The sequence below is a fragment of the Candidatus Zixiibacteriota bacterium genome, from assembly GCA_040753875.1.
GTDB lineage: Bacteria > Zixibacteria > MSB-5A5 > GN15 > FEB-12 > DATKJY01.
In genome coordinates, this window is sequence record JBFMDV010000005.1 from 230,686 (window position 1) to 461,371 (window position 230,686).

Consider the following 230,686-nt stretch of genomic DNA (forward strand, 5'->3'; position numbering starts at 1 on the left):
CTGTCCGCGAAAGTCCCAACGGCCGAAACAACCAGGCCATCACCAGCAGCACCAGGGCAACGTTTGAACCTGAGACCGCCAACAGATGAAGCGTACCGCTGTCGCGAAACCGGGCGTAGACCGATGCCGGAATATCGCGGGTCTCTCCGATGAGAAATCCTGAAGCAAGGGCAGCCGCAGCCGGAGACAGATCGGCGTAAAGGGCGTCTCTGATGCTGTTCCGCAGGCGATCAATAGAGCTGACTACTCCGTACGAGGAACGGTGATCGATGCGAACATCCAGCAATGTCGGCAGATAGACGATACCGAAGACACCCTTCAGCGCCATGAAGCGACGGTAACTGAAGCGGCTATTATCGCCCGACTCGTGCAGCGTATAGATGCGGCCGAAGAACTCGATGCGGTCGCCTCGTTGCAGAGCAGTTGTCGTATCAGTAATCTTGAGAAGTACGGCGCCACGGACAGTGTGGCTGTTGGTATCGACAAGCGAATCCAGCGTGATCTTCAATTCCGTGCGATTCGGCTTGAGATCAGGCCAGTCTGCAACGCGCCCATAGATATGGTAAACAGTCCGCTCATTGGCAACCTGACTAACATGGTTCGGTCCCAGATCGTAGACGGACAGCGCGAAGTGGCAGGCAGCCGCAAGCCCCAACGACCCGGCCAGCGAAATGGCCGTGACCAGATGCCATCGGCGGTACATCCCCCACAACCCGGCCAGGGCAAGCGCCAGTGAGCCGAGCACGAGGTCCCCGGCCGCAATCTGGCTGGCGTTCGCCAGCGCTATTCCCGTTACGACAAACAACAGGACGAAAAGCGACGGGTACTGCCGTATCATGAAATCAGACCGGCTTGGATCTCTTTTTCATGAGCGCGTTCAGGAGTAATCTCATTTCGTGGATCCTGAAAAGCGAGCAGAAGAGAAGGTACAGGATGGAACCCACCACCAGTGGTACGACCGCACGTACGATCCGCGCCCACAACGCCGTGTCATCGACGAACATGTAGACAGGAAGATATTTTGCGGCAACAAAAGCGAGCGCCGCGGCGATGGCTATTTTCAGGAAGTTGATGCTTACTCCGCGAAATGAAACCTCCACTCCCTTCCGCGGCAAATAGTACAACAACAGGCCAAAATTCACCAATCCCGCAATCGAGGTCGCCGCGGCCAAACCGGCGAAATTCCACCAAACTATGAACGGCCAATAGAGAATCATATTCAGAACCACCGACGCGATAGACACACGCATCGGGAGTCGGGCGTCGCCCAGAGCATAAAACACCGGCACTATAACACGCACGGCGGCAAACCCGATGAGGCCATACGAATAGTGCAGGAGCGCCAGTGCGGTGTTAAGCATGTTGGCTTCAGAGAACGCACCATATCGGTAAGTGAGGGCTACGATCTCGCGCCCGAGGAGCGCCAGGGCGACCGCCGACGGCACGATCAACAGAAAATTCAGGTTAAGCGCCTCGTGAAAGGTGCGGCTCATTTCTTTCATATCGCCGCGACTGGCGATCTCGGAGGCGCGCGGCAGCGCCACGGTACCGAGCGCGACACCGAACACACCCAGCGGAAAATGCATGAGCCGGTAAGCGTAATTGAGATACGATATGGACCCCTCGGTCAGGAACGAAACCAACAGCGTATTGAGCAAAATGTTGATCCGCCCGGCAGACAGCCCGATCATCATCGGCGTGAACAGCCGCAGCATCTTCCGCATCCCGGCATCGAACCAATTCACGCGGAATCGATACCGGTAACCGATCCGACGAAGTGACGGCAGTTGTATGACGATCTGCCCAATCCCACCAATGACCACGCCTATAGCCAGCGTGTACACGGGGACGGCGAAGAGGTGATAGAGGATGAGGACGGAAAGGATGCTTCCCACGTTGAACATGGCCGAGGAAACCGCCGGCAGGCCGAAACGATCGAATGAGTTCAACATCCCCATCACCAGCGCCGACACCGATACGAGCGGGAGAAACACCCACATGATCCGGGTGAGGTTGACCGTCAGATTGAACTTGGTCGCATCCTGGGTGAAGCCGTGCGCGGTGAGATAGATGATCGCCGGCGTGGCCGCCATGCCCAGAAGGGTCACTACTCCCAGCACCAGTAACATCGAGGTGAGGACATTGTCGGCCAGGCGGAACGCTTCCTGATTCGACTCCTTGACCAGCTTCTCCTTGAAAACCGGAATGAACGATGATGATAGCGCCCCCTCGGCGAACAGGTCGCGCAACAAATTGGGTATGCGAAATGCCGTCACGAAGGCATCCGTGGCCATCCCGGCGCCGAAGAAATAGGCCATGACCTGTTCGCGGATTAGCCCGGAAACCCGGGAAAACGCGGTCCCCAGAGAGACCAGCCAGGCGGAACCCGCGATGGATTTTCTGGTTGAACTCTCGGTTGACAAAAGATTCCCCGGACCTATATTAAAGGGCTGAATTTGAAAACACTTAACATGAGGGTCGACCTTGCCATATCATAAGTCGAATGAAAAACGGATGAAAACCAGCGAGCGGGACCGCCTGAAAAATCGGGCGTTGCGCTCGCAGTTGCGCGTTGCGGTGAAAGAGGTACGCGAAGAGAAAAACAAGGACGCCGCAGCGGCCAAGCTGAAAGAAGCTGCAAGCGTACTGGACCGGGCTGCCGCCGACGGACTGATTCATTGGAAGAACGCCGACAGGAACAAGTCCCGGCTTGCCAAGTTCGTGCAGAAGCTTGACTGATCCGTCCTGAAGTTTTCCCGTTGAAATTGACCGGCCTCTGTCGCTGTCCGCGGCAGAGGCCGTTGACTTTATCCCCGAAATGCTGCAATGCGCCCTTGGGGAGGCGTCGATTGCATACGGGACACACGCGAGTCGGCGATGGTCATTCATCCTCCCAATATGACCGCCGGCCCGAAGCCTCTCAACAACTATTTTTCAGCGATTAAGAATGTAGATGCTGCCTTCGAAGAAACTCGTTCGATAGGACTGTTCGCGGACGACGATCAACTCACGCAGGAACGACTCCTTCTCGCTTGGTGGGATGTCGTCGCGCAGTACAGTAATGGGAAAATCGATGTTGAGGACCCGAACGTTGGTCCCCGCTTTGATGATGTTCGGCGGAAACAGCCGTTCGGTTGTTGCTGCCGCTTCCATATCCGCAAGAGCAAACGGCGGCAGTGATAGTGTGCCGCTGTGCGGAACGGCTCTGCAAACGGCGTCCCGCCAGTGATGTCGCGTCACGACCGGCATGTACCGACCCACCTGCAGAATGGATTCAAACAAAAGCGTCAGCGGCGCCGGGCACCCGAGTTTTGTGCTGTGTCTCAGGAAGAGGGTTAATGGTTCGCGGTATCGAAATGCGATCTCGATCGCAACAAAGTCGGCAGGGGCTACGTCCTGCCGGATGCCAGGGATTATCTGATCGGGGTGACGGCTGGTGAGCCGATTCAGGTCACCAAGGTGGAAATTGACCAGACCGACTTTCCGTACATCGATCCGAAGAGTGCGCCGAGGACAGACCTGTACCGGAATGTGGTGCAACCCGGCTGCGATGAATGCATGGTACTGCTGAACGTCGTCCAACAATAGATAGCTTCCATCTTCGCGGTCCATCACAAGGAGCGGATGCCGCACGAGGCCATCAGCCGTCAACTCCTGTTCCTGGATGTTAGAGTCGAGCCACTCGAAAGTGAGGATTCGCTCAGCTTCCAGGATTCGAATCTGGGAAAGAAGTTCGTCGGTCACGGGGTAGCGAAAAGCAACTGGCGTGCCCCGGTTCTCTGTATGCCTTAAGTGATTGTACGACAATAGATTTATCGAGTCTTCCGATCACCACTGGACATGCAATTGCACGCTGGTTTAACCACCTTGCTCCAGAACAAATTCGCATTTCACATATTGTGCAAGAAAGGTTAACACGACCAGACTACCCGAGAAACGACAAAAGCCGCGGCGTAAACCGCGGCTTGTGTTCTGAGGAAAGTCGGCCGCTGAGCCTATCTGGCGCAGCCAGGGACAGGGGCGGCATAATTGAAGAACAGATAATCGATCAGTCGCTGCAGGTCGGTGATGTCCACCACGCAGGAACCATCCGTGTCCGCCGACGCCGGCCCGTTCGGCACCGGTACACCAAAAAAGATGAAATCCACCAACGCCACCAGGTCCCCAATATCCACAAACCCCGACCCATCCAGATCCCCGCCCGCCGGCGCCTGACCCGTCTCCCCAAAATAACTCTTCACCGCACTCATAAGCGCCTGCACCGACCCCGGCGTCATGTACCAAAGCGGAAATGACAACAGCACCCGCTTCCCCCGAGGACCATCATAGGCAATCCCCACCGGCGTGTTCTCACGACCCGGATCATCTATATTCGAATCGTACTGGTAGATAATCGTGGCGCCGGCACGAGGCGTCAAACTCGGAATGTCCCCCATCCGCTTGATCCCCCGGGTCGTATCAAGCTCGACCGATGGCCACCCCCCCACTCCCTTCGCTCCCGCAAAATCCTTCGCATAGTTCAACGCGTACGACTGCAGCATAAACTCATCGTACAACAGATGGCCCGGTGAGGGGGCCGGCGTAAACAACGGGATCGTCTGGTACCCCGCAATCAGCATGTCATTCGTGAACCCACTGTACCACCGCAGCGTGTCCCGACTGTACCGCAGCAGCTTCGTCCCGATGTCGTCATCAATCCACCAGATCGAGGAGTACTGACCCGCCAACGGACGTTTCAGCGCATCCGCATAATCGTCCACCGTCACCAACCCATGCGGCGCGCCGCTCAACACCGTGTCGTACCACGCTTCCAACTCCGGCTGGCTCGGCATGAAATCGTACTCCTCCGTCATCTCATCCGCAATCAATATCCCATGATCAAACGTCGCCGGCGTACCAACCACTGCCGCTGAGAAAGCCGACTCGTAACCGGACTGGTCAACCGCCTTGAGCTTGTATTGATACGTAACCCAGTGGACCACCGCGTTGTCAGTGTAGGCAGTCTGCGTCAGCCCCCCTGCCAACAGTGTGAAATCACCCTCAAACTCCCCCTTGCGATACAGATCATAGTGGTCGAGGTCCGCCTCGTGGTTGCTCGCCCAGCTCAACTGCACCGAACCCACCATCGGCTCAGCGACCACTTGCGCCGGCACCCGCGGGTAGAGCTGCGGGATCTCCGAGGATTCCTCCATGTACACCGGCGGATAGCCGCCCGACGGTGTGCCCTTGACCGCAAAGTAGTACCGAATGCCCTGTGTCAACCCGTTGAACGTCTGTGTGCATGTCCCAGGAGTAACAACAGCGGAGTCGTTGTATATCCCGGACGTGGTGCCGCGATACACGACATATTGATAATCTGACCGGCAGTTGTTCAGAAACACGGTCAGGGCCTGACCATCTCCCTGATCAACTATGCTGTCGATTCCCGTTGGGCTGCCGGCATCAGCGACATACGCTACCGACGCAGCGAACGTCTTCACGATGCCGGTCATATACGCGAAATTAAGTTTGGTGGTGGAATCGGACGGGCGGTGATAATTGGGAGTATTAAAATCCCCTTCGATCGCCATAACGATATTGAACCCCTGTTGATTGAACGGATAATGATCAGAATTTCCCTGCAGCGGAGCATTGGTGGGGCCGATGTTCGACACCCGGGTGCCCGTTTGTGCAAACAAATCACGGTAAGCGGTATTGGAGCCGCTTTCGAGATCGGTGTTCCAGGTGGCATCGGGAGAATAGCCGATCATGTCCGCATTGTACATCACCTCGACATCAGTACCGGCGGCTCGAAAATCAGCAGCGGCATCCTCCGAACCATACAGTCCCTCTTCCTCGCCGGAGAACGGCATGAATATGACGGTCTTGCGAAGGGGAATATCCCTGAGCACGCGCGCCAGTTCGAGCACCATGGATGTACCGGACCCGTTGTCATCGGCGCCGGGCGCATGTGTCATCGCAGTGGAGGAGTACGAGTCATAATGTCCGCCGACAACTATTACCTTGTCCGGCTCCGAGGTACCAAGCTTGACCGCCTTCACGTTGTATCCGGGGTATCCTCCGATAGTAAAGTACGGCGTTGTGACATCCGTATAGCCCCAGTTCAAAAAACGCTGCACCAGCCAATCGCGTGCCTTGTTCACCGAGTCGGTGTATGCGTACCGCGTATAGAACGCCTGCAGGCGCGCATCAAATCCGTACACCGAATCTTGTTGGACCCGGTTGGCGACCGTATCAGACGGCGGCGCCAATAGAGCGGGCGCAAAACCAACGGTTACTCCCTCAAAGACGAACGGCACGCTCAATTCGGCTAGGGGACGGACTTTCAACCCGTAGTCCCGCCGCCACGACTGTGCCTGGCTTGCCGTCCCTTCCACCAACTGTAAGTCATTGTCGAGAGGCATGGCGCTGGTAAGCGTCGCGCTCTTGGGAAGCTCGGAAGCTTGTTTTGAGGGGTAAACCACATGGTACACACTCAGGTCGACATCGGCTTTTATCGACTCAAATGCAATTCCCGCCAGGGTAAGTTTCGTTTGCTGTTCGGCAGAGGCACTCACCAGATACCGATTGTCCAGCCGAATCAGTCCATGGCCGAGCTGCTGCTGAGCCAACCGGGCCTGCTCGCGATTTCCCAGTGAGATGTATCCAAGGTCCGCACTTTGGACGGAATGCGGCAGAACACCGACTACAATGAAACCCACCATCATCAAAATTCGCATAAACGCCTCCGGTCAACTCTCAGATGACAATTCCAACGCAGCTCCTGAACTCCGTTCGGCACTAATCACACGCAAGTACTTCAGGCCTTCTGATCTCTCCAATCTATCGACACGGACTCCCTTGTCAACCAGGGAGCGTGGGTCGCGCATCAGTGCGCGCATCCCGACACTGGCGCATCAGAGCCAAAGAACAGATAATCGATCAGTCGCTGCAGGTCGGTGATGTCCACCACGCAGGAACCATCCGTGTCCGCCGACGCCGGCCCGTTCGGCACCGGTACACCAAAAAAGATGAAGTCCACCAACGCCACCAGGTCCCCAATATCCACAAACCCCGACCCATCCAGATCCCCGCCCGCCGGCGCCTGACCCGTCTCCCCAAAATAACTCTTCACCGCACTCATGAGCGCCTGCACCGACCCCGGCGTCATGTACCAAAGCGGAAATGACAACAGCACCCGCTTCCCCCGAGGACCATCATAGGCAATCCCCACCGGCGTGTTCTCACGACCCGGATCATCTATATTCGAATCGTACTGGTAGATAATCGTGGCGCCGGCACGAGGCGTCAAACTCGGAATGTCCCCCATCCGCTTGATCCCCCGGGTCGTATCAAGCTCGACCGATGGCCACCCCCCCACTCCCTTCGCTCCCGCAAAATCCTTCGCATAGTTCAACGCGTACGACTGCAGCATAAACTCATCGTACAACAGATGGCCCGGTGAGGGGGCCGGCGTAAACAACGGGATCGTCTGGTACCCCGCAATCAGCATGTCATTCGTGAACCCACTGTACCACCGCAGCGTGTCCCGACTGTACCGCAGCAGCTTCGTCCCGATGTCGTCATCAATCCACCAGATCGAGGAGTACTGACCCGCCAACGGACGTTTCAGTGCATCCGCATAATCATCCACCGTCACCAACCCGTGCGGCGCGCCGCTCAACACCGTGTCGTACCACGCTTCCAACTCCGGCTGGCTCGGCATGAAATCGTACTCCTCCGTCATCTCATCCGCAATCAATATCCCATGATCAAACGTCGCCGGCGTGCTTGCGACCTCAACCGAAAAATCTGAAGCCAGGCCGGTTCGATCAATCGCCCTGACGCGATAGCGCGAGGCAAACCATCGCAACGCGGTACTGTCATCAAATGTCGTCTGCATCAGGTTCCCGGCGATGAGGCGAAACTCGGTCTCGAACTCCGCACGGCGATACAGCTCGTAGTGGTCAAGATCGGCTTCATGGTTGCTGGCCCAGGAGAGACGTATGGCGCCGATTTGCGGTTCAGCGCTCACGGATGCGGGAATGCGAGGATACAGGAGAGGGGTTTCCGACAGTTCCTCTGCATATACGGCTGGATACCCACCGTCGGGGATTCCTCGCACCGTCATATAATACCTGACGCCCTGCGTCAGACCCGTAAGTAGTTGCTGACTTGCGCCGGGCGTAACCGGCACCGAATCGTTGTAGACTCCTGGTGCAGTACCACGATATGCGTAATAAGTGTAATCACTTCGGACATTTCCAAAATGTATGGTCAGACCCTGTCCATCCCCCTGGTCGACAATGCTGTCAACTGGTGTCGGACTGGCGGCATCCCCGACGTATCCGAGTGCCGCTGCGGCCATTCTGGCAATATTCGTCATGTAGTCAAAATTCAGTTTGCTGGTGGAATCGGTCGGTTGATGATAGTTCGGTGTGTTGAAATCACCTTCGGCAGTATACACTACGGGCCAACCCTGTTCATCGAACGGCGTGTGATCCGAGGCTTGAAGCCCCGACGGCAGCCAGGGAACAATACTGGACACGCGACTCGCGCAGGCAACCGACACATTCAAATACGCCTGATTGTTTCCTGCCTGAAGGCGCGTATTGTAAACGGTGTTAGGTTCGTACCCAACCATATCATAGTTGTACATCACCTCGATGTCGGCTCCCACTGCCGCAAATGAATCGACAGCAACATAGGAGCCATACATCCAGATCTCTTCGGCCCCAAACGGCATAAAGATGATTGTCTTGCGAAGCGGTATGTCCTTGAGTATTCGAGCCATCTCCAGGACGACGGATGTACCGGAAGCATTGTCATCGGCGCCCGGCGCATGTACCATTTCGTCATACTGGCTGTATGAATCGTAGTGGGCACCGATCACGATAATCTTCTCCGGTTCGGCCCACCCGGGTTTGATGGTCATGACATTGTCACTCCAGCAGTTGCACGGTGTCCCCCAGTATTCTCCCACCCAGACTGGTTGCGTGGTGACTTGTGTATATCCCCATCCCTGGAATTTCTGCACTAACCAATCGCGCGCCTTGAAAGCCGAATCGGTCCGAAAGAAACGAGTGTAGAAGGCCTGCAGTCGCGAATCGAACGCATAGAGGGAGTCCTGGCTGACCCTCAACGCGAGTGAATCGGACGGGAACCCATCACGCCACTCGTCTTGAGCAACAGCAATCGATGGTTGATGCGTGAATCGGATGCTTAGGTCCGAAAGCTCCCTGCATTTGAGATTGGCTTCCGTGGCTATCGCTTTTACTGTCGACGATGAAAGGTGCACCAAGAAGCGGTCTTCATCGAGGCGGACAGCCTGAACGTCCGCCGCTAGCCAGCCCGTGGCGTCCTGCCCATGAGATGACATAAGAAGGTACCAGTCATCAAGCCGTTGGTCGACAAGCACCGACTCCCACGAGAGTCCGCCCTTAGCGAGTTGGGACTGCTGCGCCGAGTCAACTGCCACCAGGAAGCGATTTCCCACTCTGGCCATTGCATGCGAGAGAACTGACCGTGCCTGCATGACATCACGGTCGCTGTCGATTGCAACGAACCCGATATCCACCGCATCTGCCCGACCTGCAAGCGCGCACCCAAGCAGAATCCAGCCAATCACCTTCATAAACTCCTCCTGAACCAAGAGTCGAGCCGGTATGTCTTATGACGAGTACCTACCGGCCTTTGTTTGGCGAAAGATCACAGCAGGATCAACAGATGAGAACCTGTTCTCAAGTTATGCAATTGAGCCGATTTGTCAATGAATAGAGTCGGGTGTCCGCGTTCAGAGATCGATGCCGCGTTGGAACGGCTTCATCGTGAATTTCGTGCGGTCTTCGATAGTGGGTCTTAACAACGGGTGTTCGGACTCGGGTTGAGAGGGTAACTCCGTGGGCGCTAATAGGCAGCAGTTGTCGCGTGGTGCAACATAGCGGGCTGTTACCTCCATCTCTTTGGTGTACTCAAGAAGTAACAGGTTCCACTCGGTACTTTCGGCAAATGGCCCTACCCGTGACCCAAGCGAGAAGACGAGCCTTGGCGACGATGAACGAACCTCAAGCGCTGGAATCTTCACGTGTGCCAGTTTCGTCTTCAGGAACCTGAGAAGTGCAAACAGTGCGCCCAACTCCAGACGCATTGGATCTGCTTCGACCCGACAACGGAATTGTATGCCGTAATCCGGCACGGCGAACATAATCAGGCCGTGGGCAAACTCCTCGCTCTCAAGCTTTGAATCACTAAGTGCCCGGTAGGCCGAAGCTATGTAAGCCACGACTGGCTGAGCCGAATTGTTCACGGAGAAAAGCTACGCAACTATCCTGCCGGTCAAACGTCCGCCACGCATCCGCGTAGTCGATTGTCATTGAACGACTTGCGGCGAGCCGACATCGAACGCACGGACGTAATAGCCCCGCGGTCAGCATGAATTATGCAGAATCAGTCAAGCGATCGAACCAGTTGCTCTCGCAGTTCCGGTCGGGCCACCAAGTACTTCCCTGTCGCCTCTGCGAAAATCCGACCGTCGTCACCAACAGCCTCCCCTTCAGTCACATAGACTCTCCCTTTGTGTTCAACAATACGTCCGCGGAAGACAACTCGGTCGCCGGTCATTATGGGCTGTTTGTAGCGAACGGTCATCTCGGCCGTCACGGCGAAGATGTCCAGTGCCAGAATAGCCTTGATCATCACTTCATCAAGCAATGCTGCCATAATACCGCCGTGGTAGATCCCTCTATAGCCCTCAAACTCCTGACCGGCGACGATCGTTGTTTCTGCCTGAGAGCCGTCGTGCCAGAAGACCGCTTTGATACCGTGAGGATTGAGATCGCCGCAGACGAAGCAGCCTTTGTAGCGTTTGATTTCTTTCACGCGAGTTGTTATACGGCTAAATCGACCGGCCGTCAACGACAATAAAAAAGCCCGCCTGAGGCGGGCTTGAGCACATTGTCTTAAACTTCGCGGCAATCAGTTGCCATTCTGGCAGAGGGTGCGGGTGTAGGTCCGGGTGGCGTTATCGCTGGTCGCCGATGCATTCATCACGCCGTTGGCAAACGTGACTTCGATATTCCACGTGGTAACCACATCCTGCGCAGGGGCATCACCGTGGAAAGTCAGCGTGGCCGTGGCGGTGACGGTTCCGGACACGGGGCAGCCGTACTGCCAGCCCTGCTGAGCGCGATTGAAGACCACGTCGCTAACCGTGGATTCCAGGACATAGGTGGAACGAATGTTCAGCCCGCCAAAGGTCCGACGGGCCTCTGCCTGGAAGTTGCTGGTACCGTTCACGGTCGCCTGATCGGTGTTCAGTCCGCCGAATTCGTACGCGCCCCGAACATCATAGTTCCGGAATGCACCGGTGGTGTCGGCGGTGTTGAAACTCCACGCGTGACGGATACTCATTTCATCGGCACCCCGCGGATGGGCCTGAGGCACGGTGCCTTTGCGGAACTGGATGGAATCCCGGTAGTGGAATTCGTAGGCGGTCGCGAGATCGTCGAGAATAACCACGTACCAGCCGCCATCGGTGATAATTGTGTCAGGACGTACTGAACCATAGTCGACCGGCACGCTGGTGTCGCTGCCGGCATTGGCTACCAGCACCGTCTGCAGCGCATTGGCCGCGAGGATCATGGTGGAATCGATGTAACTGTTGGTCTGCTCCTGGACGGTGACGTATTGCGGGTCTTCCTGAACCGTGGTCGTGGCTTTGTCGTCCGAGCAGCCGTAAAGTCCGATCAGCGCGACTGCCGTCAGGACGGCGCCAAACACGAAGAAGAACTTGCTGGAACGCATGCTGCGTCTCCTTTCGCGATGTTCCGTTCTTCGCGAGGGTCGTCCCGACGCCGCCGTCACTTCAGGAGGAACACCATAATTGCCTTTTGAATGTGCAACCGGTTCTCCGCCTGATCGAAGACCGCCGACTGCGGGCCGTCCATAACCTCATCGGTTATTTCCTTCCCCCTCTCCGCCGGCAGACAGTGAAGGACAATGGCTTTAGGATCAGCGCCCTTCAGCAAAGAACTATTGATTTGAAAATCTCTAAGCTTCTTTTCCTTTTCTTCTGCCAGATGTTTTTGCCCCATCGAGGCCCAAACATCGGTATAGATAACATCGGCACCGGCAACCGCTTCTTTAGGATTGGAGGTCAGGAGCACCCGGCTCTCCTTGTTGCGGCGAGCTCTTTCGACAAATTCAGGCAGCGGTCGGCAATCTTCGGCCGTGGCGACACGAAGGTCCATGGGCAGGAGCGACGCCAGGTTGAGCCAGCTATGGGTGATATTGTTGCCGTCTCCCAGATAGGCTATCTTGTACTTCCGGCGCGGTGGTAAATGCTCAAGGACGGTGAAATAATCACCCAGAATCTGGCACGGATGCACCAGGTCGGTGAGGCCGTTGATGACCGGAACCGCGGCATGTTTGGCCAGTTCCTCGACGTCGGACTGCCGGAATGTCCGGATCATGATAAGAGCCACGTAGCGTGACAACACCCGGGCGGCGTCGGCGATCGTCTCTCGCTTACCGAGCTGGACCTCATTGTCAGTGATATAGAGCGACTGCCCGCCGAGCTGGCTGATACCGACCTCGAACGATATGCGGGTGCGCAGGGATGGTTTCATGAACAGGCAGGCGACCGACTTGCCGGCCAACGGCCTGGGGGCGATCTCACCACGTTTCATCCGGCCACAAAGTTCAAAGATCTGCTCGACTTCGACAGCGGTCAGATCAGCTATCTGGGTAAGGGAACGAGCCATATTTCCTCCTGCTTCGATATCACAGACGCAAATTCCCCGCGAATAAAACGGGAGGCGCAAGGAAAGTCAAGGGATCGACATTCAGGTGGAACCGATGGTCGATTAAAATCTTGCCCGGCGTAACAGAGGGGTCGATATTACGTACAAGAGTATCGAAGGATTGGCATGTACGTGGAAAAGAAGAGTATCATATTCGGTCTCATCCTGGTCGCTTTAGGGGCCCTGCTTCTTCTGAAAACACTCAACATCCATCTGTTCAGTTTCGTTCTTCCGGTCGCTCTGATCATTTTCGGAGCCTGGCTGATCACGCGGCACAAGAACCGGGAACGCCAGCACGGGGTGGAATATGACTTCTCGTACACCGACGCGGGTTCCACTGCCGGGGGGCCGGCACAATCTCAGACATATGGGTCATCAAGCGCTCGGGGTCCGTCTTATGCTGGAGCTTCAGGCCAACCCGGCTGGACAAGCGAGGCGCCGCAATTCGAGGCCGGCAAAGTGAAGTACAGCAAGTTCCTTGGCGATATGCACATTGAGTGTCAGAACGTCAATCTGCAGAACGTCGAGGTCTCCATGTTCATCGGCGACCTCACGGTCAATCTGCGCGGCGGTCGGCTGACCGGAGGTCTGAACCGCATGATCATTTCCGGTTTTCTCGGTGACGTTCAAATCCTGGCGCCGCGCGATTTTCCGCTGTATGTGCACTGTTCGGGATTTGTGGGTGACGTGGAGGTGCTGGGGAAACGCGCCTCAGGATTCGGAAACTCGCTAGATAGTCAGACCGACAACTATGCCGGCGCCGAGTCCAAACTGTATATCGCCACCAACAATTTCATCGGTGATATACGCGTCTACCAGGTGTAGTGTACCGCGCCTCGACCGCGCTCTTCACAAAATGTACTTGCTGAGATCCTCGTCTTCGATGATTCCCGAAAGCCGTTTGTCGACCATCGCTGGTGTCACGACAACTTTTTTTCGTTTGGTCGGCGGTTCATAGAGTATTTCCTCGAGCAATTTCGTCATCACCGTATGAAGGCGCCTGGCGCCGATATTCTCGGATTCCTGGTTAACGCGTTCGGCTATCTGTGCTATCTTCTTCACCGCATCGACCGTAAACTCCAGTTCGACTCCTTCCGCGCTCAACAGCGCCTGGTACTGTTTCACCAGAGCCGCCCTCGGTTCGGTCAATATCCGCTCGAAATCCGCTGACGTGAGCGAATCTAACTCTACGCGTATCGGGAATCTTCCTTGCAGTTCCGGGATCAGATCCGCCGGCTTGCTGGAATGGAAGGCACCGGCGGCGATGAAGAGGATATGGTCGGTATGCACCATGCCATACTTGGTCATGACGCCTGAGCCCTCGACAATCGGGAGGATGTCGCGCTGCACTCCCTCGCGGCTGACGTCCGGGCCCACCTTGGAATGGTCCCCCACGATCTTATCGATCTCGTCGACAAATACGATACCGGATTCCTGCACCCGTTCCAGCGCCTCAGAAATCACCTCGTCCATATTGACCAGCTTGTTGAGTTCTTCATTCATGATGAACTTGTGCGCCTCGCGCACATTCATCTTGCGCCGTCTTGTCTTCTTGGGCAGGAGACCCGAAAACATCTCCTGGAAATTCACTCCCAGTTCCTCCATCCCCATGGGCGAAAAAATCTCTACGACCGGGAACTGTGTCTCCGGCGCCTCCAGTTCTATTTCGCGTTCATCCAACTTGCCTTCAAGCAGCTTGGCTCGAAACTTCTCGCGTGTGCCGGCGCGAATCTCAGGCGCGTTACCCTCACCTGCCGGGCTGCTGGCTTCAACTGCCGGGACACCGACGAGAAGATCGAGCAGGCGTTCAATGGTGTGCTGCGATGCCTTGTCATTCAGATCCCTGGCCTTTTCGGTCTTAACCATATTGACGCTGATATCGACCAGGTCGCGTACCATCGATTCCACATCACGCCCCACATAGCCGACCTCAGTGAACTTTGAGGCTTCAACTTTGATGAAAGGCGCTTTGGCCAGATCGGCCAGGCGACGCGCGATTTCGGTTTTGCCGACACCGGTCGGTCCGATCATAATAATGTTGTTGGGCATGATCTCCCCTCGGAGATCCTCGGGGGCATGCTGGCGGCGCCAGCGATTGCGAAGCGCTATGGCCACGGACTTCTTGGCGTTGGTCTGGCCGATGATATACTTGTCCAGATGCTCGACAATTTCGCGCGGTGTCAGATAGCCGTTCTTCATTTTATGGATTCCACTTTGATATTCTTGTTGGTATAGACACAGATATCGGCGGCGATCTCCAAAGCCTTGTGGGCAACTTTTTCGGCGCTCATTTTGGGACTGGCGAATATCAGCGCCCGGGCCGCCGCCAGCGCATAGGTGCCGCCGGAACCGATTGCCACGATCTTATCGTCCGGCTCGACGACGTCGCCATTGCCGCTGATGAGGAAGATGTGTTGGCCATCGGTGACCGCGATCACGGCTTCCAGTTTTTGGAGCGTGCGGTCGGTGCGCCATTCTTTGGCCAGTTCGACCGCCGCACGAGCCAGATTCTCCGGAAACTCTTCCAGCTTTTTTTCGAAGAGTTCAAACAGAGCCAGCGCATCCGCCGCGGCCCCGGCAAATCCGGCCAATATCTTCCCGTCTTGCATTTTGCGAATCTTGACGGCGTTGGCCTTCAAAACCGTGTCGTCAAATGTCACCTGGCCATCACCGGCCATGGCGGCTTTGCCGTTGTGAATCAGACCCAGGATGGTCGTCGCATGGTACATCATCTTTAACCTCGTTATCGTTTCGAACCGGACCGGGGGTGTGCGGCCTGATACACGCGCTTCATCGATTCAGCCGTCACGTGGGTGTATTTCTGGGTGGTCGAGAGGGACGCGTGCCCAAGAATCTCCTTAATAAGCAGCAGGTCGGCCCCATTCTCGAGGAGATGAGTCGCGAAGGAATGCCGAAGCGTGTGCGGGGTGAACTCCATCCCGTGCGAGCGGGCGAATTGCTTCACCAAGCGATCGACCGTCCGCACCGATACACCCTGGCCTGCCTTGTTGAGAAACAGGTGCGGCGCACTGGATGCGCGCATGTGCGCGAACCGCTCGCGCTCCTCGAGATACCGCTTGAGATCCGAAAGGGTGTTGTCGCCGACCGGCACCACGCGTTGTTTGTTTCCTTTACCAATGGTCGTGATAAGACCACGTGACAGGTCGATATCGGACAATCGCACGCCGGCCAGTTCCTCACGCCTCAGGCCGGTAACGTACAAGAGTGCCACCATCATATAGTTGCGCCAGTAGGCGTAGCTCCCTTTGTCCGTGCGCGATGTTTCGTGTTCGAAAAGGCCCACGGCTTCAGCCTGGGGAACAAACGACGGCAGTTTGCCGCTGTATTTGATGCGCGGTATCTTGAAGAGTAATGGTTTTCCCTCTTTGTGCGCACTCAGAAATTTCTGAAAACCGGAAAGCGCCGAGAGGAACCGCGCAATGGATCGGTTGGAAACTCCTTGAGTGACCCGTCTTTGCAGATAGATGCGTAAGAACAGCGGATCGTTCTTCGCCGCGTCCGGAAGCGCCGCGTATTGTTGTTCGAGAAACTCGACCCACGGCTGAAGATCGCGACGGTAGGCATCGATGGTCTTGGCCGAGCGCTTGCGAATGTGCGCGAGTTCGTGCAGGTATTTAGCCAGCAGGCGATGAGGCATAGAGCGAAAGTATCGAAAAACAAAGAGCGGGGCAAACGCTTTCGGTTGCGACCAGGACTACTCTAACCGAATGCGACACAATTCGTTATGGGCCTACGCCACCGGCTTCTTTTCTGACGATTCTTCCGCCATCTCGTGGCTGCATTTCGGACAGCGCCAGAAGTCACCTTTTTCCTTGGTGCTCTTTTGCACCAAGTAGGGATTCTGACACACCGGGCAGACATGATTCACCGGGCGGTCCCAACTGGCGAAATCACACTTGGGGTATTTGTTACAGCCGTAGAAAATTTTGCGGCCCTTGGTCTGCTTCTCAAGAATCTCTCCGCCGCATCCCGGCTTCGGACACGGAATGCCGAGCGTAAGTGGCTTGGTGTTTTTGCATTCGGGGTAGGCCGAGCAGGCCAGAAAACGGCCGAACCGACCTGACTTGATCACCATGTCGGCGCCGCATTTGTCGCACTTCTGGTCAGTTTTGTTCCGCGCTTCCTCTTCCGGCAGCGGGCGCGCATTCTTACAGTCCGGATACGATGAGCAAGCCAGAAAGCGGCCATTCCGTCCCCATTTGATAACCATCGGGGCGCCGCATTTTTCGCAATACTGATCGGTGACCTCGGTCAAAGCGGCCTTGATGTCATCGTGTTTGTGCTCGAGCCCCTTGATTGTCTTGCTGAATGGCTGGTAGAAATCCCCCACCACTTTCACCCAGTCATCCGTCCCGTCTTCGACCAGGTCCAGTTCCTTTTCCATATTGGCCGTGAAAGCGACATTGAAAATATCCGGGAAATGTTCCACGAGGATCTTGTTGACCGCTATACCGAGTTCGGTGGGAGACAGTTTGCGTTCTTTCAGGTCCACATATTTGCGGTCCTTGATCGTCGAGATGATACTGGCATAGGTCGAAGGACGGCCAATGCCATCAGCCTCCATGCGCTTGACCAGCATGGCTTCCGAGTAACGAGCCGGCGGGCGGGTGAACGACTGGCTCGGAGTGACCTCTACAAGAGTCAGTTTCTCCCCTCTTTTGAGAACCGGGAGCTTTTGGGAGCCGTTTTCGCCGTTGCCGTTCTCATCAGGCTCCTTCTCTTCGTGATAAAGCCGAAGGAAACCATCGAACCTGAGTGTCTGGGCCGTCGCTCTCAGGATGAATCGCCCGGCTTCTATATCAACCGTCTCGACATCGTACTCGGCATTGGTCATCTGGGAAGCTACAAATCGATTCCAGATGAGCGTGTACAGTTTGAACTGCTGTGCTGTCAAATGTTTCCTGACCTTGTCAGGCGGCAGGTCAAGATGCGTCGGGCGAATCGCCTCGTGGGCGTCCTGGGCCGATTTCCCCTTGCCGTAGAAATTCGGTTTGCCGGGTAGATAGTTGCTGCCGAAGCTGTCCTTGATAAAATCTCGCACGTGCTTCAACGCTTCCTCGGAGACACGGGTCGAATCCGTACGCATATACGTGATAAGGCCGGTGGCTCCTTCTTTGCCAACCTCGATCCCCTCGTACAGGTGCTGCGCTATCGACATCGTGACTTTGGGCGAGTAGCCGTATGCCTTGGCCGCTTCCTGCTGAAGCGTAGAGGTGATGAACGGCGGCGCCGGTCTGCGCACCCGTTCGGACTTCTTGATTTCGGCAACTTCTGGCGAGGAGGCTTTCAGTTCCTGTTGAATCTGCGACGCTTCCTGCTCGGTCTTGATCGTAATCTTCTTCGGACCGGCCTCGCCCCCCTTGACCACCGTCTGATCTTCGATCTTGTAGAGTTGGGCCGTAAACTGCTCGTTCTGATGGGTGGCAAGGAGTGCCTTGATCAGCCAGTATTCTTCGGGAACGAAGTTCTTAATCTCTTCTTCGCGCTCGCAGACCAGACGGAGCGCCACCGACTGCACACGACCGGCCGAGAGATTCTTGGCCACGGTCTTCCAGAGGAACGGTGAGACTTTGTAGCCGACCAGCCGGTCGAGCACCCGACGCGCCTGCTGCGCGTTGACGAGATTCATGTCGATCTTGCGGGGGTTCTTGACCGCTTCGGTCACCGCCGATTTGGTGATCTCGTTAAACGTAACACGCACGCACTTGGCCTTGGTTCCTTTGAGACTGTTGGCGACATGCCAGGCAATGGCTTCGCCTTCACGGTCCGGATCGGGCGCCAGATACACGGTGTCCGCCTTCTTGGCCGCCTTCTTCAGTTCATCGATGACCTTTTCCTTCCCCTTGATCACACGGTAGTCCGGTTCAAAGTCGTTCTTGACATCGACGCCAAGCTTGGACTTTGGCAGATCAATAATGTGACCGATAGTCGATTTGATCTCGAAGCTGTCCCCCAGAAAACGAGCGAGCGTTCGGGACTTTGCCGGAGACTCGACAATGAGAAGGTTTCGGGCCATGAATGGTTCCTGTCAGTATGTGTGACCGAAAGTTATTATTTCTTACATCGAACCGGAGCGCTCAAACTTTACCTTCCCCTCCATAAGGTCCCGGAGGGCGACCATGGTGATCTTGCGGGCTTCGATGTCCACGGTTTGGCCTTCCTGCAAGGCCTGCAACCGGGCCAGTCGCATGGCGTTAAGGTGTCGGGCGTGCTGCGCGGCCACGATGACGGCCTCGTAGCGATTCGATGTCATACGGTCGACATTCTCAATGTTCACAGGCTTCATTGTGTTCCTCTACATTATATAGCCGTGGGGCTTAACCAATGATATTCCGTATTTGTTCCGCCGACAGGGACTGGACGCGACAATGATGCGAGCGCACGATGCTGAGCACGTCCTGGACGGCAACGTCAAGCTCCTGATTGACAACGACATAGTCGAACTTATGATACAACCTCATTTCCTTGCGTGCGTTCTCGAATCGGACCCTTAACTGCTCTGCAGTCTCGGTCCCCCGCTGGCGGAGGCGGCGTTTGAGTTCCGCGATCGATGGCGGCAGAATGAATACCGTAATGGCATCCGGAAACTCACGTCGCAGTCGAAAGGCGCCGTTGACATCAACATCCAGAAGCATCACACCGCCGCGACGACGAATCTGCTCAAGCGGTTGGCGCGGAGTACCGTACTTGTACAAATGAACGCGGAAATGTTCCGCGAAAAAACCTGCCCGCGCTTTCCGGTCAAACTGCGGCTCAGTTACGAACACATACTCGCGGCCGTTTCGCTCGCCAATGCGCGGTTTCCGGGTCGTATAGGATACCGAGAACGTCCAGCCCTGCCGTCGCCGCGAACGCGAGAGCAGCCGTCGACAGATCGACGTCTTTCCTCCTCCCGAGGGGGAAGAAATGATGACGATCTTGCCGCGGGCGGGCGTTAGTGACAAAGCAGATATCCTTGATTCACTCGACGTTCTGGACCAGCTCGCGGAGCTTTTCGATCTCCTCTTTGAGCGTGATCGCCAGGGTGGTAATTCCGAAATCGGAGCACTTGGAACCGATCGTGTTGGCCTCTCGATTCATCTCCTGCAAGATGAAATTCAACCTTTTGCCGACCGGCTCGCGAAGTTTGAGCGCATCCCTGAATTGATCGATGTGACTGATAAGCCGCGTACATTCTTCCGTTATGTCGGTTCGTTCGGCGAAGATGGCGATCTCTTCTTCCAGGCGGGCGGAATTCCGCGTCGATGGGTCCGTCAGTTCCGCAATGCGGGTGGCCAGCTTCTCGCGATAAACTTCAACGGCATTGACCGAACGTTTCTGCACCTGTGATACGGCGTCCTTGAGCACGGAGAGGCGCTTGGCCATATCTGTAGCCATAGCCGCGCCCTCTTTCTTACGCATGGCGCCAAGGGCGGCCAGAGCCTTGGCGAGGGTCTTTTCAAAAACGGCCCATGCCGCATCGATGTCCCGGCCTTGTCGTTCCGGCTTGGCGATATCGGGAAGAATGAGCATATCTCGAATCGTCACATCACCGGGGATCCGAAGCTCCTTTTGAAGCGCGACAAGCTGTCGCCAGTATGCCACGAGCGCCTTCCGATTTACCAGAAATTTGTCCGGTGAGTCATCGGCTTCTTCGAGCGTCACGACGATTGTCACCTGTCCGCGTGACAACGACCGCGCCACCAGTTCCTTGACTCGAACTTCCAGGGCCGCATACTGTCGCGGCAGGCGGATGGTCAAATCAAGGAAGCGGTTGTTGACACTGGAGATCTCAGCCGTCAGCATCCCCAGCCGGGTACTCTGCTCGGCACGGCCGAACCCCGTCATGGAATAAATCATGATACGTCCTTGCTAAACAAGGCACAAAAATAGAGCCGAAAGGCGAAATGTCAATCGGAAATCTTAGGGAAGTCAGTTTCGTCGTTTCAACGTGAGCTTTGGTGGACGCGTGTCTATCAGGCGCCCTGAGGCGGTTACTTTGATCTCCGGTTCGGTCGAGGTCACCAGTGTGGCCAATGCCAATTGGATGCGACGCGCCGATTGCTGGATCACCTGGAGTTTCCGCTGCAACTCCGAATTGCCGCTTTTGAACTGTTCGACCAGTAGTTCGGCTGTCCCCAGAATGGTCATTAACGGATTGTTGATCTCATGCGATAACGTGCCGGCGACGATATTGACGATCTCCGTGCTGTCCCTGTCCTGCAGTTTTTCTTCCAACCTGCGCGTCTCCAGGATCAGACGGCGATAGCGGCAGACGTCTTCGATCACGCGCGGCACGGATTGATAATAGGAGCCTTCCTTGATAAGACACTGATCGGCGCCCGCATTGAGTACTTCGCTCGAATTGCGACCTGAGAGGTCCTCGGACAGGACAATGATCGGCGTGTCGACTCCGTCCTGCCGGAGCGCGGCAACGATGCCGAAACAATCCGATTCGGCAAGGGTGGCGTCGACCACGGCGGCATCGTAGAAGCGGTGCCGAAGCTCGTCAAGCGTCTGACGACTGGATGTCACCATGGTCACCTGACTGTGGGGATAGCGGTTCTTGATCTCCGCCTCGATCCGGCCGGCGTCCTGTTGATTGCCGCTGGCAAGCAGAAACGTGAAATCAGTTCGAGTGGTCCGCTGGAGTGTTCGCATGCTCTCACACCGGAAGCTTGAGTGTGACGGTGGTCCCCTTTGACACCGTCGATTTTATCTCCATGGTCCCGTTCAGACATAACATGAGTACGCGTACCATGGCGAGCCCGAACCCGCGCCCGGGAAGGGACAGAACCGCCGCATCGGGGACACGGAAAAAGAAATCGGTGACTTTCGCCAGGTGCTTCTCCGGGATCCCGGCGCCGTTGTCCGCGAACTCGAGCACACAGACGCTATCCTGCACGACCCCCGTGACCGTCACTTCGGCCGGCTTGCCACCGGAAAAGGTAGCGGCGTTCTTGAGGATTTCTTTAACGATAGCCTGAAGCTTGTGTGGCGCAGTAGTGATCTTGGGAAGATTATGGAATCGCACGGTCGGATTTGGTCCGCCCTGCACTGACCGGACCTGGTCGCTCAGGCGCCGCACCAGAAGATTGAGGTCGACCGTTTGGCTCGTTTCTGGTTGTTTGATAAGCGCCAGAAGTGACGAGACATCCGACAGCATCCCCTGAGCGCGAACGATCCGCTCGGAAAGAGATTCAAGATGGAAATTGCCGTCACCGGCAAGCTGATCGTAGCATTGATGTGCCAGTCGCTCGGCGGTCCTGTGGGCGGCCGAGAGCATAGACTGCAGCGCAGCGGCGACGCCGATCTGATCGGCAATACCGATAGCTTCGGCGTGTTCTCGCTCCGCTTGCAGAGTCGGCACAGCGACAATACAGACTTGATCGGTTGACTGGTCCAGGCACACCGGTGTAACAAACAATGAGACAGCCCGACCCTCTTCCAGGTACAGAGCTATCGCTCGCTCCTGACCACCGGCTCGACGCTTAAGCAGTAGCGAGAGGGTATCCACGACATCTGGCGAGTTGTTCGCGCCCAGGACATCAAGGAATTCCTGCATCGTGGTCGGACAGCGCCCTGAAGCGAAAAGTAACTCGAACGGCTTGCTGATCCTGAGATGGCCGCCGGTCTCGATTATGCAGTACGGCAGCCCAAGCTGCGAGCCGACCGCATCCAACGCCGCCTGTGCGTCTGTCGCTGCGGAGGGTTGTTCGTCGGTCGTGTCCGGTGACGCGGCTCGCTGGATCAGATCAGAGGCAAGTTGAGCGCGGATGATTGGCCGTTCCATGGATTCAAGTGAGGCAACCCGGTCGGAGAACACAAAGCGAAGGAGAAACTGTCCGTCGGCCGGAGCTTGGATTGACACGATGTACTCGTTGGGAGCAGAACCGGCTTTCTCGATGGCGTGACGTACCATGGCCGAGTCGGTGAAGCAGTATTCCTCGCCGGACAACGCCAGCCAGGTATGCAACGGCGTAGCCGCAGGAGGTTCGAGAAGCGGCGGTTCGAGCGCGCCGGCGGGCGATGCAGCCGCAACCGGCTCCAGTTCGCCGGGATGAATTCGGTATACGACAAACCACTTCGCTTCTGTGTAGGCGCACACCGGCGCCACCACTTTGTTCCATTCACCCGGAAGCTGCGCGTTCAGGACGGTTGCCAGGAACTCATCGACAAGTGCGGTCCCGTCGATCGTCAGCCGCATCGACGCTGCCGGGTCGGTGTTCATCACCAATTGGAAATTGACGGGGTTGCCGGCTATGTAGTTGAGTGAAATGACGACAGTTGAAGGCAGTAACTGCCCGCTCGCACCGACCAGCGAGACCCGCGTACTCTCGAAAAAGGACTCGTAGTGATTGCGCTGCCGGACAATGTGGGTGATCAGGTCCTGGTCGGCCGGGCCGACGAAATCGACGAACGACTTGCCGAACAGATCTTCTCGCGAATGACCGAACAGTTCCTCGCTGGCATCATCGACGAAAACAAATCGTCCTTTGAGATCGATCTTGCAGACGGCGCAGCGCCTGATGCGCGGGCTGAGGTCGCTGGTCGTGGTAGACATGCGGGGTCGTCTAATCGGTTTTAAAAATCTTCACTATTTCGTTGCCTCGGCTGGTCTGAACGCGCGCAAGATAAACGCCCGGCGCCACAAGCTGGCCGCGCGCGTTCCGACCATCCCATTGAACTATGTCGGCGCTCTCATTGTTTCGATTGAGCCACTCCCAGAGGTTTTCCCCGGCTGAGTTGAAAATCGTGACGGCCTTAATCGGATCGGCTGTCGTGCTTTGAATGGTGATCGTGCCGCTAAACGGGTTTGGGGATGCCGTCAGTCCGGGTCTTGCTGCCGGATAAGTGCTTATGATGATTGCGGTTGTGTCAACGAATCCCGTGATCGCTGCTGTCAGCCGGACAGCCCTTGATCCGATATTCTGCTCAACTCCGTCGACTTGCAGGGTACCGGTACCATCAAAGTTGTCCTCGAACACAATACCCGCAAACGGAGACACAACTGCAAGCGCCGGCACTTGACCTATTCTACCTGAGGTTGTTATGGCAACATCGACCCTTTCACCCACCCGGATGGTGATGGGGTCGTGTTTATCGATCCTAATGATGTCTGCCGAGCGCGCGGCATCGTAGATACCATAGCCGAGATTGTTGTCAGGATTGCCGGCATGGCTGCCGTTCTGTTTGATCAGGGTTCTCAATTCATCGGCGGTAATGGCGGGAAACTGCTCGAGCGCCAGTGCCGCGCCGCCGGCGACCAACGGTGTCGCAAGGGACGTCCCCGAGGCATCTGTAGTCCCACTTCCAACCAATGCGGTCGCAACATCGGTCCCTAATGATGCAATATCAGGCTTGATCCGGCCATCCGCGCTTGGCCCCGGCGACGAGAAACTTGTTACCTGACTGTCGGGCGTAGCCGCGCCAACCGCAATCACGGAATCGCCATCGGCAGGAAAGGTGATGCGATTCCAACTGTTCCCTCTTTCGTTGCCCGCGGCTATAACCACCAATATGTTCTTCGAGGCTGCGATATCGGCCGCAACAGTAATACGTGCGGTGTTCCCATCAAGCTGGTCGATGGTGTAACTGCCGCTGTCCTGAAAAATGTTGTACCCCAGTGAGGAGCTGATGATATCGGCGCCAACGGAGTCGGCCCATTCGGCGGCTGCGATCCAGTTGTCCTCTTCAATTCTGTGTTCAACACCACCACAGGTGATTTCTGTCTTTGCCAGGGCATAATCCGCGCGGTACGCCGTGCCGATCAACGTGTCGCGAATGAAACCACCGATCGCGCCGAGCACCAACGTGCCATGATAGTCCTGATGATTTGACAACGAGAAATCTTGAGGGCAATCCGGTCCGTCGACAACCGTGTCGGCATTGATGAAATCATAGGTGGCAACGATGCGGGTCGAATCGAAAGCCCGGTGATGAATGTCATAGCCGGTGTCGAACAACGCTATGAGTACGCCTTTTCCGGATAATCCATATTGATGGAGTTTAGCGGCCTTCGTGAAATCGTTCTGGACTTCGGTAATTTCGGCATCCGGTGCTGAGACTTTCGGCGCGGTCGGCTCGTACGGGTCCGGTACGAAACGGAAGCTGTTGACAACATCGACGCGCTGCACAGCATTGAGTGCCGCCAGAGATGCGAGCTGCGACGGCGTGGCTTCGACCGATACCGCTTTCAACCAGCGCGAGATTGTCCGCACGCGGGCACCGGTTGCGCGGATGAACTGAAGCGCGTCCTCAGAGATGCGGAAGTCGCGCCAGTCGACCAGGTGGTTAACCGGGTCTACCCGGTCTCGACGGGCCCGTGCCCGGTCGGTCAAAGGAACAGATGTTCTGTCGCCAACTGACGAGTCGAGCAAGAGCCAGCAATTGGCAACCTCGTTGGGGAGAGTCTGGTTTACAACTGAAGCGGCCCGCGGAGTCAGTTTGGTACCCCAGCCTGAGTCTGCTTCCAATGCCGCCGGCAGAATGATTACGGCAAGAATCAGGATGGGTATGCGCAAAGTCATCATCGGTGGTCAGCCGTTCCTTGAGCGGTGATAAGGGTGATTGCCATGCCCTCGATTATCTTGCGCCGGTCGATCATACCCGTTGTGCGATCGGCTTCAACAGGCCAAAGCCCGATCATTCGCACAGGCGTGCCTTGTATTTCTCCAACAATAACTGAGGACTGAAGGTTTGGGTACATATCCGAACTGGCTCCGGAAAACATGAGTTTTGCTATCTCACTGACCAATAGCGTTGAGGAATCACCGACATCACCGGCAGCTGTTTCGGGATACCACAGGCTGACCATACTACCACCATGAAACGCTCGATCACAAACGAGGTTTCGGCCCAAAGCGATAGGAAACGCCCACGCCGAGCGAAACCGCCAGGCATAGGTCTTCTCGCCTGTAGGGAAAACAAGGGGCGGCACGACCGGGTCACCCTTTTGCCGGCTCCGGGTAATATTCAGAATCACCGTGTCATGTCGGGGCGAAGGCAGAAGACCGTAGATTTGAATTTCATTTGCTAACTCTCCGGGCCCAACCAACTCGAAACTGCTGTCGACCGTGAGCGCAACGTTGAAATGTCCCAGTTCTCCGCGCCACCCTACCTTCCTCACCTTTTTGCCGGCGTACCATTTCCCTTTGAAAAAAGTCGCGATGCTCGGATGCCAGACCATGTACACGGCGGGCATGTCAAGGTTCGTCCCGGACATCATATTCGGTGAGAATCGCGTAGTGAATGCCGCCAGCAGAAAGAGCGTCTCGAGAGGTTGGAGTGGATTGTCCAGTGCGATACGCGCTTTGGAACTGTCCCCCTTCTCCACCTGCACCACGGTCGGTGTTCCGTTGACGAGCAGACTGTCAAGTGAACAGACCAGAGTTCTGCTCTCCCCATTCTTGGATTTTTTCCAATGCGGTAAGTTGAGATACAGTTCTCGCAAAGTCTCGTTGGTGCGGTTCTGATACCCAAGCTCCCAATCTCCTCGGATCAAGGAAGAATCAACCAGGACTCGCGCCCGGATTGTGTAATTGGCTGCAACAACAGGCGGTGGCACCGAAGGGTAATTGCCGGGAGTCGGAGCATTCTCCTGCGCGGCGATTGTCGAAAGAAGCGACAGTATGGCCGCGAACATAACGATCAACCGTGATCTCACAGGACTTTTGCCAGGAATTCGCGGGTCCGCGGATGTTGCGGGTTGCCGAATATCTCTGTAGGGGGGCCCGATTCGACAATCTTGCCGCGGTCCAGAAACAACACGCGTCCCGCCACCTCACGCGCAAACCCCATCTCGTGGGTCACCACGAGCATGGTCATCCCTTCGCGGGCAAGCTGTTTCATCACCTCCAGTACTTCCCCGATCATCTCCGGGTCAAGAGCCGATGTAGCTTCGTCGAACAACATGACTTTTGGATTCATAGCGAGCGCCCGCGCGATCGCCACGCGCTGCTTCTGACCGCCGGAAAGCTGCGCCGGAAACGCATCGACTTTGTCACTTAGTCCAACCTTGGCCAGCAGTTCCCGGCTAATGGTTGTCGCCTCGGCGGCAGGACGAAGGCGCACGACGCGTTGCGCCAGGTTGACATTCTCAAGCACGTTCAGGTGCGGGAACAGATTAAACTGCTGGAACACCATCCCCACCTCGAGACGGATCTGGTGAACATCCTTGTGCTGTCGGTCAAGACGGTAACCATCGATGTTTATCTCACCGCTATCGATATCCTCCAGGGCGTTGAGACAACGAAGCAGCGTCGACTTGCCGGAGCCGGACGGTCCGATGATACAGATGACCGAACCACGCTCGACCGACAGATCGATCCCATCGAGCGCCGTTACTTGACCGAACCGGCAGACCACCTGGCACATCTCGATAATCATTTTTTCACCACTCCAAAACCACGAACCTGGACTTTCTGTTCGAGCGCCCGGACCAGACGGGTGAGCGTAAGTGTCATGATAAGATAGATCACTCCCACCACCAGCCAAGTGTGGAAGTCCAGAAAATATTGGTTGGCGTATTCGCGCCCCGCGCGCGTCAGTTCGCGCAGTCCGATGATCGAGACAAGCGACGAGTCTTTAAGACAGGCAATGAACTCGTTGGCCGCCGGCGGTACGACGATCCGCACTGACTGTGGCAGGATGATATGCCGCATGGTCTGCCAGCGGGTCATGCCGAGCGACATGGCGGCTTCGTGCTGACCGTAGTCGATTGCTTCAATACCGGCACGGAATATCTCCGCCAGGTAGGCGCCATAGCAAATGCCCACAGCGAGCACCCCGGCCACGAACCGGTCCAGATTGACGACCTTGCCAAGTCCAAAGTAGAAGAAGAAGATCAGCACCAGAAGCGGCACGCCGCGGACGACATTGATATAGCCGCCCGCAACAAGTCGAAGCCATCGCCGGTCGGAGACCCGAGCGACGCCAAACAGCAGTCCCAATACCAGCGCAATGACGTACGACAATACGGAGATAAGAATGGTCCAGTGGACCGCCTGGATCAGATAGAAGAAAATCCGGGTTAGCGTGCCGATCTGGTCAATCAGCCAGTCCACGAAATCACTCGGGCATCATCGGGGTTTGAGGCCGGTACACGCACCGACTCACTTCTTCTCGGGCTTCTTGATCAGACCTTCCAGCAAACTACCGGCATCCTGCTTAAGTTTGTCGGTTGCTGATTTACTTACCGCTGCCATGTCGAGTTCGGCATTGGGATGGTCGATCGTACCGGTGATTTTCAACGGCAGACGGAGCCGTTGCGTCCTGGTATCGCTTAGCGCATTGGCCAGGCCGGCCAGCAATCCCCCCTGAGCCGTAAGCCCCTGCGTCATCTCACGCGATAGGAAGATCGAACCGGAATATCCGATATCGCCGTTGAATCCGTAGAACCCACCTAATTCCAAATCACCGAGGTCACCAAGCGTTGTCTTCAGGCCGTCCAGCATGACCTTACCATCCTTTATAGTGATCTTACTGGTGAGTCCCTTAAGCGGCTGCTCTTTATTGAAAGTGCGTCCTGCCTTCTGAGCTATACCGGCCAGCGCATTGTAGAGAATCCCTGACGTCACCAGCTTACCGTCCTGAACCGTGCCAAGCCCGTTCATGGTCAGAGTTTGCTGAAACTGCTCCGGCTCCCACCCAGTCGCATCGTAATGGCCATTGACGTCGAATTTGCCGAACAGATAGCCGCCAAATGGACTGAAACGCGAGACAAAATCGTTCGCCTCGATCTGGGTAGCCGTAAACTCTCCCACGTATCGCGGGTTCTCGAAATCATTCAGGTCTATCACCGTCTTCCCGGCAACCGCACCGGTGTACGCTTTGCCGGTGGCATCATAGACTTCTATCTTGCGATCATAGACCTTCACTTTTCCTTTGATATTAGTGAACTCGATCTTGCTATACACGAGGGTGTCGATCGCGAACGACCCGGCGCCATCGATGTCAGGTACGATAATGCTCGGCAGGGAATCGATCGGCATAGCCGGGTTGATGGCGCCGGAACCCGGCACCGCCTCGGGGAACAGCTTGTCGGAATCAAACCGCCGCGATGTCAACTGGAACGAAAAGAACGGCTTGACGAGTTTGGAACGGTCCACCGTTTTCAGCGGCAGCAAGTACGGGAACGGTTTGCTGAGCCGACCGGTGAAGCTGGCATCACTTGATTCGAATTGCACCGCCAGATTGCTGACGGTAATGGTGTCGGGTGAAACGATAAGTTCGGCATCGAACCGCTTGACCGGCTCAGGCAACAAAGAGTCGTTGTAGGCGCCGTTCGCCACCGTCACCTTCCCACGCGGCCTTATCTTCTCAAGCTCGCCAACACTCCCCACAACACTCACGTCGAGGCCAACCTGACCGGCGAGTGACGGATGTCTTTTGGCCGGGAGAAATGAGTTCAACACTGCCAGATTCACCTTGCCGGTCAGCCTGCCGTCCAAACCGGGATGAATCTCCCGCGCGGCAATCGAATCGGCCATGACCCACGCCAGCAGATTGTCGATCCGTCCGGTAAACGCGAGATCGGCCGACTTGGATTTCGCGGAAAGCTTCCGTACACTGACCACTTTCTTGTCGACAAAAGCATCAAATAAAAATGTATCAAGGCGCTCCGGCATGAACCGAGAGTTGTAACTTCCCCGATCTACCTCGATGTCACCTGCGATATCGAGGTTCTTGGGGTCCTTCACGCGTCCCACAAACTTGATATCAAGTCGCGCTTCTCCGGTCAGCTCGTGCATATCGGGGGCCGGTAGAAACGGCTTGAGAAAGACGAAATCGACATAGCCGGCCAGGTTGCCGTTGACAAACGGGTCGACGAAATTCGTCAGCACGATCGTACTCCGAAGCGGCTTGCCGTTGAATGTCCCTTCCTGGACGCTTAACCGCACTGTGTCCGGCTTGCCATCGATCACCGCCCGCTTAATCTTCAGTTCCCCCATGATGTCCTTCCTCGACAGTGTCAGGTCGGTCATCACGGCCGTCCCTGCGTAGTGAAGCGGGCGCGCGGTCCGAGCGGCGTCGTAATCCACGGAAACATCAACGGCAAAATCGCCGCTTACCCGAAACTGTTGCAGCATCTCGAACCGCTCTTTGGGCATCAGGCGGAGTGCATCGACTGCGGCAATGCTCTCGGTTTTCAGCGCCGCGCGTCCTTTGATACCGGAAGCGTCATGCGACAAATCCCCACTCAGGTTTAGCCGAAGCCCGCTGATATCGAAATCCGCTTTCTCAAGGGTCAGATACTTCCGGTTCAAATCATATGAGGCGCGGTAATTGAGTCCCGCGGATACCACCGGGACAGGCTGGACAGTTTTGACACGCACGCTGTCGATACGCAGACGCCCGGAGGACATGTACACGCCGGGGCGCGGATTCTCCAAAGCGGTGTTGAGATCGACGTTTTCAAGCGTGACGGTCAAGTTGCTGCTGTCGTTGCGATATTGGAGCTGCCCCTCGCGAATCTCCAGTTTGTCGAAACTAACGGCCGCAGCAGCAGCCTTGGTTTCTGCCGGCATTGCCTGGGCCTCGACAGGAAGCGCCGAATCAACCGTGCCGAACGTATAGTTGTTCGAGCCATCAGCCAGTTTCAGCATCGACACGTGCGCCCGGTTGATAATGAACCGGTCTATCGCAACCTGTTTGGAAAGAAGCGGCAGCAGCCGGAGCTTGACATCCACATATTCGGCGTTCAGAAACGGATCGCCACCAAAACCATCCGGGTTGCCGATCGAGACGTTATCGAGACGAACCCCCAATCCACCCCAGAAAGAGACCTTAACCTCTTGAATGTCGATAGGACGCCCCAACGTGGTGCTCCCTTTCTCGATAGCATACGCCTTGGCCTTATCGACCGGAAAGAACAACTTCGCGGCGATGACCAGAACGATCAGCAACAGTACGATGGCGCCGGCGATCCAGGCGAGTATCTTCAGGAACTTCTTCATGTCTTGGCTAATCCTTTGTCTCAAAAATGCTTCCAGACTATTCTACCCGCAATGCTGATGTTCATCAACATAAAAGAGGAAAACCCCTTGGTCACGCCCTCGAAGAAAAAGGCAGGTTGACGCAGTTGTCAGCCTGCCCTGTCGAACTCCATGGACCGTGCATCAATACTCGACAGTCTCTCCCGGTTTCAGGATGACCACCTGGGCATCTTTCACCTTCCGCGCAAATTCCTCCGGACCGGCAGCGATGACCGGGAACGTGTTGTAGTGGAACGGCACCACTTTCCTAGGACGGACAAACTCCACCGCCTTGACGGCATCGTCGATCCCCATCGTAAAATTGTCTCCGATAGGTAGAAACGCCAGATCAATACTATTCATCTCGCCGATAAGCTTCATATCGTAGAACAGACCGGTATCACCTGAATGATAGACGGTCTTGCCGCCCATGGTGATCAGAAAGCCGACCGGCGGACCGGTGTAGACATCGGCATTGGGCCCATAGCCGCCGCCATGGTGGGCGATTGTCAGTTTAACCCGGCCAAAATCGAACTGGTGAGAACCGCCGATATGCATGGGGTGATACTTAGTGCCCTTCCGACCGCACAGACTGGCCAACTCAAAATTGGCGATGATCGTCGCTCCGGTCCTCTTGGCGATGGCGATGGCATCTCCAATGTGATCCCCGTGTCCATGCGACACCAGGATGTAATCAACTTCGATCTTATCCGGCTTGACCGGCGCCAATGGGTTTCCTTCGAGGAATGGGTCGATGATCAGCCGGTACTTCTCGTGTGTCAGCATGACACAGGAGTGACCAAGAAATCGTGCCTGTGGCATAACTCCTCCCTAAGCTCCGTCAATTGACGCAACAAAACTGGTTTTATACAATGACGCCGCCGCCCAGCAGTACATCACCATGGTAGAATACCACCGATTGCCCGGGCGTGATAGCGCGCTGTTTGTCCAAGAAGCTAATGCGGACCTTGTCGGCTGTCAATGGCGTAACCATCGCCTCGGCCGGCTCGTGAAGATAGCGGATTTTCACTTCGGCCTGAATCGGCTCGACCGGCGCCTCAATAGCCACCCAGTTGACAGAACGTGCCTCCAGCTCGTTGCGATACAAGCGATCCTCCTCCCCTACAATCACACGGTTGGTCCCGACATCGATCTCCTGCACGTACAGTGGCGTAGGGTGAATGACCCCAAGTCCCTTGCGCTGACCGATTGTGAAAAAGGCTGTGCCGCTATGCCGACCGAGCAGGGTTCCATCAGCGTGGACGATCTCGCCCGGAACGAACCCTTTACCACGCTTCTGCTCGTATTCTGTCAGAAAACGACGGTAGTCATTGTCGGCGACAAAGCAAATTTCCCGGGACTCTGCTTTCTCGGCGGTGCGGAGACCGTGGTTTCGGGCAATATCACGCACTTCCGTCTTGCGATAGCCCGCCAGCGGCATCAACGTTTGCGCCAGAGCTTCCTGCGAGACACCCCACAAGACATACGACTGGTCGCGGGTGCCATCAACTCCCTTGCGGATCTGACACCGTCCAGTCTCATTCTTTTCGACGAAAGCGTAATGTCCGGTAGCGATGTAATCGCAGCCGAGTTCTGCAGCCTTTTGAAGAAACGCGTGCCACTTGATATCGATGTTGCAGATCACGCAGGGGTTCGGAGTGCGACCAGAGCGGTATTCGCCCACAAAATTCTCGATCACCTTCTCACGGAACGGACCGGACATGTTCAACACATAGAACGGTGCGCCAATGACGTCGCACACCAGGCGACAATCGGTGATCGAGTCGATCGTGCAACAGCGACCGTCCTTATAGATATCGCCCCCGACTTCGACATAGTCCCACAACTTCATGTGGGCGCCGATAACGTCATACCCTTGCTCTTTGAGCAAGAAGGCGGCGACGGAGGAATCGACTCCGCCGGACATCGCTACCAAAACTCGTGTCGCCATAATTTACTACGAAAACGGAGCCGAAGAACGGCCCCGTCAAACTTCCGTTCTTTCCGTTGCCCTCATCACGGTTTTGACTGTTGATACGCCGGCGACATGGCACGCAGCCGCTCGATAATTGGCGGAAGGACCTTCAATACATGATCGAGTTGCTCACGGGTGGTCGAACGTCCGAGCGAAAACCTGATTGCACCTTTGGCAATGTGCGGGTCGATGCCCATGGCGGTCAGCACGTGGGAGGGTTCCGTCGCACCAGATGTACATGCCGAGCCGGAGGCAACCGCTACCCCCTCCATATCGAGCGACAAAATGATCGGCTCCCCTTCTACCCCCTTGAAAGAGATATTTGCAGTCTGAGGTAAGCGCTGTTTGCGTGGGCCATTGAGCACGGTGTCCGGAATGCGCGCAAGGATGCCGTCGATCAGATAGTTCGTGAGTTCATTCAAGCGCTGTGCGTCCTGGGCCATCCTCTGGCCCGCTATTTCGAGCGCCTTCGCCAATCCAACCGCTCCCGCCACGTTTTCGGTTCCGGGACGGCGCTTCCGCTCGTGGGAGCCGCCAAACAGAAGTGGAGTAATCTTGACACCCTGCCGTACAAACAGCGCCCCGGTCCCTTTCGGACCGTAGATCTTGTGGCCGGTAAGCGACAACATGTCGACACCAAGGTCCTGGACATCAACCGGCACTTTACCTACTGCCTGAACGGCGTCCGTATGATACAGGGCCCCCTTCTCATGTGCTACTTTTGCCAGCGATGAACTGTCCTGGATGGTCCCGGTCTCGTTGTTGGCGTGCATGACGGAGACCAGCGCGGTTTGATCGGTTACCAAACTGGCGAGCTGTGCCGGTGAACAGAACCCTTCACGGTCAACCGGCAACAAGCTGAGGTTCCAGCCATCAGTATGATGCAGTCTTTCTGCCGGCTCGGCCACGGCATGGTGTTCGGTGGCGCCGATGATCAGATGGTTTTTTCGTCCCTTGAGAGCGTACGCCGTTCCGAAAACGGCCATATTGTCTGACTCGGTACCACCGGAGGTGAAGATCAACTCCGCTGGGCTGCAGTTGATAAACGCTGCGATCTGCTCCCTGGCGTTTTCGAGCGCGACCTTAGCTTCGCGACCGAACGAATGTACTGAGCTGGCATTGCCGAACCGTTCATGCAGATACGGCAACATAGCTTCCACCACAGCCGGGTCGACCGGAGTCGTGGCATTGTGGTCAAGATATATAGGGTCCGTTGGCATCGTGCTTATTCACCTTTAGTCACACAAGAACTATCAATCGTTAGAACGCATACAAGATAGTAAAGTGCCAGCGACTGGTAAACTGGAATCGTTCGGTCGGAATGACACGTGCGTAGTCGACCCTGATCGGACCGGCCGGGGAAACCAGTTGGACGCCGGTTCCGTAGCTGTACGCCAGGTCTTTGAGCTTGAATTCATCCCAGGTACTGAAACCGTTGCCAATATCGACAAAGACTGACTGCCAGAGCGGCATGGCCTTGAATAGGTCGCCGAGAAGTGGAACCACATTGAGAACCTGGATACTCTTCCAGCGAAATTCCTGATTGAAAACGGCTGTGACATTGGCACCATCGGTCGGTCCCAGCGTATTTTCACGAAACCCTCGGACTGTATTGGCGCCCCCTAGATACAAACGATCCTCGCGGGGAACCAGGGTCGATTTGCCAAACGCTTCTGCCCACCCTCCCTTGAGGCGCGTGGCCGAGATCCATCCGGGCCACACCACCTGATAGCTCGAGTACGCCGCTTCGTAGGTAGTGAAGTTGGCGTCGCCGCCAAGAAAACCGCCTACATACTGAGCAGAGAAGAGAAACAGCGAACCTCGCTCCGGGATGAAGATATTCTCGCGGCTGTCCCGCTGGAAATTCCAATACAGTTTGCGCCGCCCGGATACCCCTGCTTCCTGGATAGCCACCAGCACTTGGTCGGCCGGTATCCCGGTGATGTTGACAGATTCGTACTGCACCCCCAATTGAGTCGAGTATTCGCGGCCAAATTTCCGACCGGTCGAGGCCGAAACGGACCAGGAACTGATTCGGTAATCCTGTTTGGCGGATTGCACCTCCGGCCTCACCTCGCCCGTCAACACCAGCGGCATGCGTACCCCCAGAAACCATGGTTCGGTAAAACGGAGTCTATAACGATGGTCAAGTAGCCGGGTCTCCGAACCCAATGAGAACGAGTACTGCGAGGTTGCATCGACGACCCTGGATCCGATGAAGTTTCGCTTGCCGAATCCAACCGAGGTATCCCACTGGAGATCGCGGACTGTCGACTGGGCCGCACCGGTCTTAAGCGTTACATATCGGGACTTGCGCTCCCGGACTCGCAGGATGAAACCTGGTTGAAGGCTGTCTCTGTCCTCCGGATCAACGCCCAGTTGCAGGGTACTGAAATAGCCGGATTCATAAAGCCGCTGTTGGGAATCGATAATGTCCTGCCGACGATACACAGCGCCCGGTTTGACCTTTAGTTCCCGGCGGGCCACGTAATCAGGGAATCGGGACAGCCCGTCGATTTTCACTTCGCCGAACCGCACTGGCCAGCGCGCATCAACCTTAAACGTCACCGGATACAGCGGACCCGGTGCGGTTGAATCGACTGCGTAGTCAACCACGGCATGCGGATAGCCGTTGTTCGCCAGAATGGACTTCATCGTGAAAACTGCATCCCGAAGACGGAACAGATCGATGGGGATTCCTTCTTTAAGACGAAGCGCCGTCCCCTCGATATCCCCTTTGAATCGGGATTCGAACTCACCGATCACCGTTCTCGCGCCGAATCGGAATTGCCTGCCTTCCGAGATACGGATGCGGACCAACGCCGACGAGTCCTTGCCCATCGGTTCATAGTCTTCATCCATGACGACATTCAAGAATCCCTCCCTGAGATACATGTACTTAATCTCAAGGCTGTCGCGTGAGGCGGTCTCCCTCTGCACCCGGGCGCGCCGATCCCCTTTGATCGCCCGCCACAGACCCCGCTCCTTGGCATACATCCGTTTCTTGATTTCCCCGGACTGGAAATACGTGTTCCCTTCGATGACGATCTTGCCGATAGGTGGATTCTTGGAACGAACCCACCGAAGCGTCTCCTTTTCGATGGCCGCAGATGGCTCCCACAGAACCAGTATCGATGTCACGCCACACAGTATAAGACCCCAGAGACGCATCAGAACTCCAGATGCCAGTTGAGACTGAGGTGATACAGTTCGTCTTCATCCCGAAGCCCTTCGATTCGGACCGAGCGGTTAAGACGATACTCGAAACCGACCTCCTGTCCCGTTCCGCCCGATAGAGCGGACCGTCCGTACACATACAGACTTGGCGCCGTATAGAACCCCAACGTCACCTGCGACTTGAGCGGATCAAGCTGTCCGCGGTTATAGGTTGGATCGATCTCAAACGTCTCCACGCCAAGCCGGCTAAGCTGGCGCGTGCCGAGCTGGGACACCTGCGCCGACACCAGGCCGGTGAGGCGCTCTTCCACCTGGCTCAACCCCCCGGCCGACGCCGTATCGGAACTCGAATAATTGGCCAGGAGAAGTGGAACAATATCCTCGCGCGAAAGCCCTTCGGACAGGGTGTTAAACTCCGGCGTCTCCAGCGTGCCGGTGATATGGAGACAGAGGTCTATCGGCTCACGCGACTCATCATTCGGTCGGTTTACGCCCGGGATGCGGGTGCAGGCGGTGATATCCAGGGTCGGATTCAACTTGGCGATGTCATCGAAGATGACTCGGCTGCCGTTCTCGATGCGAAACGTCTTGTCAAACAAGAATCCTTTGCCGCGAAGAATCTCCATCTCGCCGATGAACCGATAGGCGCCGCTCTCGCGGATGAGATTGATGGTGCCGGAAAATTCAGCGTCGATATCCTGGTTCTTGATCCAATAGTTCGACAGGATGTCGATGTTGACATCCACGTCCCAGGTGTTCTCACCCGCCAACAGGGACATGAGTGGCGAACCGGCTTCTTCGGACGCAAACTCGGCACGATATCGTGTCGAGAGAATGGTAATATCACCCGTGACTTGCGGCGGCGACTCCCCCTCCACATGCACGTTGCCGGCCACCACTCCCTGGATATCTTCGAGCTCATACGTGTACGGGAATGGCCGTGGGAGCGAGACATCTACATCGTAGTACAACCGGTCAAGCGCCTCCACAGTGATAATGCCGTCGATAACGGCGTATGCCTTCTGCCCACCTCTTCGCTTATCCTTCACATACGCCTCGATCTTGTCAATAATGACCTGATTGTCTTTCATGGTCACGCCCGCTGAATCCGTGTACAGTGAATCGGCGAGGTCGAAATACTTCAGCCGACCGTTCTTCAAGTACGCTTCGCCGTCCAGATGCGGCGACGTCGGCGTGCCGAAAATCCGAAAATCCGCAAAAAAATCGCCGTCGAGTTGTTCCACCGACGGCAACACAAAACTGACCAGGTCGAACCGCTTGTCCGAGGCGATGATCGAGAGACTGATCGGTACATCAAGCAGGTGCCCCAACGTGTCTGCTGTGAGGTCGATCTGATACCCGAAATATCCCGTGGCCCTGTAGTGACCGGGATGACTGAGAATCTGGAGCGTGTCTATTTTCACCTGTTGGTCACGATAGGTGGCGGCGATCTGCAGATCGCCGATTGACAGTTGACGATAGACCACCGAATCCACAGTCCCCTGCAGCGTAATTTCAGGCCACGCGAATGTCCCCGCCAGACCGATGGCCAGCGCCGCTTTGCCGTCGACGTCGAACCCCTCGCGCACCATGGAGCCCCACATGCGGACCGGGATGCTCTGCGCATGAAGAGCAAGATTCATCGATTCATCGAAGTTGATCCGTCCGGTACCCTCAAGTTCTCCCTCGGTCGACACGAGCCTGGCTCGTGTGATATTAAGACCAAGCGTATCGATCTCAGCCGTCAATAATCCACGATTGTGGAGTTCCCGCCCCAGCAGTTTGGCTACCAATGAATCGAGCGCTATCGTTTGCGGGTAAGTACCATAGTTGAACCGGCCGCGGGTCGACACGGCAAGCTGTGGGTTGTGCAAGTGCACGGCGTCAAGCGTCACCAGTCCCGAATCCATTGTCATAGTCGCGTAGGTGCTGTCGAGTTGTTTTCCCCAGAGAGAGCCACCATAACCGAGGAATACCACTGAGCCATGCTGCCGCGTCAGGAAGCGTTTGATATCAAATGTCGATCGGCAGCTGTCGGTGTGGAAGTCGTACAAGCGGAGCGAATCCGAGACGAACGTTCCGCCCAGATCAGGGTCACTCGTGCTACCGGTCAATGTTGCTTCTGCCCGGCCGCGCCCGCCAAGGTCCTTGATGAACAGCTTTCCGGTATAGCGATCGAGGTTGTCAAGACGGGCCAATACCCGGAGATTCAAACTGTCCGAATAGTCAACGCTGCCGGCGACTTGAAGTTCATTCTCGTAGTAGGTGATGCCAAACCATTCGCCGAACGTAACGGAATCGGACGTGACCACCAGGTTCCCGCGAGCGGATTGCAGCGGATAGTAGTCAAACATGGATTCGTACAGTTCCACGCCGATGTCGAGACGTAGTCGGTCGGTGCGAAACGATGATCCGTGAAGGCGCAGCGAGCCGTTCAGGTCCGATGGAAAGCCCTTCGGCAACAGCTGCACGAGGTCGAACCCGTGCACGGTGGCATCGAGACGATACGCCGGATCCGGCGACGTGAAGTCGATGGCGCCAGAGCCATTGATACCGCACTCGCTGAACACGATGCCGTACAACGTGTCAAAGACCAGGTGCTTGTCGTGAAATCGGAACTCCGTGTATAAGTTTTCGAAACGGGCCACCGACAGCGTTCCCCCCACATTGACCCGCCCGCTGATCATGGAGTCGGTCAAGACAACACTGCCCGTGGCATCGACTGTTCCCGAGAGCTTCACGCCAAACAACCGCGCGGGCTCTTCCAGGGAGAGATCGTTGATGTCGTATTCGAATTGGGCCGTTCGTTCGCCGAGCCGCGTGATGCCGTTGAGGTTGATACGCGTGGGACCTGTCACGAGTGAAACATCACGCACGACCAACTGCCTGCCCGCCAGCGTCACCTTTCCCTGTGATGCGGTTATGCGCAGCGGCTCGCGGTTGGAATCAAAACTCAACTGTTTCACGTCGGCCGACATCGTGCCTTCGTCGACGTCCAGCGAGGCGACCAGTGTGATATTCGAAAAACGAAGCGTATCTCCATCCTTGATAACGTTCACGGATGCACCCCGGACGCTGCATTCATCGACGTGGATCGAGGGGGGGGCTGTTGCATTTGCCGTCCCTGAAGCACTTGTGTGCGGACGCGGCAGACGCCAATGACCCGCGCTGTCCGACTCGAGCCGCACGGCAGCGGAGTCCAACTCGACGAAACTGAAGATGTAGTTGCGGTGCCACAGATTGGCAATGGAGTATGTCAATGTGAGTCGGCGCGCGGAAAAAAGCGGCAGTTGCGAGGCAGAGTCGACCAGGTCAATCACGATATCCTCGAGCACCAGCCCATGCAACAGGTCGCCGCGAATGTCGCCGATGGTGACGGCGACCGGATACCTTTGGCCCACCAATGCCGACAGCCTGGTGCTCACCAGTCGCTCCAGACCGTGCATGCGCCAGAAATACACATAAACACCGATAGCGGCTATGATCGCCACGATCAGTGCGCCCAGCAATCCTTTCAACCACCAGCGCACGATCACTCCGTCAGCCGGTCCAGAAGTGTCCGGGCTGTCGCATATCCCTCACCGGCAGCGTCACCAACATCATTGACCACTGCCGCAAGAAGTTCGGCGGTTGCGCCTGCACGAAGAGCCCCTCGCATGTGCGAGTGCAACTGTTGTTCACGGTTTTCCATCATCAGCATCGACGTGATCGCCAGCTCCCGTTCCACCAGGCCGAGTCCGGGGCGCGACAGCACCTTGCCATACCCCTCAAGGATCATCCATTGGAAGATCTCAGGAGCGAATCCCTGCACTTTCTGCCGGAGCGAAGCATACGAGTCACCATACACTTTTCTACACAGTGCTTCTCCGTTTTGTCGCCACGTTTCGAGTTCACCCGAGCTGACAGGCTCTGCCCCGGAGTGATGAACGGTTGCAGGGATAACGCGCGCAAGATGTTCCGCCGCCTGGAGCATCCGAGGAAAACCAAGGAAGAGATACGATTGAAGGACCGCCTCGTTAAGATTGACCCTGCTGACATGGTATCGCCGACACAGGTCGACGGCCATCGTCAGGCAGTCCTCACGTGACACCGTCATCGCGGCGGCATAGAGGGCGATGCAGCGTGTAGGCGACTCCACATCCGGATCGGCAACCGCCAGGCGTGCCCGGAGCAGATCGGCGGCTTTCTTCATGCCGCACAAGAAAGGGAAAACTCAAGGGAGTGGCAATTTGAAAGTCGGTCAGCGAAACCGTTCCACCCGGCTTTCCAGACGCGAGACTTCCTGCTTCAAGTACTCGATCAGACGCGTCAGGGAATCCGGAGACGGTGCGGAGGGTTCATCGAACATGGTGGAGCCGAATTCGGTCTGGGAAGCATTGAGGGTCTTTCGACCGATTTGGAGCTGAATATCAGCGTAGGTGTTGTTGCGAATGAACTCCAGACTCACCAGCGAACCGGGCCTTGTCTGCTTGACCCACTGCGCGAGCTCGGCGGCCGAGCTCACCGGCTGATGGCCGAACCCGGTGATAACGTCGCCACGACGAATTCCGGCGACGGCTGCCGGTGACACTGGCACCACGTACGTGACCACAACACCTTTATCCAAAGAGAGGGCCACGGCATGAACGCTGGGTGTCAGGTCACCAGGCTCAGCGTCCCGCGGCATATCTACGGTCTCGATATCAACCGTCGAGACGCCGATAAACCCGGCGGGGCGATCCCCTTTCGTCAAGAGAAATTCAACAATACCGGGGAGTTGATATGCCGGAACCGCCAGCATGACGGCATCGGTGGACCCCATACTGCCGGTGACCACGCCGAGAAGATTGCCCGAAAGATCGAAAACACCGCCCCCCTTGCTGCCCGATGTTATACGTGCTGTGAATTGCAGCATGCCGTCAGAACGGGCCCCCGCGCAGAATCCCAGTGTAGGCGTGGCGCGCATGCCGTACGCATTACCCATCGCCACCACCAACTGGCCGGCACAAATCTGCCGACTGGAATAAGTGACGGGCGCACCAAGTCTGGCCGGAACGTGAAGCACGGCCAGTTCGGTCGGGTAATCCACCGCCACAACCTTCGCGGGTAATGTCCGATTGTCAAAGGTCACAAGGATCCGCTCACGGCCCGCTACGGCCGCCGCGGCCACCACGATGTGCCCCGACGAGTCACAGATGATTCCCGATGAGATGAGACTTTGGACCACCCCTCCGGCAGGGAGACGCGATACACGCCCTTGCCCTGGACGGTTCGAACTCTCTACCGTGACCACTGACCGCGACAAGCGGTACACCAACTCATTCATACCCGATTCAAGGGAGTAGAGCGGGCGATCATCGGCTATGAGGGTAGTGGAAAAAAAGACCGCCGCGAACAGCCATGCGGCCAATCTACCGGCGGTCCGTACAAAGGACATTAGCATTTTAGTATATCTGGTGAACCTCCGTTACAGGGGTGGCGCCAACGGGCTGGTAGACGCGTACGATCGGGCGAATCTCGATGTACATGGAACCGAACGGCGTCGGCAGTTCAACTCCCTGGCTGTACCATCCGGCGACCGCCAGCGGGTTCATTGCCCCGAATCCGCCGGAGCGTGTCAACTGACCGGAAATACGGCCGGCCCGCTCTGCGCGCGCCAGCTGCGTATTCAACGACCAGTCTTTCTGCACATTTACGGTTAGATTGGGGTTGTTGTACGGCTGAGCGGTAAGATACGAATCGTCGAGCAGCGACATACCATCGGCCACGACCGGCTGCGGCGTCTGCACGATTGGCTGACTCTGCCTGAGCAGACTGACAGCTACCAGAGCTACGGCCACAACTGACACGGCTCCAACCAATACCTGTCGCCAGGATAACGCAGGCGCCCGATGGGGCAGATACGCCCTGGTGCGGGTCTCGGCGAATCGCTCTCGAGCGATCCGATTCAACAGCTTAGTGTTGAAATCCGCTGATATTGCCGGTGTCGCCAGGGTCGGCAATGTCTGACGGATTGAACTAAACGCCGATTCTTCGCGCCGACACGCGGCGCAGGTCGAAAGATGCTCCCGAACCGCGACCAGGTCCCGGCCGGTCATCTCTCCGTTAGAGTATGCCGACAGGTAGGAGCGTACTTTTCGACAACGCATGATGTTCCTCCAGTCTTGGTTCCAATTTGTCTCGTAATATCAAACGGGCGCGATTCACGCGCGATTTCACGGTACCGAGCGGCACATTCAGCGCCTTGGCCACTTCTTCGTACGGCATCTCCTGAACGTCGCGCAACAGAAACGCCGTACGATATTTCTCCGGCAATTCCTTGATAGCCGCATCCAGAACCTCCGGCAGGCGAGTCGGAAGCTTTGCATCCACTGCAAATTCGGCCTCGTGTCCTTGCATCTCGGTTATCTCATAAAATTTGAATTTCTTGCGCTTGCGTAACTCGTTTCGTGCCAGGTTAAGACCGATCGTGTAAATCCAGGTTGAGAAACAATGCTGGAAGTTGAACGACTGCCGATGCTGGTACACGCGCACGAACGTCTCCTGGACTATATCCTCAGCTTCTTCCGTCGATGAGAGCATCCGTCCGATGACGTTCATGAGCCGATCTTTGTACCGATCGACCATCGCGTTAAACGCCACCATATCCCCCTTCTGAATGGCCTTCATCAACGCAAAGTCTATGTCCTTCTCGGTTGTCTCTTTGGCCATGACGGCTCCTTGCAAGTGGTTCTAATATATCATACCGAACCGGACATCGAAAGTTCCGCCAAAACTCTCCCGAACTCGCTCAAACACTTTGCCTTGCGTCACCTTCAGAACTGAACTGGCCTGTTCTCGAATGCCTCCCGGAACGACCTTGGAGCGACACTTAAAGAAATCAGTTTAACGTATTGAACCTCAATGACTTCATAAAAACATGCTCGGCCAACCCGACCTGCTCAAAATGTACCCAAGCAGGCATAGGAGTATCACTGGAAACAGGATAATGCGATAAACCCCCAGTAAATTGGCTCTAAAATAGCCGCTAGTCACAACGAGGCACAGATGTGTGGGAGATAGGAGCATCCCAATGTACCCGGACAGATAGGCAAGGAGAATATTGCCGGGCAGCAGACTCGGCTGGTACAACAGACCTGCCAACAAACTGTAACACATCCCCACGTATGCGGCGACCATCCCGGTCAGAAGTCCCGCCACGAAACAAACGATTGCAATCAACACCTGCGGCGAAAGGTGCAACGACGCTGTCAGTCCGGGAATGGACTCCACTGCACCGCTCAGGTCGAGGATGGTCTGAAATGAGAGAATCCCGAACACCATGAAGACCAGCTTGTACGAGAGCCCTTGTCTGAATGAATAGATGAGTTTCGCTCGTGCCGGTCGAGTCACTATCACTACTGCCACGAGCGACACGAATACCGCGTACACCAGGTTGATCCTGGTGATCGCAAAAATGAGAATAGCCAGACCGATCGGCCAGATCGTAAAGAGGACCCCCTTGAGCGAGCGCCACATCTGGACATGATTGTGTCGATCAATCTCAACCCGGCGCGAAAAGAACAGGGCGCCAAGACCGATCATGATGATCGTCAACGGAAGCTGCAGCAGCATGATCCGGCTCAGCGACATCCCGGTCATGCCGGCGGAGAGAATGATGCCGGGGTAGACCGGCCAGAAGAATTCGACCACGTGCCGAAACCAGTAGTTTGCAGCACACTTGAATTCTGCGGAATACTGTGAGCCTTTGAGCACATTGTCCACGAGTGGTGCCGAGAGCAGCGCTCCCCCTGGCATCGGCATCAGACCGATCAGAAACGGAAGGACCGCTACTGCGGTCCTGGCTCCGCCGTATAGATGACTGCAAGCCACAGCCAGTTTCTCCAGAAACCCGAGTTCCTTCAGAAGCGAACCCATGACGGTAATGAGAATGATGACACCCGTGATGGAAAGGAATCGCTCCGACCTGACCAGGTCCCAGTAACCTTCGATGAGTCGACCGGAATCGACTCCATATAACAAGGCCGTCAACAACCCGGCGCCGAACAACGTAATGCCGACCGTGAGATTACGCCTGAGCCCCAGGACAATCGCCGCGAGAAGTACCAGGAGTTTCCAACTGTCCATCGTCGAAGATTATCGGCAGGCAATGTCTTTGTCAACCGCCGTCAACTTTCGGTATCGGGTCAGTTTGGATTTCCAGAGCGGAGGTGGCCATGAAAATTCCGAAATTGATGCCTGAGTCAATGTAGGTCGTGAACCCATCGGACCCTTTCTCGAAAGTAGGGACCTTGACAATGACGAGTTTCGTCATCGATGCAAATTCCTCTCCCTCGGGAGAGGATGTCACGAAGTGACAGGTGAGGGGCTTTCCCATTGCGACATATCCTTTCCCGTTGCGGCAGGTCCTGACTTCTGCCGACCAGGCAGATGTTGTGACCTGCCGCTTGAACTTGTAGGGCAGAACCGCTTCTGGTTCTGCCACTCCTCGGTCGGTGTATCCCAGCCTCCGACTGGGTCCCCAGTCTCTCCGTTTCCCCACACAAGTAATTACCGTCGTTACAAAATGGGAACCTTCACGCATTTTCACTACAAACTCGATGGTAATCACCGGCACGCCCCTACAGGCATGGAAACTAAGGAAGCATGCAGGTTGCTGGTCGGAACTCTAAACGGACGACAAGAGGGGAACGCCCGCCTCTTGCCTGGAGAAGAGGACCCGAAAAACAAGAAAAATGACAAAACGAACCCATTTGTGCAGAGCGCTGTGGACGGTCGACCTCCCGGACTGCAGGCTCCTGATAAACGACCCGAGGCTGTCCCAAAAGTCGCAAAATCAGTTGCGTCAGTTCCTGCGACCCCGATGCAATCGGGGTCGTGTGAACTGACGCCCTTTGCCTCCAATGAGATACGGCGTCAGGTCACAACCCCGACTTCGTCGGGATCAGGACCTAACGCAACTCCACTAACTTGTCGTACAGCCTCGGCACATGTGCCATGCACGAACTTAGGAATTTTATAAAAAACGACGGAACGAACCCAATGTCCAACTTCCCGCTGCCGGACCGACTATTGACATGCGCTCCCGGCAGCCTACCTTTCCCCGGCATTATGGACGGTATTCCAAATCAAGCGGTTGCTCGGGAACTGTCACCCTCGCGTTCGGCGCAAATCAACGAGTTGATCCGGCAGCCTGGTACCATCTGGTTAGATTCCACACTGGCGGTAGGCGACAAGGGACACCGATCAGCAATCGCGAGTGCACCCTCGTCCGACTGGACCTATGATTCCGGGCAGGTCAACAAAATTAGGCCGTCTGGACAATCATCGAGTGACTGCACGCTCGAACAGTTCGTGGACGACCTCCACCGTGACGTACAAGCTACAAATCGAACGGCCATCGGGTATGTCACATACGAGGCCGCGCTTGAGTTTCTTGGTATCAAGGCACCTCGACAACAAAGCTCAATCCCTGCGGCGAGGTTCTACCTATATGACTCTCCAGTTTGGATGAGCGGAAAATCATTGGAAACGATTGCGACACCAATTCAAGTTGACCAGAAGACTCCAGCACCAGTCTGTTCGGTGACAAGAGAGCGATACGAACGGGATGTACTTGCGGTAAAACACCACTTACGCGAGGGGGACATCTATCAGGCTAACTACACGTGTCGCTGGGAGGTAACGAGCAATGAACCGGCGAGTTCGGTCTACCGGCAATTGAGGGAGTTGAATCCTTCCCCCTATGGCGCGTATCTGAATTTCGGCGACTACCAAATTCTGTCATCGTCACCGGAAAGAATGCTGCACAGGGTGGGCAACCGAATCAGCACCAGTCCAATCAAAGGGACCGTTGCGCGAGGTGAAAACGCCGTAGAAGACAGTTCAAACCTCAAGCAGTTGCTCGCATCGGAGAAGGACCGGGCGGAACATTTGATGATCGTCGATCTCGAGCGTAATGATCTCGGCAAGATCGCGCTTCCCGGCACTGTTCGCGTGACGCGGTTATGTCGTCCGGAGACCTATGCCAACCTGTTTCATTTGGTCAGCGATATTTCCGCCACGCTGCCAAAAAACATAACTCTGGGAACTGTGCTGAAAGCACTGCTACCGGGTGGGTCAATCACGGGTGCTCCCAAACTCCGCGCCGTGGAGATACTTCGCGAACTTGAGCCTGTTCCCCGCTCAGTGTACACCGGTTGTATCGGCTACATTTCTCCTGAAGTGATCGAGTTCAATATTGCCATTCGCACGATGGTGCACCAGAATGGCCTCTATCGCGCCTATGCTGGCGGCGGCATCGTTGCCGACAGCGAACCTGCTGCCGAATATCAGGAGATGCTTCTGAAGGCTGAGCGAATGATGAGCGCACTAGGCATAAAAAACCTGAACGATCGGGTATGAAGACCGTAACTACAATCAACGGGCGCACGGTGAGCCGTCTGGACGCCCGAGTCTCGGTGTTCGATAATGCGCTTCTCTACGCCGAGGGGCTGTTCGAGACATTCCTGGCCATTGGAAATAAGGCGCTGTTCTGCGACGAACACTTGCGGCGCCTGCACCGCGGCGCCACTGTCACCGGTTTGCCCGTCCCTGTGTCTGATGCTACGCTCGTGAAATGGATGACGCAGGTTCTCCGAAAACATCCGGCGCACGTCAAGAAACTTCGCCTGACTGTCACCAGCGGCGAGTCGGCCCGCTGGGCAGGTAAATCGGGAAGGCCGCAGGTGATTCTGAGCGCCTCTCCGCATCGATTTCTGGACAGGCCTTATCGATTGCATGTCTCGCCGCTTCGGGTGGACCAGCAGTCTGTCTTTCGACGCATCAAGACGATCTCGTACGCCATCCACGCAGCGGCGATTAGGCAGGCAATGCAGAGAAGGTGCGATGACGCGCTGCTTCTGAACGAAGCCGGCAACCTGGCCGAAGTAACCTCGGCCAATATCTTCTGGGTGAAGAAGCGAAAAATCTATACACCACCACTTTCCGCCGGCTGTCTTGAGGGCGTCACGCGGGGAATTGTGATGCGCGAAGCCGAGAAGCTCGGCTTGTCGGTCGAAGAACGAAATGGTACCCTTCACGGCCTGGCCAACGTCGATGAAGTATTTATTTCGAGCTCCCTCAAGCTAGTTGCCCCTGTATCGCTGATCATCGATGGCCGCCGCCAGTACCACTTTCGACCCGGACCGGTGACTGCCGTATTGGATCGGCATTTCCGATCGGCACTCGCGGGTATCTGAATTAGAGCGGCCTCTATCATCACAGTGCCGCCGCGACTGTTTTATTTTGACTTGTTGTTTCGGGCCCTTCTATACTCAACCCACGATGGAAAAGCACAGAGGATTCGGAATGGCCAGGGCATTCGCCTCGGCAACAGTCATCGGTCTGGCAGGTTGCGTCCTGTTTGCCGGCACGACAATAGGCGCCGACCGCCGCGAGACCGATTGGCGCGACGAGCGAGACCAACGTGTGCGGCCCAACCGGCCGTCGCTGTACGATGTCCCGCCGCGAGTACTGATCGACATACCTACCGCCGGGACATTTCCCCGTGGTCATTATGATATCGGCATCCGGCTGTACCCCAATGGCGGCGCCATTGGCTACACCGACATTGGCCTGTCCAGCCGGTTGCTCATCGGCATATCGTACGGTGCGGAAGATGCGATCTCAAACCGGAGTCCCCGCTGGAACCCCGATATCGAGTTCAGTGTCAAGTTCCGGATCGTTGACGAGCTGGAATACTTCCCTGCCATTTCGGTCGGGTTTTCGTCACAGGGGGATGGCGCCTGGAACAAAGATTATCAGCGCTACGCGTACAAGTCACGCGGGTTCTATGCCGTCGCCAGCCGGGGCATCTATTTCTACAAGTGGACCTCGGGCTGGCATGCGGGCATCAACTACTCCTATGAGAAAAAGGTTGATGAGGACGCCAACATCAACATCTTCGGTGGGTTCGACGCCACCTTCGACTATAATGTCGCGCTGCTGCTCGAATACGACGCCGCCATCAACGACGATCGCTCGACATTGCCCGACGATACACCGTACCTGTTCTCAGGGAAAGGGCGAGGTTACCTGAACGCCTCGGTGAAATGGCTGTTCACGGACAATCTGGAACTCGAAGTAATGTTCAAAGATTTGCTGGTGAATCGCCGTGAGTCGGATACATTCTCGCGCGAAGTGCGCATGACCTATATCGATCGATTCTGATCCGGGCGGTCGCGCCGGATGACTTAGAATCCGGCCTGCCGCCAGCGCCCCAGCACCATCTCGGCGAAATCCCCTACGGTCTGAACCAACTTGTCGCGGTACTGCTTGGCCTTGGCCAGGTCGAATTCGGGGTATCCTTCCCCTTCCTGATACAGGAGGATCGTCCCAGGCACCGGATAGATGTCGGCTCCGGGCCGCATATAGTATGCGAGTTTGGGATCGTATGCGTCCTTGTCCAGGAGCGAGGGGTCGAGAGCATGCACGACGGCGGCTTCATCGGTGCCTGCGTGTCCGCCCACGTGCCCGAAAAATTCCTTGGTCATGTCATGACACAGTTCCCACCAGTGGATCACAGCCACGCAAGAATTGTGTTGCCGATGGAAATCAGCGGCCACCGTCTTGAGCGCACTGTTGTTGCCGCCGTGGCCGTTCATGATAATAACATAGCGAAAACCGACATCGGCCAGGGAGACCAGGATGTCGCCAACATACGCGCCGAACGTCTTTTCGTCGATCGTGCACCCCCCGTTGTAGCGATACAGTGACCGCGTGATGCCGTAATTCACTGTCGGCGCGACAAGCGCGTTCAGCCGCTCGCCGATGCCACCGGCGATAACCTCGGGTATGAAGATATCGGTCCCAAGGCAGGCCGAGCCGTGCGCCTCAACCGTTCCGACCGGCAGGATAACTGTTGTGATAGTGGCGGGAACCAACTCCCGCACTTTGAGCCAACTCAGATGATGCAGCCGGCGCTCCATCAGGGCTCCAGGCGGGCGAGGATCCGCTCCATGACCTTTTCCGTCTCGCGAGCCGTGGCTTCATCCCCTTCGAACCGGCACTGATTGATATCCCGCGCCATGGTCTCCAGATATTCCGGCGACTCGACACAGTACCATATCTCCAGTTCTGACCACGAGAGCTTCTCCTGTGTGAATGCTTCGGCCACGTCGGAGTAGATGTGGGGCGACCGCCAGTCAAACTGGGCGATCGGTATGCGGTACGCGCCGGACATGCCGATCGTGTAATAGCGTCCCTCCGGCGTGGGACCGAATACCGCATCCGATTCTTTCAGCATTTTGAGCGCGGTCTTCATCATCGATGCAGTAATGGTCGGCGTGCGACTGCCTATGACCAGTACGTGCTTGTAACCGGAGTTGAAGCAGTCCGTGAACACGTGTTCGAGCCGGGTCCCCCACCGTTCCTTTTCCTGCTCGTAGGCGGTATAGTGCTCTTTGAACGCCTCGCCGAGCTTGCCGTTCAATCTGGTCGACAGATACTCAGTGACGATCTTGATGAGCCGCTTGCGATCCGGCTCCCCCATATAGTACAGTCGCGTGTCCGCCGTGGGCACGTCCAGCGCGTTCGTGACCGTGTCGGTGATGAACGCCTGGTGCAGAAAGCGAAGGTCATCCCCTTTGATGATGCCGAAATCCATGCTGGAGCCGTCTTCCGTGGGCTCCTGCACACAGATGGCAATGACGGAGTCGATCTTTTTCCTTAACGCCATGGGCCTGTATGATTCGTTAGTACTACCTCTGCGCCGAATATATGCCCGCCCATAGGCCGCGTCAAGCGCACCGGCCATCAAGCCGCATTTTTTTTCAGCCGATGTTCTGCAGCGAAGGGAACAGATCCAGCAGGTAACCCGAGAGTCGTTGCAGCAGGTCAAAGAATATCAGCACACCGACGATCATGAGCAGCGCACCGGAGACGATCTCGATCGCGCGGAAATGGCGCTTGACAAAGCCGAACGCTCCGATGAGATAGTTGAACAGAAGCGCGGTGAGGATGAACGGTATCCCCAGTCCGGCCGAATAGAACGACAGCAACAGCACGCCCTGGGCGGTGGAGTTCTGCTGTGAGGCCAGCGTGAGGATGGCCGCCAGGATCGGCCCGATACACGGGGTCCAGCCGAACGCAAACGCCATCCCGATTATCACAGACCCAAGAAGCCCAGATTTGCGCTCGCCCGCGTGGAAGCGCTTTTCGTAATTCAGCCACTTGATCCGGAACACACCGGCCACGTGCAGGCCGAAGACAAACACGATTGCCCCGGCCACTTTGCTGAATATCCCCTTGTATTTGATGATCGCGCCGATCTGCGGCGCCAGCGCGCCGAAGAAAATGAACACGAGCGAGAAACCCACGACAAAAAAGATGGTATTGAGCGCGATCTTCCAGGTGTGCGAGCGCGCCTTGTCCGGCGTGGTGAGGTCCTCGATGGAGACACCCGAAATGAAGGAAAGATACCCGGGGATCAGGGGCAGAACGCACGGCGACAAAAACGACAGAAGGCCGGCAATCACCGCGGTCGGTATTTCGACGGTAGGCTGGTCAAACAATGGAACCTCGCTCAGTTTCTCGTTTCACGTGGACGGTTGGGGATAGATGATGTTGATTTTATGAACGACGCTCGCGCAACCGGCCGACGATCTCATTCTTGATGATCTGCAACAGCTTGTCCGGATCTATCTTGGCGGCAATTCGTTCGGCGAGTTGCGACGCCAGTTCCGCGGCCAATTGACGCGTGAACAATTCCACCTGCGCCGGATTCACTTTCTCGAGCGTTTCCTCCCAGGACAACTGCGTGCCCGGAGACTGGGCGCGAGGCTTCGCGTCTTCTACCATGATATTCTCGCCCTCGGTGGAACGGATACGTTCGATCTCTTTCTTGAACTCATCGATGAATTTTTCCACTCCCACGGTCGAACGGGACGATCCGCCGGTTGGTGCGGCCGGTTTTTCGCCCTTCGTCGCGGGCGCCGGTGTGACCGGGTCGACAAGGGTCGACGGATCCGTGAAATTGAGATCGAAGCTGTCTGGTCCGGGCGCCTTGGCCGGCGCTTTGCCGCCGGCTCCCTTGGACTGGCCGTCATCGCGCATCGACTTAACGAACCAGTCGTAGTCGTGCACTTCATCCTTGCGCTCGAATTGCATGGCGTTCGGGTCATGCAGCCCGTACTGATCGGACATGATCTCGAGCTTGCTGGTACCCGACATTTTCGGCTTGTCCGGCTTCCTGGGTGGGGCCGCTTTGGAAATCTCGGCACTTTCATCGCGGATCATCAACGATTCTACCCGCGTCGAGTCGGAATGTTCATCATGCGGCCGGGTCTCTTGTTCGAAACCGGGGGTATGACCGCTGTTGGCGGTCGGCGGTACCTTGAGGTGCGTCGTCGTGCGTTCAAGTACCTCGGATGCGGTGACGTCAATGCGATCCAGTCCCAGTGCGGCATCCAGGAGTTCGTCATCGAGACCGCCGGTACCAAAAGGGTTCGGCCCGGAACGGCCGCCCGAAGTATCACCCTGACCGGAGAAGGTCATCACTTTCTGAAGCAGATCGAGCGGGTCCAGCGGGCGCGACACCACGACCTCCGGTGGGAGTGGAAGGTCGGCTTTGTCCTCACGTTCGATCAGGACCAGTGGGATCGATGCTGTCTTGGGGTCTGATTGGATTCGCTCGAACAACGGATGGCGGTCATCACCGGCCAGGCCGGCATCAAGAACAATGAGATCAGGTCGTGAGAGTTCGAGTACCTCGCGGGCCTTCTCCGCATTCACGACGGCGATCACTTCGAAACCGCTCTGGCGCAAAACCGCTTCGGCCACTTGCCGGACCGCATCAGCTCCCTCCGCCAGCAGGACTCGTCTGCGCGTTGCCACTCATCGCTCCCGGTGTTCGTTGTGTTTGGACAGGTGCGAGGATGCCTCTTCCAGGAATTTCCGCTCCGCCTTGGTCAGATTCTCCATGCCGACTTCGTTGATCTTGTCCAGTATGGCATCCACTCGACGCATGATCTCATCCGCCTCATGGCGTCGTTTTTCCAGTTTAGACGCCTTGCGGCGGTAGCGCAAGTCTTTTAATCGGCGACCCAGCCAGTTCCACCGCCAATCCATTTTGAGGTAGATAAGTCCGCACAGCGCCCCACCCAAATGGGCCATGTGAGCAACATGTTCGCCGCCGAGGAGAACTCCCAACACCAGCATTCCCGGCACGAACCACTTGACTTTGATCGGCAGCAGGAAATACAGGTAGACATATCGATTCGGGAACATCAGCCAATATGCCACAAGCACGCCGAAGATTGCTCCCGATGCACCTACCACCGGAATCTGTTGATGGGGGAAAACCGCCAGCGTGAGTGCTGCGCCGGCCAGACCGCAGAGGAAATAGAATCGGGCGAAAGCCCTGGTTCCCCAGGTGAACTCAATCTCGGTGCCAAACATCCACAGCGCGAGCAGATTGAAGAAGACGTGCCCCAGCCCGCCGTGGACGAACATATACGTCAGAGGTTGATAGAATGTCCGGTAGAACTCCGTCAGGAAAAGCGCCGGCGTGAACCCGAGGTAGGCCGGAATCTGCGGCAGGAAATACTGCGCTATGAACACCCCACCGTTCAACAGCAACATCACCTTGATGAACGGTGATATAGCCCCAGGGCCCAGGCTCACCTGGCCCCCCAATTGAGGGTCACTATGTCGATTCCAACTCATGTACTGTCTATTATCGACCGGTCGGTCATTCTGCTTATGGCGCCTTCTGAGCTTTGGACTACGGTCCTCAGTTGGGATCGCCTGAAGACGGATTCGCGGGCGGCTTCTCTTTCTTGTCTCCCTCCGGGAGTTCGCAACTGGCGTTCATTCACGTAGGCACGCCGAAACGCGGCAGCACTTTGGTCACCAGCAGAAGCCAGACGACAACGAACACCAGAATCGACAAGAGATCGTACCAATCCACGAATTACATCCCCAAATTCAGGAGCGTTAACCCAGACGACGGTCGAAGGTAACCTCAAAAAGTATAATGACTTGGGGAGATATGAAGTTCCCGTGCGAGGCAGGGTCGGGATGGTTTGTACCCGACCCCGGTCGGTCGCTCTTAGGCAAGCACTTTCTCAAGCCGCGAGACCAATTGCGCCTTGGGAATGGCGCCGATGACCTGGTCGACCACCTGACCATTGCGGAAGAACAGAAGCGAAGGGATCGACATGATGTTGTACTTTCCGGCAGTCCGGCCATTGGCATCAACATCAAGCTTCGCCACCTTTACCTTGTCTCCCATTTCCTTGGCGACTTCCTCCAGGATCGGCGCGATCATCTTACAGGGTCCGCACCACGTGGCCCAGAAATCGACCACTACCGGCTTATCTGACTGCAAGACTTCCTTCTCAAAGGACGCGTCGGTAATCTCAACAGGCTTACTCATTCAAAACCTCCATCTTCAATTCTCATTATCGTTCTCATGTCGCCTTGAAACAATCCGGGGCAACCGAGGTTCCCCCGGTCGGTGCGCTGCTTCGGGCGTCCGGCAGTCCCACGCGTTGGATGGGAATATATAGGTAGACTTTGCTTAGACACAACGACAATGATACACCTGGGCTCAGCCTTCGGATGAGACCACAGATTCTTTGCCCCGCCGGGCGGCCCGACCTGTCGGCCGGGGGCTACGACCAGCAATCATGGCAAACGACCTGACCTGGTCCGCAAAAGCTTCCAGCCTGGTGTCTTCCGCGGAATCCTGAAGTCCCTCATAGCTTATATTGAGCCAGGGGACATTTCCCAGGTCCTGGGCCACATTGCGCGACAGCGAGCTCACCACGGTACCGGGCATGCAATTGAAGGGCATGGCGTTGACAACACCGCAGGCGCCGGATTCAACCATCTCAATCGCCTTGCCGATCGAGAGTACAGCTTCGCCCTTATAATCCAGCGACAAGTAGCGCGAGGCCCGTCTCATCACGGTAGCAACCGAATCGTCCACCGGGATCGGGAGGTGTTTTCGGAACGCTTTCATGATACGGTGCTCGTGACGCATTTGTACGCCGAGTTGAAGCAGGCTCTGTACTAACCCTCGCCAATGCCTCGACCTGAGAGATTCATGAAGATAGGTAGTCGACGTGTATAACGGCCATTCGGCAAACGGGGCGAGCCGGACTTCGAGGCCGAGACGCTCCAGCTTGTCCACCAGATGGTTATTCGAAAACCGGTTGTTGCGAAGATAGATCTCCCCTACCAGTCCCACCACCGGCCTTCTCTCCATGCGGGTAGGGACCGCAGCGAAAGCGCGCGCCGCGAACTCCCCCAGCTCTTCGAGCGATTCATCGCGAACCATGACCCGTTGCAACCGGGACAAAAACTCGAAATAGTGCTGCTCTGCCTGACCCGCCGGCTCTTCATAGGGACGAACGAGATGAAGCGCCTTGAGGAGGCAGTCCACGAACACCATTCCCTTCCAGGCAAGGGTGCGAAACGAGGTGCCATCGAGTCCGAACTGCGCATAGCCATCCTTCGAATTCGGCGAGTAAATGGGAATGTCGTTATATCCCAGGTCATCGAGCACCATCCGGTGGAACTGACTGTACAGTCCGAACCGGCAAGGACCGTTGGCACCTGGCATGAAGAACACCGAGCGACTTCGATCAAAACCATTTGAGTGGATCTTCTTGAGCATATCGCCGGTAGTCGTGACGCAGGGGAAACATTCCTTGCCGGTGGTGAATTTCTTGCCGTAATCGAGCGTGAGCCCATCACTCTCTTCCATCACCTCGGCCGTCAAGCCGAACCGCTCGAACGCGGCCTTGAGCGGAAATGCGTGATCGCACATGTTGGGAATGTAGATCGTCTTCTCAAATGGCCTGAAGGCATCCGTCTGCACGCTAAAAGCTGAGATCGGCGGCTCGAATGCATAGTAGCGCAGCGAATCGATGAACGCCTCGCAGCGCGTAATAAGTCCGGCGTCGGCGGAATGCTCATCGATCTCGAGTTGCAGATATGGCTTGCCGTGCATGCTCTTTCGGAAGAAGTGCGTGATGAAGGAATCCGGTCCGCAGCCAAACGACGAAATATATACGGCGAAGAGGTTGGGGTGCTTGCGAATGTAATCGGCAGCAAGAAGAATGCGCCGTCCATAACGCCAGTACATGTTTCCCAGGTTGGCTTGCGTATCTCCCAAAGGTAGAAAGTCCATCGGAATGACCTTGTAGCCCAGATTTCGGATCTTGTCCGGCAGGTCAAGCGACAGGCGGCGGTCGTACCCATTATATGGGCGGCTTATCAGCACCAACACTTTTTCGTCAGGCTTCAGTTCGCCCAGAATCTTCTGGGATTCCGCGGACAATTTCTGCTGAAATGCACGATATGCTTTCAGACCGGCCGCAACCGCTCTCTTCAATTGTCGGTCGGACAGCCCAAGCTCGGTCGCCAGCGACCGCAGCTGGCTGGTCAGCTCATCGGCATTGTACGTGAAATAGATCGTGGGATCCAGGAATCGAACGCCGCGGTCGGCAAAGTTGAATCGCGCCTTAAGCGCCGCGCCGATAGTCTGAACGTAGGGACATACGTACGGAGCGTCACCGATCTGCTGGGATTCATCGGCGACCTTGATGAGTGACGGCAGGAAGAGAACATCGACATCACCTGACAGCAGATTCGCGACATGGCCATACACGAGCTTGATCGGAAAACAGGTTTCGGCCGAAAACAGCTCGAGTGATTCCTCTACGATCCGTTGATTAGATAGGTCCGAAGTTTTAGTTCGATAACCGGCTGCCTCGAAGAATGCACGCCAGAACGGATAATAATCGAAGTAATGCAGGACCCTGGGCAAGCCGATGACCCCTCGGGGCTTTTGGGACGATGTCTGTTCCAGATATCGCTGCTGAAGATGCCGCATGCGCAGACTGGTGAAATCCAGCGGCAGGGTTCTTCCGGAACGCTTGTCAACTTCGTACTTCTCGCATCGGGCACCGTAGTATAGGGTCTCCTCGTTTTCAATCTCGACTTTGCGTATCTCACAATGGTTGGAACAGTCCTCACACGGGAAGGTATCGAGCCGGTATGGGCGCCTGGAAATATCGAAACCTTTGAACGATGTTGCAAAGCCGGGCTCCCGTTCCTTTTCGATAGCCAGGATCGCAGCGCCAATGGCACCCGTGACATCGTGATGCGGTGGGACGGTGATTTTCCGTCCGGTCAATTTCTCAAAGGCAGCTACCACTCCTTTGTTCCAGGCCACCCCGCCCTGGAAGAATATATTGTCGCCTATCCGGCGGTCTCCCACCACCTTGGTGAGATAATTGCTGGCTATGGAATACGCCAGTCCGGCGATCAGGTCCTCCTTGCGCGCCCCCGATCGCTGATGCGCCACCAGGTCAGATTCCATGAAGACCGTGCAGCGTTCGCCGCAGCCGACGGGACATTTGGCACACAACGCTTTCTCTCCAAATTCCTGCTCGATATTGATCTTCAGCTTCTCGGCTTGCTCCTGCAGAAACGATCCGGTGCCGGCGGCGCACGCCTTGTTCATCTCGAAATCGACCACCGCGCGGTCACGGAGTGAGATGTACTTGGAGTCCTGGCCGCCGATTTCGAATATGGTGTCCACCGTTGGATCGATGTTGACCGCGGCCGTCGCCTGTGCGGTGATTTCGTTGCGGACCACATCTGCTCCCACGTAGTCGCCGATCAGATACCGCCCGGATCCGGTGGTACCAACTGCCCTCACCATCACTCGCTCCCCTACCTCGAGACCCACCTCGGCAAGACCGCGGCGGACCGCCTCAATTGGTCTCCCTTCCGTCATGAGATAGCGCCTGGCGATTACTCGCCGATCACGGTCAATCAGGACGATGTTCGTCGAAAGAGACCCTATGTCAATTCCCATGAACAGGTCCAACCCATCGAAATCGCGGGGAGCGGTGGACAGCGTGACATCGTAATGTTTGGAATCGGGGTGGTCGTACGACAGTGCGTCTCGGCCCGATTCCACGACCTTCTGAAACTTCAGGTAAGCATCGATTCGGGTCGGATCGAATGACTGAACTCGGGCGCCCGCTTCAAGCGCAAGAAGTGCCGCCCCCAACGCACTCATGACATTGAAATGTTCCGGGATGATCAACTCGCCGTCACGGAGACCGAGCAACTCGGTAAAGGCCCGCACCATGCCGGGGTTCGCCGCCACTCCCCCTTCAAACGCCACTGGCGGATCGAACCGTTTTCCCCGGGCAATGGCACCTTTGAAATTCCGTGCGACGGCAAAACAGAGCCCGGCCACGATGTCATAATCGGGCGCTGCCATTTGTTGAAGATGAATCATATCCGACTTGGCAAACACCGAACAGCGCCCGGCGATACGCGCCGGGTTCTTTGACTTGAGCGCGAGTTGACCAAATTGCTCCTCGATGGAAATATTCAAGCGTCCCGCCTGCTGGTCCAGAAAGGAGCCGGTCCCGGCAGCGCACTGAGCATTCATGGCGAAGTCTATCACTGCTCGGCTGGTAGTATCCAGAATGAGTAGCTTCGAGTCCTCACCTCCCATCTCGATGACCGTCCTCACGTTCGGCAGGAGATGGAAATTGGCGGCCGCCAAGGCTGCGATCTCGCCGAAACTGGACCCGCCAAGTATGGACTGAGCCGTTTTGCACCCTATGCCGGTAAGCCCGACATGAAGGCCCGGTGCGGTCAATTCGGTGAAATCCTGTTGTATGATGTCTCGCAGGGTCTCAAACGGCCCGTCGGTGAACCGTCGATAGACGCTCCGCTCTATTACACCTTCACGAACCAACACAACTTTGACGGCGACCGAGCCGATATCGATTCCCAGTGCTGTCCGTGTAGTCCCCATACTGATATGAGATATATGCCGCCGTCGGCCGGTGCAAGAGAATAATTATCGCTCCCGAGAATCCGGTTGTTTCAGCCTGTCTCTCGTCTATATTCTCGTATTCGGCAAGGATGTTTCGTATGCGAGTGGTGATTCAGCGTACTACCGGAGTGACGGTACGGATCGATGACCGGATATTCAGCCAGACCGGACCTGGTCTGCTGGTCCTCTTCGGAACACGGACCGGTGATACCGAGCAGTCGTGTCTGGCGCTGGCGGACAAATTAGTGAACTTGCGGATATTCGAAGACGCCCAGGGGAAAATGAATCTCTCGGCCCTCGATGTACGAGCGGAGATCATGGTGGTATCGCAGTTCACACTGTACGCGGACACCCGCAAAGGGAGGCGGCCGGCGTTCACCGATGCCATGGAGCCGATTGAGGCGGAAAGGCTATACGATCGATTTGTCGTGGCCATTTCAGCCAGCGGCTTGACCACTCGGTCCGGCTCGTTTGGGGCCAAAATGGAAGTGGCATTCGTAAACCACGGGCCGGTGACAATACTACTTGAGCATGACATACTCCAATCTTCATAGGCTTGCACAGCGGTATCGGTTGGTGCTGGGCTCAGGTTCTCCCCGGCGATTCGAGTTGCTTACCGAACTCGGTGTCCGCTTTGAGCGAATCGTACCCGACCTGCACGAATCAATGGCCCCCGGAGAGCACCCGTATCATTTCGCCAAGCGGCTGGCCGAAGACAAGGCACACGAGGTGGCGATTCGACTGAACGATCAATCATTGGTCATCGGGTGCGACACGATCGTCGTCCTTGGCGACCAGGTACTTCAGAAACCGATTGACGAACCAGACGCCGCGCGAATCCTGTCGATGCTGTCAGGAAACGCGCACGTGGTCTGTTCGGCCGTGGCACTGGCACTGCACAACCGCATTCTGGAGTCATCGTACGAGCTCACCCACGTGTATTTCAACACGATCACTGCGAGTCAGATCCAAGATTACATTGCGACGGGCGAGCCGATGGACAAGGCCGGCGCCTACGGCATTCAGGGTATGGGGGCTTTTTTAGTTGACAGAATCGAGGGAAACCTTGATACTGTTGTCGGTCTGCCCCGGACGCTGCTGGACAATCTGGCCGGGCGGGTAATGTCCTGTGTGTCAAGAGATTAGGCTGTGTGTGACGGTTGATGGGCGAAGTACATGTTAAACTGGGAATGCTGCTGAAGCTCGAACGCGAGCGGCGAAACCTTGCTCTGGCCGATCTCTCACAGGAACTGAAAATCTCAGAGACAAATCTCCAGCACATCGAGGACGGCAACGTGGCCGCCCTTCCCAGTGAGTTGTATTTCAATCTGTTCGGCAAGTCGTACGCCGAAGCGCTCGGGATCGATTTCGCGAGAACGATAGAGGCCATCCGCGAGGATCTGGGGGAACCGATTGAGCCGACCAACGGCGCCATGCTGCCGGCCGATGAACGACCGAGATCCGAGCGAAAGACGGATGGCGCCGAGCCACCGGCAGAGACGCAGGGGAAACCGAGCGTGAATATCGGGTCGATGGTGACTATCATACTGCTCGCTATCGTTGCTATCCTGATCTGGATCTGGTTCGCGCCGGACAAAAAGGTGATGTTGTTCGAAAAGAATCGCGCCAACGGTCTTCCGGGCCGAGAGAAATCAGCCTCGGAACTGGCAGACTCGTTCGGCCGCAAAAGCACCGAACCGGCCAACTTGAATCTGAAACTCATTGCCCGCGACCGCTCGTGGGCGACCGTACTGACCGACGGTGACACTGCGCTCGCCACTACGCTCAAACCCTGGCGCGAGTACACGGTCGGCGCTCGCGACAAACTGGTCATTTCACTTCAGGCGCCGTTGTCGGTCGATGCTTTCGTCAATAATCGACGGGTCGACCTGAGCGACCCGGAAAAGGGTACAGTAGAAAAAGTTGAGGTCACACTGGCGAACCTGGAGTTGTACATCAAAACACCGGGCGCCGACACTCTTGGGGCAGATTCGCTCGGCGCCGACAAGCCGCGACAGACGCTGTCCGAAACGGTACGTTTAGCAGCCGATAGTCTGGTCGCCAACCCTCCGCTGCGACCGCCCAAGTCTGAAACCGCCGATGCACGCCGCGACACTGTGAGGTGATGCAATGGGAATCAAAAAAATACTCGCACGCTATCAGCTCGGTCAGTTGCGCCGTCGAGTACAGCCTTTCGACTTCAACGTACCGGCAGACCTGTTGAAATGCCGGCACGTGCTTATCTGCCTCCCCAACGGGCTGCGGGAGCTGACCCTGGTAAAGCAGTTTTTGCCGACTATCACCTATCTGTTCGGCAAAGCTGATGTTACGCTGCTGGCGATGCCGGGATTGCAGGTGACCGACATTTACCCCCGCAAAGGATTCCAACTGGTGACGCCGTCGGTCGATCAACTTGGCTGGGCCGGAGTCCCCAAGAAAGGATTCCTGAGCATGCTGCAAGGGTACAACATCGACACCGTTCTTGACCTTACCTTGGAAAGCTCGGTGTTCACATCGACAGTTCTGCTGAGTCTCCCCAAAGCCATACGGATAGGCCGCGGAAATCACCTCGGGGCCCCATACTACAATCTTGAGATCAAAACCAAATTCCTCCGGGACGAACGCAACATTTATCGTTCTCTCCTGGAGATACTCGGCGAGATCATGAACCGCCGGGTACAACCGCTCGGAGCCGGCGCCGCAAACTGAATCTGGAGGATCCGTGTACCTACAGCGACTCGACATACTCGGTTTCAAGTCCTTTGCCAACAAGACGACCGTCACGTTCGCCAATGGCGTAACGGCCATTGTCGGCCCGAACGGTTGCGGCAAGACTAATGTGCTCGATGCGCTTCGCTGGGTCCTTGGGGAGCAGCGCCCGACGCTTCTTCGCGGCGGCAAGATGGAAGAGGTGATTTTCAACGGAACACGCGAGATGAAACCGCTCGGGATGTCCGAAGTCACCCTGACGGTCGTCAACGACCGGGGCGTTCTGCCCACCGAATATTCGGAGGTCCAGATCACCCGCAGACTGTTCCGAAGCGGTGAATCCGAATACCTGCTCAATCGTGTTCCCTGCCGTTTGAAGGACATCACCGACCTGTTCCTCGACACCGGCATGGGGCCGCATTCGTATTCCGTGATCCAACAGGATATGATCGATTCGGTCATCTCCGACCGGGCCGAAGAACGGCGCCTGCTGTTCGAGGAGGCAGCCGGTATCACCAAGTACAAGCAGCGCAAGAAGGCGGCGCTTAGAAAGCTCGAGGCCACCGAAAACGACTTTCTGCGACTCAAGGATATCTACGCCGAAGTCAAGACGCAGACGAACTCGCTCTATCGGCAACACAAGAAGGCCGAGCGGTACCAGAAGATCGCCGACGAGATCCGGCAGTGGGACCTGTACCTCAATTCCCAGCGACTCCAGACTATTGAGTTGGAAAAACGAGAATTGAAAGCCGTCTGCGATGGTCTCGTCGATCAGCGCAACGGATACAATACCGAGCTGGACGGTGTCTCCGCTGCATTGGAAGCGGATCGAAAGGAACTTCTCGATATCGAGCACGAGCTCACCAATGTCGGCAATCAGATTTACACCGAGTCCGAAAGGGCGCACGGTCTGGAACGGCAGATCTCTGTCTGCAAGGAGAAGCGGCAGAACGCCGAAACGCTCATGGAGCGGAACACGGTCGACATTGCGTCGATGTCCAACCGCGTCAGCTTTCTGGACGAGCAGGCAACGCTGACGCAAAAAGAACTGGCCGAGCAGATGCAGTCGCGTGACACTGTCGCCACTCAGCTTGGCGAAGCCGAATCGGCCCAGGCTGAGGCGGACCGCCAGTTGCTGACTTCGAGGACATCGCGCGAGGCTGAGAACCGTCGGCTGATAGAACTCGAAGGAAAACTCTCTTCCGGACGTACCGAAGAGACGAATCTCCGCGAGCAGGAAACCGAACTGGCAACGCAACTGGTGGCTCTGGACCGTCAGGTCACCGAGGCTTCCCCAAGGCAACAGGATCTTCTGGTCCAGCACGAGCAGCGCCACAGCCTGCTCAACGAACTGCTGACTCGTAAGTCGGAATTCGAGCAGCGCCAGAACTCGCTGACCGAGCAGATCGAACGGTTCGCCGATGAAAGCGAGGAGATCAATCTTGAGATCGCGAATCTGAGCGCCTCGATCGAAGCCTGTGAGGCACGCAGGAATCTCCTGGCCGAGATGATGCTCCATTACGAGGGGCATGAATCCGGACTCGTCGCCGCCATGGAGGTCAGGGAACGATGGCCCGGCGTTGCCGGTACCGTGGCCGACCAGTTTGTCCCGGTCGAAGGCCTGGAGATCGCACTGGAAGCGGCTCTTGGCAGCATGGCCGGATTCATGATCTGCCGGGATCGCCAGACCGCGGAGAGCATTGTCACCTATCTCAAAGCTGAGAACAAAGGCAGAATCGGCATCCTCGTGCCGGATTCGGGTACGCTTAACCCGGTGGTCCGGCGTCCCGAGATCGATGCCGAGAGTTTCCTGGGATGGTTGGAGACCTTTGTCAGCACTGATGACACGCTCCGACCGTTGAAAGAGGCGGTCCTCTCGCGCACCGCCGTTTTCAAGGCCGGCGCCGACCCAACGACGATTCTCGAACGTCTCCCCTATGGCTTCGGCGCGGTATCCACCGATGGCGTTCTGTATTCCAAAAATGTAATCGCCGGCGGGTCCGATGACCGGTTCCCTCTCTTTCGGCGCAAAGAGAAAGTGCTGGAGCAGGAGCGGATGATCTCCGAGTTGACTACCCGACAACAAGCTGCCCGCGACAGAAAAAACCATCTGGTAGCACAGTTGGCAGCCGCCAGGGCGGAATCTTCGACGTTGGCTTCCGCTACCGAGAGCTTGAAGGAAGAGATCGAAACGGCACAGCAAGGCCTTGCCGAGCTCGATTTCCAGCGGCGCACGCTGGCCTCCGAGTTCGAGCGGTGGGATAAAGAACGTTCCTCTCTGCGAAACCGCCTGGCGTCCATCCGTGGCCGACAGTACAATCTGGGTCTCGATTTCAGTCAACTCGCCGGTGAACGCGAATCGCTTGTTTCCCAAATGTCCTCATTTGCCGGGCGCCTGGAAGACTGCGAGCGAGCCGCAACCGAGGCACTCGAGCGTGTGGCCCGCCTGCAGGTAGCCATGGTGGAGGCGCGCAGCAAAACAGAGCAGACCGAAAGCCGCATCGCTCACCTGCAGGAGATAAAGCGGGATATCGAGCAGACACTGGCGTCCAAGCGGGATGAGATATCGCAGGCACAGGATGAGATTGCATCCTCGGTCGCGGCCATAGCCGATCTGGAACAGCAGCTCAAGGCAGCATTTGATACGCGCGACGAACTGCTCGCCGAACAGACCCGCCTCCGCTACCAGCAGAGCGAGGTCAATGAACGCATGGCCGCCAAAGAGGGTCGGGCCAAGGAACTGCGGGTGCAGCGGGACACGTTTGGCGATAAGATCCACCAGTTGGAAATGCGTCTGACGGCAATCGACGCTGAGATCAGAGGGATCTGCGATCACGTGCGTGACGAAGCGGATGTCGACATTACCGAGCTGTCGGTTGCTCGCCCGAATGAGACCATTTCCGATGACGCCGCCCGCGAGCACGTCGTGAATCTCAAGGAGCAGCTCAAGAAATTCGGCGCGGTCAATCTCCTCGCCCTGGAAGAGTATCGAACGACCAGCGACCGGGAGAAGTTCCTGGCCACGCAGCTTGCCGATCTCACGACGGCCAAGAATGACCTGGCCACGACGATCACGCGTATCAATGAAACCGCTCGTCAGATGTTCATGCAGACATTCGACAAGGCGCGCGAGAATTTCAAGTCCCTGTTTGTCGAGTTGTTTAGCGGCGGCGAGGCGGATGTCCGGTTGGAAGATACGTCCGACCCCCTCGAATCCAATATCGAGATCATCGCCCGCCCGCGCGGCAAAAAGCTCCTCTCCATCACCATGATGTCCGGCGGCGAGCGGGCATTGACCGCCATTTCGCTGCTGTTTTCCCTCTACCTGGTCAAACCGTCGCCGTTCTGCATTCTCGACGAGATCGATGCGCCGCTTGATGACGCCAACTGTCACCGTTTTCTGAAGATCATCCGCAAGTTCTCCGAACAGACGCAGTTCATAACCATCACCCACAACAAGATCACCATGGAAGCGGCCGACAATCTGTATGGCATCACCATGGAACAGCCGGGCGTATCAAAGCTGGTTGCAGTCCGATTCACATCGGGTGATGGCGCCGAGTCTTTGGTCATCGAAGAGAGCGCGGAGAGCCCGTCTGAATCGGAAGCAGTACCCGGGGCGGCAACGGCCGACCTTCCGGAGGCCATCCGGCAGCGCCTCCAGTCCGATATTACCGTTCCCGATGATCCGACCAGTTGAGCCGCTCATCTGATGTTCAATCCGTTCGAGAAGCTCAAACAGTCGCTGGTCAAAACCAAAGAGAATCTCCTCGGCAGAATCAGCCAGGTGGTGAATCGGCGCCGAATCGACGACGAGCTGCTTGACGAGATCGAGCAGATCCTCATCGAAGCGGACGTCGGCGTGAAGGCCACCATGCGTCTGATCGAAAGCATCAGAAGAAAAGCGGCCGAGCGTAATCTCAGCGATGGCGCCGATATCATGGGGCTGTTGAAGGAAGAGATTGCGGCAATACTCTCTCGCGAAGACGGCCAGGTATTCAGGCCGTCCGATGCCACACCGGTTATCTGGCTCATTGTCGGAGTCAACGGCGTGGGGAAAACGACCACCATCGGCAAGCTGGCTACCCATTTCGCATCACAGGGCAAGAAGGTCATTATCGGGGCGTGCGACACATTTCGAGCTGCCGCTATCGAGCAGGTGGCCATTTGGGCGGAGCGAAGTGGCGTCGAGATCATCATGACACAAAAAGGGGCCGACCCGGCAGCCGTGGCGTTTGATGCGGCCAGTGCCGCACGGGCACGCGGAGCCGACATTCTGCTGGTCGACACCGCGGGACGACTGCACACCAAGAGCAATCTGATGGAAGAGCTCAAGAAGATCGCCCGGGTAGTCCGGAAGGCGGCACCGGATGCGCCGGTATACAGCAAGTTGATCATCGACGGTAACACCGGACAGAATGCGCTGGCGCAAGTGAGGATATTCACCGATGCGGTCGGGTGTGACGGGCTCATAATCACCAAATTGGACGGAACCGCCAAAGGCGGGATCGTGATCGCAATCGCCGAGGAACTCGGCGTTCCAGTCGATTTCGTGGGGGTCGGCGAGGGGATCGACGATCTCCAGCGGTTCGACTCGCGGCAATTCGCAGAGGCTCTGTTTTCATCATGATCGAGATTTCCGTCACAACACACGATCGCGATGAAATGCTCGATGTCACTGCCCAGGTGCAGAAGGTGGTCTCGGACAGCGGCGCACGCGACGGTTATGTCATCTGTTTTGTGCCTCATACCACCGCCGGTATCACTATCAACGAGCACGCCGACCCGGATGTGTGCCGCGACATACTGCACAAGCTGCGCAAAGAGATACCGCAGAGCGACGGGTACAGACACGCCGAAGGAAATTCCGACGCCCACATCAAGGCATCGCTGATGGGATCGTCGGTGACAGTCATTTTCGAGAACAAGCGGCTGGTCCTGGGGACATGGCAGGGTATTTTCTTCTGCGAATTCGACGGACCCCGCAGCCGTACGCTGTTCGTCAAGGTTGTCAGCGATGCTTAAGATACGCATCCTCGCCGTGGGCAAAGACAAAGATGCCTGGGTGACGAAAGGGTGCGAGCACTACCTGAAGCTTCTGAGCAAGTATGCCGACATGCAGCTTGTCGTAATCCCCAATGTCAAATCATCCGCGTCCCTTTTTCCGAATGAAATTCGCAGCCGTGAAGCCGAGAAGTTCGAGAAGCATCGCGGCAAAGGGCTCTCCATAGCTCTCGCGGATTCCGGAAAGTGCATGAATTCACCAGCGTTTGCGCGACAGCTTGACCGCTGGCACGCTGCGAGCGGCGGGCGGATCGACTTTCTCATCGGGGGGCCATACGGACTGGATGCCCGGGTCACCGGCAGAGCGGATGCTTGTGTGTCCCTCTCCCCCATGACCTTCTCACATCAGTTGGTGCGGCTGGTGCTGCTGGAACAACTGTACCGCGCGTTTTCCATACTCGGCGGCACGCCGTACCACAAATGAAAGCGCCCTGCGGGGAGGAACGCAGAGCACTTTCAAAGGAAAGAGAAGCGGGGATCTTTATTTCATCAGGACCATTTTCCGGGTTTGGCTGAACTGGCCGGCATCGAGACGGTACAGATACACGCCCGAGGCAACCGCCTGACCGGATTGGTTGTCGCCATCCCAGACCAGATCAACGGTGCCGGCGTCGCTCGTGCCCTGGAATTCACGAACCAGATTGCCGGTCACATTGAATATCTGCAGAGTCCACGCGGACGCATGCGGCAGAGCGAAGCTTATCTGGGTCGACGGGTTGAACGGATTCGGATAGTTCTGTAACAGCGCGAACTCTTCAGGCATCGCGTTCGACTTCTGGGTGGTCGCATACGGCCGGCCGCTGTAGTCGGCCATTTCGGTGTAACTGATATTGGGGTGCTCGGCACCAGTGTACGGAATTTCGAGGATGGTATTGCGACCGGGCGCTATAGCGTTCGGCCCGACATCGAACACGAGCAGCTTGAGTTGTCCGTTGTCGACCGCGTATTTCAGGTCCATCCCCCGCGCCGCCGGCGCCAGCCGCGGCTCGTCGACGGTGACACCACCCGGAAGATCGCAGACGATATAGGCCGCGCCCACCGTACTGATGGCATCCGTAGAGATCGCCATGACACCGTTCTCGAATTCGGTCGTAACCAGCAGTCGCTCAGGATACGGCACGATTTTGGGAACCGGGTCAGCATCGCCGACGATCACGCGGATCAGGTACGCGAGGTCAGCAACAGTGAGCGTCAGGCCGTCGCCGGTTACATCGGTGGCGGCAATCTGACCGGTGACGCTGATCGTGAACGCGCTCAGCCCCTTTATAAAGTAGTTGGTGAATACGACGGCATCGGCGATCTCGTACGCCAGACCGTTCAGGTTAATATCGCCGCGGTCGTCGATTGAATCAGGGTGGATGATGCAGATACCGCCGTTGATATATTCGACACAACGGGACGGCGCCCCCTTGGCTCCGGGCACGATGCAGTTGTCGGAGGCCCCTACTCCGAACGGGCGAGCCGACTCTGGATAATTCACGTCATCAGTCTCATCCCAAATCAACTGGTGTTCGACATTGTAAATACGCCGGTCAATATACAACTCGGTTCCGGTGGTGTCTGAGAAGGAGTTGTCGCCGCAGTCGTACCAGACGAAGTTGACCGGCACGAATTGCCCGCCAAGCGTCTGGTCGTTGGAGATGAGAAAATTCATGCGGGCAAGGAGGCCATCGGGCAGTTTGGTCGAATCCGGCGGGTGATGAGCACCGTTGTTGATTTCAGCCAGGCCGACCAGCCGCACCACTCCGGACGGACATGCCGAACCGCAGTTGCCGCTGCCGAGGTTGTACGTAAAGTACTCCCAGCCGGTAATGTCACTGCCGGACAGGGTGGCAGATTGGAAACTCACGGCCGAGGCATCATAGCTCATCAACAGATCAAAACCGCCGATCGGCTTGTTGGTCTGAACGTTCAAGTCGACGCTGGTGTACACGCCGACAGGCGTGCAAGGCCCGCCATCGACCATCAACCGCACACACACATCGCAGTCCGGCTTCTGATTTATGGTCACATGAATCGTGTCGCGCACTACGTGGCAGCCATCGGTGGCCTCCACGCAGAGTTCGATCGGCCCGAAGCTCGAAGGCAGGAAGCATATGGCGCCATCGTTTGGACCGAGCGGGCGATATGTCCCCGGGCCACATACTTGCGTAATGGTCACCGAACCATCGGCATCCGTCACACTGATACCGGAGATGCAAACTGAATCCGGGTCATCGGGACACCTGTTGAAGCTGAGATTGTCCGGGATCGTCAGCACGGGCGCCTGGTCTTCGGTGACAGTAACGGTCGTCTGACACGTATCGGCGCCACAGGGGCCGCTCGCGATGATGCGAACGTTGGTGACTCCTGCCGAACTGACCGGCAGACACACCGAGCCATTGGTGTAGAAACCGGATGGGCTCACCGAGATCTGGACATCGGTACCGGTGATAGTTACCGGGAAGCAGATCGTGTCGGGCTGGAGCAGGCACATGATCGTATCGACAGTGGCCGGACAGACAACGTTGGGAGCGATCCCCTGTGTGACGACAAGGTTGAATTCACAGGTGTCATTGCCGCACAAGGATTCCGCGATCACGGTTATCGGATACGTCCCGGCCTGAGTCACGTAGACACTCACCCGACCGGTGGCCGGGTCGTAGCTGCCGGCAGGCAGAACACGTACAGTAGCGGTAGATGGCGTGACGAGCGCCGATACACGGATCGAATCCGGACCACAGATCGCCGCATGCTGGTCCCCTTCAGGGCAACTGATAGTTGCGGATGCCCCCTGAGCAAAGGTATAGCGAACGGTGTCGACAGCCTGTGCGCCGCAGGAGTCCTCAACGGTGACGATCAACGTGGTCAATCCATAGGCGGCAGGCGTAAAACAGACCTGAGAGCCCTGGACTGTCCCGATGTTGCTGGTGATACTCCGAATATTATTGTCCGGGTCGAGTCTGGTAATGGGCTGACAGATCTCCGGCAACGTGCACACGGTCATCGAAGTGTCCCGGCCGGCCGCTACCTGCGGCGGGCGGTTGAGCACGGCCGTGACGGTGAATGAGCAAGTGTCCTCGGCGCATCCGGTGGCAGTCGCCAATGTAACGGAGTAGCTACCGGACGTGAAGATCGGCACGCAGACCTGCTGACCGTTGAGATAGCCGCCACTGACGACCTTCACGGAAACGCCTGACGGCTCGGTGGCAAAATCATAGCAGAGTGTGTCCGGACTGCAGAGGAACACGCTTTGGTTGCCGGCACAGGTAAGCTGTGCAGCCGGCATGAAATTGACGCGAGCACGAATGAAGCACGTGTCGCTGGTGCATTCAGCCCGAGACACAACCCGAATCAGATAGAGTCCGGCAGTGTCGGCGAAGAACCGGACGGTTCCGCCTGCATACGTGCCGAGGCTTGTCGTAACGTTGGTATCATCTCCCGTGATTGTCAGCGGGACAAAGACGGAATCCGGTCCGCACTGAGCCGTGGTAAATTCCTCGCCGCTTGGGCAGATAATGTCGGTGGTGGTCCCCTGGCGAACCCGGATGCAGATGTCGATCGAGTCCTTCGCGCCGCAGATATCGGTGGCGATCACCGGTACACAGGTCGTGCCTGTATCGGCGAGATAGATGCAGATATTGCCGAACTCGGAGCTGTAGGTCCCACCAAAAACAGTCACATTGAGCAGATTGTTGTCAGCATCGGTGACCGTAAGTGGCACACAGGCGAGAAGATAGCCGCAGGCTACGAAGACAGTGTCTGTCGGTATGTAGGTGATGACCGGCGGTGTATTCTGTAGGGCGCGGATAAAAATCTGATCGGTTCCGGTGGCGCCGCAGGAATCGGTCGCCGACACGGTCACCACATACAGTCCACCGCTGGATACGGTCAGACAGACGGTCCCCTGCTGGGGATCGTACGTGCCGCCGGTAACGCTGACACGGTCTATGTTCCCGTCAAGATCGCTGATGCTTACCGGGAAGCAGAACTGGCGGGGATCACACACGGTGAAAGAGGTATCGTTGGGAAGCCGGATCACCGGTTTGCTGTTGGTCTGGATGCGAGCGATGAACTGGTGGCGTTTGATGACGCCGCAGGCAGTGGTGACTTCGACCGTGATATTATTCTGAATACAGCAGGAAGAATAGAAACAGACGGCCTGTTTGACGGGATCCCAACGGACTGCCGTACCGATTACGCGCACGGTGGCATTGGCCGGGACGCCGGTGATCGGGAAGCAGAGTGACTCCGGCTGGCACGAGAAGATGGTCGTGTCGCCGGGGCCGCCAAGGACAATGCTCTGGTCAGTGTTGACCGTGACTGTGGCCGTGTCTTTGGTGACAAGGCCGCAGGCATCAGTAACAGTTAGGATGATCTGATACGTGCCGCTGTCATAAGGCACGAAACAGACCTGGCCGTTGCTATAGCTGCCGCGATTGACGGTTGTTGAGACGATGTTGTTGTCCGGGTCGCTGACGAACACCGGCAGGCAGACATTGACCGGCGAGCAGAGGTAGACAGTAGTATCGCGGAGCTGGGAAACGACCGGCGCGCGGTTTTGTTGGACTGTGACGACGACAGTGTCGACAGCAGTGGCGCCGCAGCTATCAGTGGCGGTGAGGATTAACGTATACGCGCCGCTGCCTTCGGGGCTGAAGCACACCATGTCGTTGAGGTCGTCATATGTACCGATAGATGTCGTGACTGAGGCTAGGTTGTCATCGAAGGCGTCAACCGGTAGACAGATGGGTGCAGGAGCACAGGTGAATATGCTGGTGTCCTTGCCGAGCGTTACAACCGGTGGCTGATTTAGCATCACCGCCACAGACACGGAATCGATGGCAGTCAGGCCGCAATGATCGGTCACAGAAACACGGATGAGATGCTGTTCGTACTGAACAGCCTGGAAACAGACCTGTCCGGTTTCAGGGTTATAAGTTCCGCCTTCAGCGACGACGCTCACCACGTCATTGTCATCGTCACTAATGATCACCGGCACGCAAACCTGCTGAGCTTCACAGAAGAAAACAGTAGAGTCACTTCCCAGACTTACAGTCGGTGCATGGCCGCCGGTGACAGTCAGTACGGAATAACAGGTGTCGGCCTGGCTGCTGTCGGAGGCGATGATCTGGATCGAGTACTGTCCAGCGGACGTGATTGGCACACAGACCTGGCCGTTGGCGTACGTGCCGATTGGGCTTACCACGACTTGCGCATTGAAGGGGCTGATTGTCACCGGCAGGCAGACGGTGGTCGGCTCGGTCAAGCAGAGGAGTGTATCAACCGCGCCTCGACAGGTGACAGTGGGCGGGATATATTGATTCGCTTCGATCGTGAACTGGCAAGTATCAATGTTGCAGTCGCCTGAAGCGACGACGGTAAACGAGTACGAACCGGCAGCTTCAATATACACAACTGCCTCGCCGGTCAACTGATCGTACACGCCATTCGGCGACACTGTCACATTCGCTCCTGCCGGTGTCACCGGGACCGATACGCGGACTGAATCAGGGAAATCACCCGAGACGGGAATCACAGCCGGCGGGCAGGTGAGGTCAACAGTTGTCAGAGCTTCGTAAGTAACAAAGGCTGTATCCGCTATCTGCACGCCGCATTCGTCCGTGGCGATAAGAACAAGCGCATACGTACCGGGTTCAACCGGTGTGAATATAACATCGTTGCCGTCGAATGTCCCCTGTGAGATAGATACATTGTTCAGGTTGCCATCAGGGTCGACCGCACTGTAATGCAGGCGAACCTCAGGGATCGTACCACAATAGGCAATGGTCGTATCTGGACCAATAGATGCGTTCGGCGGCTGGTTCACAGCGGCATGAATAACAAACGAGCAACTATCGACATAGCAGCGGTTGGCGGCCGAGACCGTGACTGTGAAATCTCCGGCACCGTTGACCGGGACATGCACCGTTCCGTTATCCCACGTCCCGGATGGAGTGACCCGGATCGAACCGACATCGCCGGTGATGGCTACCGGTATATCGAGCGTATCAGGCAGGTTGCACAGGAAGACGCTGGTATCGGTCACGCCGCATGTCACGCTCAGAGTGCCGGTCATGCTTACCGGCACTACCAGCGTGCAGGTATCGGCATTACAGGCAGCGTTGGCAATAACGCGAATTGTATACAGGCCGGCCGTGTCGGCCGGGAAACAGATTTGCCCATCAGCATAGGTACCGAAATCGGGAATAACCTGAAGCGGGTTACCGTTGACGGCTATCGGCACGCAGATGGTTCCTGGGGCGCACAGGGCGAATTCCTCAGGCTGACCGCACAGAATCTCGACCGTCCCGCCGGCGCCGACAGACACGCGCGCGGTGTCTTCATCGAACGAGCCGCACGGGTCAGTGGCAGTCACGACAATCTGGTAGTCGCCAAACGTAGTCGGGGTGAAGCAGATGGTGTTGTTCTCGGCATTGTAGGTTCCAAGCGACGGCGCAATGGTCAGCCGGTTTCCATCCGGATCCCCGAACTGGATCGGCAGGCAGATCGGTGCGAGATCGCACTCCGTTAACATCGTATCGGTGGTAACAAAACTGACAGTCGGCGGACGGTTGACCGTAACGATGAAGATTTTCGTGGCCGTGGCGCGCCCGCCGCAGGAATCGGTGGCCGTCACGGTAACGGGATATGTGCCGGTGGCGGTTGCATTGACACAGACTACTTTGCGTGCGGCATCGTAGGTGCCGCCGGTGGCGGTGACATCCGCGACATTGTTATCGATATCAGTGATGGTCACGGGGAAACAGGCTTCACCCTGCTGACAGAGGGAGGCGCTGTCACCCGCGATGGAGACAGTTGGTTTAGTGTTGGTCTGGATGGTGGCGGTGAACGAGTAACGTTTCACCAGACCGCACGCAGTGGTGACCTCGACGGTGATGCTGTTCCGAATACAGCACTCAGAATAGAAACAGACACTCTGACGAGCGGCATCCCAGCGAAGCGCGGTGCCGATGACGCGGACAGTGGCGTCCTGCGGAATGCCATAGATCGGGAAACAAATGGTGTCGGGCGCACAGAGGAAGATCGTGGTATCACCGGGGCCGCTCAGCGTAAACTGGTCGGTGCGGATTCTTATATCAGCAGTGTCAATGGTGACGCCGCCGCAGGAATCGGTGGCGGTGAAAATATATCGGTAGAGGCCGCTGTCATAGGGTACGAAACAGATCTGGCCGTCGGCATAAGTACCATGATCAACCGAGACGCTCGCCAGGTTGCCATCCGGGTCACTGATCGGGACACTCACGCAGAGATTCTGCGGAGAACAAAGATAAATAGTGGTGTCCGGCGCAACGATGATCGGCGGACGGCTTAATCCCACGAAAACGTTCAACGTATCGGTGGCGGTCTGTCCGCAGGAGTCGGTGGCGGTTATAATCAGAGTGTAAAGGCCACTCCCCTCCGGCGTGAAGCAGACCTGGCCGGTCACCGGATTGTATTGTCCCAACGAGTTGGTGACCGAATAGAGGTCGTTGTCGGTGACGCTCACGGCATAACAAAGCTCTCCGGTGAAGCAACCGACCGTGTCGGCGGCTTTCTCGAATTGCACTCCCGGTTTAGGATTGAAGGTGGTGCTTACAAACGTGGTGTCAGCACCGGTCGCACCGCAGGAGTCGACAGCAGTGGTTATTACCCTATACGTGGACGCAGTATCGGCTACAAAGCAGACGGTCCCTGTCTCGGCGTTGTACACACCGATATTGGCGCTGATGGACACGATGTCGTTTTCAGGGTCGGTGATTGTCACCGGTACACAGATAGTATCAATGCCGCAAATCGCCTTGGCGAAGTCATCCGATGAAATTACGACCGGTGGCTGGCCGGGCATGACTTCGACAGTGAGCGTGTCGGAAACAGAGCGTTCGCACTGGTCGACCGCTGTGACGATGATTTCGTAAGTGCCGGATGTTTCCGGCGTGAAACAGAGGTCATTGGTGACTGGATTATAGGTACCTATGTTCGACGAAACCTGCAGGGAGCCATCGCCTGTGACAGTCACGTGATAACACTGCTGTCCAGTGGCGCAGACGAGAGTGTCTGAGACAAGTTCGAATTGTACTGCAGGCAGTGCGCGGAACTGGACGGTAATGACGGTGGTGTCGCTCGACGAAGCACCGCAAATGTCGGTGGCGGTGGTGACGATTGTGTACGCGCCGGCGGTGTCGGCGGTGAAACAGACCTGATTGCGGTTGGGATCAAACGTGCCGACGTTCGTCGTAACAACAAGCTGGTCGCCATCGATGTCCCCTGCCGTGGCGTTAAAGCAGATTATTTCCGGACTGCACAGCGTGGTCTGATAACCGGAGTCGGCGTTCATAACCGGTGCGTGATTGGGGACAACGGTAATATAGACGGTATCACGGAAGCATATCTGGTCGGGGCCGGGCGGGCAGTTGTCGGTCAGACAGAGCACAAACGGGTATGTGGCCGAATCGGGGCTGCCTGGCGTAAAACAGAGATGACCGGTCCGGTCATCGATCATATTGAAAGTTCCGAGTCCCTCAAGCAGAGTAATTTGAACCGGTCCGCCCTCCGGGTCGATGGCCGGAATATCGAGGCAGATCTCGCCGGTTGTGCAGAGATAAAAGGTTGAGTCGTGCAGAGTCAGGTATGGCGGCTGGTTGATGTAAACCGAATCGCGTATGAAGGCGGTATCGATACCGCACAGGTCAGCGACCGTCACGGTGAAATACGACACGCCCGAACTGGTTGGCGTGTAGGTTATGACACCGGTCGATGGATCAATCGTCCCGGGGCCGGAGATTTTTGCGAACGTCAGCGGGTCGTTTCCCGGGTCGGAGGCGACAACCGACAACTCACGAACTGCGGTCTCATAGCAAAGCTCTGCGGAAAAGTACTGGTCACTTGTTGTCGGAGGCAGGTTGATCTCGACCGTAATCGTCACCGTATCCTTGACGATATGGTTCTGCTTGTCCTTGAGCATCCAGATGAATCGATAGCTTCCCGCGCCCGGCGGCTGGAAACAGACAGTAGTCGTAAACTGATACGGGAATTTCTGCGGTGTGTAACTTATCGGGCCCTCGACCAGCGACAAGGTCAGCGTGTCGTAGGTATCCGGGTCGGTGGCGCTGATCTGGTAACACGACGAATCGCCGACACAGAGACGCCAGGTGGTATCGCCCGGCAGAATCAGGGTCGGATACCAGGTGGGATCAGCCTGCGCGACCGACGTGGTAACATCGGTCGAGATCGATTGTCCGGGGGATGGCGCCGCCACGACGAATTGCGGAAAAAACAAGCAAAGAAAAATTGTCGGAAATCTAAGGAAGGAGATCAACCGCTTCATCTTTCCTCCACACACGACCGGGCTGACCGCACGTTATCCCGCTGTCGGCGAAATCTATTGGCCGAGACGATGCCAAATGGAGTTGTTCGCAGGGAACTCCCCCTTTGGACTTGCAGGATTTACGATATGGGCTACCTTCAGGTCGGGTAAGACCACACTGCAGTAATCAGTAGCTGCTCTAAAATCTATCGAAACCATACAAATATACCGTTTTCCCCAGATTCGTCAAGTGGTTATGCCATTTCGAGCCAGTGTCGACGCAAGAATTGGGCCGAAACCCAGGCGGTTATCTCGTTGGCGTCTAAGGTGCTTTTCACGCCGTCACGGCCCATTTGGTCGGCCTGCTGCCCAAGCTGTGCAGAGTTCTGCGCATACTGGACCTAAGACTCCTCGGTGTATCGTTGGTGTAGACGTGGCTTTAGATGATTAGCTCCTCCGTTTGGGTTCGTTATGGTGCAGTAATTGAGCTAAGTACTTGGGAATCAACAACCGTTTTTGGGTTCGTTTTGTCATTTTTTGTTGCTCCGTCGTTGCCGTCCTACGGACACGCCGTGCGACGCTGACGGATTTTACCACAGACGGTGGCTATTCAGTTCTTTGTAGGTCAAGACCCCTTCAGGGGCTCAAACATGGGTGGGGGTCTTGACACCTCGGGTAACAAAACCCCCTCCTTCAGAATAGTTCTTTGTAGGTCAAGACCCCTTCAGGGGCTCAAACATGGGTGGGGGTCTTGACACCTCGGGTAACAAATCGTCAAAACCCCCTCCTTCAGAATAGCATCATCGAAGTTTTCACCTACAACTCGACGCCACGATGACAACTGGGCTGCCACGCCGCGGTTCGAGCCCTCTTGCGTCGGTTCGAGCCCCCTTGCGTCGGTTCGAGCCCTCTTGCGTCGGTTCGAGCCCCCTTGCGTCGGTTCGAGCCCCCTTGCGTCGGTTCGAGCGAAGTCGAGAACCGAACCCAGGCTAATCGCGTCTCGTCTGCGCTCGACGCGACGGAAAGTGGATACTTGAAGCAACTAATAAACTGCAAGAAAATTGGCAACGGCAGGGTGGCCCACCCGCTTGCGGGTGGGTTTGTGTCGGAGGGTAACCCGGTAACACACCTATTCAGGCGTGATCTCAGACTTGCCCCGTAACCCCATCGATACTGGTACCTCCACTTTCCCCACTAAATCCCGGCAGATTCCGATTCCCTCCCCATTGATAAATAAGGGAGTTACTATGCCTGCCAGTCAAAAACAGACCCGCGCCAATCGGCGCAACGCCAACAAATCCACCGGCCCCAAAACCGACGAAGGGAAAGCCGTCGCCGGCCGGAACGCCGTCAAACACGGCCACTACGCGAATACCGTCGTCATCACCTCCCCACAGATCACCGAGGATCAGGCCGAATACGATCGCCTGTTGGCCGATATCACCCGGGAACTCAAACCGGAAACGCCGCTTCAGGAGCATTTTGTCTGCAAGATCGCCAACTGTCTCTGGCGCTCCCGGCGTGCTGCCACCGCCGAAACCGCCGAAATCACTGCCCAACTCGCCAAGGTCGATACGGAGATCGAGCAAGACGCCGAGTGGAGAGCCCGATGGCGCGGCGACGACACCTATCCCGGCATTGAAGACCTCGGCGAAACCGAGCGCGCCGCCCGCGACATCACCCTACATCAGCGCCTCATCCCCGAGGACAAAGCCGCCTACAACATTCTCCGATACGAAATGCGGCTCGACAGGCAGCTCACTCGCGCCTATCACATGTTTCTGCACCTGAAACAGCGACACCGCGTCGCCGCGCGACGACGTCTCGCACGCACGCGAAAACTCGCCGCCTCGCGTAAGTTGCTGCGCCCCAAGCTGCGTGCGGGTCGCGCACGGGCCGTCCGACCTCCCGAGATTTCCTCCAAGCCAATGGACAACATTGACATTCACGAACGTGTCGTATCCGAACGCGACATGTTGGCGATGTCTAACTCCGTATCCGCCAATTCGGTAACACCCCATTTCACGTGTCTTGACAAAAATGAAAATGACGAAACGAACCCAATTGGCAGCCGGTTCTTTGTAGGTCAAGACCCCTTCAGGGGCTCAAACATGGGTGGGGGTCTTGACACCTCGGGTAACAAAACCCCCTCCTTCAGAATAGCATCATCGAAGTTTTCACTTACAACTCGACGCCACGATGACAACTGGGCTGCCACGCCGTCGGTTCGAGCCGCCTTGCGTCGGTTCGAGCCCCCTTGCGTCGGTTCGAGCCCCCTTGCGTCGGTTCGAGCGAAGTCGAGAACCGAACCCAGCCCAATCGCGTCTCGTCTGCGCTCGACACGACGGAAAGAACGATGTGACTTGTAGCAATGAGACGACCTTGTGTGGACATTCTGAAGTGCGTTGAGGGCCTGTATTGTTCGTTGTGGCGGGTCAGGTCTTGCAGCCGCAAGTTTCATCATCGCCGCACTTCGACTCGCTCAATGCGACGACGACAGAGCGCACTTGCACTGAAGCGCGGCCGTATGACCCGCCACTTTTTCAGCAGTCCCTTTATAGAGTGGGATTGGTGCATTTCGCGCCACGACGAGGAATCTGACCATCGACATGTGTCATTCCCGCGCACGCAGGAACCCAGCCGCAGCCAACCCCTGGATTCCCGTTTTGTTGTTCCGGCAGTTCTTGCTCGCCCGAGACGAACAGAGATTTGCCATTACATTTCCGCACGCGCTGTCGAGGGCGAGTGTGAACTGCCGGTCAATGACCAGCCACCTATTCGGTCGGGGCATCAATTTACACCTGATATGTATGTCACCAACTATAGGCTGCAGGTCACACAACACCTTCGGCTGGGGTCGCTCATCCGGCAGGTGGCCCACCCGTTCGCGGGTGGGTTCGTGTCGGGTGACGCCCGACCGCACTACTGAATTCGTTAGTGCCGAGATAGACTGATATGGGAGAAGGAGAATGTGCTGGACCCAGCCTTAGGCTGGGATACAACTGGAAAGTGTGACCCTCGCGACGAATGCGGGCGCAATCCGGTCACACCAACCCCCCCCCTTGACAAAATAGGCCATAATTGCCTTCTTTCTCGGCAAGTAGAGATCGAAACAGTCATAAGGAGACCAGCATGGCCAAGAGCGCCGCCAGGAGTGTCACCAAATCCGCCGCCAGGCCGATCCAGAAGCCGGACATCAAAACCGGCTCGAAAAAGACAATCGATGTCCTGCTCGAAGAGAATCGCTTATTCAAGCCTTCCCCCGCTTTCATCAAACAAGCCAATCTGAATCACGGCTCGATTCTTAAGGCGGCTGAGGCGGACCCGGTCAAGTTCTGGGAGAGCATGGCGTCTGAGCTGGTCTGGAAGAAGAAATGGTCCAAGGCGCTTGATTGGAATCCACCGGATGCGAAGTGGTTCGTGGGGGGAAAACTGAACGTGACCGAATCCTGTCTCGACCGTCATATCAACGAGGGAACCGGGTGCCGTCGGAACAAAGCGGCGCTTATTTGGGAAGGGGAACCGGGTGACAAGCGTGTGCTCACCTATTTCGAACTCTGGCGCCAGGTGAACAAATTCGCCAACGTGTTGAAGAAGCTCGGTGTGAAAAAAGGGGACCGGGTCGCGATCTACCTTCCGCTCATTCCGGAACTAGTGATTTCCACTCTGGCGTGTGCGCGGATTGGGGCGGTGCATTCGGTGGTATTCGGCGGCTTCTCCCCTGAAGCGCTGCGGGAGCGAATCAACGATGCGCAAGCCAAAGTGCTGATCACCGCCGACGGCAGCTACAGGAGGGGACAGATTATTCCGCTCAAGCACGACGCCGATGTGGCACTCGCGGATTGTCCGACGATTGAGCATTGCATCATAGTCAAGCGGGGTGACTTTTTACTGCGCGTGAAAGAGGGACGGGACCACTGGTATCACCGCCATATGCAGGAAGCGGAGAATTACTGTCCACCGGTCTATATGGATGCCGAGGACCCACTGTTTATCCTGTACACATCGGGAACGACCGGCAAACCGAAAGGGATCGTGCATACATGCGGCGGCTATATGACTGGCGTCTATGCGACCAGCAAATATGTGTTCGATATGAAGAACGAAGACGTGTTCTGGTGCACGGCGGATATTGGCTGGGTGACGGGGCACTCGTACGTGGTGTATGGACCGTTGGCGAATGGCGCGACACAGGTAATCTATGAGGGAGCGCCGGACTGGCCGGACCAGGATCGATTTTGGCAGATAGTGGAAGATTATGGAGTGTCAGTCTTCTACACGGCGCCGACGGCAATCCGCGCGTTCATGAAATGGGGGCGGCAGTGGCCGGACAAGCATGACCTGAGTACGCTCCGCCTTCTCGGTTCGGTTGGCGAGCCGATCAATCCGGAAGCCTGGATGTGGTATCATGACGTTATCGGTAAAGAGAAGTGCCCCATCGTTGATACCTGGTGGCAGACCGAGACCGGGCATATCCTGATTACACCGATACCGGGGGTAACATCGACAAAACCGGGTTCGGCGACGCGCCCGTTCCCGGGAATCAGCGCGGCGATTCTCGACGAAAAAGGAAACGAGATCAAGGAAGGGGGCGGTTTCCTGGCGATCACCAAACCGTGGCCCGGCATGCTTCGGGGAATCTGGGGAGACCGCCAGCGGTATGTCGACACTTATTGGACCAAGTGGCCGGGGGTCTATTTCCCCGGCGATGGGGCCAAGGTTGATAAGGACGGCTATTTCTGGATACTGGGGCGGGTTGACGATGTGATCAACACCGCCGGACACCGCATTTCGACGATGGAGGTGGAGTCGGCGCTGGTGGAGCACCAGGCAGTCGCCGAAGCGGCGGTAGTAGGTGTGCCGCACGAGCTAAAGGGAGAAGGACTGGTGGCGTTTGTGACGGTCGGGTCGGCGATCAAACCGGACGACCGGCTGAATTCGCAGCTCAAAGATCATGTGGTGCGCAAAATCGGGGCGTTAGCGAAGCCCGAGAAGATCATCTTTGCGTCAGATTTGCCGAAGACCCGCTCGGGGAAGATCATGCGACGGCTGCTTCGCGACGTGGCCACCGGCAAGGTGCTGGGGGATACAACCACGTTATCCGATCCTGAAGTAGTGGCGCGCATCAAGCGGCGGTACGAAGAGGATTGACCTGGTTTGAAAATTCCACACTGGGAGACGGGCATCCAGAACAAGGGCTGTCCCAAGAGTCGCTAAGCCAGTTGCGTCAGGTCACAACCCCGACTTCGTCGAGGTTAGGACCCGACGCAACTTCGTCAAAATTCCACGCAGTGAGGCGGGCAGCCAATACAGGTGGCCCGTTTCTCTATTGGACGACTTGATACGGAATGAAAAACCCGCGGATGAACTTCTTGTCCTGCGTCTCGAAGAAGGTCTGGACGAAAATGACACTGAATCGGCGAGGGACACCACTCGGCGTCTGCAGTGTGTCGACAAAGCTGTTGGTGCCGAGGCGGTTCATTGAGAACTGGCGATAACGGTCGATTCCTGGTGCAGTATACAGATGGAAATACTCGAGGTTGTTACTGCCCCTCTTTTTCGCTTCAAGGACAAGCTTTGAAGCGGCGGTGACCGTATCCAGGGACTGCAGACGAGTGAATCTCGGCAAATAGACTTTCAAGATAGTATCTATAAGCGTATCCTGATACGAGAACGACTCGGCCTCGATGACCGATTGGTCCGGCTTGGTGACCGTGAAAATCGGAACGGGGTCAAGCTCGCCAATACCGTTGTACCCCCACAGGAGCCAACCGACAAAATCATTACTGTCATCACCCAACTTGAGGAACGCGCCGTATCGTCGAATCTCTCGGTCCTGGACCACGGTATCGGTTTCAACGCCCGCGACTATGCGCGAGCGCTTCACGGTTAAAACGTCCTTCTGTACCAAAACAGCTTCACGCAGAAGCCCGAAATGCTCATAGATTTCTTCGCCGTTTCCAAGAAATACGTCGTACTCACGAGTCCTCGAAAGGAGCGAGTCCCGATAGTCGGCGGTGTCGGGATAAATCTTGTATGCCTCCGGCAACACCAGGCTGTCGGCGCCAAATAGAAGCTTACCTTCATAAGTCTCCTGCGCGTAGCGGATGATCTCCTCGACATCATTGACATGCGGAACATCCTTCTCCTTACACGCCAGGAGCAGAGCCAGCAGGGCCAACAGAAGCCACACCGGCCAAATCAGTATGGACAAGCGGATATTGTTCTTAGCGGCGTTTGCGTTGTTTGGCATGCTTGAGCTCGTTCTTCAAGGTGGTGACTTCATCTCGGATCAGGATGGCGGTTTCAAAATCCAGATTCTCCGCTGATTTTTTCATCGCTCGCATCATAAACGCCAGTTGATCCTCACTCGACATCAACTCGAAATGCTCGGGCTTCTCGAACCTGGCCTCTTCGACTGTCTTGCTGTCCGCAAACGCGGTTGAGCGGATGATCTCATCGCGGGTTTTGTAGATCGTCTCCGGGTCGATTCCGTGCGCTTCATTGTAGGTCAGTTGCTTGGCGCGGCGGCGATTGGTCTCCTCGATCGCCTTACGCATCGAGTCGGTCACTTTGTCGGCATAGAAAATGACGGCGCCGTTCTTGTTGCGGGCCGCCCGTCCCGCTACCTGTACAAGCGACCGTTCGGACCGAAGAAAACCCTCTTTGTCGGCATCGAGCACCGCGACCAGCGAAACCTCAGGCAGGTCGAGTCCCTCTCTGAGCAGATTGACGCCGATCAGGACATCGAACTCAGCCAAGCGGAGGTCTCTGATGATGGAGGTTCGGTCTATGGAATCGATCTCACTGTGGAGATACCGCACCCGGATGCCCATGCGAGACATGTAGTCGGTGAGGTCCTCGGCCATCCGCTTGGTCAGGGTGGTGGCGAGCACCCTTTCCCCCTGTGCCACACGCTTCCGCACTTGCTCCAGCAGATCATCAACCTGGGTGCGAAGTGCTCTCACCTCGATCACCGGGTCCAGCAATCCGGTGGGGCGAATGACCTGTTCGACTACTACCCCCTCACATTTTTCCAGTTCGTATTCAGCTGGCGTGGCGGAAACGTAGATACGTTTCTGAAGCAGATTATCGAACTCCTCGAAAAAGAGCGGTCGATTATCCAGCGCTGATGGCAACCGGAACCCATGCTCTACCAAGACCTCTTTGCGGCTTCGGTCACCCGCAAACATGCCTCGCGCCTGCGGAATCGACTGGTGGGACTCATCGATGATAGTCAGGAAATCATCGGGGAAAAAGTCGATCAGCGTCTTGGGCCGTTCCCCCGGCTGACGTCCGGTGAGATAGCGCGAGTAGTTTTCGACCCCGGTGCAGTAGCCGACTTCTTTGAGCATTTCCAGATCGTAGCGGGTTCGCATCTCCAGCCGCTGGGCTTCGAGGAGCTTATCGAGCGAGCGAAAAAGCTCCAGACGTTCCTTAAGCTCTTGTTCGATCTGGACAATTGCGCCTTGAAGAGTCGGTTTGGAGGTGACGAAGTGCTTGGCCGGATAGATGGCCACTTTGTGCCGTTCAGCGAGAATCTCCCCCGTCAATGGGTCAATCTCGGAGATACGTTCGATGGTATCACCGAACAGCTCGACACGCAGCGCTGTCTCGCGATAGGCCGGGATGAGCTCGATGGTGTCGCCGCGAACGCGGAAATTGCCACGCGAAAAGTCAATATCGTTGCGGTTGTAGTGGATGTCGATCAGATTGCGAATGAGCTGGTCACGGTCGATATCGGTGCCGACCTGCAGGAACAGGAGTTGCGCCTTGTATTCCTCAGGCGAGCCCAAACCGTAGATGCAAGAGACTGAAGCAACTATGATCACATCATCGCGCTCGAGGAGCGAAGCGGTGGCCCGGAGGCGGAGGCGGTCGATGTCCTCATTCATCTGCGTATCTTTTTCGATGTACGTATCGGTGGTAGGCAGGTAGGCCTCGGGCTGGTAATAGTCATAATAGCTGATAAAAAACTCGACGGCGTTTTTCGGGAAGAACGCTTTCAACTCTCCATAAAGCTGCGCCGCGAGAGTCTTGTTGTGGGACATGACCAGAGTGGGGCGCCCGTGACGGGCGATAACGTTGGCAATAGTGAAGGTCTTGCCGGAGCCGGTCACGCCGAGAAGGGTCTGATGGGTGCGTCCCTGAACCAGACCGGCAGTGAGTTCATCAATCGCCTGTGGTTGGTCCCCCTTGGGCTCGAAACCGGCATGCAGTTCGAAATGGGCCTTTGACCCTGTGTTCAATCCGCGAGTATCCGTGTGCATAGGTCTGTGTATCTGACGTTCGTCGTACCCAATATAACTGAAACAATCGACCGCACAATCGCGTTCGCTTGCGGCAGACCCAGAAGTGACCTGGTGTTCAAACGGGAACTATCCGTACCAACGCGGGTGTAACTCTTTGAATGGCTTAGCACGAGCGGAAAAAAGACCTTGACTTTGCCCGCCGAAAACATAGCTTAGGCGGCTCAAATATAATGGCTCGTATGGCAGAATCGTCGTCAGGAGGAAAATTGATGTACGCGATATTTCGGTTGGCCGGGTTTCAGTTCCGAGCGGAGGAAGGAGAAGTTCTCCGGGTACCCGCAAAACTTCAGACCACCGGGGATCATGTGGAGATCTCCGACATCCTGTTGGTCAAGAGCTCGGACCACGCGCTGGTGGGGACGCCGTTCGTGAGCGGCGCCAAAATCGAGGCGGCGTTGATCGGACGGGGCAAGGGTGAGAAAGTGCACGGCTACAAGTACAAACGGCGTACCAAAGCCCGCAAAGCGCTGGGGCATCGGCAGGATTATTCGGAACTCAAGATTCAGAAGATCGTCGCTCCGAAAAATTGACGCACAGGCAGACGAGAGTGAACACGAGAGCAGGGACTGCTCTAATAGTCTGGCTGGCCATGATGGCGTTCGGCATCGTGGTCACTGCTCAGGAATCACTGAATGTCACCGACGTAGAGGTGGTAGGCAATCGCGTTGCCACCTCTTCCCTTGTCATGGGGGTGTCCTCGATTGACAAGGGGAGCCCCCTCACACCCGCTTCAGTTCAGGAGACAATCCGCCGGCTGTACAGACTTGGAGTCTTTGAGAGCGTGGCAGTCGAAGCGGAGCGGACCGCGGGCGGCGTCAAGGTCTTTATAGTCGTCAAGGAGCTTCCCAAGCTCGCCGGTCTGGAGTTTTCCGGCAACAAAGAGTTCAAGAGCAAGGAGCTTCAGGAAAAACTGAAGCTCGGTGTCGGGGGATACATCTCTCCGTACCTCATCGCCGTCAAGAAACAGGAAATCGTCAAAGCGTACGCCGACAAGGGGTATTTCCGCACCGAGGTTTCCTCCAGCCTCAACTACAGCGCCGATTCCTCCGAAGCAGTGCTGACCTATCGTATCGACGAACGCTCCAAGGTCAAAGTCGAGCAGGTGATCATGACCGGCAATGTGCGGGTGAAGGCGAGCGACCTGATCGGCAAGATGAGAAATCGAAAACGCGGCTTCCTTAAGAGTTCCACGTTCGTGGAGGAGAAATACGAAGAGGATCTGCGGAAGGTGGCTGACGAGTATCACAAGAAGGGGTACATCGACGCCTATATCGTATCCGACTCGACCCGCATCGACAGTACGACCAATCGCATGAAGATATACCTCGACGTGTACGAAGGGCCCCTGTATTACTTCGGCAAGGCTGAGTTCAAGAACAACGAGGCGCTGAAGACCGACGTGCTGCGAAAAAAACTCAAGTTCAAAGAGGACGATATTTTCAACGCCGAAGTGTACGAGAAATCGCTCTACGAACTGTACACGGCGTATCAGGATATCGGCCATCTGCATGTACGGGTGAACGACGAGCGAACCACGCGCACAGACTCGATCGTCGACATCGCCTATGATATCGCCGAGGGGCTCCCCTCGCATATCAACCTGGTCAAGATCGTCGGCAACTCCAAGACCAAGGACCGCGTGATCCGCCGCGAGTTGTCGGTGCTTCCCGGACAGGTGTTCAACCGGGCGCTGCTCATACGTTCGGTGCGCGATGTCATGGCGCTCAACTTCTTCTCCAACGTCGAGCCGGTGCCGATCGACCTGCCGAACGGCGATGTCGACCTTGAGGTCAAAGTGGACGAAAAGCAGACCGGGCAGATCTCGGCCGGAGCGGGATACAACAGCCAGGATAAACTGGTTGGGACCCTGGGGATGGGGATACCGAATTTAGGCGGCAACGGCCAGAATCTCACGTTCAATATCGAGTTCGGCAAGAACCGCAATTCGTTCTCGCTGTCGTTCACCGAGCCCTGGTTATTCGGCAAACCGACCCTGCTCGGGTCCGACGCTTACCTGGCCAACCGTCGGTGGTACGACGAGTACACCGAGGGACGACAGGGTGGGTCGGTGCGATTGGGACGACGTCTCAGCTGGCCGGACAACTACTTCCGCGCCTATGCGGCGTTCCGGCTGGAACGGAACAGATTCTATGATTTCAGCGATGCCTTTGATACCAACAACCGCTTCAAATCGTATTACTACAAGGACAGCGACAGCAGCGGCGCGTACAGTTCCGCCGATTCGCTTGTGACGACGCACACGTATGGCGCGTATCCGGGTTCTGTCCTGGCGTACAACGAGGACTGGAATACGGCATCACGGCTCTCGCTGACCATCACGCGAGATTCCCGAAACCTTCCGGAGTTCGCGACCAAGGGCTCAGAGGTTTCGTACACCTTCGAGAACACGGGTGGACTGCTGGGTGGGTTCTGGCACTATCAGAAACACCAGTTGTCGCTGTCCAAGTTCGTGCCGCTTATCGGCAACACGGTCGCGCTGGCGGCACGCGTGCAATATGCGATGCTCACCGCCCCCGACGGCGACAGCCGGATTCTGGTATCGGATCGATTTTCACCCGGCGGCACGGCGTACGACGGGATCGTTCGCGGCTACGACGACGGTATCCTTACTCCGGACTCGGTCGTGGCCCAATCCGACAGCATACTCTGGTACAACGATCCGAATCCGGACACCCTCACTGACACCGCCCAGTTGGTTTCATACAACCCGTACACGACCCGGGTGCGCGGCAAGTACATGCTGGTGACGAATCTCGAACTGCAATTCGCCATTGCCAAACAGCAGTTTTATGGATTATTGTTCTTCGATGCCGGAAACTCGTGGCTGCGCCGGACCGATATCAAACCGCTCACGGATCTCTACCGGGGGGTTGGGTTCGGTTTCAGAGTAGTGGTGCCGGGTATAGGCACGATCGGCTTCGATTTCGGGTATCCGCTTGATAAATATCGACACCAAAAGCAGAGCTGGAAACCGCACTTCCAGATCGGGACGACTTTCAGATAATGATGTTCAGTAGAGGAGATAGAGTAATGCTGAGAATGAGACACGCGTTGATCCTGCTGTTTACACTGGCCCTGATGGCCTCCCTGGCGGGCACCGCAGGCGCCCAGGCGACCAAGATCGGCTTTGTCAAGGATGAGGAGATCAAACAGGGTTACAAGGCCTGGACCAAAGCACAGGAGCAGTGGGAACTGGAACGGAAGACTTGGGACGAACAGGCTCAGACCATGCAGACAGAACTCCAGGAACTCGTGGACCAGTACGACAAGCAGAAGCTGATTCTCTCTGACGACAAGAAGAAGGAGAAGGAAGCCGCGATCCGGGCCAAGCAGGAGGCGCTTGATGCTTTTACCAAGCAGATCTATGGTCCCGGCGGCACGGCCGAACGGAAGCAGCAGGAACTGATCGGCCCGCTCCTCGAGAAGGTCTCCAAGGCCATTGAGGCCGTGGCGGTCGAAGGGGGGTTTGACGTGATATTCACCATGCAGAGCGGTCTGGGATATATCAAGGAGACGTATGACGTGACCGCCAAGGTGCTGGAGCAACTTGACAAACTCGAGCAATAGTCCCGGCTACACGCTGGCTGCCCTTGCGACTGCCGTTGGTGCAGAACTTCACGGAGACGGCGCCATAGTCATTACCGGCGCCGCTCCGATCGAAACCGCCGGCGCCGATGATATCTGCTTCGTGGCCAACCCCGCCTACAAGAAATACATCACAACGACCAATGCCGCAGCCATAGTTCTCGATCACGCTCAGGACGCAGCCGGTCGACCGGCTCTCCGACATGCCAATCCCTATCTAACGTTTGCGCATATTCTCGATCTGCTGTATCCGGATCCCGTCCTGGTTACGACCGGCGTGCACAAGAGCGCGGTCATTTCAGCCAATGTGGCCATTGAACCGTCCGCGGCAGTCGGGCCGTTCTGTGAGATACAGGACGATGTCACCATAGGCAAGGGAAGCCGACTGGTGTCGTCGGTATTTGTCGGAAAAGGGTGTCGGATTGGCGACAATTGTCTTATTCACCCCGGCGTGAGGATACTTCACGGTACGCAGATCGGGAACAACGTCATTCTCCATGCAGGCACCGTGCTTGGTCCCGACGGTTTCGGATTCGCACCGTCGGACGCGGGTCTCAAGAAGATCAAGCAAGTGGGTTGGGTGGAGATTGGCGACGATGTGGAGATCGGGGCTAACTGCACGATCGACCGGGGAGCGCTGGGCCCGACGCGGATAGGGCAAGGCACCAAGATCGACAACCTGGTACAGATTGCCCATAACGTTGAGACCGGCCGGCACTGCATTATCGTATCGCAGGTAGGGATTTCCGGTTCGACGAAATTGGGCAACGGCGTCGTGCTGGCCGGTCAGGTAGGTTTGGTGGGGCATATCGAGATCGGTGATGGCGTCAAAGTGGGGGCGCAGTCCGGCGTCCATAAGTCCATCCCACCCGGCAAAGAGTATTTTGGCTATCCGGCGCGAGAAGCGATAGAAGCGATGAAGATCAGCGCGGCGCTGAATCGGCTTCCAGAGCTCTTGAGACGGGTGCGAGCGCTCGAAGAGAAGCTCGATAAATAATCAGGTCGACAGGCGTTCCTCGATCTCGGCGATCTTTTTCCAGTTCCGTTCCATTTCCTCCACGTAGCGAAGCACCGTCGCGCTGTCATTGTGGTCGGCGGCACCACGGATCCCGCAGAGCGACCCCCATTGCTGTCGGTTGATTATTTTCAACGACGTTAATTGGTTGCCGAGGTTGGTTACGGCCCGGTTGAGTTCTCCTGCGATTTCTTTCAGATTGCTGTCCCCGGCGACGGTCAGCCTGGATGTCAAGTTCCCTGCGCTCAGTTCCTTGAGTCGGTCGATGATCCGCTCGGCCGGGTCGACCGCCCGAGCGGTCGGCAGGATGGTCATCACCGCGATTGCAGTGCTGGCTGCAACGACGGCTGATATCATGTACGGCAAGAGCGTGACTGCGGCCAGATTTATGGCCGAGCCGACATCGGCGAGCAGACTCCCGGTCTCGGCGCCGTTGAAATAGGTGATGATAGCGGTGCAAATGACAACGGCCGAGCCGGTAAGCAGACCGATACGAAGATACAATCGGGATTTCTCCATCCGGGAACGACTGGTCACACCGGCAGTTGGGCTGTCTGTAGTCATGGTCTCACCTCCGGGTCACCTCCATGGGACCGGTTTTCCTCCCCCTGTTCTCCGTACCCATTCTCGGTCGACCGCGGGCGATTTCTTAGTGCAAAGAACTGACAGCCGGTAGCAGAAACAGCGCAGAGGTAACACTCTGCGCTGCTGAAAATTGCCCCGGTGATGTTCACCGGTGAATCAGGGAAGGGAGCAATTAGAACGGCAGGTCGTCATCGCTCGGCCCCTGATCTGGCGGAATCGGAACCTCGTCGGCGGCTCCACCTGTCGACGCCCCTGCGCCTGGCCCTCCCGAATCGGCGCGGTTGCCGATAAACTGGAAACTCTGGACCACAACCTCGGAGACGTATCGCTTGTTGCCTTCCTTATCATCATAACTGCGGTTATCGATACGCCCCTCGATATACACCTCGCGTCCCTTGCGGAGGTATTCTTTCATGACTTCGGCGGTCTTTCCCCAGGCGACGATATTGTGCCAGGTGACCGACTCCTTTTTCTGTCCGTCGGGTCCGGTCCAGCGTTCGTCGGTGGCCAGCGAGAATGTGGCAACCGCCTTCCCGCCCGCGGTGTATCGAAGATCCGGGTCTTTGCCCAATCGTCCGATCAGGATCGCTTTGTTTACGCTCATAAGGGCTCCTCTCAATCAATGAAGTGTCCGAAGATACCTAAGGTCATATCCGGTGTCAAGGAAGGCCACAAATCCCTTGATGGCGTGTCGGCGGTTCACTATCGTGGCGGCACGATGAGTGACGCAAAGGGCAAACTCTATCTCGTGCCAACGCCGATCGGTAACCTCGGCGATATCTCTCAACGAGCCTTGGCGACGCTCCAACAGGCGGATCTGGTGGCCTGTGAGGACACCCGCGTCAGCGGCGCTCTACTCAAGCGATTTAGTATACAAAAGCGGCTGATCTCCTATCACAATTTCAACGAAATGGGCCGGGCCAGGCAGCTTCTGGAGGAGTTGCAAACGGGCAAATCGGTGGCGGTGATCACGGACGCTGGTTCTCCAGGCATCTCCGATCCGGCGTATCGGGTGGTGAGAACAGCGCTCGACCACGATATCGAAATAGTCGCGCTCCCCGGACCGAGCGCACTGATACCTGCACTGACGGCATCGGGGCTGCCGACCGACCGGTTTTTCTTCGAGGGGTTCCTGCCGGTCAAAGGGGCAGCTCGGAGAAATCGGCTGAAAGTTCTGAAATCGTTCGAGCATACGCTGGTATTCTATGAATCGCCGCACCGGATCAACAAAGCTGTGGCTGACATGCACGAAGTGCTGGGGGACCGGCGGGCGTGCCTGGCGAGAGAGATTTCCAAGAAGTTCGAAGAGTATCTACGCGGCAGACTGGGCGAGCTGGCAGAGATGCTTAGCAAGAGGACTATCAAGGGGGAGATCGTACTGGTGGTCGAAGGGCTCGGCAAAGGGCATCCGGAGGCCGGGGATGAAGAGGCCGGCATATGAGACGTGCCGCTAACACGCAGCGCATCTATCCCTATGACTGGCTCATAATAGGCTATTCGGTATCCATGCTGATACTGATCACGCTGTTTGGCCGGCCACTACAAGAGTACGCGGATGAGTTGTTGTTTTACTCAGGGACAGCGGTCCTTGCAGCCGTGCTGGCACGGTACCTGACCGAAGACTCCGGATCAGCCCAGAGATTCATTCGACTCTTATATCCAATGCTGCTGTTCACCCTTTTCTACAGGATGACCGGGGGGACGATGTTCCTAGTGTTCGATCGGTTCTTCGACAGCCAGCTGACGGGGTTGGAGCAGCGGATCCTCGGCGTGGAACCCTCGCTGTCTTTCGACCACTATCTGCCAAATACGCTGGTAACGGAACTGCTGTCATTCAGCTATTTCAGCTATTATTTCATGATCCCGGTCTTCTTTCTGGTGACGTTTTTTTCCCGGAGATACGATGTAATCAAGAGGTCAATGACGGCGATCTGCATGATGTTTTTTGTGTCATACCTGTTGTTCGTACTGTATCCGATCGAGGGGCCGCGCTGGCATTTTGCCGAACTGTATACCAACAGCATCACTGGTCCGTTCTTCCGACCGCTGGTTGACCTGGTAATAGCCAACGGCGCCGTTCGAGGCGGCTGCATGCCGTCATCACATGTCGGCGTAGCGCTCGTAGTACTGGTGTACAGCCTGAGACAAGATCGACGGATCGGCTGGTTCCTTGTCCCCATCAATCTTGGTCTGGCCGCCGGAACGGTGTGGGGGCGCTTTCATTACGTTTCGGATGTGGTCGTTGGGGCCGCTATTGGTATAATATCCGTGCTGTTGGTTGACCGGTACTATCCCCGCTTCGCCCCTGCGAATACGGAACAACAAACGTCGAGGGAGGTTGTATACCACAATGCATCCTGAGCTTTTCCGTATTGGACCAGTCCCGATCAAGAGCTACGGCCTCATGCTGGCGATCTCGTTTCTCTTGGGTATCTGGTATGTGTACAGGGTGACCAAACGGGACGGCAAGCCGTTCGATCCGTATCTGACTATCGCGTCGTTGATGATATTCTCAGGCGTGGTCGGGGCGCGCCTGTTCTACGTGGTGTTCCATCTGGAGGAGTTCAAGGACAACTGGCTGGCTCTGTTCGGGTCGTTCGATTCCCACGAGTTCGGGATCGCCGGGTTGAATCTTTACGGGGGGGTATTGACGGCGATCGTGGCGGTGTTCTGGTTCACCCGTCGCTACAGGATGAACCTCCTGGAAGTGTTCGACTATTTCTCCCCCACGCTCGGGCTTGGTCTGGGGATCACGCGCATTGGCTGTTTCTTAAATGGCTGCTGTTTTGGCACGCCGACCGAGCTGCCCTGGGGAATCAGCTTCCCGCCCGGTTCGATACCATATTCAGTATTTCAAAGTCTGCCGCTGCATCCCTCGCAACTGTACAGTTCGCTGTACGGACTCCTGTTGTTTCTGCTCTTGCACTTCATGATGAAACGAAAGAAGTTTATTGGCCAGCTTGTGGCTGTCCTGTTCATGGTGGAGGCTCTGTTCCGTTTCACGATCGAGAGTGTACGATATTACGAAGACGAAATGGTGATTAAACTGGGTGGGACTGTGATCACCTACAACCAGATCATTGCCGTGGGACTGTTCGTGGCAGGAATAGCAATATACCTGATACAGCGCAAGCGTGGCGCACTGCCGCCGCGGACAGCTGCCATCTGAATTACATAAGCGAATAGCCGCCATCGACGATCACCGTCTGACCGGTGACCCAGCTTGCTTTGGGCGTGGAGAGAAACACGACCACGTCGGCAACTTCATCGGGGGTACCAATCCGCTTGAACGGGGTTCGTGCGGACACCTCGCGCTTCATATCCTCATAATTGGGAAACACCTTCAGGGCGCTGGTATCGATGAAACCGCCCGAGACGCAATTGACGGTGATATGGCGGGGGGCCATCTCGATGGCCATGTATTTCACCATATTTTCAATGGCTGCCTTGGAGACACCGATTGCCGCATAGCCGGGGATATAGCGAATCGAGCCGAGCGATGAGAGGGCGACGATCCGGCTGTGGTCCGGCATAATGGGTGAGCCGAGCTGGACGCAATGCAGGAATGCCCGGGCGTTGGTGTGCATGGAGAGGTCCCAAGCCTTGTCGTCGATATCGAGCATCGATGTGTACAGCCCGAGCGCGGCATTGGAGACCATGATATCGAGCTTGCCGAACCGTTCTTTGATCCCCTCAAAGATCGCTGGCAATTGATCGTGATTCCCCATGTTGGCGCGATGGGCGTAGCAGTCGACGCCGAGCGCCTTGATCTTTTCAACCGCTTCGTTGGCCCCCTGTCGGCTCCGGAAATAGCTGACCACGATATCGGCCCCTTTTTGAGCGAGCTTCGTGGCCACGGCAAGCCCGATCCCCCGGGTCCCTCCTGAAACAAATGCAATCTTCCCTTTGAGTTCCATCTCAAGCCTCCTGCCCAATAAGAATCACGGCCTAATCAGATCTCGTAGCCGCCGGCCTGGCTCTCAAGAGTCTCGGCCAGCGCTTCAAGACTGACCGGTGTGAAATCCGTGTCAAAAACCTGCGCGTATTTTTCGATCAGCACGTGGCTGAATGTCTTCAGATTCACTTTCTTGCCAAGTATCTTTTGCGCGGAGGTCATCACCGCCGCATCCAGGCCGCATGGATTGATCTTCTTGAAGTCCGAGAGTTTGGTATTGAGATTGATGGCGGCGCCGTGAAATGTGATCCATCGTTTCACCGCCACTCCGATCGACGCGATCTTCTTGTCTTTCACCCAGACGCCAGTGTGTTCGTCCCCTCTGGTCGCGGTAATACCGATTTCCTTCAGCGCCTTGATGATTCCGTCCTGAATACCGTCCATGAACAGATGAATATCTCTGCCACGGCGTGTCAGATTGAAAATGAAATAAGCGACCAATTGACCCGGCCCGTGATAGGTGACATCCCCGCCGCGCTCGACGAAATACGGTTCCTCGTCGAGACCGTCGAAATTCTCACGGTGACCGTCTTTGCCGACAGTCACCACCGGGTGATGCTCCACCGTGAGGATCGTGTCGCGCGCAAGCCCATGCTCGCGCATTTTCACCAGTCCGTGCTGCCAGCCGAGCACCCGCTCGTAGCTGATCTGCCCCAATTCGAGCGACCAGCCCAGGAGCTTCTCTGATGCCACCGCCGCCATCAACGCAGATTCAACAGCAGACTGGTCGGTTTGGCCAGAAACTCATGTATGCGGTGCAGGAATTTCACCGCCGTGTGACCGTCGATAAGCCGGTGATCGAACGACAGGCCGAACGACGAGATATGTCGGATAACGATCTGGTCAGCCACCACCCACGGCCGCTTGACAATCTGATGGATACCGAGGATCGCCACTTGCGGCTGGCTTATGACGGGGGTGGATGAAGTGGCGCCGAACATGCCGGCGTTGGTCAGGGTGAACGTACCGTCGGCAACGTCATCGGGTTTCAGCCTGTTGGTGCGAGCTTTTTCGCCGAGTGACGCTATCTCGACCGCCAGTTCGACAATCGTCTTTTTGTCGGCGTCCTTGATGACCGGCACGATCAGCCCCTCGTCACGCGCCACCGCCACACCGATATTGTAATAATTCTTGAGCAGTATCTCTTTGTCGGTCATAGAGGCATTGACAGTCGGGTATTCTCTGAGCGCCACGCAGGCCGCCTTGACGATAAACGGCATGAAGGTCAGGTTGACGCCATATGCCTCCACAAACGACTTCTTGATCTCGTTGCGGAAGCTGACCAGTTCGGTCATGTCGATGTCTTCGAAAGTGGTGACGTGGGCCGAGGTATCGAGCGATTTTCGCATGTGCTCCGAAATCGCCTTGCGGGCGCCCACCAAGGGCATCCGGGTGACTCGCTGCGACTCTGGCAGGGGCGCAAAGACAGGTATCGAGACACTGACCCTGGGTTGCTTGGGAGCCGGTGCGGCGACACTAACAGCAGGAGCGGCACCGGGCTGAGCAGCGAAGGCAGGGGCGGGAACCGGACCAGCGGCGAAACCGGCGCCGACCGACCGAGCCTCGACCGTACGCATGACATCTTCGACCGTTACTCGCCCTTCTTTGCCAGTCGGGATGATCGTGGAGGGGTCAACGCCGTACTCGCGGACCATCATCTTGACTTTGGGGGACATCAGGCCGCGGCCGATCTCGGCGGTCCCTTTTACCTGAGGCATCGGTGCAGGTACTGGTGCTGCAGCTGGAGGGGCCGCTTTCTGAACGGCTGCGGCCGCTGGAGCCGCCGCAATACCGGCACTAGTGCCCTTGCCGTCCTCGATGAGCGCGATTCTGGTCCCCACCGGGACAACATCGCCCACCTTGGCCAACTGCGCCGTAAGGACGCCGGCCGACTCGGCGGGAATTTCGACATTTACCTTGTCGGTCATCAGCTCAACCAACGGCTGATTGATCTCAACTCTATCGCCAACTTTGACCTTCCATTCCAGGATGGTTCCCTCCAGCACCGACTCTCCCATTTGCGGGACCAGCACATCAACTGCCATCTGCGTAACCTCTATTCACACAATCGTTATATCCGAACAAACTGGACCGATGATAACAGACCAGCCCACCTGGAGTCAAGATGCTCTAATACGGTAACTCTCAGGCAATTTCAAGCATTTTTTCAAGCGCACGGAGCGCTTCGGTCCGGGTCGGCTCCGGTACTCGTATCGGTTTGATATCCGGGTAATGCTCCAGACAGAACGCCAGATCATTCAATGTCGTTCGATACATATTGGCGCAGACCGGGCAGGTATTGCCGGAGAGTTCGAGAATGGTCTTGTCCCGATGCTGGTGCGCCATCCGGTTGATCAGATTGATCTCAGTTCCTATGGCGATAATCGAGCCGGGGGGCGCCTCCTGACAGTACTTCACGATGAAGCTGGTGGAGCCGTTGGCGTCGGCCAGCTCGACCACCTCGTGCGGGCATTCCGGATGGACCACTACCTTGACGCCCGGATATTTCTGTCTCACGTTGCGCACCTGATCGGCAGTGAAGTTGGTATGAACGTGGCAATGCCCTTTCCAGAGGATGATCTTCGCACGCTCTATCTGTTGTGCGGTCAGGCCGCCGCCTTCGCAGGAGAAGTCCCATTTGACCATCTGTTCCGGCGTCAGACCATACGCTATTCCGGTATTATATCCAAGGTGCTCGTCCGGAAAGAAGAAGGCTTTCTCGCGTCGGCTAAGGGCATAATCGAGCGCGGCGCGCGCGTTCGACGACGTGCAGATCAAGCCGCCGTTTTTGCCAGTAAACGCCTTCAGTCCGGCAGCAGTGTTCATATAGGAGATCGGCATGATTTTTTCGGCGCCACCGAACGGTTTCAGATACTCCCACGCTTCCATCACGTCCGCCATCTCAGCCATATCGGCCATGGGGCAGCCGGCAAGCGGGTTGGGTAAATAGACGTGTTGATGGTCAGCTGTCAGGATATCCGCCGACTCCGCCATGAAATGCACCCCGCAGAAGGCGATGACCTCCGCCTCTTTCCTGGAGGCCGCGATCTTGGAGAGGCCGTAGCTGTCACCAAGGTGGTCGGCGAATTCGACCACTTCGAGCCGCTGATAATGGTGCACCAGGATACAGAGCTTGGAGCCGAGTTTGTTGCGCACCGCGCGGATGCGGTCACGTAGTTCGTCGACCGTGGACTCCCGGTACTCTTTCGGCAGCGAGAAGTACACGCCTACTCTTCCTTTCGTGCTCAAGCCGGGCCCATTTCCTGAGGACCAACTCCTGCTTTTCGGTGGAATGCCCAGGGCTCACCTTGGCTTTGGGGTCGATGAAGTTCTTGGCATTGTTCACCGCCACCGCCACTTCACCGCAGCCGGTCGAAATGAGCTTAAGTTTGCCGTCGTAGGTAACAATATCACCGGCCGCATATACCCCCTCGATATTGGTACGCATGCGCCGATCCACCTTGATGGCGTTGTGTTCGATCTCCAATCCCCAACTCTCGATTGGTCCCAGATTGGTCAGAAAGCCGATATTGCAGATGATGGCGTCGACCGGCATCCGTTCTTCTTCACCGGTCTGTGTCTGAACGATGGTCACGTTTTCCACATGTTCATTCCCTTCGATCTTTTTGACTTCCCAGAAGGGATACTTCATGCGTACGGATGAATTCTTCACTTTGCGAATGGAGTCCTCGTGAGCCGAGAAGAAGTCGTTGCGATGAATGTGTGTCACCGCTTTCGCGACCGGTTCCAACATCATGCAGTAGTCGAACGCAGAGTCGCCGCCACCGACCACGAGGACGTTCTTGTCCTGGAAATCCGCAACGCGACGGATGAAGTAGTGCACACCGGCTCCTTCCAAGCGTTCGACATTGGGAACATCAAGCCGGCGCGGTATATAGGCACCGAGGCCGGCGCAGATGACCACTGTTTTGGAGCTATGAACGCCGAGGTCGGTCGTAATAGTAATGACGCCGTTGCCACCATGGTCGAGATTGAGAACCTTCTCGCCGAGACACAACTTGTGGGGATACTGCGTCGCCTGCTCGCGCATGAGCTTGACCAGGTCTTTGGCGAGAATTTTGGGAAATCCGGCGACATCGTAAATGTACTTCTCGGGATAGAGAGCCATGAGGCCGCCACCGACCTCGCCAAGCATGTCGATGGTCTTGTAGCGCATCATGCGGAGTCCGGCGTAGTACATGCCGTACATGGCCACCGGGCCGGCGCCGATGAAGGTTATATCATAGACCGCCCGATCATCGCGGTCACTTGCCTGCGTATTCATAGTTGTTCGCCGATTACAACAGTGACGGCGGGCCGATAGTGCCCGTCAAATAATAGGCGCTTTTCACCAGAGCATGATGGCGACATGCAGGCCGGACACGTCTGGTGGTCAGCGCTCCAGCCTGGCCAGGCGACGAAACAGCTCGGTATTGTCCGGCAGCTCTGTGGGCGGGACTTTCTCTGCGTACCGGACCACACCGGACTTGTCTACCAGAAAGACGGCTCGTTCGGCGTAGCCGCGCTCGCTGAGCACACCATACAACCTGGCCACACGCCCGTGCGGATGATAATCCGACATGAGAGGGAACGAGAGGCCGCCGAGTGATTTCGCCCAAGCGACGTGCGAAGGGACCGAATCGACCGATATGGCCAGAAGCTGGCAATTGTACTTTTCGAACTCGTCAAGCACGTGCTGATAGCCGGGTATCTGCGCCGCGCAGACCGGTGTCCAATCGCCCGGATAGAAGGCGAGCACGACATTCTTACGTCCCCGATACCAGGCGAGATTGAGTTCTCCCTCATTATGGGTGGGAAGCGTGAAATCCGGCGCCTGGTCGCCCACCTGCGGTCCCTTGGTGCTCAACGGTTGTGCCTGCTCCTGTCGTGGCATGTTGACCTTCAGTACTTTTCCTGGTCGTCGTCGTAACCTTCGTCGAGATCATCCTCGTCGTAGACATCGTCGTCGAGACCATTGTCTTCATCTTCCGTCCATTCGGAAAATTTGCTGCGGGGAGCCCCGCACACCGGGCAAGTCTCCGGCGGTTCCTCTTCGTCATGGACGTAGCCGCAAATATCGCATGCCCACTGCATGATCGCCTACTCCCATCCTGTCATCAAAGAATTCATAGCTCTTGCCACATGTTTGTGCAATTCAATCCTCGAGTGGCGCCCCATCGTCGTACCCGAACCAACTGTAGTTCCCGCCCAGTGCTTCTTTTTCGGCCTGAAGCAACTCGAAATGCTGGTGTTCCTCGGCCGCAAGATTGTCAAAGATGGCACGGAACTCCGGGTCCGCAACCAGACCGCGCTCCTGCTGGTAGTATTTCGTAGCAGCCAGTTCCGCTTCGATCGCCAGATTGATGAACTCCATCTCTGATTTCAGATCGGACAGATGTCCCTTGCGGAAGACGTCAGCTAGGGCGTTGATCCCTTTCTCAGGGAGTTCGCCGACCGGTTCACCGATATGCTTGTCGAAAATGGCGTACAGTGTCTCTTTGTGACGGTTCTCATCGTCGCGGAGATTCTGCAGCTTACGCCGTGCTTCCTCGTTGGTGGCCTTCTGTGACAGCAGATCATAGAAGAAGTAACCGTCGACTTCGCCTTTGATCGCCTTCTTCAGAATGGCCGCTATTTCCTGTTTGGTCTTCGCCATAGCACCCGGTCTATCCAGAATCGTTTCAAGTTTGTTTCTTCGTGCGGATATAGTCAACAGCTTTTTTGAGTCGTTCTATCACAATGGGCTGGGACAGGGTCACCAGCAGGTCATACAGACCCGGACCGGCCGACATCCCGGAAACGGCCAACCGGGTCGGATGGATGATCTTCGCCTTTTTTATACCCTTCTCCTCGGCCAGCGCCGTCAGGGCAGCTTCGACCGTCTCGTGGTTAAATGACATCAGGGACGCGAGCCGGTCGGCTAAAGCGGCCAGCAAATCTGCCGCTTCAGGCGTGAAATTCTGCTGTTCGGCGGTCGAGTCATAACGATAGTCGAAGCTAAAGAAGTAGCTTCCAAGAGAGACAAAATCGGACAGCCGGCGAACTCGGTCTTTCAGAAGCCGGACCACCTCGCGCAGATAGTCCCAGCGCGTCTCCAGCCAGTATTTGGTGCTGGCGCCCGATTCAACCAGAAGCGGCGCTACCATGGTGGCAAGATCATGGTCCGATTTGAGAGCGATATGCGCCTTGTTAAACGCGACCAGCTTCTCTTCATCGAACACGGCGTTGGAGGCGTTCAGGTATTCGGCCTGAAAGATATCGATCAGTTCGGTCGGAGTGTAAATTTCACGGTCCGTTTTGGGATTCCAGCCCAAGAGGCAAAGATAATTGAACATAGCCTCTGGGAGTATCCCCTCGTGCTGGTATGCGGCTACGTCCTTATCCCCCAGCCGCTTAGAGACCTTTTGTTTGTCGGGTCTCAAAATGAGCGGTACGTGTCCGAATTTGGGTATTTCCCACCCGAGCGCACGATACAAGTGAATCTGCTTGAAGGTATTCGAAATATGATCGTTGCCGCGAATGACATGTGTGATTCTCATGTCATGGTCGTCGATCACGACAGCGAAATTGTAGGTTGGACTGCCGTCGGACCGCGCCGCGACAAAATCCTCGATATCGTCATTCTTGCGCGTTATTTTTCCTGAAACTATATCGTCGTATGATGTCTCACCTTCGGGTATGCGTAGCCGCACGGCATAGGATTCTCCCGCGGATAACTTAACATCGATCTGCGCTGGAGTGAGCGCAAGGCATTTGCGGCTGTATTTTGGCGCCCGCTTTTCGGCAGTGGCCCGAGCCCGCTCGGCCTCGAGTTCCGACGGGGCACAGAAGCATCGATAGCCATGCCCACTGTCAAGCAGCTTCTGCACGTACTCACGGTGCAGCTTCATCCGCGTTGACTGGTACACCACCTCCTCATCCCAGTCCAGCGCGAGCCATTTCAGAGCCGAGAGGATCGGTTCGATGAGCGACGCATCGGACCGCTCGACATCGGTATCCTCGATGCGAATGAGAAACCGGCCGCCATTGTGCCGCGCGAAAAGAAAGTTGAAAATGGCCGTGCGGGCTGTGCCGACGTGGAGATAACCGGTCGGAGAAGGTGCTATGCGGACGCGAATCTGGTCTGGTGTCATCTGGTTCGCTCTGGCGTCACTCATACTTTGAGCCGGGGGGCGGCTGCTTCGGTTCTACTGCCGGAGGAGGCGGGGGCGGTGCGGTCGCGGGACCGGAGGTCGGCTGCGGGGGGCACTGTCCCGGGGGAGGCGGTGGCGTCGAATGCGGGGTCCACTCGGGTTTGACTTCGGCCAACTCAAACTCGATACCTCCGGCGAAGCGGGCGATGGCGTTGTAAATGAGCACGACAAGAGCGCCCAGTACCGTGTTGAAAAACGCTCCCATGAGAGAGAACATGATGGGAAGAACGATCATGAGGATGCCGATCGGGAGCTGCGCGACATCGAACTCCGCCCCGGGAACGCCGGGTATCTGGCGCATGACGGACACGATGAAGCCGAAGAACATCGCGTACAAGAGCCCCACGATAAACCCGATAATCAGATTGAGAAAGAACGAGACTTTCACGAACGGCCAGACGGCCATCGTTTTCAATTCATAGCGCATGCCCTGCCTCCTGCACTGCCATCAGATCTGCGGCTGTTCAGCTTCTACGGCGAAGATATGGTCGGTCGTTCTTCCGAACAAGCGGTCTGTCAGGTCCGGGTCAACTTGCAGATGAACCGGGCGTCGACCGCTTTGCACATGTTCTCATCCGGTGATGCGATGAACGGGTTGATATCGATCTCCGAGATCATGTCAAAATCCTGGACCAGTTGGGATATCCGAAGCAGCGTTTCTTCGACGGTCGGCAGATCGACCGGCCTGGCCCCGCGGAAACCGGTCAGCAGCGGGTATGATTTGAGAGACCGGATCATCTCGCGGGCCCCTTCATCGCTGAGGGGATGAACGCGAAAGGCAACATCTTTCATGACCTCGACATATATGCCCCCAAGCCCGAACATAATGAGCGGGCCGAAAGAGGGAACGTTGGTCATCCCGATAACGGTTTCGATGCCCCCCTCGATCATCTTCTGGATCGCCACCGAGAACTTCTCCCCCTTTTTGAGCTTACCGACCCGGCGTTGCAGCTCGGAGAACGACTCTCTGGCCTCTTTGTCGGAGCGGATATCCACCATCACACCCCCGACTTCGGTCTTGTGGAGGATCGGCGGCGTGTTGATCTTCATGACCACCGGATACCCTATCTCCGAGGCGACCGCCGCAGCTTCCTTGATCGACTCGGCGAATTGGTAACGCGCCGTAGGGATACCGTAGGCATCCAGTATCTCGATGGCGTCTTCGCCCACGATCGCGCCATCCTGACCTTTCAGCACCCGCTTCATGATCGCCTGCACCCGTGAGGTATCGACACGGAACGTCCGGAATTTCCCTTTCGGTTTTGACAGCCACTGGCGATACCCCCAGACGGTGGCCAGAGTCTGCGCGATCGCTTCCGGGAAAATGTACACCGGAATGCCATGCGACTTGAGGTAGTTGATACCGACCGAACCCTCGCCGGCACCCATGAAGCAGGCCAGAACGGTCTTGTCCGTGCCGGCGAGAGCTTCCTGAATGTTGGTGGCAACATCGAGCTGATCGATGGTCACCGGCGGCACGAATATCGGGATAATCGTATCGTAGCGTTTGTCGGTCTTCACTGCTTCCAGAGTCATCCGAAACTCACGGCCGGCGGCACCGGCTACCATATCCATGGGGTTAGCGAACGAGGCGTGCGCCGAACTGAATTTGCGCAACTCTTTGATCGTTTGAGGTGAAAGCGGCGGCATATCCAGACCGTTGTTGATGAGCGCATCGGTGGCCAGGATGCCAGGGCCGCCGGCATTGGTTACGACTACAACCCTGTTCCCTTTGGGCACGGGCTGCATCGAAAGAGCCGAAGCAACATCAAATAGTTCTTCGACCGTGTCGACTCGCATGACACCCGTCTGCTCGAACAGGGCATCGACTCCCACATCGACATCGGCAAGTGCGCCGGTGTGTGACGACGCCGCCTTCGCGCCAAGCTTGGTGCGACCGGACTTCACGGCTACGATCGGTTTGATGCGTGAGATCTCACGCGCGATCTGGGTGAAATGGCGCGGATTGCCGAAGTTCTCGACATAGAGCAGGATAATGTCGGTACGGGGGTCATCACGGAAATATGTCAGGATGTCGTTGACCGAGATATCTGCTTTGTTGCCGATTGATACGACCACCGAGAACCCGATTCCCAGCTCTTTCGCCTGGGACATGATGGCTTCCCCCAAGGCGCCGGATTGCGACACGAAACCAATTTTCCCAACATTGGGGAATGTCTTGCCGAAGGTAGCATTCAGATTGATGGTCGGATCGGTATTGACGATCCCCATACAGTTCGGACCGATGAGTCGTATGTTGTATCGATGGCAGAGCTCCACTATCTCCAGTTCGCGCTGCTTACCCTCGGATCCGGTCTCGGAAAAACCGGCCGAGATCACTACCAGCCCATGGACCCCCTTTTCGCCACACTGGCGCACAACCTCTTTGACCGCCAGTTTGGGTACAATGACCACTGCCAGATCGACCGCATCGGGAACATCAAGGACTGTCGAGTAAGCCTTTATGGAATGAATGACCGGAGCTTTAGGGTTAACCGGGAACACCTTCCCGTTAAACTCCGCCGAGAGGATATTGTGAAGAGTTTCACGACCGATTGTTCCCTTTTGAGTCGAGGCACCGATCACTGCCACTGAGGTCGGCCGGAAGATAAAATCAAGTTCATGTCGCATATGTGTCACAGTCACAACGAGTTATTTGCATTCATCTATTGGTGTACGGGCGTTCGTGAGGCGTTGACAAACGTCATTGGTTCTCATCACAACCTCGCGAACGGCGACAGGAATGAATGTATTCGGCGACGAATGTCAAGGGAAAGTTGGGACGTTGAGGTTGTGAACCTGCCCGTCGGAAACGGCTCAGGCCGGAAAGCTGACTTTCCGGCCTGAGCGAAAGACTATGCATGCGAACGCACCGCCCTACTACGCTGTAGTGTGCGCCTCTTTTGAGCTCTTCTTTCCGTCGGCGTGTTTAATGGCCGCATGGGCGGCTGCCAGACGTGCTATCGGCACACGAAAAGGAGAGCAGGAGACATAGTCCAGGCCGACCTCGTGACAGAAATCAATCGAGGCCGGGTCGCCGCCATGCTCGCCGCAGATACCGACTTTGAGATCCGGCCGTACGGCGCGCCCCTTCTCCTTGCCCATTCTCACGAGCTGGCCCACTCCGTTGGCATCGATCGAAACGAACGGGTCGTTGGGCAGGACCTGGTGCTGGACATAATACCCGAGGAACTTGCCGGCATCGTCGCGGGAGAAACCCATGGTCATCTGGGTGAGGTCGTTGGTGCCGAAGCTGAAGAATTCCGCCTCGACGGCGATCTCGTCCGCGGTGAGTGCCGCGCGCGGGATCTCGATCATCGTACCGACCAGGAACTTGAGGTCCTTGACTCGCATTTTGTTCATTACTTCGCCGGCAACGCGCATCACGAGCTCCTTTTGGTTCTTGAACTCGTTGACGTGTCCGACCAGGGGGATCATGATCTCTGGAAAGACCGGAATCTTGTTACGATGCAGATCGCATGCGGCCTCGAGAATGGCCCGCACCTGCATCTCCGTGATCTCCGGGTAGACAATACCGAGACGGCAACCGCGATGTCCAAGCATTGGGTTCAACTCGGTCAGTTCCTCGGTGCGCTTGAGTGTCTTCTGGAGAGCTTCAAGCTGCTCCTCGTAGTCATCGCTCTTGGGATCAAGCGCCTTAATCTTTACCAGAACATCTTCACGCTTGGGCAGGAACTCGTGAAGCGGTGGGTCGAGCGTTCGGATCGTCACCGGCAGGCCCTGCATCGTCTCGAACAATCCCTTGAAATCCTTCTTCTGGAACGGCAACAAGCGGTCGAGCGCCGCCTGTCTTTCTTCGGGCGAATCGGCCAGGATCATCTCCTGCACTATTGGAATGCGGTCATCGGCGAAAAACATGTGCTCGGTCCGGCAGAGACCGATTCCCTCAGCGCCATATTTGATTGCCTGTTGGGCATCGCGCGGAATATCGGCGTTAGCGCGCACTTTGAGACGGCGCGTCTCATCGGCCCATTTCATCAGTTCCGAGAATTCGCCGGACAGTTCCGGCTCGATCGTCGGGACGGCGCCCAGAATAATCTCGCCGGTGGAGCCGTTGAGCGTGACAACTTCCCCTTCTTTGATCGTCAGTTTGCCGACGGAAAACTGCTTCTTGGCGGCGTTCACACGAGCCATTTCGGCGCCGGTCACACAGCATTTGCCCATACCCCTGGCCACCACAGCCGCGTGCGAGGTCATGCCGCCGCGAGACGTGAGAATGCCTACCGCGACATTCATCCCCTCGATGTCATCGGGGTTAGTTTCATCGCGGACCAGAATGGTCGACTCTTTGGCGCCGTGTTTGACGACGTCCTCAGCCGTGAAATAGACTTTGCCCGAGGCAGCGCCGGGTGACGCGGCCAGGCCTTTGGCGATCACATCGTACTTGGCGTGCGGGTCGATGCGTGGATGCAAAAGCTGGTCGAGCGATTGCGGTTCGATCCGCATGAGCGCCTCTTCCTTGGTGATCAGCTTCTCCTTGACCATGTCGACGGCGATCTTGATGGCGGCCTGGACGGTCCGTTTGCCGTTTCGAGTCTGCAGCATGTAAAGCTGGTTCTCCTGAATGGTGAACTCGAAATCCTGCAAGTCCCGATAATGCTTTTCCAGGCGAGTGGTGATCTCTTTGAGTTGTTTGTAGATGTCGGGCATATCGTGGCCAAGGTCGGCGATCGGCTGCGGCGTGCGAATCCCCGCAACGACATCCTCGCCCTGCGCGTTAATCAAGTATTCGCCGTAAAATTCCTTGGCGCCCGTGGCGGGATTCCGGGTGAATCCGACACCGGTTGCCGAACTGTTTCCCATGTTGCCGAACACCATCGCCTGCACGTTCACGGCCGTGCCGAGGTCGGCGGGGATGTTGTTCATTCGGCGATAGCTGATCGCGCGCGGGTTGTTCCAACTGCGGAATACGGCGTCGCGCGAGAGACGCAACTGAGCCCAGGCATCTTCCGGGAACGGCTCGCCGGTTTTGCGCTTGATGATCTGTTTGTATTTCTTGATGATGTCTTTCAGGTCATTTACCTGAAGCGAGCTATCCTGTTTGATGCGCCTTTCGTGCTTCTTCTCGGTGATGATTTCCTCGAATTGCTCTTTATCGATGCCCAACACGACGTTGCCAAACATCTGTATGAAGCGCCGGTAAACATCGAGTGCGAAGCGCGGGTTGTTAGTCTTTTTGGAGAGCCCTTCGACAGTCTCTTCATTGAGACCGAGATTGAGGATAGTGTCCATCATGCCGGGCATGGAAAATTTTGCGCCGGAGCGAACCGACACCAGGAGCGGATTGGCCGGGTCGCCGAACTTCTTGCCGGTCTCGTGCTCGACCATGGCAACCTGCTTTTCGAGCTCCTTGTCCAATTGCTTGGGGAGCTCCATGCCGTTCTCGTAGTAGATCTTGCAGACCTCGGTGGTGATCGTGAAGCCGGGCGGGACGGGAATTCCGGCGTTGACCATCTCGGCCAGGTTGGCCCCTTTGCCGCCGAGCAGATCTTTCATGCCGGCATTCCCTTCGGCCTTGCCGCCGCCAAAGAAATAGAAATACTTGCCGGTCAGCTCCAGTTTGGCGCCACCGCTTCTGGGTTTCGCCGTCACCGGTTTCGACGCACTCTTGGGGGGGGCTGTCTTTTTGGGTGCCACAGTTTTCTTAAGAGGCATACGCACATCCTTACCCGAATCAGGTCCACGATTTTTTCTGGCGGGAATCTATGGTAAAGCCTGCTGACGAGCAATAGAAAAGGCGACCGCGAACGTTATGTTCGGATCGGTCGCCTTGCTTGCTGGCCGCCTTGCCCGCCTACATGGTGAAGAGTCGTTCCCCTCGGATGATCTTCTCCAAAATGCGCACCGTCTTCTCAACCGGCGAGTGCATGATGTCGGTCGTGTTGTAGGTGCTTCGCACGACCTCGCGTGATGCGGACATGCCGGCCTTCCCGCGACCACCCCGGAGTTTTTTCTTGTGGGTCAGGTTGTACTGACGCTGGTACTCCTTGGCCTTTTCCTTGTGCATCTGGTAATACCGACGCTGATACTCCCGTCGCGCTTCCGCAGTGGACAGTTTCGAGGTTGTGCTTGTTGGCTGGGCTGCCCTGTCGGCCGTCTCGGTGCTGGTGATGGCGGGAGATCGTTTCTCCATCCGAGCCATTACCTACCTCACTTTCCCTGTGTCAAGTGTTGCTACCCTTTTTGCGAAATCGCGCAACCGCGATTGGTTCCTCACACCGAGATGTAGTTAGGAAAAATTTGCCTGTATGTCAAGCACTATTTTCGTCTTTTTTCTACGTCGACCTCCTTTAAGCTCTACCCTGACAATGAATTATAATCAAACAGTTTCGTATTGTCTCGTAACTTATTGTGAGATAAGGCATTCTCCGGAGCGTACCTGCATGCCACAACTCCTTATGTCGCAATGCACTACAGTGATGCTCCGTACCCGACACTGCTCTGTTTCCTGTCGACCTGCCATCACTTATTCGTACGAACTAATCCTCCGGATTGTCAACAAAAAATCCCGCCGAAATCGCTTCGGCGGGATTGTTTTTGTTGCCTTCGCCTGTTTACGCCGCGGGTGATTCGCGTCTCTTCAAATGTTGCACGATCTCCCAAGCGATATACGCGATCAGCATCACGACGATCAGCCAGAAGATCAAGGGGAACCATATCGAATGGTTGGGGTTGGCGTCATCAAAGGCGGTCTTCAGCCAGCTCCGGTTAAGGAACTGCACGCGCTCGATGAAGAGCGAGATACGCGCCATGACGGTATAGCCGAACGATGCCCCGAACCCGATCATCAGGATCCAGATTCCGAACTTGGCGAGCACGCCGAAAGCGCCGGTGTGCGCTTTGGAAAAGAAGAAGTAGGACAGTGCGGCCAGCGCTCCGACCAGAACGATGAGCTGCGACAACGCTGATGTCGGGTCAAACAAACCGGAACCAATGAATGTCTCCCACGAGATGTTCGACATCATCGCGTACAACTGCTTGTTCACGCGGTTGGACATCTCGAGCGGGACCGCCAGACCGGCGGATATCCCGATATAGAGCGCCATCGGCCAGCGTGACATCCATGAGTACTTCTTCGAAAAGCGGGTCCACATCAGTGCGCCCAGGAAACCCGGAATGAGGTACCAAGGAGCCGAGGAGTCCAACCACACCTTGTACCAGTGACCGTCGGACAGTTTCGCGAACAGGTTCGGGTAGAGGCTGTTGTGCCAGAGCAGAATGGAGAAGTACCCGGTAGCGGTACCGACCATGAGATGTTCGGCAAATTTGTAGAACGGATTGTCCTTATACAGGAAGCTGAATATCGCCAGCGTCAGAAACGCGGCCAAGCTTGTCCAGAGATACGTTTCAAAGTCCATGCCTACCTGCCTTCCGTCGCGCGACGGCGCCGGGACGTGAAGTACCCGACGTTGCCTACGACTATGAACGCAATGATCACGATGTGCGCGAAGACCTGAATGCGCATACCATCGGTTGCGGGACCGGGGTTGTCGGCGAGTTGCTCATATTGCGCCGCTCCGAGAAGCCCCCCCATGAGGCCGAATATCTGACCGGAATTCAGGTACGGGTAGTAGTCGGCCGCCATGACGCCGGTGGTGCCGAGCGCCAGCGGGAAGTTGAAGCGCCCCTGACCATACGAGACCCAGGCGTCAGTAATGTTGCCACCGGAAAGATCGATCACACAGGCTACTTGCTTGTAGTTGATGACGCCATTCATGATCGGCAGAGAGTCCAGCGGTCGACCATAGTAGTCGATCGGGAACGGCAACCGGAAATTCTGCCCCATCCCAAGAATCTGCAATATGAAGTACGGTTTGTATCCCAGGAACACATAGTCGACGCCGTTGACGAGTTCTCGCCCCTTATACGCCACACCGTGGTATGTTTGGTCAAGCTTCATGGAATCCGTGATGTCGTGAATCGCCGCATCCACCATTCCGGAGCCGTACTGCGACAGCGTGCAGAAGATGATCCGCAGGTCCTTGCGGAAGCAGTGCTCCATGATAGCGTATGCCATCGGATGCAACTCAGCCTGCATGGAGGGATCGTAGTCGATGCCGAGATACACGATCTGGCCGGGTTGGAGCTTGCCGACGAATTCGTATATGCTGCGGACCTCGCTGTTGATCCGGATCGGGATTTGAAACGAGACAGCATAGGTACCGACCACGACGACAGCCAATAGGAGGAACACCCAGCGGCGGTCGATCGCCATCATCTTTTCGAAGATAGTCATATTTCGACCTCCTTATCCTTTCCCCATGTAGCTTCGTTCGATACCCAAAATCACTTTCAGGGCCGTGGCCACCATGCCCAGGCCAATGCCGATCACGATGGCGCGCTTGGCAGCCAGGTTGGGGACATTGAGCAGCCAGTTGGCGGCGTTGCTGACATAATCACCGAGCGGTCCGAGATAGGGATTGAAGCGAAGCATCAGGATGAGCGCCGCCGCCAGCAGCAGCGTCGCCAGCACATTGCGGGCGCGAAAGGCGCGATACGCTGCCGACGCAATGAAGAACGCCAGCAGGGAGAAAATGGTCGACTGGATCGGCCGTATGACATACTCGTATGCATGACGGTACATGTAACTCTGGAGTCCTTCCGTCGTGCTGAAATGCAGCCCCCAGCTCCCGTCCACTTTGGCGAGGAAGCCGAAGCAGATGGTCGCAAACAGACTTATGAGCAGCACGACCGAGTAGCCGCGGTCCGGCTTGTGCTGCCGCAGTTTGTCGTAGTTCACTCTGAACAAAGACCAGATGCCGAGCACCAGCGCAAAAACGCCAATGATGGTGATCCAGTCGAGCAGGTACTCGTAGATCCACTCCGACGATTCATGCGGGACGAAATACTGAAACACCATGAAGAGTCCGAACACCAGGACCAACAGTATGGGAATCTGTCGCTTCATTGTTTCTACATCCTCCTCAATTGGCCACTTTGAAGAGCTCTTTGAAGCTCATGCCCCAGGAAACATCGGAAAACGCCGCGACATTCAGCGCTACAGCCCCGATCAGCGCGAGAATGATCACCGCCGCCTTTGCATAATCCTGTGCCTTCAGTGACCCCAGCAACAGTGGTTCGCGTCCGAGGTAGGCCGAAGCGGCATAGAGCTCTTCGCCGATCAGCGTGTAATCACAGGCAACAACGAAAAACGGGATCTGGGCGACTTCATCGGTGCCGGCGATCTGTATGGAGCCGGCCAGGGCACCGGTCTCGGCCAGAATCAGTGATTCCGCAAAGAACTTACCCATATACACGTTGGTTGCCGGCAATTGCCTGAGCATGATACCATTGACAGCGCCGACATAACCGAACTGCGAGTTGGTCAGAAAGTAGACCATCTCCTCGCGGTAGTCATCGACTCGTCCGGCGTCCATATACGCCGATTTCACCGTCTCCTGAGCAACCGTCATCACAATCGGGTCATAGCAGGGGACGATCAAGTGGGTCTGGTATTCGGCAACCCGCTTGGCCACTCTGCCGAGGATGGTGAATGAGGCGATGGTCGCTATTTCGGCGGCGGTGCCGAGTCCAAGCACATACAGAATCGGCTTCCCCATTTCCGTCGCGCGCCCGATAGCTTCGTCGATAGCCTCTATTCCGCTCAACGGCCTCACGTACAGGTCACCACCCTTCTTGGCTTTGGTGACGAAAAAGACGGTGAGGAACCCGAAGAACAGCACTGCCACCAGCACCGGCACTCGCCCTTTGTTGAACCATTGCCCATACGACTGCACCGGTCCAAAGACTGGTGACAAGGACCTGATGGTTGAATCAGGTGTGACGGCATCGACACGGTAATAATAGTCCGTGTGGTCGGCCATGTAGTCGGGTGATTCCGCTTCTTTCGAACCGACATTGTTGTAGGTTTTCTGTCCGGGCAGTGCCGCCCCTACTTTTGTGAACTCGCCGCCGGGAGAAGTGGCACGGAGCACGTCGTAGGCGATGACGTTGCGGAGTCCGGCGCCGTCGTCCGGCGACAAATCCCATGAGAGCGTGATCGCGTGCCCGTGGTCGTTATCGAGGTCAATAGCCCGAAGATTAGAGACTGGCGCCGGAGGAGCTAGCGGCAGCGCCATATCCGGCGGTTGAATCGTGTCGATCTGCGCCACGGCCCCCGCAGTCGCCAACAGACACACCGTAAGAACTGTTCTCAGCAGAGATTGCATACATCCTCCGCGAGGCTTCTTGTATCACTCATATCATTGCTTGATCAATCCCAACCAGTCGCTGAACAGGAACGTCAACCGGCCCACGAGAAGCGAGACACGCCCCATCACCGTATAGCCGAACGACGCACCGAATGTCACCATCAGCACCCAGATCCCGAAGCGCGACGCGCGCCCCGTGAGTCCCGTGTGCTCCTTTGAAAAGAAGAAATATATCAATCCGCACACGACGCCAAGAAAAATCACCCAGTTGGCCAGCATGACGACGAACTGCCCGGCGATATTGAGGTTAAAGTCGGAAATAAAACTCCCGATCCCCCGCCATTCGACCAGGAGTGGCACGAAGGTGGACGATATCTGCTCGATGAAATCGGAACGCATGTAGCGCACGAAATTCAGTCCGGCGGTGGTACCAACGATGAAGGCCAGCGACCATCTCGAGATCCACCCCAGTTTCGATGACAGCCTCATGAGCAGGAGCAGGCCGAATATGACCGGAATGAAAAACACCCAGTTGATCGGAAATGGCCCGACATACTCGCTCGGGATATACGGCACTTTGAAAGACGCCGACAGTGACGAGGAAATGCGAGGGATCAGGTTCCCGACGATGGTGGACCAGAACCCCATGCACATCCAGAACGCGGCGGATATCCCGACAAACAGGTGCTCGGCGAATTTATAGAACGGATTGTCGGCATAGAGGAATGACAGGACCGCCAGGGTCAGAAAGGCCGAGATGGTCACCAGGAATCCGCGCAGGATGTAGTCCTCCTGAACGCCGTTATATGCCGACGCCTTGGCGAACCAACTGACGGCAAACAGAACGACTACCGCAAAAAGAACAATGATGGTGGAACGTCTCACGGTCAGACCGGCTCCTTTTTGCGGGAGCGGAAGTAGGTGATGTTGCCGATGATTATGAATGCCATAATAACCAGGTGCGCCAGTGTCTGGGGGCCCATCATACGAAGCCCCGGAGCCGGCGTATCGGCAAACTGCGGATATCGGTTCACCAGTTCGTGCTCGTATTCGGCCGCCCCCTTGATGCCGCCGAGAATACCGAGAATTTGCCTGGGGTAATACGGATACAACAACGGTGCGGTCACCGCCGCCACGCCCGAGGCGATCGGTACGTTGCCGGGATCGCCGACAAACAGCACCCACTCTTTCGCGCCGGGATAACCACCGCCGGTCGTGAGGACAAGGTCAAAATCCTTGCAGGACCTGACGCCGTCAAAGATCGGCAGGCTGTCGAGCGGCACGGTGTTAACATCGGTGGGGAACATCTTGCGGATATCGGTCACGATGACATTGAGCACGCCCTCGTTGCCCGCCTTGTACCCAATCACGGCGTAGTCGACGCCATTCACTTTCTGCGAAAATTCCCGCCGGACAACGCGGTCGAGGGAGGTGGTCATGAGCGCCTGACCGGTCGCCCAGAGCGACATGAACACGACACGATGCCCTTTGCTCAAGCAGTGGCGCATGTATGCATCAGCCATCGGTTGAACTTCGGGGGCCATGGCCGGGTCAAAATCGAACGACATGAGCACGCGCGACCCCGGCGGCAATGATTCGATCTTGTCGAACACCGCCTTGACGGTAGGTGTCATGCGCTCCTTGAACGTGATGGGAAAGAGCACCGGCAGGGAGACGGCCACAAATACAAACGCGAAGATAAGCCTTCGGGGAACTTCCCTGCCTTTGACCGAACGGATGGTAAGCCAGACCAGTCCACCGCCGATCGCCGCCAGGGTGAGCGCCACGCCGATATCGCTGAAGCTGATGGCCATGATGCCGAACATGCGATTACCCTTTGTCCTCGCCAAGATAAGTGCGCTCAATCCCAAGCAGCACGCGGAGCGACATCGACACCACACCAAGCCCGATACCGATCATAATCGCCCGCTGCCCCGCCAGATTGGGGGAACTCATGATCCAGATCGCCATATTGGGGACCTGGAGGGCAGACAACGAGTCCGGGATCCAGGCCGTGATCATCGTCCCGAACGGCGTGCGGCCAAGGAGGATCACAAAAGCAGCTATGAGAAGTATAGTCGCCTCACGGTTCTTGGCGCGAAAGGCGCGATACGACGCCGACGCCACATAGAATGCCAGAAGTGCATACATAGTCGAGCTAAGTGGATTCATCACCCGTTCGAAGATTGTCTGAAACCACGAGCCGGAGGCGGTCACGGATGCGGCGATCCCGCCCGCATTGCCGATCTTGAAAAGGCCGGAAGCGAGCACGAGGAAAAACCCAAAGAGGGTAACCAGCGAATAACCCCAGTCTTTCTTTCGACGGGACACCTTGTCCAGATGAATACGAACCAGGTTCCCGCCCCCAAGGAAAAACGCGAACACGGCAATGATATCAAAAAAGAGGGTGAAGTTCTCCCCCATCGACTGCACGGGCGGCAGGAAAACTGATACGATCAGGAGAGTACCGACGAAAAACGTGATGAAGAGCGGGACCGTTCGTTTCATGCGTTACCGATTCGTCTGGAAAACCGAGGTGAGCGTGTTCAGAAGGTTGGTCATGAATTCGATATCGTAGGCCGCGCTCAGGGTGGCGGCAAGAGTCCCGATGAGTATCATCAACAGCGCCAGCCCCTTGCCGATATCCTGGCCCTTCAGCGACCCGAGCTGCTTTGGCTCGCCGGAGAGATAGGCTGAGGCCGCGAATAACTCTTCGCCGATGAGCGTGAAGTCGCACGCGGCGACAAAGAACGGCAACTGCGCCGGCATGGCGGTACCGGCGATCTGGATCGCTCCGACAGAATTGCCGGTCTCGGCTATGATCAGAGACTCGGCAAAGAAAGCACCGAGATAGAAGCAGGTGGCCGGTTTCTCTCGTACCATGATACCGTCGACTGCCGCGACGTAGCCGAACTGCTCATCGGTCACGTAGCGCACCATATCATCGTTGTAGGCATCGGGACGACCTGCCGCCATGTACGCAGTCTTGATTGTCTCGCGCGCGGCGGTCATTACCAGCGACCGTGAGACCGGCATGTTGATCTTGGTGTCGTAATCAGCCACCACCCGCGCCACGCGGCCGAGGATAGTGATCCCCGCCACCGTCTGCACGTTATCCATATCCTGAATGCCGGGGATAAACAGGATGGGGCGCCCCATTTCGGTGGCGCGACCGATTGCCTCATCGACGGCTTCAAGTCCGGCGATCTTACGAATAAACAGCTTTTTGCCGCGACGTGCGGTCTCGATGAAATAGATGACCGAACCGGCAATGATGAAGGCAATCAGGAAAAGATATTTCCTGTCAAAGTTGATCCATTCTCGTTCGGTGCGAAGAGGCGCGGTCCTGACCGAAAGTGCGGTGCCGGTCGGGGCGATAGTCTCAAGATAGTACACATAGGCACGGCCGAGTCGGACGGCGTTGTCCTGGTACCGATTCGTGCCGGCGGCAAACTCGGCCAGTTTGACCGGCGTGCTGTCATCGGTAATGCGGTATAGCCGGTAGCCGGTAACCGTCCCTTTCATAACCTGGTCATCTATGGAGGGGACCCAGGAGAGGTCGATGTGGTCGCCGTCATCGTACTTGTGGTCACTGGCGACGAGCGACGTAGCGGGGGCAGGAAGAATTGGTGCCGCGGTGTCTGGAATATCGGCCTGGGCGAAGGCTATGTTATTGGATGACGGGATCAGGACCAACGTGAGTAACAGACAGCATAGAGAGCAGACGTATGAACGAGAGATTGATGTGAGCGGTCTCATTTGATAAGCCCCAACCAGTCTCCAAGCAGGAAATCGATGCGGCCTATCAAAAGCGACATACGGCTCATGACCGTGTAGCCGAACGACGCGCCAAATGTTACCATGAGGACGAATATACCAACTTTGGCCGCACCACCAAAGGCTCCTTTATGCTCTTTGGAAAAAAAGAAATAGATCAGGGCGGTGAAAGTCCCGACCGCCACCACCACATTACCGATCACGTCATAGAGCGACGCCCCTCCATCAGCGCCCAACAGCGGACGGACGGTGTCGGCGACCTGCACCATCACGTTCGATGCAAAGTAGCCGATGAGATTAAGTCCGGCCGTGGCACCAACGATGAAGGCCAGCGGCCAACGCGATAACCAGCCGATTTTGGGAATTAGCCGCATCAGCATCAAGAGCCCCAGCGCGCCGCCGACAAGCAGCGCGTAATCTGGAGATCGCGAGGGGTCTCCGGGAAACACGCCCACCCAGAACTTGCCGTAGATATTATCCCAGAAATAGGTGACGAACCAGTATCCGGCCGATGCCCCCACGAACACGGCCTCGCAGATTTTGTACCACACATTGTCCCGATACAAAAACGAGATGATCCCGAGCGTGAGAAACGCCGCCGTCCACAGCGCGAGATGATCCATGATGCCGGTGTTCATACCGTCACAGGCTCCGTTTCCCCTTACGTCGTTCGTGCATGAAGTAGGCCACGTTGCCGATGACAATGAATGCGACGACCACCAAGTGCGAAAACGATTGCGACAGCATGAACTTGGTTCCCTTGGCCAGCGTGCCGGTGAGCTGCTCGAACTCCGCCGCACCGTTCATGCCGCCCAGTATCCCCAGCAACTGGCCCGAGCGAACGTAGGGATACATGCCGGTTGTCTGAACGGCTGTGTTCCCGGCACCCATCTTGAGCCCATAGCGATCCACGGCAAACAGCACCCATTCTTTCGTGCCCGGGTATCCGGCGGAAAGATTGAATGAATAATCGACGTTGGCATAGTTCCGCACGTTGCGCACCAGCGGCAGACTGTCATACGGCGTGCCCTGGTAATCGGCTGGAAACATCGACTTGAAATCCGATCCCAGCCGCTGAATGACGAATTCGTTGCCGGATTGGAATCCCAGGTTGACGTAGTCGACACCGTAGACCGGAAGCTTGGCACGTATGTCAGGTTCATCGAGTATCTTCGTCAACGCGAGATTTGCCTGTTGCGGTCCCTGCGGCCAGAGACCAAAGATGATCATTTTGAAATCGTGCGCGAAACCATAACGCAAGAACGACTCGGCCATTGGCTGCAGCTCGGCAGCCGAAGGGGGATCGTAGTCGAAAGTCACGAGTACTTTGGAACCTGGCGGGACTTTCTGCAGATAATCATACAACATCTGAGCTTCCGATGAGATCGCCACTTTCTGGGTCAATGACATGAACAGCGGCATGGCCACGGCGATCCCCACATACAGGAACACCACTCGCCGCTCGGCGAATTTCCCCCGTATAGTCAAAATGAGAATCCATACAATTGACAAGCCAAGCATAATCGACACAAGCAGCGATACAGCCGGTGAGAACGACACTGAACCAAACCAGCCGGCATGCCGCCCGACATACCAGATGGCGCACAGTGCGACTACAAGGATTATCAGAAGAAGACGAAACATGCTGCGGCTCATGCCAATCAATCCCCTCCCAGGTGTGAGCGTTCAATGCCGAGGATAATCCGAAGCGAGGCGGAGACAGTCCCGAGTGCCACGCCGATCATGATCGCCCGCTGGCCGGCCGTGTTGGGGAAGTTCATGATCCAGGTCGCCAGGTCAGACAAACGCCAGTGCTCCGGCAGGAATCCGGTGGCGACATCACCAACCGGAACCCGTCCCACCATCACCAGAAACGCGGCCACCAAGAGGAGTGTCGCATCGAGGTTGCGAGCGCGAAACGCCCGGTACGATGCTGAAGCCACGAAAAACGCCAGGATGGCATACATGGTAGATGAGAGCGGAGAATACACATAATTGTAGATCCAGTCGGACCAGGTGCCCGGATTGCGGAAATCCCGGCCTTCGGCGAAACCGACCACCGCAACAATCAGGAAGCAGACCACGATGATGACCGCGTAGCCCCATTCCCCTCTGCGGGAGAAGATCTTTTGCAGGGATGTCTTGAAGAGATTAAGTGCCCCCAGCCAGATCGCGCATGCGGCCACTATAGAAAACCAATCCGACTGCCAGTTGCTTACTTTGGAAAACGGGACATGCGGGATGAAATACTGCACCACCATCACAACCCCGACAATCGCGGTAATGATGAGCGGTACTTCGCGACGCATTACTCGATCACCTGAAACAACCTGGCGGCGTTGGCGAGATGCAGGGTCTCGAGCAGAATGCCGATCACGATGGCGGCCAGGATTACGCCCTTGCCGATATCCTGTCCCTTGAGTGAACCAAGCTGCCGCGGCTCTTTGGACAAGTAGGCAGATGCGGCGAACAACTCTTCGCCGATCAACGTGTAGTCGCACGCCGCGACGAAGAACGGCAACTGCGATGGCTCTGAGGTTCCGGCAATCTGAATCGCGCCGACCGAGTTACCGGTCTCTGCCAGAATCAACGACTCGGCATAGAACATCCCCATCATGAAGATGGCGGCCGGTTTCTCGCGAACGACCAGACCATCGATCGCCGCAGCGTAACCGAACTGGTCGTCAGTCAAATATGTTACCTGATCTTCACGGAAGGAATCGGGGCGTCCCGACCGGACATATGCCTCTTTCACGACTTCGCGGCAGGTAACCATCACAAGCGAGCGAGCCACCGGCACATCGAGTCGAGTCTCGTACTGCGCCGCTTTCTCGGCGACACGACCGAGGATCGTAATACCGGCCAATGTGGCTACCTGGTCCATATCCTGTGAGCCGGGGATGTAGTAGACTTTGCGCCCCATTTCAGTGGCGCGGCCAACTGCTTCATCAACCGCCTCGAGCCCGGCGATCTTGCGAATGAAAAACGTCTTTCCGGCCTGGGCCAGCATGATGTAAAGGATAATGAAACCGCAAAGCATAACTGTCCCGACAAAGACATTGATGCGCCGCCAGTCGAACCACTGAGCCGTCGCCTTGACCGGGCCGACCGGCGCTGATTCCAACATCCAGACCTTGCCGAGCGTAGCAGCGGAAGAATCGCTGATTGTCCGCACTGTGTAGAAGTACTCTTTTCCTTCCACCACCTGCCCATCCTGGTACTTAGTGGTTCCGGCTGGCAGCATGGCGAGACCAGTAATTAAACCCGGCGCACCATTGACACTTTCGGCTCGAGCAATAGAGTAAGCCTTCACCAATCCCTCAGCGTGGTCATCCGGCGAAAGCTCCCAGGTTATGTCGATCGACTCGCCCCCGTCGTTCGGAGTATCCTTGACCACAACGTGACTGGCCGGTCGGATTGGTGTTGTAGTTATAGAATCAAGAGAATCAGCGGCAGCGAGTGTTGGATCTGGTCCCGCGAGCGTGGCGAGCGCAACCATACCAGTTAACAGGCTGAAGTGGGGAAAAGAAACAAACAGAGAAGGCAAGTTAGTCATCCTCAAGCTGCGATCTGGTTTCGTCGCAAACAAACAACAGTATACCCTTTGCTGACGAACTGCGGTCAGCATATGTTCAGTCGTCGGTATCATCTGACGCAGGAATTGCGGCAGCCGATGAGGATTCGGCCACGCTCCAAGCAGCGTCGGGCAAATCTATCGGCGGCCACTGCTCAAGTCAAGGACTAAATCGACGCACTAACTTGTCATACACCGAATTGGAACCGCCGTTTCGTGGACGGTACGCACTGAGAAAGTGAAACTTCCATAGACGCTACAGTTCAGATATCGAACCAGAGCCTGGAGCGTTCATGACTGATTCTACGCAAGTTGCCGCTTTACAATTTCTGGAGGCATGCGTATACTGGACGGCTCGGTCACCCTGCCAGACCGAGACCGTCCATGCAAAGGACCTGTGGTCGCGCCAGGCGTGGAGTATTGTGAAGGCAGCAAAGCGAGATATATAACCGATGGCCAAGTTTGCGAGTCCCGAGGAAATCAAAGTCATTGTTGCGACCGATTGCGGTTCGACCACCACGAAAGCAATTCTCATAGAATACCTCAACGGCGAATACCGCCTGCTCTCGCGAGGCGAGGCACCGACGACAGTCGAAGCTCCATTTGAAGATGTCACCATGGGAGTACTTAATGCGGTCGCGGAGTTGGAGGAGCTCTCGGGCAGGAAGTTGCTTGACGATCAGGGACGGTTCATCACGCCGGCAAATGGAAAAGAGGGAACCGACGTTTACATATCCACATCGTCGGCAGGGGGTGGGCTACAGATGATGGTGGCAGGCGTGGTGCGTTCTATGACGGCCGAGTCGGCTGAACGGGCGGCACTTGGCGCAGGGGCCATCGTGATGGACGTGATCGCATCGAACGACAAGCGGCTGCCGCACCAGCAAATCGAGCGGATACGGCATCTACGACCGGACATGATTCTCTTGTCGGGCGGAATTGACGGCGGTACAACTACGCACGTGGTAGAGATCGCTGAACTTGTTTCTGCGGCCGACCCGCGTCCCAGACTCGGCTCTGGCTACAAACTGCCGGTCATCTATGCGGGTAATAAAGATGCAACCGAGCCGGTCAAGGAAGCGCTGTCAGACAAAGTTGATCTGAAAGTGGTCCCGAACCTCCGCCCGGTCCTGGAGCGCGAAAACCTTGGTCCGGCCCGTGAAGAGATCCATGAACTGTTTATGGAACACGTCATGGCCCAGGCACCCGGCTATCGCAAGCTGATGTCCTGGACCGACGCGCCGATTATGCCGACTCCCGGTGCGGTGGGGCTCATTATACAGACCATTGCAGACATTTACAATATCGAAGCGGTTGGTGTCGATATCGGCGGCGCTACCACTGATGTCTTCTCAGTATTTCGTCCGGACAGCAAGACGCCGGTATTCAACCGGACGGTCTCGGCCAACCTGGGCATGTCGTACTCTATCTCCAACGTGTTCGCCGAGGCTACGCTGCCGATGGTGATGCGGTGGGTGCCGTTTCCGATGGACGAGCGGGACCTTCGCAACCGCGTGAAGAACAAGATGATCCGACCGACCACTATCCCGCAATCGATGGAAGAGCTGATCTTCGAGCAGGCGATTGCACGCGAAGCGCTTCGACTGGCGTTTATCCAGCACAAGAGTTTTGCGACAGTTTTGAAAGGGGTGCAACAGCAGCGAACGATCGCCGACGCTTTCGAGCAGTCATCATCGGGCGCCTCAATCGTCAATATGATGACCCTCAACATGCTGATCGGCTCGGGCGGCGTGCTTTCACACGCGCCGCGTCGGCAACAGTCGGCCCTGATGATGATCGATTCGTTCCTTCCCGAAGGAGTGACGCGCCTGGCGGTCGATTCCATCTTTATGATGCCGCAGCTCGGCGTGCTGACCGAGGTGCAGCCGAAAGCGGCTACCGAAGTATTCGAAAAAGACTGCCTGATTCATCTGGGGACCTGCATAGCGCCCTCCGGCACTACGAAAAAGCCGGGACCGGTGATGAAATACTGTATCGAGTTACCGGGCGGCACGGTCAACGGCACACTCAGTCATTTGGAAATGAAGCTATTCAAGCTTGGCTTGCAGTCGAACAGGCTGCCGCAAACCGTGAAGGCAACGTTCGAACCGGAACGGAACTACGATGTGGGCGGCGGCAAGGGTGTCAAGGTGGAGCGAGAACTGCATGGTGGGGTGGTCGGCGTCATCCTCGACGGCCGCGGTCGGCCGTTCGATTTGTCATCGCTGTCCGAGCAAGACCGCGTCACCTATCTGAAGAAGTGGATTCTGGAATTGAACATATATCCGGAAGGAGATTGGGGAAAATGACGCGCCACCCCAGAGCTATCGTGACAATCTCGCTGCTTGTTGCAGCGGCACTATCAGCGGCTGCTTCCCCTTCCCAAGCAACCAACTTCGTCAGCCTGAACGGCAAGTTCTACATCTCTTATCCCGCCGATTGGAAGCAGGTCGATTTCCTGACCGTAGATTATTTCCTGGCGCAGTCCAACGCGGGCCAGCAGACGTTTCAATACGAGGCCGTGTTCGCGCCGGCCGACCAGGTTCCGTTCAGCGATGGTCCGTATCTTATTCTCACTGTCGACACGATCGGCAATCTGACCGATCGGCAGATTGACTCAGTGCTCGATGATCTGTCCAAAGGGTTCGGCGCGCCGATCAACCGCACAACGAGCGGCGATCCGTTGACCGGGTTGACCGTGGCTGAACCGAGATATGACGCTTCCGCCCATCTTGTGACTATCCTTTCGGACATACGAGAGTTGAATCAGCCGCTTCGAAAAAGCCTGCTCGCGGTCAAGTTTTACCCCGGCGGTACGGCCAATTTCTATTTCTATGCGCCGGATTCTCTGTTCGCACGGGTCACTCCCGTGTTCAGGGACATTCTGGCGTCATTCTCGACGGAAAATATTCAAGCTGCCATGCCGAAAGAGGAATTGCGTCTGGCGGACTCCAAGAAAACGAGCGATACCTCGGACGGCAGCTCGACGAAACGCCGAGGCCTGTTTGGTGGCGGCATTTTTGTTGTCATCATCCTGATCATCGTGATGGCTCGTCGCAGACGGAAACGCCGCGAAGCGGAGCAGAATCTCCAGCACTAAGAGGAATACCCCCATGGGTCATGCGTATACGCCGGGACTGAAAGTCACCGAGAAACTACTCGTCAAGAAGAACCGTATTCTCCCTCTCAAGGGAGAGGTGGTCGTCAAGACGGGCGACAGGGTCAAGCCGAGCGATGTGGTTGCCCGGACCCATCTGCCCGGCAATGTCGTGCCGCTGAACATTGCCAATAAGCTGGGTATCCCGCCGGAAGACATCGGTACCGTCATGATGAAGAAAGTCGGCGATGGAATCAAGAACGGCGAGGTGATTGCTATCTCCAAGTCGTTGTTCGGCCTGTTCAAGAACGAATGTCAGGCCACGATCGACGGCACCATTGAATCGATCTCGCACGTAACCGGCCAGGTGCTCCTGCGCGGAGAGCCGACCCCGGTTGAAGTGAAAGCATATATCTCGGGCGAGGTGCTGGAGGTGATCCCGAAAGAGGGGGTGGTGGTGGCGTGCGTGGCCAGTTTCGTCCAGGGGATTTTCGGTATCGGCGGCGAGACGTTCGGCGCCTTGCAGGTGGTGGTCCCGGACCCGAATACCGTGCTCACCGAAAAACTCATCACCGAAAGTCACAAGGGAAAGGTTATAGTCGGCGGCTCGCTGGTGACGGCCGATGGCCTCAAGAAGGCGATCGCCGTCGGCGTCCACGGCGTGGTGGTCGGTGGATTTGACGACAAGGACCTTCGCGATTTCCTCGGCTACGATATTGGCGTGGCGATCACCGGCTCGGAGGATATCGGCACCACGCTGGTGGTGACCGAAGGGTTCGGCCAGATCAACATGGCGCAGAAGACGTTCGATTTGCTGAAGAAGCACGAAGGAGAAATGGCCTGCATCAACGGGGCAACGCAAATCCGGGCCGGCGTGATCCGGCCGGAAGTCGTCATTCCGGCGGTTGCGGAGTCGAATATCAAAGCTGAGGCAGTGGCTGGGCAGACCGAGGGACTGAAAGTGGGATCCCCGATTCGCGTCATCCGACATCCTCATTTCGGACGACTGGGCAAGGTGACCGACCTGCCGTCACCATTGACCGTCCTGGAATCCGAGTCCAAAGCGCGCATTCTCGAAGTGGAATTTGACGACGGTTCCCGTGCGGTTGTCCCGCGTGCCAATGTTGAGATGATTGAAGGCTGAAAAGCCGCAGAAAGAATTCGGTGTGAAACCCTCTCCACAAGGGAGGGTTTTGTTATTCGGGGCTGTCGGGCGACTCGACCGTATCTACCGGACCAGCGGGGGCAAAATCTGCGCTGTCGAGCAGCGAACTATCCACTCGCACCGCCGCCGGATCGAGCCGCGTACTATCGCGGAACTCGTCGGGATGTCCGGCCGCCGAAGTCTGGTCCTTTCCGGAACCATCCTTGGTACCACATCCCAGAATAAGCACGAGCAACAAACCGACAATGATGACTATTAAGCTTCTCATGTAACCACCACCCCTCCTGAGCCTCTAATAACGGGCTTGGGTTCTACCGGTCAAGTTTAATATTCGGCCGCCAAGACAACACAGAAGGGCGGTTTTAGTTGACGCTCCCATACGGCGCGTCTATTATGCTGTGTTGGGGAAAGTTTGCCCAACAGGCTGCGTATAAGCAATGTAACTCCTTCGGCAAGAGAGTGATAATAGATGCCAAAGCTCATTCTTGCGAGCCTGTTTTCCGGCTCGCTGTGGGAAATAATCGGGGAGACCTCCGCCTTCGGCGGGTTCATCCTCGCCGTCCTTCTGTTCATGTCGGTCACCTCGTGGGTGGTGATACTGAACAAATGGCGGCAGTTCCGGTCGGTTGACCGGGACAACGAGCGCTTTCTGAACATGTTCCGCAAAGCGAGGCGCATCGGTGATGCCGTCGACCAGATCAAGCTGTTCCCCCACGCACCGTTGGCCGGTATCTATGCCGCCGGCGTACAGGAACTGGTGACGCTGGTGAACCGTAAGACCGGCGGCAAGCCGGAAAGTTTCACGCCGCTCGATAGTAATGACTTCGACGTGCTTGAAATGACCATGGAGAAGACGATGACCGATGAAATGGGCAAGATGGAACGGCTGGTGGTATTCCTTGCCACGACGTCATCGGCGGCTCCGTTCATGGGCCTGCTCGGCACGGTGGTCGGCATTATGGATTCATTCTGGTCAATCGGCGAGCGCGGAAACGCCTCGCTGGCCATCGTGGCACCCGGCATTGCCGAAGCGCTGCTGGCCACAATTGTCGGTCTCGGCGCCGCCATCCCGGCGGTCATTGCCTACAACTGGGCCAACAACAAGACCAAATTCCTCAACGACAAGGCGGGCGGGTTCATCCTGGAGTTTCTGGCCCGCGCCAAGAAGGAACTGTTCTGATGCGTCGCCCTCCTCATCGGACCTATCGGTCGATGGCCGATATCAACATCGCCAACCTTGTCGACGTGGTGCTGGTGCTCTTGATCATATTCATGATCTCCGCGCCGTTGCTTCAGTCCGGCATCGAGGTCAACCTGCCCAAGACCAAGGCGGCCGCCGCCGAGGAAGAACGCGAGGGGGTTGTCATTACCATGGATGCCAAGGGAGGAGTGTATATCAACGATGTCTGGTCGCGGATGGACAAGTTCGAAGAAGCGCTGGATAAAGAGATAAAAGCCAAGAACACGAGCGCCGTGTATATCCGTGGTGATTCGTCGGTCCCGTATGGCCTGGCTATCGACATCATCGGACGGATCAAGGAAATGGGGATAGAGCAGATCGGGCTGGTGACCGCCCATCAGGACAAGGGACAGAAGAAGCTGAAGAAATGATCGTACTCAAGCGGGACATCATATTCGCACTTATGCTGCATGTCGCGGCGGTAGCGGCGCTGACGGTCTCCAAGCCGTTCGATTTCCGTAAGCCGCTCCACATGGATGAGGTAATCCGTGTCACTCTCACCGGCCCACCGCCAATGAGGCCCGCGCCGCAGGTGGCCGTCGGCCCTGCGGTGACCGCACCAACTATACCGGCCGCAGTACCTATTACGGACCCCAAGCAGCCGAAGAAGAAGCCCGCAACCAAGCCAAAGCAGGCTACCAAACCACCGAAGCGGGTCATTCACGAGCCGAGTGCGGCAGAGCTGGCGCAGTCGACTGAGATAGAAGGAGTTGGTAAAGACTCACCGTTCGCCGGAGCAACGATAAGCAATAGCTCGTTCACGTACCCTTACTGGTTCGAGCAGGCATTCATCAAAATCCAGTCCAACTGGCGCAACCCGGTGGATGCCGATGGCGTGATTGTGTGCGTTGTCTATTTCGAGGTCATCCGCTCCGGGAGAGTCGCTGAGAACAGAGTGCAGAAATCTTCCGGTATAACTGCATTTGATGACGCTTGTCTGGCGGCAGTGGACCGCTCCTCGCCGTTTCCACCCCTTCCGCGCGAGTTCCGCGATGAAATCATTGGCATCACATTGCCGTTCAAATATGAACCAAGGTAAGGCATACATGAACTTTCGGATATGGCTCTCCGCTCTCTTGATTCTCGGCGTCATTTCACCGGCCTGGGCGCAAGGCGACGATGAGGACGTTCACACTATTTTCTTCGACACCATTCGCACGGGAGATGTCCGCCCAACACCGGTCGCGGTCGAAGATATGAAATATATCGGCACCCAGTATATCACCGCTGCCGATTCGCAGATCATGGGTTCGCTCACCGGCGTGGTCCAGTTTGATCTTGATTTCTACGCCGATTTCGAGTTGGTCCGCCTCGATCCGTTCTATTTGAAAACATACGAGATCAAAGAGATGGACCTGCTGGGCTGGCAGCGACTCGGAGCACAGTATCTGGTGCGACTGGAAGCGGAGTTTCCGGCCGCCAATCTTCGCTCCCGATGGCGCCTGCTCGACACCAAGACCAAACAGGAGATTGGCAAAGGACTGTTTGAGGGGGACAGATATTCCTGGCGGGAAACTGCCCATAGAATCTCGAACGACATTGTGAAGACGCTCACTGGCGAACGAGGGGTGTTTCTCACGCAGATCGCCTATATCAGGAAAATCGGCAAGGCCAAGGAGATATTCATCGCCGACTACGACGGCGCCAACGAGAGACAACTGACCAAAATGGGGACGATCAACATCTCTCCCTGTTTTGCACCGAGCGGGCAGGATATCTACTTTATCAGTTTCCGGGATGGGGATGCGCAATTATTCAAAGTTGACGTTAACAGCGGTAAAGTAAGCAAACTGACCAATTTCCCCGGGCTGGTGTCGGCGCCGGCTGTCTCTCCCGATGGTAACAAGATCGCGTGCATATTGACCAAAGATGGTAACTCAGAGATCTATGTGCTGGATATTTCGGGCAAGGTCATCAAGCGCCTGACCAATCACCCGGCAATCGAGTCCGCCCCCACCTGGTCACCTGATGGGCGTCTGATCGCATTCACCTCGGACCGGACCGGTAGTCCGCAGATTTATACCATGGACGCCGATGGTTTCAACGTGAAGCGATTGACCTACGAGGGGAAATACAACGACTCCCCCCTGTGGTCCGCTCGCGGCGACCGTGTGACGTTTGTGAGCCGCACCAAGAGCGGCCGGTTTGATCTGGCCTCGATAGATACTTCGGGTGAAGGGTTTCGCATCCTGACGCAAGTGGGCCAGAACGAGAATCCGCATTTCTCGCCCGATGGCAAGCAGTTGATTTTCGCTTCCACTCGTCTTGGTACCGACGACATCTATACCGGGGACCTGTCAGGTCGAAATCAGAGACGCCTGACGCGCAGCGGTAGTTGTTCAAACCCGATCTGGGGGCCGATGCGTTGAGGTTAGACCCCGTGGGCCGAAACGGGACTCGACAGGTACGGTAATCGCTTAGTGGGCTTTCGGTTACGAAAGTGGAACCGCCGCTTGATTTAGACCCTTTTTTGTTGACCCTGTCGGACAAGGCGTTTAGATTCAACCATTGTTGACAGAGTGCATACATGGAATTATGTGACTAATATGGAGGTATCAGCACACATGAAAAAATTACTCTTTGTACTGGCCGTTGGATTACTGGCGGTGGCGCTTGTGGGTGTCGGTTGTGGCAAGAAGAAAGTTGCCGAAGAACAGCCGGTCACTCCACCGGTGGTGAAGGACACAACGACGCCCAAGACGGAAACGCCGCCCGAGACGCCCAAGCCGACACTACGGGAAGACCAGTTCCAGACCGTGTATTTTGATTTTGATAAATACAATCTCCGCCCGGATGCGAAGGCGGGCCTGGATGCCGACTACGCGCTGTTGCAGGAATACCCGGATGTGATCGTCAAGATCGAGGGGCATTGCGACGAACGCGGCACGGTGGAGTATAACCTTTCGCTCGGCGAAAAGCGGGCTCGTTCCGCCATGGATTACCTGACCGGTCTGGGAATCTCGGCCAACCGCATTTCCATTATCAGCTACGGCAAGGAGCGCCCGGCAGTGATGGGAAGCGATGAATCGGCCTGGGCGAAGAACCGTCGGTGCGAGTTCCGTATCGTCTCTCAGTGAGTACGATGAACACGATAGGCTCCGACAAACGACATCTGATAGTCGCCGTCGTTCTGACGGCGGTTGTCAGCCTGGTGGTTCTCTCCGGCTGCGTCACCAAGCGCGATATCGAAGAGATCAATATCCGGTTGGACCGGATCGAGCAGAAAGCTGTCCAGACGCAAAGGCTGGTCGCCCAGATGGATTCCACCAACACGGCCAGTGCCGAAGCGGATAAGAAACTCCGCAACGACATGCAGCAGACAGTGCTGGACCTTCAGGGGCAAATCGCCAAGCTGCTGGAGAACTACAACGACCTGCTGACGAAAGTTGATGCACTCAGTCGCTCGAAGTCCCGTATCCAGAGCTCACCAGGAGCCCAGGACGGTGGCGAAGGCACAACCGCTACGCCCCAGTCGTCGGACTGCGACAACGCCTACGACGAGGCATTCCTGTTGGTTCGCAAAGGGGATTACGACAAGGCCATTACGGGATTTCGTGGCTTTCTGACCACATGCCCAAAACATGCTTCAACGGAGAACGCCTACTACTGGATCGGCGAGTGCTATTATTCGCTGGAGAAATACTCCGACGCTATCACGGAGTTTGAGTATCTGTTGAAGACCTACAAGGCGACGGCAAACGCCAGTCGCGCCTTATACAAGCTGGGGCGATCCAAGCAGGAGCTCGGGCAGAAAGCGGATGCCAAGAAGATATTCCAGCGTCTGATCGACGAGCACGGCGGCACACTTGAGGCCGAACAGGCCAAGGAACGGCTCAAAGAATTGAAGTAGCCATGCGAGTCGACAAGCTGCAAGTTCGCATCGAGACCCCGACCGGCGAAAACATCCCCGGCCGGGGTTTTTACCAGAGAGATGAAGAATCGCTTTATGTGCAGATCGGCCAGTTTGATCCAGCCCATCGGTTTTTTTCATTTCTCGACGGCGATCCGGTACGACTGGACCTTGACAAGGAAGGACGCCTGGTGTTCATCGAAGTGGCCGTGCCCAGGCGCGCCTGGCGTGTCGAATCGGGTCTTGTCCCACCATTAGCAGTCCTTCCTCGCGATGTCCGCTGGCTTGATTTTCGAGGCCGTATTGGCCTACCTGTCGTATCGACAAACCTCGAGCGGTCAATTGTGAAACTGGTGCTCTCGCAGGAGCCGCCGGCTCAGACGATCGCGCTGGCCGACTCGGTACTTCTCGAAATATCTGCCGAACAGACAGCAGTCGCTATCTGGGTGACGGAAATTGTGGATGATCTCGCCGGGCGGGAGATTGCCGCCTATCGGCGTCGTGGACGCACGCTTGGCCTCGTGGCCGCCGCATTGTGATTGACTCGGCATAGCCGCCCCCCTTAATTCATGCCATGAGTGGCACGCCCGACAAGAAGCTCCTGGCCGAATACGAGCAACTCAAGCAACAGCTCAACCACCACAATTATCGATATTACGTGCTGGATCAGCCGGAGATTACCGATGCCGACTACGACCGGCTGTTCGACCGGCTGGTCACCATCGAGAAAGAGCATCCCGAACTGGCCACGCTCGATTCCCCTAGCCAGCGCGTGGGAGCGACGCCATCGAAGAAATTCGCACCGGTGCGACATCGGGTGCAGATGCTGTCGCTGCAAAAAGTAACAAGCACTGAGGAGTTTGCGGAGTTTGACCGCCGTGTGCACGAGGGACTTGATGTAACCGCCGATATCGAATATGTGACGGAACCTAAGCTTGACGGTCTGGCCGTGGAACTGGTCTATGAGAAAGGTCTGCTCGTGCTTGGCTCGACGCGGGGGGACGGGTCGGTCGGTGAGAACGTCACAGTGAATCTGCGCACAGTCAAAAACATCCCGCTCAGACTGTCCGCAAGGGCGGCTGCCATGTATCCGCTTCTGGAGGTCCGTGGTGAGGTTATCATGCGCCGCTCCGCTTTCGAGAAGCTCAACGCGAAACTTACTGCGCAGGAACTTCCACCGCTGGCCAACACGCGCAATGGTGCCGCCGGGTCGTTGCGTCAACTTGATCCGAAAATCACTGCCTCTCGCCCACTCTTGTTTTACGCCTATGGTATTTCCGCTACCGACCTTTCGGGACTGGAGACCCAGCAGAAGACGATCGACTTCCTGAAAGGGGAAGGGTTTCGGGTCAATGAACATATCGAACCGGTTCGCGGAGTTGACCATGCCGCGAAGGTATTTGAAAAGCTTACGCAACTGCGGCCAACGCTTGATTACGAGATCGATGGCATGGTGGTGAAAGTGAACCGGTTCACGGATCAGGTTCGGCTCGGTCAGGTTTCACGCGCACCGCGCTGGGCAGTGGCTTGGAAGTTCGCCGCGGAACTCGCGGAGACAATTCTCGAAGATGTAGAGTTCTCAGTAGGACGTACCGGTGTTATTACGCCGGTTGCCAAGTTGAAACCGGTCCGTGTGTCCGGTGTGACTGTCTCGAACGCCTCACTGCACAACGAAGACGAGCTAAAGCGGCTGGATATTCGGATTGGTGACGCCGTGGTTGTACGGAGGGCGGGTGACGTTATCCCCGAAGTTGTTGAAGTGATAACTGAGAAACGGCACAAGGATGCCAGGTCGGTTCGGTTCCCCACACAATGTCCCTCATGCGGAGAGCCGATCTCGCGGCCCGAAGGGGAAGCGGCACACCGCTGTGTTAACGCCGCCTGCCCGGCACAACTTGAAGGACGGCTGATTCATTTTGCATCGAAAGGGGGATTTGATATCGAAGGGCTCGGCGACAAGCTGGCTCGACAACTCATCAGTAATGCACTTGTGTCCGATCCGGCCGATGTCTTCTTCCTGACCAAGGAACAACTTCTTCCGCTCGATCTGATGGGGGACAAGAAAGCTGAGAACCTGCTTGAGGGGATCGGACGCTCCCGTGCAGTGGGTCTCCCCCGCATCATCTACGCGCTTGGCATAATCGGTGTCGGCGAGGCCGCGGCAAAACTCCTAGCGGATCATTTTGGGATGTTTGAGCGGCTGGCTGCCGCCTCGCTCGATGAACTGCAGAACATCAACGGCATCGGTCCAGAGATCGCACAGAACATTGTCGATTTCTTCGCCGGTCCGCACAATCGCGGGATGATCGAGAAGCTTCATCGCGGCGGAGTCGAATTCCCACCGTACAAGACCACAACGAAGAAGGGCAAACTACTGGGGAAAACGTTTGTTATCACCGGCACGTTGTCACAACCGCGCGAACACTTCAAAGATATGATTGAGAAAAATGGCGGCAAGGTGGCGGGGTCCGTCTCGAAGAAAACCGATTACCTGCTCTGCGGTGAAGATGCCGGCTCCAAGCTCGATAACGCGAAAAAACTTGGCGTGAAGATCATCGACGAGACCGCGTTTCAGTCACTTCTGTAGTTTGCTTGACTCAGTTAGCACGGTTCTGCCAGGTCCTGTCATCCGCTGACAGGTGGATGATGTGACCTGGCAAATTCGACTTCTGCTGCCTGTAACGCATCAAACGGATCCACAATCCGAAACCGACCCTGCTTCAATACGATCGGACGGATTTTGACATAGGCATTGTCCCTCCAGGCGGCAGCCGAGTCGGACGTGAGATGTGTTCCTCCCGATGCTCCAATCTGAAACCACTCATCGAGGCAGATCACCACATGTGTCGCTTGACCTGCTTCATTCACAGCGAACAACAGGGCGCCCGACCTTGGTGAATCAAGTGAATGAGATAAAAACCGTTTCAGCAAGCCATCGGCACTCAGGTTTTTGCGCTCAGAGAGCTGCCCGGCCGTTTTGAGACATTCGATCACAAATCCGGAGCAGTCAAAACCTGACGGATCATCTCCGCCCCACACGTAGGGAGTCCCCAGATACGAAAGGGCAGTTCGTAGGAACCACCGTCGTGATGCAGCACATCGAGTCATGCCAACAGGCAATTAGCCTGATTCTGGTGCGATTCGGAGCGGAAATTGCGCTTGGGCTATCGGCGGGCTTGCCGTTGCGCCCAGTAAACGCCACCGAGCACGCACGCGGCGCCGATGGCTGTAATGGCCGTGAATTGCTCCCCCAGATACGGAACTGCCAGAGCCGTGGTTGCCACCGGTTCCAGATAGAGGAAATAACCAGCCTTGGCTGCGCCGATCTTGGCGATCCCCTCCTGCCAGAACCAGTGCGCCAGAGCAGTGCCGAGAATCCCCAGGAATAGAATGGCAATAGTCGCTTCTAATGGAAGATGCGCAAATCGGGACCAGTTGGAAGTGAGCGCCATGTACCCAAGCAGCAACACACCGCAAGGCAGGAGAATCGCAAATGTGATCGCGACCGGATTCCGCTCCCGCGAAATATCACGTGTGGCGACAGTGTAGATCGCCCAGGTGAACGCCGATCCCAAAACCAGCCAGTCTCCCACGCTCTTCATCCAGCCGATATGTGACAGATCGCCGTGCGAAATGAGAAGGACAATTCCTACCGTAGCGACAACAATCCCGATAATCTGATTCCGTCCGATCTTCTCTTTGAGGAACAGATACGACAGAACCGCCAGCACCAGCGGCGTCACTGAGATCAGCCATCCCGTATTAGTGGCCGACGTGTATTTGATTCCGGTAATCTGAATCAGAAAATGAGTAGTGATGACAGCCGAACCGAGCAGGAGGTTCATATTCTGATGGTAGTTGAAATGCAGGCGAATCTTCTTTTTGGCAATTACTACCAGAAGTATGGGAAGTCCTATGAGAAGACGGAGTCCCAGCAGTTCGGCGGGCGAGACATAGGACAACGCGACCTTGGTGGCGACAAATGTCCACCCCCAGATTATGACGGTGAACAACAGCAGAAAGCGCGTGAGGATCATACGGCTTGTTCCGTGAGTTTCATACCTTGCATGGCCGAAGCCCTCCGGCTGTCACCGGAGGGCTTTCGTTTGCGTGCACCCACCTCCGAGCCACGTACTGGCGAATCGTATGACTCGTCAACTCAGGCTGGGGAAACCTGCAACACACATCGGTAACTTCGTACCGTTGCTACCTTCCGGTCCTGGCGGGGTTTGAAGGCCTTTGTTGCGCAAGACCCAACCCTCAACGCATTCGAGCCGTCGGACACCACCAGCCGAACAGCCCTCGGGTGGGAATTCGACCCCGGTAGAGCGGGTTCCGGGTTACAGGGCACCGCTAACTCCCCATCTAGCACAGGCTTTGCCTGTTTTACCGCTTCGCGATTCAAGACGTTTAGCCCTGAATCGTTCGAGCAATTCAGTATCGCATCCTAGTCAGCTTCGCGAACAAAACCGCGTAGGTCGGGTTCCGAGTCCGCTTCGGACGAGAAACCCGACAAGCCATCACAAAAACAAAATGGAGCAGATCGGGATCGAACCGACGGCCTCCACGTTGCGAACGTGGCGCTCTCCCAGCTGAGCTACTGCCCCAAGGACATCGTCCTATCTACCGCTTCGCGAATCAAGACGATACTGCCTTGAATCGTAGGAGCGGTGACATACAAATCAATAACAGCATGGGCGAAGCCCGGTGCCGTACGGGCGAATAGATAATGAAATCCAGGGTGCAAGCCAAGCGGTTTTTGGGGAAATGCAGCTGGTACTTTAGAGGTGCTTGCGAACCGAGTCCAGGATCCTCGCATATCTGTCAGCATCAGTATAGCCGAGGAATCGATATATCAGGTCTCCCTCGCGATTGAAAAAGCAGGCGCATGGATACCCCGAGATGCCGTAGATGTTGTTCAACTCGCGACATGTGACCAGGCTATCACAATATGGCACCAGGCTGTCGATATCCGGATTCACCTGGACTGCATTAAACGACGCGTTAAGAATGGTTATCACGCTTCTGTCGGTCAGCACCTCCGATTTGAGCTTCCGGCACCATCCACACCAGTCGACAGAAAAAAGACCACGGAATGGCTCTTTTTGGCGACGGAGGTGTCGTATACCATTGCGCTGCTGACCCAAAACACTGAATCATCTGCCCCGACATAAACATCGGTGGCAACCATCTTGTCCGAATTGCAATCAACAGTCAGCAGACTGACGAAAGCGGCGCCCAGGAGCACGAGCAATTTCATCTGTTGCATTTAGACCTCCTCCTTTGGGGCTTCGAACTGAGATTTAATGACACGAAAGAGTATATGGCTAGGTCTGTCAATGATCTTTCAGGCGGTCTGCCCTACAGCATCACACCGGCCCGGAGCAAAGCGGTTGGGCCGAACCTGATACGATTCCGCCCATCCCACCCCTCAAATGCCTCGAACACACCAACTTCGGCAAAAAACGCTGCTGCCATGTCGCTGAAAAAAATCACCTCAAGGCTCCCTTTGAAGGTTATGAAATCGGCAGGGTTAAGATAGGTGGTGTCAATTGTACGGACAACCGCCAGCCTTCCATATCCAAAGAAGAGGCTGGGGCGGAAAGCGACCTTGCTTTGTTTGCCAATCTGCATGTATTTCACCCCCAGCGACACATCGAGCATATGCTGCCCGATCTCAAACGGATATACGCGGTGGACATCGAAACCAACCCCCCAGTACCAATGCGGGCGGATGCGGAAATCCATGCCGGCGCCGAACGTGAAGCCGGGAATCAGCGATTGTTCCTGGGAGTTAATATGGCCGGTGCCCGACCCAAGGAACCCCAGGCGCATGAAATAGAATCCCCGTTTGTCCCAAAGCCGTTGCGTTTGCGTATACGATTGAGACCGTGCAACCGCTGGAGCAAGACCTGCCAGGAGTATAATGGACAAGAGTAGTCGCGAGATCGGTGTTGGCATAAGGCAATGAGCGCCAAACTGAAGCAGAAGTCAATGCATACCTGCAGTGGTCAAAATATGATTCCCCCAAGTGGTCAATTCCCCTATATTGATAATTCATGAACTACACAGTTTTGGCCAGAAAATATCGGCCGCAGACATTTGATGATGTTGTGGCGCAGGAGCATGTCACCCGAACGCTTCGCAACGCCTTGAAGAACAACCGGATCGGCTCCGGATATCTGTTCTGCGGGCCGCGTGGGACCGGCAAAACCACGGTCGCACGGATACTGGCCAAAGCAGTCAACTGTGTCAACGGCCCCACCCAGACGCCTTGCGGCGAGTGCCCGGCCTGCAAAGAGATCACGGCCGGTTCCTCACTTGACGTACTCGAAATCGATGCTGCTTCGAATACCGGGGTGGACGATGTCCGGACTCTTCGTGAAAACGTCCGCTACCTGCCAACAAACGGCAAGAAGCGCATCTATATCATCGACGAGGTCCATCGGCTGTCGGGTGCTGCGTTTGACGCGCTCCTGAAAACTCTCGAAGAGCCGCCGCCGCACGTCATGTTCGTATTCGCCACTACCGAACCGACCAAGGTGCCGGAGACGATTCTCTCACGGACACAGCGATATGACTTCCGCCGCGTCTCGGTCGATGAGTTGACCTCCCACCTTCGGACGATAGCACAACGGGAACACCTTACCATCGACGATGCCGCGCTGCATTTGCTGGCCCGAAAGGCTGACGGTTCGGTGCGCGATTCGTTGTCGCTGATGGATCAGATAACAGCCTTCGCCGGTGACACGATCGGCGAACAGGATGTGGTCGCGGCGCTTGGCCTGGTTGATCGACAGTTCCTGTTCGATTTCGTGAATGCGGTGGCCGAGGCGGACGGGGCCAAAGCGCTTCATTTGACAAAACGTCTGTTCGATGCCGGAGTGGATGTTGCCGACTTTGTGTCTGAGCTGCTGGATCACTTTCGTACATTGTTGGTGCTCTCATCCGGCCCGGAGTCTGCGGAGCTGCTGCCGCTCGGTTCGGCGGAACTGGCCGAGTATCAGAAACAGGCACAGAACTACTCCGTGGGGGATCTGCTCCGGCTGATCAAGATTGCATCGGAGGTCATACGGGATCTCAAGGATGGGGGGTTGGACGAGCGGCTTTTACTGGAGGTGGCGTCGGTCAGAATGGCCGATATGGAATCGACCGTCAGATTGGAGGAGGTACTCAAAGCGCTAAGCGCGCTCCCGATCGGGGCAGCTTCCGGTGCCGCCGGCCCTGGTGGTGTACCGGATTTTTTTCCGGCCGCGCCGCTGAGAAAAGACGAGGTTCCAGCGGCGGCCGGCCCTCGTGATGTCACAACTGTGGCGGCAGAAGCGCTGGCGCAGCCATCGCGGACACTGAATCTTGCCCAGGTCCACGCCGGCTGGGAGGGGTTCCTGACAGACCTTCGGCACACGAACCCGATGCTCGCCTCGCAAGTGCGCATGGCGGAGATCAAGAGTGTTAAGGACAATCAGGTGACTCTGCTGTACTTCGCCTCCGGCGAAACATCCATGCAGCTGGTGCTGAAGGTTGAGAACTTGAACGCCACTATTCGAGCGTTACGCGAACATTTTAAGGCCAATGTCACGCTGAAAGTGGAGATCGACCGTTCAAAGGAACACCCGAACCCGCCACTCGCCAAAGGCGAGCAACCGAAGGTTGACATCAAGAAGCTGGTCGAGGAGTCACCGCGACTCAAACAGTTGATCGACAAAGTCGACGGCGAAGTAATCGGCGTCAAGAAAGTACAATGAACAGAATATATTTCGGTGCTACGGTAAGGAGCAAATAAGATGGGCATGGGCGGACTGGGCGATATGATGAAACAGGTGCAGAAGATGCAGGCCAAAATGGCGGAGATCCAAGCCCAGCTCGAGAAGGCGCAGGTCGAAGGGTCGGCCGGGGGCGGGATGGTGAAGGTGATCGCCAACGGTAAACACGAGGTCATCTCTGTGACGATTGATCCCGAGGTGGTAGACAGGAATGATGTCGAGATGCTGCAGGACCTGGTCGTCGCTGCGGTCAACCAGGCGCACCAGAAAGCGCAGGAACTGGCATCGGAGCAAATGGCGGAACTGACCGGCGGACTCAAGATCCCTGGTCTAAATCTCCCCTTCTGAGAGCAAGATGATGTTACAATCGGCGGATTCGGTCGAACGACTTATTACCGAATTGACACGGCTGCCCGGCATAGGTCGAAAATCGGCGGCCCGCTTGGCATTTCATATCCTCAAGCTGACCAAGCAGGAGGCCAATGACCTGGCCGAGGCTATCCGGGTAGTCAAAGAGAAGGTGGGGTTTTGCTCGGTCTGCTGCAATATTTCCGAAACCGACCCCTGTCGCGTCTGCACCGATCCAAAACGCCGATCCGACGTGCTCTGCGTGGTGGAAGAGGTTTCCGATGCTGCCGCCATGGACAAGGCGGAGGGATTTAATGGGCGATTCCATATTCTGGGCGGACGTCTCTCGCCGTTGAACGGTATCGGGCCGGATGATCTGAATATCCAGCAGCTTCTCACCCGTCTCAAGCCGGAGGTGACCGAGATCATCCTCGCCACTAATCCTAATGTCGAAGGCGAAGCTACTGCGACCTATTTGGCACGTCTCTTGAAACCGCTGGGCGTGAAAGTCACCCGCATCGCCCGTGGTCTGCCGGTCGGCTCGGATCTGGAGTATGCGGACGCCGTCACCCTGACACGGGCTCTTGAAGGGCGACAGGAGTATTGATCTTTCTCGACGTATGGATAACGGGACTCCACTCGCCAGGCGCACGTTGTATCTCCTGATCGTTACCGCTGCACTTTTCGCGGCCGGCCGTTTCCTGGGGGGGAGCTTGTTTGATAATAACTGGTCATTCACTCAGTGGCGGGCGTTCTCCTGGTGGTACGGGGTTGTATGGCTGTTGCTGTGCGCCGCAGGACTCCACGCGGCATATCATCACCACGAACGGCTGCAAAATTTGATTGTGAAACGGCTTTTCGCACCGGTCGCTCTGGCGATTCTGACCATTGCTGCCATTCTGCTCAGTTTTGATTCGTTTGTCTACGGCGGTGGAAACCTTCGAATTGGCCAGATAGGCCAGGTCAACACCGCCGTGTTTCATTGGTACGAACTTGGCACAACCGCAATCGTGGCCTTGCTATTCCAGGCGACCAGTCTGTTCTCATCGAAACCACACATAGCCGCGTGGTGGGCCTGGCGGTTGTTCTCTTTTCTGTGTGCCGGATTGACGATCTGGGGTGCGATCAGATTGTCGGCGGCGCTTGCTCAGGGAAAAGCGGAGTGCGTGTGGCTAACCATGATTCTCCTGTTCGGCGGCCACACCCTTGTTCTTTTGGGATACACAGGGATCGAACCGGTATTGGTAGCTTCTGTGATCTGGTTTGCGGCGCTCGCGCTGCCCGCGCTGCAGTCGCGCCGCGGCAGGCATGTGATGATACTCTGGGGGCTGACTGCGCTGGCTGTTGTCATGCATGCCGCGAATCTATACCTGATACCGGCAGTGGTCTATGTGTCGATCGCCGGCACGGGCAAGCAGTCGCGCCAAGCTCGGACGGCGATAGCGGCCTCGGCGCTGCTACTGTGCGCGCTGATCGCGACGACATACTGGTACGCAGACCGGTCGTTTTCGTTCTCGGATCAAATCCTGTTTCTGCACGGCAAGAGCCCGTTCAATGATTACAGCCTGTTCTCGCTCCGCCATCTTGGGGATTTCACACAACTTCTGTTTCTCGCCTCTCCCCTGCTGGTACTGATCGCAGGGCTGACACTACGGCAACATGCAATGGATCCGCGGATGCGGCTGTCGGCTGTCGGCTGGATACTTCTCTTAGGGGGCAGCGTGACAGCTTTTGTCATCAATCCGATCAACGGCATTCCACTGGATTTTCCCCGCCTTGCGGCGTTCCTATGCCCCGTTGCATTGCTGGTGGCTTGCATCGTAGCGGCACAGGGCGGACGAACTGCTGCCATGGTCGCCGTGTTCGCTCTGATGGCGCCGCTCTCATACTTGCCGGTATATATCAGGATCGATCATGCCGGGCCGTATGTCACAGAGTACCTGGATAAGCATGATGCGTTGTATCGAACCGCCTGTTTGTCATTCCGTGATGCCTACTTCGCGCGGAGGGAGTTCAGCAGCGCCGACCAGTGGGAATGGAAGCTGCCGGTGAAATCGCCGGAGGTGCTGAACCTCCGCGGCATCAGTTCTCTCTCTATGAGTGGGGACAACGAGGAGGCGCTCCGGGTACTGTATCCGTTGATTGCCAAGAATCCGTACTGGGACGAGCCACGGGCGCTGGCAGCGCAGATACAGATGAAGCTGCAGCGGTTCAATCTGGCCAAGCCGCAAATCGACACCTGTTTGATGCTGGCCCCTGATAAGAAGGAGCATCTGACCCTTCTGTACCAGTATCTTCGCGACAATCAGCGATATCCCGAAGCTCTGGCCCAGGTAGAAAGAGCGAAGCAACTCTACCCGCATGATATGGATGTCGCTATCGATTACGTGATCGCCAAATACCGGATCGCTGATTATGTTGGCGCCGAAAGCGCAGCCGATTCACTGCTGGCCGCTGATTCAACAACGGCGTACGCTCATCTCATCAAAGGATTGCTCTATGAACGAAACGGCGATGTGGTGCGAGCAGTGCGACACTACGACAGCTTCGTCACCCTGGCTCCCGAGGAACCGGAGGCAGCTACCATTCGGCAGCGACTGAATGTGCTGAGAGAGAGAGTACCGAGCGGTCGATAAGGGTCACTGACGGTATTGCATACGGGCGAAACCGTCCATCGCGGCAACTTTGTAAGCTTCACTGAGCGTCGGGTAATTGAACACCGTGTCAACGAAATAGTCGAGTGTCCCGCCGTGGGTCATGACGGCCTGACCGATGTGAATCAGTTCCGTGGCCCGGTCCCCGATGATATGTACGCCGAGGATTCGCTTTGACTTGAGATCAAAGATGATTTTGAGCATACCGTCGTGGTCGTTGATGATCTGGCCTCGCGCCAACTCGAAATAACGGGCCACGCCTATCTCATACTCGTGGCCGGCCGCAGTGAGGGACTCTTCTGTTTCTCCCACAATCGAGACCTCCGGAATGGTGTAAATGCCAAACGGCAGGAGAGTATTGAGGCATGAGACGCTGTCTTTCTTGAACGCGTGGATGGCGGCGAGTCTCCCCTGGTCCATTGAGACCGACGCCAGTGAAGGGAAACCAATCACGTCCCCGACCGCGTATACGGTTGGGACAGTAGTACGATAATATTGGTCGACCTTGACAAGGCCATGGTCATCAGTCTCGATCCCCAGGCCTTCCAGACCCAGGTTATCAGTATTACCGTTTCGTCCGGCCGCATACAGCAGGCGGTCGGAGACCACGCGCCGTCCCGACCTGGTGACGGTCACCACCTGGTTGTTCTCCACCGAGAAGCTCTCCGCCGCTTCGCCGAGGATCAACGTAATGCCGTACTTGCGCATCAGATACACGAGAGCATCACCGATCTCATGATCGAGAAACGACAGGAGTTTCTTGCGAGAGTCGACTATGAATACCTTCACGCCGAGATGCGCGAAGATGCACGCGTACTCGCAGCCGATCACGCCCCCTCCGGCAATGGTGAGGGTCCGTGGCAGGATATCCATGTCGATGATCGTCTCGGCATCGTAAATGTATTTGCTGTCGAACGGCACGTGCGGGGGATGATACGAGCGGGTACCGGTGGAGATCACGATCACCTCCGCCGTGAGGATGCGATTGGAGTTCGTGTCCTCGGAGACCACGACCGTGTTCGGGGAGGCGATCATGCCGGTGCCATGAATCACCTCAATCCGGTGCTGCGCCATATTCTGCTGGATGACATCGAGCTCCTGCTGAATCACCTGGTCTTTGCGGTAGGTGAGGTCACGCATCGAGATGTCGGTTTTCATACCCCCGACCAGTCCGTACGCGGTGCGCTGGCGAAGACCGGCGATGTAGAGCGCGGTTTCGCGAAGGGTCTTGGACGGGATCGTCCCGGTATGTATGCAGACTCCCCCTTGCACCGATTTTCGTTCGATGATCGCGGTCGACTTTCGCATCTTGGCGGCTTCGATGGCCGCCTTCTCGCCGGCCGGGCCGGAGCCGATCACTATCATGTCGTAGGATTTGTCGGTCACCCGATCTCTCCCTCGCGCCGTGCGCTTCCGCGTTTCAGCAACTGCATTCTAAAGAGGCAGCAGCTTGAAGTCACCGGACTTCGGCTTCACGGAGCCCAACAGACTTTTCTTGAACCGAATGCGTAGTGTATGATCGGTGGCGTTGAAATACTGGTCCGATGGAGTGATTCCCCAGATATATTTGGCCACAAGTTCGTTGGTGCCATAGTCGTACAGGCCGGCTTCGTTGCCGTCGAATCGCACGCCGAATCGGAATCCGTCAAACGCCTGTTCTGTCCCGTACTGCTCGGCGAACAGGTACGACTGCTTGTCCATGAGTCCCTTGTCGCGTCCGAAAAGCATGTTCCCGCGCGGTGGTCCGGCTGAATCACTGGCAAACTCGAACTGGATCCACTCGCTGTTCTGACGGACTGAGCAGAGGCCGTCCCTGAACACTTCTTTGGTGCGTTCAACTGCGCCGGGAGCAGCCATCGCCCACCGGGCAAGGCCATCAGACAGGTATCGGTCGAACTCAGTCTGGAAGGCCGACCAGTCACCAGCGCCGACCGCCCGGGCCAGCGCCTGATGCACCTGTATGTGGTTTATCGTATCGACATCGGTGACATCACCCGATAACGAACGGTACAATTCCAGGAACTTGACCAGACCGATCCGGTCGACCAGGTAGGTACAGAGCACTCCTGCGACCGGATAGGCGATATCGGCGGTCGAACCGGCCTCAAACCCCTTGGCGGTCAGGATCGAATCGACCTCCACGATCTTCTCCCGGATCATGAAACTCCCCAGATCGACCAGCGCGGAAGGGCGCTTCCCCCACCGACCGCCGAAACGGACGGCCAACCCCTCCCGCAGGAGCGGCAACGTAGAGATCGGCACCTCTTTGAGCCTTAGATTCACCATGAAATGCACGAGTTCATGGAAATGTGGGAAATCGGCCGAAATGATGTCATTGGAAGCGAGATCGAAAACGCCCTTGGTGACCTGGCCGGTGATCGCTTTGACGGCATCGTCGCTGTCGCAATAAAAGTACTCGATCTTTTTGGCGGCGATCTCGGCAACGGTCTTCTTGTCGATTTGTAGAGTATCGGCCAGGCGCTCGACAAACCGGTCGGCCTCCGCAAGCAAGACCGGGTTCAAGAATTTCTGCCGCTCGGGGTGGACGTGGATGCGGAAGTATTTCGAGGTTTCAACCGGCCAATCCTTGCCGTAAAAATCCTGCGGATAACAGAGCCAGAAATAGCCGCCGACCTTGTGAGCATAGTAGAACCACTGGATCTGCTGGCTGCGAACGACAGTCGAGAACTCCAGCCTCACAAATACAGAATCGAGCATCTGAGCCTGCTTGACCGGGGGCTGGAGATGGCCGCGCAGGTCGTCGATCTGACGGACGACCGGCGAAGTTGCATCAACGCGAAGAGGAACACCCGTGTAGGCGATCCCGAAACGATTGGCCCGTTCCTGGGCGCTCTCGGTCCACATGAAACCGGCCGATTCCAGATTACCTGAGGCGACCAGATCGAAATATTCAGCCAGAGTCTGAATACCGTTCACATCGGCGGGTGATGCCGCCGGAATCTTCGCAGCCAGGAGGGAAAAAGTGAACAGGATTATGGCCCGGTGCAGCCGCATACCGTATCTCCTCGTCACGTCTTGCATACTCAAATGAAGCTGTCTAATATATCCTCTTGTACAACCTCTGTCCAGCAGCGAATATGAAAAAAGCCCCGCCAGCGGGGCTTTTTCATAGGTACCGAAGCTGGTCAAAAGACGAACCCTACTGAAAAGCGCTGTGCCGTCTGCAGCCTCCCGAAATCCTGCCAAGCATAGTCGATCGTCAGCTTGGTACCCTTCGTGATGTTGGTCTGCAGCCCCCCTCCGAACGCTATGGTCTGCTCGTCATTGTTGAATTTGTAGCCGGTTCGCAGAAAGAACTGCTGGTTATAACCGAACTCCGCTCCGACCGCCTCCTGGCGGACGTTGTCGTTGGGGTGCTTCAACTCCCCGGATAAGGTCAGCATAGATTTGGGAGCGAGGTTGAAATCGTAGGCCAGACCGAAGCGGAACATGAGCGGCAGATCGTACGGGGTCGATTTGAGTTTGGCGCCGATCGCACTGTTGGCTCCCTGCCCTTGCTGCGGGTCAAACGTAACATCCAGATCCGGTCCCTCGAAACGCATATCGCGACCCAGGTTGGTCATGCTCATGCCCATGCGAAGGGAACGGAAACCGGTGTACAGCATGGTCCCGAAATCAAAACCGAGACCTTCCGATCTCTCCTGGTGGATCCGCTCGCCTATATACTTGATGCTGGCGCCGAAAGCGAACTTGGCCGTCATCTGGCGGGCAAAAGATACCCCGATGGCATAGGAAGATGCCGAGTATTGGTTGCCGGTACCATCCTGTTGGTCAAATGTGGTGATCTCCTGCTTGTCCATCGACAGGATCGACGCGGCTACGCCGAACACGCCGATATCCTGAAAGTTCTTGGCATAGGCGACGTAGTTCAGGTCGATGTCCAGAACCCAGTTCACGTTGGTGAACCCGATGGCCGAATTGTTGATCTCCACCAGTCCGGCCGGATTCCAGTACATGGAGTAAACATCGTTGGCGATGGCGACCGATGCTTCTCCCATTCCCTGGTAGCGCGAGCCGACCCCGATCTTGAGGAACTGGGCGCCGGCCGAGCCGACCTTGGAGAAATCCGCGGAGACGCCGCCGGCCAGCGCACAAACGAACGCGATCTGTATGAGCCGTTTCATTTCTCCGCCTCCTTCACTTTATGACCGAGAATCGGCCGATATGTTCGCCATACGGCGAATCGACGTGGTAGATATAGATGCCGGACGACACCTGCTGACTGTTGCTCGACAGCAGATCCCATCGAGCCGCGCCGGTACCATCGTTATGTTCTATCGTCTGCACCAGGTCACCCCCCAGCGTATAAATGCGGATCGTGCAGCGGTCGGGCACTTTCTGGAACTCCAGGACGGACTGCCCCTCGCTCGTCTCCACCATCGAGGAATACTGCACGAAGTACGGGTCCGGCACCACGCGAATCTTCTTGAGGTCATTCGCTGCGGCGGCCGCATTGATACCGTCAACTTTGAAGGCAAAGTGGTCATCCGGACCGTTCAAGTGGGCGCCGTCGATGCGGAGTACCTCGCCTATCTGCGGATTGTATATGAACGTGTCCAGCTTGAAGATCCAGCTGAAATAGTACGGGAAGGCACTATCGAACAGGTTGACCGCCGGATTGTACGGGTAGTTCACGATCATGACGGTGTTGTAGTGGTCCCAGATACCGTCAAGCGTGCCGTCATACACCGCCAGCGAAATGCGCTGGTTGGTGGTCGTGTTCCATACTTCAAACGGGAACGTATAGAGCACATAGCCCGGGTCGGCCGCGTTCGGCGCCAGAGTCGAATCCCCGGTGTACCGCAGTTCGTATGTCGAGCGATAACTGGCATCGCCGAAAAATTCGCCCGTAAATATCTCGGCTGAGTTGCCAAAGAACGTCATGATGCCCAGTGTCGTATCGACACCGGCAAACGACGTCTGCTCCCATCCGCTTGGTGTCCGGTCGGCGTTGTTCACCACCAACTGGATCCCCTCGGCAACATCGAACAGACCGGGGTCGAGATTCTCCTTGTCCTGTCGGGCAAGGACCGTATCACCGGTGGTCGTGTTGATCAGATACCAGTAGGTACGCTCGGGGGTGTCCTCGAATGAAACCTCATACTCGGCACCCTGTAGCGCGTTCCGGTCGAATACGATCGGCATCACCGTTCCTTCGGAAGGAACGTCGAGACCTGTGTACGTGTGTTCCACTGTGCCGGCGGCATCGTAAAATCCCGCCGGATTATTGTGGGGCGTTATCGCCGTGACGTTCCTGGCGGATCCGGCCACTCCGAAACCTGACTGCAGCGGGTCGACACCGGTAACGGTGTCCCCCATGTCAAAGGCCGACAGGCAGTACCAGTATTCGACGCCGTTTGAGAGCCCGGTGTCAATGAAGCTGTGTGGAATTGGCTCACCGGGTGTCGAAACCGTGTAAAGAGCCAGCGGAGTATAGTCCACGGTCAGGCAGCTGTTGCCGGTCTGGTAGTTCACTTTCCCCCAGGTCTTGCCATGGTTGTCGCTTCTGTACAGCTTATAGCCCACAAAATCCTGCTGTCCGGTCAATGGATCCAGACCAACCTCGGCAGTGTCGTTCCAGTGCAGGTACACTTTGCGGTCAGCGGGGCGAGCCGAGAGGGTCGGCGTGACCGGCGGCTCCGGACCGACAAAGTAGTTGTCATACAGTTCCTGGGCGAGAGCGGCGTTGGCCCGGAACTCCGTCTCATCGGCTCCGGCCACGAGCGCATACACTACTCGGACCGTGCTTCCTGCCGTCAGGTTGATACCGCGCGTGCACTGTATGTAGTACTGGTCGGTCGGCGGCAATGAGGTATCCCAATTGGTGCTGTTGATCAGCGCGAAGCGACCGGCATCATCGATATTGGACACGGCGTCCCAGTCGCCGGTCCGGAATGAGGTCATGCCGATTCCCTGTGGTGTTTCGAGATACTTTGTGCCCATAATACCTGTGGTCACCGTTGGTCCCCACCCCGGGTCAAAGCCGTCGGCGTCGTATGTCCAGGCCAGATTCTCCGAGGAGTCAAACGCCACCAGGTCCCCCAGACGACCGTTCTCACCCGTACCGTCCGGCCCGCCGACATCGTAATCGCAATAAATGCCGAAGGCGAAGTTGGGATAGTCGACTGCGGAAGTGTTCTTTATCTCAAGGATCACAAAGATGAAATCTTCATTGTAGCAGTAGTTCCACTGGAGCATGGTATGGGTCAGCTCAAGCCCCATGAGCGGTGAACCCGACGCGGCATCGTTGAATCTGAAGTGGGACTCCTGAAGCGAGATCGGACCGCCGGAGAAAAACGTCGAGTCCAGCGGATTGTAGTTTCTGGTGTAGACCCAGCCCGTCGAGTCCAGACTATATTCGCGCCAACCGTTCGCTGCGTTGCCGTTACCGAGACCGACAGTGTCGGTCGGGTCGTAGTCAAAATACCGGGCCGTATCCGTCGACAGAAGAATCTTGTACTCGTTCTGCCCTGAGACCAGCGACGGCACACCCTGGAAATCGTCCTCGGTATTGGCCACCATCGTATCGTTGGCCGTGCCGATGTCCCCCATCCAGTACTTGATCTCCGCCAGATAATCGTGGCCCGAGTTGCGTGGCCATTCGCCCGACGGGAGATTGTAGTAACTGTAGCCACCGACGTAACCGTAGTTGTCGACGGTCGTGACGATGTTCCCCATGTCGTGCGTGATCTGATCGACGGTAATCGGGGCCGGGATTCTGACCCCGCCATTCCCCTCTTCGCCGTCGAGATTGGGCCGAGTCACCGGCGGCCGTGCGCCCCAGAGTGGCGATGCCGCCAAGGTGGCTAGGATGAGGGCAGCACCTACGCTTACACTAATGTATTTGCTCATCTTCATCGTGCACACTCCGGATCAAAAGCTCAGCTCAAACCCGGTCCGGATCGTCCGAGGCGCAGAGTAATTCTGCGGATCGTGGTCGTACAGGCGATCCAGGCGGTTGAGCTCGTTTTCGTTCAGGGCCAAACCGGAGCCGACTCGCTGGCGGTCGTCATCCGGCAGTCCGGTGCGGGTATAGACATTCAGCACGTTCTTCTTGTTGAACAGGTTGTCCACTTCCACGAAGAAGGTGAGAAGGTTTCTGCTTGGGCCGAATCTGAAATCCTTGTTGAAACGCATATCGACCGAATAGTTCGCGGGAAGCCGTCCTTCGTTCCGTTCGCCTCGGCGGTTCCCCAGCGAGTCGGTCTTGGTGTACGGCAAGCCGGAGCCGAGGTAACCGACCATATTGATACCCCACGAAGAGGGCATCGAGACGCCGAACAGCGAGCCATGCCAGTCGGCGCCGACCCGATAGTCAAACATGGCGGTCAGCGTATGCCGTTGGTCGAAGTCGAGCGCGTATTCCTTCACTGGAGGCAGCGTATCGGTCTGGGATGTCAGGAAGGTGTAATAGGGCTCCAGAGCATAGGAGCCGTTGCCGGTGGCCCGCATATAGGTATACGCCACCGAAGCGCTGAAATTGCCGCCCAGCGCCAGCTTGTCGACCGCAACATCGAACCCCTTTACAGACCCATAATCACCGTTGTCATAATTGGTGACGGCATTGCCAAGGAACTTCACCGACGACCTGGTGGTCACCAGATCGGAAATGTCTTTGGCATACGCGGTGACGTCGAGGCGCAGGTTCTGGGATATCAGGTGATCGACACCAATTTCATATGAGCTGGTCTGTTCCGGATTCAGGTCAGGATTTCCCAGGAGTGGCAGCCCGGTAGTGACATCTCCCTGGAGGTTCGTGTACATATAAGGGTAGCGGGGCTCCTGGTAATAGATGCCGTAATTGAAATGCATGACCGACTTCTCGCTGATCGGGAACGATACGCCCAACCGCGGCGACCAGCGCGACTTGGTGCTGGCTTTCTGGTAGCGAGCGATCGTGTCGGTCGGCGTCACATTATAGGACACATCAGCGTTCCGGTAATCGAAGCGCACACCTACGTTGATGACAAAGTCGGCGTACTCCATTTTGTCCTGGGCGAAGAACGACGCATAGACGGGTCGGCTGGAGTACAGCTCGCCGTATGGCCGGTCATTATAGAACTGTTTCTTATCCCAGTCGACCGAGTAACTACGATAGTCGAAACCGGTCTTCAGCTGGTTGGTGTTCGTCACCTGCTTGAGCAGGCTGGCCGCCACGGCGTTGTAGGCGGTCTTTCGGAAGGCGTAGGTGGGATTGTAGTCATCCCCCTGCGTGAACCCGACGGCCTCGTACGGGTTCGTGTAGTCCCGGTCGTTCAGGTAGTTGTTATCATCTATCTTCAGCGAATCGGGGTCATCGGAATAGCCGGGCCAGTCTCTCCAGTACAGGTCCAGAAAACCTTCCGGCGCCTGCCGGTAACGAGTCCAGAATCGGTTGAACGAGGCGCTGAGAACCGTCCGTTCATTGAAGGTGAAGTTGGACGACAAGCCGCCGAGGTAAGCATGTTGCTTGAACTCGGGCAGGCCGTCCAGATTGAAATCATAGGAACGACCGTTCACGTCGCGATGCGTGTACAGTTCACCGCGAGAATCAAAGTACGAGAAATTACCCACCATCTTGATTCTATCGGTAGGCTGAACGGCGATTTTACTGGTTCCCGTGTACGAGCGATTCTGATTGTGCGGCAGGTACCCATTGTCGAACAGGTATTCGCCGGCGGTAAAAAAGGTGAACCGCTCGGCATTGGCGCCGGGAATCGGGCCGGAAAGATTGAAGCTGACCGCCCGGTTGCCGGTGCGGTGCAGATTCCCCCAGTCACCGGTGTTGACGTCATACGGCTGCGTGGCGCCTTCGTAGAAGCGGACTCGCGCGTGATACTGAGCTCCTCCCTCCGGCGTCACGGCATTTACGACGCCCGACAACGCTTCACCGTACTCGGCGGTGAACCCACCGGACGTCAGCGACAGCTCTTCTAAGGCGCTTGGGATGATCCGAATACCGGCGGTCGAGACAAACGGATCCTGGACGGAGAAACCATCATAATAATAGGAGACCTGGCCGGACCGTCCGCCGCGCACGTGCATCTCGTTCTTCTGATCGAAGACCACGCCGGGGTAGCCCCTCAGTACGGTCTGCACAGTGGTGATGTTCGGCAGGTTCTTCAGCCGGTCAGCCGTGTAGATCACCTTCGACGCCGTCAGGTCTTTCTGGACAGGCGGCGTGGAGGCATACACGACCATGTTCTGCTTGAGCTCGATGGCCATTTCCTGGAGCTCAAAATCCAACGGGGTGGTCAGGTCGATCAGGACGCGTACGTCCTTTTTCATCAGCGACTGAAAACCGACGGAAGTCACCGCTATATCGTACTTTCCGCTCGGCACGCTGATAATAAAGTACTCGCCATCCTCATCAGTGAGAGTCGCCAGGTCGGTTCCTACGACCCTGACGGTGGCTCCGACGATCGGCTGGCCGGCCTGATTGTCGGTCACCGCCCCAGAAATCTTCCCCGTCACACCGGCAAAGGCGGATGTCGCCAGGCACAACAGTAGAAGGAGGGCGGCATGGAATGTTCGCAGTCGTTTACCCACGGCAGTCCCTCCGAGGCAAATATTGATTCTCAATGTTTTCATCGTCATTGCAAAATTGCGTTGGCCGTGATGGCCTGATCTTATTGGCAGTATCGACAGGGGCCGTGAAAAGATTAGGGGCCAAAATATCTTCTATGAGGAAAGATGGGTTGGAAAATCAAGTTTCCGGAACGATTCCCGATATTAGCTCAAAAAGCCGTCTATAGGCCTGACTGCAGTCCGGGGGGTCGGACAAGCCGTTGGGCTGCATATTCGTCGGGAAAGGCAAAACAACCGCCTCATGAAGAGCTGTCGCTGGAACGTTGTTGCACCGGTCCTTGCCGCGATCGTGCTCCTTTCCACACCGCGAGCCGCCTGGAGTCAGCGAATTGCGGTGCTTACTACCGATAGTCTCACGTCCACGCAACGCAGCGTGACCGGTGAAAAATCGGTCATCCGCGCGCAGAACCCCCAGGCCGAGTTTCGCGAGTTCTTCCTCAAGCCGGGCGTGACCACCGAGCCGAAAATCCTCGACTCCATAAAAGCGTTCAATCCGGGTCTCTTTCTGACGGTCGGGAGCGCTGCCACCCAGTTCGCGCAGACCAACTTCAAGAGCACGCCGGTCGTCTTCTGCGCCGTCATGTATCCGGTGATCTCCGGTTTCGTCGAGTCGTTTGCCCATCCGGGAGGGAATATCACGGGCTCTTCGCTTTCGATCCCGGCGGATATCCAATTCCGATACTTCAAACAGATCGTTCCCAAACTGGGCCGGCTGGGTGTCCTCTATACCGACAATACCGCTTCTCTCATCCCGCCCACCAAAGCCATCGCCCAACAAATGGGCCTCAAGCTGGTCGCGATCAAGATCGATAACGAGCGCCAACTGGCGCCGGCGCTGGACTCGCTGGCCGGCAACGTCGACGGTATCTGGTCGGTGGCCGACCCGAACCTGTTCAACCCGCAGTCGACCAAGTTCATTCTGATTAACGCGCTTCGCCGCGGCCTCCCCCTCATGGGCTTTTCGAGGAACGTGGTCGAATCGGGCGCGCTGTTCGCTCTCGATTTCGATTACAAGGCGATCGGACGACAAGCCGGTGAACTGGCCAACCAGATCCTCATAGGAGCTTCCGCAGGATCGCTTTCGGTCACGACGCCCGACATCATCTGGTTCCACTACAACGAGAAGACGGCTCAGCACATGAGCATTACCATTCCGCAGGAACTGGTTGCTATCGCCAAGGAGGTTTATCGATGAACCTGTTTGGCGGTCCTCGTCGCGTGAGCCTGCGCACCAAGTTCGTAGTGCCGATCTCCCTGATTCTGGTCGGGAGCATGCTGGTAATAAGCGGCTTCCTCATCAAGAAGCAGTCGGAGAGTTTCCGTCGCGAGTTGGCCACGAGCGGCAAGACGATGCTTCGGATCCTGGCTATCAACGCCGAAAGCGGTGTGTTGTTCGAGTCGAAGTACGAGCTGGACGAACTGCTCAAGGCGCCCAGCCGTTTTGAAGCGGTCCGGTACGCCATTATCACCAACCACGACGGCCGCGTACTGTCCCAGTTCGGCACGCGCGACACCAGCGCCGTCTTCAAAGACGGCACCGCTCAAGTGCCGCTCGAAGACAGCGTCTCCGTGTGGTACAGCACTCGAACCGACAGAGAGCTGATGATCCTGTCCATGCCGGTAGTCACCCACAAGAAGGTGCTGGATCGCGAACATCTCGGTATCACCGGCGGTCTCGACAACTCCTTTGCCTATACCGACGTGACTGAAGTGATCGGGTTCATCGAATTGGGCATGAGTCTCGAAAAGGTAAACCAGTCGATCCGGGAGGCACAGACGGCGGCCATCCTGTTCTCGGCTGCCATCGTCATTCTCACAATCCTGTTGATAGCGCTCATTGTGGGCGCGGTTACCAAACCGATCACGGCGCTGGTCGAGGCGACGGATCAGATCAGCCGAGGCGACCTGAGCCGACGCGTCGAGGTTAAGCGGAACGACGAGATCGGCCACCTGGCGGAGACGTTTAACAAGATGATCGGATCGCTCAAACAGTCCCGCGATGAGATCGAGGCATATAACAGAAACCTCGAACAGAAGATCATCGAGCGGACACGCCAACTCGAGGAGACCCAGGCGCAACTTGTGCAGTCCGAAAAGATGAGCGCCATCGGTCAGCTGGCGGCCGGCGTTGCGCACGAGTTGAACAATCCGCTGGGCGGCATCTTGGGCTACGCGCAGTTCACGCTTGAGAAGCTGCAGAAAAACGTCCCGGAAAAAACGACGGCCAAGGAGATACAGAGCTACGTTCGCTACCTGACCGACATCGAGACCCAATCGCGCCGGTGCAAAACAATCGTCCAAAACCTGCTCCGCTTCTCGCGCTCGTCGCGGACGGTCGACTTTGAGGAAGTGGATGTCAACCGGGCCATCGAGGATACGGTGACGTTTGTCGAGCATCAGTTACACTTGAACCAGATCGAACTGGAGGTGACGCTGGCGCCCGATCTGCCGCTCATCCAGGGAAACACCGGGCAGTTGCAGCAGGTATTCACCAACCTGATCATCAATGCCATGCATGCGTCGCCGCCGAACTCAGTGATTTCTGTCATCTCTCGGTACAGTCGGGCGATCGGAGAATTCGGAGGCGCGGTCGAGGTTCTTGTCGGTGACCACGGCTGCGGTATCAAGGAAGAACACTTGAAACGTATATTCGAACCGTTCTTCACCACCAAGGATGTCGGCAAGGGGACCGGCCTGGGGCTGTCCGTAAGCTACGGCATCGTCAAGGACCACGGTGGTGAGATCGCCGTTACCTCCAAACCGGGCGAAGGGTCCACCTTCACGGTCGTCCTGCCGGTACAGAAAACCGAGTCCGCCACCGATACCAAGGGAGTACGCCAGCCGAGCAAGGTGCTGTAACCGAGACGAGACATCATGTCACTGGAAACCAAACGTTCTATCCTGGTCGTTGATGACGAAGAGGTCATTCGGGACTTTCTGTCCGAGGTTCTCGAGGACTATGCTGTCAGCCTGGCTTGCGATGGTGACGAAGCGATCGAGAAGATCCGCCAGCAGCGCTATGACCTGGTGATCACCGATCTTCGCATGCCCCGTGTGCCGGGCGAAGAGGTGGTTCGGGTGGCGCGACTGACGCATAACGATACCAAGGTCATCGTGATCTCGGGATATTCAAGTCTGGCCACGGTGAGCCAGTCGGTGCACAACGGCGCCTGTGCGTTCCTGTCAAAGCCGTTCAGTATCAAGGAACTGCTACAGACGGTTGAGACCGCCCTGGTGGGAGGTTAACATGGCAAAAATACTCGTTATCGATGATTCCAAGATCATCCGTGACCTGCTCATCGACTTCCTGACCGAGGAAGGACATGAGGTTGACGCCATCGGCGACAGCGCCGAAGGGATCCAACAGGCGCTGAAATCACGCTACGACGTCTGTTTCTGCGATCTGCACATCCCAAAGAAGAATGGCTATCAGGTGTTCTGCGAGGTCTCCGCAGTGAAACCCGAGCTGCAGTTCATTTTCACGGATTCGCTTCCCGACAAGCTGTTTCAACAGGCCCAGGAATCAGGAGTCTCGTACTGTCTGCGGAAACCGTTTGACCTGGAGCAGCTTCGCGATGTGCTGCACAAGGTTCTTCGACCGGTGAAGACGAAATGACCGACCTGGGCGTCCAGCAATACCACATACTAGTAGTCGACGACGAAGCCATTGTGCTGTCGCTGGTTCGTGATGCCCTTGAGGACGAAAACTATTCGATCGAGACGGCCTCCAGTGCCCAGGATGCGCTGGCGCTCCTTGACCGCGGCAGTTTCGACCTGCTCATAACCGATATCAGAATGCCGCACATGGACGGCATCGAAATGGTCAGGCAGGTGCGAGAGCGCCATCCGGATATTGCCGTCATTTTCATGACCGGTTACGCCAATCTGTCGTCCGCAAAGAACGCCATCAAACAGGGCGCCTTTGATTACATCATGAAACCATTCGAGTTGGTGGAGATCCGCCAGGCGGTCAGAAACGCTCTCAAACTTCGTTCGGAGACGGTCGACAAGAGCGCCACCCAGCAACTGGCACATTTGTCGGACCTCAATCAGATGTTGTTCACGGCCAACGACCGTACCTCGCTCATCACCTCATCGCTCCGATTCGCCATGATGCACATGCGCACGGCCAATGGAGCGCTGCTCTATTGGGATCAACGGAGACAGTACTGCCTCATTATCAGCGTTTCAGCCGCCGGAACCACGGAGATGAGTCTTCCGGAAGGGCCGCTGGCGGCTATTCGGAAACTCAATGCCGACAAAACCCTCGAGCCACTCCTGGCCTCCTATGGCGGCCAGCATGAGTATTTCGGTATCGAAATCACTCCCGACCTCCTGCCATATGTCTGCCCGTCCTGGTTTCAACCGGGCCGACAGATGATCGTGGTGCCGGTGCGCCGGTCCGACACGATCTACGGCTGGTTTATGCTGGGCTTTGGCGAGGAGAACGGAAAGATCCGCGAGGCCGACTCCAAGTTCTTATCGATCACCGCCAGCCAGTTGGCCATTACGATCGAAAATCTCGCGCTCCTCGACGACTCCCAGGAAGCGTACGCACGCCTGAAAGAGCTGCAGGATCAGACGATCGAGCTTGAGAAGATGGCCACGCGAGGCCAGATGTCGGCGGAGATCGGCCACGAGTTGAACAACTTCCTCGGCGTCGTGGCCGGCAATCTAAGCCTGCTCGACGTGCAGCTTAAGCGGGGCAAATATGAGGACCTGGGACGATACGTAACGGCCATGACCGAGACGATCGAGAAGATCAAACGGTTCACCGGTAGTCTCATGGACCTGAAACAGATATCGTCGCGCATCGAGACCCTTCACTTCGATAAGGTGCTCCAGGAGGTTATCGACTACCTCAGACCGCAGCGTCGCTTTAACGGCGTCACCCTGAAAGTAAACGCGCTTCCCGACGATATCTCCTTCCGGGGAGATACCGTTCAGATACAGCAACTGCTGTACAACCTGTTCAACAACGCTGCCGACGCTGTGGTGGATCGCCCCCAGAAACAGATTGCCGTGACACTGACAGTCGACGCCGAGGCACAGCAGTTCACGCTGTCCATTACCGACACCGGTGTGGGGTTCCCCGCCGATCTGTTAGCCAAGGCGTTCCAGGAAAAATTCACTACCAAAAAGACCGGTCACGGTTTCGGCCTGGTGGTGTGCAAGCGGATCATCGACAATCACGGCGGGAAACTGAGAGTCGATTCGCGTCCGAACGACGGTACCACCATCAGCATCGATTTTCCTATCGCCGTCGAAGAAGCGGTCTGCGTCTGACGGCGCCTTGTCCTCCCATATGCCGCTCAGAATTTCCGACTGCCGCGCTGCGTAAACGGTTCCCCCTTCTTGCAGAGAGGACAGACCGATGGCTCCCAGCTCTCGGCGTTCACGGTGGCCAGCGCATGGAACGGATAGGCGAATTTGATTGCACCGCCCGACCGATCCAGGAGTAATCCCAGCCCAACTATCTGTGCGTCGTACGAATTGACCAAGTCAATAACTTCGTTGACCGAAGTCCCGGTGGTGAGGACATCATCGACGATGACGACTTTCTGCCCCGGTTCCAGCGAGAAGCCTCGTTTGAAAACCCGTCCCTTCTCCCCCTGCTCGGCGTAGAGCGCCTCGATGCCCAGATAGCGGGCAACGTCATAAGCAATGATGATACCGCCGGTTGTGGGACCAACCACTGTCTGTGCCCCGCTGTCGCGGAATTTGTCCGCCATGGCACGACAGATTTGCGTGCAGATCCCCGGATTCTTGAGCAGCGTGAATTTTTCGTAGTAGACATCGGAATGACGGCCGGAGGTCAGCAGGAAATGCCCGGTGAGAAGGGCGCCGGATCGTTTGAACAATTCAAGGAGATCAGACATTATCATTCGTCCTTCGAGAGCAGAGCCATGGCCACGGCATGCGAGCGCTCATGGCTTATGGAAATAAGCGTTCGTATATTCGCAAGTTCAGGTTGGAGTTCTGGTGACGGCTGCAGCACCGGTTGTCCGCCGGAGTCGGGCAGGATCTCAAGCGCAGCATACGATGGGCGAACAGTGCGGAATCGCCCCAGGGCTTTAATGACTGCCTCTTTGGCAGCGAACCGCCCGGCCAGGAACAGGTGCTTGTCGTGTCGGGCTGTGAATAATCGGAGCTCGCGCGGGCCGAGGATACGCTCGGCAAATCGCTCGCCGAATCTTTCCAACGCGCGTTTCACTCTCGCCGTATCAAGAATGTCGATACCAACTGATTCGATCATATCTACTGCACCCGGGCATACCCGAGCGGGTATAAAGTACAGGTCTCCGCTCACCTTGGCAACAGCCGAAAGAAAGTACTTGCGTCGGGCGTTGAACATCGGTACTGTGAAAACAGATGATACGGAGAGAGAGATGGACATTTGAAAATCTCTAACACTCCAATAATGAAGGTTGTCTCTTCTCCGCTGCGCGTACGCCGTGACCCCGCCTTCGGCGGATAGCGAAAGCAAAACGCGGGAAGTGGCTGTAAGACCTTTATCGTACAAGTCTCAGGAGTTTTTTCAAATTTCGAATCTCTCTCCAAATAGTAAGAGCCTGACTCGAATGAGCCAGGCTCTTTTCTTCTGAAGTCTATGTGTCGGGCTGCGCGCTACACGGCTTCGTTGAGCGCCGTTCTGATCATCTGTTCATAGTGCGTGGTAACGTCAACGCGCCGCACCAGGACGAAATAACACTCCGTTCCGGCCGATGCAAAATACAGACGGTCCCTCTCCACTTCGTACACGCCTCTTTGACGGCTCGTGCCGACACCCGGTATCCGCCCAAACAGCTCCATTATATCCCGAAGCCCCCTGAACACCGCTGAGAACTGCTGTTTGAATTCCTCCGACAAGCTGCTGTCGGCAAACGTACCGTCGTTTTCGAGTCGGATAACGCGCTGGACACCGGCGATCGCGGCCAGCCGCGCTTCGGCGGTCATGGGCGGCAGTCCCGGCCTTGATGACGTAATCTCGCCGCCGGTGGATGGCAGCGTGTAGGTGTCCCCCTGGAGAATAGCGAGCACTTCGGCATGCTGCCGTTTGATTGTTCCCTCGACATGAAGTTGCTCCTCGATCGTCACCACCGGCCGTTCCAGTGTACGCTCGATCTTGTGGAGAATCTGTCCGCTATTCAGTATGCAGGTGGTAATACGCGGATTGGGGCGTGAGGCATATTCGGTTTGCACTTGCAGTGAAACCGCGCCCTTCTTGACCAGCGAGGTGCGTCCAACCGGAATGTTATCGCTCGTTGCCATGATGCCGGCTATAGTTCGGCCTATTCTCCTTGTTCTTTATGTATCGGAAGAATCAGCAGTTGGAATAACCGCAGGAGGCGCAGGCATAGCAACCGGAATCGAAAGCCATTGCAGAACCGCAATCCGGACATACCTCGGGAGGCTGGGGAGTTTCGGAGATATCCAGGCCGGATGAACCAAAGTGCCTGTGCAAAACTTGCGCAATCGCATCTGGGATCGAGAAGATTCGGGCTCCATCTGCATACACCTGGTTAGAGCCGCCAATTCCTCGGAGTTGCTTGACGACCTGCCCAACCGGGATCCTGGATCGGAGCGCCAGCGAAATCAACCGACAGATCGCTTCGGTGTCCGCCATGGTGGTATAACCGGATTTCCCGATATGAGCGAACACCTCGAATGGCTGACCGTCCTTGATATTCACCGTCACGTACAGATTGCCGTAGCCGGTCCGGATCTTTTCGGTAATGCCCGAGAGAATGGTAGGACGCTTTTCGACCTTCTGAACTCCCGGAACAACACCGCCAGCGGGGGCTTTGGTGGACAGCACTTGATTGGGGCGTGAATTGTCGCGATATATCGTGACACCTTTACAGTCCATGCTATAGGCAAGCAGGTACGCCGCGCGGACATCATCGCGCGTGGCCGACTCTGGAAAGTTGATCGTCTTGGATACCGAGGAATCACAGTGCTTCTGGAACGCGGCCTGCATGCGAATATGGTCTGACGGCGCAATATCGGCAGCGCTCAGAAAGATGGCCCGAACGTGCTCCGGGATCTCGGCGAGGGACTGGATTGACCGCAGATGAGCGATCTTCAGCACCAGATCGTCACTGAAAAACCCTTCGTGATATGCGAGCTGCGAGAAATGGGGATTGAGTTCTGTCAGCCGAGTACCATCGAGAACATTCCGCTCATACGCAATGGCGTAATATGGTTCAATGCCGGAAGAACATCCGGCAATGATCGACAGCGTCCCGGTAGGTGCAACCGTCGTGACAGTGGCGTTCCGCATTGCCACCCCTTCGTTCTTGTAGACCGACCCTTCCCAATTGGGAAAGCGCCCCCGGCTTTTTGCCAGTTCCGACGACTGATTGCGGGCTTCATTCTCGACAAAAGCCATGACCCTCTCGCCAAGAGCGATCGCCTCCGCGTGGTTGTAGGGAAGACGCAGTTTGACCAGCATGTCCGCCCAGCCCATGACACCCAGCCCGATCCGACGGTTTTTCCTCGTCTGTCTTTCGATCTGTTCAATTGGGTACTTGTTCAGGTCAATGACATTATCGAGGAAATGGACAGCCGTGTGGACGACCTCCGCCAGCCGATCCCAGTCGACGCCAGCCGACGGTTCGGTGAGCGTGTAATCGGGCGGCAGCGGCTCCAGAACAAACTGACCAAGATTTATCGAACCAAGGTTGCACGAGTCGTACGGCGGCAGCGGCTGCTCGCCGCAAGGATTGGTGGCTTCGATGGTCTCCGATGGTGCCGTAGGATTGAGGCGGTTCATCCGGTCGATAAAGACGATCCCCGGTTCGCCGGTTTGCCAGGCTTGGTCGACGATCTGGTCAAAAACATCTCTCGCCTCTAACCAGGCTTCCTTGCCATCGACAACATGAGTCCGACCAGTATGCGGGTCAACCAACGGGTAGGATGTCCCCTTATCGACCGCCTCCATGAACGCGTCGGTGACAGCAACCGAAATGTTGAAATTCGTTACTTCCGATGTGTCCTGTTTGCAGCGTATGAATTCGAGAATATCTGGATGGTCGACCCGCAAAATCCCCATGTTGGCGCCGCGACGGGTTCCCCCCTGTTTTACCGCCTCGGTCGAAGCGTTGTAGACTTTCATGAACGAAACCGGACCCGAGGCGACCCCGGATGTAGAGGCAACCGGCGAATTCCGAGGGCGCAATCGCGAAAAAGCAAAGCCGGTACCACCCCCGGACTTGTGGATAATGGCGGCGTGTTTGTTCGTCTCGAAGATCTCTTCCATGGAGTCTCCTACCGGGAGAACGAAGCAGGCGGACAATTGCCCCAGTGGCCTGCCGGCATTCATGAGCGTGGGAGAATTGGGAAGGAAATCGAGACTGGCCACGGCGGAATAGAATCGCTGGGCGGTGGCATCCACACACACTTCATCGGCGCCGTAAAGCCGGTCCGCCTGGGCGATGAACTTCGCGACCCGCAGAAACAATTCGCGGGGAGTCTCGATCACCCGTCCCTGGGCGTCCTTCATCAGGTACCGCCGTTTGAGTACGGTGAGTGCATTGTCGGAGAGTTGGATGTCCTTTTCCTGCCACATACCAAAGCACGGGTTGACAGACCCGCCCTTTCCTCATAATGTCGGCTATGCCTGTCCTCTCTATTATAACGCTGGGAATCCTCCAGTGGACATCACTTTCCCAAAAACGATGGACTCGCTGTGCAGCTTAGAGAACCGGCCGTTCCCCGCAGTACGCTCACCAAAACCGCGGCGGTCCTTTGGGGCTTGGTCGGGATTGGTCTTTCGGCTCGTGCCATTGGCTGGCTGGAAGATACCGGACCTGCTGCGATCTGGATAGTCCCAATAGCACTTGCCATCGGCGTACTCAAGGGTCTGCTGGTGTTTCGGAAACTGGCCGAAAGGAACATCCGGCGCATCCATCAATTATCTCCACACAAAGAGAAGATCTGCATCTTTGCCTTTCAGGCCATGCAGTCATACTTGCTGGTAATCCTGATGGTGCTCCTGGGGATATTGCTCCGCCTATCCCCTATTCCTCGCGAGTATCTGGCTCTGATCTACCTGGCTATCGGCTCCGGACTGTTTATCGGGAGCTTCAGGTATTGGTCATCGTAACATATTCTTCTACTTATATTTAACCGGACAATCTGAACGATTACTTAAGGACGACAGTCGCGCATAAGAACAGGGGCCGGTGGCCCCTGTTGTCAGCATATATGGATTCCACCGTTCGCTGAAACGACAACTTACAGCTTCGCCGCCACGGCCTTGGCTACGTCCAAAGAACTGTTAGTGCCTCCCATATCGTAGGTACGAACTTTCCCTTCTCGCACCACGGCCGCCACAGCATTTTCTACCGCCAGACCGGTCTTGCTTTCGCCGAGCCAGTCGAACATCAGTTTCAACGTGAGGATCATCGCCAGCGGATTGACCTTATACTGCCCGGCGTACTTAGGCGCGGAACCGTGTGTCGGTTCAAAGACGGCGTACTTGTCACCGATATTCCCCGACGACGCAAATCCGAGCCCCCCCACAAGCTGCGCGCAGAGATCGGAGATGATATCGCCGAACATGTTCGACGTGACGATCACCGAATAGTCGAACGGGTTCTTAAGCAGCCACATGCACATGGCATCGATGTTTGCTTCTTTCAGTTCGATACCGGGGTAGTTCTTTGCCACTTCGCGCGCGGTGCGGACCATCAGGCCCGAGGTCTCGCGGATGACGTTCGGCTTTTCGACTATTGTCACGTGCGGACGCTTCTCTTTCTTCGCGAATTCGAAGGCGTCGGTGATGATATCCCGACACCCCTTCTTGGTGTTGATGCGAAGCGACACGGCGATCTCGTTGCCAGGCGTCTTGTCGAACCGACCCATCTTCTTGTTGTGCTTTTTCACGGCCTCGCGGACTTCATCGGGCAGCGGAAAGAACTCCACACCCGAATACAGGTCCTCGGTATTCTCCCGGAACACCACGATGTCAATCCCCTCTTTGTAGTTGAGCGGATTACCGGGATACGCCTTGCACGGACGGAGGTTGGTGCGCAGATTGAACTCCTGGCGCATCCGGACTATTGGCGACGCGTACGTCAGCCCTTTCCCTTGCAGCGACGGAATGAGCGCTTTTTCGGCCTCTTCTTTGGGCAATGAGGTGATAGCACCGAACAGCGCGCAGTCGGTGTTCTTCAGGAGTTCAATGGTGCGTTCGGGCAGCGGGTTCGCCTCTTTGCTCCAGAATTCCCAGCCGATATCCCCATGAATGTACTCGGCATCGAAACGCAGTTTATCCAGCACAATCCTGGCGGCATCCATTACATCCTTGCCAACCCCGTCGCCGGGCAGCCAGGCAATCTTATACTTGGGCATGTCAGGTGATCCTTTGGTTATATCTCGAAGACAAAACTGAATATGTGCGATGTTCCCAGGCTGTGCGTGTACGGCACAAACGCGTAATCGACGCGCAGGCTGGAGCGCGTAAATGAAGCTCCCGCGGTGAAGTTCTTGCTGTCGTATCCGGACATGAAGCCGGCGCGAAGTTGAAACAGTTCGTGAAGTCTGGACTCGGCCCCCAGGTGCAGGTGAGCCTTGTCATCCAATACCACGATATCAGCCGCTCCGAGGTACTTGCGGTAGGTGTACGACCCGCCAAATCGATAGGCGGTCGGCAGCGAAATATCACGCGACGAAACGGCACCCGACTTGGTGAGATTGAAATCGGAGCCGAGATCGGTGACCGCCGCACCGAGCCGGACATCCGGGCGAGGTACAGCCTGTATGCCGAAATCGACATTGAAGGCAGAGCCTCGCCATGATTCGATCTTCTCAATGAACCACCCAGCACCAATTCCAGCCGAGACTTTCTCGGAAAAACGATAGGCCAGCCCGGCCTTGAACGAAACGTCGTTGGCTTCAAACAACGCATCGGGAATATCGACCGGGGACTGTCGCATTTCCAGATTGTCGATAGTCGCATAGCGGATCCCGCCATGAATGAACAGACGCCCCTTCAAAGGGGAAGTGAAGAATCCGTTCTCGAGGCGAATATTCTCCCAATAGGTGCTGTGCGAAAACGCTGCTGAGAACTTGCTGCCGCCGGTCGCCCCGGCAGGATTGTAGGCCGAGACATTCGGGTCACCTGTCAGCGAAACAAAGGCTGACCCCATGCCGGAAGGCCGAGCACCGGGCTCCACTTTCATAAGGGCAAGACCGTCCTGCGCATAGGCGCCCGAACCGAAAACCAGAATTGCCAGCGACATGACATACGACGTGGAAAGTTGTCTGGTCATATCACGCCTTTAGAACAGGACCTCGAGTGAAAAGATATGCTCGGAGCCTTCGTCAACGCGGTCAGAGTTGAACGCATAGTCGATCATCGCCGCCTGTTTCCCCAGTTTGAACGCGTACCCGGTACCCGCCGAAAATCGACTCGCGGCGTAACCTCCCCTGATGGCAAACTCCGGCGTGACAAAATATTCGGCGCCGCCACGGAACACCGGGTCCTGCTTGGTATTCTTCACCAGGTCGGTTGCCAGTAAGAGTTTTCGATTCAGGAACCGCGCCGAGCCGCCTAGGCCAACTTCAATCGGCACCTGGTCATCCTGATCGTACCCAAGCTCACCGTACCCGGATCTGGAACGATTGAATTTCTCACTGTTCCACATGTATTTGGCGGCGAAATTCTTCAGCGTGAGGGCAAGCTGAATATCGCGGATCGGCATTGTCTCACGCTTCTCGCGATTGATGAACTGATCGACATACAGCATACCGCCGAAATCAAACCCGACCGAAAACGCCTTTACGTCCGGCATGAGCGAATGGAAATAATTGAGCTTGGTGCCAATCGCCAGATATCGCTCGAACCGTTTGGCAAACACGATGCTGAACACGTGGCTGTTCAGGCTGAAATCCTCGCCGGTCGGGACGCCGTTGTAGTCCCGCATGGCAACCGATCCGGAACCAGCATACAGCCAATGGACCCCCAGAGCCGATTGACCACGAGCCGGGAAAATGGCAGTCGCATAACCCAGGACGCGATCGAGCTGCATGGCGCGGTACGATGTTGCGAACAGCTTGTGGTCAAGACCGGCCAGACCAGCGGGATTAAAGAGCGGCGCGGCACCATCGTTGGAAACCGCCAGATACGCTCCCATCCCCGCAGGACGAGCACCGATCGGCACCTGGAGAAACGACGCAGCGTAACCGCCATCGCCATCAGCTGCCCCAGCGACAGACCCGAGCGAAAGCAGCAGGCCAAGCGATAGAACGACTGCAATTCCCGGTCGTCTCATGGTATCACCGCCAGCTTTCCCCAGCGTGTTTCGCCGGACGAATAGAGTACTTTGAAGTAATAGACACCCACCGCGACAGCTTGGTCCCTGCCGTTGCGGCCATCCCACTCCGGAACGCCCGAATAGAACCCCTGGTAAGTGCCCTGCGGATAAAACCTGTTTTCGAAAACCCGCTTTACCAGATTCATCGCGAAATCATATATCTCGATCGTGACGTCGGCACCGGTGGGAGAGTTCACCACAAAGTGAAAGCCGGCACGTTGCCCCTGTTTGATACTGATCGGTACTGGATATGCATACGTCTCGTCGGAAGAATCAACCACGCCGTAGACCCGTTGATTGGTGAAATCATTGACAGCAATTGCCACCGTTCCGTTATCAGTACCTACCCAGATCGTGTTATCGACCACTCTGACGGCATACACCGCTTGGTCTGGGGAGACGAGCACACGTCCGGTACTGTCCACAAAAGGAATCGTGTCCCAGGCGATAGTTACGCCCGTGTCGTTATACATGAGCAGGCCCGAGTTGGTCGCGGCGAACGCCGTGTCGCCGTTGAATGCGAAGTTCCAGGCGAATTCCTGCTCGTTGACAGCATCCCACCGGAGTTTCATACCGATGCTGTCGCCCAGGGTGTCGCGGGCGACAACATAACGGGCCACCGACATACCGGTGATCTCGCCAGAACTGCCGGTTGGGCGTCCCGACGCCCACAGCCAACTGCTGCCGTCGTTCCGGTACTGCATCGCCAGAGCCGGCACGAAGTTGCCAGTAAGACCATAGGTGAAAAACCCGCCTGAATCGGGATTGATGGTGTTTATCTGCGTGTAGTTGACCACCACATCGGCTCCGAGTGAGTCAAGATTCCCCCTGAACACTTTGAAATTCTGCGCGCGGGTTGGGCTGATCGCCAGGCCATGTTTGCTGGTGAAAATCACCGTGTCGCCAAAGACCATCATGGAAAGTACCGTGTCGAGATCAAAACGCACTGCCGTGGTACTGTCGGTCACCTGAAGGGTTAGCGTGGGATTCTGACCTGTCCGGGTGAATCGGATGCCGTCTTCGCCGACAACGAAAGCCGAATCACCGATGAAACCGACATCGTACATTACGGCCGATGGCTGGAGATTGATCCAAGTGGCGCCATTGCGGGAACGACCGACCATTGACGTGCCTGATGCCTGTGGTCGATTGCAGGTCCAGACAGCCAATGAATCGTAGGTGCTGTCGGCGGGGTTGTACCCATACCTCTGTGTCCGGACCCTAATCACCCGCCCGCCACTCGACAGATTCTCAGGAAACACATGAAACATCGATGAATCAATAGATCCGGTTGGGCTCAGGTACAACGTCACGAGTCCCGAGTCACCGCCTGCCCGCAGCGTGTCAGCCAGCACGTCGAGCGCCCGCACCACGTTGCGGCGATCGGCAGGAGTTGTATCGGCAGAGTCGACGAAAATATGCTGCCAGGTCTTGCCTGTATCAAGGGAGACGAACAGCCCCGCCTCCTCGGCGGCCATATACAGACGGTCACGCATGACGGCAAAGTCGAGAATCTGGCGACCTGTTCCCACTACCGCCGAAAGCGTGTCAGCGATAAATGAATCGCCGAGGTCATCGGAGTAGGCCAAACCAGTGGATGCACCGGCGGCGCTGTCAGCCGTGCCCGCGAACAGCCTGCCACCGAATTGATAGACCGCCGTCGTGTAAGAGCCCGGGAGGCCGTCGGATTCGAATCGTGTAATGAACGGCCCACCAGTGATCTTTCCTTTGGTGACACCACGGTCACCCGCGAGAAACATGGTGGTACTGCCCGCGCTACAACCTGAGCAGAGAGCAGCGTTGTTAATCCTGTCGCTATAGAGCTTCCGGGCCGGCACAGCGAATATTCGTTGATGCACACCAGCAGCCGAGCCACTCCAGACGAATACGGAATCGCCGTGTGAGGTGTCGGCCACACAGGAGAACTGTCGGTTGCTCCAGTAAAGCGTGTCTTGGCCGGCCCTTGTGCGTTCGAAATTCAGAGAATCCCGGGGAGCCGCAAAGATACGTCGCCAACTTATCCCTCCGTCTTGCGATACGAGGAAACCGCCGGCAAAGGCGGTGAAGAAGACCCAATCTCTGCCTTGGCGATCGCGCATGCCGGTCATGTCATAGATCGTTCTGTCGGCTCCCCAGACCCAAGGAATGTCTAATCCAGATGAACCGAAGTCGATCCGGTTCCATGTATTGCCGCCATCGTCGGTATACGAACATCCATCGGAGAACGTATAATAACCGCCTCCGCCCGGAAGCGGTTCCTCGTGATTGGTCGCCACCCAGAACCGGCCGTTAAGGGAGAGCATGGCTGAGACATCATCGCTGATCAATCCATTTTTCGAATCATACAGCAGCCAATTCAGGCCCTCGTCGTAACTGAAATTGACTCCGTTGCCAGTGGCAAACCAGACGCCGCCGTTGTGTTCGATAATATCGATCACCACGTTGCTGGCATACGCCGTGTCCGGAACGTCGAAATAGGAAGCCGGTCCCGCCACGACACCAAGAGGCAGCAGCACCGCAATGAAGACCAGAATCAGTTTACGCATGGATTATTCCCCCAGGATCGTAGCCGCAGACACTGTCCGACCGATGCTGACGCAGCGGTTTGTTCAGAAACCACCAAAGGCTCCTCCTCACCACGTTTCGACCGGAGCATATGACACCATCCGGTCGCGTTTTTTCAAGCTGAAAGAATAGCCAATTAGCAGTGGCGAGGCAAGTGCTTTCCCGGTTAGTCGGTGGTTTCCTCCGGTTATACCATGAATCTCAAAAGAGGTTCCGCGTTATGCGTTCTTTTGGCTCGTTCGTCTGACAGCAACATCACGGGACGGAATTCGCGATCCAAATATCCGTTGACACGCCCAGGCCCGCTCGCTATATAGCCTGCACCTGAAGAGACGAGCAGAATTATCTCCATGTCTGTGAAAAGATACGCGCCGGCCATTCTCCTCGTTCTGGGAGTTCACCTTGCCTTTCTCCCCGCCTGCGACAAACTGGTCACCGAAGTCAATAACAACACCTACTACGACTCCACGCTCGCCGCGGCCTGCTTGACCTGCCACGACGGCGGCGCCAAGGAAGACGAGATCATCAAGGTTCCGACCGGACAATGGGCAGCTTCGGCGCACGCCTCGACGCGATTGCTGGAATATCACGACCCGCTTAACGATTCCGTCACCAGCACCTGTGGCCCGATCTGTCACGCCAGTCAGGGATTCATCAAATACGATTCCATACGCGTGCGATCCACAGTCACGGCAATATCAAACCCGGCTGTGATTGGCTGTAATACCTGCCACATGGCGCATAGCGGCAAGTATGGCCAGTGGCGCATGGACACGCTTCGCGGCGACGCCCAGACGGTGCTGCTCGTAAATCAATCGGGATACGAATTGGGGCAGTCCAACATGTGTGCGGTCTGCCATCAGGCGATTCGGTATCCGCTGTCGGTGGCCGATACGGCGCACATGACTCTCACCCGAACCTTCGGACCCCATTTCAGCGCCCAGGCTGATGTTGTCGCCAGCAAGGGCGGATATCCGCTGGGTGGGCCGGTCGCAGCCGATACCAGCCACGCGCTTGACTCGCGCGACGGTTGTCTTATGTGTCATTTCGGCACCGGTCAGGGATATGAGTTCGGCGAACACTCGTTTCGATTGGAAAACAAGACAACAGGTGAGCAGTACATTGCGAACTGTAACGTCACAGGCTGTCATACTGGTCCTTCAGTCATCGCCGCCCAGGGGTTTTACAGCCGTCCAGGACTTGACTCGCTCACTAATCTGGCGGAGGGGCTTCGGTTTGTGCTCGAATTATCCGGCATGCTCGGACCGGACACAGTGCCCGTCAACGGAGCGTTCGTCTCTGCCGACTCGGCGCGGGTACTCTATAACTATCTGCTGTTTGCTCAGGACGGTTCTCGCGGGATCCACAATCCCAAGTACATGTATCGCCTGTTGAAACAGTCGTTGGACAATTTCCTGGGCATACCCCCTTCTCGTTAATTCATCGCCAAAAAGTAAGCCCGCCGGGAAGCGGGCTCACAAATCAATTTCTGCAATCGTTAGTTCAGCGCGCCAATTCGGCCTTGAATTTCTTTGTCAATACCGGCACCACTTCGAACAAGTCACCCACTATGCCATAGGATGCGATGTTAAAGATCGGTGCGTCTTTGTCCCGATTGACCGCCACTATCGTCTGCGAGGTCTGCATGCCTACCAAATGCTGGATGGCTCCGGAGATACCCACCGCCACATAGAGCTTGGGGTTGACCGTCCTGCCTGTCTGCCCCACCTGATACGCATACGGCACCCAGCCGGCATCGACAATCGCGCGTGAGGCGCCAAAGGCAGCCCCAAGGGCATCGGCCAGTTCTTTGACCAGGGGTACATTTTCCGGACCTTTGATCCCGCGCCCGGCCGACACGATGATATCCGCCTCAGCCAGGTTCTGTTTGCCGCCGGATTCTGATTTGGACTCACGAACGGTAGTCTTGGCCGCAAAGCACGAAGAATCAACTGATTCGGCAATCACTTCACCTGTGCCACTCTTTGATTCGGCGAAAATCTTCGGTCTGATCGTGACAAAAAACGTCGCCGAACCGTTTCCTGCAATTCGCGAAATCACCGAGCCACCGTAGCTGGGACGGACTGCCAGAACCTCCCCTCCCTCGACCGCCAGCCCGGTAACATCGGACGCCATCGAACCGCCATTCATACCGGCCAAACGAGCAAACAACGCTTTACCATAAAAGGTCGCAGGACCGATCACCACATTCGGTGAATGTTTGGCTATGAGCGCCGAAATGACCTTGGCATAAACCTCATCGTTGAAATACTTCAGACTCGGGTGTGAGATGGCCAGTAGTTTCCCACCGCCTCGGGCCGCCAACTCCTCGGCCGGTGTTTCCGCGGACTCCGCCAACACGGCAGTTAAGAGTTCGCCCCCAAGGGACTTGGCTGCCTCAATGGTCTCAAACGACGCCGAGAGTAGTTTACCGTCTTTTAGCAGTGCAATAGCAAGAATCTTCATACGATCACCCAATCAAAGCAGAATTCATTGGCGCGAATATATAGGGGGATCGAATCGAGAGCAACAGAAAACGGCTACGTAAGCGGCGATGATGGCGCGCTCCATGGTTCGCCCGAGATCACTGGTGTCGCTGAAGGTTCCACGTTCAAGGTCCGGCGCACGTAGTCGGCGAACACCGTTTCAATGTCGCTGATGGTATGTACTGCAAACAGAGCTGGGCGCAGTTCGGTAGCGCCCGGAAAACCTTTGACATACCAGCCGAGGTACCGCCGCATCATGATCGCTCCGCGCTGATCGCCGAACTGCTCCGCCATGAGTTGGGCATGCAGCCGCGCCATCTCGATCTTTTCGAGCATGCTCGGTTCCTCGGCCGGCTGACCGGTCTCGAAATACCGCCGGATCTGTCCGAAAATAAACGGGTTCCCCAGTGCCGCTCGGCCGATCATGATACCATCACATCTGGTCTCTTCGAGCATCCGCCGGGCATCCTCGGGTGTCTGCACATCACCATTTCCGATCACGGCGATATCAACGGCCTCCTTGAGTTCCTTTATGGCGGACCAGTCCGCTTTCCCGGTGAATCCCTGGGCGCGACTGCGTGCATGCAGCGTGATAGCCTTGGCGCCGGACCGCTGGGCAATCTGGCCGACCTCGCGATAGACTGGCAACGTATCGACCCAGCCGCACCTGATCTTGACCATCGTAGGTGTCTCCCCCGCCCCTTCGACCACACCGCGAATGATCTCTTCCGTCAGGCCCAGATCGCGAAGTACCGCCGAGCCGCCGTTCTTGTTGACCACTTTCTTGACCGGACAGCCGAAATTGATATCGACGACATCGGGGCGAAACTTCTCCACCGTGATCCGGGCAGCCTGCTTCATCACCTCGGGGTCGGCGCCAAACAGTTGAATCCCCAGCGGTTGCTCGTCGGGTTTGAACGCCATCATGGACAGGGTCTTGTCCTGGTGGCGGATAATCCCTTCCGATGAGACCATCTCCGTAAAGGTCATCGTGGCACCCGCTCGGGCCGCGAGAACCCGAAACGGCCGGTTTGAAACCCCCGCCAGCGGAGCCAGGAGCACCTGTCCGGACAAGTTTAAGTTTCCTATCTGCATGCCGACAATATATGTACGTTGACCGAAAGCGGCAAGTCGCCGCCGGGAGTCAAAGTTCGGCGCTTGTATCGCCGACAAGAGCGAGAACATACTGTCCGATACACAAGGCGAAAGGGATATCCCATGCCGGAAATAGTCATCAAGTACGAAGACAAGATCATCGAGCGCATTGTCACCGAGAAGAAACGCGTGACGATCGGACGCACCAACGACAACGACATCGTGCTCGAAAACCGAGGGGTCTCGCGCAAACACGCGATGATCGAATTCAACAACAACGCCGCCGTCATTATCGACAATGAGTCACTGAACGGCACGTTTGTGAACAATCGCAAGATCACCGAGGAAGTGCTGCGGGACAAAGACGTCATCACCATCGGCAAGTACTCGCTCATCTACAACCGGGAAACCACCCACGAAGGTCCCGAGACGGCCGGCATGGACGGCACCATGGTGCTGAACACCAAACGTCAGAAGGAGCTTCTGGAGAACGACAAGGTGGAGCGGGAGATCGTGGCCAAGTACGGCGGCTCGGTCCTGTTGGGTGAGGAAAATACCGAATTCTCCGAATTCAAGCTGGACCGCGAAGTGACGACAATCGGCTCCGCCAAGTTCGTCCATATCAAGGCCAAGGGGTTCCTGCTTTCGGGCATCCAGGCGAAGGTTGTCCAGGAAGACCACAACTACATTCTCATCAACCTCGGCCGGTCCGGTAAGACCAAACTGAACGGCGAGGAGATTTCACGTGCAGTCCTCAAGAACGGTGACATCATGAGTGTCGGCAAGAGCGTGTTCAAGTTCGTTGAGGGCAGCCAACGATGAGGCTTGCCGTGATATCGGACATCCACGCAAACCTTGAGGCTCTGGAAGCGGTCCTGCGAGACTGCGAAACGCACAAGGTTGATACGATCTACTGTCTGGGGGATGTGGTGGGGTACGGGGGCGACCCGAGCCCCTGCCTGAAACTGGTTGACCAGCACTGTCCGGTCAAGCTGATGGGGAACCACGAATACGCCGCATTGGGCCTCCTGTCCGGACAAATCATGAACAGCGTGGCCAAGGAGTCGATGGACTGGACGCAGTCGCAATTGACCGACCATGATTTTTCCATCCTCGCCGACCTGGAGATGGATGCTCGATACGAGAACCTGTACTTCGTGCACGCATCACCTCACGAACCCGATAAATGGCATTACGTGCTCACCGGCATCGAAGCCGATACGGCATTCCGTAGTTTCGACGATCAGATCTGCTTTATCGGCCATTCACACTTGCCCATGATATTCGCCAAAGCGCCGGACGGCAGCTCCCGGCAGCAGACCGGCCACGACTTCGCACCGGATGACGAAAACCGCTATATCGTGAATGTCGGTTCGGTGGGCCAACCGCGCGACAACGATCCGCGCGGGTGTTATGTGACCTATGACAGCGTAGAACGCGAAATAGAGTACCATCGCGTCTCGTACGACATTGACCTGACTCAGCGCAAAATGGCCAGGGCCAGGCTCCCGCAACTTTTGATTGACCGTCTGCTGGTCGGGCGATGAGGTGGCGACATGAGTAAGTACTCGACCTACATACTGTACCTCCTGATAACGATCCTGGTCGTTATTCTGTACGTCAACGATTTCACACCGCTGGCCGGTATGCAGCGCTCGGTGAATGACCTGCTGTGCCGGGTGACAGCGTCAAGCACGCCGCCGCCCAACATTCAGCTGGTGATGATTGACGCACGCGCGCAGACTGAGTTCGGGCAGTGGCCTTGGAATCACGACCGGATTGCCGATCTGCTCGCTGCCGCAGCCAGCGGCGAGCCCAAGGCGGTCGTATTGGACGTCGAGCTGAGCGAGGAAGCGCGCCAGGATTCGGCCGGATATACGCAGATACTGGCCGATCAACTGAGCTGGGTGCCGAATACCATCCTGCCGTATGACATCGCGCTGTCCAATTTCCGAGGGAACAAGACATCGAACCCGAAGTATCTGTTCAAGAACTCCGTCAATGTCGACAACAAAGTGGGTCTGCTCAGTGAAGAAGCGAGTCTGAATGCCCGAAAGGTGTTCCTCCCGGCGGAGAAACTGCTTTCGCATGACCCGTATCTTGGTTTCAACTACACGGCGCCGGATAACGACCGCATCCTGCGCCACCAGCCGATGATCATGAATTATGAGGGATTCTACTACCCGTCGCTGCCCCTCATGGCCGCGGCGGTCTACCTGGGCATGACCCCGGACAAGATAAAAGTCGGTGATGATGGTCAGATCCACCTTGGCACCCAGCGCACGATCCCGGTGAGCGACCAGGGCGAGTTCTTCATCAGTTTCACGAAAGACAACCCGTTTGTGCGGCACTCGGCTGCCGATGTCCTTGGTGAGAAGTTCAACTACTCGCAGTTCAAGAACAAACTAATCGTGATCGGGGTCAGCACGCCGGATCAGAATGAGACGTTTGTAACGCCGGTGGGCAACGACGCCACAGAGCTGGCGGTCAAGGCCAGCGTCATGGACAACATCATCAACAACCGCATCCTGATGGTCCAGAACAGGCGACCTGGGATCGATCTTTTGGTGCTCTTCCTGTTGGGCGGCGTGTGCGCGTTCATTCTGCCGCGCGTCGCGCTGATGTACCGCATGGTCATCCTCGGAGCCGGGCTGGTCATCCTGGCCAATGTCAATTACTTCATGCTGGCCAGTTTCAACACTATGCCGCAGACCATGTACGTGATGCTGCAACTGGTCTTATTCGCCTTTGCTTCACCGTTGCTCGAATCCACCCTGCTGGCCGGTGAATCTGCTGCCACCTACACGGACCGCAAGAAGGTGCCCAAAGTACATACGGAAAAGGCCCGGGGACAGGCAGCAGGCAGCGCCGATGAAGTGAAAGTTCGCGAACTCAAGGTATCGCCTGCAGATCCGGACAACCTGGTCACCACGGCCGTCGATATGGGGGACAGCGGCCGTCATGCCCAACGGACTACGGCGCTCGCCGATGGGCTCACCGATTCGTCCAAGACGGCTTCGCCATCCGAACCGCTCGAAGTCGGCGATATGAGTGACATCAGTGGCGGTCACGGTCAGTCACAGTCCGGTGCGACGGCGAGTTCCTCCGAGGGGCTGGGGTTCTCGGACAGCAGCTCCGATGGCTGGAAGGATTCGAGCGGCGCCGGTATCAAACGCGACAGCGGCGAGTTGTCGCTTCCCGGCGACCAGAGCGACCTCAAGAATCTCGGCCGTTACCAGATTATGGGGACGCTTGGACGAGGCGCTATGGGGATGGTGTACCGGGGTATCGATCCGGCCATCAACCGCCCGGTAGCGTTGAAAACGATACGTTTGGATTTCGTAAACGACCCGGACGAATTCGCCGAGCTCAAGGAGCGCCTGTATCGCGAGGCTCAAGCGGCCGGCAAGCTCTCCCATCCGAATATCGTGACCATCTACGACGTCGGTTCCGAAGGGCCCCTGCAGTACATTGCCATGGAGTACCTTGAAGGGGTCACACTCGAACATCTCATCAAGAAAAAAACTCGGTTCAACTACAAGATCATTGCGCAAATAATCACCCAGATCTGCGCGGCTCTTGAGTATGCACACGAGCGGGGTATCGTTCACCGCGACATCAAACCGGCCAACGTCATGGTGCTCAGCGATTATCGCGTCAAAGTGATGGATTTCGGAATTGCACGAATCGACTCCAATTCCATGACCAAGACCGGTATCGCCATGGGTACCCCGAACTACATCTCGCCCGAACAGCTTCGCGGGCTGCCCATCGACCGACGCGCCGACCTCTTCTCGCTGGGTGTGCTGATGTACGAAATGCTACTCGGGCGCAGGCCGTTCAAAGGAGAAAATATCACGTCGCTGATCTACGCCATCATGCATCACGAGCCGGATAAACCGTCCAATCTCAATCCGCAGATCCCGCTGTTGTTCGACCACGTGATCGCCAAGGCGCTGAAGAAAAACCCGCAGGAACGGTATCAGAAAGCCTCCGAAATCACAACCGACCTTCACGATTTCGTTGAGTCGTTCGCCAAGAGCTGAGTCGAGAACAACGTACCACGAACGATCAAGGCCGCCACGGTGCACCGTGCCGGCCTTTGCATTTGGTCTCTGAAAAACTCAGCGCTATTTTTCAGGCGGGTTCTTGTCGAGAATCTCCTCAACCAAAGACAACGCTACACCCGACAGCATAACCTCCACGCCGAGTTGTGTGAAGTCCGATGAAATAAGCTCGCGATTGATCGACGCGTACAGCGAACAGGAGGCGCCCCGCTCCACTACCAAACCGGACAGATGGTTGGCGGTCTCCGCCACAAAGGTCACCTCGCCCAGTTCTTCCGAGGTCACATACCCCGTACAGTTATGCACCTGCAGATGCGAGTTACCGGTATACACGACCACCAGCATGCCCCGGCTTTTGCCAAGGGTGACTTCGGGGTACACCTCCAGCACGAGGATGCGTCGCTCCTCGGTGTTAGTGACTTTGAAGCGGAAATGATCCTTTTCCCAGGAGACTTTTTCGGCTCCGAGCAAGGCGCCAATTTTGTCGGCATCGGTCTGACTAAAACTGGTGGCCATCAGGTTTGCTCCGTTCGCTCATGTCTATCGTCAGCGAGCAGGACCGGCCTCATCTTTCTTGGGGGGCGTTTCGTCACGACGAGGCGGCGCCGGTTGATCATGCCTGATCTCGGTCACCGACCCCTTGACTTCATCGGAGGTGTCTTTCATCGCCCGCTTGAATTCGCGGATCCCTTTGCCGAGCCCCTGCGCAATCTCCGGCAACCGCCTCGCCCCGAACAGAAGCAGGATCGCCAGGAAGATCAGCAGCATTTCCCATGGGCCCATTCCGAACATAGTAACGTCCTTCCTGAGGTACGCGTACCTCTATAAGTACCACCACCGAAAATACACGATAACAAGTAGAACAAACAAGAGTGACATAAAGTTGATCTTGAACATCAGCCCCACCGTGAACGAAATGGCGTAGAACTCCACTTTGGTGGCATCGAACCCGATGACGACGGATTTGGTGAATAACGTCTTGGCTGCCCCTTCCGGAAGGTATGTGCCGATAACATCCCCCAAAAGCCCGCCCAGTACGGCGCCAAGAATCAGCGCCGTGATGATAAACGTCAGTTCTCTTCGCTTCACGCACTCTCCACCGGTCGGCGGGATGCCAAATGCCCCCGCACCGACTCGAATATCTTCAGACCGTCTATTGACCCCAGAATCGTCTCCACCGCCCGTTCCGGATGTGGCATCATGCCAAGTACGTTCCCTGCCTCATTGATGATCCCGGCAATATTATGGGCGGATCCGTTCGGGTTGGCCAACGGTGATTCTTTGCCCTGAACGTCGACATACCGAAACAGTACCAGTCCCTTGTCCTCGAGTTTCCTGATATCCCCCTCGAAATTGTAGTAGTTCCCTTCGCCGTGGGCGATAGGGACCCGGAGGATATCACCAACCCTGCAATCGGCAGTGAATGGCGTCCGGTTGTTCTCTACTCTCAGGTACACTTGTTTGCAGGAGAACCGAAGGTGGCTGTTTCTGATGAGCGCACCCGGGAGGAGTCCCGCCTCGGTGGCCACCTGGAAACCGTTGCAGATCCCCATCACCAGGCCGCCGGAGTTGGCAAACCGAATGACCTGCTTCATGATTGGTGAGAAGCGCGCGATAGCGCCGGCTCGCAAATAGTCACCGTGGGCAAATCCGCCCGGCAGAATGATCAGGTCACTGCCACACAGGTCTTCGGACTTATGCCAAAGAAACCCGACCGGCACGCCCAGCACAAAACGGAACGCGGCGAACGCATCATAGTCGCAATTGGAACCGGGAAACGTCACCACGCCGACTTTCATCAGGTCTTCTCCACCGAGTACTTCTCGATCACCGGATTGGCCAGGAGCTTTCGGCACACCTCATCGATCCGGCGGTCAATGTCGCCGTTTTGCGCGTCAAACTCCAACTCAAAAAACTTGCCGGACCGGACCGACATGAACTCGCCGTACCCCATCTGGGCGAGCGCTTTCTGGATCGTCACCCCCTGCGGGTCGAGCACCCCATCTTTGAGGCGAACATAAACGACCACTTTCTTCTTATTCGTCATCACTCTCGTCTTTCCGAAATCGCCGCTTTAAGTACGGCCGCCCGGTTACCTTGCCGACGCCAACATAGAATAAGCGATAAAACTCGCGGGCCATGCCATACAATATATAGACCGCCATAAGCGGAAACAACATCAGTCTCGGCTTGACAATGATTAGCGAAAGCCCCGCCAGAAGCAGCGCGCCGAGCTTGATCCGGTCCTGGCGGCGGTCAAAACGCTCCGGAATGGCATCGTATTCCACCTGCGAGACCATCAACACAGAGAACAACACGATCATGGTGACCAGCCACTCGGAGTACTCCAAACCATTCCAAATTCGGTAGCAAAATATGATGAACGAGACCATCGTGACAGCTGCTGCCGGAACCGGAAGCCCCACGAATTCCTTCTTCTCTTCGCTTTCGGCCATGACGTTGTAGCGCGCCAGCCGATAGGCTGCGGACATGATATAGACAATCGAGATTATCCAACCCCACTTGCCGAGATCGTTCAGTTTGATCGCATAGACTATCATCGCCGGTGCCACGCCGAACGACAGGAAATCCGCCAGGGAATCCAGTTCAATACCAAACTGAGAAGTTGAACCGCTCAAACGAGCCACCTTGCCGTCGAGCGCATCCATAAGCGCCGCCGCCAGCACAAACCAGCAGGCCGACGTGATCCGCCCATCCACGGCCTCCAGGAGAGCGATAAACCCGAACACCACGTTTCCCATGGTGAACATGCCGGGGAAGATGCCTCTATAATTTCCCACGCGCCTCCTGACTGGCTCGATCGGAAGCGCTTAATATCGAACTTGTGTTGAGGTAGCCAATGACGGTCCGCCCGCCGGCCACGTGCTCTCCGATCCTGATCCGAATATCGCTGTCGGCCGGCACAAACAGCTCGGTACGTGAGCCGAAACGGATAAGCCCGAAGCGATCCCCGGCTTTGCATTCATCCCCTGCCTTGACCCGGCATACGATCCGTCGGGCGATCAGGCCGGCAATCTGCTTGATAAGAACTTTCTGCCCAGTGATCGCGGTCATCCCGATCTCGGTCCGCTCGTTTAATTCCGAAGCCTTGTCCTCAAAGGCCGCGAAGAACTTGCCCGGATGGTATTCCACGTACTCGACCTTCCCGGTGATCGGAATCCGATTGACATGAACATCAAACACCGACAAGAAGATTGAGATTTTCGTTACGGCGCCATCGAAGAAGGTGTGTGAGGCAAGCGTGTCAATGCCGATCACCTTGCCGTCCGCGGGGGACACCAGGATGCCGGGAGTCGCGGCGACAGCACGCTCCGGGTCACGGAAGAAATAGGTGACAAACAAGGTCAGCAATGCGAACATCACTCCCATAACGAACAGCCATCGGCTGTCGATACGAGTGGCAAGCCAGACGGTCGATACTGTGAGGAGTAATCCCCCGAGGATGAATGGTAACCCCTCGCGCGCAATCATCGCCCGAACACCCGTTTGAATATCTTTCCGACATTGCGCGTATAATAGGCGACATCGAAACACTCATCAATCTCAGCCTCCTTGAGATATTGCGTGACCTCTTCATCCCGCTTCACCAGTTCCCGGAACAACCCCTTCCCTTCCGAGGCGGCAAGGGCATTTCGCTGAACCATACGGTACGCTCTCTCACGCGAACCGGCGGGTCCGGCCAGCTTGAGCAGGAGCCGCTGGGAGAAGACCAGGCCGCCGCCATAGTAGATATTTTCAAGCATCCGCTTTTCGTTGACCACCAGACCGCTCAGGAGTCCAATGAACTTCTCGAGTCCATAATCGGTAACAATAGTCGCATCGGGAATGATCACACGCTCAACCGATGAATGCGCGATATCCCGCTCATGCCAGAGCGGGACGTTTTCCATGGCCGCGACCGCGTAGCCGCGAAGCATCCGGGCGATACCGGTGATCCGCTCGGCAGTGATCGGGTTCCGTTTGTGTGGCATGGCCGACGATCCCTTCTGCCCCTTGGCAAATCCCTCCATCATCTCACCGATCTCAGTCCGCTGCAGATTGCGGATTTCAGTCGCGAACTTCTCCAATGAGGAGCAAAGCAGCGCCAGTGCCAGGATATACTCGGCGTGGCGATCGCGCTGAATTACCTGGGTGCTCACCTCGGCCGGTTTTAGTCCCAGACGTTTGCACACCGCTTCTTCAACTTTCGGATCGAGATTGGCGAAATTGCCCACCGCGCCGGAGATCTTACCTACGGAGATGTTTTCCGTGGCAGCGGCAAACCGCACCCGAGCGCGAGTCAGCTCGGTGTACCACATAGCGAACTTGAGACCGGCAGTGGTCGGTTCGGCCAGGACACCATGAGTTCGCCCGATGCAAGGTGTATTCTTGTGCTTCTTTGCCAGACCCTTGATCAACGCCAGGGCCTTCACGATCTTGGCATCGATGATCCCGGCTGCCCGTTTCATTTGAAGTGACAACGCCGTATCCAGGACATCGGATGAGGTCATGCCGAAATGCAGGTACCTGGCATCTTTCCCCACGTATTCGCCGACACAGGTCAGGAAGGCAATGACATCATGGTTGACTTCTTTTTCAATCGCATTGATCCTGGCGACATCAAAGCGCGCTTTATTTTCTATGGCCCTGGCAACCGATGCCGGAATTAGCCGCAGTTGTGCCATGGCGCGGGCTGCTTCGATCTCCACCTCCAGCCATGTTTGGAATTTGGCTTCTTCGGACCAGAGCGCCCCCATCTCAGGAAGCGTGTACCGAGCGATCATTTGTCTTTGCCGGCTTTCTTGAAGTCCGAGATGAACTTCTCGAGCCCGATATCGGTCAGCGGATGTTGTATCAGGCGGGCGATCACCGAGTACGGCATGGTGACCACGTCGGCGCCGATCAGCGCCGCTTCCACCACGTGCATCGGATGCCGTACCGACGCCACCAGAACCTCGGTCTCGTAGTCATAGTTTTCGTAGATCTGAACGATCTCCTCGATGAGTTTCATACCATCGGTCGAGACATCATCGAGCCTTCCGATGAACGGGGATACGAACGTCGCGCCAGCTTTCGCCACCAGGAGCGCCTGCATGGGGCTGAACACCAGCGTCGCGTTGGTCATCGTCCCCTGGCCATGGAGCGCCTTGATAGCCTTGAGTCCCTCGAGGATTGTCGGGATCTTAATGACGATATTGTCGGCGATCTTACAGAGCTCTTCCGCTTCTTTGAGCATTCCTTTCGCGTCGGTAGACAGCACCTCGGCCGATACCGGTCCCGGAACTACTCTGCATATCTCTTTGAGAATTTCCCGATACGGCGCGGACTCTTTTGCGGCCAGCGACGGATTAGTGGTAACACCATCAAGCACACCCATTGCCACGGCGTTTTTGATCTCATCCAGATTGGCCGTGTCTATGAAGAACTTCATGTCTGGCTCTCCCTGTCATTGTATCCCACGGCGACCAGGTACAGGCCCTGCGCCGGGGCGGTAAATACTACTCGTTCATCGATTTGCCCGAGAATGATATTCCGGAATCGCTCTAATGTCAAGTTCTGCACATTGTTGTCCTGTGGCTTGCCGGCCAGATTGACCATCGCACCGACAAGCGACCGCACCATACTATGCAGGAACCGGTTGCCGCAGATCTCATACACCATGAGTGGCCCCAATCGGTACCACCGCGAGAAAGCGATCACACATGTATTGTCAGGCTTTTGGGAAGCGGTCACGCAGAACGGACCAAAGTCATGTTCACCGACAACTGTCCGGGCGGCCGCCTGCAACACCTCGTAATCAATCTCTACGGGGTTTTCCCAGCGCAGGTCGCGGTAGATCGCCGACCTCTGCTGAGACATGACATACCGATACCGGCGCCACCGTGCGCTGAACCGGGAATTGAAGTCGGCGCTCACCTCCACTGAGGAATGGATGCGGATATCATCGGGGAGATGAAAATTGAGCGCGTCTTTGTATCGCTCGGACGCCAGGGGATGGTCGATGTGGAAGTTGGCCACTTGTCCCAGCGCGTGCACACCGGCATCGGTTCGCCCCGCCCCAATCACATCCACGTCACAGGCCGTGACTTTTCGAATAGCCGCGGTTATCTCCCCTTGTATCGTCCTTTGACCGGGCTGCACCTGCCAGCCGGAAAAGGTGGTCCCTTTGTACTCGACCAGAAGTTTGATATTCCGAGTCGGCATGATTACCGGGTGAGGGAAAAGAGCGCCAGAATCGTCGCTGTTCCGGCCAGCATGAAACTGTACTCCGCCTTACCAAACCGGGCGTGCGTGTAGGCCGTTCGTGGTGCATGGCCATGATAGCCGCGCGCCTCGATCGCCAGCGCGAGGTCATCGGCGCGATTCATGGCCGAGGCAAACACCGGAATAAGAAGCACGGTGGTCCTCCGTATGCGGCGAACGTACGACCCGCCGAAATTCACGCCACGCATCATCTGGGCGTTTCGGATAGAAACAAATTCATCGTACAGGATCGGAATGAATCTCATGGCGATGAATACGATCAAACCCAGATCATTAACCGGGACACCGAGACGTCCCAGCGGCTTCATAAGGAACGTGACCGTTTCGGCCAGCTCGGAGGGGGAATTGGTGAGTGTGATTAGGAACGCCATGCCGATAAAGAGCACCAGCCGCAGCGAAAAGAACACGGCATTGGCCATCGCGCGGGAAGTAACGGGATAGGTATCGATCGTAAACAGCACCGGCCCCTCCTTGCCGGAGAAAAGAATATGATAGAGAAACGTGATCAGGACCAACAGGAGGACCGGCCGGAAATTCCGCCACAGATTCCCCGGACCCACTTTCGACAGAAGCAGCCCAGTGATCAGAGCACCCAGTACGATGCCATAAAAGAGCACTGATGTGGTCAGTAACGCCAACACTAACACCGCCAGAACCGGCAGAAGTTTAGCTCTGGCATCCAACCGATGCAGAAACGACTCAAGGGGGCGATACTGCCCCAGGAATATGGGAGTTGTCCGTATCATCAGCGCTCAGAATATAGACGGGAGGGTCAAAAAAGCAATGATTGGGAGCGATTAGCGCGGAGACTGTTTCGGCGCTGTCGCCGCCTTGTGCAGGGCGCAGCTGGTGCAGGCTGGTTTATGCCGGCGACGGCGATACCGGACCGCAAGATACAGCACCGAAGCGCCCACTATGGCAGCTACGACCATTTGTTGCAACGCGGGACTCATACGCCCCCAAAGCGAGTAAATATTTGATACACCGCCATAGCGCCAAAGTATGCCAGCACCGTCATATAAACAAACGTCCCGGCAGCATATTTCCAGCTTCGGGTCTCCTGCCTGATCGTCACCAACGTTGCGCCACACTGACAACAGAGCGCGAAGAACACAACTATGGAAAGTGCGACCGCCGGCGAAAACAGCGGCTTGCCAATCTGCGGGCCATGATCCCACGTCGCCAAGCGCATCTTGTCAACGAGCGAACCGGAACTCTCACCAGCCTCGGAACCGAGATTGAAAATCGTCCCCAGTGTCGCTATGATCACTTCACGTGCCGGGAACGAAGCCAGCGTAGCCATCGTAATGCGCCAGTCCCAACCAAGTGGCCGGAACAGAGGCTCGACCGTCCTGCCAAGTTGTCCCAGATACGACTCGCGGAGTTGCGCCCCAGCCCGCTCGCGCTCAGCCTCCGCGAGTTTTGCCGATCGAACGGCATCATGGATCGACTGGTCGGATGAGATCACGCTCACCTGGCGAGCATAGTCCCTTTGGATCGCCTCCGAGCGCGGGTAGTAGCTGAGTGCCCAGACAATGATTGTGATAGCCAAAATTACCGTTCCGGCACGCACTACAAAGGAACGGGCTCGGTGGTACACGCGGATCAACACCGAACTGAGTGTCGGTACCTTGTACGACGGGAACTCCATCATAAACGTCCCCCGCTGTGTTTTGAGCAAAGTATGCTTCAAGATCAGCGATACCAGGACAGCCACCACCAGTCCGAGCAGATACAGCCCTCCGAGCACCAGACCATGTGAATTGAGAAATCCGAGATAGACCTTATGCGGTATGAAGGCAGCAATCATGATGGCATAGACCGGTAGCCTCGCCGAACAGGTCATCAGCGGCGCCACCAGAATGGTCATGAAACGCAGTTTCTTGTCCTCTATCGTCCGCGTGGCCATAATGCCGGGGACCGCACAGGCATAGGAAGACAACATCGGTATGAATGACTTGCCGGATAGCCCGCACCAACTGAACGCCCGGTCCACCAGAAAGGCAATTCGCGGCATGTAACCGGAATCCTCAAGCAGGCCGATGAACAGAAACAGTATGACGATCTGCGGCAAAAACGCCAGCACCGACCCGACACCGCCAATGACGCCGTCGGTCAGGAGCGACCGGAGCGGCCCGTCGGACAACAACGACCCGACATACGTACTCACACCACCGAACACGTCGTCGATCAAGTTCATGACCGGCTCGGCCCAGGCGAAGATAGACTGGAACATGAACCCCATGATCAATATCAGGAGCATCGGCCCAAGAACCGGGTGCAGGAGCAGACGATCGATCTTCGCCGAAGTCGTCTTTCGCCGCTCCGCCGAAGTTGTCACTACGTTTCGCGAGATCGCCGCCGCTTTCGAGGTGAGCGACCCGGTCTCGGCAATGGACAGCGATCCGAGCCGGCTGGCGATCTCGTGGCGGGCCTTCTCCAGCATGGAGCGCATGCCATCCTCTGAGTCCAGCAAAAAGGCTCGCTCCGCCGGGCCGCTGACATCGAACAGCACCCGAAGGTACTCAGCTCGCGACCGGTGACGGCACCCGTCGCCGCCATGTCTGCCGTGTCGATGCCGGTGCCGGTGGCCATGTTGAGGCGCATTGCGTTCCGGTTCCATAAGAGAGGTCAGGATCATTTCGGTGGCCGGATCGTAGTAGCCCGGACCGACCATAGGGGCGCTGTCGGCTTGACTCCCTATCTTGTCAATGAGCTCGGATATCCCTTTCCCACGTGATGCCACCACCGGCGCCACCGGGATACCGTGCAATTCCTGCGAAAGACGACTATGGTCGATCCTGACACCGTGCTTGTGGGCAATATCCACCATGTTCAACGCCACCACGACCGGCCGGCCAATTTGCATCACTTGGAAAAGCAGATACAGGCTCCGCTCCAGATTGGTGGCGTCAACCACGCAGACAATGATATCGGGGGCCCGCTCACCGTCGATCCCGCCGAACAGCGCCTGTGCCGCTATGTATTCATCGGGAGAGAACGCCGCCAGCGAATAGGTACCGGGGATATCGATAAGGGTAAATTCGCGATCCGGACTGGACGGCACTCGAAACGTGCCGCTCGTTTTTTCGACCGTAACACCGGGATAGTTGGCCACGCGCTGGCGAAGGCCGGTAATGGCGTTGAATATGGTGGTCTTACCGCAATTGGGATTGCCGCAGACGGCGACGGTGACAGTGGCCGACTCCTGACGCAGCGCTGATGTCACACCCATGACTGACTCCCGAACGTGGTTCGGACGAAGGACACCCACACTATTCTTCGAGCTCGACAGCCACCATTGAGGCCTCGGCACGACGGAGCGACAAACAGCACGGTCCCACTTGTACCTCGAGCGGATCGTTCAGGGGCGCGTTGCGCACATACTCGATCGTTCGCCCGGGTACAAGCCCCAGTTCGGTCAGACGGCGCGCGATGCGATTGTCGTCGGTGTATCCGATCACCCGTCCCTTTTGGCCCGGCGCCATTTTGCTGAGATACGTCATTGCTGGTATTCCTCAAAAATCCTGATCGTTTGCCCGGGTGAGATATGCTTTCAAGAGCCGTAGCTCGTCCTGCCTCAGCTGGAGTTTCGGTCCATATCGTTCCACCGCCAGTGACCACGCGTCATCTGTCAGGTTCTTCGGTGGTATCAGCTTGTGACACTTATCGCACAGGCTTTCGTACATCCGTTTTCCCTGCATCTGGTCGGCGGTCAAACGCGAACCCTGTTCGCAGGAGATCATCATTGTAGTCATCGCTGCCGACATGACTATCGCCTCAATGCACTTTGCTCTTGCCGACCACATGGCGTGCCTTTTGGCATTCCTGACAGTACCCCTGGATCTCTATCTTGAATCCCTCCGGCTGGAAATGGAACGAGTCCGTCGTCTTGATCAATTCGCCCATCAGGTTGCCGGTATCGAATTCGACCAGCGTGCGACATTGCAGGCAGTACAAATGCCCATGCGGCTCGCGAGTGACCCGATCGTACCGCGTGACACCATCGCCAAGATTCACCTCCTCGGCCAGCCCGACCTTGCAGATCAGCTTGAGATTGCGCCAGACCGTGGCGTACCCAACGGAACGGTCCTGCTGCTTCACTCGCTCGTACAGCTCGTCGACCGAGACATGTTTGCCAAGCTCGAAAAACGAACGGAATATCAGCTCCCGCTGTGGAGTCATCTTGAACCCTTTGGTGCGCAGAAACTCTTTCATTGCATCCGTTCCTTTGACCTTAATATCGGTCAAATGAAAACGATTTTCAATTTCAAAATTTATATAAAATTCGGGACCTGTCAAGGGGTATTGTGATTTTTCTCACATTTTCTTTCTTGGGCGTATCCCTTTGTACCGCAAATAGAAAGGCCGTCCCAAGGCGGGACGGCCGTAGACCAATTTGGTCCGTGAAAGCTCATTTCAACAGGAGCATCTTCCTGGAAACAGATTCCTCCCCTCGAGTCAACCGGTAGAAATAGACACCGGATGCCACTTTCCAGCCCGCCTGATTGGCGCCATCCCAACTCACACTATATGTTCCCGCCGGCTGTACCGCATCAACTAACGTTACCACTTTCTGGCCGAGCAGGTTGTAGATGGCGAGATTTACAGACGGTAGCTTCCCGCTCGCACCCCTGACCGGATTCAGAGTATACGATATTTCTGTGGATGGGTTGAACGGATTGGGGTAGTTCTGATGCAGGACGATGCTGCTTGGCAAACTCGGCCCATCCGGGTCGTTGACATCAGTGACAATGCTTTCACCGAAGAACTTGAGTATTTGATCGACAAACGTCTGCTTGGTGGCCCAACTGATTCCTCCCCAATTATCACTTATGAATTCAGGTCCCCAACTCATCACGAAGGATTTATACGCACCAGAGTACGTTACAGCGCAACTGCCATAATTTTGTGTCTTCGTTGCGTTTGTAATGATCAGAGAAGTCTGGCCACCGTTGAGCGGGTTCAGAAGTCCACCGACAGCGTGTGTCGTCCCGCGATACGCGAAAGTATCCCCAACCGGATTGCCGGTGACCCCTTTGGTAATGGGTAGTAGAATTGTTCCGGGATCCCAACGGGCACGCAGATAGTCTTTCATAAACATAGAATCAGACTCCCAAAGCAGCCTGCTTCCCTTCAGACTCGCGAACGCCAGATTCCCCCCGCCGTCCAGAAACGTCTTCAGCGACGCGATATCCTGTGCATTCAGCGCCCCACCGTTCAGTGTGTCGCCTGTGAGCCAGAGGATTGTTGTATACTTGCTCATCTCTGCCGCCGGTGGGGAACCAATCGAGTCGATTTTGCTCCAGACTCGGTGCGGCACCCGGAGGTTGCGGAGGGCATTGGTGTACAGCGTGTCGAACGAAAATCCTTCATCGTCGTCAAGTACGAGTATTCTTGGCGCCCCAAGCTCAGCATCAAAATAGAACGTGTCAACAAACCGCTTGTCCCCGTGTGTAGCAACAAGCGAATCGGCTTCTATTATCAGCCTGAATGTGACGATCTTCGTCTTCGCCGTCGGCGCGAGCGACAGCCTGATCGGAATTTCTGTCACCACACCTGCGGTCAGCACCGGGTTCAGGTAATTGGTCTCGGTGACGTTGTTGGTGATGATCTGTACGTCGGGATCGTTGCACGACAAATTGAGGTACCAGTAATATGCGCTTCGCATGAAGTTGCGAACACGGAAATAAACATCCGCCGTCTCCCCCGCTTCGACCATACCGTCTCCGTCGGCCAGACCGACCGTATCCATGAACTTGACCGAATCGTAACTCCAGAGCGCCAGATGAGGACGTGAATATTCCACATCCAGATCGGCGTACATGATGGAATCTGAGTTGGTGATCCGCCAGACACCCACTTCGGTCGGGGAGTCGGTCGCGTTGTCGTGCGCGTTTGGATTGCTCATGTCGTGGAAATTGCGGTTGACGGTGTTACCAGGCCATGGGTCACCGGCATCGGCGCCATATGCGGTAAGTGCCAGATCATTGAAGCCATCCGCCTGCTCTAGCGCCACTTTGTAACGAAGGTAATTGTCGTTATTCGGGACAGCGCCATCGACATGATAGATCAGCAGACCTGAAGCAGGAAGTCCCAGGTCGAAGCCGACTCGCTGTCTGTTCTCCACCAGCCAGTATTCGGAGCCGCCCGGCTCTCCCAGTATTCTGTACACCATAGCGTTGTACTCGACAGCCGGGATAGGTGCCTGGTACAGGTTGGACGTGACATCAAGGAGCCCGGTATCCGGGACGAGAAACCCGAGGTTGATCTTGCACCACGGATCGAAGTGAGCCGGAAGTTTGGAACTACCATTGTAATTTCCCGACGCCATCAGCGACCAACTGCCCAGTCCATCTGATGTCGAAGGGGTGTAGTCTGTGTCGTACAGGTCGGGGAGCCCGAGGATATGTCCATACTCATGACAGAACACGCCGATGGGCACCATGGCGCCGAGAAACTTCTCGGGGTTCATGGTGTATGCGTATATAGATTTGCCGTCTAACGTGAGTGACGTGGACAGATTGCTTCGATGTGACCAGATGGCAGTTGAGTCTCCCCCTTCCTCTGCCCCCTTGCCGGCATGAACTACGATTATACCATCCACGATGTTATTGCCGTCATTGTCGTACTTGGCGAAATTGACGAACGAGTCGGCCGCAAGGGCAGCATCGCGCGCGAGCAGTCGTCCGCCAGGACCCAGTCCCATGTCGGTCCCTACATAGGAGGCATACGAGTTCGACATTCTGAGCCAGTGCGTCACGTCCCCCCTGATAAACAGCTTACCATAGGAATTCTCGAAATAATAGTCCGTCATGGAGCCGGTCGCATTCGAATCCGGGTCCCCTTTGACAGAGAACAGCATCGAATCGAACTTGGCGCTGTCACCGACCGTGGCCCAATTGTCGTAGAAATCCACGAGTATTACGATAACGTTGATCGTGTCGACCGCATTGGGATCAAACGCCGCCTTGGCGGCCATACGCTCACGTGAGAACGGCAGATTCGCTGACGGAGCATCGCCGCCGGCATCACGGAACGCTTTCAGGATGGCGAGATTCTTTTCGAGTGTCCCTTCGGCTTTCCATTTTTCGAGCGTGCCGGGCATCGGCGCAACCGCAAATGCACTGTTCGCGATAATGAGAACTATAAGAAGCGCGAGCAATCCCCCGGTGAATCGACAGACGCATGTGTTCCTGGACATACTTCCAACCCACGATAGTATCAAGTTGTGACTTTCAATTGCGGCCTCCGCGGGCCGGTGGGTGGAAGATACGAATGGAAAGGGTTATTTCACCAGCATCATTTTGCGGGTCTGTTCGCCCAGCGCGCCGGTCAGTCGATAGAAGTAGACGCCGCTGGCGACCGACTGGCCGCCATCATTCTCGCCCATCCAGACGATATGGTGCTCGCCTGCGGCGAGACTGCCAGAGACCAGCGTGCGGACTCGCTCGCCCAAGAGGTTGAACACCTCGAGCCGTATGTCGCTCGCTTTCGGCAGAGCAAATGAGATGGTTGTAGAAGGATTGAAGGGATTGGGATAATTCTGATGTAGACTAAAGCTCTCCGGAACATTTGCGTCATCATCCACCGCGGTCGGGATTCCCATTCGCTGTTCGGCTCGAACCGCGGCGGTCACCAACTCGTTCACAGCCATGCCACCAACCAGCGCAATGGCGATCTCTACCGAATCTCCAACCGGGATGGTGTACGGACCAAAACTGACAGCGATCATGCGATCCCCAATAACGGAAGCATCTACCGAATTGACAGCCGAAGCGATCAGGTCGTATTTCTCCTGGCTTTTCAACCCAACCTTGCCCGCACTGTTCGACAATGCCGTGAACGTGGCCCCCTCACTCAAAGCCACGATACCGACCATCGGTCCGATGTCGCTGTACTGATAGATCATACCGAGCGACGAATTCAACTGCACCTGGTCAGACTGCCCGCTGATGTCAAAATCGGCCAGAAAGCCAAAATGCATTTCCGTCATAGTCTGCAACGTGCGGTTGACCAGATGGTATTTGAGAATGACATAGCCGGACTCGTCCGCTGTGCCGTAGTGCATCGATTCCTGGCTTACAGTAATCGGAATGGCGATCTTGGCTCTGCTGTCGGCGAATTGGCAGCTCGTGTGCACGCCCCCGTCGACCGGGTCGATATATTGAGTCAGCGATTCGACGGGCGCGAATGCCGAGGGACCGTAGCAGCCAAGCGAATCCCGTACCGAACCGGCCAGTTGCAGGCTGTTCCGTCCAACGATGATCCCGGCCTCGTACAAAAGGTTGGCGCTCCCGTTGACCCGGAACCCCTGCCCTTCCAGGTTGTAGATGGAGCCGGGGGCCAGACCGTACTGGGCAAAGTCCGAAACCGAAAAGTCGACAGTACCGGTGGTGAGCGGCGCCACATGTCCCGGCGCAGGGAAACCGGCGGTCAGGTCAAACGTCAAACTGTCGAGCAATACGCCGTTGGAATCGGCGAACGTTACAATCATGGGAATCGAAGCGCCGTTCACGAGCGATGAATCAAGGGTCAACCGAAATGGGTCGGTGTTGAGCGCAGTGCTGCCGCCGCTTCCAAAAAGAAACTGCGCCGTCCCTTTGGTGATGGTGATTTGTCCGGTCGATTGCACGCCAAGAGTGCCGTTCACTTTAGATACGTTGCCTGCGGTCTCGGCCACCATGAGTTGCAGCTCGATCGCCTCCCCGGGAGAGGCAACGCCGTCGCCCGAGATCAATCTTCCCAGAAGCGTGAACCGGGTCTGGCCTGGCTGCGGCAGCAGCGCCAGAAGACGGGTAGCATCGACCAGCCCATGCCCATAGGCGTTGTCATCCCCCGCCGGACCCAGATCGTCGGCGGCCTGCAGAAGGGCATACTTGATCTGATCCACTGTGGCATCAGGGTTGTATTCCCGACAGAGGAGTACGAGGCCCGCAATGAACGGTGCCGCCATGGAAGTACCGCTCATGTAGGCATAGGTGCCGCCGCGTGTCGACGACCTTATGGCCACACCGGGGGCGACCAGTTCCGGCTTCAACTGCGTGCTGTCACATGATGACGGTCCGCGACTTGAAAACGTTGCGACCACTTTGCTTATGTCAATGGCACCAACGGAGAATGAATTCACCGGCGAACTGGACCGATCGGCAGGGCTGCGTACGGTCTTGGGATTGGGCCCCTCGTTGCCACAGGCGAAGATTGTGACGATCCCGGCCGCCTCGACATTGTCTATCACCTGTGCGAAAGTCTCATCGCAGGGTTCAAACAGGCCGGTCGGGATCCCCCAACTGTTCAGTATGACATCCGGAACATCATCGGTGGTGGCGGTGTCGCCATCGGGATTCAGCGCCCACTGGAACGCCTCGATAATGTCGCCGATCGTGACATTGAGGGGTCTCCCCTGGTCAATGACACCGGCCGTGATCCACTCGGCCCCGGGCGCCACACCGAACGAGTCAGAGGCGGTCGAGCCGACCATGATCCCCATCGTGTGCGTGCCGTGTCCCGCCTTATCGTACGGGATCGTGTCCGGAGCAACTTTGGAGAACCAGCTAGCGCGCAAGTCGGCGTGAGTGCCGCGCCACTTGGAAGCAAGGGCCGGGTGGGTGCTCTCTACGCCGGTGTCAAAAGAGCAGACCAGACGTCCGTTGCCGCGAATGCCAAGACGCCAGAGCTCCGGCACTTTCAGAAGCGTCAGTTCACTCGAGACCGAGGTGCTGATAGCCGGTGCAGCCTTTATATCGACAGGAGCATCGAAGTCGAGGGTGACATTCGGTATCACCAGACGGATTCCCGGCAAAGCTGCCAGGTCAGCGAGTTTCGCAACGGGCAGAGAAGTTTCTATGGCAGGCGCGATCCAGAATCGCCGGGTCTGACCGACGGCATTGATATCCAGAAAATGCATCACACGGCTATCGCTCGAAGATGGGGATGCCGAAGACAACGAGCTAATGACCGTCTTGATCCTCGTCGCTCTGGTCTGATTCGGACTCGCGGCAATTGCGCTCAACGCGTTCGAGCGCGATTCGGATTCGAGGAAGATGACAACGGTGACAATGCTGTCCGGCGAGGTGGGGTTGTCGATTACGACGTTCAGCGCAGGAGCGAGTTTGGGAGACCCGGCGGCTAAACTATGAGTCAGACCTACTGTGATAGCAAGTATCGAGGAGGCGACGATAGCAAGGCGTGAGGTTCCTGTCTTCATTACCGCTCCTGAGCTTCAGTTCCTCTGTCTTTCGAGCAAAGGTCATGCCGCTGCCCGTTTGAGGTACAGGTATGCAATATGATGCACGACGCTTGGAAGCTCCGGGGATAAGATACTCGTGTCCAACCGGTTAGCCAACAAGTATTTTTTCGTAAGGATTTGGTGGTGTGCAGGAATTATCCCATAGGTGCGCAAACAGGACGCACTCCCTCCTGCATCCAAGCTCCTTATGCTGCAAGTTTTTACAGGTAGCGGGTCGGGCCGGCGGCTGACTATATTCGTGACATGCTACAGATCGTCCGGGAAGCTGTCTCTCGAAATCGTACTGTCATCATCGTTCTCGCGATCGCGGCCCTCTTGCGACTCCTTTATCTTTGGCAGTATTCCTCATTACCGGACTGGGAACATCTCACTGTCGATAACAACTATCATCTCCACTGGGCGCAATCGATAGCAGACGGCAATCTGGCTGGCGACACCACGTATTTTCGCGCCCCCTTCTATGTCTATTGCCTGGCGCTGGTGATCTGGTTATGCGGTGCATCGTTGTGGACCATGCGAATATTTGGCATCGGTGTCGGAATCGCCTCGGTGCTGGTCACCTATCTGATCGGAAAACGGCTATTCGACCGTCGAGCCGGTTTAGTAGCGGCGGGGCTTCAGGCGTTTTACCCGATGCTCATATATCACGAAGGGGAGTTGCTGCTTGATTCGCTCTTCACACTTCTATTCCAGATCGCTCTGTTCCGGTTCCTTATTTGGCTGGATACGGTCCGACCCCGCGACTTGCTGCTGGTTGGCCTTGCGATCGGCCTTGGCGCCATCACCCGACCCACCATATTCGCGATCCTGCCGGTGATCGTGACAGCAATACTCGTGTCCGGAAAACAATGGCGGCGTGTGATGTGGAACGCGCTCCTCTTCGGAGTCGGGATCCTGGCGTTCGTCGGCCCGATCTTCATAAGGAATCTCATCGTGGCCGAAGACCCGGTCTTGATCTCTTCACAAGGGGGGATCAACTTGTTTATCGGCAATAATGAGATTGCCGACGGTGTCTCGGCGGTCCTTCCGGAGCCGTACGGCTTCAACTGGAGAATAGCTGACATCACGCACGTCGCAGAATCGGCTCGGGGACGGGAATTGAAACCCAGCGAAGTCTCCGCCTATTGGACAAATCGGGCAATTGACTGGATACGCTCGCACCCAACGGCTTTCGTCGAATTGTACCTGCGAAAACTGTATTTCTTTTTCGGACCGCGCGAACTCTCCAACAATCGGGACACCGAGGGATTCTCCCTCCAAATACCGATACTGCGGTATAACCCGCTGACATTTTCTCTTGTTCTGTCGGTCGCACTCATTGGACTGTTTGGACTCGTCCGATGGCATCGGTCGATACGCTGGCTGGTGGCGACAGTTGTGACAGTGGCATTCCTGTCCTCACTGTTTTTTGTCAACAGCCGTTTTCGCCTGCCGGTAGTTCCCCTCATACTGTGCCTCGCGGGCGGCACGCTTGTCGCCCTGACCGAACTGATGTGGAATGAGCCCAAGAAAGGTCTTCGCTGGCTCGGTGGGATGATCCTGGCAGCCGCGCTGCTGAACCATCAGTGGCTCGAACTTCGACCCGGACTCAACATTCAGCCGGCGGTTTCCGAGGGGCTCTTCCTCTACAATACGCAGAACTACCGAGGCGCCTTGAGGATCAATCAACGAGCACTGGCGGTTGATTCTACATTTACGGACCTGAATTTGAATGTTGGAGCCTGTTATCTCCGGTTGGGGCAGACAGATTCGGCCCGCTACTACTTCCAACGCGAGATACGTTTTCACCCGGATCGCTCCAAGGCGTACGTCAATATGGCGTCACTTTCTCTCGTGGGCGGACAAGCTGCCGAGGGTTCGAGAGAAATCACCAGAGCGCTGGAGCTGAGACCATACGACCTCACAGCCAACCTGATACTGGTGCGCTTTTCGGCGGCCGATTCGAACCTCTCAAGTGACAGCTTGTTGCGAGTTGCGGAACTCGCAGCGCACCGTACCAGGCAGCCGACCCAGGTATTCAATGAGGCGGCCGGCGAAATGCTCAGCCGTCGAAGCTTCGCCCTGGCGGAGATGCTGGCCACGAAGGCACTCAACGGCTCACCGCCGCCGATCGAAACCGACGATGCCGCTTTTGACCAGGTGTTTATCAATAGCGCGGATAATGTGAAACGCGAGAAAGCACGCAGCTACTTCATGCTCGGATCGCTGGCCGGCGCGAAGAGACTGTTCGCCCAGGCTATCAGGTACAACCGTTTGGCGCTGGAGGGAGACAGCGGACTGGCGCAGGCCTATTACAATCTGGCGCTGGCCTACAACGCCGCCGGCGACACGCTCCGTGCTGATTCGGTACGCCTGGTTGCTCGGAAGCGGTTCCTCAATCCACTAAAGGACTTCCCCAAAGCTCCGGCAATCAGCGAATAAGAAAACGGGATCGACTTGCGTCGACCCCGTCCCAAATCACCGATCACCTGTGCGCGTCGCGCGCTGCCGAGATCAGAAATCGCTCGGGTGTTGGTGGCGCCAGGCTGCCTGCTCGCGCATCTGCTGCTGGCGCGCCTCGAAATTGCGACGGACATCATCGACTGACATCTGTATCGCCGCGCCCGGATATCTGGTGGCAGTCGGCGGTGCCTGCAGATATTCGTCAAATAACCAGTTGAGAACCGAGTCGATGACGACTTGCATCGCGATTGTGTCCATGGCCAGCGGCGTGAAGTTGAAATGCACCGTTCGGAAAAGCCCGGCATCAAGTCGGTGCGCCACCGGTGTACCGTCGAACGTGAACAGGTCGCCGAGGAAGTGCCCGCGCGAACCGAAACGGGACTTGTACAGGAACATCGGCTCCGTTCCGAAGGACCGTGATGTCCAGTCAACCTCAGGGAGTGAGGCTATGGTGTCACGCCACGCCAGCGCACCACCGATCACGGGTGTCCAATATATCCGTCGATGGAGCAACGTGGTGTCGATGGACAGGTCGGGCCACTTGTTAGTCTGCAGACTGTATGCTCCCACAAAGTCCTCGATGCGTGTCTGAGGGGGCGTCGGATAGAACAGATTCTGGATGGCCATAGGAAGCCACCCGGAGTATATCATAGTCTGCACTCCGAAATATCGTTGGTACTGGGCGTCAACAGGCGGATTTTGCGGCAGGGCCGCAGCCATATAGTCCGGCTTGGAATCAATCGGCGTTCTCATGGTCAGCCACGCGTTGACTCCTGCGTCAATCGCCGTGTAGATGACTTCGCCCATCTCCGAGGCTGAAACACCGGTGGAGATCCCTGACTTGGTAACGTTGTCGTTGTAGAGAATCAGCAACTTGTACCTGAGCACCTGCTGCAAGTCGATCCGGTCGCTCTGACCGTTCGGATACAGGTAGTCCTTGGCCTTGGAATAGTCGATACTCGGGTTCCATTTGCGAATAACATTTGCCCAGTAGTTACGAGCAGTATCAACGGTAGTGTCACGGGAGTTGAGTATGCCTCTGACCGGAGCATTATAGCGAGCTCCTATGGAGAGTTTGGTGAAGTCGATGACCAGTACATCGCGCTCGAACTTTGGATCCAGCACGTACAATATCTGATACGAAGGCGCCAGATCCTCCACTGAAGCATCGTCCCGACAAGTCACCCAGAATACAAAGGTTTCCTCACGAGTTTCGGCGCTTGGGGCATCTTTGAAGACATTGAAAAACGAGTCCCGGGTAGTAGTCAACCAGCCCGGTGAGCTGTCCACCACTTTGTAGAAGGGCGAACTCGTGAATGCAGGGTCGTCGACCGTGAGAATGCTGTCCAGCCGGCCATACGGGCTTTCCTTGGTAACGGTGTCGACTAAGAGAGTGTCGCACGTGATAACGACGTTCGGGGGCACAAATGTCGTATCACAGCGGAAGATCGTGTCGTTGTTACCGACGAAATATACCTGGGCGTCGGTAGAGACGAATATCTTCTTCACGAACTGAGCCCGGAGTTGATCCAGCTCATCGCTGCTTGACGCCGTATCATACGCATACGGGCCAAAGAATTTCCAGCGGAACTCAAAGGGCGGCGCATCCGACGGATAATCGATCAAGTCCTCACCGCGCCAACCGATTCTGACGCCGGTTATGGCCCCTCCGGGAAACACCGAGTTGATAAACGGGTCGTTGATAGTAGTTCCCTGCAACACGCTCACAAATGCTTGCGGTGGGTTGTCATTGCGGAACATCATCTTCCACACAAATGCCGAGCCGGCCCCCAGATCGTCGATCGCCTGCAGAAAGATGTACTGCTGCACGTATTGACGAACCGGGTCGCTCAGATCGGCGGACATCTTCACGGTATTGGCGGTCTTGGGTTCCTCAACGGTGACAGTCAAATAAACGAACTTCGAACTGTCATATCCGGGAAGAGAGTCGCGGGCGAATTCCTCGGGCGTTCGGCCGTTCAATTCCGTAACCGTCCTGACGATATACCGAAACACCTTCACTTGCCCATCGGCATCCGTGCCGAACCAATATACGACCGGATTTCGGGACGTGCTGACACCATCCGGCGGCACATTGACAAACTGTACGACCGGCGGCTGATTTTGGAACCGGGTTCCGGATACCCGGTCGGAGCAACTGGTCGCGACCAACGCGTACACGGCGACCGTCGCCAGAATGAACCCGACAAGTATGAGGCGGGCCGTCGAAGAACTCATTGTATTTCTCATGCTCTATTTCTCCCCTCCACTCAAAAACTCAAGGCCATGCTGAACCGGTGTACCTCTGTCAGAATGCCGAAATCCTGATAGGCGTAGTCAAACCGGAGTTCGCTCTCTTTGCCGTACGGAACCCGTACACCGCCGCCGAACGTAAAACCGTCGACATCATAGTTGAACCGGCTGCCGCCGCGGAGGACGAAACGGTCCTTGAAGGTATATTCGATTCCGGCGTTGTATTTCTCGAGGTTGTCCGATGGGTGAGCCCCCTCGGCGGCGAAGGTCACCAGATGATTGAGATTCTCAACCACATTGATGGACGCGCCGAATTTGAAATTGATCGGGAGCGGATATGCTTTTTCTATGAGTTTCAGGTCCGGTCCGAAGTTAGTGATCACCATGGCAATCTTGAACCCGCGGAAACCGGTGTCGTAGTTGGTGCCGACATCGGCAGACCAGCCGTGGTCGGTATACTCATAGAAGCGCTCGCTCACGTATTTGACGTTCACACCGATGGAGAAGCGGTCGGTGAGATACCGTCCGTACCCCAGCGAGAGGGCGTAATCTTCGGCTGAGAATTGCTGCCCGGACGACTGCTGGTGTGAATATGTCGTTATGTTCATATAGCCGCTCGAGAGGTAGTGGAAGCCGACCCCGACAACTCCGCCCACGGCCTCGAGCGGGACAGCCGCGGCCGCGAAACCGTAGTTTATATCGGCAGGCAGTTTCACATAGGTGGCCATGGCCTCACGACCCAGAAGCTGGGTAAGGCCGGCCGGATTGTAGTATACAGCAGAAGCATCGTTCGCCACTGCCGTAAACGCCTCCGCCATTCCCATGGCCCGTGCCGACACGCCCAATTCAAGGAACTGGGCGCCGGTAGTGCCCACTTTGGCCTGCGCCAGTATCGAACCCGGCGTCAGCGCAACCAGCCCGATCAACAACAGCCCGATCGCCGCCAGCGACAGCTGCCCTTGTCGACCCAACCGGTTCCCTATCGGAGTCCTATTTCTCATCGCTTTCGCATCCTTATATCGCTAAAACAACACTACTCTTCGCTTACAGGTTGACATCGATACCAAGACGCACCTGGCGCCCGTAACCCCAGTTGTAAGGGTTCTGGTCATAGTCGGTGCCGCCGAACACGACTCGGTTGAAATTCTGCTGCGTATCGGCTCGACCGGTGCTCGTATACACCGACGCGACGTTTCGCGAATTGAACAGATTCTCAACCCAGACGATGAACGAATAGTCCAACCCGACCAGCTTGAAGCCCTTTTGGAATCGGACGTCGAACACCGCCGTCGCCGGCAGACGCAGCGAATTGGTCTCGATATCTTCACCCGTCTCGGTGGAAATGTTCGGGTACGCCGTGGTCGGCGTGAACGGCCTTCCGCTCTCAATGACTGACTCCACGGACAACGACCATCCGTTCGAGATCGGCAGACCAAACAGCCTTGGTTTGACCGTGTTGGGGATATAGATCTGAATGGCCGCCTTCAGCGAATGCCGTATATCGTTGTCCAACGCCGCTTCTGACAACGGCGTACGTGACAGCAGGAATTCGCTCAGATAGTTCTCATTGGTCTGCGATGCTTTGCCGAAAGCAAACGCATAGGTGTAGGAAAGCTGGCCATTGACATACCCGCCGCCCCGCTTCTCTAAGGTCACCTCTACGCCGCGGCTACGCCCATAGTCGGAGTTGCGGTACTGCTGGCGGGTGAGACCGCCGACGCGCACCTGGGCCGAGTTGATCTTGTCGAACTCGTCCTTGAAATAACCCGAGAAGTCCACCGAGTAGTTCTCAGTCATGGCGTATTTCACGCCGAACGAGTACTGAATGGTCTTCTGATAATCCAGATTGTAATTGCCCACGATGGAGTTCTGGTCAACCGAAGCGGTATTACGGGCATACATTCGGGAATACTCCGGCAACTGAAAGAAGTGGCCATAGTTGAAGTGAACCTTGGCCTTGTCTGAGATCGGGTACGAAAAACCGATTCGCGGAGACCATTTGTGACGGTCACCGAGGATGATACCCGAACCCAGGTCGTCATTCGTGGCCACGTCGATGAGCTGCTTGGTGTCCTGGAGGAAGAAATCGAAGCGAAGTCCTAGTGATGCGATCATCGACCCGTACTCGATCTTGTCGCGGAAATAGACCGTCCCGCTCCACGGATTGTAGCTGAAGAAATCGCGGAATGCCCCGCGGTCGGGATAGGCGGCGTTGTCCGGACGTCCGGTGTAAGTGAGATACGGGCGCAGGATATCCTCATAGGTAAACGTCTCACGGTTCACGGCAGCGCCCACCTTCAACTCGTGCGGCCCCTGCAGCCGGAAGATCTTTATCTCCCCGCGCGTAGTGCTGGTGTGACTCCGTGTCCAGCGTGCCTCTTCGTCGTAACTGCCGGGATCAAGAAACGTCGACGTGCCACCGTAGTCGTATTTCCCGTTGCCGTTTATATCCGTGAATCTCTCACCAACGTCGTACTGGCTGTTCGGACGATCGTAGATGCCGTTGCCGTTACGGTCTTCGTACGGAATGCCGGGCTCCCAATCGCTGTCGGGCCCATCGTGGACGCCGTTGTAGTTATAATCCTGGTTGACGGCCGGATTCGAACTCCTGGTGAAGATATCGATGCCTCGATCGTAGATGCCGTTCTGGTTGATATCAGTGAACGGCTCGCCAATGATGGAATCACCGTCGATATACGGCTCCGGATTCTTATTGTTGATCAGCGAGATCCGGTTCCCGTCCAGCACCCCATTGCCATTCTTGTCCTGAAGGAAATCCCCCTGGTCCCACACACCGTTGCCGTTAATATCGATAAACGGCTCCCCCTCGAGACTATCGAGATAACCGTTATTGTTGAAACGGAAGCGGGTTCCTTCACCGGTTCCACCCTGAATATTTTCTTCGGTCTGAAATTCTCCGAAGGTATATGCCGGACCGTTGAAATCGGTGCCATACACGGCCGAATCCGGGAAGAGATTGATCAGCGGCTCGGGCGCATCATACACACCATTGTTATTCCGGTCCGTGTAACTTTCCCACTCGTAATCGAACGTGAACTGATCGGGATCGAGCCCCACGCCCGGGTGGTTGGGGTCGGCCGGTTTGCGCGTGAACTTCTTGTCGTAGTATGAGACAACCATCTCATAGTTGGTGTTCTTATTGATGGACTGCGAGACCTCCGCGGAAAGAGAATACCACTTGTCCCAGAACAGCGGCGCTGTATTGGGGGAGTAACGATACTCCCACTGGTCTACCGTGAAGTACTTACCCCGGTAATCGGAGTTCTTATACGAGAGAATGACATTCAAGCTCGGTTTCGGACGGAACTTGACATTGGCCGTCCAATAGTACCGGTTGCGCAGCCGCTCGGGCACATCGATGCCGAGCAAACTGTAGTACCCTAGGTTGCGTTCGGTGATGGGCGTATCATACGACTCGTATTGATAGATACCGTCATCCTTGTCCATCTCAAAATACAAGTAATAGGTGAACTCCTTATCGGCGAGGAAATTCAGTCCGAGCGCGGGGAGGATCCTACTCTTGAGGATCGGGTCCGGACCGGAAACCGAAAACCGGGCGTAATCGTAATTCCGCGAATATTTGTTCAGGCTGGCATTCCCCAGATCATCGGTCAGATACTGCATGTTGACGCGAGTATTGTCCTTACTCCCGGTCTGCGTGGTAACTTTGACGATCCCCGAAAGCGCATTACCGTACTCCGGGTCGAAACCGTCCTTGATGATTTGAATCTCCTGAATCGATCCCGACACCAATGACAAGTTTGCGCCGATACCGCCCCCCCCCAGCGGGTCACCGATCGGGACACCGTCGACAATGTAGGACACTTCACCGGCGCGGCCACCGCGAATGTACACTTTGCCCGACGCATCCGTCTGCACACCCGCCACCTGCTTGAGCAGATTGTCGACGGTCTGCACCGGTCGGGTCTTGATCTCCTGCTGAGTGATGGTCGCCTGGTTCGAGGTCACGAACTTGTCAATGATCTCCGTCTTGGCGGTCACCGTAATGGTCTTATCCAACTCAGTGACTGCTTTTGGCACAGCGATCAGCTGCTGCGTGGTCAGGTCGGCCTGAACCTTGACATCGACGATCTCCATCTTCTGATACGACACACTGGAGACGACCAGCGTGTAGGTTCCCGGCTCGACCCGGGAGATGGTGAAATTGCCGTCCGGATCCGTCATCGCCCCCATCGTGGTCCCTTTGATGATGACCGAAGCACCCGGCAAGGCTTCCTTGGTATCCTTGTCTCGGACCGTCCCTTTTATCTGCCCGGTCCCGGCAGCGAACAGTGCCGGCGCGAGTAACGCCAGACACACTGTAACAAGTACGAGGGTCAATGCGCGTCCCGTTGCGATGCCACGCATATGCTCAAACCTCCTCAACGCTATCATCACAAACTTACATTCCACACAACTGCAGACTCATGCCAAGTCTGCACGGCAGGCAGCTAGGAGGCAGGTGGCGAAGAACGCGAAACGCAGGGACAAAGAACAGTGAGGAGAACTTTGCCTGTGATCGACCGCCAAAGCCGACTAATCTACCCAACCCTCTCATTCACCAACACTTACCGGCCCTTGCCCTATTCGGCTGCGCCGGATTGAACCGCAAGATAGACCGCCTGCGACGGCCAAGTCAAGCGATTTTTTCCCAGCGTCAGCCTCTAACCGTCTATGCTATAGACTATTGAAGCCGGGATTCTGTTTAAGAGTTTCACGCTGTTCGAGGGGATTTTTTCGCAGATGACCAGCCATCTTCGCAACCTCGGCAAGGTCGGTGCCGGCGAGGGTACCGAGCCGCATTTGAACACCGAAGCGCTCCGCAAACGAATGCGCGAAATGTTCGGCGTACACATCAAAGCCGCCGGAGTCAACTGGTTGTGGCACCGTGCCTTCGCACTGCTCGCTAAGCATCAGAGCGGGATGTCGCGCGACCCCACGAAGCTTGATCGATCCATGCTGTAACAGCTGTTCACCGGTGCGACGCTGTGCGGAAGCAACGATCTTCTGTTCTCCCCTCATAAGCTCGTATCGGGCAGCCGAGGCAAAGCATGGTGCCTTGTGGAAGAACTCGGGCCGGCTGTTCTGCCGGTGTGAGGTGCGAACATAGTCTGCGGCCACTCCCTCCCATTCCAGGAAACTGCGTAACGCTTCGGCTATGATCGCCGAAGCCCTCGAGCCAGAGACTGCCGCGCCCGAGCCGCTGAGGTCCATAGCAATGGCATACGTCAGTTCCGACGGATCATGGTATAGCGCGCGGCCGCCGGTGATACGCCGAATGACCGGCGTTGTCCCGATCCTGGTGAAATCGAGTGCCGTATCCTGCCGTTGGTTGTACCCAAAGGTGATGGCTCCTTCGCGCCAGGTGTAAAGGCGAAGAAGAATTGTGAGCGGGGACCGTGCCGATCGGGTCATCAGCCACTCATCGAACGCCATGTTGAAATACGGATCAGCAGCGAAATGCTGAAAGAACAGGAGGCTCGTCATGGAAGAAGGGGGTATAGCGGGACGGCCATGGCGGCTGTCAATTGATGGAATCGAGGCGATTCAGATCGATCTCGTACTGCTTGATCTTGAGTCGAAGCGTCGACTCGGGAATGTTCAACTGGGCGGCAGCGTGCTTCTTGACCCCTCCCTGCTGTTTGAGCGCCTTGACAATGAACTTCCGCTCCCAGAACGCCAGGTAATCATACAGCGAATATGATTCATTGAACCGGAGATCATCGCCGACGGGTGTTGGCGGCTCGTCTGCATCGATGTCAGGCACGTGACCTGAGGAAATCTTACTCGAAAGAACATCAATGCCAATAACGTCCTGCTCCCCGGCCAGCAGCACCAGCTTCTTGATCTCGTTTTCAAGCTCCCGAATGTTCCCCGGCCAATCGTATGCCACGAGATAGCGGACGGTCTCCGGCGACACATGCTTGCCGCTCTCCGCCAGGAAATGTTCGATCAGCAGCGGGATATCTTCCTTGCGCTCGCGCAGCGGCGGAAGCCGGAACGACAATGCCGAGAGACGGTAATACAGGTCCTGGCGAAACAACCCGGACGCCATCATCTGCTTCAGGTCTTTATTGGTCGCGGAAATCACTCGCACGTCCACCTTGCGCGGGACCGTTTCGCCCAACCGCACCAGCTCTTTCTCTTCGAGAACGCGCAGCACCTTGGCCTGTATGCTGAGCGGCATATCGGCGATCTCGTCAAGGAAGAACGTGCCGCCGTCCGCCTCCTCGAACAGCCCCACCTTGTCGCGGTCGGCGCCAGTGAAGGCACCCCGCTTATACCCGAATAGCTCGGATTCAAGCAGGGTCTCCGGCAAGGCCGCACAATTGACGGAGATGAACCGTTTGCTGCGACGGGTGGAATTGTAGTGGATGGCGCGCGCCAGCAAGTCCTTGCCGCTGCCGGTCTCACCTTCGATCGACACCGAAATATTCGAATTCACCACCTGTCGCACCTGGGCCAGCATCTGGATCATCTGGGCGTTGTGCGTGATGATATTCGGGAACGCTGCCTGCTCCTGCAACTGCTCTTTGAGACGACGGTTGTCTTCAAGCAGCCTCAACTTCTGCAACTCGGCTGCCTTGAGCGCGATGATATCGGAGAAGCCAACTGCGAAATTGAGCTCCGCCTGGCTGAACGGGTTCAGCGCATTGTCCGAAGACAGCTTGTCCAGATACAAATACTCGATACTACCGTCGGCCGTGCGGATCGGGATGACGATGATACTGGCCACCACCTCGGGGACATCCTGCAACAGACCGTTGATGTATGGATCGCGCCGGCAATCGAGACGCAGCGTGGGGCGCGTGGACGATATCTCCTCGTCCAGCAGACGTCCGAAATTCTCGGCGAATCGCTTAACCTGATGGGGCGTGAGGCTGAACGAAGCCGCCACCGGCTGGCTTTCGAAATCGGGCGCGAATATGATGGCCCGGTCGGCATTGGTGCGCTGAAGCAATACCTCCAGGATCTGATCAAAGCCGCTTGCTTTAAGGTCCTGAACCTCAGTCGGTGATATCATATTGCCGAACAGCTTGAATTCGTTGGCGTCGGATACCGACAGCGCCACCGCCTGATCGGTGAGCGAAACCAGAAACTGATTCACCGCGCGCACTTTAGCTTTATCATCAAAGCCCGCAAACGCACGTTCAGCACGGCTGAGCCGGCGGAACCCCCGCGCCAGGTCCCCCTGTTGGCAGGCATAGACGCCAGTGCGGTAATCGCTTTCGGCCATCCAATATTCCAACTTGAGTTTGCGGAAAAGCCGCCCCGCCTCATCGTAGCAACCCTTCACTTTGTCAGCGTACTCACTGCCGGCCTCAGCCTTGATCTCCGCCATGACCAGAAGCGCCCGTGCCAACTCATACGGGTCGCCAACCTCGCGAAGCTCTTCAACAGCCTGGCGAATATATTCCAGCGCATCAGTCATCTCGTTGCGCACGGCAAAAACACGCGCCACAACTCGGCAAGCTAAACCAACCTCGGCCTTCTCACCCAACTTACGGGCGAGATCGAGGCTCTTCTGGGCATACTTCATGGCCTCGTCGTGATTGTCCAGCGCCAGATCAACCTCGGCCAGTCTCCGACTTGTCTGCGTGACCAGGGCCGATTCCGGAGCCATCAGCCGTCCTTGCTGATAGGCCTCACTCAGGAGCGCTTTGGCACGATGCAGGTCTCCCCGCTCGTAGGCCAGTTCGCCGGCATATTCCAGATAGATGATTTTCTCCCGCTTCAGATCGAGCCGTTGAATCAATTGGTGGGCACGCTCCAATTCACGGGCGGCCAGCACGAATTCACGACGGCGCAGATACAGATAGCTCAGCGACAACTGGTCGAGCGCCACCGAGACATCGACTCCTTGCGCCTCGTGGTATGCCAACGCCGTATTCAGGTCTTCCTCCGCCTGAACCCATTGTCCGGACAGAATGTGAATTCGTCCCCGGTTGCCGACCAGCATAGCGCTCTTGTGTGGATCATTCGAGACCATGGCGGTGGCATCACCGATAAAACCGGCGGCGGTATCATAATCGCATCGGATGAAGGCAATGCGGGCGAGTTCGTTGAGGGCGTCGACCTGACCGGGCATGTCCGCGGCCCGGCGATACGAAGCCAGCGCATCGCGCGCCCGAATCTCTGCGTTCTTCAGATCGCCCAGAGATGAATAGGCCTTGGAAAGAACAAGCTGGACTCTTCCGAATCGGACATTAAGCGGGAAATCGGCCAGGAGCTTGGCGCCCCGAAGACCGTTTTCGAGCGCTTTCCGGTAGTTACCTGCCGCCCAGTAGGCCTCCGCTCGCAGCGAAAACAGCAACCCACGCTCATGGTCGCTGTCCTGAAAATCAGACTCCGACACACTCTCCAGTTCCTGGCTGGCAGGCTGGAATTTTCGTTGCCGGAGCAGTTCCTCGACGGCAAGCAGGCGGTTATCAAAAGCGTACTTCTGTGAGGAAAGAGCCATTCGCTTCGTTATCTTCTGTGTTTGTGTTACATCATGCCTAACAACGCCACCTGATCACTTCCACTACGTTCATCGTCCCACTGTACTGGTACGAACGGACACCTTCACCCGCTTGATGCTGGCGCCATCACTATACAGGTACTTAACCGTATAGTAGGAAACCTGGAACACGAGACTGGTCCATGTGTCCACCGGCTGTGGCACCACGCCCGTCGATGTTCCATCCCTTTGGGCGACCTGGGCTGAATCGATCGGAGCTGTTCCATCAGATGGACCACCCGCCGAACCGGAGCCACCACCGTCTGAATCCCATGGATGCTCACCCGTGAAGGCTGTAGCGGAGATAAAGCAGGCGATAGCTAAAGCCAACAGCATTACCAAAGCCGTTATCTTTTTGCTTTTCATACGCGTTACCTCCTAAAGACCCTCTTGACTTTGGCCGCCGAGCCCGGCGGCTCTATTTGAAATGCGAATTGACAATCTGCGCTTGAGGCGCATATCCTGCTGTTCAAAAAGTAAACATTCCGTATTGGTTTGTCAAGCAATATCTTATCTGTCGCACAATCTGCGTCTAACCCCCTGCCGAGCGGTCTCCTGATACCCCCACGGGTGCCGACTTACTAAGGTCTCTCGGGAAAGTCCTCGGCGCGATCTACGGCGCGCTGGGAAGCCTGCGGGCCACCCGCACGCGCTTGATGCGCTGGCCTTCGATCGCCTCAACTGTGAATTCCAGGTCGTGCCAGGAGATTGCAGCTCCTTCTCTTGGTACCGAGCCGACAAGGTCATAAATCAGTCCGCCGACCGTGTCGTAGACTCCCTGCTCGTAATCCGTGCCAAGATGATCCTGTAGGTCCTCCATGAGAAGTCCGGCATCAACCAGGTATTGCCCATTGCCGACGGCCTGAAAGTCCGCCTCCTCCAGATCATGTTCATCCTGTATCTCCCCCACGATCTCTTCGAGTACGTCTTCGAGTGTCACCAGGCCGGAAACGCCTCCGTATTCATCAACCACAATAGCAATGTGCAGCTTTTTCATTTTGAATTCGCGAAGCAGTTCACCGATAACCTTGGATTCCGGCACGAAAAACGGCTTGCGCATATAGGCACTCATCACGAATTCCTCACCCGGCGCCGGAAGGTTCGTGAACAGGTCCTTGACATACAGGATGCCGGTAATATGGTCGATAGTCCCCTCGTAGACGGGGAACCGGGAATGGCCGTCGGCACGGATCAACTCCCTGATTTCGCGGAAGCTCATCGATCGTTCTATACCGGTGATGTCTATCCGCGGCACCATGATCTCCCGGACAACCGTCTGGTCCAGCAGGAAGATGCCGCCGATCATCTTTTTTTCGTCCTCTTCGACCAGCGTTTCGCCAATGCCGGCGTCATCGGCGAGTGTTTCGATAGCTCGCTCGACTATCTCTTCCTTCTCATCCTCAGTCGGCTGGTCTTCCGCCTTCACGCGAGCCATTGCATATCGATACACGACCAGCACCGGCAGAAAGACCACGTACACGGTAGTCACCAGCCAGAAGTAGCGAGGAAACAGTCTGTTCATGGCCCGCCGAGAGGAACGCCGCGGCAGATACTCAAAGAAGAACAGGTGAATGAGCCATACAATGACAAGCCCAACCGGTATCGGGTAGTACGGACTGATATCGACCCGCTGCGAAAGGGACCGCACGAAGAAGATGGTCATGGCAGAGTTCAGGATCAAAACGAACGACTTGAAGACCGTCGCGATCTGCGTGAGCGCGCGCGGATCGCCGGCCAGACGCATGACGTACTCGCGGCGTCGGCCGCTCATCCTGGGAATCATTGAGATAATCTCTTCCGGATCAAGGTACACGGCCAGCGAGTACAAAGAGACGACGTATCCCGTAATCAACGCGCCGGTGGCAATGAGGAAATACAAGAGCGCGTCCATAGCCGGCTACCTCCCGCAAACCTCGGCCAGATATAGCGCTTCGCGTGCTTTCATGCGGGCAGCTTCGGACGGCTTCTTGTGGTTGTAGCCGAACAGATGGAGCAGGCCGTGGCAGACGAGCCACAGGAACTCATCGACCAGCGGCCGCGCGGCTGACTCAGCCTGGCGACGAGCGGTCGGGACGGAGATATATATCTCGCCAAACACCGCACTCTCGCGCGTTGGCTGGTCGAGATTGAACGACAACACGTCGGTCGGCTTATCCATCCGGCGGTAGGTGCGGTTCAATGCGCGGATCTTCTGGTCAGTCGTGAACACCAGGTTGATATCGGCTCGCCAGTCATGGGCTGCCTCGCCGGCCACGACCAGTTCAAACAGCTCGCGTATCTTCTTCCCCGGCAGCCGGGTCCTGGCCTCACGGTACATCCTCAATTGCATGTCACACCCTCCCCTTCTCCTTCTGTGGATAGGCCACGCGCTGGTGGAAGGCGCCGATCAGCATCTGCGCGAACGCTTCGCGAATTCGCGCCAGATCACGTAACGTCAGCGGGCACTCGTCGAGTTCTCCCGACTGGAAGCGGTCGTTGATGATCCGCTGGATCAGACTTTGAATCCGGGCCGGCTTGGGATCATCGAGCGTCCGACTGGCCGCTTCAACGGCATCGGCGAGCATGGCAATCCCGGTCTCTCGCGTCTGCGGCCTTGGACCGGGGTAGCGGAACTTGTCCATGGAGGCCGGGTCCGTTCCCTGCTCCAGAGCCTTGTTGTAAAAATAGGTCATCACCATCGTACCGTGATGCTCTTCGATGAAGTTGAGCACGTCGTCAGGAATATCCGCTTCTTCGCCGAGTAGTCTTCCCCGTTTCACGTGAGCCGACAGGATCAACGATGACATCGAAGGAGAAAGCGCTTCGTGGCGTGACTTGACACTGAGTTGGTTTTCTACGAAGTACTCGGGAATCTCGATCTTGCCGATGTCATGATAATAGCACCCAACGCGTGCCAGGAGGGCGTTGGCGCCGATTGCCTTGGCGGCGGCCTCGCTCAGATTCCCCACACTTATGGAGTGATGATACGTGCCCGGTGCCTCCAGCGCGAGCCGCTTGAGCAACGGGTGATTGAGGTCCGAAAGCTCCAACAGCGTAATATCGGTCGTGATGCCGAACATCGATTCGAACACCGGCAGGATGCCGATCGTCAGGATCGATGAGAAGAACGCCGCTGCCGCACCAAAGCCGATCTGCACGGCCAGCTCGTGTCGCGGGCTCAATTTCAATGTTTCCACCACGTATATGAGCGCGACATACGCCAGCATGACCGAAAACATGATGCGGTAGAAATGCGACCGTTTGCGCACCTCACGAGAGGTGAAGCAGGCAACCGTGCCAATCACAATCGTCATAAGACTGAGCGTGAAGTCGAATCGATGTAGAACACCGAGCAGCAGTGCCAGAATGATCGTCGATAGCATACCGATCTCGGCGTCATACAGGACCGTTACCATGATGGGGAGAACAGCTATCGGATACAGGTAGGCGCCATGTTCGATACCGAGACGCTTGACGATGTACACCAACAGGAGCTGGAGGACGAATACGAGAAAGAGCGCCAACAGCCGGGGATTGGATCGAAAGGTGTCCGGACGGAAGTAAAACAAGAACAGATATTGAATGCCGAACGCAGCCAGCACGAGCAAAATGCGCGCGATGACCGGCCAGAGAGCGACCGGCCACCCCTCGGAAAGCGCCTTCGAATGGCGGATTCGGGCGAGCTCGTTGAGCACCGCCTCTTGTCTGTCTCCCACGCGCATGCCGGCTCGCACGATGATGTCACCGGTGTTGAGCGTCTCCTTCACAGGCGATATCTGCGCCATACTTTCATTCACTCGGCGATTGTATTCCGCCATATCGACCCAGAGATTCGGCTGCAGGAATCCCCGGCCGATCAGGTAATAGAATTCGACGTCGATCGAATCCGTGGCCCCCAGACGATTCAGCGCGGTGAGGAGCCGCCCGTTAGCCAGCGCCAGGTCAAGCAGGCGGTCCCGAGGGTAAACGCTCTCGCGTTCTCCCTGTCGCACCGTGACCGTCACCTGTCGAGAAACCGGCAACGCGTTGAGGTCCTGCATCACCCCGATGTTGTAGATCTCCTCGGCGTAGATACGTTCCAGACGGAGTCGGAGAAGTTCGATGCTCTCTGGCGATGAAAGCGCCTTCGTTATAGCTGTCTGGCTGATGAACGGAAACCGGGCTGCGACCGCTTCGTCGCGATCCGCCTGGGCTTCCGGTCCCGGACCAATCGGGACAACACGCAGAGAATCGATCAGATTGACAAAAACATTAAGCGAGGTATAGACATTTTGCGAGGTAGCCGTATCCTTATTGATCACGTATGGGATGGAGTTCTTCACCATCTCGTGCTCTTCATCGAGTTCACGCTGGCTCTTGTAGACCACGATCTGAAACGGTGCCAGCACATCCGCGGCGCTGATATCACCGCGGTGCGGCATGTCAAGGGGGTTGAAAAGATCCTCGCCCGGGTACGCCAGGCCGATGAGAATCGATGTCGCCACCAGAAGCAGAATCTTGATCGTGCGGGAGCGTGCCGACGGCACGTATTTCACCCGCGTGTCGCTCTGCACCTTGAGCAGGCGCTTGATACTGCGCTTCAGTTTCAGGAGAAGTGAATACATATGGCGACCATCCCTGCCGCCCTACTCTTTGTGTCGGCCGTCTTCGTGCTTCTCGTACGCCTTGATGATGCTCTGAACGAGCTGGTGACGGATAACATCCTTTTCCGTCAGATAGATGAACTCGATTCCCGGTATTCCTTTCAGAATCTTCTGCACTTTCACCAGCCCGGACTGGCGGCGGTCCGCCAGGTCTATCTGCGTAATATCGCCGGTTATCACCGCCTTGGACTTCTCGCCTATCCGCGTGAGAAACATCTTCATCTGCGCATTGGTCGTATTCTGGGCCTCATCGAGTACCACGAATGCCTCGTTGAGCGTCCGTCCCCGCATGAATGCCAGCGGCGCAATCTCGATCACTCCCATCTCCAACAGCTTGGCGATTTTGTCCGGCTGCATCATGTCGTAAAGCGCATCGTAAACCGGCCGAAGATACGGGTCAACTTTTGCACGAATATCCCCCGGCAGAAAGCCGAGTGACTCCCCCGCCTCCACTGCCGGTCGGCAAAACACGATCCGATTCACCCGTTTTGTTTTCAGCTCGGCCACCGCCATCGCCACTGCTAAATAAGTCTTGCCGGTACCGGCCGGTCCAATGGAAAACACGATGTCATGTCTGTCCACCGCCTCCACATACCGTGTCTGGCCGATTGTCTTTGGTTTGATGACCTTCTTGAGTGCGCTGGTCAAAAGCGCTTCGGTGGAGATATCGTTGGCCGGCCCCTGGCCGTTCTCCTTTACCATCGAGATGGCGTAGTTGATATACTGCTCAGTGATAAAATCCCCCGCCTTTATCCGGGTAATCAAATCCCCCAGCAGGCGTACAACCTGCTCCACATCCTGCGGCGTCCCTTCCACCGTGATGCGGTCGCCGCGGGCGATGATCTTGCTGGCAAAGCGCGCTTCAATCAAACGCAGAAACAGATCGTTCTGCCCGAACAGAAGCCGCTGGTCGATTCCCTCGACTGCCAGTGTCCGTGATCGTCTTTCTTCCGTTTCCAGATTCATACCTGTTACTGGCGCTGCGTATCTCCCTTGATTATAAGTCCCAACTCCGCAAGCTGCTCGTCATCAATCGGGGTCGGCGCGCCGTCCATCGGCGATATCGCGTTGGCCGTCTTCGGAAACGCGATCACATCGCGGATAGAATCAGCACCGGTCATCAGCGCCACTAACCGGTCAAGTCCCGGCGCGATCCCCGCATGCGGCGGGGCGCCGTATTCCAACGCACGCAACAGAAAGCCAAACATCCGCTCCGCTCTCTCTTGATTGATGCCAAGTATCGCTAATATCTTCTCCTGCAACTCTCGACGGTTGATCCGCTGCCCGCCCGATGCTATCTCCCAGCCATTAACTACTAAGTCGTACTGAAGCGCCCGCGCCTGACGCCAGGGATGGCGAAGGTCCGTTCCGGGAAGGTTGCTCGTAAAGCCGGCATCGATAAATGCCAAGTCCTCTTCCATCGGATGCGACACGATATTGTGCATTGCCTGCCATCTGCCTGATGGCTCATCATACTCGAACAGCGGGAAGTTTGTCACCCAAAGAAAACTAAACTCCCCAGCCTTTATCAAGCCATGTTCACGCCCAAGCAGCAGCCGCAACTGCCCCAGTATCGACTCCGTCTTGAGCCGCTTGTCCGAGATAATAAACAGCGCATCCCCTTTGGCAACGCCTGCTTTTTCGCACAGCTTGTTCTTGACCTCTTCACCAACGAACTTCAGAATCGGTGACTTATCCTCGGCATCCGTCCGAAGGATATACGCAAGACCGCCTGCGCCCAACTCCTTCGCTTTGGCGGTCAGGTCGTCAATCTGTTTACGCGAGTAAGACCCACCCCCTTTGAGCACGAACCCCTTCACCACCCCGCCGGTACCCAGCGTATCCGTGAACACTTTGAATCCGCACCCGGCCACTGCTTCACTCAAATCGACTATCTCCATCCCGAACCGAAGGTCCGGCTTGTCGATTCCCCAGCGGTCCATCACCTCGGCGTACGCAAATCGTGGGAAGGGCGTCTTCACTTCCACGTTCAGCACTGTCTTGAAAACATGCTTCATCAATCCTTCGATAACGGCGAACACGTCATCTGGCGTGACATACGACATCTCCATGTCGATCTGCGTATGCTCCGGCTGACGGTCCGAGCGGAGGTCTTCATCGCGAAGGCACCGCGCCAGTTGGAAATACTTGTCGAACCCGGAAATCATCAGGATTTGCTTGAGCAATTGCGGCGACTGTGGCAGCGCGTAGAACTTGCCGTTCTGCACCCGGCTCGGTACCACGTAATCGCGCGCTCCTTCCGGCGTGGAGCGGATCAGCAGCGGCGTTTCGATCTCATAGAATCCCACGCTGCTCAGGTAATTGCGAATAGCCATCGTGGTTTCATGCCGAAGGCGCATTTTCTCCTGAAGCGGTTTACGCCGAAGGTCCAAGTATCGGTACTCCAGTCGAAGCAACTCAGCCGCATTCGTATTGTCCGTAATATCAAACGGCGGCGTCTTGGACTCGGCCAGCGTGTAAAATTCGTCCGCCACCACTTCGATTTCGCCGGTTGCCAGCTTAGGGTTGGCGGTGCCGTTGGGGCGTTGGTGCACTTTCCCTTTCACCGCGACTACGAATTCGTTTCGTGCCCGTTGAGCGGCGGCCAGCATCTCGGAATCCATTGTCTCCGGGTCAATTTTGACCTGGGTGATACCGTACCGGTCTCGGAGGTCCAGAAACAGGATACCACCGAGGTTACGGTAGGCATTGACCCAGCCGTTGAGCCGGACGGTTGTTCCAATGTCGGGGGGACGAAGTTGGCCACAGGTGTGAGTACGTTTCAGTTGTAAAAAGTGGGGCACGTATTCCTCTTTAACTTTTTGCCGTGTAAATAATTATCGGCCGGCGGGCCGATTTGGTAGAGTGCGTCGTTTGAATCATTCGCCAGCCTGAAAGTAGGGGCTGGGGGGACGGAAGTCAAGAGGGGGATACACTCAGCAACTGCGCACATAGATCGAACTTGCCGCGCGGGATTAAGTGCAGTATGTTATCGAAGATCACGCGCAAATATGGGCAAGCGGTTGGGTGCGGGCAGAGGAAGGTCAGCTTTTTATGATGACAGATATCCAGATCGAAGGGTTCAAGAGCTTCGGCGCGCCAAATCCCCGACTCAGATTGGGGCCCTTGAATTTCCTCGTTGGCGCTAATGCCTCTGGAAAGTCTAATTTCATAGCCGCACTGCAGTTTGTTCAGAATGCAGTGGTCCAAAACGTGGATTATGCTGTGAACGAGCTTGGCGGAACTGCAGAAGTCCGTAACAAAATCCTGCGTGAGCGCGAGCTACCAAAGCCGGTCAGGTTTTTCCTTCGAAGTGACACGTCGTGGGGGTTCGCAGTCGATAATCGGGAGTGGAGAACACAGTGGATCGAATATGAAGTCTCATTGAACCTCAGAGGGGATGCACCCTCGCCAGTCGTAGCGACGGAATCTCTAGTCGCACAGGTCGAAAACGGCGGGAAAGCAAAACGATTTGAGCTAAAGCGCGATGCAAGTAATGTCTCGATTGTGAACCCGACCTCTGGCTCAGGAGCCAAACTAGAATTGGCGATCCCCGAGCCCGAGCAGAATCGTCTCGCGCTCGGAGTCGGTTTTTATGCGCTTCCTGCTGTGTTCTTAAGGAAAGAGATTGAAAGTTGGCGATTTTTCAACATTAGTCCAAAGGTCGCACGTGAGCCGTACAAGGAATTGCCCGATGTAGGATTGGGAACGTCGGGCGAAAATCTAGCTGTCGTGCTTCACAATATTGAGAAGAACCCGAAGGCCTTGGAAGCAATTGTTCGCGGGCTCCGCGGAGCGGTGCCTGGATTCAAATCCCTGAAAACCGTAAGGCTGCCCGTGGAGGGGAAATACGCCTTTCAGGTTATTGAGGAGCGTATCAAAGCAATTAACCCGTCGTCCGTGTCCGATGGTACGATTCGGCTACTATCGCTGCTGGTTGTAACCCAATGGATGAGTGAGGATTCGCAGTTGATTGCAATCGAGGAGCCTGAAAATGGACTCCACCCACACCTATCTGGATATATCGTCGATATTCTAAAAGCCGCCTCCCTGGAGAAACAACTCATTGTGACAACTCATAATCCCGAATTCCTCAACTCCTTGAGTCCGGATCAAGTCATCATGTTTGAGAAAAAGGACGGCATAACTCAGACAAAAAAGGCCAGCGATATCGATCAGATTGGTGTGTTTAGCAAGCATTTTCGCCTTGGTGAGCTCTGGGAGCAAGGCACTCTCGGGGGAATATTGTGATAATTGGCGTCGGCGTAGAGGGACCGTCGGATCTAAGATTCTGGACCAAGGTGCTCCACAAACACCTCCCACACGTTAAGTTCGATGTTAGAAATATGAAGAATCGTTCGAGGCTCATACGCGAAACGAACAGACTTCTGGAGAGTTTCCGCCACCTTCATTACAACTCATGTTTGGTCCTGCTTGATAGGGACAGCGCTCCATGCAATTCCGAGGTGTTGTCCGAGTTCGATGAGCTGGTACGATCAGAGGCCACCAAGCCTCTCACCGAAAGATACCTTCACATTCTTATAGCCGTTCGTGAACTTGAGGCGTGGTACCTCGCGGACGAACAGGCGATTCAAACTGTCTTCCCCAACCAAGATTATCAAGCACCGCATGACACCAGCGAGTTGAACGCTGAAAGAGTGATATCGAGCTTCTGGAAGAGTGAATTCGGTGGAAGTGCCCTAAATAAGATAGAGTTGGCGGGACTAATTTCTCCCAAGTTTTCTCCCCAGCGCGCAATGGAGTGCTCCACATCTTTCATGCACACTTGGAAGAGAATCACATTCACTGTTTCTCAAGGTTCTGGTCGATAGCCCTTGCCCGGTGCTCCATCATTCATGGTGGGTTTGATTCACCGGAGGATTATAACTGCGAAATTTGACCATAATTGGCGGGTCACCAGTCCGAAAATACGCATCTTCTTTTCTGCCGAAAAACCAAATTCACGTTCCAGGCTTCCACAGAGTCACTCCTCGGTTCGTCTTCCCCATTGACACCGGAAGAAAAACCGCCCGTATTGGTATTGTGGCTAACAAGGAACCAAACTGGAGGCTTTGAGCGATGAATTTCAGAAACCTGATCCCAACCGCCCTGGCGCTGGCAGTGGTGGCACTGGCCACCTCGTGCGAAGACAAAGGAACTCAGCCGAAAGACCACCCGATTGTCGGCAACTGGCGATGGGTTTCCTCGTGCGGCGGTTTTGCCTACAACTGCACCTGGGCCGATTCGACCGGCAAGTTTCGGGGTGTGACATTTGAGCGCAACGGCAGATACTCTGAATGGGGAGACGTCGTTTTCCCGCTCGCCAGCCGCTATCACATAGTGCGTAGACCCCGATGGTCCCCCAGCGACAGCGCCGACTTCGTACTGATCGATAACCGCTCTCCTGATATGTACATCGAGAAACTGACCAAGGACACGCTTGTGCTTAGTGAATATTGCCTGGACTGCTTCGGCCACACCTACGTCCGGCTCGGAAATATCTAACGAGCAGTCTGCCCGTTCCGTTGGGTCTTGCGCGACCGAGGCAGGATCAGTTCGTTCGAATTAACTTGTCGCGACAATGCCGAGGTCACGTGTGACCCGACGGTTTTTATGTTCGGTCAGGTCCTGTCGTCCGCCATCTGGCGGATGATGTGACCTGACCGAAATGCACAACTCTACCTGACCAGCACCATCTTCTTCGTCGCCACCAGGTCCCCTGCTACAAGCCGATAGAAATAGGCGCCCGAAGCCATCTGCGCACCGTCGTTGTCACGGCCATCCCACTTCAACTTGTGAGGCCCGGCTGACTGAGTCTCATCGACCAGTTTGCGTACTTCCTGCCCGAGCAAGTTGAAGATCGTTATCGACACGTGCGATGTTACCGGCAGCATGTACTCGATCACGGTCGAGGGGTTGAACGGGTTTGGGTAGTTCTGGTCGAGCGTGAAATCAATGGGCACATCACCATCGCCGACATCGGTGGGTGTGCCGGCGCTGTCAACGCCGAAGTTGTACAGAAACAGCTGCGGGTCCGGATCGCGACTCGAGTTGTGATACTCAACCACCGCCAGCGTGTAGCGACCGGCGGGAAGCGGCGGGGCCGCCTGCGTAAACTTGTAAGGTGCGATCGCCGTCAGACAGGGACCGGAGACCCAATTGTCCTTCCCAATAATGGCGATTGTCAGAACATTTCCGACCACCGAGATCGATGACCAGGCAACTTCGGGACTCCAGCAGAGATCCGGGAAATACCCGTCAATAGTTACGTGGAACGGGCTTCCTGCAACCGGCACGGGCGGGGTCAATGCCACCTGCACGACAGCAGCCGTGATGGATAACGCCGGCAGCGACAATGACGCTACCACAACGGCGGCATAACCGAATCGGCGGCCGATCGAAGCATGTCTTGAGTGAATAACTGATGATTTCATATTCCCTCCAGTTATGAGAACATAACTGCATTAAGAATTATTAATAATATACTACACGAGCATCGACACCACAAGCCACTTTCGAGCATTCGACCGGATTCACGGTATCTTCCACGTCAAGACGCAACCAATCCGGGATCCGTTCAGTCCCTGGGACACTATCGCTTTGGCCGACATCCGCAAAGTCTGGCTGGCAGCCACTACGCCTTTCAACTCCTTTCCCCTCATGGCGTTAGGCCTGTTCACGAGAATCTGCGCGCACCCCCACCGGCTTTTTAATTGACATCGTGGTTCCAGTATATCTATTTTAGATGCTATCACGGATCAAACCTGCATCGTTACCAGTATAAGTAGACCGAAGATGTCGCGTATACACAACACGGGACAACCAAACAGGGTTATTTGATACAACCAAACCAAACACACAACCCTCAAGGAGGAACTGTATGTTCAAGAAACTCGGACTGGTCATGCTCATGGTGGCGGCGTTTTGCCTGATGCAGATCGCCCCCGCGATGGCGTCCGATCCGGCCAAACCGGCGGCACAGCCGGAGGCCAAAAAAGAGACGACCGCCAAACCGATGGCGCACCAGCACACGTACGCCAACGAAGTGGCCGTGTGCGGCTGCGGCAAGCTGTTCGTGCCGGATGCCAACACCAAGTACATCGAGTACAAGGGCAAAGAGTACGCCTGCTGTACCGAAGGATGCCATAAGATGGCGTCCGGGAATCCGGAAGCTGCGGCCAAGGCATCCGAAGAGCAGCTCGCCAAGCTAATGGCACCTGCGACGACAGCCGAAAAGAAATAGCGCGAGCGACGGCACTCTACATCGATTGTATCGAGGCACCCGAGTCCACTCCGGATTCGGGTGTTCTGTTTTTTGCAACAACAGCTCCAATCCATCGCAGCCCGTTCGACACGCGCGAAGCGGTAAACCAGGCGCTGCCTGTTGACAAAACCGGACCAATGCGGCTATAATCACGGCTAAACTGTGCGTCGTGCGACGCCGATATTGTGAGCATTATGCATTTGTCGCGATACCTGACAGAGAACCTGATCAAGCTCGAGATGAGCACCGAGATCGAACCGTTTGTCGACGGCTGCTCGCTCGACAAGTGGCGTCTGAAAGCCAAGGAGTCGGTTTTGGGGGAGCTGGTGGACCTTCTGGACCAGGGGAACCGTATCGGCAATCGGACCAAGCTGCTGTTGGACTTTATCAATCGCGAGAAAAAGGCCACCACCGGCATCGGCAAAGGGGTGGCGATCCCGCATATACGGTCACTTCAGGCCAAAGAGTTCATGGTGGCATTCGCGCGCTCCACTCATGGCTATGATTTCGATTCGCTCGACCAGCAGCCCACGCATTTGTTCTTCGTGATGGCGTCCCCGCCCTATGATGACGGCATGTATCTGAAGGCGTTCAAGGCGATCGCCGAGATGTTTCAGTACGATGCGTTCCGCGAGGAGCTGATGAAAGTCTCCGCTCCCGGCGAAGTGATCCGCGCCCTCCGCTCCATGGAGTAAGTGACGTCGCCACTTCTGCCGCTTCGCGTGTAAAGACGATTAGTTCTGTGTTCCAATCCACAGAGGGCCTGTTGAAAAACTCTGCGGCTTCGAGAGTGGGAGCAACTGCCGGTTGTGGCGGGTCGTACGGCCGCACTTCAATGCCTGTAAGCTGTGTCATCGTCGCACTGAACGGAGTCGAAGTGCGGCGATGATATAACGTGCGGCCGTGTGACCCGCCACTTTTTCAACAGGCCCACATAGTTTGGGAATTTGCTTTATCGGCCGTCACATGTCGGCTGCCAGTAGATTCTTCAGATAGTACTTCTCTCGAGATACTTCACGAATCCATATGTTGGTATCCCGAAGATCGAACCTTTCAGGATTCCAGAAACCGCCAATCCATTCTTTCAACTCCTCGTGCTGTTCGTGGCCAGGATCAGCCAGTGCCTTCAGAAAATCCTCGTACCCTCCCGGGCCGCCGCAATCCTCCGGAGGACAGCACCTGCTTCCTTCCAGGCACCGCGGATATTTGATCTTCGGTCGAGCCGGTTCGATTGCCTCAACCTCTATCTGATGTTCCCATCCGTCACCGAAGTCATAGTCATACTGGAAAGTCAGGCCGGTCTCACGCACAACCTTGTTCAGCCGCACGGTTCGCTCATCGATATCCTTGGGATTCATATCCGTATCGGGATACGTATAGTAACTCCCATCAATTATGAACTGGTGTAAGTGCGAGTTGGTCCACCCCATCACACTTTGAATGATATGATGCAGTTGGATCAACGTGATGTTGGCGGGCACTTCGAACCGTCGCCAAATGGACGGTTCTATCTCGTTGAGCTTAATTTTTAGCCGGTAGATCATTGCAGCCGGCGAGCGTTTCAGCCGAACGCCCTTCTGTTTCTTCTCCATATCTGTTCCTCTCTCTATCGATCTCAGTCCCCGGTCGGCCTGATGGCGCTGGTTTCGACCATCAGCATGACGGTCTTCTGAGGCGCTCGCGGGCGATGCATCATCCCTTTGCTGATGGTCACCCCCTGATGCAGTCCAAGCTCGATCGTGCGGTCCGACAGGTCGATCAGGAGTCTGCCTTCAAGCACGAAAAAGAACTCGTCGTCGCGATCATGCTTGTGCCAGTGAAACTCCCCCTCGATAACACCGAGCCGGACGACGCTGTCGTTTACTTTCGTCAGCGTGCGATTCGACCACTTCTCGGTGATACCGGCCACGATTGCCGGAACGTCGATGAGTTGCTGGTGGTCGAATTGGATATCGAGATTGATATTGTACTCGGGTCGTTGGTTCATGGCGCTACTCCCTTTGGTCTGATCCTGAGATATTGGGAAGATAACGATTGACGCGAGCGTACGCAATCACGCCACCATGCCACCATTCATGGCTTGTTGAAGAACTATGCTGTTCTGAAGTCAGTAGCAATTGCTCGTTGTGGCGGGTCGTACGGCCGCACTTCAATGCCTGTAAGCTGTGTCATCGTCGCACTGAGCGGAGTCGAAGTGCGGCGATGATATAACGTGCGGCCGTGTGACCCGCCACTTTTTCAACAGTTCCTTCATGGCGGGAGATTGTTCGAGTAGCCCCGTAGCCACTTGTAGGTCAAGACCCCATCAGAGGCTTTCGCGGAGGGAGGGGTCTTGACATCACGGGCATCAATTGTCAAAACCTCGGTGCCGCACCTAATCAGGTGCGTTTGGGGAGGGAGTCCCGTAGCCAACCCGAAGTGTGTGGAACTCCGTTCGGGCTGAGTCTGACGAGTACCACTACGCTCAGAGAACATGCCTAAAACCCAACAACTGACCTCACTTCGCGGCTATCCATGGATCGACAACTCTCAGCCATAACGAAACTCAACACCCTTCGGGTGTGCTACGAACTATCGGTAGTGTCTCTAGTTACTCTAACTCCGGGCGACTGTAGGGTTGGAAGTCGTCCTGTGTAACACCCCAGTCCTCTTGCAAGAAGACGCTAAGCTCATCGTCGTTTAGAAACCAATAGTCGAACTCGTAACGCTCTTCAAGAGACGAGAAGAGATAAACGAAAATGCCGCCGGTCTTCTCAATGTCTCGATGCATGACGAGCCATCGAATTCCCTGTCTTCGATGTTTTTCTGGTATTTCAACGACACTCATTTTTCCCCTGGGGAGTCCTTAATATATCGGTACATGAAATTTCTTGATCACCTTGCAGCCCCGTAGCCCACCCGAAGCGTGTGGAACTCCGTTGGGGCTGCGTCCAACAATTGCCACTACGCTCAGAGAACATGCCTCAACACTCCACAACTGACCTCACAGCAGAGTTCATCCACAGACTGACGATTTTCAGCCAAAGCGAAACTCAACACCCTTCGGGTGTGCTACGAACTCTTTTTCAACAGCCCCTTCGTGTTGCGTTTCTTCCTCCGTCTGCAAATTCCCCCTTAACTCACTGCTTTTTCCGTACCGGCGCCTGTTGGCAAAAGCCATAGGAGCGCTCGACATGCATACTTCCCTTAGACAAATCGAGGCTAACCGTCGCAACGCCCGGAAATCGACCGGTCCAAAAACCCGCGAAGGCAAAGCCAGAGTTTCCCAGAACGCCGTCAAACACGGCCTCTACGCCAAAAAGATCGTCCTCACATCGCCGCGCGTCTCCGAGACTCAGGCAAAATACGATTCTCTCTGCAACGCCATTGTGAACAATCTTGACCCGCACTCCCCGCTCGAATGCCTCCTGGCCCGGCGCATTGCCAACTGCGTCTGGCAAATCGAACGGGCTGACAATTCCCCGGCCTCACTGTTTCCCGGCAACTGCGACGACGACCCAGACATCACTGATACGGAACTCCTGGCCGCCATCCGACTCCACTACAGATACCTGCAACTCAGGCGCCGCCTTAAGTGCCGCGTCAACCGAATTCACGCGATGCTCGTCTATGTAAAACAAACCGATTTGCCTGAAGCGGTTCAACAAGTTGCACAGGCGCTTCTGAATAATCGAACGCACCGTGAAACAAACCCGTTGCTGGAGAGGGTCCTCTGAAACCAGTACCACACCGGCACGGCCAGACCGCGAAGCAGTGTCGTCTGCCATATCTGAATCGGCGTGTGACCGGGTCCCCGCCTGCTATAAACTGGCACGATGTACAACATACCCCCGGCAGGATTCGAACCTGCTACCCTCTGCTTAGAAGGCAGATGCTCTATCCACATGAGCTACGGGGGCGTGGCTTGCCACTCTTATTCTGACGTGTATGATAGCTCGGATTAGGACGAAAGGGCAATACTAAAATGGACTGTTCGCAGGTCCAAGAGGCTCAGGTCCAGACGCCCGTTACCACAAACAAAAACCGGCAGGGTGGTAACCCCCTGCCGGTGTTCTCAAGCAGATGTAACCGCCCGGGCGTTACATCCGCTTTACATATTCTCCCGGCGGCTGGTCTTTGAAATGCCGGTTATCATCGTGGCACCCGCTGCACGTGGGGGGCGCATCGAATTTCCGCTGCGCATGACAATCGGTGCAGTCCACTTCGGCGTGGATCTCATCGAGCCGCAAACCGGTAACGGCATGTTTGAAATTGGCCGGATTCCAACCGCTGTGACAATTGCTGCACTGGTTGTTCATTTTCACAATCCGCTTGCCGGTCGGATGACAGGCACGGCAGACCAGGTCTTCGTGATAGGTACCAAGCGCCCAGCCTGTGCTTTCGTGGTTGAATCCGGGCCGCTCCCGATTGTCGTGACATTTGTCGCACACCGCTTTTCCGTGACAATCGTTGCAGACGGCGTGAACCTCCTCCTGCGTCTTGGCCAGCTTGGCCGGCTTGTCGATGTCGTGGCAATAGCTGCAGTTCTCTTTCTTGTGGCAGTCCACACACCGGAGCCCAAACAGGTCGATATGCTCTTTATGCTGGAAGGTCACCACCGGCCCCTGCTGATACGGCGTCTGGTACACTTTCTTCACGGGCTCGGTGATGATCGGGTGCGCGCTTCCCATGATGTCGGTAGAGTCAGCCACCGTATCGGACGTCTTGGTCTTGCCGTTAGGCTTGTGGCAGATCACGCATTTGGTATCGTGACTCCACTCACGGTGGCACGACAGGCATTGCCGGTGATAGGCCCCTTTGAGACTCGGTTGCCTCAGGTTTACGGCTCCCCCCTCGTTGGCATGACACTCCTTGCACGGAGGGACTCGACCCGACGGGCTGTAATGGTGGCAGGTCACACAGTTCTGTCCCATCTGCGCCATCTTGGCGTGAAGTTTGTGATTGAAGTGCACCGGCTGGTATTCAGATGCCAGCTCGTCAAGAAGCATCGAATCAGGGGCCTCGGAGAGCTGGTGAGCTGCCGTCACGTGCGTCATCGACAAACTGGGGCAGGCTTTCAGACACTTGTCTTTGGCGGTCGGGACCTCGCACGTGTGGCACTGTAAGCAGTTCATTTTGGGCATGCTCGATTGGGCGGAATCCTCGAAGCCTTGAGCCAACGGTGCGAAGACTAACCCTGCAAGCACAATGATGACAAGTCTCACGTTGTCTTTCCTATACATCTCAGTTCACCTTCCCCGCTTTGATAACCACCGGTGCGGAAACGGACGGCTGCCGGGCAGAGGTGTCTTCGTGCCCCGTAATCACCGGGAAATTGAGCACAACAAACCGATACACGAGCACCAGAGCGCATACCAATCCGACGGTGACAAGTATTTCGAAAATCGACGGGAAATAGGTCTTCGTCGGATAAAGCGGCTTGTATGCGACCAGGAACACGTTGATACGATTGAGCAGCACGCCGAAAATCACCATACTTGCCGAAGAAAAAAGACCGGCGACCGAGTGTCGTACTTTGGACATAGACAAAAGCACGATTGGCGCCACCACGCCAATAAGCAATTCTATGAGAAACATGATCGACTGAGTCAATCCCTCGAAAACCAAGGGCCAGGCCTCGCGAAGGGTCAGGTCTCCAATTTTGATGGCCAAATACACACCGAGCAGAATCGGCGTATAGCGGGCAATTGAGGACAGGACCGGAGTCTCCGGAATAAGTTTGAAACTTCGTGAGGCCAGTATCGACTCGAAAATCACCATCGGAAAACCGACCGCAATCGCAGACAGGAGGAACATCAATGGCGATATCGGCGTGTACCAAAGCGGGTGCATCTTGGTGGGCGCGATCACCATGAGCGTTCCCAGCGACGACTGATGCAGACAGGAGAGCACGACCCCCGCGATGATAAACAGGGAGATGAATCGGCCAAGATATTTCTCGCAGAGAATCAGCCATGAGTTGACGAACGTGTTCAATGCCGACAGCGGGCCGGGCAGGTTGACGCGGTTTTTGAACCGCTCGGCCACGATCGGCAGAAATTCGATATAGAGGACTGTTAGATAAATCATGACGCACATGCCGACCTCGAACAGCACCGAGTTCCCCTGCCACATGCTGGGCAGCATGGGGTGCCAGACGTTGTAATAGCGGCCGAGATCGGCCAGTAGGCCGATGACGACAAACGTGTAGCCCAGCATGGCGGTGAGCAGAGCGGGCCGCACGATGACGTGGTATTTCTCTTTGTGGAAAATGTCCGCAAGTGCTGCGGTAGTGAAGCCGCCGGCCGACAGCGCCACGCCGGAGGCAACATCAATAGCGATCCAGATTCCCCAGGGGAACTGATCATCGAGATTGGTGACGGCGCCAATACCGGCGATCAGGCGGTAGGCATAGGACGCCAGTCCGGCCAGCATGATAGCGAAGACGACTTTCGTTCCGGTCGTGAAAAACGGCACTTTCATCGGAGCGGCAGAAGCGTGATTACCCATGGTTCGCCTCCTCCCGGTCGCCATCTTTACGGAGAGAGTGCATTACCAAGCCGAGCACGCCGTATAGCGCAAGCGGCGGGACGAATGACTTGAAGACACCGTGCTGGATTGTCTCGGTCGTGTCGGGTATCGGTTGCGAGGTCAGTTTCGGAAGTTCGGTGTTGTTGAAATCGACGGCGGAGAGATACATCCAGGCAGTCCCGCCGACTTCGTATTCGCCGTAGATATGGTCGACATATCGGCCGGGGTTGGCATTCATCCGGCTGTGGGCGAGTTCGATAAGATCGCCCCGCTTTCCGAAAGTAAGTGCCTCGTTGGGACAGATCGCCACGCAGGCCGGTTTCTTCCCCTCCTGGGTGATTCGCTCGAAACAGAACGTGCATTTGCGGACTTGGGGATCGACGGCGTTGGCGTATTCATACGCCGGTACCTGGAACGGGCAGGCCACCATGCAATAACGGCAGCCGATGCATTTCCAGGCATCGTATACCACGGGTCCCTGCTCGGTCTTCTGGAGCGCACCGACAATGCAGGCGGAGGCACACGCCGGACCGTTGCAGTGCATGCACTGGACTTTTAAGCTGAACTTTTTATCCGGGTCGACCGGTGAAGCGAACTGATTGACGACAGTGTACGCCTTGGCGTCGGGACGACGGTGCTGTTGGAATACAGATTTGTCCTCGAATGCTTTCAGTTCCTGCGTGGGGAGCTTGTTGGCATCGTTGCAGGCCCACTCACACTTGCGGCATCCGATACAGGCCACGGTGTCGACCAGAACGCCGTACATCTCGTCGTAGTCGGGGTCGGCGACATGTTCAGAGGCATTCGCCGAGCCGGTTACCAAGGCCGCCGAGCCGAGCGCGGTCAGTTTGAAGAAGTCGCGTCGCCGTATATCCACGTGTCTCAATCCTCCGTTACCAAGAGGAGACCGATTTGCTCCTTAATTGTGAAATCATTCACAACGCTATCGCCGATACTATCATCATCGACTTAGTATACTATGTTACTTGAGCGCTGTCAACGAAAACGGGGACAAAAAGAACAATTTTCGATTTCTCTCCTAATTCCAGCCACTCCATGGAGTTATCGACCAGATGTGAGCAATTTGCGCAGCCCCGTTTGCCGCGACTCCAAATTCAGGATAGCATCGACCTTGCAAGGCAAGGATTACCATAAGCTTGTGACAAAAGGAACGAAATCCACCCTTTTCGTTCTAAAGAAAAGATTACCGCGAAACCTGACAAATAGCGGTCTTGAGGTATGCAGATTCGGGGAAATAGACGGATAACGGGTGGTCCGGCGCCTGGCGCACGGTTTTCAGCAAATGGAGATTAGCGCCAGCCTGAATCGATGCTTTTCGGAGGGTCATGATGAGGTCATCCTCGGTGAAGAAAGCAGAGCAACTGGAGCTGACCAAAAGCCCGCCATGAGCCACCATCCGAATCACGGCGCGATTGAGGAAATGATACGCCTTGCGGCCGTTCTCCATATCCTTCTGTGATTTGATGAGTGCAGGCGGATCGAGGATGGCGGTGTCGTACAACGGCTCATCGTGTGTATTCAGCCACTGGAAAACATCGGCGCACTCTGTCTGCACCTTTGCGGCATCCAGGCCGTTGAGTTCCGCCTGTTTGCGGCAAAACGGCAACGCTGTTTCAGAACTGTCGACATGATGCACGAGCTCCGCCCCGCAGTTCAGAGCGGCTACTCCGTTGGCGCCGGTGTAACTGAACAAGTTGAGAACGCGATGGTGCCTGGTGAGAGTGGTGATCTCGCGGCGCACTTCTTTCTGATCGAGGTAGAAGCCGGTCTTCTGGCCATGCATGATGTCGGCGGCATATCGAAGACCATATTCTCTGAACTCGACCTCGCCGGGCCCTTCCCCGTACCGAACCGAGACGAGTTCCTTCAGCCCCTCTTCCCTGCGCACCGGCAGATCGCTCCGCTCGATAATCGAGCGCGGATGAAACAGTTCGACCAATACGTTGACAATTACGTCACGCATGGCATCAGCGCCGGCGGTGGAGAGTTGGATGACGATAGTGTCGGCGTAGCGGTCGACGATCAACCCGGGTATGTTGTCCGATTCACCGAACACTACGCGGTAGCCGGTGGTATCGGTTGATGGGCCGTAGCCGAGAATAGCGCGCCTTCCATTCGCCTCTCTGATCTTACGCGTCAGCCAGCCGTGGTCTATGGCGGTCTGGCCGAACTCGAACACACGCACGGCGATCATCGATTTGGCCGAATAGGTGCCGGTGCCGAGTATAGAGCCGTCCGGCCCCGCGACATACACGAGCGAGCCGTGGGGAACGTCTTGTGGCTTGTCCTTAAGAGCTCCGGAGAAGATCCACGGGTGATGGTGGGTGATCGTGGTCAGTTTATTGGGTTTGAGTGTGAGGATGGGATACATGGAGTGAAGGTACGGTTGGGGTGGGCGGAGTGCAAGCAAATCGGGGACGCGGAACCAGAAGCGGTTCCGCGCTACAATGTCTGTCCTTGCTTGGTTCCGTGGTCAGATCATTTTAAGAAAAGCAGTTTTCGGGTCTCCTTGACTGAGTCAACTGTTGCGAGGCACATATAGACACCAGTTGCCACTGGTGAACCATTGGACGTCACGCCATGCCAAGGGAACTCGTGCATCCCTGCTGACAGGCGTTTATTGGCTAACACGGCCACTTCCCTGCCCAGAACATCGTAGATGGCAAGCCTCACTTGAGCAGAACGTTTCAGTCCCAAGCTGATTGTGGTCGATTGGTTAAAGGGGTTGGGATAACTTCTAAGCCCAATGGAAGAGTAATCACTTGTATCCCCAACCGGCTCCTCGACATCTGTCGCTACGCCCGTTCCCGAATAAATATAGACAAGCCCTTGGGTAAATTCGTTGTACGTCGTGAAGGCGAAGTCGTTGATGCTGTCGCCGTTGAAGTCCCCAAGACCGGCCACATCCATGCCCCAGTAAATGTGATACCCTGGCTCGTTGCCAACAAACAGGCCGATGTCCCACTGCGCATCAACATTTGGCCCGCCGTAGTATACCAGCACAAAACCTTCGCCTGACCAGGCAGTGGCATGGCTGACGATGAGATCAGCATAGCCATCACCGTTGATATCTCCGGCCGGGGCGGCGTGGTTAGGCATCATGGTCATGTACAGGTCAGGAACGGTGTCCATAACTGGTCCGCCAAAGTAGAACCAGCCAGTGTCGTCCTGAAATCCACTACTGACGAACAAATCATCGTACCCATCCCCATTGAGATCTCCAGGGCAGGTCATTACTTCGCCGAAGTTGTTGGAGCTGTGGAAGACCGTGTCATACGGCCCCCGGCGGTAAATGGTGAAATCCGGTAGAGTGTCAAAGCCCGGGCCTCCCCAATAGAGATACACGCGGCCCTTGTTCGGTTGGCTCACCTGCGTGATATGACTGACGGCCAGGTCCTGTTTAGCGTCACCGTTGAAATCACCCAGAGCAGTTTGATAACCGAAAGAGCCCGCCGACACGGGTGGCAATTCATGTTGCCTTAGTATCATGTCGAGTAGGGTGTCTTGCCCTGCACCGATCTCAAAGATCTGTACCTCACCGAAGTTAAAGCGGTCAATGATGATTTCGTCAAAACCATTGGAATTTAGATCCTTCCCGATCATCGGATACAGGTCCGGCGGATTAGCGTCAGCCCCCAGGTTGAAATCCCGAACGGTGTCACGCAAGGGGCCTCCATAGTACACGCCTGTTTTCCATCCAAACGAAGAGCGACCCCGGAGCATCAAGTCGTCCCAACCGTCGCCATTCACATCTCCAGCACCACCATAAGAATTAGTACTGTCGAATTTCCAGTACGGAAGAGTGTCGAATGACCTCCCGCCGCGGTACAAGTAGTTCGAGCCACGGCCGTTGGAGATAATAAGTTCGTTGATTCCATCACCATCCTGGTCTCTCAAGGGAAGAAGCTCTGACCCAAACAGTACGTTGGTCGTGTCGGCCTTTATGATGCCTAGGAGTTGTGGTGTATCGGCGAAGATGCTCCCGCCAAGACACGCTGACAACAAGATGATGTGTGGAACAGTGGGTTTGCGAAACGCTAATCCGAAATATCGCGCCAAGGCTGAATCGCAGATCATTGAGTACGCCTATCACACACAAAGATGGAGCTTTGCCTGCACTATAACCAAGATACTCTAAGACGGAAATCTGTCAAGTCACGTAGCTGTTCCACAGGGTGAGCAATACGGCGGAGGCTGAAATAGAAAAGGAGTTGTAGGTCGGCGTTTCGAGCGGTTGAATTGGCTTCAACCACCGCACGCTTCGTACAGAACATGGTTCAAGCATCCGTCATCGCAACAGAAACACAGCGAGAAACCCGACATCACTTCTGAATCCCTCTAAGTGTCTTCTGAATCCCCCTAAGTGTCGGGTTTCATGCTGCGGATGCACAGTCAATCTTAACTCCCCTTCTGGCGAACATGAACGTCTGTCTCGGAGGACTCTCAAACCTTGGCCGCATGAAACCACGACCTACGCCCTGGATTTGTCGACTGCTACAGTTCCATCGTCATACGAGATAATGACTGCATGGGTAAAACAATAGTTATGCAGTTTTTGAATGGGGTACGGAGAGGCTGCGAATTGTCAGCCTTACCGGAGTTCATCACCCTTCGGGTGCGCTACGAATTGCTAAGTGGAAAGGACAACGATGCGGTGTGTTCTCCGTGCACATCTCTCTCAAGCGACGCGAAGCGGTAAAACTGGCAAGCCAGTCGGGGTGAGAGGATTTGAACCTCCGACACCCTGCTCCCAAAGCAGGTGCGCTACCAGGCTGCGCTACACCCCGATCTCTACTCTGAAAAGAAGATAATAGACCGGCTCTCTCTGGCTGTCAAGGCTCCAATGCGTCCGTTTCAGAGGGAAAACGACAGTTTCCCCCTATGAAAACAGCCACCGTTCGAGTGTCCGGTCGTTCCAATTTCGCCATCACTGGACCATCGGGTACCCCCTTTTCCATCTGGTCAAGACCTAAGGAACGTTTGGTCAGGCCCATAGAAAATATTGTCGGCGCCATTAAGTTTTTTGTTGAACCAACAGCCCGCCATAACGTTATAAGGGGTACACAAGAAAGGAGGTGGTCCAGAAATTGAAAAACGACCGATGTGAGGTGACTGCTGCTTAGTCGCCACCTCGACTAGTTGATAGTTGGGGTGCGCTAGGCAAATCCCAACAGTTAAACCGGCCTGACGGCTCAAAAAAGCCGTCAGGTTTTTTTATCGATTCCAAGCGAATTATGCCATTCCAGCGATTTCCCCCTCGTATTCCCCTCATTTGCCCTGTTCTGCCGGTTTCTGGTTGAAGCAGTCCGCCAGAGTGGAGGGGCCGAGCCAGGGGATGATCTCGACAGAGAACCGTCCGGCTTTGACACTCGGGTCAGACTCAGCCAACGCCTGAGCTTCTTCAACAGTCTCCACGTCGAGGATGAAAATTCCGGCAAGAGCATCGGTGGCTTTTTGATCCAAGAACGGCCCGGCCAGCGCCAGCTTGCCGTCCTTCTCCATTTGCAGGATATGGGCCATGTGCCCTGACGATATTGTCTCCACTTCGGGCGTTCTCTCGGCTGTCCAGTTCGGGCCCCGTCGCAGGAACACCATGTAGTACCGTTTCATCTCGTATGCAGGGGGTTGAGACGCGCTATCGGCCTGAACGGTGGCGCTTATTTTTGACGTGACACTTGACCCCTGATCGGTCTCTGTACGAGCGCTATCATCGCTCGCCGAGCCTGCTGAAAGAAGCAGAGCAAACAATACTGCGATTACGTTCATGTTCTATCCTCCGTGTTTTTCATAGGGAAGATAGATTGGTGTGGCTTATCGGACAATAGAGGAACCGTCGGTCGTTCACTAAAGACGAATCGACGAATTGAAACGGAACGCTCTTTGGCTCACCAGGTATTCGAACGGCTGGTGGTCGTGTTGGCCCAGATTTCACCGGTGGATTGCTTGTAGACCCAGCCGCCGCGATTACCGCGCGTGCGCCCTTTGGGAAAGCTGTTACCGTTGATGACGGAATCTGGAGCTCGATTGGTGGCCTGGTATGGGTTGGGGGGCAGTTTCCCCACGAGCACGGTGCCCGGAGTCCGAAATTGGGCGTAGGTGGGCCACCGGGGAGTGCCTGTTTGTACCGCCTGTGCTGTCTGATACAGCACGATAGCTGAGCGCATGGCCGCCAGAGACTCTTTGGTGACCGCCTGGCGGGTGGCGCTGCGCAGGTCGCGGTATCGCACGACTGCCACCGAGCTGAGCGTCCCTGCAATGACGATCACGACTATCAGCTCAATAAGTGTGAATCCCCCTCTTCCGTTCGTGTGCGATTTCATGTGCCCTGCAATTCGAGAAGAGAGTTGCCTTGTTGCCTAATATTGTCGTCAGGCAACATGGATAACTTTATCATCGGCGATTGACTCCCGTCCCAACCTGTCGTTCCTCCAAAAACAATTTACTTGTCATGCGAGAGAAGCCACTCGTATTTTCGGCCGGCAACTATACGTGGAGTTTTGTCGTGTCCTGGCGCGAATACCTGGAAATCCTGACAGCGATTATCATCATTGTGGATCCACTCGGCGCGATCCCGATATTCATTTCGCTGACCGGGAACCAGAGTGAACACGAGCGTTCCCACACGGCGCGAGTGGCGGTTCTGTTTGCGGCGCTGGTGTTGATCGGCGCGATCTTTGCCGGGAAACCGATGCTTGATTTCTTCGGTATTCGCATCGCTTCATTCCGGGTAGCGGGCGGGATACTCGTGTTCATGACAGCGCTCTCGATGATGAACGCCAAGATCTCCGGCAGCAAGCAGTCTCCCGAAGAAGCCAAGGAAGCCGAGCATAAGGAGAACGTGGCAGTGGTACCGCTGGCGGTGCCGTTGCTGGCCGGACCGGCAGCGATCAGCACGGTTATCATCTACGCGCATGCCGGAGCAGGCTGGGGATTTCGAGGATTCCTGGGGCTCTGCGTGCTGCTGGTAGCACTGGTTGTCTGGCTCTGCCTGCGGTTGTCCATTCCCCTTTCAAGCAAGCTCGGCCGCACGGGCCTTAATAATCTGACTCGCCTTATGGGACTGCTGCTTGCGGCTATCGCGGTCGAGTTTGTCGCCACGGGGGCTCAAGAACTGTTTCAACGGACGCCATAGTCGCTCACCCTGACCGAGCGTGTGGTGCGAAACACCACAATAGGACACGTCGTTTGTGGTAGGTTCCACCGCAACCTGGCGGGGACTCGTTTTGGTGTCAAGTCATAACCGCTTGACCAACAAGCCATTCTGACAACGTTTTCTTCCCGCGATATTTGGCACGGAAGTTGACTTCTGTTTACACAGAATTTTGCGTGCGTCCGTGGGCGAGAGCTACACGCTTACGGAGCATTGCGAGGCGAAAGTTCTTTGACAGCGCGGGGTTCTCAGCAGGGGGAACGTACGTAACACCCTTTAACTTACGCGGTAGAGGGTCGAAGCACCCAATTGCCTCCAGGATACCAGGCTATTGGGTGATTTTTTTTGCGGGAAGAACTGCCTACGTGCGACGGGACTTGAGGAGTTTGTACACTGCCGAGAAGTCCAGGTCCTGAATCCCAGCCGCGACACACTGGTCGTACAGTTTTTTCACAACCGGTTCCATGAGCATCGGATATCGGACGGACAGCGCCAGGTCCTCAAGATACGACAGGTCCTTGTGGATAAGCGCCGCAGAGAACTGGACGGCAAAATTCTCTTCAAGTAGTTTGGATTTCTTGGCATTCAGGAGGGCGGAATTTCCGGCTCCAGCGACCAGGATATCGAGGGCAGAGCCTCTTGAAATGCCGGCATGCTCGGCGAGAGCGATCGCCTCGGCGATCGCCACCATGAACGAACCGAGCACGAGATTATTGACCAGTTTCATCTTGGTGGCGAGGCCCGGGGGTTCCAGGTAGAAGATCTGTCGCGACAGGTGCTCCAGGAGCGGCCGAACGGTCTCGAATGGAGGTTTCTGACCGCTGACCAGGACCACGAGTTCACCTCGTGCAGCCGGTACGACACTTCCGAGAACAGGCGCTTCGAGATACCAGGCGCCTCGCTGAGTCAACTCTTCATGAAACGCCATCACGCTCAGATAGTGGTTAGTGGTGGTATCGACTATGATCTTGTCATGGCAGTCGGCCGCAAGCAGACCGTTCTCGCCCTGAAGCACCTCGCGCACGGCATCGCTTCCAAACAAACTGAGAAAAATGATCTCCGTGCGTGTGGCCAGCTCGGCTGGAGTGGCAGCAATTTCGACATTCAGGTCGTCCGCTTTGGTCTGCGTGCGGTTCCACGCGATGAGATCGACACCCTGTGCGATGAGGCGGTTAGCCATTGCCTTACCGAGCGAGCCGAGCCCGATGAATCCAGTTTTCATTACACAACCCCTGCTTTTGAATCGTCAAGATGCTACAGGATCCTGCCGGGCGCAACGGGGAAACGAAAGAGAAGCCACCTGACAAAACGGCTTGGCGGGATGTGGACTTGCATATATATTATTGGGAGAAGCATCAACGGTTCTCGAATAGCGGGAGGTGCACATGAGAACTTCTCTAACGGCCATCTGGGTTACTTTGATTGCGACCGTCGCTCTTTCAACTGCTGCGTGGTCGCGTGACTTGGAAACTGTCCAGGCTTCGGATAAGACGATCACCGACTGTTCGGATTCTTCGATGACGACGTGGTCCGATTTTTGTCCTGGCCTGTGGCCCTGGTGCGTGGGGGTGCAGAGCACCAAAGACCTGCGCGCTTCTTTCAACTCGTACGGGCAGCTCGGCACGGGGTACTCTTGGTGCGGTCGCGACATCTTTGGATGTACAGTGCCCTCGTTTGAGACTCCGCCGTACAGCCACAACGACTATCTTTTCAGCGGCGCCGTTTGGATCGGTGGGATTGTCGGGAATGACACACTCGTCTCGGTAGCTGCAGACGGATGGTATCAGAGCCGAGAATTCTATCCTGCTAATGGACCAACCCGCGGGGCGAGCATCACACAATTCAGATCGCATTTGGGAACGTCACTACGATCTGAGGCGACCGACACCTTTACGGTTTCTGTGCCTGGCATCATTCTTGATGATGACTGGCTCACCGGACGTCCTCACATCCCGCTCGGCGTGCGAGTCGTACTTCGGAGTCACACGCTGGATGTCGCACCTTACGACCAAACCGTGCTCTACGATCTGATCGTCAGCAATATCAACAGCCACACCATCCACGACGGATACGCAGGGCTGTTCTTCGACGCCGACGTGTACAATCGCACCATTGATCTTCCTCCGAACGGATATCGCGATGATGCAGCGGGCTCGCTGAAGGATCAGCGAATCGCGTACATTATCGACAACGACGGAGATCCCGTTGACAACGCGTTCGATGCACCCACTTGTGTGCCGCGAGCATTTGCGGTGAAAATACTCCGCACGTCGGTCCCATTCGCCGACACTAACTTCAATTGGTGGATCAGCAACGGCAACCCTACCTGTGATTTTGGACCGAGGCAGAAGGCGGACAGCTTCGATTTTGGCACCGGTGGCATCGGAACTCCGGTCGGCGACAGAAACAAGTATCACATTCTGAGCTATCCGGAATGGGATTACGATGAAGTACTCATCAGCACAATAGATTCGACTGATCCGGTATGGCGTTATCCGATACCCACTGGACCAACGCCGTACGGCTGTGACAGCGATGTCCGGATGCTCATATCGGTGGGCCCGTTCGAGCTGCCGCCGGATTCGAGTATCGTACTACAATTCGCAACGTTCACCGGCAGTTCCATCCACCATATACCGGACAATCTCGATAATCTCGCCGTCGATCCGAATCTGTACCTGGCTAATCTGAATCTCGATCAGCTTATCGATAACGCCGCTCGCTCCGACACGCTGACGGAATCGTTGCTGATCCCCACGACACCGGTCTCCGGGCTGACGGTTGCATACCGTGACCGTGATTCGGTAGTTCTGACCTGGGACCCGTGGCCGTTTGGCAGCGAAGTAACGGGGTACAATATCTATGTAGCTGAGGTACCGGACTCTGCCTTGCCGTATCCGGGCATAGTGCCGCCCTGGTACATGCCAGGTGATTATCACGTTCATGCGAGAGTAGGACGCGTTTCTCGATACAGGATCAGGGGACTCGACCCCGACAGGTTCTACGCGCTGAATATCTCGACCCGGGTTGCATGCAAGTCAGGGGAGTTGGGAGCACCGGTTTTCGTGCCGCGACCGGACGACCGCCCGGCGGCACCCACCGTTACTTGCTCGACACTTATCGATGGCGACCTGTTCGTCGCCTACGGCGAGCCGTTCACGTTGGAATTCAGTCCGACTGCCGGTACCGAGGCGATGGAGTATCATGTGTACAGGTTCGAGTCGACGGCGCAGGCGTCGTCACGGCGACTGCCTTACTACAGTTGCAGCGGACTGGATTCGCTGATACCGCTTCGGGACTCGTTTCTCGTTGACGGGCAGGCGGTCTATTATTACGCGATGGTGCCGTATGCGGTGGTTTCGGCAGATGTGGCTCGGTTTACGGACACGGCAATGGGGGAAGGGATGATGTACGTTCTATCCGCGGTCGATTCAGCTGGTATCGAGTCGAATTTCTCTGCCCCTATAGTGACCTGTATTCCTGAATCACGAACCAGGGACATTCTCGTAGTGACGAAGTCTGTGCCCAGCCCGGCGGTCATGCAGGTTGCTGTCGATACCATCCGGCAGTTTTATCAGTCGATCCTTCAGGGCTATGACTTTGACTTCTACTTTCTCTACGACACCACTGTGTCTACCTCCTGCCCCTCGCGGGACCCCAACTGTCTCGATTGGCGCGATCTGTCTCGATATAGACTCGTGATAATCGACGATGGCATGAAAGATGCCATCCTGTCACCGCACTGGTCGGTATCCTGGCAGGCGTTTCAGAGATACTCGCGAACCGGAGGCACTCTCGCCTATTTCGGTGGCTTCAGTCCGTTTCGGCGTTTGGAGTCAGCTCCGATCGACGGCTTTGTGAACCTCGGCTGGGAAGAGGATCTCGTCGAGTCCGTTTTCGGTGTCGATTCAGTAATGGGTGTCCCCTACTACTACTACTGGTTCAACAATCTGTCGCTTGCCACCGATTCGCTGCTCGGCTTCAATTGGGCGGAGCCGTTAACCACTGGAATCCCTGCAAGCTACTACGACACCACGCGATACCCATTCCTGGCCACTTTTCAGCAATTTTGGCCGCGAACTTCGGCGCCGGCAGTCGCGGTTTTTAAGCCGGTATCCGGCGCCGAGCCGATCCATGTGTATCGCTCGCTCTATCCGCCGTCGTCTTTGTACGAATCGGAGACAGTCGGACTCAGGTTTAAGCCGATTGCGATCAGTGAGAATACCACCTACACCTTCGGTTTTCACCTCTGGTACATGCAGCCGGACCAGGCGAGAGATTTGATTCACTGGATTCTTCCCCCCACTCCAACCGACTTGGCGGATGAAGAAGGAACCCTGCCCGAGCGATTCTTGCTCGCCCAGAACTATCCCAACCCGTTCAACCCGACGACCACAATTTCATATTCGCTGTCGCGGAAATCTCACGTCACGCTTGAAATATTCAACATCCTCGGTCAGCGGGTGCGGACATTGTTGAATGAAGAAAAACCTTCAGGCACGTACCGGATCGAATGGGGTGGTGACGATGATGCCAGGCACAAAGTGTCAACGGGTATTTATTTGTATCGCTTGAAGACGGACCAGGAGACGATCTCGAAGAAAATGCTCTTGCTCAAATGAGCAACGGTCGTTGAAGAGCGTCCATCCGACATAGGTGGGACGATCAGAAGATCAACTCCCCCTTCAGCGGACAGTGGGCGACAAAAAGTAGCAACTTGCGGTCCTTGTCTTTCCCACTCACACGCAGCACCTGAACCAGAGCGTGGGTTTCATCTGCCGTTTTCAACAACAGCCAGTGGCCCGGCCTAATGGCTGCTTTGTCGTTGGTTGGCGTTGCATTCAGCGCCACCACGCTTTCGCGCAACTGCTGCCAGGTCCCCATCACGGACAGTACCGCGAATTTGGTTTCACGGAGGAATCCCCCCAGGCGGACTGGCGAAGCCAGGTAATCTTTCCTGTCGTTCGTGAAAAAATAGAGGTCGTTGTCCGGAGAATCGGCTCTCACGGCTTTCCCCTGAGACAAAGAGAAGCCATCGTTGTCACCCGAGAAACGGACCGGCATCTCGATCTCGCCACGGAATCCGCATACCGCTGTGACTTCGTTCGAGGGGGCCGACATGCGGCCATCGGGATACAGCACGCGCACGCTGACATAGTACTTC

General features: G+C 56.2%; 189 protein-coding genes, 3 tRNA genes, 1 other RNA gene and 3 pseudogenes (2 of these 196 running past the window's edge). 56 read left to right on the top strand and 140 right to left on the bottom strand.

The genetic code is table 11. The features are described from left to right. Together AB1644_02585 and murJ are read right to left on the bottom strand one after the other, a co-directional pair. Positions 1–838, bottom strand: the beginning of a protein-coding gene (locus AB1644_02585) for a ComEC/Rec2 family competence protein (GenBank protein ID MEW6049934.1). It extends 1,466 nt beyond the left edge of the window; 838 of the gene's 2,304 nt are visible here — the first part of the coding sequence; the start codon lies at positions 836–838; its stop codon lies off the left edge, out of view. A 4-nt stretch (positions 839–842) separates the two neighbouring features. After that, the gene (murJ, locus tag AB1644_02590) at positions 843–2,423 is read right to left on the bottom strand and encodes a murein biosynthesis integral membrane protein MurJ (GenBank protein MEW6049935.1); all 1,581 of its coding nucleotides are present in this window, start codon (positions 2,421–2,423) and stop codon (positions 843–845) included. A 61-nt stretch (positions 2,424–2,484) separates the two neighbouring features. Between murJ and rpsT the strand changes: the two genes are divergently transcribed. After that, entirely contained in the window at positions 2,485–2,739 is a 255-nt protein-coding gene (gene rpsT, locus AB1644_02595) for a 30S ribosomal protein S20 (protein ID MEW6049936.1), read from the top strand. A gap of 195 nt (positions 2,740–2,934) precedes the next feature. On the opposite strand, the gene AB1644_02600 is transcribed toward rpsT, so the two are convergent. The 7 genes from AB1644_02600 to argF form a co-directional block, all read right to left on the bottom strand. Further along, positions 2,935–3,744 carry a hypothetical protein gene (locus AB1644_02600; protein MEW6049937.1) on the bottom strand — a complete coding sequence of 270 codons (810 nt, stop codon included), beginning with the start codon at positions 3,742–3,744 and terminating at the stop codon, positions 2,935–2,937. A 251-nt stretch (positions 3,745–3,995) separates the two neighbouring features. After that, entirely contained in the window at positions 3,996–6,719 is a 2,724-nt protein-coding gene (locus AB1644_02605) for a M28 family peptidase (protein MEW6049938.1), read from the bottom strand. Between the two features lie 149 nt (positions 6,720–6,868). Then, positions 6,869–9,613, bottom strand: a complete 2,745-nt coding sequence (locus tag AB1644_02610) for a M28 family peptidase (GenBank protein MEW6049939.1) — start codon at positions 9,611–9,613, stop codon at positions 6,869–6,871. 159 nt (positions 9,614–9,772) lie between these two features. Then, a complete protein-coding gene (locus AB1644_02615) occupies positions 9,773–10,285 on the bottom strand; it encodes a hypothetical protein (GenBank protein ID MEW6049940.1) in 513 nt (170 codons plus the stop codon). 140 nt (positions 10,286–10,425) lie between these two features. Then, entirely contained in the window at positions 10,426–10,857 is a 432-nt protein-coding gene (locus AB1644_02620) for a PaaI family thioesterase (protein ID MEW6049941.1), read from the bottom strand. A gap of 96 nt (positions 10,858–10,953) precedes the next feature. Then, positions 10,954–11,781, bottom strand: a complete 828-nt coding sequence (locus AB1644_02625; GenBank protein ID MEW6049942.1) for a hypothetical protein — start codon at positions 11,779–11,781, stop codon at positions 10,954–10,956. A gap of 56 nt (positions 11,782–11,837) precedes the next feature. Continuing rightward, a complete protein-coding gene (gene argF / locus AB1644_02630; protein MEW6049943.1) occupies positions 11,838–12,740 on the bottom strand; it encodes an ornithine carbamoyltransferase in 903 nt (300 codons plus the stop codon). Positions 12,741–12,911: 171 nt separating this feature from the next. Between argF and liaF the strand changes: the two genes are divergently transcribed. Beyond that, complete coding sequence (gene liaF, locus AB1644_02635; protein MEW6049944.1) at positions 12,912–13,604, top strand: cell wall-active antibiotics response protein LiaF; 693 nt, start codon at positions 12,912–12,914, stop codon at positions 13,602–13,604. Positions 13,605–13,628: 24 nt separating this feature from the next. On the opposite strand, the gene hslU is transcribed toward liaF, so the two are convergent. The 25 genes from hslU to AB1644_02760 all read right to left on the bottom strand — a co-directional run bounded on the left by hslU (position 13,629) and on the right by AB1644_02760 (position 44,199). After that, positions 13,629–14,978, bottom strand: a complete 1,350-nt coding sequence (hslU, locus tag AB1644_02640; GenBank protein ID MEW6049945.1) for an ATP-dependent protease ATPase subunit HslU — start codon at positions 14,976–14,978, stop codon at positions 13,629–13,631. Then, positions 14,975–15,508, bottom strand: a complete 534-nt coding sequence (gene hslV / locus AB1644_02645) for an ATP-dependent protease subunit HslV (GenBank protein ID MEW6049946.1) — start codon at positions 15,506–15,508, stop codon at positions 14,975–14,977. Before hslV ends, hslU begins: the two co-directional genes overlap by 4 nt. A gap of 14 nt (positions 15,509–15,522) precedes the next feature. Beyond that, positions 15,523–16,437, bottom strand: coding sequence for a tyrosine-type recombinase/integrase (locus tag AB1644_02650; GenBank protein MEW6049947.1), 915 nt, complete (start codon positions 16,435–16,437; stop codon positions 15,523–15,525). Positions 16,438–16,530: 93 nt separating this feature from the next. Further along, on the bottom strand, positions 16,531–18,816 hold the full coding sequence (topA, locus tag AB1644_02655; protein ID MEW6049948.1) for a type I DNA topoisomerase: 2,286 nt from the start codon (positions 18,814–18,816) through the stop codon (positions 16,531–16,533). A 42-nt stretch (positions 18,817–18,858) separates the two neighbouring features. Next, positions 18,859–19,086: a DNA-directed RNA polymerase subunit omega gene (gene rpoZ / locus AB1644_02660; protein MEW6049949.1), complete on the bottom strand. Its 228-nt coding sequence runs from the start codon at positions 19,084–19,086 to the stop codon at positions 18,859–18,861. A 31-nt stretch (positions 19,087–19,117) separates the two neighbouring features. Then, complete coding sequence (gene gmk / locus AB1644_02665) at positions 19,118–19,744, bottom strand: guanylate kinase (GenBank protein MEW6049950.1); 627 nt, start codon at positions 19,742–19,744, stop codon at positions 19,118–19,120. Positions 19,745–19,760: 16 nt separating this feature from the next. Further along, entirely contained in the window at positions 19,761–20,639 is an 879-nt protein-coding gene (locus tag AB1644_02670; GenBank protein MEW6049951.1) for a YicC/YloC family endoribonuclease, read from the bottom strand. 72 nt (positions 20,640–20,711) lie between these two features. After that, on the bottom strand, positions 20,712–21,440 hold the full coding sequence (locus AB1644_02675; GenBank protein MEW6049952.1) for a histidine kinase dimerization/phospho-acceptor domain-containing protein: 729 nt from the start codon (positions 21,438–21,440) through the stop codon (positions 20,712–20,714). Between the two features lie 4 nt (positions 21,441–21,444). Continuing rightward, the gene (locus AB1644_02680; GenBank protein ID MEW6049953.1) at positions 21,445–23,343 is read right to left on the bottom strand and encodes an ATP-binding protein; all 1,899 of its coding nucleotides are present in this window, start codon (positions 23,341–23,343) and stop codon (positions 21,445–21,447) included. 10 nt (positions 23,344–23,353) lie between these two features. Further along, positions 23,354–25,312, bottom strand: coding sequence for a S8 family peptidase (locus tag AB1644_02685; GenBank protein MEW6049954.1), 1,959 nt, complete (start codon positions 25,310–25,312; stop codon positions 23,354–23,356). Next, positions 25,309–26,424, bottom strand: a complete 1,116-nt coding sequence (locus tag AB1644_02690) for a hypothetical protein (GenBank protein MEW6049955.1) — start codon at positions 26,422–26,424, stop codon at positions 25,309–25,311. The genes AB1644_02685 and AB1644_02690 overlap by 4 nt, the downstream gene beginning before the upstream one ends. 17 nt (positions 26,425–26,441) lie before the next feature. After that, entirely contained in the window at positions 26,442–27,167 is a 726-nt protein-coding gene (locus AB1644_02695) for an amino acid ABC transporter ATP-binding protein (GenBank protein ID MEW6049956.1), read from the bottom strand. Further along, on the bottom strand, positions 27,164–27,844 hold the full coding sequence (locus tag AB1644_02700) for an amino acid ABC transporter permease (GenBank protein MEW6049957.1): 681 nt from the start codon (positions 27,842–27,844) through the stop codon (positions 27,164–27,166). Before AB1644_02700 ends, AB1644_02695 begins: the two co-directional genes overlap by 4 nt. 48 nt (positions 27,845–27,892) lie before the next feature. Further along, positions 27,893–30,736 (bottom strand): AsmA family protein, encoded by a 2,844-nt coding sequence (locus tag AB1644_02705; protein MEW6049958.1) that lies wholly within the window; start codon positions 30,734–30,736, stop codon positions 27,893–27,895. A 162-nt stretch (positions 30,737–30,898) separates the two neighbouring features. Next, positions 30,899–31,576, bottom strand: coding sequence for a metal-dependent hydrolase (locus tag AB1644_02710; protein ID MEW6049959.1), 678 nt, complete (start codon positions 31,574–31,576; stop codon positions 30,899–30,901). A 43-nt stretch (positions 31,577–31,619) separates the two neighbouring features. Continuing rightward, a complete protein-coding gene (gene mnmA / locus AB1644_02715) occupies positions 31,620–32,705 on the bottom strand; it encodes a tRNA 2-thiouridine(34) synthase MnmA (GenBank protein ID MEW6049960.1) in 1,086 nt (361 codons plus the stop codon). Between the two features lie 65 nt (positions 32,706–32,770). After that, a complete protein-coding gene (locus AB1644_02720; GenBank protein ID MEW6049961.1) occupies positions 32,771–33,949 on the bottom strand; it encodes an IscS subfamily cysteine desulfurase in 1,179 nt (392 codons plus the stop codon). A 40-nt stretch (positions 33,950–33,989) separates the two neighbouring features. Beyond that, positions 33,990–35,900: a BamA/TamA family outer membrane protein gene (locus AB1644_02725; GenBank protein ID MEW6049962.1), complete on the bottom strand. Its 1,911-nt coding sequence runs from the start codon at positions 35,898–35,900 to the stop codon at positions 33,990–33,992. Next, positions 35,900–39,436, bottom strand: coding sequence for a translocation/assembly module TamB domain-containing protein (locus tag AB1644_02730; GenBank protein MEW6049963.1), 3,537 nt, complete (start codon positions 39,434–39,436; stop codon positions 35,900–35,902). Before AB1644_02730 ends, AB1644_02725 begins: the two co-directional genes overlap by 1 nt. 2 nt (positions 39,437–39,438) lie before the next feature. Further along, a complete protein-coding gene (locus AB1644_02735; GenBank protein ID MEW6049964.1) occupies positions 39,439–40,098 on the bottom strand; it encodes a carboxymuconolactone decarboxylase family protein in 660 nt (219 codons plus the stop codon). 48 nt (positions 40,099–40,146) lie between these two features. Further along, positions 40,147–41,328 (bottom strand): S1C family serine protease, encoded by a 1,182-nt coding sequence (locus AB1644_02740; protein MEW6049965.1) that lies wholly within the window; start codon positions 41,326–41,328, stop codon positions 40,147–40,149. Position 41,329: 1 nt separating this feature from the next. Further along, on the bottom strand, positions 41,330–42,034 hold the full coding sequence (locus AB1644_02745; GenBank protein ID MEW6049966.1) for a zf-HC2 domain-containing protein: 705 nt from the start codon (positions 42,032–42,034) through the stop codon (positions 41,330–41,332). Then, entirely contained in the window at positions 41,991–42,596 is a 606-nt protein-coding gene (locus tag AB1644_02750) for a sigma-70 family RNA polymerase sigma factor (GenBank protein MEW6049967.1), read from the bottom strand. The genes AB1644_02745 and AB1644_02750 overlap by 44 nt, the downstream gene beginning before the upstream one ends. Before the next feature lie 198 nt (positions 42,597–42,794). Next, the gene (locus AB1644_02755) at positions 42,795–44,012 is read right to left on the bottom strand and encodes a DUF401 family protein (protein MEW6049968.1); all 1,218 of its coding nucleotides are present in this window, start codon (positions 44,010–44,012) and stop codon (positions 42,795–42,797) included. 31 nt (positions 44,013–44,043) lie between these two features. After that, positions 44,044–44,199, bottom strand: a complete 156-nt coding sequence (locus tag AB1644_02760; GenBank protein ID MEW6049969.1) for a hypothetical protein — start codon at positions 44,197–44,199, stop codon at positions 44,044–44,046. Between the two features lie 797 nt (positions 44,200–44,996). Between AB1644_02760 and AB1644_02765 the strand changes: the two are divergent. The 4 genes and pseudogenes from AB1644_02765 (at position 44,997) to AB1644_02780 (ending at position 48,095) form a co-directional block, all read left to right on the top strand. Next, positions 44,997–45,374, top strand: a pseudogene (locus AB1644_02765) (hypothetical protein). Positions 45,375–45,470: 96 nt separating this feature from the next. Beyond that, positions 45,471–46,289 (top strand): anthranilate synthase component I family protein, encoded by an 819-nt coding sequence (locus tag AB1644_02770; protein MEW6049970.1) that lies wholly within the window; start codon positions 45,471–45,473, stop codon positions 46,287–46,289. Then, complete coding sequence (locus AB1644_02775) at positions 46,286–47,125, top strand: aminotransferase class IV (GenBank protein MEW6049971.1); 840 nt, start codon at positions 46,286–46,288, stop codon at positions 47,123–47,125. The genes AB1644_02770 and AB1644_02775 overlap by 4 nt, the downstream gene beginning before the upstream one ends. 109 nt (positions 47,126–47,234) lie before the next feature. Beyond that, positions 47,235–48,095, top strand: coding sequence for a hypothetical protein (locus AB1644_02780; protein ID MEW6049972.1), 861 nt, complete (start codon positions 47,235–47,237; stop codon positions 48,093–48,095). Positions 48,096–48,118: 23 nt separating this feature from the next. On the opposite strand, the gene AB1644_02785 is transcribed toward AB1644_02780, so the two are convergent. The 7 genes from AB1644_02785 to AB1644_02815 form a co-directional block, all read right to left on the bottom strand. Then, a complete protein-coding gene (locus tag AB1644_02785; protein ID MEW6049973.1) occupies positions 48,119–48,853 on the bottom strand; it encodes a creatininase family protein in 735 nt (244 codons plus the stop codon). Continuing rightward, positions 48,853–49,602: a DUF2064 domain-containing protein gene (locus AB1644_02790; GenBank protein MEW6049974.1), complete on the bottom strand. Its 750-nt coding sequence runs from the start codon at positions 49,600–49,602 to the stop codon at positions 48,853–48,855. The genes AB1644_02785 and AB1644_02790 overlap by 1 nt, the downstream gene beginning before the upstream one ends. A gap of 94 nt (positions 49,603–49,696) precedes the next feature. Continuing rightward, positions 49,697–50,437, bottom strand: coding sequence for a cytochrome c biogenesis protein CcdA (locus tag AB1644_02795; protein MEW6049975.1), 741 nt, complete (start codon positions 50,435–50,437; stop codon positions 49,697–49,699). Positions 50,438–50,495: 58 nt separating this feature from the next. Next, the gene (locus tag AB1644_02800; GenBank protein MEW6049976.1) at positions 50,496–51,758 is read right to left on the bottom strand and encodes a hypothetical protein; all 1,263 of its coding nucleotides are present in this window, start codon (positions 51,756–51,758) and stop codon (positions 50,496–50,498) included. Continuing rightward, on the bottom strand, positions 51,759–52,547 hold the full coding sequence (locus AB1644_02805; GenBank protein ID MEW6049977.1) for a rhomboid family intramembrane serine protease: 789 nt from the start codon (positions 52,545–52,547) through the stop codon (positions 51,759–51,761). A gap of 427 nt (positions 52,548–52,974) precedes the next feature. Beyond that, on the bottom strand, positions 52,975–53,301 hold the full coding sequence (trxA, locus tag AB1644_02810; GenBank protein MEW6049978.1) for a thioredoxin: 327 nt from the start codon (positions 53,299–53,301) through the stop codon (positions 52,975–52,977). A 174-nt stretch (positions 53,302–53,475) separates the two neighbouring features. After that, complete coding sequence (locus AB1644_02815) at positions 53,476–57,717, bottom strand: acyl-CoA dehydratase activase (GenBank protein MEW6049979.1); 4,242 nt, start codon at positions 57,715–57,717, stop codon at positions 53,476–53,478. A 119-nt stretch (positions 57,718–57,836) separates the two neighbouring features. On the opposite strand from AB1644_02815, the gene dtd reads away from it, so the two are divergent. The 8 genes from dtd to AB1644_02855 are packed head-to-tail and all read left to right on the top strand — an operon-like array spanning position 57,837 to position 65,935. After that, positions 57,837–58,292 (top strand): D-aminoacyl-tRNA deacylase, encoded by a 456-nt coding sequence (dtd, locus tag AB1644_02820; protein ID MEW6049980.1) that lies wholly within the window; start codon positions 57,837–57,839, stop codon positions 58,290–58,292. Next, positions 58,270–58,884: a Maf family protein gene (locus tag AB1644_02825; GenBank protein MEW6049981.1), complete on the top strand. Its 615-nt coding sequence runs from the start codon at positions 58,270–58,272 to the stop codon at positions 58,882–58,884. Before dtd ends, AB1644_02825 begins: the two co-directional genes overlap by 23 nt. Positions 58,885–58,901: 17 nt before the next feature. Beyond that, positions 58,902–59,864: a RodZ domain-containing protein gene (locus AB1644_02830; GenBank protein MEW6049982.1), complete on the top strand. Its 963-nt coding sequence runs from the start codon at positions 58,902–58,904 to the stop codon at positions 59,862–59,864. 4 nt (positions 59,865–59,868) lie between these two features. After that, a complete protein-coding gene (locus AB1644_02835) occupies positions 59,869–60,447 on the top strand; it encodes a hypothetical protein (protein ID MEW6049983.1) in 579 nt (192 codons plus the stop codon). Between the two features lie 13 nt (positions 60,448–60,460). Then, the gene (gene smc, locus AB1644_02840; GenBank protein ID MEW6049984.1) at positions 60,461–64,147 is read left to right on the top strand and encodes a chromosome segregation protein SMC; all 3,687 of its coding nucleotides are present in this window, start codon (positions 60,461–60,463) and stop codon (positions 64,145–64,147) included. Between the two features lie 12 nt (positions 64,148–64,159). Then, on the top strand, positions 64,160–65,077 hold the full coding sequence (ftsY, locus tag AB1644_02845; GenBank protein ID MEW6049985.1) for a signal recognition particle-docking protein FtsY: 918 nt from the start codon (positions 64,160–64,162) through the stop codon (positions 65,075–65,077). After that, the gene (locus AB1644_02850; GenBank protein MEW6049986.1) at positions 65,074–65,472 is read left to right on the top strand and encodes a secondary thiamine-phosphate synthase enzyme YjbQ; all 399 of its coding nucleotides are present in this window, start codon (positions 65,074–65,076) and stop codon (positions 65,470–65,472) included. The genes ftsY and AB1644_02850 overlap by 4 nt, the downstream gene beginning before the upstream one ends. Further along, on the top strand, positions 65,465–65,935 hold the full coding sequence (locus AB1644_02855) for a 23S rRNA (pseudouridine(1915)-N(3))-methyltransferase RlmH (protein MEW6049987.1): 471 nt from the start codon (positions 65,465–65,467) through the stop codon (positions 65,933–65,935). Before AB1644_02850 ends, AB1644_02855 begins: the two co-directional genes overlap by 8 nt. A gap of 57 nt (positions 65,936–65,992) precedes the next feature. On the opposite strand, the gene AB1644_02860 is transcribed toward AB1644_02855, so the two are convergent. From AB1644_02860 to AB1644_02870, 3 genes are all read right to left on the bottom strand, one after another. Beyond that, positions 65,993–74,818: a T9SS type A sorting domain-containing protein gene (locus AB1644_02860; protein ID MEW6049988.1), complete on the bottom strand. Its 8,826-nt coding sequence runs from the start codon at positions 74,816–74,818 to the stop codon at positions 65,993–65,995. Between the two features lie 1,124 nt (positions 74,819–75,942). Beyond that, positions 75,943–76,386, bottom strand: coding sequence for a hypothetical protein (locus tag AB1644_02865; GenBank protein ID MEW6049989.1), 444 nt, complete (start codon positions 76,384–76,386; stop codon positions 75,943–75,945). Between the two features lie 93 nt (positions 76,387–76,479). Beyond that, positions 76,480–76,887, bottom strand: coding sequence for a hypothetical protein (locus AB1644_02870; protein ID MEW6049990.1), 408 nt, complete (start codon positions 76,885–76,887; stop codon positions 76,480–76,482). A 1,042-nt stretch (positions 76,888–77,929) separates the two neighbouring features. Between AB1644_02870 and acs the strand changes: the two genes are divergently transcribed. Next, positions 77,930–79,948: an acetate--CoA ligase gene (gene acs / locus AB1644_02875; protein MEW6049991.1), complete on the top strand. Its 2,019-nt coding sequence runs from the start codon at positions 77,930–77,932 to the stop codon at positions 79,946–79,948. Between the two features lie 175 nt (positions 79,949–80,123). Here the strand turns inward: acs and AB1644_02880 are convergent, their stop codons facing one another. Both AB1644_02880 and uvrB read right to left on the bottom strand, forming a co-directional pair. Then, entirely contained in the window at positions 80,124–81,050 is a 927-nt protein-coding gene (locus AB1644_02880) for a hypothetical protein (GenBank protein ID MEW6049992.1), read from the bottom strand. Next, the gene (uvrB, locus tag AB1644_02885) at positions 81,025–83,046 is read right to left on the bottom strand and encodes an excinuclease ABC subunit UvrB (GenBank protein MEW6049993.1); all 2,022 of its coding nucleotides are present in this window, start codon (positions 83,044–83,046) and stop codon (positions 81,025–81,027) included. Before uvrB ends, AB1644_02880 begins: the two co-directional genes overlap by 26 nt. A 272-nt stretch (positions 83,047–83,318) precedes the next feature. On the opposite strand from uvrB, the gene rplU reads away from it, so the two are divergent. From rplU to lpxD, 4 genes are read left to right on the top strand one after another with little or no spacing between them, the layout of a single operon-like run. Further along, entirely contained in the window at positions 83,319–83,639 is a 321-nt protein-coding gene (rplU, locus tag AB1644_02890; GenBank protein ID MEW6049994.1) for a 50S ribosomal protein L21, read from the top strand. Positions 83,640–83,656: 17 nt separating this feature from the next. Beyond that, positions 83,657–86,134: an outer membrane protein assembly factor BamA gene (gene bamA / locus AB1644_02895; GenBank protein MEW6049995.1), complete on the top strand. Its 2,478-nt coding sequence runs from the start codon at positions 83,657–83,659 to the stop codon at positions 86,132–86,134. Positions 86,135–86,160: 26 nt separating this feature from the next. Beyond that, a complete protein-coding gene (locus AB1644_02900) occupies positions 86,161–86,697 on the top strand; it encodes an OmpH family outer membrane protein (protein MEW6049996.1) in 537 nt (178 codons plus the stop codon). Next, complete coding sequence (lpxD, locus tag AB1644_02905; GenBank protein ID MEW6049997.1) at positions 86,678–87,712, top strand: UDP-3-O-(3-hydroxymyristoyl)glucosamine N-acyltransferase; 1,035 nt, start codon at positions 86,678–86,680, stop codon at positions 87,710–87,712. Before AB1644_02900 ends, lpxD begins: the two co-directional genes overlap by 20 nt. Here lpxD and AB1644_02910 read toward each other — a convergent pair whose 3' ends face one another. Continuing rightward, positions 87,713–88,294, bottom strand: a complete 582-nt coding sequence (locus tag AB1644_02910; GenBank protein MEW6049998.1) for a hypothetical protein — start codon at positions 88,292–88,294, stop codon at positions 87,713–87,715. A gap of 193 nt (positions 88,295–88,487) precedes the next feature. Next, positions 88,488–88,919, bottom strand: a complete 432-nt coding sequence (ssb, locus tag AB1644_02915) for a single-stranded DNA-binding protein (GenBank protein ID MEW6049999.1) — start codon at positions 88,917–88,919, stop codon at positions 88,488–88,490. Positions 88,920–89,033: 114 nt separating this feature from the next. Here ssb and rsmI point away from each other — a divergent pair, with 114 nt between their 5' ends. Genes rsmI through lgt form a run of 3 tightly spaced genes read left to right on the top strand, consistent with a single transcriptional unit; the run spans position 89,034 to position 91,484 of the window. Next, entirely contained in the window at positions 89,034–89,756 is a 723-nt protein-coding gene (rsmI, locus tag AB1644_02920) for a 16S rRNA (cytidine(1402)-2'-O)-methyltransferase (GenBank protein ID MEW6050000.1), read from the top strand. Further along, entirely contained in the window at positions 89,753–90,676 is a 924-nt protein-coding gene (locus AB1644_02925) for a phosphatase PAP2 family protein (protein ID MEW6050001.1), read from the top strand. The genes rsmI and AB1644_02925 overlap by 4 nt, the downstream gene beginning before the upstream one ends. Further along, positions 90,666–91,484: a prolipoprotein diacylglyceryl transferase gene (gene lgt / locus AB1644_02930; protein ID MEW6050002.1), complete on the top strand. Its 819-nt coding sequence runs from the start codon at positions 90,666–90,668 to the stop codon at positions 91,482–91,484. The genes AB1644_02925 and lgt overlap by 11 nt, the downstream gene beginning before the upstream one ends. 1 nt (position 91,485) lies before the next feature. Here the strand turns inward: lgt and AB1644_02935 are convergent, their stop codons facing one another. The 25 genes from AB1644_02935 to AB1644_03055 all read right to left on the bottom strand — a co-directional run bounded on the left by AB1644_02935 (position 91,486) and on the right by AB1644_03055 (position 116,911). After that, positions 91,486–92,232, bottom strand: a complete 747-nt coding sequence (locus AB1644_02935) for an SDR family oxidoreductase (GenBank protein MEW6050003.1) — start codon at positions 92,230–92,232, stop codon at positions 91,486–91,488. Between the two features lie 35 nt (positions 92,233–92,267). Next, on the bottom strand, positions 92,268–92,972 hold the full coding sequence (lipB, locus tag AB1644_02940) for a lipoyl(octanoyl) transferase LipB (GenBank protein MEW6050004.1): 705 nt from the start codon (positions 92,970–92,972) through the stop codon (positions 92,268–92,270). Then, entirely contained in the window at positions 92,972–94,315 is a 1,344-nt protein-coding gene (locus AB1644_02945) for a dihydrolipoamide acetyltransferase family protein (GenBank protein ID MEW6050005.1), read from the bottom strand. The genes lipB and AB1644_02945 overlap by 1 nt, the downstream gene beginning before the upstream one ends. Before the next feature lie 100 nt (positions 94,316–94,415). Continuing rightward, a complete protein-coding gene (nadA, locus tag AB1644_02950; GenBank protein MEW6050006.1) occupies positions 94,416–95,519 on the bottom strand; it encodes a quinolinate synthase NadA in 1,104 nt (367 codons plus the stop codon). Next, entirely contained in the window at positions 95,440–96,555 is a 1,116-nt protein-coding gene (locus AB1644_02955) for an NAD(P)/FAD-dependent oxidoreductase (GenBank protein MEW6050007.1), read from the bottom strand. Before AB1644_02955 ends, nadA begins: the two co-directional genes overlap by 80 nt. A gap of 108 nt (positions 96,556–96,663) precedes the next feature. After that, positions 96,664–97,164 (bottom strand): peroxiredoxin, encoded by a 501-nt coding sequence (locus AB1644_02960; protein MEW6050008.1) that lies wholly within the window; start codon positions 97,162–97,164, stop codon positions 96,664–96,666. A gap of 8 nt (positions 97,165–97,172) precedes the next feature. Next, positions 97,173–97,364, bottom strand: a complete 192-nt coding sequence (locus AB1644_02965) for a rubredoxin-like domain-containing protein (GenBank protein ID MEW6050009.1) — start codon at positions 97,362–97,364, stop codon at positions 97,173–97,175. A 61-nt stretch (positions 97,365–97,425) separates the two neighbouring features. After that, positions 97,426–97,926 carry a ferritin family protein gene (locus tag AB1644_02970; GenBank protein ID MEW6050010.1) on the bottom strand — a complete coding sequence of 167 codons (501 nt, stop codon included), beginning with the start codon at positions 97,924–97,926 and terminating at the stop codon, positions 97,426–97,428. A 25-nt stretch (positions 97,927–97,951) separates the two neighbouring features. Continuing rightward, positions 97,952–99,427, bottom strand: a complete 1,476-nt coding sequence (gltX, locus tag AB1644_02975; protein ID MEW6050011.1) for a glutamate--tRNA ligase — start codon at positions 99,425–99,427, stop codon at positions 97,952–97,954. Then, entirely contained in the window at positions 99,420–99,890 is a 471-nt protein-coding gene (locus tag AB1644_02980; GenBank protein ID MEW6050012.1) for a DUF3566 domain-containing protein, read from the bottom strand. The genes gltX and AB1644_02980 overlap by 8 nt, the downstream gene beginning before the upstream one ends. A gap of 89 nt (positions 99,891–99,979) precedes the next feature. Then, positions 99,980–102,094 carry an acetate--CoA ligase family protein gene (locus AB1644_02985; GenBank protein MEW6050013.1) on the bottom strand — a complete coding sequence of 705 codons (2,115 nt, stop codon included), beginning with the start codon at positions 102,092–102,094 and terminating at the stop codon, positions 99,980–99,982. Between the two features lie 249 nt (positions 102,095–102,343). After that, positions 102,344–105,139 (bottom strand): pyruvate, phosphate dikinase, encoded by a 2,796-nt coding sequence (gene ppdK / locus AB1644_02990; protein ID MEW6050014.1) that lies wholly within the window; start codon positions 105,137–105,139, stop codon positions 102,344–102,346. Positions 105,140–105,278: 139 nt separating this feature from the next. Next, on the bottom strand, positions 105,279–105,626 hold the full coding sequence (locus tag AB1644_02995) for a hypothetical protein (GenBank protein ID MEW6050015.1): 348 nt from the start codon (positions 105,624–105,626) through the stop codon (positions 105,279–105,281). A gap of 412 nt (positions 105,627–106,038) precedes the next feature. Next, positions 106,039–106,842 carry a hypothetical protein gene (locus tag AB1644_03000; GenBank protein MEW6050016.1) on the bottom strand — a complete coding sequence of 268 codons (804 nt, stop codon included), beginning with the start codon at positions 106,840–106,842 and terminating at the stop codon, positions 106,039–106,041. A gap of 2 nt (positions 106,843–106,844) precedes the next feature. Continuing rightward, on the bottom strand, positions 106,845–107,720 hold the full coding sequence (locus AB1644_03005; GenBank protein ID MEW6050017.1) for a hypothetical protein: 876 nt from the start codon (positions 107,718–107,720) through the stop codon (positions 106,845–106,847). A 12-nt stretch (positions 107,721–107,732) separates the two neighbouring features. Then, positions 107,733–108,392 carry a hypothetical protein gene (locus AB1644_03010; GenBank protein MEW6050018.1) on the bottom strand — a complete coding sequence of 220 codons (660 nt, stop codon included), beginning with the start codon at positions 108,390–108,392 and terminating at the stop codon, positions 107,733–107,735. A 16-nt stretch (positions 108,393–108,408) separates the two neighbouring features. Beyond that, positions 108,409–109,653 carry a fibronectin type III domain-containing protein gene (locus tag AB1644_03015; GenBank protein MEW6050019.1) on the bottom strand — a complete coding sequence of 415 codons (1,245 nt, stop codon included), beginning with the start codon at positions 109,651–109,653 and terminating at the stop codon, positions 108,409–108,411. A 33-nt stretch (positions 109,654–109,686) separates the two neighbouring features. Further along, a complete protein-coding gene (locus tag AB1644_03020) occupies positions 109,687–110,520 on the bottom strand; it encodes a hypothetical protein (protein ID MEW6050020.1) in 834 nt (277 codons plus the stop codon). Positions 110,521–110,522: 2 nt separating this feature from the next. Next, positions 110,523–111,461, bottom strand: a complete 939-nt coding sequence (locus AB1644_03025; protein MEW6050021.1) for a hypothetical protein — start codon at positions 111,459–111,461, stop codon at positions 110,523–110,525. 4 nt (positions 111,462–111,465) lie between these two features. Further along, positions 111,466–112,143, bottom strand: a complete 678-nt coding sequence (locus AB1644_03030) for a hypothetical protein (protein MEW6050022.1) — start codon at positions 112,141–112,143, stop codon at positions 111,466–111,468. Between the two features lie 3 nt (positions 112,144–112,146). After that, on the bottom strand, positions 112,147–113,394 hold the full coding sequence (locus AB1644_03035; protein ID MEW6050023.1) for a DUF6754 domain-containing protein: 1,248 nt from the start codon (positions 113,392–113,394) through the stop codon (positions 112,147–112,149). Then, complete coding sequence (locus AB1644_03040) at positions 113,391–114,050, bottom strand: hypothetical protein (GenBank protein MEW6050024.1); 660 nt, start codon at positions 114,048–114,050, stop codon at positions 113,391–113,393. Before AB1644_03040 ends, AB1644_03035 begins: the two co-directional genes overlap by 4 nt. Positions 114,051–114,054: 4 nt before the next feature. Further along, positions 114,055–115,056, bottom strand: coding sequence for a hypothetical protein (locus AB1644_03045; protein MEW6050025.1), 1,002 nt, complete (start codon positions 115,054–115,056; stop codon positions 114,055–114,057). 17 nt (positions 115,057–115,073) lie between these two features. Next, entirely contained in the window at positions 115,074–115,721 is a 648-nt protein-coding gene (locus tag AB1644_03050) for a hypothetical protein (protein MEW6050026.1), read from the bottom strand. Then, positions 115,721–116,911 (bottom strand): DUF6754 domain-containing protein, encoded by a 1,191-nt coding sequence (locus AB1644_03055; GenBank protein ID MEW6050027.1) that lies wholly within the window; start codon positions 116,909–116,911, stop codon positions 115,721–115,723. The genes AB1644_03050 and AB1644_03055 overlap by 1 nt, the downstream gene beginning before the upstream one ends. 527 nt (positions 116,912–117,438) lie before the next feature. Here AB1644_03055 and AB1644_03060 point away from each other — a divergent pair. Genes AB1644_03060 through AB1644_03070 form a run of 3 tightly spaced genes read left to right on the top strand, consistent with a single transcriptional unit; the run spans position 117,439 to position 121,227 of the window. Beyond that, entirely contained in the window at positions 117,439–119,295 is a 1,857-nt protein-coding gene (locus AB1644_03060) for a glutamate mutase L (GenBank protein ID MEW6050028.1), read from the top strand. Continuing rightward, on the top strand, positions 119,292–120,086 hold the full coding sequence (locus AB1644_03065; GenBank protein MEW6050029.1) for a hypothetical protein: 795 nt from the start codon (positions 119,292–119,294) through the stop codon (positions 120,084–120,086). The genes AB1644_03060 and AB1644_03065 overlap by 4 nt, the downstream gene beginning before the upstream one ends. Positions 120,087–120,099: 13 nt before the next feature. Continuing rightward, a complete protein-coding gene (locus AB1644_03070) occupies positions 120,100–121,227 on the top strand; it encodes a hypothetical protein (protein ID MEW6050030.1) in 1,128 nt (375 codons plus the stop codon). 52 nt (positions 121,228–121,279) lie between these two features. Here AB1644_03070 and AB1644_03075 read toward each other — a convergent pair whose 3' ends face one another. Next, on the bottom strand, positions 121,280–121,516 hold the full coding sequence (locus tag AB1644_03075) for a hypothetical protein (protein ID MEW6050031.1): 237 nt from the start codon (positions 121,514–121,516) through the stop codon (positions 121,280–121,282). Between the two features lie 201 nt (positions 121,517–121,717). Here AB1644_03075 and AB1644_03080 point away from each other — a divergent pair, with 201 nt between their 5' ends. The 8 genes from AB1644_03080 to ligA all read left to right on the top strand — a co-directional run bounded on the left by AB1644_03080 (position 121,718) and on the right by ligA (position 128,925). Beyond that, positions 121,718–122,428 carry a MotA/TolQ/ExbB proton channel family protein gene (locus AB1644_03080; GenBank protein MEW6050032.1) on the top strand — a complete coding sequence of 237 codons (711 nt, stop codon included), beginning with the start codon at positions 121,718–121,720 and terminating at the stop codon, positions 122,426–122,428. Next, positions 122,428–122,859: a biopolymer transporter ExbD gene (locus AB1644_03085; GenBank protein MEW6050033.1), complete on the top strand. Its 432-nt coding sequence runs from the start codon at positions 122,428–122,430 to the stop codon at positions 122,857–122,859. Before AB1644_03080 ends, AB1644_03085 begins: the two co-directional genes overlap by 1 nt. Continuing rightward, positions 122,856–123,527 (top strand): TonB family protein, encoded by a 672-nt coding sequence (locus tag AB1644_03090; GenBank protein MEW6050034.1) that lies wholly within the window; start codon positions 122,856–122,858, stop codon positions 123,525–123,527. The genes AB1644_03085 and AB1644_03090 overlap by 4 nt, the downstream gene beginning before the upstream one ends. A gap of 7 nt (positions 123,528–123,534) precedes the next feature. Next, the gene (tolB, locus tag AB1644_03095; protein MEW6050035.1) at positions 123,535–124,857 is read left to right on the top strand and encodes a Tol-Pal system beta propeller repeat protein TolB; all 1,323 of its coding nucleotides are present in this window, start codon (positions 123,535–123,537) and stop codon (positions 124,855–124,857) included. 195 nt (positions 124,858–125,052) lie between these two features. After that, positions 125,053–125,565, top strand: a complete 513-nt coding sequence (gene pal, locus AB1644_03100; protein MEW6050036.1) for a peptidoglycan-associated lipoprotein Pal — start codon at positions 125,053–125,055, stop codon at positions 125,563–125,565. Positions 125,566–125,570: 5 nt separating this feature from the next. Continuing rightward, positions 125,571–126,338, top strand: a complete 768-nt coding sequence (gene ybgF, locus AB1644_03105; protein ID MEW6050037.1) for a tol-pal system protein YbgF — start codon at positions 125,571–125,573, stop codon at positions 126,336–126,338. A 2-nt stretch (positions 126,339–126,340) separates the two neighbouring features. Then, complete coding sequence (locus AB1644_03110) at positions 126,341–126,877, top strand: hypothetical protein (protein MEW6050038.1); 537 nt, start codon at positions 126,341–126,343, stop codon at positions 126,875–126,877. Between the two features lie 35 nt (positions 126,878–126,912). Next, the gene (gene ligA / locus AB1644_03115) at positions 126,913–128,925 is read left to right on the top strand and encodes an NAD-dependent DNA ligase LigA (protein MEW6050039.1); all 2,013 of its coding nucleotides are present in this window, start codon (positions 126,913–126,915) and stop codon (positions 128,923–128,925) included. A 38-nt stretch (positions 128,926–128,963) separates the two neighbouring features. Here ligA and AB1644_03120 read toward each other — a convergent pair. From AB1644_03120 to AB1644_03150, 7 genes and pseudogenes are all read right to left on the bottom strand, one after another. Next, positions 128,964–129,413, bottom strand: a pseudogene (locus AB1644_03120) (NlpC/P60 family protein). An 89-nt stretch (positions 129,414–129,502) separates the two neighbouring features. Beyond that, positions 129,503–130,375 (bottom strand): DMT family transporter, encoded by an 873-nt coding sequence (locus AB1644_03125; protein ID MEW6050040.1) that lies wholly within the window; start codon positions 130,373–130,375, stop codon positions 129,503–129,505. 71 nt (positions 130,376–130,446) lie between these two features. Further along, positions 130,447–130,712, bottom strand: an RNA gene (ffs, locus tag AB1644_03130) — signal recognition particle sRNA large type. Between the two features lie 160 nt (positions 130,713–130,872). Next, positions 130,873–130,945 (bottom strand) — tRNA-Ala (locus AB1644_03135). Between the two features lie 174 nt (positions 130,946–131,119). Then, entirely contained in the window at positions 131,120–131,485 is a 366-nt protein-coding gene (locus tag AB1644_03140) for a thioredoxin family protein (protein ID MEW6050041.1), read from the bottom strand. Next, positions 131,371–131,607, bottom strand: a complete 237-nt coding sequence (locus AB1644_03145) for a hypothetical protein (GenBank protein MEW6050042.1) — start codon at positions 131,605–131,607, stop codon at positions 131,371–131,373. The genes AB1644_03140 and AB1644_03145 overlap by 115 nt, the downstream gene beginning before the upstream one ends. A 92-nt stretch (positions 131,608–131,699) precedes the next feature. Beyond that, complete coding sequence (locus AB1644_03150) at positions 131,700–132,173, bottom strand: hypothetical protein (GenBank protein MEW6050043.1); 474 nt, start codon at positions 132,171–132,173, stop codon at positions 131,700–131,702. Positions 132,174–132,397: 224 nt separating this feature from the next. Here AB1644_03150 and dnaX point away from each other — a divergent pair, with 224 nt between their 5' ends. From dnaX to AB1644_03170, 4 genes are read left to right on the top strand one after another with little or no spacing between them, the layout of a single operon-like run. Continuing rightward, positions 132,398–134,083, top strand: coding sequence for a DNA polymerase III subunit gamma/tau (gene dnaX / locus AB1644_03155; GenBank protein MEW6050044.1), 1,686 nt, complete (start codon positions 132,398–132,400; stop codon positions 134,081–134,083). A 39-nt stretch (positions 134,084–134,122) separates the two neighbouring features. Continuing rightward, positions 134,123–134,449, top strand: a complete 327-nt coding sequence (locus AB1644_03160; GenBank protein MEW6050045.1) for a YbaB/EbfC family nucleoid-associated protein — start codon at positions 134,123–134,125, stop codon at positions 134,447–134,449. A gap of 10 nt (positions 134,450–134,459) precedes the next feature. Continuing rightward, complete coding sequence (gene recR / locus AB1644_03165; protein MEW6050046.1) at positions 134,460–135,056, top strand: recombination mediator RecR; 597 nt, start codon at positions 134,460–134,462, stop codon at positions 135,054–135,056. 13 nt (positions 135,057–135,069) lie between these two features. Then, complete coding sequence (locus AB1644_03170) at positions 135,070–137,085, top strand: tetratricopeptide repeat protein (GenBank protein ID MEW6050047.1); 2,016 nt, start codon at positions 135,070–135,072, stop codon at positions 137,083–137,085. Between the two features lie 3 nt (positions 137,086–137,088). Here AB1644_03170 and sthA read toward each other — a convergent pair whose 3' ends face one another. The 6 genes and pseudogenes from sthA to AB1644_03200 form a co-directional block, all read right to left on the bottom strand. Continuing rightward, positions 137,089–138,489: a Si-specific NAD(P)(+) transhydrogenase gene (gene sthA / locus AB1644_03175; protein ID MEW6050048.1), complete on the bottom strand. Its 1,401-nt coding sequence runs from the start codon at positions 138,487–138,489 to the stop codon at positions 137,089–137,091. 48 nt (positions 138,490–138,537) lie between these two features. Next, entirely contained in the window at positions 138,538–140,118 is a 1,581-nt protein-coding gene (locus AB1644_03180) for a hypothetical protein (GenBank protein MEW6050049.1), read from the bottom strand. A gap of 131 nt (positions 140,119–140,249) precedes the next feature. Then, positions 140,250–141,248: a PorV/PorQ family protein gene (locus AB1644_03185; GenBank protein ID MEW6050050.1), complete on the bottom strand. Its 999-nt coding sequence runs from the start codon at positions 141,246–141,248 to the stop codon at positions 140,250–140,252. A 13-nt stretch (positions 141,249–141,261) separates the two neighbouring features. Further along, positions 141,262–143,982: a hypothetical protein gene (locus AB1644_03190; protein ID MEW6050051.1), complete on the bottom strand. Its 2,721-nt coding sequence runs from the start codon at positions 143,980–143,982 to the stop codon at positions 141,262–141,264. A gap of 15 nt (positions 143,983–143,997) precedes the next feature. Continuing rightward, the gene (locus tag AB1644_03195; protein MEW6050052.1) at positions 143,998–145,680 is read right to left on the bottom strand and encodes a TonB-dependent receptor; all 1,683 of its coding nucleotides are present in this window, start codon (positions 145,678–145,680) and stop codon (positions 143,998–144,000) included. A gap of 306 nt (positions 145,681–145,986) precedes the next feature. Further along, positions 145,987–146,700 (bottom strand): annotated as a pseudogene (locus AB1644_03200) (TonB-dependent receptor). 232 nt (positions 146,701–146,932) lie between these two features. Here AB1644_03200 and AB1644_03205 point away from each other — a divergent pair. From AB1644_03205 to AB1644_03225, 5 genes are read left to right on the top strand one after another with little or no spacing between them, the layout of a single operon-like run. Beyond that, positions 146,933–147,886 carry an ABC transporter substrate-binding protein gene (locus tag AB1644_03205; GenBank protein ID MEW6050053.1) on the top strand — a complete coding sequence of 318 codons (954 nt, stop codon included), beginning with the start codon at positions 146,933–146,935 and terminating at the stop codon, positions 147,884–147,886. Further along, positions 147,883–149,550, top strand: a complete 1,668-nt coding sequence (locus AB1644_03210; GenBank protein ID MEW6050054.1) for an ATP-binding protein — start codon at positions 147,883–147,885, stop codon at positions 149,548–149,550. The genes AB1644_03205 and AB1644_03210 overlap by 4 nt, the downstream gene beginning before the upstream one ends. Positions 149,551–149,565: 15 nt before the next feature. Beyond that, a complete protein-coding gene (locus tag AB1644_03215; protein ID MEW6050055.1) occupies positions 149,566–149,937 on the top strand; it encodes a response regulator in 372 nt (123 codons plus the stop codon). Between the two features lies 1 nt (position 149,938). Next, the gene (locus AB1644_03220) at positions 149,939–150,307 is read left to right on the top strand and encodes a response regulator (protein ID MEW6050056.1); all 369 of its coding nucleotides are present in this window, start codon (positions 149,939–149,941) and stop codon (positions 150,305–150,307) included. Then, positions 150,304–151,977, top strand: a complete 1,674-nt coding sequence (locus AB1644_03225; GenBank protein ID MEW6050057.1) for a response regulator — start codon at positions 150,304–150,306, stop codon at positions 151,975–151,977. The genes AB1644_03220 and AB1644_03225 overlap by 4 nt, the downstream gene beginning before the upstream one ends. A 26-nt stretch (positions 151,978–152,003) precedes the next feature. Here the strand turns inward: AB1644_03225 and pyrE are convergent, their stop codons facing one another. The 4 genes from pyrE to AB1644_03245 all read right to left on the bottom strand — a co-directional run bounded on the left by pyrE (position 152,004) and on the right by AB1644_03245 (position 156,262). Then, positions 152,004–152,570, bottom strand: a complete 567-nt coding sequence (gene pyrE, locus AB1644_03230) for an orotate phosphoribosyltransferase (protein MEW6050058.1) — start codon at positions 152,568–152,570, stop codon at positions 152,004–152,006. A 2-nt stretch (positions 152,571–152,572) separates the two neighbouring features. Beyond that, positions 152,573–153,088 carry a holo-ACP synthase gene (acpS, locus tag AB1644_03235; GenBank protein ID MEW6050059.1) on the bottom strand — a complete coding sequence of 172 codons (516 nt, stop codon included), beginning with the start codon at positions 153,086–153,088 and terminating at the stop codon, positions 152,573–152,575. A 230-nt stretch (positions 153,089–153,318) separates the two neighbouring features. Further along, the gene (locus tag AB1644_03240; protein ID MEW6050060.1) at positions 153,319–153,963 is read right to left on the bottom strand and encodes a hypothetical protein; all 645 of its coding nucleotides are present in this window, start codon (positions 153,961–153,963) and stop codon (positions 153,319–153,321) included. Between the two features lie 52 nt (positions 153,964–154,015). Continuing rightward, a complete protein-coding gene (locus AB1644_03245) occupies positions 154,016–156,262 on the bottom strand; it encodes a vitamin B12-dependent ribonucleotide reductase (protein ID MEW6050061.1) in 2,247 nt (748 codons plus the stop codon). Between the two features lie 120 nt (positions 156,263–156,382). On the opposite strand from AB1644_03245, the gene AB1644_03250 reads away from it, so the two are divergent. Further along, complete coding sequence (locus tag AB1644_03250; protein ID MEW6050062.1) at positions 156,383–156,799, top strand: hypothetical protein; 417 nt, start codon at positions 156,383–156,385, stop codon at positions 156,797–156,799. Between the two features lie 131 nt (positions 156,800–156,930). Here AB1644_03250 and AB1644_03255 read toward each other — a convergent pair whose 3' ends face one another. The 4 genes from AB1644_03255 to AB1644_03270 are packed head-to-tail and all read right to left on the bottom strand — an operon-like array spanning position 156,931 to position 162,559. Next, positions 156,931–158,049, bottom strand: coding sequence for an isocitrate/isopropylmalate dehydrogenase family protein (locus tag AB1644_03255; protein ID MEW6050063.1), 1,119 nt, complete (start codon positions 158,047–158,049; stop codon positions 156,931–156,933). A 17-nt stretch (positions 158,050–158,066) separates the two neighbouring features. After that, a complete protein-coding gene (locus AB1644_03260) occupies positions 158,067–158,969 on the bottom strand; it encodes a PorV/PorQ family protein (protein ID MEW6050064.1) in 903 nt (300 codons plus the stop codon). A 9-nt stretch (positions 158,970–158,978) separates the two neighbouring features. Continuing rightward, entirely contained in the window at positions 158,979–159,971 is a 993-nt protein-coding gene (locus tag AB1644_03265; protein MEW6050065.1) for a PorV/PorQ family protein, read from the bottom strand. Further along, on the bottom strand, positions 159,968–162,559 hold the full coding sequence (locus AB1644_03270; protein MEW6050066.1) for a hypothetical protein: 2,592 nt from the start codon (positions 162,557–162,559) through the stop codon (positions 159,968–159,970). The genes AB1644_03265 and AB1644_03270 overlap by 4 nt, the downstream gene beginning before the upstream one ends. 369 nt (positions 162,560–162,928) lie before the next feature. Between AB1644_03270 and AB1644_03275 the strand changes: the two genes are divergently transcribed. Further along, positions 162,929–164,017: a hypothetical protein gene (locus AB1644_03275; protein MEW6050067.1), complete on the top strand. Its 1,089-nt coding sequence runs from the start codon at positions 162,929–162,931 to the stop codon at positions 164,015–164,017. Positions 164,018–164,081: 64 nt separating this feature from the next. Here the strand turns inward: AB1644_03275 and AB1644_03280 are convergent, their stop codons facing one another. Next, the gene (locus tag AB1644_03280) at positions 164,082–165,044 is read right to left on the bottom strand and encodes an electron transfer flavoprotein subunit alpha/FixB family protein (GenBank protein ID MEW6050068.1); all 963 of its coding nucleotides are present in this window, start codon (positions 165,042–165,044) and stop codon (positions 164,082–164,084) included. Between the two features lie 74 nt (positions 165,045–165,118). Then, complete coding sequence (dusB, locus tag AB1644_03285) at positions 165,119–166,249, bottom strand: tRNA dihydrouridine synthase DusB (GenBank protein ID MEW6050069.1); 1,131 nt, start codon at positions 166,247–166,249, stop codon at positions 165,119–165,121. A gap of 33 nt (positions 166,250–166,282) precedes the next feature. Between dusB and AB1644_03290 the strand changes: the two genes are divergently transcribed. Genes AB1644_03290 through AB1644_03300 form a run of 3 tightly spaced genes read left to right on the top strand, consistent with a single transcriptional unit; the run spans position 166,283 to position 170,205 of the window. Further along, positions 166,283–166,981, top strand: coding sequence for an FHA domain-containing protein (locus AB1644_03290; protein MEW6050070.1), 699 nt, complete (start codon positions 166,283–166,285; stop codon positions 166,979–166,981). Beyond that, positions 166,978–167,706 (top strand): metallophosphoesterase family protein, encoded by a 729-nt coding sequence (locus AB1644_03295; GenBank protein MEW6050071.1) that lies wholly within the window; start codon positions 166,978–166,980, stop codon positions 167,704–167,706. Before AB1644_03290 ends, AB1644_03295 begins: the two co-directional genes overlap by 4 nt. Positions 167,707–167,715: 9 nt before the next feature. Further along, a complete protein-coding gene (locus AB1644_03300; GenBank protein ID MEW6050072.1) occupies positions 167,716–170,205 on the top strand; it encodes a serine/threonine-protein kinase in 2,490 nt (829 codons plus the stop codon). Positions 170,206–170,289: 84 nt separating this feature from the next. On the opposite strand, the gene AB1644_03305 is transcribed toward AB1644_03300, so the two are convergent. From AB1644_03305 to AB1644_03385, 17 genes are all read right to left on the bottom strand, one after another. After that, entirely contained in the window at positions 170,290–170,742 is a 453-nt protein-coding gene (locus AB1644_03305) for a hypothetical protein (protein MEW6050073.1), read from the bottom strand. Between the two features lie 30 nt (positions 170,743–170,772). Continuing rightward, entirely contained in the window at positions 170,773–171,018 is a 246-nt protein-coding gene (locus AB1644_03310) for a twin-arginine translocase TatA/TatE family subunit (protein MEW6050074.1), read from the bottom strand. A gap of 30 nt (positions 171,019–171,048) precedes the next feature. Then, entirely contained in the window at positions 171,049–171,315 is a 267-nt protein-coding gene (locus AB1644_03315; protein ID MEW6050075.1) for a DUF4321 domain-containing protein, read from the bottom strand. Continuing rightward, on the bottom strand, positions 171,312–172,025 hold the full coding sequence (purQ, locus tag AB1644_03320; GenBank protein MEW6050076.1) for a phosphoribosylformylglycinamidine synthase subunit PurQ: 714 nt from the start codon (positions 172,023–172,025) through the stop codon (positions 171,312–171,314). The genes AB1644_03315 and purQ overlap by 4 nt, the downstream gene beginning before the upstream one ends. After that, positions 172,025–172,273 carry a phosphoribosylformylglycinamidine synthase subunit PurS gene (gene purS / locus AB1644_03325; GenBank protein MEW6050077.1) on the bottom strand — a complete coding sequence of 83 codons (249 nt, stop codon included), beginning with the start codon at positions 172,271–172,273 and terminating at the stop codon, positions 172,025–172,027. The genes purQ and purS overlap by 1 nt, the downstream gene beginning before the upstream one ends. After that, positions 172,263–173,027: a CDP-diacylglycerol--serine O-phosphatidyltransferase gene (gene pssA, locus AB1644_03330; GenBank protein ID MEW6050078.1), complete on the bottom strand. Its 765-nt coding sequence runs from the start codon at positions 173,025–173,027 to the stop codon at positions 172,263–172,265. Before pssA ends, purS begins: the two co-directional genes overlap by 11 nt. After that, positions 173,014–173,718 (bottom strand): phosphatidylserine decarboxylase family protein, encoded by a 705-nt coding sequence (locus AB1644_03335; GenBank protein ID MEW6050079.1) that lies wholly within the window; start codon positions 173,716–173,718, stop codon positions 173,014–173,016. The genes pssA and AB1644_03335 overlap by 14 nt, the downstream gene beginning before the upstream one ends. Beyond that, positions 173,715–175,010, bottom strand: coding sequence for an adenylosuccinate lyase (gene purB, locus AB1644_03340; GenBank protein ID MEW6050080.1), 1,296 nt, complete (start codon positions 175,008–175,010; stop codon positions 173,715–173,717). The genes AB1644_03335 and purB overlap by 4 nt, the downstream gene beginning before the upstream one ends. Then, complete coding sequence (gene fsa / locus AB1644_03345; protein MEW6050081.1) at positions 175,007–175,657, bottom strand: fructose-6-phosphate aldolase; 651 nt, start codon at positions 175,655–175,657, stop codon at positions 175,007–175,009. Before fsa ends, purB begins: the two co-directional genes overlap by 4 nt. Continuing rightward, entirely contained in the window at positions 175,654–176,430 is a 777-nt protein-coding gene (gene truA, locus AB1644_03350; GenBank protein MEW6050082.1) for a tRNA pseudouridine(38-40) synthase TruA, read from the bottom strand. Before truA ends, fsa begins: the two co-directional genes overlap by 4 nt. Positions 176,431–176,432: 2 nt before the next feature. Next, entirely contained in the window at positions 176,433–177,236 is an 804-nt protein-coding gene (locus AB1644_03355) for an energy-coupling factor transporter transmembrane component T (GenBank protein ID MEW6050083.1), read from the bottom strand. Positions 177,237–177,439: 203 nt separating this feature from the next. After that, on the bottom strand, positions 177,440–179,725 hold the full coding sequence (feoB, locus tag AB1644_03360; protein ID MEW6050084.1) for a ferrous iron transport protein B: 2,286 nt from the start codon (positions 179,723–179,725) through the stop codon (positions 177,440–177,442). A 40-nt stretch (positions 179,726–179,765) separates the two neighbouring features. After that, a complete protein-coding gene (locus tag AB1644_03365) occupies positions 179,766–179,996 on the bottom strand; it encodes a FeoA family protein (protein MEW6050085.1) in 231 nt (76 codons plus the stop codon). Positions 179,997–180,008: 12 nt separating this feature from the next. Next, positions 180,009–180,260, bottom strand: coding sequence for a hypothetical protein (locus AB1644_03370; GenBank protein ID MEW6050086.1), 252 nt, complete (start codon positions 180,258–180,260; stop codon positions 180,009–180,011). A 10-nt stretch (positions 180,261–180,270) separates the two neighbouring features. Then, entirely contained in the window at positions 180,271–180,708 is a 438-nt protein-coding gene (locus AB1644_03375) for a transcriptional repressor (protein ID MEW6050087.1), read from the bottom strand. Positions 180,709–180,904: 196 nt separating this feature from the next. Then, positions 180,905–183,694 (bottom strand): M6 family metalloprotease domain-containing protein, encoded by a 2,790-nt coding sequence (locus AB1644_03380; protein MEW6050088.1) that lies wholly within the window; start codon positions 183,692–183,694, stop codon positions 180,905–180,907. 84 nt (positions 183,695–183,778) lie between these two features. Beyond that, on the bottom strand, positions 183,779–186,697 hold the full coding sequence (locus AB1644_03385) for a S8 family serine peptidase (GenBank protein ID MEW6050089.1): 2,919 nt from the start codon (positions 186,695–186,697) through the stop codon (positions 183,779–183,781). Positions 186,698–186,982: 285 nt separating this feature from the next. On the opposite strand from AB1644_03385, the gene AB1644_03390 reads away from it, so the two are divergent. Then, positions 186,983–189,160 (top strand): glycosyltransferase family 39 protein, encoded by a 2,178-nt coding sequence (locus AB1644_03390; protein ID MEW6050090.1) that lies wholly within the window; start codon positions 186,983–186,985, stop codon positions 189,158–189,160. Between the two features lie 72 nt (positions 189,161–189,232). Here AB1644_03390 and AB1644_03395 read toward each other — a convergent pair whose 3' ends face one another. From AB1644_03395 to aspS, 11 genes are all read right to left on the bottom strand, one after another. Beyond that, positions 189,233–191,431: a hypothetical protein gene (locus tag AB1644_03395; protein ID MEW6050091.1), complete on the bottom strand. Its 2,199-nt coding sequence runs from the start codon at positions 191,429–191,431 to the stop codon at positions 189,233–189,235. A gap of 20 nt (positions 191,432–191,451) precedes the next feature. Further along, positions 191,452–192,435 (bottom strand): PorV/PorQ family protein, encoded by a 984-nt coding sequence (locus AB1644_03400; GenBank protein MEW6050092.1) that lies wholly within the window; start codon positions 192,433–192,435, stop codon positions 191,452–191,454. A gap of 43 nt (positions 192,436–192,478) precedes the next feature. Continuing rightward, positions 192,479–195,823: a TonB-dependent receptor gene (locus AB1644_03405; GenBank protein ID MEW6050093.1), complete on the bottom strand. Its 3,345-nt coding sequence runs from the start codon at positions 195,821–195,823 to the stop codon at positions 192,479–192,481. Positions 195,824–196,132: 309 nt separating this feature from the next. After that, the gene (locus AB1644_03410; GenBank protein MEW6050094.1) at positions 196,133–196,942 is read right to left on the bottom strand and encodes a hypothetical protein; all 810 of its coding nucleotides are present in this window, start codon (positions 196,940–196,942) and stop codon (positions 196,133–196,135) included. 37 nt (positions 196,943–196,979) lie between these two features. Continuing rightward, entirely contained in the window at positions 196,980–199,916 is a 2,937-nt protein-coding gene (locus AB1644_03415; GenBank protein ID MEW6050095.1) for a sigma 54-interacting transcriptional regulator, read from the bottom strand. Positions 199,917–199,985: 69 nt separating this feature from the next. Continuing rightward, a complete protein-coding gene (locus tag AB1644_03420; protein ID MEW6050096.1) occupies positions 199,986–200,321 on the bottom strand; it encodes a hypothetical protein in 336 nt (111 codons plus the stop codon). Between the two features lie 247 nt (positions 200,322–200,568). Then, positions 200,569–201,846: a hemolysin family protein gene (locus AB1644_03425; protein ID MEW6050097.1), complete on the bottom strand. Its 1,278-nt coding sequence runs from the start codon at positions 201,844–201,846 to the stop codon at positions 200,569–200,571. 6 nt (positions 201,847–201,852) lie between these two features. Continuing rightward, a complete protein-coding gene (gene ybeY / locus AB1644_03430; protein MEW6050098.1) occupies positions 201,853–202,284 on the bottom strand; it encodes an rRNA maturation RNase YbeY in 432 nt (143 codons plus the stop codon). Position 202,285: 1 nt separating this feature from the next. Further along, positions 202,286–204,538 (bottom strand): HDIG domain-containing metalloprotein, encoded by a 2,253-nt coding sequence (locus AB1644_03435; protein MEW6050099.1) that lies wholly within the window; start codon positions 204,536–204,538, stop codon positions 202,286–202,288. Positions 204,539–204,559: 21 nt separating this feature from the next. Continuing rightward, positions 204,560–205,543, bottom strand: coding sequence for a PhoH family protein (locus tag AB1644_03440; protein MEW6050100.1), 984 nt, complete (start codon positions 205,541–205,543; stop codon positions 204,560–204,562). A 5-nt stretch (positions 205,544–205,548) separates the two neighbouring features. Further along, positions 205,549–207,381, bottom strand: a complete 1,833-nt coding sequence (aspS, locus tag AB1644_03445) for an aspartate--tRNA ligase (GenBank protein MEW6050101.1) — start codon at positions 207,379–207,381, stop codon at positions 205,549–205,551. Positions 207,382–207,631: 250 nt separating this feature from the next. Here aspS and AB1644_03450 point away from each other — a divergent pair, with 250 nt between their 5' ends. The 3 genes from AB1644_03450 to AB1644_03460 all read left to right on the top strand — a co-directional run bounded on the left by AB1644_03450 (position 207,632) and on the right by AB1644_03460 (position 210,082). Further along, complete coding sequence (locus AB1644_03450; protein ID MEW6050102.1) at positions 207,632–208,828, top strand: AAA family ATPase; 1,197 nt, start codon at positions 207,632–207,634, stop codon at positions 208,826–208,828. Next, on the top strand, positions 208,825–209,409 hold the full coding sequence (locus AB1644_03455) for a DUF4276 family protein (protein MEW6050103.1): 585 nt from the start codon (positions 208,825–208,827) through the stop codon (positions 209,407–209,409). Before AB1644_03450 ends, AB1644_03455 begins: the two co-directional genes overlap by 4 nt. Before the next feature lie 247 nt (positions 209,410–209,656). Then, complete coding sequence (locus AB1644_03460) at positions 209,657–210,082, top strand: hypothetical protein (GenBank protein ID MEW6050104.1); 426 nt, start codon at positions 209,657–209,659, stop codon at positions 210,080–210,082. A gap of 173 nt (positions 210,083–210,255) precedes the next feature. On the opposite strand, the gene AB1644_03465 is transcribed toward AB1644_03460, so the two are convergent. Continuing rightward, on the bottom strand, positions 210,256–211,011 hold the full coding sequence (locus tag AB1644_03465) for a FlgD immunoglobulin-like domain containing protein (protein MEW6050105.1): 756 nt from the start codon (positions 211,009–211,011) through the stop codon (positions 210,256–210,258). Between the two features lie 446 nt (positions 211,012–211,457). On the opposite strand from AB1644_03465, the gene AB1644_03470 reads away from it, so the two are divergent. Both AB1644_03470 and AB1644_03475 read left to right on the top strand, forming a co-directional pair. Next, on the top strand, positions 211,458–211,820 hold the full coding sequence (locus tag AB1644_03470) for a hypothetical protein (GenBank protein ID MEW6050106.1): 363 nt from the start codon (positions 211,458–211,460) through the stop codon (positions 211,818–211,820). 215 nt (positions 211,821–212,035) lie between these two features. Further along, entirely contained in the window at positions 212,036–212,536 is a 501-nt protein-coding gene (locus tag AB1644_03475) for a PTS sugar transporter subunit IIA (GenBank protein MEW6050107.1), read from the top strand. Between the two features lie 267 nt (positions 212,537–212,803). On the opposite strand, the gene AB1644_03480 is transcribed toward AB1644_03475, so the two are convergent. The 3 genes from AB1644_03480 to AB1644_03490 all read right to left on the bottom strand — a co-directional run bounded on the left by AB1644_03480 (position 212,804) and on the right by AB1644_03490 (position 214,611). After that, on the bottom strand, positions 212,804–213,433 hold the full coding sequence (locus AB1644_03480; protein ID MEW6050108.1) for a plasmid pRiA4b ORF-3 family protein: 630 nt from the start codon (positions 213,431–213,433) through the stop codon (positions 212,804–212,806). Between the two features lie 23 nt (positions 213,434–213,456). Beyond that, positions 213,457–213,828 (bottom strand): cupin domain-containing protein, encoded by a 372-nt coding sequence (locus tag AB1644_03485; protein MEW6050109.1) that lies wholly within the window; start codon positions 213,826–213,828, stop codon positions 213,457–213,459. 603 nt (positions 213,829–214,431) lie between these two features. Next, a complete protein-coding gene (locus tag AB1644_03490; GenBank protein MEW6050110.1) occupies positions 214,432–214,611 on the bottom strand; it encodes a hypothetical protein in 180 nt (59 codons plus the stop codon). A gap of 403 nt (positions 214,612–215,014) precedes the next feature. Between AB1644_03490 and AB1644_03495 the strand changes: the two genes are divergently transcribed. After that, positions 215,015–215,557: a hypothetical protein gene (locus tag AB1644_03495; protein ID MEW6050111.1), complete on the top strand. Its 543-nt coding sequence runs from the start codon at positions 215,015–215,017 to the stop codon at positions 215,555–215,557. A 109-nt stretch (positions 215,558–215,666) separates the two neighbouring features. Here AB1644_03495 and AB1644_03500 read toward each other — a convergent pair. From AB1644_03500 to AB1644_03540, 9 genes are all read right to left on the bottom strand, one after another. Further along, positions 215,667–215,740: transfer RNA gene (locus tag AB1644_03500), tRNA-Arg, on the bottom strand. A 180-nt stretch (positions 215,741–215,920) separates the two neighbouring features. After that, entirely contained in the window at positions 215,921–216,955 is a 1,035-nt protein-coding gene (locus AB1644_03505) for a cytochrome c3 family protein (GenBank protein ID MEW6050112.1), read from the bottom strand. A gap of 109 nt (positions 216,956–217,064) precedes the next feature. Next, complete coding sequence (gene nrfD, locus AB1644_03510) at positions 217,065–218,330, bottom strand: NrfD/PsrC family molybdoenzyme membrane anchor subunit (GenBank protein MEW6050113.1); 1,266 nt, start codon at positions 218,328–218,330, stop codon at positions 217,065–217,067. Further along, the gene (locus tag AB1644_03515) at positions 218,323–219,228 is read right to left on the bottom strand and encodes a 4Fe-4S dicluster domain-containing protein (protein ID MEW6050114.1); all 906 of its coding nucleotides are present in this window, start codon (positions 219,226–219,228) and stop codon (positions 218,323–218,325) included. The genes nrfD and AB1644_03515 overlap by 8 nt, the downstream gene beginning before the upstream one ends. Before the next feature lie 327 nt (positions 219,229–219,555). After that, complete coding sequence (locus AB1644_03520; protein ID MEW6050115.1) at positions 219,556–220,743, bottom strand: class I SAM-dependent rRNA methyltransferase; 1,188 nt, start codon at positions 220,741–220,743, stop codon at positions 219,556–219,558. Positions 220,744–220,850: 107 nt separating this feature from the next. Further along, positions 220,851–222,449 carry a FlgD immunoglobulin-like domain containing protein gene (locus AB1644_03525; GenBank protein ID MEW6050116.1) on the bottom strand — a complete coding sequence of 533 codons (1,599 nt, stop codon included), beginning with the start codon at positions 222,447–222,449 and terminating at the stop codon, positions 220,851–220,853. A gap of 636 nt (positions 222,450–223,085) precedes the next feature. Further along, positions 223,086–223,159: transfer RNA gene (locus AB1644_03530), tRNA-Pro, on the bottom strand. A 481-nt stretch (positions 223,160–223,640) separates the two neighbouring features. Further along, the gene (locus tag AB1644_03535) at positions 223,641–224,138 is read right to left on the bottom strand and encodes a YciI family protein (GenBank protein ID MEW6050117.1); all 498 of its coding nucleotides are present in this window, start codon (positions 224,136–224,138) and stop codon (positions 223,641–223,643) included. 119 nt (positions 224,139–224,257) lie between these two features. Next, positions 224,258–224,692 (bottom strand): type II secretion system protein, encoded by a 435-nt coding sequence (locus AB1644_03540; GenBank protein ID MEW6050118.1) that lies wholly within the window; start codon positions 224,690–224,692, stop codon positions 224,258–224,260. Positions 224,693–224,874: 182 nt separating this feature from the next. Between AB1644_03540 and AB1644_03545 the strand changes: the two genes are divergently transcribed. After that, positions 224,875–225,504 (top strand): MarC family protein, encoded by a 630-nt coding sequence (locus AB1644_03545; protein ID MEW6050119.1) that lies wholly within the window; start codon positions 224,875–224,877, stop codon positions 225,502–225,504. A 379-nt stretch (positions 225,505–225,883) separates the two neighbouring features. Here the strand turns inward: AB1644_03545 and AB1644_03550 are convergent, their stop codons facing one another. Further along, entirely contained in the window at positions 225,884–226,744 is an 861-nt protein-coding gene (locus AB1644_03550; protein MEW6050120.1) for an NAD(P)-dependent oxidoreductase, read from the bottom strand. 163 nt (positions 226,745–226,907) lie between these two features. On the opposite strand from AB1644_03550, the gene AB1644_03555 reads away from it, so the two are divergent. Beyond that, positions 226,908–230,144 (top strand): T9SS type A sorting domain-containing protein, encoded by a 3,237-nt coding sequence (locus AB1644_03555; protein MEW6050121.1) that lies wholly within the window; start codon positions 226,908–226,910, stop codon positions 230,142–230,144. Between the two features lie 43 nt (positions 230,145–230,187). Here the strand turns inward: AB1644_03555 and AB1644_03560 are convergent, their stop codons facing one another. Then, positions 230,188–230,686, bottom strand: the 3' portion of a protein-coding gene (locus AB1644_03560) for a fibronectin type III domain-containing protein (GenBank protein MEW6050122.1). Its footprint extends 362 nt past the window's final position; 499 of the gene's 861 nt are visible here — the last part of the coding sequence; its start codon lies off the right edge, out of view — the gene reads right to left on this strand; the stop codon is at positions 230,188–230,190.

Coding starts and splice junctions, on each gene's coding strand:
- AB1644_03505 (MEW6050112.1), bottom strand. CDS start 216,955: ATGAACTGCTTACAGTGCCACACGTGCGAGGTCCCGACCGCCAAAGAC.
- AB1644_03295 (MEW6050071.1), top strand. CDS start 166,978: ATGAGGCTTGCCGTGATATCGGACATCCACGCAAACCTTGAGGCTCTG.
- AB1644_02835 (MEW6049983.1), top strand. CDS start 59,869: ATGGGAATCAAAAAAATACTCGCACGCTATCAGCTCGGTCAGTTGCGC.
- AB1644_03410 (MEW6050094.1), bottom strand. CDS start 196,942: ATGACGAGCCTCCTGTTCTTTCAGCATTTCGCTGCTGATCCGTATTTC.
- AB1644_03210 (MEW6050054.1), top strand. CDS start 147,883: ATGAACCTGTTTGGCGGTCCTCGTCGCGTGAGCCTGCGCACCAAGTTC.
- AB1644_03220 (MEW6050056.1), top strand. CDS start 149,939: ATGGCAAAAATACTCGTTATCGATGATTCCAAGATCATCCGTGACCTG.
- AB1644_02685 (MEW6049954.1), bottom strand. CDS start 25,312: ATGATGACTTTGCGCATACCCATCCTGATTCTTGCCGTAATCATTCTG.
- AB1644_02830 (MEW6049982.1), top strand. CDS start 58,902: ATGGGCGAAGTACATGTTAAACTGGGAATGCTGCTGAAGCTCGAACGC.
- AB1644_03265 (MEW6050065.1), bottom strand. CDS start 159,971: ATGAGACGACCGGGAATTGCAGTCGTTCTATCGCTTGGCCTGCTGCTT.
- AB1644_02690 (MEW6049955.1), bottom strand. CDS start 26,424: ATGTTCGCGGCCATACTGTCGCTTCTTTCGACAATCGCCGCGCAGGAG.
- truA (MEW6050082.1), bottom strand. CDS start 176,430: ATGCCGACTCGGAATATCAAACTTCTGGTCGAGTACAAAGGGACCACC.
- AB1644_03420 (MEW6050096.1), bottom strand. CDS start 200,321: ATGAAAAGCAAAAAGATAACGGCTTTGGTAATGCTGTTGGCTTTAGCT.
- AB1644_02705 (MEW6049958.1), bottom strand. CDS start 30,736: ATGAAGAAGTTCCTGAAGATACTCGCCTGGATCGCCGGCGCCATCGTA.
- AB1644_02945 (MEW6050005.1), bottom strand. CDS start 94,315: ATGGCAGTTGATGTGCTGGTCCCGCAAATGGGAGAGTCGGTGCTGGAG.
- AB1644_02650 (MEW6049947.1), bottom strand. CDS start 16,437: ATGCCTCATCGCCTGCTGGCTAAATACCTGCACGAACTCGCGCACATT.
- AB1644_03375 (MEW6050087.1), bottom strand. CDS start 180,708: ATGAAAGAGTTTCTGCGCACCAAAGGGTTCAAGATGACTCCACAGCGG.
- trxA (MEW6049978.1), bottom strand. CDS start 53,301: ATGAGTAAGCCTGTTGAGATTACCGACGCGTCCTTTGAGAAGGAAGTC.
- dnaX (MEW6050044.1), top strand. CDS start 132,398: ATGAACTACACAGTTTTGGCCAGAAAATATCGGCCGCAGACATTTGAT.
- lipB (MEW6050004.1), bottom strand. CDS start 92,972: ATGGCGGCGGTGGCATCAGAGAAGCTCCTGGGCTGGTCGCTCGAATTG.
- AB1644_03275 (MEW6050067.1), top strand. CDS start 162,929: ATGTCTGTGAAAAGATACGCGCCGGCCATTCTCCTCGTTCTGGGAGTT.
- AB1644_03040 (MEW6050024.1), bottom strand. CDS start 114,050: ATGAACACCGGCATCATGGATCATCTCGCGCTGTGGACGGCGGCGTTT.
- AB1644_02680 (MEW6049953.1), bottom strand. CDS start 23,343: ATGTCTACCACGACCAGCGACCTCAGCCCGCGCATCAGGCGCTGCGCC.
- AB1644_02985 (MEW6050013.1), bottom strand. CDS start 102,094: ATGCGACATGAACTTGATTTTATCTTCCGGCCGACCTCAGTGGCAGTG.
- AB1644_03405 (MEW6050093.1), bottom strand. CDS start 195,823: ATGCGTGGCATCGCAACGGGACGCGCATTGACCCTCGTACTTGTTACA.
- AB1644_03365 (MEW6050085.1), bottom strand. CDS start 179,996: ATGACGTATCTCAGCAAAATGGCGCCGGGCCAAAAGGGACGGGTGATC.
- AB1644_02625 (MEW6049942.1), bottom strand. CDS start 11,781: ATGCGTTCCAGCAAGTTCTTCTTCGTGTTTGGCGCCGTCCTGACGGCA.
- mnmA (MEW6049960.1), bottom strand. CDS start 32,705: ATGGCGACACGAGTTTTGGTAGCGATGTCCGGCGGAGTCGATTCCTCC.
- AB1644_03370 (MEW6050086.1), bottom strand. CDS start 180,260: ATGTCGGCAGCGATGACTACAATGATGATCTCCTGCGAACAGGGTTCG.
- recR (MEW6050046.1), top strand. CDS start 134,460: ATGTTACAATCGGCGGATTCGGTCGAACGACTTATTACCGAATTGACA.
- AB1644_02980 (MEW6050012.1), bottom strand. CDS start 99,890: ATGCGCTATGAATTGAAAACGATGGCCGTCTGGCCGTTCGTGAAAGTC.
- AB1644_02710 (MEW6049959.1), bottom strand. CDS start 31,576: ATGCCACAGGCACGATTTCTTGGTCACTCCTGTGTCATGCTGACACAC.
- AB1644_03015 (MEW6050019.1), bottom strand. CDS start 109,653: ATGCAATCTCTGCTGAGAACAGTTCTTACGGTGTGTCTGTTGGCGACT.
- AB1644_02815 (MEW6049979.1), bottom strand. CDS start 57,717: ATGGGGACTACACGGACAGCACTGGGAATCGATATCGGCTCGGTCGCC.
- AB1644_02610 (MEW6049939.1), bottom strand. CDS start 9,613: ATGAAGGTGATTGGCTGGATTCTGCTTGGGTGCGCGCTTGCAGGTCGG.
- AB1644_03045 (MEW6050025.1), bottom strand. CDS start 115,056: ATGTTTCGTCTTCTTCTGATAATCCTTGTAGTCGCACTGTGCGCCATC.
- AB1644_03310 (MEW6050074.1), bottom strand. CDS start 171,018: ATGTTCGGAATGGGCCCATGGGAAATGCTGCTGATCTTCCTGGCGATC.
- AB1644_02695 (MEW6049956.1), bottom strand. CDS start 27,167: ATGATTATCGAGATGTGCCAGGTGGTCTGCCGGTTCGGTCAAGTAACG.
- AB1644_02720 (MEW6049961.1), bottom strand. CDS start 33,949: ATGCCAACGGACCCTATATATCTTGACCACAATGCCACGACTCCGGTC.
- ybgF (MEW6050037.1), top strand. CDS start 125,571: ATGAACACGATAGGCTCCGACAAACGACATCTGATAGTCGCCGTCGTT.
- AB1644_02750 (MEW6049967.1), bottom strand. CDS start 42,596: ATGGCCAAAGAGACAACCGAGAAGGACATAGACTTTGCGTTGATGAAG.
- AB1644_03425 (MEW6050097.1), bottom strand. CDS start 201,846: ATGGACGCGCTCTTGTATTTCCTCATTGCCACCGGCGCGTTGATTACG.
- AB1644_03150 (MEW6050043.1), bottom strand. CDS start 132,173: ATGCGCCTGGGGTTCCTTGGGTCGGGCACCGGCCATATTAACTCCCAG.
- AB1644_03065 (MEW6050029.1), top strand. CDS start 119,292: ATGACGCGCCACCCCAGAGCTATCGTGACAATCTCGCTGCTTGTTGCA.
- AB1644_02910 (MEW6049998.1), bottom strand. CDS start 88,294: ATGACTACAGACAGCCCAACTGCCGGTGTGACCAGTCGTTCCCGGATG.
- AB1644_02900 (MEW6049996.1), top strand. CDS start 86,161: ATGCTGAGAATGAGACACGCGTTGATCCTGCTGTTTACACTGGCCCTG.
- AB1644_03550 (MEW6050120.1), bottom strand. CDS start 226,744: ATGAAAACTGGATTCATCGGGCTCGGCTCGCTCGGTAAGGCAATGGCT.
- AB1644_03390 (MEW6050090.1), top strand. CDS start 186,983: ATGCTACAGATCGTCCGGGAAGCTGTCTCTCGAAATCGTACTGTCATC.
- AB1644_03485 (MEW6050109.1), bottom strand. CDS start 213,828: ATGAACCAACGACCCGAGTACAATATCAATCTCGATATCCAATTCGAC.
- AB1644_02755 (MEW6049968.1), bottom strand. CDS start 44,012: ATGGACAGTTGGAAACTCCTGGTACTTCTCGCGGCGATTGTCCTGGGG.
- ppdK (MEW6050014.1), bottom strand. CDS start 105,139: ATGCCTCTTAAGAAAACTGTGGCACCCAAAAAGACAGCCCCCCCCAAG.
- purS (MEW6050077.1), bottom strand. CDS start 172,273: ATGACGAATAAGAAGAAAGTGGTCGTTTATGTTCGCCTCAAAGATGGG.
- AB1644_03385 (MEW6050089.1), bottom strand. CDS start 186,697: ATGAAGACAGGAACCTCACGCCTTGCTATCGTCGCCTCCTCGATACTT.
- AB1644_03000 (MEW6050016.1), bottom strand. CDS start 106,842: ATGGACTTTGAAACGTATCTCTGGACAAGCTTGGCCGCGTTTCTGACG.
- AB1644_03035 (MEW6050023.1), bottom strand. CDS start 113,394: ATGAGACCGCTCACATCAATCTCTCGTTCATACGTCTGCTCTCTATGC.
- feoB (MEW6050084.1), bottom strand. CDS start 179,725: ATGGGTGTGACATCAGCGCTGCGTCAGGAGTCGGCCACTGTCACCGTC.
- nrfD (MEW6050113.1), bottom strand. CDS start 218,330: ATGGGTAATCACGCTTCTGCCGCTCCGATGAAAGTGCCGTTTTTCACG.
- AB1644_02775 (MEW6049971.1), top strand. CDS start 46,286: ATGAAGACCGTAACTACAATCAACGGGCGCACGGTGAGCCGTCTGGAC.
- AB1644_03170 (MEW6050047.1), top strand. CDS start 135,070: ATGGATAACGGGACTCCACTCGCCAGGCGCACGTTGTATCTCCTGATC.
- AB1644_03180 (MEW6050049.1), bottom strand. CDS start 140,118: ATGCGGCTGCACCGGGCCATAATCCTGTTCACTTTTTCCCTCCTGGCT.
- AB1644_03380 (MEW6050088.1), bottom strand. CDS start 183,694: ATGTCCAGGAACACATGCGTCTGTCGATTCACCGGGGGATTGCTCGCG.
- AB1644_03465 (MEW6050105.1), bottom strand. CDS start 211,011: ATGAAATCATCAGTTATTCACTCAAGACATGCTTCGATCGGCCGCCGA.
- AB1644_03290 (MEW6050070.1), top strand. CDS start 166,283: ATGCCGGAAATAGTCATCAAGTACGAAGACAAGATCATCGAGCGCATT.
- AB1644_02785 (MEW6049973.1), bottom strand. CDS start 48,853: ATGGAGCGCCGGCTGCATCATCTGAGTTGGCTCAAAGTGCGGGAGTTG.
- AB1644_03460 (MEW6050104.1), top strand. CDS start 209,657: ATGAATTTCAGAAACCTGATCCCAACCGCCCTGGCGCTGGCAGTGGTG.
- AB1644_02675 (MEW6049952.1), bottom strand. CDS start 21,440: ATGCGAACACTCCAGCGGACCACTCGAACTGATTTCACGTTTCTGCTT.
- AB1644_03185 (MEW6050050.1), bottom strand. CDS start 141,248: ATGAAACGGCTCATACAGATCGCGTTCGTTTGTGCGCTGGCCGGCGGC.
- gltX (MEW6050011.1), bottom strand. CDS start 99,427: ATGAGTGACGCCAGAGCGAACCAGATGACACCAGACCAGATTCGCGTC.
- AB1644_03435 (MEW6050099.1), bottom strand. CDS start 204,538: ATGTATTCACTTCTCCTGAAACTGAAGCGCAGTATCAAGCGCCTGCTC.
- tolB (MEW6050035.1), top strand. CDS start 123,535: ATGAACTTTCGGATATGGCTCTCCGCTCTCTTGATTCTCGGCGTCATT.
- ssb (MEW6049999.1), bottom strand. CDS start 88,919: ATGAGCGTAAACAAAGCGATCCTGATCGGACGATTGGGCAAAGACCCG.
- AB1644_03415 (MEW6050095.1), bottom strand. CDS start 199,916: ATGGCTCTTTCCTCACAGAAGTACGCTTTTGATAACCGCCTGCTTGCC.
- AB1644_03125 (MEW6050040.1), bottom strand. CDS start 130,375: ATGATCCTCACGCGCTTTCTGCTGTTGTTCACCGTCATAATCTGGGGG.
- AB1644_02970 (MEW6050010.1), bottom strand. CDS start 97,926: ATGGCGAAGACCAAACAGGAAATAGCGGCCATTCTGAAGAAGGCGATC.
- AB1644_02955 (MEW6050007.1), bottom strand. CDS start 96,555: ATGAATACGCAGGCAAGTGACCGCGATGATCGGGCGGTCTATGATATA.
- lgt (MEW6050002.1), top strand. CDS start 90,666: ATGCATCCTGAGCTTTTCCGTATTGGACCAGTCCCGATCAAGAGCTAC.
- AB1644_02860 (MEW6049988.1), bottom strand. CDS start 74,818: ATGAAGCGGTTGATCTCCTTCCTTAGATTTCCGACAATTTTTCTTTGC.
- AB1644_03010 (MEW6050018.1), bottom strand. CDS start 108,392: ATGAAGCGACAGATTCCCATACTGTTGGTCCTGGTGTTCGGACTCTTC.
- AB1644_03300 (MEW6050072.1), top strand. CDS start 167,716: ATGAGTAAGTACTCGACCTACATACTGTACCTCCTGATAACGATCCTG.
- AB1644_03090 (MEW6050034.1), top strand. CDS start 122,856: ATGATCGTACTCAAGCGGGACATCATATTCGCACTTATGCTGCATGTC.
- AB1644_02960 (MEW6050008.1), bottom strand. CDS start 97,164: ATGCCACGACAGGAGCAGGCACAACCGTTGAGCACCAAGGGACCGCAG.
- AB1644_02850 (MEW6049986.1), top strand. CDS start 65,074: ATGATCGAGATTTCCGTCACAACACACGATCGCGATGAAATGCTCGAT.
- acpS (MEW6050059.1), bottom strand. CDS start 153,088: ATGTCCATCTCTCTCTCCGTATCATCTGTTTTCACAGTACCGATGTTC.
- AB1644_02965 (MEW6050009.1), bottom strand. CDS start 97,364: ATGCAGTGGGCATGCGATATTTGCGGCTACGTCCATGACGAAGAGGAA.
- fsa (MEW6050081.1), bottom strand. CDS start 175,657: ATGAAGTTCTTCATAGACACGGCCAATCTGGATGAGATCAAAAACGCC.
- AB1644_03070 (MEW6050030.1), top strand. CDS start 120,100: ATGGGTCATGCGTATACGCCGGGACTGAAAGTCACCGAGAAACTACTC.
- AB1644_03245 (MEW6050061.1), bottom strand. CDS start 156,262: ATGTGGCAGGAAAAGGACATCCAACTCTCCGACAATGCACTCACCGTA.
- AB1644_03240 (MEW6050060.1), bottom strand. CDS start 153,963: ATGGCAACGAGCGATAACATTCCGGTTGGACGCACCTCGCTGGTCAAG.
- AB1644_03555 (MEW6050121.1), top strand. CDS start 226,908: ATGAGAACTTCTCTAACGGCCATCTGGGTTACTTTGATTGCGACCGTC.
- AB1644_03025 (MEW6050021.1), bottom strand. CDS start 111,461: ATGTTCGGCATCATGGCCATCAGCTTCAGCGATATCGGCGTGGCGCTC.
- dusB (MEW6050069.1), bottom strand. CDS start 166,249: ATGTTCTCGCTCTTGTCGGCGATACAAGCGCCGAACTTTGACTCCCGG.
- AB1644_02745 (MEW6049966.1), bottom strand. CDS start 42,034: ATGCGTTGTCGAAAAGTACGCTCCTACCTGTCGGCATACTCTAACGGA.
- pal (MEW6050036.1), top strand. CDS start 125,053: ATGAAAAAATTACTCTTTGTACTGGCCGTTGGATTACTGGCGGTGGCG.
- AB1644_03305 (MEW6050073.1), bottom strand. CDS start 170,742: ATGGCCACCAGTTTTAGTCAGACCGATGCCGACAAAATTGGCGCCTTG.
- rsmI (MEW6050000.1), top strand. CDS start 89,034: ATGAGTGACGCAAAGGGCAAACTCTATCTCGTGCCAACGCCGATCGGT.
- AB1644_03490 (MEW6050110.1), bottom strand. CDS start 214,611: ATGCATCGAGACATTGAGAAGACCGGCGGCATTTTCGTTTATCTCTTC.
- AB1644_02780 (MEW6049972.1), top strand. CDS start 47,235: ATGGCCAGGGCATTCGCCTCGGCAACAGTCATCGGTCTGGCAGGTTGC.
- AB1644_02855 (MEW6049987.1), top strand. CDS start 65,465: ATGCTTAAGATACGCATCCTCGCCGTGGGCAAAGACAAAGATGCCTGG.
- AB1644_02935 (MEW6050003.1), bottom strand. CDS start 92,232: ATGGAACTCAAAGGGAAGATTGCATTTGTTTCAGGAGGGACCCGGGGG.
- acs (MEW6049991.1), top strand. CDS start 77,930: ATGGCCAAGAGCGCCGCCAGGAGTGTCACCAAATCCGCCGCCAGGCCG.
- pyrE (MEW6050058.1), bottom strand. CDS start 152,570: ATGTCTGATCTCCTTGAATTGTTCAAACGATCCGGCGCCCTTCTCACC.
- topA (MEW6049948.1), bottom strand. CDS start 18,816: ATGGCCCGAAACCTTCTCATTGTCGAGTCTCCGGCAAAGTCCCGAACG.
- AB1644_03145 (MEW6050042.1), bottom strand. CDS start 131,607: ATGCAACAGATGAAATTGCTCGTGCTCCTGGGCGCCGCTTTCGTCAGT.
- AB1644_03535 (MEW6050117.1), bottom strand. CDS start 224,138: ATGAACGTAATCGCAGTATTGTTTGCTCTGCTTCTTTCAGCAGGCTCG.
- rpoZ (MEW6049949.1), bottom strand. CDS start 19,086: ATGAAGCCTGTGAACATTGAGAATGTCGACCGTATGACATCGAATCGC.
- AB1644_02995 (MEW6050015.1), bottom strand. CDS start 105,626: ATGGCTCGGATGGAGAAACGATCTCCCGCCATCACCAGCACCGAGACG.
- AB1644_03255 (MEW6050063.1), bottom strand. CDS start 158,049: ATGCCCAAGTATAAGATTGCCTGGCTGCCCGGCGACGGGGTTGGCAAG.
- AB1644_03480 (MEW6050108.1), bottom strand. CDS start 213,433: ATGGAGAAGAAACAGAAGGGCGTTCGGCTGAAACGCTCGCCGGCTGCA.
- AB1644_03160 (MEW6050045.1), top strand. CDS start 134,123: ATGGGCATGGGCGGACTGGGCGATATGATGAAACAGGTGCAGAAGATG.
- AB1644_02790 (MEW6049974.1), bottom strand. CDS start 49,602: ATGGCGTTAAGGAAAAAGATCGACTCCGTCATTGCCATCTGTGTGCAG.
- AB1644_02760 (MEW6049969.1), bottom strand. CDS start 44,199: ATGACGAAACTCGTCATTGTCAAGGTCCCTACTTTCGAGAAAGGGTCC.
- AB1644_03195 (MEW6050052.1), bottom strand. CDS start 145,680: ATGGTGGGTAATTTCTCGTACTTTGATTCTCGCGGTGAACTGTACACG.
- AB1644_02880 (MEW6049992.1), bottom strand. CDS start 81,050: ATGCCAAACAACGCAAACGCCGCTAAGAACAATATCCGCTTGTCCATA.
- AB1644_03335 (MEW6050079.1), bottom strand. CDS start 173,718: ATGATTGCGCGCGAGGGGTTACCATTCATCCTCGGGGGATTACTCCTC.
- AB1644_03525 (MEW6050116.1), bottom strand. CDS start 222,449: ATGATCTGCGATTCAGCCTTGGCGCGATATTTCGGATTAGCGTTTCGC.
- AB1644_03110 (MEW6050038.1), top strand. CDS start 126,341: ATGCGAGTCGACAAGCTGCAAGTTCGCATCGAGACCCCGACCGGCGAA.
- dtd (MEW6049980.1), top strand. CDS start 57,837: ATGCGAGTGGTGATTCAGCGTACTACCGGAGTGACGGTACGGATCGAT.
- AB1644_02925 (MEW6050001.1), top strand. CDS start 89,753: ATGAGACGTGCCGCTAACACGCAGCGCATCTATCCCTATGACTGGCTC.
- AB1644_02825 (MEW6049981.1), top strand. CDS start 58,270: ATGACATACTCCAATCTTCATAGGCTTGCACAGCGGTATCGGTTGGTG.
- hslV (MEW6049946.1), bottom strand. CDS start 15,508: ATGTACCATGCGACGACCATCCTGGGTCTGATTCACAACGGCAAAGCC.
- AB1644_02605 (MEW6049938.1), bottom strand. CDS start 6,719: ATGCGAATTTTGATGATGGTGGGTTTCATTGTAGTCGGTGTTCTGCCG.
- hslU (MEW6049945.1), bottom strand. CDS start 14,978: ATGAAGAACGGCTATCTGACACCGCGCGAAATTGTCGAGCATCTGGAC.
- AB1644_03495 (MEW6050111.1), top strand. CDS start 215,015: ATGCATACTTCCCTTAGACAAATCGAGGCTAACCGTCGCAACGCCCGG.
- AB1644_03520 (MEW6050115.1), bottom strand. CDS start 220,743: ATGTATCCCATCCTCACACTCAAACCCAATAAACTGACCACGATCACC.
- AB1644_03260 (MEW6050064.1), bottom strand. CDS start 158,969: ATGACCAGACAACTTTCCACGTCGTATGTCATGTCGCTGGCAATTCTG.
- AB1644_03355 (MEW6050083.1), bottom strand. CDS start 177,236: ATGATACGGACAACTCCCATATTCCTGGGGCAGTATCGCCCCCTTGAG.
- AB1644_03225 (MEW6050057.1), top strand. CDS start 150,304: ATGACCGACCTGGGCGTCCAGCAATACCACATACTAGTAGTCGACGAC.
- AB1644_03470 (MEW6050106.1), top strand. CDS start 211,458: ATGTTCAAGAAACTCGGACTGGTCATGCTCATGGTGGCGGCGTTTTGC.
- ybeY (MEW6050098.1), bottom strand. CDS start 202,284: ATGCAATTGAGGATGTACCGTGAGGCCAGGACCCGGCTGCCGGGGAAG.
- AB1644_03075 (MEW6050031.1), bottom strand. CDS start 121,516: ATGAGAAGCTTAATAGTCATCATTGTCGGTTTGTTGCTCGTGCTTATT.
- AB1644_03280 (MEW6050068.1), bottom strand. CDS start 165,044: ATGAAGATTCTTGCTATTGCACTGCTAAAAGACGGTAAACTACTCTCG.
- AB1644_03190 (MEW6050051.1), bottom strand. CDS start 143,982: ATGAAGATGAGCAAATACATTAGTGTAAGCGTAGGTGCTGCCCTCATC.
- AB1644_03030 (MEW6050022.1), bottom strand. CDS start 112,143: ATGAAACGAACGGTCCCGCTCTTCATCACGTTTTTCGTCGGTACTCTC.
- AB1644_03085 (MEW6050033.1), top strand. CDS start 122,428: ATGCGTCGCCCTCCTCATCGGACCTATCGGTCGATGGCCGATATCAAC.
- purB (MEW6050080.1), bottom strand. CDS start 175,010: ATGATCGCTCGGTACACGCTTCCTGAGATGGGGGCGCTCTGGTCCGAA.
- AB1644_02740 (MEW6049965.1), bottom strand. CDS start 41,328: ATGCTAATGTCCTTTGTACGGACCGCCGGTAGATTGGCCGCATGGCTG.
- AB1644_03080 (MEW6050032.1), top strand. CDS start 121,718: ATGCCAAAGCTCATTCTTGCGAGCCTGTTTTCCGGCTCGCTGTGGGAA.
- AB1644_03215 (MEW6050055.1), top strand. CDS start 149,566: ATGTCACTGGAAACCAAACGTTCTATCCTGGTCGTTGATGACGAAGAG.
- AB1644_03475 (MEW6050107.1), top strand. CDS start 212,036: ATGCATTTGTCGCGATACCTGACAGAGAACCTGATCAAGCTCGAGATG.
- argF (MEW6049943.1), bottom strand. CDS start 12,740: ATGGCTCGTTCCCTTACCCAGATAGCTGATCTGACCGCTGTCGAAGTC.
- AB1644_03050 (MEW6050026.1), bottom strand. CDS start 115,721: ATGCGTCGCGAAGTACCGCTCATCATTACCGCGATTGTCGGGGTTGTG.
- AB1644_03055 (MEW6050027.1), bottom strand. CDS start 116,911: ATGGTTGCGCTCGCCACGCTCGCGGGACCAGATCCAACACTCGCTGCC.
- ligA (MEW6050039.1), top strand. CDS start 126,913: ATGAGTGGCACGCCCGACAAGAAGCTCCTGGCCGAATACGAGCAACTC.
- AB1644_03400 (MEW6050092.1), bottom strand. CDS start 192,435: ATGAGAAATAGGACTCCGATAGGGAACCGGTTGGGTCGACAAGGGCAG.
- ftsY (MEW6049985.1), top strand. CDS start 64,160: ATGTTCAATCCGTTCGAGAAGCTCAAACAGTCGCTGGTCAAAACCAAA.
- AB1644_03205 (MEW6050053.1), top strand. CDS start 146,933: ATGAAGAGCTGTCGCTGGAACGTTGTTGCACCGGTCCTTGCCGCGATC.
- purQ (MEW6050076.1), bottom strand. CDS start 172,025: ATGAAAGTCGGCGTGGTGACGTTTCCCGGTTCCAATTGCGACTATGAT.
- AB1644_03060 (MEW6050028.1), top strand. CDS start 117,439: ATGGCCAAGTTTGCGAGTCCCGAGGAAATCAAAGTCATTGTTGCGACC.
- AB1644_03440 (MEW6050100.1), bottom strand. CDS start 205,543: ATGAATCTGGAAACGGAAGAAAGACGATCACGGACACTGGCAGTCGAG.
- rplU (MEW6049994.1), top strand. CDS start 83,319: ATGTACGCGATATTTCGGTTGGCCGGGTTTCAGTTCCGAGCGGAGGAA.
- AB1644_02725 (MEW6049962.1), bottom strand. CDS start 35,900: ATGCGTCTCTGGGGTCTTATACTGTGTGGCGTGACATCGATACTGGTT.
- AB1644_03450 (MEW6050102.1), top strand. CDS start 207,632: ATGATGACAGATATCCAGATCGAAGGGTTCAAGAGCTTCGGCGCGCCA.
- AB1644_03395 (MEW6050091.1), bottom strand. CDS start 191,431: ATGAGAAATACAATGAGTTCTTCGACGGCCCGCCTCATACTTGTCGGG.
- AB1644_02670 (MEW6049951.1), bottom strand. CDS start 20,639: ATGATTTATTCCATGACGGGGTTCGGCCGTGCCGAGCAGAGTACCCGG.
- AB1644_02735 (MEW6049964.1), bottom strand. CDS start 40,098: ATGAAGAAAGCCGCCGATCTGCTCCGGGCACGCCTGGCGGTTGCCGAT.
- AB1644_03540 (MEW6050118.1), bottom strand. CDS start 224,692: ATGAAATCGCACACGAACGGAAGAGGGGGATTCACACTTATTGAGCTG.
- AB1644_03005 (MEW6050017.1), bottom strand. CDS start 107,720: ATGACTATCTTCGAAAAGATGATGGCGATCGACCGCCGCTGGGTGTTC.
- AB1644_03270 (MEW6050066.1), bottom strand. CDS start 162,559: ATGCGTAAACTGATTCTGGTCTTCATTGCGGTGCTGCTGCCTCTTGGT.